Source organism: Polymorphobacter fuscus, assembly GCF_011927825.1.
Taxonomy (GTDB): domain Bacteria; phylum Pseudomonadota; class Alphaproteobacteria; order Sphingomonadales; family Sphingomonadaceae; genus Sandarakinorhabdus; species Sandarakinorhabdus fusca.
Genome location: NZ_JAATJI010000001.1, coordinates 2,215,161 through 2,395,000, shown reverse-complemented (window position 1 = coordinate 2,395,000; position 179,840 = coordinate 2,215,161). Strand labels below are relative to the sequence as shown.

At 67.7% G+C, this 179,840-nt stretch carries 187 protein-coding genes (2 of these 187 cut by a window edge); 72 read left to right on the top strand and 115 right to left on the bottom strand.

Features of this window, described 5'->3' with window-relative positions:
• On the bottom strand, positions 1-117 hold the beginning of the coding sequence (locus GGQ62_RS11440; RefSeq protein ID WP_152577200.1) for a CBS domain-containing protein. 303 nt of this gene lie to the left of the window's left edge; the window shows 117 of its 420 coding nt (coding positions 1-117); the start codon lies at positions 115-117; the stop codon falls past the left edge of the window.
• Positions 118-193: 76 nt separating this feature from the next.
• On the opposite strand from GGQ62_RS11440, the gene GGQ62_RS11435 reads away from it, so the two are divergent.
• On the top strand, positions 194-496 hold the full coding sequence (locus GGQ62_RS11435; protein WP_152577201.1) for a hypothetical protein: 303 nt from the start codon (positions 194-196) through the stop codon (positions 494-496).
• 67 nt (positions 497-563) lie between these two features.
• On the opposite strand, the gene GGQ62_RS11430 is transcribed toward GGQ62_RS11435, so the two are convergent.
• From GGQ62_RS11430 to GGQ62_RS11405, 6 genes are all read right to left on the bottom strand, one after another.
• Positions 564-1,655 (bottom strand): DUF4167 domain-containing protein, encoded by a 1,092-nt coding sequence (locus tag GGQ62_RS11430; RefSeq protein ID WP_152577202.1) that lies wholly within the window; start codon positions 1,653-1,655, stop codon positions 564-566.
• Positions 1,656-1,880: 225 nt separating this feature from the next.
• Entirely contained in the window at positions 1,881-2,690 is an 810-nt protein-coding gene (locus GGQ62_RS11425; protein ID WP_152577203.1) for an SDR family NAD(P)-dependent oxidoreductase, read from the bottom strand.
• A gap of 12 nt (positions 2,691-2,702) precedes the next feature.
• Complete coding sequence (locus tag GGQ62_RS11420) at positions 2,703-3,383, bottom strand: NnrU family protein (RefSeq protein WP_152577204.1); 681 nt, start codon at positions 3,381-3,383, stop codon at positions 2,703-2,705.
• Between the two features lie 15 nt (positions 3,384-3,398).
• The gene (locus GGQ62_RS11415) at positions 3,399-4,703 is read right to left on the bottom strand and encodes an amidohydrolase family protein (protein WP_152577205.1); all 1,305 of its coding nucleotides are present in this window, start codon (positions 4,701-4,703) and stop codon (positions 3,399-3,401) included.
• The gene (locus tag GGQ62_RS11410; protein ID WP_152577206.1) at positions 4,700-6,115 is read right to left on the bottom strand and encodes an amidohydrolase; all 1,416 of its coding nucleotides are present in this window, start codon (positions 6,113-6,115) and stop codon (positions 4,700-4,702) included. Before GGQ62_RS11410 ends, GGQ62_RS11415 begins: the two co-directional genes overlap by 4 nt.
• Positions 6,115-7,893: a peptide MFS transporter gene (locus tag GGQ62_RS11405; RefSeq protein WP_243446074.1), complete on the bottom strand. Its 1,779-nt coding sequence runs from the start codon at positions 7,891-7,893 to the stop codon at positions 6,115-6,117. Before GGQ62_RS11405 ends, GGQ62_RS11410 begins: the two co-directional genes overlap by 1 nt.
• Before the next feature lie 127 nt (positions 7,894-8,020).
• On the opposite strand from GGQ62_RS11405, the gene GGQ62_RS11400 reads away from it, so the two are divergent.
• Complete coding sequence (locus GGQ62_RS11400; RefSeq protein WP_152577708.1) at positions 8,021-8,599, top strand: nitroreductase family protein; 579 nt, start codon at positions 8,021-8,023, stop codon at positions 8,597-8,599.
• Between the two features lie 3 nt (positions 8,600-8,602).
• On the opposite strand, the gene GGQ62_RS11395 is transcribed toward GGQ62_RS11400, so the two are convergent.
• The 6 genes from GGQ62_RS11395 to GGQ62_RS11370 all read right to left on the bottom strand — a co-directional run bounded on the left by GGQ62_RS11395 (position 8,603) and on the right by GGQ62_RS11370 (position 14,052).
• Entirely contained in the window at positions 8,603-9,301 is a 699-nt protein-coding gene (locus GGQ62_RS11395) for a head GIN domain-containing protein (protein WP_152577207.1), read from the bottom strand.
• Positions 9,302-9,362: 61 nt separating this feature from the next.
• Entirely contained in the window at positions 9,363-9,917 is a 555-nt protein-coding gene (locus tag GGQ62_RS11390; protein WP_152577208.1) for a hypothetical protein, read from the bottom strand.
• A gap of 28 nt (positions 9,918-9,945) precedes the next feature.
• Entirely contained in the window at positions 9,946-10,449 is a 504-nt protein-coding gene (locus GGQ62_RS11385) for a CarD family transcriptional regulator (RefSeq protein WP_152577209.1), read from the bottom strand.
• A gap of 286 nt (positions 10,450-10,735) precedes the next feature.
• Complete coding sequence (gene fdxA, locus GGQ62_RS11380) at positions 10,736-11,071, bottom strand: ferredoxin FdxA (RefSeq protein WP_152577210.1); 336 nt, start codon at positions 11,069-11,071, stop codon at positions 10,736-10,738.
• Between the two features lie 77 nt (positions 11,072-11,148).
• Entirely contained in the window at positions 11,149-11,469 is a 321-nt protein-coding gene (locus GGQ62_RS11375; protein WP_152577211.1) for an RNA-binding S4 domain-containing protein, read from the bottom strand.
• 3 nt (positions 11,470-11,472) lie between these two features.
• On the bottom strand, positions 11,473-14,052 hold the full coding sequence (locus GGQ62_RS11370) for a helicase-related protein (protein WP_152577212.1): 2,580 nt from the start codon (positions 14,050-14,052) through the stop codon (positions 11,473-11,475).
• 293 nt (positions 14,053-14,345) lie between these two features.
• On the opposite strand from GGQ62_RS11370, the gene GGQ62_RS16705 reads away from it, so the two are divergent.
• Positions 14,346-15,860, top strand: a complete 1,515-nt coding sequence (locus GGQ62_RS16705; protein ID WP_152577213.1) for a M23 family metallopeptidase — start codon at positions 14,346-14,348, stop codon at positions 15,858-15,860.
• 63 nt (positions 15,861-15,923) lie between these two features.
• The gene (locus GGQ62_RS11360) at positions 15,924-16,607 is read left to right on the top strand and encodes a class I SAM-dependent methyltransferase (protein WP_152577214.1); all 684 of its coding nucleotides are present in this window, start codon (positions 15,924-15,926) and stop codon (positions 16,605-16,607) included.
• Here the strand turns inward: GGQ62_RS11360 and GGQ62_RS11355 are convergent.
• The 12 genes from GGQ62_RS11355 to GGQ62_RS11300 form a co-directional block, all read right to left on the bottom strand.
• Complete coding sequence (locus tag GGQ62_RS11355) at positions 16,585-17,457, bottom strand: class I SAM-dependent methyltransferase (RefSeq protein WP_152577215.1); 873 nt, start codon at positions 17,455-17,457, stop codon at positions 16,585-16,587. The two genes, GGQ62_RS11360 and GGQ62_RS11355, sit on opposite strands and share 23 nt — an antisense overlap.
• Complete coding sequence (locus GGQ62_RS11350; RefSeq protein ID WP_152577216.1) at positions 17,454-18,698, bottom strand: M16 family metallopeptidase; 1,245 nt, start codon at positions 18,696-18,698, stop codon at positions 17,454-17,456. Before GGQ62_RS11350 ends, GGQ62_RS11355 begins: the two co-directional genes overlap by 4 nt.
• Positions 18,695-20,089: a threonine synthase gene (gene thrC, locus GGQ62_RS11345; RefSeq protein ID WP_152577217.1), complete on the bottom strand. Its 1,395-nt coding sequence runs from the start codon at positions 20,087-20,089 to the stop codon at positions 18,695-18,697. The genes GGQ62_RS11350 and thrC overlap by 4 nt, the downstream gene beginning before the upstream one ends.
• Before the next feature lie 11 nt (positions 20,090-20,100).
• Positions 20,101-20,739 (bottom strand): SURF1 family protein, encoded by a 639-nt coding sequence (locus GGQ62_RS11340; protein WP_152577218.1) that lies wholly within the window; start codon positions 20,737-20,739, stop codon positions 20,101-20,103.
• The gene (locus GGQ62_RS11335) at positions 20,736-21,107 is read right to left on the bottom strand and encodes a DUF983 domain-containing protein (protein WP_152577219.1); all 372 of its coding nucleotides are present in this window, start codon (positions 21,105-21,107) and stop codon (positions 20,736-20,738) included. Before GGQ62_RS11335 ends, GGQ62_RS11340 begins: the two co-directional genes overlap by 4 nt.
• An 8-nt stretch (positions 21,108-21,115) precedes the next feature.
• A complete protein-coding gene (locus GGQ62_RS11330) occupies positions 21,116-21,949 on the bottom strand; it encodes a cytochrome c oxidase subunit 3 (protein ID WP_152577220.1) in 834 nt (277 codons plus the stop codon).
• 6 nt (positions 21,950-21,955) lie between these two features.
• Complete coding sequence (locus GGQ62_RS11325; protein ID WP_152577221.1) at positions 21,956-22,570, bottom strand: cytochrome c oxidase assembly protein; 615 nt, start codon at positions 22,568-22,570, stop codon at positions 21,956-21,958.
• Positions 22,567-22,779, bottom strand: a complete 213-nt coding sequence (locus GGQ62_RS11320; protein WP_152577222.1) for a hypothetical protein — start codon at positions 22,777-22,779, stop codon at positions 22,567-22,569. Before GGQ62_RS11320 ends, GGQ62_RS11325 begins: the two co-directional genes overlap by 4 nt.
• Positions 22,776-23,696 (bottom strand): heme o synthase, encoded by a 921-nt coding sequence (locus tag GGQ62_RS11315; protein ID WP_152577223.1) that lies wholly within the window; start codon positions 23,694-23,696, stop codon positions 22,776-22,778. Before GGQ62_RS11315 ends, GGQ62_RS11320 begins: the two co-directional genes overlap by 4 nt.
• A gap of 39 nt (positions 23,697-23,735) precedes the next feature.
• The gene (ctaD, locus tag GGQ62_RS11310; protein WP_152577224.1) at positions 23,736-25,388 is read right to left on the bottom strand and encodes a cytochrome c oxidase subunit I; all 1,653 of its coding nucleotides are present in this window, start codon (positions 25,386-25,388) and stop codon (positions 23,736-23,738) included.
• Positions 25,389-25,401: 13 nt separating this feature from the next.
• Complete coding sequence (gene coxB / locus GGQ62_RS11305; RefSeq protein WP_152577225.1) at positions 25,402-26,433, bottom strand: cytochrome c oxidase subunit II; 1,032 nt, start codon at positions 26,431-26,433, stop codon at positions 25,402-25,404.
• Positions 26,434-26,570: 137 nt separating this feature from the next.
• A complete protein-coding gene (locus tag GGQ62_RS11300) occupies positions 26,571-27,389 on the bottom strand; it encodes a crotonase/enoyl-CoA hydratase family protein (protein WP_152577226.1) in 819 nt (272 codons plus the stop codon).
• Between the two features lie 32 nt (positions 27,390-27,421).
• On the opposite strand from GGQ62_RS11300, the gene GGQ62_RS11295 reads away from it, so the two are divergent.
• From GGQ62_RS11295 to GGQ62_RS11280, 4 genes are all read left to right on the top strand, one after another.
• Positions 27,422-27,946 (top strand): (2Fe-2S)-binding protein, encoded by a 525-nt coding sequence (locus GGQ62_RS11295; RefSeq protein WP_152577227.1) that lies wholly within the window; start codon positions 27,422-27,424, stop codon positions 27,944-27,946.
• Positions 27,947-28,019: 73 nt separating this feature from the next.
• On the top strand, positions 28,020-28,409 hold the full coding sequence (locus tag GGQ62_RS11290) for an MAPEG family protein (RefSeq protein WP_152577228.1): 390 nt from the start codon (positions 28,020-28,022) through the stop codon (positions 28,407-28,409).
• Positions 28,406-28,900 carry a DUF427 domain-containing protein gene (locus GGQ62_RS11285; protein ID WP_152577229.1) on the top strand — a complete coding sequence of 165 codons (495 nt, stop codon included), beginning with the start codon at positions 28,406-28,408 and terminating at the stop codon, positions 28,898-28,900. Before GGQ62_RS11290 ends, GGQ62_RS11285 begins: the two co-directional genes overlap by 4 nt.
• A gap of 70 nt (positions 28,901-28,970) precedes the next feature.
• Positions 28,971-30,311 carry an amidohydrolase gene (locus tag GGQ62_RS11280; RefSeq protein WP_152577230.1) on the top strand — a complete coding sequence of 447 codons (1,341 nt, stop codon included), beginning with the start codon at positions 28,971-28,973 and terminating at the stop codon, positions 30,309-30,311.
• Positions 30,312-30,317: 6 nt separating this feature from the next.
• Here the strand turns inward: GGQ62_RS11280 and GGQ62_RS11275 are convergent, their stop codons facing one another.
• The 6 genes from GGQ62_RS11275 to GGQ62_RS11250 all read right to left on the bottom strand — a co-directional run bounded on the left by GGQ62_RS11275 (position 30,318) and on the right by GGQ62_RS11250 (position 35,290).
• Entirely contained in the window at positions 30,318-30,854 is a 537-nt protein-coding gene (locus GGQ62_RS11275; protein WP_152577231.1) for a DsrE family protein, read from the bottom strand.
• The gene (locus GGQ62_RS11270) at positions 30,851-31,807 is read right to left on the bottom strand and encodes an NAD(P)H-dependent flavin oxidoreductase (protein ID WP_152577232.1); all 957 of its coding nucleotides are present in this window, start codon (positions 31,805-31,807) and stop codon (positions 30,851-30,853) included. Before GGQ62_RS11270 ends, GGQ62_RS11275 begins: the two co-directional genes overlap by 4 nt.
• Entirely contained in the window at positions 31,804-32,001 is a 198-nt protein-coding gene (locus GGQ62_RS11265; protein WP_152577233.1) for a DUF559 domain-containing protein, read from the bottom strand. The genes GGQ62_RS11270 and GGQ62_RS11265 overlap by 4 nt, the downstream gene beginning before the upstream one ends.
• 154 nt (positions 32,002-32,155) lie before the next feature.
• Positions 32,156-33,592, bottom strand: coding sequence for an aldehyde dehydrogenase family protein (locus GGQ62_RS11260; RefSeq protein WP_152577234.1), 1,437 nt, complete (start codon positions 33,590-33,592; stop codon positions 32,156-32,158).
• A 68-nt stretch (positions 33,593-33,660) separates the two neighbouring features.
• Positions 33,661-33,882 carry a DUF2061 domain-containing protein gene (locus GGQ62_RS11255; RefSeq protein WP_152577235.1) on the bottom strand — a complete coding sequence of 74 codons (222 nt, stop codon included), beginning with the start codon at positions 33,880-33,882 and terminating at the stop codon, positions 33,661-33,663.
• Between the two features lie 94 nt (positions 33,883-33,976).
• Positions 33,977-35,290, bottom strand: coding sequence for an amidohydrolase (locus tag GGQ62_RS11250; RefSeq protein WP_152577236.1), 1,314 nt, complete (start codon positions 35,288-35,290; stop codon positions 33,977-33,979).
• On the opposite strand from GGQ62_RS11250, the gene GGQ62_RS11245 reads away from it, so the two are divergent.
• The 3 genes from GGQ62_RS11245 to GGQ62_RS11235 are packed head-to-tail and all read left to right on the top strand — an operon-like array spanning position 35,289 to position 39,827.
• Entirely contained in the window at positions 35,289-36,722 is a 1,434-nt protein-coding gene (locus GGQ62_RS11245) for a TolC family protein (RefSeq protein ID WP_152577237.1), read from the top strand. The genes GGQ62_RS11250 and GGQ62_RS11245 overlap by 2 nt on opposite strands.
• Before the next feature lie 12 nt (positions 36,723-36,734).
• Complete coding sequence (locus GGQ62_RS11240) at positions 36,735-38,507, top strand: type I secretion system permease/ATPase (protein WP_152577238.1); 1,773 nt, start codon at positions 36,735-36,737, stop codon at positions 38,505-38,507.
• A gap of 12 nt (positions 38,508-38,519) precedes the next feature.
• Positions 38,520-39,827 carry an HlyD family type I secretion periplasmic adaptor subunit gene (locus tag GGQ62_RS11235; protein WP_152577239.1) on the top strand — a complete coding sequence of 436 codons (1,308 nt, stop codon included), beginning with the start codon at positions 38,520-38,522 and terminating at the stop codon, positions 39,825-39,827.
• A gap of 6 nt (positions 39,828-39,833) precedes the next feature.
• Here the strand turns inward: GGQ62_RS11235 and GGQ62_RS11230 are convergent, their stop codons facing one another.
• Complete coding sequence (locus tag GGQ62_RS11230; protein WP_152577240.1) at positions 39,834-40,364, bottom strand: J domain-containing protein; 531 nt, start codon at positions 40,362-40,364, stop codon at positions 39,834-39,836.
• Between the two features lie 13 nt (positions 40,365-40,377).
• Complete coding sequence (locus GGQ62_RS11225; RefSeq protein ID WP_152577241.1) at positions 40,378-40,971, bottom strand: DUF937 domain-containing protein; 594 nt, start codon at positions 40,969-40,971, stop codon at positions 40,378-40,380.
• 116 nt (positions 40,972-41,087) lie between these two features.
• Here GGQ62_RS11225 and GGQ62_RS11220 point away from each other — a divergent pair, with 116 nt between their 5' ends.
• A complete protein-coding gene (locus tag GGQ62_RS11220; RefSeq protein ID WP_152577242.1) occupies positions 41,088-42,326 on the top strand; it encodes an MFS transporter in 1,239 nt (412 codons plus the stop codon).
• 27 nt (positions 42,327-42,353) lie between these two features.
• Here GGQ62_RS11220 and GGQ62_RS11215 read toward each other — a convergent pair whose 3' ends face one another.
• Complete coding sequence (locus tag GGQ62_RS11215) at positions 42,354-43,793, bottom strand: mannose-1-phosphate guanylyltransferase/mannose-6-phosphate isomerase (protein WP_152577243.1); 1,440 nt, start codon at positions 43,791-43,793, stop codon at positions 42,354-42,356.
• A gap of 140 nt (positions 43,794-43,933) precedes the next feature.
• Between GGQ62_RS11215 and GGQ62_RS11210 the strand changes: the two genes are divergently transcribed.
• Positions 43,934-45,403: a capsule assembly Wzi family protein gene (locus GGQ62_RS11210; protein WP_167649592.1), complete on the top strand. Its 1,470-nt coding sequence runs from the start codon at positions 43,934-43,936 to the stop codon at positions 45,401-45,403.
• Position 45,404: 1 nt separating this feature from the next.
• Here the strand turns inward: GGQ62_RS11210 and GGQ62_RS11205 are convergent, their stop codons facing one another.
• From GGQ62_RS11205 to GGQ62_RS11170, 8 genes are read right to left on the bottom strand one after another with little or no spacing between them, the layout of a single operon-like run.
• Complete coding sequence (locus GGQ62_RS11205) at positions 45,405-46,460, bottom strand: calcium:cation antiporter (protein WP_152577245.1); 1,056 nt, start codon at positions 46,458-46,460, stop codon at positions 45,405-45,407.
• 17 nt (positions 46,461-46,477) lie between these two features.
• Positions 46,478-47,404: an acyl-CoA thioesterase gene (locus GGQ62_RS11200; RefSeq protein WP_152577246.1), complete on the bottom strand. Its 927-nt coding sequence runs from the start codon at positions 47,402-47,404 to the stop codon at positions 46,478-46,480.
• A complete protein-coding gene (locus GGQ62_RS11195) occupies positions 47,401-47,940 on the bottom strand; it encodes a glycosyltransferase (protein WP_152577247.1) in 540 nt (179 codons plus the stop codon). Before GGQ62_RS11195 ends, GGQ62_RS11200 begins: the two co-directional genes overlap by 4 nt.
• Positions 47,889-48,338 (bottom strand): glycosyltransferase family 28 protein, encoded by a 450-nt coding sequence (locus GGQ62_RS11190; protein ID WP_152577248.1) that lies wholly within the window; start codon positions 48,336-48,338, stop codon positions 47,889-47,891. Before GGQ62_RS11190 ends, GGQ62_RS11195 begins: the two co-directional genes overlap by 52 nt.
• 57 nt (positions 48,339-48,395) lie before the next feature.
• Positions 48,396-49,406, bottom strand: a complete 1,011-nt coding sequence (locus GGQ62_RS11185) for an LLM class flavin-dependent oxidoreductase (RefSeq protein WP_243446628.1) — start codon at positions 49,404-49,406, stop codon at positions 48,396-48,398.
• Positions 49,403-49,624 carry a DUF1289 domain-containing protein gene (locus GGQ62_RS11180; protein WP_243446076.1) on the bottom strand — a complete coding sequence of 74 codons (222 nt, stop codon included), beginning with the start codon at positions 49,622-49,624 and terminating at the stop codon, positions 49,403-49,405. The genes GGQ62_RS11185 and GGQ62_RS11180 overlap by 4 nt, the downstream gene beginning before the upstream one ends.
• Positions 49,621-50,040 (bottom strand): ABA4-like family protein, encoded by a 420-nt coding sequence (locus GGQ62_RS11175; protein WP_152577250.1) that lies wholly within the window; start codon positions 50,038-50,040, stop codon positions 49,621-49,623. The genes GGQ62_RS11180 and GGQ62_RS11175 overlap by 4 nt, the downstream gene beginning before the upstream one ends.
• Positions 50,037-50,387: a hypothetical protein gene (locus GGQ62_RS11170; RefSeq protein WP_152577251.1), complete on the bottom strand. Its 351-nt coding sequence runs from the start codon at positions 50,385-50,387 to the stop codon at positions 50,037-50,039. The genes GGQ62_RS11175 and GGQ62_RS11170 overlap by 4 nt, the downstream gene beginning before the upstream one ends.
• Before the next feature lie 124 nt (positions 50,388-50,511).
• On the opposite strand from GGQ62_RS11170, the gene GGQ62_RS11165 reads away from it, so the two are divergent.
• The 4 genes from GGQ62_RS11165 to GGQ62_RS11150 are packed head-to-tail and all read left to right on the top strand — an operon-like array spanning position 50,512 to position 53,919.
• Positions 50,512-51,498: an adenosine kinase gene (locus GGQ62_RS11165; protein ID WP_152577252.1), complete on the top strand. Its 987-nt coding sequence runs from the start codon at positions 50,512-50,514 to the stop codon at positions 51,496-51,498.
• On the top strand, positions 51,498-52,163 hold the full coding sequence (locus GGQ62_RS11160; RefSeq protein ID WP_152577253.1) for a pyrimidine 5'-nucleotidase: 666 nt from the start codon (positions 51,498-51,500) through the stop codon (positions 52,161-52,163). The genes GGQ62_RS11165 and GGQ62_RS11160 overlap by 1 nt, the downstream gene beginning before the upstream one ends.
• A complete protein-coding gene (locus GGQ62_RS11155; RefSeq protein ID WP_167649589.1) occupies positions 52,160-52,996 on the top strand; it encodes a 2,3,4,5-tetrahydropyridine-2,6-dicarboxylate N-succinyltransferase in 837 nt (278 codons plus the stop codon). Before GGQ62_RS11160 ends, GGQ62_RS11155 begins: the two co-directional genes overlap by 4 nt.
• 2 nt (positions 52,997-52,998) lie before the next feature.
• The gene (locus tag GGQ62_RS11150; RefSeq protein WP_152577255.1) at positions 52,999-53,919 is read left to right on the top strand and encodes a hydroxymethylglutaryl-CoA lyase; all 921 of its coding nucleotides are present in this window, start codon (positions 52,999-53,001) and stop codon (positions 53,917-53,919) included.
• A gap of 44 nt (positions 53,920-53,963) precedes the next feature.
• Here GGQ62_RS11150 and GGQ62_RS11145 read toward each other — a convergent pair whose 3' ends face one another.
• Entirely contained in the window at positions 53,964-54,896 is a 933-nt protein-coding gene (locus GGQ62_RS11145; protein WP_152577256.1) for an electron transfer flavoprotein subunit alpha/FixB family protein, read from the bottom strand.
• Positions 54,893-55,642 (bottom strand): electron transfer flavoprotein subunit beta/FixA family protein, encoded by a 750-nt coding sequence (locus GGQ62_RS11140; RefSeq protein WP_152577710.1) that lies wholly within the window; start codon positions 55,640-55,642, stop codon positions 54,893-54,895. The genes GGQ62_RS11145 and GGQ62_RS11140 overlap by 4 nt, the downstream gene beginning before the upstream one ends.
• Positions 55,643-55,913: 271 nt before the next feature.
• Between GGQ62_RS11140 and GGQ62_RS11135 the strand changes: the two genes are divergently transcribed.
• Together GGQ62_RS11135 and GGQ62_RS11130 are read left to right on the top strand one after the other, a co-directional pair.
• Positions 55,914-56,357, top strand: a complete 444-nt coding sequence (locus GGQ62_RS11135) for a hypothetical protein (RefSeq protein WP_167649405.1) — start codon at positions 55,914-55,916, stop codon at positions 56,355-56,357.
• Between the two features lie 8 nt (positions 56,358-56,365).
• Positions 56,366-57,094 (top strand): TorF family putative porin, encoded by a 729-nt coding sequence (locus GGQ62_RS11130; RefSeq protein ID WP_167649587.1) that lies wholly within the window; start codon positions 56,366-56,368, stop codon positions 57,092-57,094.
• Positions 57,095-57,097: 3 nt separating this feature from the next.
• On the opposite strand, the gene egtD is transcribed toward GGQ62_RS11130, so the two are convergent.
• Genes egtD through gluQRS form a run of 5 tightly spaced genes read right to left on the bottom strand, consistent with a single transcriptional unit; the run spans position 57,098 to position 60,966 of the window.
• Positions 57,098-58,075: an L-histidine N(alpha)-methyltransferase gene (gene egtD / locus GGQ62_RS11125; protein WP_152577258.1), complete on the bottom strand. Its 978-nt coding sequence runs from the start codon at positions 58,073-58,075 to the stop codon at positions 57,098-57,100.
• A 1-nt stretch (position 58,076) separates the two neighbouring features.
• The gene (gene egtB, locus GGQ62_RS11120) at positions 58,077-59,315 is read right to left on the bottom strand and encodes an ergothioneine biosynthesis protein EgtB (RefSeq protein ID WP_152577259.1); all 1,239 of its coding nucleotides are present in this window, start codon (positions 59,313-59,315) and stop codon (positions 58,077-58,079) included.
• 25 nt (positions 59,316-59,340) lie between these two features.
• On the bottom strand, positions 59,341-59,895 hold the full coding sequence (locus GGQ62_RS11115) for a cob(I)yrinic acid a,c-diamide adenosyltransferase (protein ID WP_152577260.1): 555 nt from the start codon (positions 59,893-59,895) through the stop codon (positions 59,341-59,343).
• Between the two features lie 7 nt (positions 59,896-59,902).
• Complete coding sequence (locus tag GGQ62_RS11110; RefSeq protein ID WP_152577261.1) at positions 59,903-60,103, bottom strand: twin transmembrane helix small protein; 201 nt, start codon at positions 60,101-60,103, stop codon at positions 59,903-59,905.
• On the bottom strand, positions 60,100-60,966 hold the full coding sequence (gene gluQRS, locus GGQ62_RS11105) for a tRNA glutamyl-Q(34) synthetase GluQRS (RefSeq protein ID WP_424022231.1): 867 nt from the start codon (positions 60,964-60,966) through the stop codon (positions 60,100-60,102). Before gluQRS ends, GGQ62_RS11110 begins: the two co-directional genes overlap by 4 nt.
• 191 nt (positions 60,967-61,157) lie before the next feature.
• On the opposite strand from gluQRS, the gene GGQ62_RS11100 reads away from it, so the two are divergent.
• The gene (locus GGQ62_RS11100) at positions 61,158-61,757 is read left to right on the top strand and encodes an HNH endonuclease (protein WP_152577263.1); all 600 of its coding nucleotides are present in this window, start codon (positions 61,158-61,160) and stop codon (positions 61,755-61,757) included.
• Here the strand turns inward: GGQ62_RS11100 and GGQ62_RS11095 are convergent.
• Both GGQ62_RS11095 and GGQ62_RS11090 read right to left on the bottom strand, forming a co-directional pair.
• Positions 61,730-62,506: a precorrin-2 dehydrogenase/sirohydrochlorin ferrochelatase family protein gene (locus GGQ62_RS11095; protein WP_152577264.1), complete on the bottom strand. Its 777-nt coding sequence runs from the start codon at positions 62,504-62,506 to the stop codon at positions 61,730-61,732. The genes GGQ62_RS11100 and GGQ62_RS11095 overlap by 28 nt on opposite strands.
• Before the next feature lie 13 nt (positions 62,507-62,519).
• A complete protein-coding gene (locus GGQ62_RS11090) occupies positions 62,520-62,906 on the bottom strand; it encodes a histidine triad nucleotide-binding protein (protein WP_152577265.1) in 387 nt (128 codons plus the stop codon).
• A gap of 259 nt (positions 62,907-63,165) precedes the next feature.
• Here GGQ62_RS11090 and GGQ62_RS11085 point away from each other — a divergent pair, with 259 nt between their 5' ends.
• The 4 genes from GGQ62_RS11085 (at position 63,166) to GGQ62_RS11070 (ending at position 67,891) form a co-directional block, all read left to right on the top strand.
• Positions 63,166-63,459, top strand: coding sequence for a hypothetical protein (locus GGQ62_RS11085; RefSeq protein ID WP_152577266.1), 294 nt, complete (start codon positions 63,166-63,168; stop codon positions 63,457-63,459).
• Positions 63,460-63,461: 2 nt separating this feature from the next.
• Positions 63,462-64,982, top strand: a complete 1,521-nt coding sequence (locus tag GGQ62_RS11080) for an FAD-binding oxidoreductase (RefSeq protein ID WP_152577267.1) — start codon at positions 63,462-63,464, stop codon at positions 64,980-64,982.
• A gap of 149 nt (positions 64,983-65,131) precedes the next feature.
• Positions 65,132-66,388 (top strand): transcription termination factor Rho, encoded by a 1,257-nt coding sequence (rho, locus tag GGQ62_RS11075; RefSeq protein WP_152577268.1) that lies wholly within the window; start codon positions 65,132-65,134, stop codon positions 66,386-66,388.
• A gap of 201 nt (positions 66,389-66,589) precedes the next feature.
• The gene (locus GGQ62_RS11070; RefSeq protein WP_152577269.1) at positions 66,590-67,891 is read left to right on the top strand and encodes a lipopolysaccharide biosynthesis protein; all 1,302 of its coding nucleotides are present in this window, start codon (positions 66,590-66,592) and stop codon (positions 67,889-67,891) included.
• Here GGQ62_RS11070 and GGQ62_RS11065 read toward each other — a convergent pair.
• A complete protein-coding gene (locus GGQ62_RS11065) occupies positions 67,857-68,903 on the bottom strand; it encodes a glycosyltransferase family 2 protein (RefSeq protein WP_152577270.1) in 1,047 nt (348 codons plus the stop codon). The two genes, GGQ62_RS11070 and GGQ62_RS11065, sit on opposite strands and share 35 nt — an antisense overlap.
• A gap of 2 nt (positions 68,904-68,905) precedes the next feature.
• A complete protein-coding gene (locus GGQ62_RS11060; protein ID WP_243451562.1) occupies positions 68,906-69,481 on the bottom strand; it encodes a TlpA family protein disulfide reductase in 576 nt (191 codons plus the stop codon).
• A gap of 55 nt (positions 69,482-69,536) precedes the next feature.
• On the opposite strand from GGQ62_RS11060, the gene argH reads away from it, so the two are divergent.
• The 4 genes from argH to GGQ62_RS11040 all read left to right on the top strand — a co-directional run bounded on the left by argH (position 69,537) and on the right by GGQ62_RS11040 (position 73,362).
• Positions 69,537-70,901, top strand: a complete 1,365-nt coding sequence (gene argH / locus GGQ62_RS11055) for an argininosuccinate lyase (RefSeq protein WP_152577711.1) — start codon at positions 69,537-69,539, stop codon at positions 70,899-70,901.
• Positions 70,898-71,131: a hypothetical protein gene (locus tag GGQ62_RS11050; protein ID WP_152577272.1), complete on the top strand. Its 234-nt coding sequence runs from the start codon at positions 70,898-70,900 to the stop codon at positions 71,129-71,131. Before argH ends, GGQ62_RS11050 begins: the two co-directional genes overlap by 4 nt.
• A 7-nt stretch (positions 71,132-71,138) precedes the next feature.
• Positions 71,139-72,404: a diaminopimelate decarboxylase gene (gene lysA, locus GGQ62_RS11045; protein WP_152577273.1), complete on the top strand. Its 1,266-nt coding sequence runs from the start codon at positions 71,139-71,141 to the stop codon at positions 72,402-72,404.
• Between the two features lie 79 nt (positions 72,405-72,483).
• Positions 72,484-73,362: a UTP--glucose-1-phosphate uridylyltransferase gene (locus GGQ62_RS11040; RefSeq protein ID WP_153401198.1), complete on the top strand. Its 879-nt coding sequence runs from the start codon at positions 72,484-72,486 to the stop codon at positions 73,360-73,362.
• Positions 73,363-73,401: 39 nt separating this feature from the next.
• Here the strand turns inward: GGQ62_RS11040 and GGQ62_RS11035 are convergent, their stop codons facing one another.
• The gene (locus tag GGQ62_RS11035; RefSeq protein ID WP_424022212.1) at positions 73,402-75,789 is read right to left on the bottom strand and encodes a TonB-dependent receptor; all 2,388 of its coding nucleotides are present in this window, start codon (positions 75,787-75,789) and stop codon (positions 73,402-73,404) included.
• 219 nt (positions 75,790-76,008) lie between these two features.
• On the opposite strand from GGQ62_RS11035, the gene GGQ62_RS11030 reads away from it, so the two are divergent.
• The 4 genes from GGQ62_RS11030 (at position 76,009) to GGQ62_RS11015 (ending at position 81,001) form a co-directional block, all read left to right on the top strand.
• Positions 76,009-77,895: a CocE/NonD family hydrolase gene (locus GGQ62_RS11030; RefSeq protein WP_152577713.1), complete on the top strand. Its 1,887-nt coding sequence runs from the start codon at positions 76,009-76,011 to the stop codon at positions 77,893-77,895.
• Between the two features lie 212 nt (positions 77,896-78,107).
• A complete protein-coding gene (locus tag GGQ62_RS11025) occupies positions 78,108-78,731 on the top strand; it encodes a PEPxxWA-CTERM sorting domain-containing protein (protein ID WP_152577275.1) in 624 nt (207 codons plus the stop codon).
• A 200-nt stretch (positions 78,732-78,931) separates the two neighbouring features.
• Positions 78,932-79,270: a hypothetical protein gene (locus tag GGQ62_RS11020; protein ID WP_152577276.1), complete on the top strand. Its 339-nt coding sequence runs from the start codon at positions 78,932-78,934 to the stop codon at positions 79,268-79,270.
• Positions 79,271-79,390: 120 nt separating this feature from the next.
• Positions 79,391-81,001: a GMC family oxidoreductase gene (locus tag GGQ62_RS11015; protein ID WP_152577277.1), complete on the top strand. Its 1,611-nt coding sequence runs from the start codon at positions 79,391-79,393 to the stop codon at positions 80,999-81,001.
• Between the two features lie 26 nt (positions 81,002-81,027).
• On the opposite strand, the gene GGQ62_RS11010 is transcribed toward GGQ62_RS11015, so the two are convergent.
• Both GGQ62_RS11010 and GGQ62_RS11005 read right to left on the bottom strand, forming a co-directional pair.
• Positions 81,028-81,804, bottom strand: coding sequence for a class II aldolase/adducin family protein (locus GGQ62_RS11010; RefSeq protein ID WP_152577278.1), 777 nt, complete (start codon positions 81,802-81,804; stop codon positions 81,028-81,030).
• A 49-nt stretch (positions 81,805-81,853) separates the two neighbouring features.
• Positions 81,854-82,024, bottom strand: a complete 171-nt coding sequence (locus GGQ62_RS11005; protein WP_152577279.1) for a DUF2256 domain-containing protein — start codon at positions 82,022-82,024, stop codon at positions 81,854-81,856.
• Positions 82,025-82,094: 70 nt separating this feature from the next.
• Between GGQ62_RS11005 and GGQ62_RS11000 the strand changes: the two genes are divergently transcribed.
• The gene (locus tag GGQ62_RS11000) at positions 82,095-83,711 is read left to right on the top strand and encodes an alkaline phosphatase D family protein (protein ID WP_152577280.1); all 1,617 of its coding nucleotides are present in this window, start codon (positions 82,095-82,097) and stop codon (positions 83,709-83,711) included.
• A gap of 18 nt (positions 83,712-83,729) precedes the next feature.
• Here the strand turns inward: GGQ62_RS11000 and GGQ62_RS10995 are convergent, their stop codons facing one another.
• Positions 83,730-84,212: an outer membrane protein assembly factor BamE gene (locus tag GGQ62_RS10995; protein WP_152577281.1), complete on the bottom strand. Its 483-nt coding sequence runs from the start codon at positions 84,210-84,212 to the stop codon at positions 83,730-83,732.
• Positions 84,213-84,313: 101 nt separating this feature from the next.
• Here GGQ62_RS10995 and GGQ62_RS10990 point away from each other — a divergent pair, with 101 nt between their 5' ends.
• Together GGQ62_RS10990 and GGQ62_RS10985 are read left to right on the top strand one after the other, a co-directional pair.
• Positions 84,314-84,847, top strand: coding sequence for a ubiquinol-cytochrome C chaperone family protein (locus GGQ62_RS10990; protein ID WP_152577282.1), 534 nt, complete (start codon positions 84,314-84,316; stop codon positions 84,845-84,847).
• Complete coding sequence (locus tag GGQ62_RS10985) at positions 84,844-85,341, top strand: YceD family protein (RefSeq protein ID WP_152577283.1); 498 nt, start codon at positions 84,844-84,846, stop codon at positions 85,339-85,341. Before GGQ62_RS10990 ends, GGQ62_RS10985 begins: the two co-directional genes overlap by 4 nt.
• Before the next feature lie 35 nt (positions 85,342-85,376).
• On the opposite strand, the gene GGQ62_RS10980 is transcribed toward GGQ62_RS10985, so the two are convergent.
• From GGQ62_RS10980 to fsa, 3 genes are all read right to left on the bottom strand, one after another.
• On the bottom strand, positions 85,377-86,630 hold the full coding sequence (locus GGQ62_RS10980; protein ID WP_152577284.1) for a dicarboxylate/amino acid:cation symporter: 1,254 nt from the start codon (positions 86,628-86,630) through the stop codon (positions 85,377-85,379).
• A 66-nt stretch (positions 86,631-86,696) separates the two neighbouring features.
• Positions 86,697-87,629 carry a tyrosine recombinase XerC gene (locus GGQ62_RS10975; protein WP_194163362.1) on the bottom strand — a complete coding sequence of 311 codons (933 nt, stop codon included), beginning with the start codon at positions 87,627-87,629 and terminating at the stop codon, positions 86,697-86,699.
• Complete coding sequence (fsa, locus tag GGQ62_RS10970; protein WP_152577285.1) at positions 87,599-88,252, bottom strand: fructose-6-phosphate aldolase; 654 nt, start codon at positions 88,250-88,252, stop codon at positions 87,599-87,601. The genes GGQ62_RS10975 and fsa overlap by 31 nt, the downstream gene beginning before the upstream one ends.
• A gap of 95 nt (positions 88,253-88,347) precedes the next feature.
• Here fsa and GGQ62_RS10965 point away from each other — a divergent pair, with 95 nt between their 5' ends.
• Complete coding sequence (locus tag GGQ62_RS10965; protein WP_152577286.1) at positions 88,348-89,079, top strand: NlpC/P60 family protein; 732 nt, start codon at positions 88,348-88,350, stop codon at positions 89,077-89,079.
• Between the two features lie 15 nt (positions 89,080-89,094).
• Here the strand turns inward: GGQ62_RS10965 and GGQ62_RS10960 are convergent, their stop codons facing one another.
• Positions 89,095-90,468 (bottom strand): glutamine synthetase family protein, encoded by a 1,374-nt coding sequence (locus GGQ62_RS10960; protein ID WP_152577287.1) that lies wholly within the window; start codon positions 90,466-90,468, stop codon positions 89,095-89,097.
• Between the two features lie 95 nt (positions 90,469-90,563).
• On the opposite strand from GGQ62_RS10960, the gene GGQ62_RS16095 reads away from it, so the two are divergent.
• Complete coding sequence (locus GGQ62_RS16095) at positions 90,564-91,244, top strand: hypothetical protein (RefSeq protein WP_207791812.1); 681 nt, start codon at positions 90,564-90,566, stop codon at positions 91,242-91,244.
• A 64-nt stretch (positions 91,245-91,308) separates the two neighbouring features.
• Complete coding sequence (locus tag GGQ62_RS10950; RefSeq protein ID WP_167649586.1) at positions 91,309-92,274, top strand: alpha/beta fold hydrolase; 966 nt, start codon at positions 91,309-91,311, stop codon at positions 92,272-92,274.
• A 49-nt stretch (positions 92,275-92,323) separates the two neighbouring features.
• On the opposite strand, the gene crtI is transcribed toward GGQ62_RS10950, so the two are convergent.
• Positions 92,324-93,961 (bottom strand): phytoene desaturase family protein, encoded by a 1,638-nt coding sequence (gene crtI, locus GGQ62_RS10945; protein WP_152577289.1) that lies wholly within the window; start codon positions 93,959-93,961, stop codon positions 92,324-92,326.
• A gap of 210 nt (positions 93,962-94,171) precedes the next feature.
• Complete coding sequence (locus GGQ62_RS10940) at positions 94,172-95,905, bottom strand: class I adenylate-forming enzyme family protein (RefSeq protein ID WP_152577290.1); 1,734 nt, start codon at positions 95,903-95,905, stop codon at positions 94,172-94,174.
• Between the two features lie 153 nt (positions 95,906-96,058).
• Here GGQ62_RS10940 and GGQ62_RS10935 point away from each other — a divergent pair, with 153 nt between their 5' ends.
• Positions 96,059-97,519 carry a coniferyl aldehyde dehydrogenase gene (locus GGQ62_RS10935; protein ID WP_152577291.1) on the top strand — a complete coding sequence of 487 codons (1,461 nt, stop codon included), beginning with the start codon at positions 96,059-96,061 and terminating at the stop codon, positions 97,517-97,519.
• A 10-nt stretch (positions 97,520-97,529) separates the two neighbouring features.
• On the opposite strand, the gene GGQ62_RS10930 is transcribed toward GGQ62_RS10935, so the two are convergent.
• The 6 genes from GGQ62_RS10930 to GGQ62_RS10905 form a co-directional block, all read right to left on the bottom strand.
• Positions 97,530-98,561 (bottom strand): SO2930 family diheme c-type cytochrome, encoded by a 1,032-nt coding sequence (locus tag GGQ62_RS10930; protein WP_152577292.1) that lies wholly within the window; start codon positions 98,559-98,561, stop codon positions 97,530-97,532.
• Complete coding sequence (locus tag GGQ62_RS10925; protein WP_152577293.1) at positions 98,558-99,790, bottom strand: parallel beta-helix domain-containing protein; 1,233 nt, start codon at positions 99,788-99,790, stop codon at positions 98,558-98,560. Before GGQ62_RS10925 ends, GGQ62_RS10930 begins: the two co-directional genes overlap by 4 nt.
• Before the next feature lie 71 nt (positions 99,791-99,861).
• Positions 99,862-100,476, bottom strand: a complete 615-nt coding sequence (gene eda / locus GGQ62_RS10920; RefSeq protein WP_152577294.1) for a bifunctional 4-hydroxy-2-oxoglutarate aldolase/2-dehydro-3-deoxy-phosphogluconate aldolase — start codon at positions 100,474-100,476, stop codon at positions 99,862-99,864.
• Positions 100,473-101,465, bottom strand: a complete 993-nt coding sequence (gene glk / locus GGQ62_RS10915) for a glucokinase (protein WP_152577295.1) — start codon at positions 101,463-101,465, stop codon at positions 100,473-100,475. The genes eda and glk overlap by 4 nt, the downstream gene beginning before the upstream one ends.
• Entirely contained in the window at positions 101,458-102,906 is a 1,449-nt protein-coding gene (gene zwf, locus GGQ62_RS10910; protein WP_152577296.1) for a glucose-6-phosphate dehydrogenase, read from the bottom strand. Before zwf ends, glk begins: the two co-directional genes overlap by 8 nt.
• 43 nt (positions 102,907-102,949) lie before the next feature.
• Positions 102,950-103,291: a hypothetical protein gene (locus GGQ62_RS10905; protein WP_152577297.1), complete on the bottom strand. Its 342-nt coding sequence runs from the start codon at positions 103,289-103,291 to the stop codon at positions 102,950-102,952.
• Between the two features lie 84 nt (positions 103,292-103,375).
• Between GGQ62_RS10905 and GGQ62_RS10900 the strand changes: the two genes are divergently transcribed.
• The 5 genes from GGQ62_RS10900 to GGQ62_RS10880 all read left to right on the top strand — a co-directional run bounded on the left by GGQ62_RS10900 (position 103,376) and on the right by GGQ62_RS10880 (position 109,420).
• The gene (locus GGQ62_RS10900) at positions 103,376-104,695 is read left to right on the top strand and encodes a flavin-containing monooxygenase (protein WP_152577298.1); all 1,320 of its coding nucleotides are present in this window, start codon (positions 103,376-103,378) and stop codon (positions 104,693-104,695) included.
• Between the two features lie 175 nt (positions 104,696-104,870).
• Positions 104,871-106,229 (top strand): TolC family protein, encoded by a 1,359-nt coding sequence (locus GGQ62_RS10895; RefSeq protein ID WP_167649585.1) that lies wholly within the window; start codon positions 104,871-104,873, stop codon positions 106,227-106,229.
• A gap of 9 nt (positions 106,230-106,238) precedes the next feature.
• Positions 106,239-107,435 carry an efflux RND transporter periplasmic adaptor subunit gene (locus GGQ62_RS10890; RefSeq protein WP_152577300.1) on the top strand — a complete coding sequence of 399 codons (1,197 nt, stop codon included), beginning with the start codon at positions 106,239-106,241 and terminating at the stop codon, positions 107,433-107,435.
• The gene (locus GGQ62_RS10885; protein ID WP_152577301.1) at positions 107,432-108,157 is read left to right on the top strand and encodes an ABC transporter ATP-binding protein; all 726 of its coding nucleotides are present in this window, start codon (positions 107,432-107,434) and stop codon (positions 108,155-108,157) included. The genes GGQ62_RS10890 and GGQ62_RS10885 overlap by 4 nt, the downstream gene beginning before the upstream one ends.
• Before the next feature lie 45 nt (positions 108,158-108,202).
• Positions 108,203-109,420 (top strand): ABC transporter permease, encoded by a 1,218-nt coding sequence (locus GGQ62_RS10880; protein ID WP_152577302.1) that lies wholly within the window; start codon positions 108,203-108,205, stop codon positions 109,418-109,420.
• Here the strand turns inward: GGQ62_RS10880 and GGQ62_RS10875 are convergent.
• A complete protein-coding gene (locus GGQ62_RS10875) occupies positions 109,392-110,750 on the bottom strand; it encodes an MATE family efflux transporter (RefSeq protein WP_243446629.1) in 1,359 nt (452 codons plus the stop codon). The two genes, GGQ62_RS10880 and GGQ62_RS10875, sit on opposite strands and share 29 nt — an antisense overlap.
• Before the next feature lie 192 nt (positions 110,751-110,942).
• On the opposite strand from GGQ62_RS10875, the gene GGQ62_RS10870 reads away from it, so the two are divergent.
• Entirely contained in the window at positions 110,943-112,043 is a 1,101-nt protein-coding gene (locus GGQ62_RS10870) for an NADH:flavin oxidoreductase (RefSeq protein WP_152577303.1), read from the top strand.
• A gap of 44 nt (positions 112,044-112,087) precedes the next feature.
• Positions 112,088-112,768 carry an NUDIX hydrolase gene (locus GGQ62_RS10865; RefSeq protein WP_152577304.1) on the top strand — a complete coding sequence of 227 codons (681 nt, stop codon included), beginning with the start codon at positions 112,088-112,090 and terminating at the stop codon, positions 112,766-112,768.
• A gap of 31 nt (positions 112,769-112,799) precedes the next feature.
• On the opposite strand, the gene GGQ62_RS10860 is transcribed toward GGQ62_RS10865, so the two are convergent.
• The 8 genes from GGQ62_RS10860 to GGQ62_RS10825 form a co-directional block, all read right to left on the bottom strand.
• Entirely contained in the window at positions 112,800-113,549 is a 750-nt protein-coding gene (locus GGQ62_RS10860; RefSeq protein ID WP_152577305.1) for a phosphoadenylyl-sulfate reductase, read from the bottom strand.
• Positions 113,542-114,033, bottom strand: a complete 492-nt coding sequence (locus GGQ62_RS10855) for a DUF934 domain-containing protein (protein WP_152577306.1) — start codon at positions 114,031-114,033, stop codon at positions 113,542-113,544. The genes GGQ62_RS10860 and GGQ62_RS10855 overlap by 8 nt, the downstream gene beginning before the upstream one ends.
• Positions 114,026-115,666 carry a nitrite/sulfite reductase gene (locus GGQ62_RS10850; protein ID WP_152577307.1) on the bottom strand — a complete coding sequence of 547 codons (1,641 nt, stop codon included), beginning with the start codon at positions 115,664-115,666 and terminating at the stop codon, positions 114,026-114,028. The genes GGQ62_RS10855 and GGQ62_RS10850 overlap by 8 nt, the downstream gene beginning before the upstream one ends.
• Positions 115,666-115,953 carry a DUF2849 domain-containing protein gene (locus GGQ62_RS10845; protein WP_152577308.1) on the bottom strand — a complete coding sequence of 96 codons (288 nt, stop codon included), beginning with the start codon at positions 115,951-115,953 and terminating at the stop codon, positions 115,666-115,668. The genes GGQ62_RS10850 and GGQ62_RS10845 overlap by 1 nt, the downstream gene beginning before the upstream one ends.
• Entirely contained in the window at positions 115,938-116,729 is a 792-nt protein-coding gene (cobA, locus tag GGQ62_RS10840) for a uroporphyrinogen-III C-methyltransferase (protein ID WP_152577309.1), read from the bottom strand. The genes GGQ62_RS10845 and cobA overlap by 16 nt, the downstream gene beginning before the upstream one ends.
• 160 nt (positions 116,730-116,889) lie before the next feature.
• The gene (locus tag GGQ62_RS10835) at positions 116,890-119,559 is read right to left on the bottom strand and encodes an Rne/Rng family ribonuclease (protein WP_167649584.1); all 2,670 of its coding nucleotides are present in this window, start codon (positions 119,557-119,559) and stop codon (positions 116,890-116,892) included.
• 468 nt (positions 119,560-120,027) lie between these two features.
• Positions 120,028-120,423, bottom strand: coding sequence for a RidA family protein (locus GGQ62_RS10830; protein ID WP_152577310.1), 396 nt, complete (start codon positions 120,421-120,423; stop codon positions 120,028-120,030).
• A 16-nt stretch (positions 120,424-120,439) separates the two neighbouring features.
• Entirely contained in the window at positions 120,440-121,414 is a 975-nt protein-coding gene (locus tag GGQ62_RS10825) for a D-alanyl-D-alanine carboxypeptidase family protein (protein ID WP_243446078.1), read from the bottom strand.
• Positions 121,415-121,577: 163 nt separating this feature from the next.
• On the opposite strand from GGQ62_RS10825, the gene GGQ62_RS10820 reads away from it, so the two are divergent.
• Both GGQ62_RS10820 and GGQ62_RS10815 read left to right on the top strand, forming a co-directional pair.
• Positions 121,578-123,146, top strand: a complete 1,569-nt coding sequence (locus GGQ62_RS10820; protein ID WP_152577311.1) for a peptide chain release factor 3 — start codon at positions 121,578-121,580, stop codon at positions 123,144-123,146.
• Complete coding sequence (locus GGQ62_RS10815) at positions 123,143-125,137, top strand: transglycosylase domain-containing protein (protein ID WP_152577312.1); 1,995 nt, start codon at positions 123,143-123,145, stop codon at positions 125,135-125,137. The genes GGQ62_RS10820 and GGQ62_RS10815 overlap by 4 nt, the downstream gene beginning before the upstream one ends.
• Positions 125,138-125,150: 13 nt before the next feature.
• Here the strand turns inward: GGQ62_RS10815 and GGQ62_RS10810 are convergent, their stop codons facing one another.
• From GGQ62_RS10810 to GGQ62_RS10780, 7 genes are all read right to left on the bottom strand, one after another.
• Complete coding sequence (locus GGQ62_RS10810) at positions 125,151-125,582, bottom strand: hypothetical protein (protein WP_167649583.1); 432 nt, start codon at positions 125,580-125,582, stop codon at positions 125,151-125,153.
• A complete protein-coding gene (locus tag GGQ62_RS10805) occupies positions 125,583-125,936 on the bottom strand; it encodes a DUF6152 family protein (RefSeq protein WP_152577313.1) in 354 nt (117 codons plus the stop codon).
• A 93-nt stretch (positions 125,937-126,029) separates the two neighbouring features.
• Complete coding sequence (locus GGQ62_RS10800) at positions 126,030-127,400, bottom strand: M56 family metallopeptidase (RefSeq protein ID WP_152577314.1); 1,371 nt, start codon at positions 127,398-127,400, stop codon at positions 126,030-126,032.
• The gene (locus tag GGQ62_RS10795) at positions 127,397-127,765 is read right to left on the bottom strand and encodes a BlaI/MecI/CopY family transcriptional regulator (protein WP_152577315.1); all 369 of its coding nucleotides are present in this window, start codon (positions 127,763-127,765) and stop codon (positions 127,397-127,399) included. Before GGQ62_RS10795 ends, GGQ62_RS10800 begins: the two co-directional genes overlap by 4 nt.
• Before the next feature lie 94 nt (positions 127,766-127,859).
• Positions 127,860-129,977 (bottom strand): M3 family metallopeptidase, encoded by a 2,118-nt coding sequence (locus GGQ62_RS10790; RefSeq protein ID WP_152577316.1) that lies wholly within the window; start codon positions 129,975-129,977, stop codon positions 127,860-127,862.
• Between the two features lie 12 nt (positions 129,978-129,989).
• The gene (locus GGQ62_RS10785) at positions 129,990-130,634 is read right to left on the bottom strand and encodes an HAD-IA family hydrolase (protein WP_152577719.1); all 645 of its coding nucleotides are present in this window, start codon (positions 130,632-130,634) and stop codon (positions 129,990-129,992) included.
• A 52-nt stretch (positions 130,635-130,686) separates the two neighbouring features.
• On the bottom strand, positions 130,687-132,672 hold the full coding sequence (locus GGQ62_RS10780) for a DUF2075 domain-containing protein (RefSeq protein WP_152577317.1): 1,986 nt from the start codon (positions 132,670-132,672) through the stop codon (positions 130,687-130,689).
• A 97-nt stretch (positions 132,673-132,769) separates the two neighbouring features.
• Between GGQ62_RS10780 and GGQ62_RS10775 the strand changes: the two genes are divergently transcribed.
• On the top strand, positions 132,770-133,702 hold the full coding sequence (locus GGQ62_RS10775; protein ID WP_152577318.1) for an alpha/beta hydrolase family protein: 933 nt from the start codon (positions 132,770-132,772) through the stop codon (positions 133,700-133,702).
• Here the strand turns inward: GGQ62_RS10775 and aroB are convergent, their stop codons facing one another.
• Positions 133,703-134,806 carry a 3-dehydroquinate synthase gene (gene aroB, locus GGQ62_RS10770; protein WP_152577319.1) on the bottom strand — a complete coding sequence of 368 codons (1,104 nt, stop codon included), beginning with the start codon at positions 134,804-134,806 and terminating at the stop codon, positions 133,703-133,705.
• Positions 134,803-135,393: a shikimate kinase gene (locus GGQ62_RS10765; protein WP_152577320.1), complete on the bottom strand. Its 591-nt coding sequence runs from the start codon at positions 135,391-135,393 to the stop codon at positions 134,803-134,805. Before GGQ62_RS10765 ends, aroB begins: the two co-directional genes overlap by 4 nt.
• 123 nt (positions 135,394-135,516) lie before the next feature.
• On the opposite strand from GGQ62_RS10765, the gene GGQ62_RS10760 reads away from it, so the two are divergent.
• Genes GGQ62_RS10760 through GGQ62_RS10740 form a run of 5 tightly spaced genes read left to right on the top strand, consistent with a single transcriptional unit; the run spans position 135,517 to position 140,620 of the window.
• On the top strand, positions 135,517-137,301 hold the full coding sequence (locus tag GGQ62_RS10760) for a hypothetical protein (protein WP_153401204.1): 1,785 nt from the start codon (positions 135,517-135,519) through the stop codon (positions 137,299-137,301).
• Positions 137,298-138,200, top strand: coding sequence for a tyrosine recombinase (locus tag GGQ62_RS10755; protein ID WP_279379632.1), 903 nt, complete (start codon positions 137,298-137,300; stop codon positions 138,198-138,200). Before GGQ62_RS10760 ends, GGQ62_RS10755 begins: the two co-directional genes overlap by 4 nt.
• Positions 138,201-138,207: 7 nt before the next feature.
• On the top strand, positions 138,208-138,972 hold the full coding sequence (locus GGQ62_RS10750) for a LamB/YcsF family protein (protein ID WP_152577322.1): 765 nt from the start codon (positions 138,208-138,210) through the stop codon (positions 138,970-138,972).
• A complete protein-coding gene (locus GGQ62_RS10745) occupies positions 138,972-139,628 on the top strand; it encodes a 5-oxoprolinase subunit B family protein (protein WP_152577323.1) in 657 nt (218 codons plus the stop codon). The genes GGQ62_RS10750 and GGQ62_RS10745 overlap by 1 nt, the downstream gene beginning before the upstream one ends.
• Positions 139,625-140,620: a 5-oxoprolinase subunit C family protein gene (locus tag GGQ62_RS10740; protein WP_152577324.1), complete on the top strand. Its 996-nt coding sequence runs from the start codon at positions 139,625-139,627 to the stop codon at positions 140,618-140,620. The genes GGQ62_RS10745 and GGQ62_RS10740 overlap by 4 nt, the downstream gene beginning before the upstream one ends.
• 5 nt (positions 140,621-140,625) lie before the next feature.
• On the opposite strand, the gene GGQ62_RS10735 is transcribed toward GGQ62_RS10740, so the two are convergent.
• From GGQ62_RS10735 to GGQ62_RS10725, 3 genes are all read right to left on the bottom strand, one after another.
• Positions 140,626-141,285 carry a M48 family metallopeptidase gene (locus tag GGQ62_RS10735; protein ID WP_152577325.1) on the bottom strand — a complete coding sequence of 220 codons (660 nt, stop codon included), beginning with the start codon at positions 141,283-141,285 and terminating at the stop codon, positions 140,626-140,628.
• A 125-nt stretch (positions 141,286-141,410) separates the two neighbouring features.
• Complete coding sequence (locus tag GGQ62_RS10730) at positions 141,411-141,848, bottom strand: YcgN family cysteine cluster protein (RefSeq protein WP_152577326.1); 438 nt, start codon at positions 141,846-141,848, stop codon at positions 141,411-141,413.
• A complete protein-coding gene (locus tag GGQ62_RS10725; protein WP_152577327.1) occupies positions 141,838-142,437 on the bottom strand; it encodes an SCO family protein in 600 nt (199 codons plus the stop codon). Before GGQ62_RS10725 ends, GGQ62_RS10730 begins: the two co-directional genes overlap by 11 nt.
• Positions 142,438-142,514: 77 nt before the next feature.
• Between GGQ62_RS10725 and GGQ62_RS10720 the strand changes: the two genes are divergently transcribed.
• The 3 genes from GGQ62_RS10720 (at position 142,515) to GGQ62_RS10710 (ending at position 145,050) form a co-directional block, all read left to right on the top strand.
• Positions 142,515-143,126: an ankyrin repeat domain-containing protein gene (locus tag GGQ62_RS10720; RefSeq protein ID WP_243446079.1), complete on the top strand. Its 612-nt coding sequence runs from the start codon at positions 142,515-142,517 to the stop codon at positions 143,124-143,126.
• Between the two features lie 89 nt (positions 143,127-143,215).
• Positions 143,216-144,490, top strand: a complete 1,275-nt coding sequence (locus tag GGQ62_RS10715) for an ActS/PrrB/RegB family redox-sensitive histidine kinase (RefSeq protein ID WP_152577328.1) — start codon at positions 143,216-143,218, stop codon at positions 144,488-144,490.
• Positions 144,491-144,495: 5 nt separating this feature from the next.
• Entirely contained in the window at positions 144,496-145,050 is a 555-nt protein-coding gene (locus GGQ62_RS10710) for an ActR/PrrA/RegA family redox response regulator transcription factor (RefSeq protein WP_152577329.1), read from the top strand.
• Between the two features lie 15 nt (positions 145,051-145,065).
• Here GGQ62_RS10710 and GGQ62_RS10705 read toward each other — a convergent pair whose 3' ends face one another.
• Positions 145,066-145,572: an SH3 domain-containing protein gene (locus tag GGQ62_RS10705; protein ID WP_167649582.1), complete on the bottom strand. Its 507-nt coding sequence runs from the start codon at positions 145,570-145,572 to the stop codon at positions 145,066-145,068.
• 46 nt (positions 145,573-145,618) lie between these two features.
• Here GGQ62_RS10705 and GGQ62_RS10700 point away from each other — a divergent pair, with 46 nt between their 5' ends.
• Positions 145,619-146,626 carry a 2-hydroxyacid dehydrogenase gene (locus tag GGQ62_RS10700; protein ID WP_152577331.1) on the top strand — a complete coding sequence of 336 codons (1,008 nt, stop codon included), beginning with the start codon at positions 145,619-145,621 and terminating at the stop codon, positions 146,624-146,626.
• Between the two features lie 115 nt (positions 146,627-146,741).
• Entirely contained in the window at positions 146,742-147,146 is a 405-nt protein-coding gene (locus GGQ62_RS10695; RefSeq protein WP_152577332.1) for a host attachment family protein, read from the top strand.
• Between the two features lies 1 nt (position 147,147).
• On the opposite strand, the gene GGQ62_RS10690 is transcribed toward GGQ62_RS10695, so the two are convergent.
• Together GGQ62_RS10690 and GGQ62_RS10685 are read right to left on the bottom strand one after the other, a co-directional pair.
• Positions 147,148-147,813: an NrsF family protein gene (locus tag GGQ62_RS10690; RefSeq protein WP_152577333.1), complete on the bottom strand. Its 666-nt coding sequence runs from the start codon at positions 147,811-147,813 to the stop codon at positions 147,148-147,150.
• Positions 147,803-148,417, bottom strand: a complete 615-nt coding sequence (locus tag GGQ62_RS10685) for a sigma-70 family RNA polymerase sigma factor (protein WP_341533740.1) — start codon at positions 148,415-148,417, stop codon at positions 147,803-147,805. The genes GGQ62_RS10690 and GGQ62_RS10685 overlap by 11 nt, the downstream gene beginning before the upstream one ends.
• Positions 148,418-148,574: 157 nt before the next feature.
• Here GGQ62_RS10685 and GGQ62_RS16625 point away from each other — a divergent pair, with 157 nt between their 5' ends.
• On the top strand, positions 148,575-148,835 hold the full coding sequence (locus tag GGQ62_RS16625; RefSeq protein ID WP_194163364.1) for a YMGG-like glycine zipper-containing protein: 261 nt from the start codon (positions 148,575-148,577) through the stop codon (positions 148,833-148,835).
• Positions 148,832-149,104, top strand: a complete 273-nt coding sequence (locus tag GGQ62_RS10675) for a glycine zipper domain-containing protein (protein ID WP_207791811.1) — start codon at positions 148,832-148,834, stop codon at positions 149,102-149,104. The genes GGQ62_RS16625 and GGQ62_RS10675 overlap by 4 nt, the downstream gene beginning before the upstream one ends.
• Before the next feature lie 25 nt (positions 149,105-149,129).
• Here the strand turns inward: GGQ62_RS10675 and GGQ62_RS10670 are convergent, their stop codons facing one another.
• On the bottom strand, positions 149,130-150,548 hold the full coding sequence (locus GGQ62_RS10670) for an NAD(P)H-dependent flavin oxidoreductase (RefSeq protein ID WP_152577724.1): 1,419 nt from the start codon (positions 150,546-150,548) through the stop codon (positions 149,130-149,132).
• A 93-nt stretch (positions 150,549-150,641) separates the two neighbouring features.
• Here GGQ62_RS10670 and GGQ62_RS10665 point away from each other — a divergent pair, with 93 nt between their 5' ends.
• Entirely contained in the window at positions 150,642-151,877 is a 1,236-nt protein-coding gene (locus GGQ62_RS10665) for a glycerate kinase type-2 family protein (protein WP_207790484.1), read from the top strand.
• Here GGQ62_RS10665 and GGQ62_RS10660 read toward each other — a convergent pair.
• From GGQ62_RS10660 to GGQ62_RS10625, 8 genes are read right to left on the bottom strand one after another with little or no spacing between them, the layout of a single operon-like run.
• Complete coding sequence (locus GGQ62_RS10660) at positions 151,874-152,194, bottom strand: phosphoribosyl-ATP diphosphatase (protein WP_152577336.1); 321 nt, start codon at positions 152,192-152,194, stop codon at positions 151,874-151,876. The two genes, GGQ62_RS10665 and GGQ62_RS10660, sit on opposite strands and share 4 nt — an antisense overlap.
• Positions 152,191-152,952, bottom strand: coding sequence for an imidazole glycerol phosphate synthase subunit HisF (gene hisF / locus GGQ62_RS10655; RefSeq protein ID WP_152577337.1), 762 nt, complete (start codon positions 152,950-152,952; stop codon positions 152,191-152,193). Before hisF ends, GGQ62_RS10660 begins: the two co-directional genes overlap by 4 nt.
• Positions 152,949-153,665 (bottom strand): 1-(5-phosphoribosyl)-5-[(5-phosphoribosylamino)methylideneamino]imidazole-4-carboxamide isomerase, encoded by a 717-nt coding sequence (hisA, locus tag GGQ62_RS10650; RefSeq protein ID WP_152577338.1) that lies wholly within the window; start codon positions 153,663-153,665, stop codon positions 152,949-152,951. The genes hisF and hisA overlap by 4 nt, the downstream gene beginning before the upstream one ends.
• Entirely contained in the window at positions 153,662-154,312 is a 651-nt protein-coding gene (gene hisH, locus GGQ62_RS10645) for an imidazole glycerol phosphate synthase subunit HisH (protein ID WP_152577339.1), read from the bottom strand. The genes hisA and hisH overlap by 4 nt, the downstream gene beginning before the upstream one ends.
• Complete coding sequence (gene hisB, locus GGQ62_RS10640; RefSeq protein ID WP_152577340.1) at positions 154,263-154,874, bottom strand: imidazoleglycerol-phosphate dehydratase HisB; 612 nt, start codon at positions 154,872-154,874, stop codon at positions 154,263-154,265. The genes hisH and hisB overlap by 50 nt, the downstream gene beginning before the upstream one ends.
• A 52-nt stretch (positions 154,875-154,926) precedes the next feature.
• On the bottom strand, positions 154,927-156,282 hold the full coding sequence (locus tag GGQ62_RS10635; protein ID WP_243446631.1) for a sensor histidine kinase: 1,356 nt from the start codon (positions 156,280-156,282) through the stop codon (positions 154,927-154,929).
• Between the two features lie 3 nt (positions 156,283-156,285).
• Positions 156,286-156,972, bottom strand: coding sequence for a response regulator transcription factor (locus GGQ62_RS10630; protein WP_152577341.1), 687 nt, complete (start codon positions 156,970-156,972; stop codon positions 156,286-156,288).
• On the bottom strand, positions 156,969-157,349 hold the full coding sequence (locus GGQ62_RS10625) for a PDZ domain-containing protein (RefSeq protein ID WP_152577342.1): 381 nt from the start codon (positions 157,347-157,349) through the stop codon (positions 156,969-156,971). The genes GGQ62_RS10630 and GGQ62_RS10625 overlap by 4 nt, the downstream gene beginning before the upstream one ends.
• A 247-nt stretch (positions 157,350-157,596) precedes the next feature.
• On the opposite strand from GGQ62_RS10625, the gene GGQ62_RS10620 reads away from it, so the two are divergent.
• Together GGQ62_RS10620 and GGQ62_RS10615 are read left to right on the top strand one after the other, a co-directional pair.
• Positions 157,597-158,769 (top strand): glycosyltransferase, encoded by a 1,173-nt coding sequence (locus tag GGQ62_RS10620; RefSeq protein WP_152577343.1) that lies wholly within the window; start codon positions 157,597-157,599, stop codon positions 158,767-158,769.
• 110 nt (positions 158,770-158,879) lie between these two features.
• Positions 158,880-159,092 (top strand): hypothetical protein, encoded by a 213-nt coding sequence (locus tag GGQ62_RS10615; RefSeq protein WP_152577344.1) that lies wholly within the window; start codon positions 158,880-158,882, stop codon positions 159,090-159,092.
• A 6-nt stretch (positions 159,093-159,098) separates the two neighbouring features.
• Here the strand turns inward: GGQ62_RS10615 and GGQ62_RS10610 are convergent, their stop codons facing one another.
• Positions 159,099-159,728: a 1-acyl-sn-glycerol-3-phosphate acyltransferase gene (locus GGQ62_RS10610; RefSeq protein ID WP_152577345.1), complete on the bottom strand. Its 630-nt coding sequence runs from the start codon at positions 159,726-159,728 to the stop codon at positions 159,099-159,101.
• A 161-nt stretch (positions 159,729-159,889) separates the two neighbouring features.
• On the opposite strand from GGQ62_RS10610, the gene hslV reads away from it, so the two are divergent.
• The 5 genes from hslV (at position 159,890) to GGQ62_RS10585 (ending at position 165,168) form a co-directional block, all read left to right on the top strand.
• Positions 159,890-160,450 carry an ATP-dependent protease subunit HslV gene (gene hslV / locus GGQ62_RS10605; RefSeq protein ID WP_152577346.1) on the top strand — a complete coding sequence of 187 codons (561 nt, stop codon included), beginning with the start codon at positions 159,890-159,892 and terminating at the stop codon, positions 160,448-160,450.
• 5 nt (positions 160,451-160,455) lie between these two features.
• Positions 160,456-161,772, top strand: a complete 1,317-nt coding sequence (gene hslU / locus GGQ62_RS10600) for an ATP-dependent protease ATPase subunit HslU (protein WP_167649668.1) — start codon at positions 160,456-160,458, stop codon at positions 161,770-161,772.
• 53 nt (positions 161,773-161,825) lie between these two features.
• Positions 161,826-162,086 carry a type II toxin-antitoxin system Phd/YefM family antitoxin gene (locus tag GGQ62_RS10595; protein WP_194287050.1) on the top strand — a complete coding sequence of 87 codons (261 nt, stop codon included), beginning with the start codon at positions 161,826-161,828 and terminating at the stop codon, positions 162,084-162,086.
• Positions 162,083-162,475, top strand: a complete 393-nt coding sequence (locus GGQ62_RS10590) for a type II toxin-antitoxin system VapC family toxin (protein WP_153401211.1) — start codon at positions 162,083-162,085, stop codon at positions 162,473-162,475. Before GGQ62_RS10595 ends, GGQ62_RS10590 begins: the two co-directional genes overlap by 4 nt.
• Positions 162,476-162,552: 77 nt before the next feature.
• Positions 162,553-165,168: a M1 family metallopeptidase gene (locus GGQ62_RS10585; RefSeq protein ID WP_152577349.1), complete on the top strand. Its 2,616-nt coding sequence runs from the start codon at positions 162,553-162,555 to the stop codon at positions 165,166-165,168.
• Here GGQ62_RS10585 and GGQ62_RS10580 read toward each other — a convergent pair.
• Positions 165,165-166,346, bottom strand: coding sequence for an alpha/beta hydrolase family protein (locus GGQ62_RS10580; RefSeq protein WP_167649581.1), 1,182 nt, complete (start codon positions 166,344-166,346; stop codon positions 165,165-165,167). The two genes, GGQ62_RS10585 and GGQ62_RS10580, sit on opposite strands and share 4 nt — an antisense overlap.
• A 226-nt stretch (positions 166,347-166,572) precedes the next feature.
• Positions 166,573-168,168, bottom strand: coding sequence for an isocitrate lyase (locus tag GGQ62_RS10575; RefSeq protein ID WP_152577351.1), 1,596 nt, complete (start codon positions 168,166-168,168; stop codon positions 166,573-166,575).
• Positions 168,169-168,312: 144 nt separating this feature from the next.
• On the opposite strand from GGQ62_RS10575, the gene GGQ62_RS10570 reads away from it, so the two are divergent.
• The 3 genes from GGQ62_RS10570 to aceB all read left to right on the top strand — a co-directional run bounded on the left by GGQ62_RS10570 (position 168,313) and on the right by aceB (position 171,629).
• On the top strand, positions 168,313-169,740 hold the full coding sequence (locus GGQ62_RS10570) for a helix-turn-helix domain-containing protein (protein ID WP_167649580.1): 1,428 nt from the start codon (positions 168,313-168,315) through the stop codon (positions 169,738-169,740).
• Between the two features lie 91 nt (positions 169,741-169,831).
• On the top strand, positions 169,832-170,035 hold the full coding sequence (locus GGQ62_RS10565) for a hypothetical protein (RefSeq protein WP_167649579.1): 204 nt from the start codon (positions 169,832-169,834) through the stop codon (positions 170,033-170,035).
• A 10-nt stretch (positions 170,036-170,045) separates the two neighbouring features.
• Entirely contained in the window at positions 170,046-171,629 is a 1,584-nt protein-coding gene (gene aceB, locus GGQ62_RS10560; RefSeq protein WP_152577353.1) for a malate synthase A, read from the top strand.
• A gap of 18 nt (positions 171,630-171,647) precedes the next feature.
• On the opposite strand, the gene GGQ62_RS10555 is transcribed toward aceB, so the two are convergent.
• From GGQ62_RS10555 to GGQ62_RS10510, 10 genes are all read right to left on the bottom strand, one after another.
• Complete coding sequence (locus tag GGQ62_RS10555; RefSeq protein WP_243446080.1) at positions 171,648-172,070, bottom strand: Na+/H+ antiporter subunit G; 423 nt, start codon at positions 172,068-172,070, stop codon at positions 171,648-171,650.
• Positions 172,067-172,336, bottom strand: coding sequence for a K+/H+ antiporter subunit F (locus GGQ62_RS10550; protein ID WP_152577354.1), 270 nt, complete (start codon positions 172,334-172,336; stop codon positions 172,067-172,069). Before GGQ62_RS10550 ends, GGQ62_RS10555 begins: the two co-directional genes overlap by 4 nt.
• Entirely contained in the window at positions 172,333-172,818 is a 486-nt protein-coding gene (locus tag GGQ62_RS10545) for a Na+/H+ antiporter subunit E (protein ID WP_152577355.1), read from the bottom strand. The genes GGQ62_RS10550 and GGQ62_RS10545 overlap by 4 nt, the downstream gene beginning before the upstream one ends.
• Before the next feature lies 1 nt (position 172,819).
• Positions 172,820-174,337, bottom strand: a complete 1,518-nt coding sequence (locus tag GGQ62_RS10540) for a monovalent cation/H+ antiporter subunit D (RefSeq protein WP_152577356.1) — start codon at positions 174,335-174,337, stop codon at positions 172,820-172,822.
• On the bottom strand, positions 174,334-174,699 hold the full coding sequence (locus GGQ62_RS10535) for a Na+/H+ antiporter subunit C (protein ID WP_194163371.1): 366 nt from the start codon (positions 174,697-174,699) through the stop codon (positions 174,334-174,336). Before GGQ62_RS10535 ends, GGQ62_RS10540 begins: the two co-directional genes overlap by 4 nt.
• Entirely contained in the window at positions 174,699-177,515 is a 2,817-nt protein-coding gene (locus tag GGQ62_RS10530) for a monovalent cation/H+ antiporter subunit A (RefSeq protein WP_153401213.1), read from the bottom strand. The genes GGQ62_RS10535 and GGQ62_RS10530 overlap by 1 nt, the downstream gene beginning before the upstream one ends.
• A 113-nt stretch (positions 177,516-177,628) precedes the next feature.
• Positions 177,629-177,952, bottom strand: a complete 324-nt coding sequence (locus GGQ62_RS10525) for a hypothetical protein (RefSeq protein ID WP_152577358.1) — start codon at positions 177,950-177,952, stop codon at positions 177,629-177,631.
• Positions 177,953-178,004: 52 nt separating this feature from the next.
• The gene (locus tag GGQ62_RS10520) at positions 178,005-178,235 is read right to left on the bottom strand and encodes a hypothetical protein (protein WP_152577359.1); all 231 of its coding nucleotides are present in this window, start codon (positions 178,233-178,235) and stop codon (positions 178,005-178,007) included.
• Positions 178,236-178,455: 220 nt separating this feature from the next.
• On the bottom strand, positions 178,456-179,328 hold the full coding sequence (locus GGQ62_RS10515; RefSeq protein WP_152577360.1) for an ABC transporter substrate-binding protein: 873 nt from the start codon (positions 179,326-179,328) through the stop codon (positions 178,456-178,458).
• Between the two features lie 65 nt (positions 179,329-179,393).
• Positions 179,394-179,840, bottom strand: partial view of an alpha/beta fold hydrolase gene (locus GGQ62_RS10510; RefSeq protein WP_152577361.1) — the 3' portion only. The gene runs 552 nt beyond the window's last position; only the last 447 of its 999 coding nucleotides appear in the window; its start codon lies off the right edge, out of view — the gene reads right to left on this strand; its stop codon occupies positions 179,394-179,396.

The window sequence follows — 179,840 nt, the reverse complement described above, 5'->3', positions numbered from 1 at the left end:
GACAACAAGGACAGCGCCGATTCGGTGTTGATACAACAGCGCCGCGATGGCGCCGATCACAGTGTCGCGCGTTACCGACACCAATGGCTTTTTGCCGTTCAGGATCGTACCGATCATGATGAGTCTCCCCGGGCAGGCGGCATTTGTCGCTCAGGGACGTGAGTGTTGCGCGATTCGCCAAGGAAGGCAAAGCATGAACCCGGCGCCGATTCCCGAGCCCGTTCGCACGCCAGTCCCCTCCGTCGGGCGCGCACCTGCGGACCATTGGCGACGTTTTCGCCGGCTGATGCTGTTGATGACGATCGTTGCCATCGGCACTGCGGGGTTTGCCATCTGGCAAATGCGAATCGCCGGCGTGCCGTTTCATCTGCATTTCGTCATCGCGATGGGCGGCGGGATCGTCATCACCCTGCTTCTCGCCGGCGTGTTGATGGGGCTGGCCTTTGTCTCGAATCGCTCGGGACACGATGAGCAGGTCAGCATTTCCGACGATTGATCGGCCGAAGGCGCAAAAAAAGGGGCGGGATCCGGTGATCCCGCCCCTTTTTGTGTGCTGACGCCGATCAGCCTTCGACAGGTTCCGATTCGACGATCTTGCGCGGCCGGCCGCGGCGGCGCGGTGCCACTGGCGTATCCGATGCAGCCGCGTCACCGGACACCGTCTGCGGAATCGCAGTCGGGGTTGGCTCGATCGCCGTGGCCTCGACCACCGCAGACTCGATAATCGGTGCTTCGAACGTTTCCGCTTCGGCCGGGGACTGGCGCCGCGTTCCACGCGGTGCACGCTCCGCACGTGGCGAATCCGTCTCCGCCGCCGGGCGCCGGGCCCGCAAGGTGGCCGGGCCAGGCAAGCCCGGAATCGGTCCTTCGTCGCTTATGGCCATATCAGTGGGTGCCGGCCGCGATTCGGGACGCCGCTCGCGATTGGCGTTGCGCTCGCTCCGCGATTCATCGCGGCTGCGTTCGGAATGATCGTTATCGCGCGTGCGCTCGGGACGGTTTTCGTCGCGCGTGCGCTCGGAACGGTTTTCATCGCGCGTACGCTCGGGACGGTTCTCGTCGCGCGTGCGCGACGGATTGCTCCCGGCCCATGATTGGCGATCGCGGCTCTCGGTGCGATTTGGATCATTGCGAGGCTCCCGCGGCGCGTCCCGGTTGCCGTCACGATTGCCGTCACGATTGCTCTCTCGCGCCCGCGGTGCATTCTGTCCGCCGCGATCATCGCGCCACTGGCTTCGGCCTTCGTCACCGCGCGTGTCGCTTCGGTCCTGGCCGCGCGCATCGTTGCGGTCGCCGTCCTGGTCCTCGTCGTCGCCGCCATCCGAGTCGTCGCCACCGGCAAAACCAGTTGCATCGTCCTCATAGAATTCGCGGCCGCGTTGCCGACCATCATTCGGCGTCTTGTCACGATAATCGCCGAGGACACGGTAATAGTGATCGGCATATTGCAGATAATATTCGGCAGTGACCCGGTCACCGGCCTGTTGTGCATCGCGCGCCAGCGCCCGATATTTTTCCAGCAGCTGGCTGGCATTGCCGCGCTGACGATTGTCCAGACGGTTGCCGTAATTGTTACCGCCATTCATCTGCTGCGGACGCGGGCCGTTATTGTTGTTGCCGCCGCGGCGACGCCGATTCTGGTTGTTTCTGATCAACTTCGCGTCCCCGTATGAACGGACGGCGTTAGCCGTGATGCTGGCAAGGTTCGACCCTCAGTCCCGAAGCTTCTCCGGTTGCAAGGCCAGCATGGCCAGAAGCGGGACAATCTCTGCGGGATCTGCACTGTCGAAGGGTAAGGGACCTGATCCACCTCACCTGAATATTGCTCTAGCGGTGTTTGTGGCAGCGTCCAAGCGAAAAACGGTTCCGGCGACGCCGCGTCAGGCGCGCGGCACCTTGGGCGCCATGCCCGCCATCATCGCGAACAGCTGCTCCGGATTCTGCCGCTTGAAGTCGAGCAACTGCATTTCGGGCGCCCCGTCGCGCCCGACCGGAATCTCCGGCCGGTCGGCGATCATTGCATCGATGATGATGGTCGCGGCGTCATCCGCACTGATCCCCTCGTTGACCGGGTCGCTAGCATCATGACCCTTCACCGACCCGTCACCCGTCAACGCATTGTCGGCGATGCCGGTGGCCACGAAACCCGGCGTGACGACGAAGACCGAAACACTATATTGATCGATTTCGGCACGCAACGCGTCGGACCAGCCGACCAGCGCGTGCTTGGCGGCGCAATAGCCCGTCCGCAATGGCGAGCCGACCTTGCCGGCAACCGAAGCAATGTTGACCAGGGCGCCCGACCGCCGCTTCACCATCGCCGGCAGCACCAGCTGGGTCAGGCGCAACGGCGCGAAGAAATCCACCTCCATGACTCGCCGGTACACGTCGAAGTCGGTGTCGAGCGCCAGGCTGCGCTGCGAGATGCCGGCGTTGTTGACGAGAATGTCGATCCCCCCGGTCATCGCCTGGGCGCGATCGACGATGCTCGGCAGCGCGTCGAGATCGGTCGCTTCGAACGGCAACAGGATGCTGTCGCCCTGGCAGCGGCCGGCGACTTCCGCCAGCGCAGCTTCACGCCGGCCCGACAACACCAGCCGCGCGCCGGCGCGGGCGAAGCCGGTGGCGAGGCCGGCGCCGATGCCGGACGACGCGCCGGTGATCCAGATCGTCTTGCCGCCCAGGTCCATCGTCCGTCTCCCCTAACCCAACACCGGCAGCGCCGGCACGCCGACGACCAGCGGGTGCGCCCAGATCATCACGCCCCACAGCGCCAGCCCGCCCAGCGTTGCAACCAGCCCGGGCACGCCATCCGCCCATTTCGCCCGGCCCCGGAACTGGGCTCCGAACGGGATGAAACCGGTGGCCGCCATATGCTCGCCATAGGCCGGGTTCTGCGCCTTTTTCTTGCCGTCCTGCATGGCTGCCCCGAACAGGGCCAAGGTAACGATTCCCGATGCCAGGACGATCGTGCGGCTGTCGGCGCTCAAAATGATATGGACCACGCCCCAGATGGCAAAGCTCCACATCATCGGGTGGCGGGTGATGCGTTGCACGCCGCGCGGGCGGCCACCGGCGGGCATGCCCATCAACGCCGGATTGGGCGCCGTGACCGAGCCCACGAACAGGATCGCGGCAAAGGCCATCGCGACAACCGCGATACCATGCACCCAGGTCGGCGCCTGCCACAGCCGGTCGGGCGGAATGGCCTTCCACAACTGCCCGGCGATCCCGAGCGTGGCAAAGGCGACCAGCGTATAGACGATGAGGAAGCCACGCTCGCCGAGCCGTGCCACAAGCGGCGCCCGCAGCGGGTGGGACAGGAGTTCATGTCCGGCAACAAAGGCCGAGATCGCGACGATCAGCCAGCCGAGATCGGACATGCCCCTTGCCCCTTTCTAATGCGGATATTGCAGCGGCAGATCACGCCGCGTCAGGTCACGATAGCGGTCACGCAGCTGGGTCTGGCGCGACGTCGTCGGCTGGACCACACCATCAATGAGCACCGCGGTCGGCGCCGAGCTGAGTTCCAGCGGGTCACCATCCCACACGACGACGTCACCACGCTTGCCAACTTCCAGCGTGCCGAGATCGGTCATGCCGAAGATCTTCGCCGGGTTGCGGGTGATGGTGGCGAGCGCCTGGGCGCGGGTCAGCCCGACACCGCCCGGGACCGCAGCTTGTGCCACGGCGTTGCCCGCGAAATAGGGCAGGTTGCGCCCCTGGGTGCCCGAATCGCCCCCGAAAAGCCCGAAACCGACCGTGACACCCGCCGCCGTGAGCCGGCCGACATTGGAGCGCGTCGAAGCGATGGTTTCGAAACTGTCAGGCAGGTTGAACAGCGACAGGGTGATGACCGGCACATCGGCGGCGGCGATCTGGCTGGCGACCTGCCACCCTTCGCGTGCGCCGATCAGGATGAGACGAAGCCGGGGAAATTCCCGGCGCAAGCCGAGCACCGCAACGATATCGCTGGCGCGCTCGGCGTGCACCACCAGCGGCATGCGCCCGTCCACCACCGGCACCAGCGCTTCGGCGTCGAGGCGTTTGACCAGCGAACCCCTGTCGCGCCCCGAATCGAACGCCGCCGGATTGCGGGCAAAGCGCTGCGCTTCGGCAAGGCCGTTGCGCAGGTCGAGCCAGGCGGCCGGACGCGAGCCCCCGGCGGCGCGGGCGCCATCCTCGGCGAGATCGGCGAACTGGAAGACCCGGCCGCGCATCAGGATGTTGCCGCCGGGACCGACATCGGCAAGGCTGATCGTCGCCCCCTGCCCGGCAAAGACATTCCCGGCCAGCGACGGGCCGATGACCGCGCGGGTAACACCGCCCAGCCGGTCGATGGCAAGCGGCGGCGACACCGGATTGATCGCCGGCGTCACATCGATCGCGGCAGAATAAGGCGAGCCGCGCGCCCCGGCGTCGTCGGTCTGGCGGACGCCTTCGACCTCGACGATGCCCAGCGTCGACATGCCCGCGATCAGCCCGGGCGTCACGGTCTTGCCGCGCGCATCGATGACCGTGGCGCCCGCCGGCACCGGCAATCCGGCGCCGACCGCGGCGATGCGGCCGTCGCGGACGATGACCGTGCCGTTTTCGATGACCTGGTCACCCACTGCCGTCGCGACGGTGCCGCCGGTGATGGCGATGGTCTGGGCGTGCAGCGCGGAACCGAACGCCAGGGACAGGAGCAGCAACCGCTTCACTTCGGGTCTCCCGCGCCCTGCTGGCCAAGTTCGAAATCGGCGGTGGGGCGTCGCCGCGCGTCGGCCCAGTCATACATCACTGCCCCGTCGATCCAGACCTTTTCAGGCCGCGCATAGACCGAAAAGGGTTCCGCATTCCACAGCACGACATCGGCGGCCTTGCCGGTTTCCAGGCTGCCGGTCCGCTTGTCGATGGCAAGCCCGCGCGCCGGGTTGCGCGACAGCCAGGTCCAGGCGTGTTCCGGGGTGATGCCGAGCCCCATGCGGTTGCCCGCGGCCATTGCCTTGGCAGCTTCCTGGTTCAGCCGCTGGATGCCGTTGGCATCGTCCGAATGGACAATGGCGCAGGCACCGGCGCGATCGACGAGCGGGATATTCTCGCGAATGCCGTCATAGCTTTCCATCTTGAAGCCGTACCAATCGGCCCACATCGCGCTGCAGATGCCTTCGGCCTTCAACAGGTCGGCGACCTTGTAGCTTTCGACGGCGTGGTGGAACGCGGTGATCTTGTAGCCGAACTCGCGGCTCATGCCGATCATGTTGGTCATTTCATCGGCGCGATAACAGTGGTTCTGGACCAGGATATCGCCGTTGAGGACACCCATCAGCGTGTCATTGGCCAGTTCCCGCCGCGGCGCGTCGCTGGGTCTAGCGGTACCAGCCTTGGCGCGACGGGCGTAATCATCCCATTTGCGGCGATAGTTGCTGGCATCCGACCAGACCTGCCGGGCATAGGCGATATTGCCCATGCGGGTCTGCGGCATCTGGTTCTTGCTGCCATAGACGCGCTTGGGGTTTTCGCCGCACGCCATCTTCAGGCTGTAGGGCGCGCCGGGGAATTTCATGTCCTGGACGCTGCGACCATAGACCGGCTTCAAGGTCGTGCCGCGTCCGCCGAACAGATTGGCGGAGCCAGGCAGAATGTGCAGTGCGGTAATGCCGCCCGCCAGCGCGCGCGAAAAGCCGGCATCCTGCGGCCACACCGAATGTTCGGCCCAGACTTCCGGGCGCGACGGGCTGGTGGCTTCGTTGCCATCCGACAATGCCTCGACCTGTGGGCTGGGATAGTCACCGAGATGGCTGTGGATATCGATGATGCCGGGCGTCACATATTTGCCGCGGGCATCGATCACCGTGGCGCCGGCCGGCACCGTGACGCTGGCACCCACTTCCGCCACCAGCCCGTTTTCCAGCCGCACTGCGCCCGGCGCGAATTTGCGGCCCGTACCATCGTAAACGATGGCGTTCTGGATAACGGTGGCAACGCCCGGATAGGGGCGGTAGGTCGAGGGATAGGGATCCCCTGGAATGGTGACGACCTCCGCCGGCTTGCCGCCGGCGGATTGCGGCGGCCGCGTCTGCGCCGCACATCCGGCGACCAGCAACAGACAGGCCAGGCGCATCAACTGCATCAACGAACTCCGTGCATCCAGCGCTTCAGGAAGGGCGACAGCAGCAGCAGCACGCCGCCGATGATCGCCGAGGCGATGCCGATGGTCTGGAAGACACCGGCATAGGTGGCAAGACTGACCGACAGGTTGGTGACTTCGCCGCCGACGGTTTCGACGCTCGCCACCTGGGCAACGATGCCGCCGACATATTGGGCGACCGAGATCGACAGGAACCACACCCCCATCATCATGCCGACGATCCGCGCGATCGACAATTTGGTGATCATGCTGAGCCCCACCGGCGAAATGCACAATTCCGCCATCGAGTGGATGAGGTAGAGGCCGGCGAGCCACCACAGCCCGACCTTGTAGTCCGGCCCGGCAAAGGTCGTGCCAAGGACGAGGAACAGAAATCCCAAGCCGACGCCGATCAGCGCGATCCCGAACTTGACCGGAATGCCGGGCTCCAGTCCCCGCGCCGCCAGCCGCGTCCACATGGCGCTGAACAACGGCGCCAGCAGCACGATGAAGAGCGCGTTGAAGAACTGCGTCTGCCCGGCGCTGATCGAAAACAGCCCGAAGACCGACAGGTTGGTATTGCGATCGGCAAACAAGGTCAGCGACGATCCCGCCTGTTCGAACAGCGTCCAGAAGGTGACGTTGAAGACGATCAGCACCATCGCTGCCAGCATCATCTGGAACTCGGCCTTGCTGCCGGCGCGATACGACCAGACCAGGATCGCCGGCAGGCCGACGATGAAGGTGAGGAACAGCGCCTTGCCGAGCACCGGCAGCGCCAGCAGATAGCCGGCAATGCCCTGGCCTTCGACCGGCGCCGGCGCATCGAGCGTGTTGGAAAACAGCAGCCACGGCACCACCACCGCCGCGATCGACAGGAGATAGATGAGCCGCGACCGGTCCGGGCCGGCAGCGGCCGGCACTTCGCCATAGCCGGCAAGTCGCCCGCCATCGAACTGAATCAGCGCCCAGGCGACCAGCATGCCGAGCGCGGCAAGGCCAAAGCCCGCCCACCAGCCAAAGGCGACCGCAAGAAACGGGCAGAGAATCTGCGACCCGAGCGAGCCCAGGTTGATGCCCATGTAGAAGATGGTGAAGCCGGCGTCGCGGCGTTGATCGCCCTTGGCATAGAGCGATCCGACCATCGTCGAGATATTGGGCTTGAAAAAGCCGTTGCCGATGACGATCAGCGACAGCGCCACCAGCATCAACGCCACATAAAAGGGCGACCGCACGGCGTCGCTGCTGAACTCCGCCTTGGGAATTGTCCGCGCGGGCGTCCCGTCGGCGGCGAGAAGATCGACGGCGCCATCGTCGCGCCCCTTGATCTGCAAGCGTTGGCCGGCGTCGGTGACGAACTGGCCATCGCTGCCATCGGCGGTGGCCGCGATCGTCACCGGGTGGCGAACGCCGTCGAAGGTCGCGAACGGCTGTGCGGTGTCGCCGCCGAAGCAGAGCATCAGATAGCCCGCCGACATCACCAGCGCGCCGAACTTCACCGCGCGCTTGGAGCCGAGATAGCGATCGGCCAGCAGGCCGCCGATGAACGGCGTCAGATAGACGAGGCTCATATAGGCGCCGTACATACCGCTGCCGACGCGGTCGTTGAAGATGAAGTGCTGGGTCAGGTACAGGACCAGCAGCGCCCGCATGCCGTAGAAGCCGAAGCGTTCCCACAATTCGGTGGTGAACAGGCGGGCGAGCTGCGCCGGGTGGCCGAACCACTGCGGACGGGTGTCGATGATCGGCAAATCGCGCGGTTCCGCGGCAATATCGACCAAATCCGAAACTCCCCACATCCACGCGGGCAAGAACGCGCCCGCGCAACCGTCGCCACCCTTAGCGAGCGTCGCAGCGATAGGCAAAGGGGCAGTGGCGAAAGCGCGCTTGCGGCCCTATCTTGGCGCCATGGACAGTTTCAACGACCTGACATCGCCCGCGTCGCTGCTCGCCACCCGTCGGTCGGGCAAGGCCCGCGACATGGTCGCCCCCGGCCCCGACGCGGCGGCATTGCGGACCATCCTGACATCGGCGATGCGCGTGCCCGACCATGGCAAGCTGGCGCCCTGGCGGTTCGTCATTGTCGGCGACGGCCGGCGCGAGGCGCTTTCCGCCGAAATGGTCGCGGCCTATGTCGCCGAAAAGCCCGATGCCGGCCGGCTGGAGATCGACGCCATCCGCGGCTTTGCCTTGCAGGCGCCCAACCTGGTCATCGTCCTGGCCCGCCCGAACCTGGAAAGCCATATTCCGGAATGGGAACAGCTGCTGTCGGTCGGCGCCGCCTGCGGCTTGTTGTGCGCCGCGGCCCATGCCCAGGGCTTTGTTGCCAATTGGCTGACCGGCTGGGCCGCCTATGCGCCGGGCGTCGCCGCGCTGGTCGCCGAACCCGGCGAGCGGATCGCCGGCTATGTCTTCATCGGAACGCCGGCACGGCCGCTCGAGGAACGGCCGCGCCCGGACTATGATGCCGTGGTGCGCCGCTGGTAGCGGTCAGCCGCAGTTGACGGTGCCGCTGCCCGATGTGCGGCTGGTGCAGCGGGCGCCGCCGGTCACGGTGACATCGCCCGACCCCGAGATGCGGACATTGGCAGTCCCGGTGGCGCGCGCCGCGACATCGCCCGATCCCGAAATACCGATATCGACATTGGTGCACGCCAGGTCGGCGAGCTGCATGTCGCCGCTGCCCGAGATCGACACCTTGGCATTGGTGCACTGGCCCGATGCGGTGATGTCGCCCGATCCGGCGGTGCGCAGCGTCACCGACGGGCTGTTGATCCGGGAAATTCGCATGTCGCCCGATCCGGCCAGGGCGGCTTCGAACGCCGGGCCGCTGCCGCTGTCGGCGGTGATGTCGCCCGATCCACTGCCGCGGACGGCGTGCAATGCGGGCATGGTGATGACGATGCGGACGTCTTCACGGTCGCTCCAGCTCCAGCCCATCCCCGACTTCTGGCGGATCCTGAGGGTCGAATCCTCGACATCGACTTCCAGCCTGTCGAGCTTCGCCTGAGGCCCTGTCGCCACGACCGAGGCGGCCTTGCCGGTGAGAATGGTGACATCCTCCGACCCCGACGCGGCCACCCGGTCGAAGCCGGTCACCGGGAAGCGACGTTCCGCGGGCGCAGCACAAGCGGCGCTCGCAAACGTCGAGGCAGCGAGCAGGGCGATCGGCAGACGGCGCAGCAGCATGTCAACTCCTTTGTGTATTGTTCAAATAATACACAAAGGCCTGCGCCAGTGCAAGACCTGTTCAGGACCGTGCCGCGCGCCGCGCCGGCATTTCCAGACGCAGCAGGTTCATTTCGATGGCAAAAAAGCACAGGATCCAGAGCGCCGCGTCGTAGAAGTCGAGCAGCGCGCCCTCGATGCCCCACAGCACCGCGAACAGGACCGTGCCCGAATAGAGCAGGCGCTTGATGGCGGTGCGGCGGCGGTGCACCGCCGTGTCGATGTGGACCGGCACGAGAACATCGAGCCAGATCATCGCCGAAATCGCCAGCCAGACGATCGAATTGCCGATATCGATCCAGATGACATCGAGGACGTAATTGACCAGCGCATAAAGCGCAAAGGCATAGCCGGTCACTTCCAGCGCCAACGGCCAGCCGAACAGCCGGCGTCGGCCATCGCTGGGCGGGCTGCGCGTTTCCCATTCGAAAACGCCGAGGATGAGCAGCCAGCCGATCTGGTCGAGCGCCTTGTAGGGGACAAGATCCGCCCCTGCCGCACGAAACAACAGCCAGACGTTGACGATGAGCAGGGTGTACACGGTGTATTTGAACACCAGTGCCACACGCTGCCGCATCGTCGCTGCGCCCGCCTCCCGGCGTCGGTCAGGCGGCCTTGAGCACCTGTTCGATCTTCAACTGCGCCGCCGGTTCGTCGATGTTTTCCATCGCCGCCAGTTCGCGCGCCAGCCGGCCGATCGCCGCTTCATAGATCTGGCGCTCGGAATAGCTCTGCTCGGGCTGGTCCTCGGCGCGGTGGAGATCGCGGACGACCTCGGCGATCGAAACCAGATCGCCAGAATTGATCTTGGCTTCATATTCCTGCGCGCGGCGCGACCACATGGTCCGCTTGATGCGCGGCTTGCCCTTCAACGTCGTCAACGCCTCCGTCAGCGTGGCCTGGCTCGACAGCTTGCGCATGCCGACCGCTTCCGCCTTGTTGGTCGGAACGCGCAGGGTCATCCGCTCCTTTTCGAAGCGCAGGACAAAGAGTTCGAGGATCGATCCGGCAATTTCGGAACGCTGCAATTCGACGACGCGACCAACACCATGCTTGGGATAAACGACATAGTCCCCGACTTCAAAGCCGAGCGGCTTGGCGATGGGCATGGAGTTTCATTCCTTTTCTGGGCACGCCACGGCGGTCTCGAACGGTTTGCTGCCGCCGCCGCATGTCGCGATGGCGGACCATAACCTACAGCCCATGGGTGCCTGCCTGTGCATGACCATGGTTCACCGCCCGCCCGGCAGGGGGCATATGACGGTGGAACCGGCGAATGTGGCGATTTTCGTCGTCACAACGGTGTCATAACAGAAAATTCGGCGGAATTCTACTGTCGCAGCGATTGGCGCGGTTTATGCCGGAAAGTTCATGTCGGCCGTGATGGCCAAAGGCTCAGGCGTCGCCGGGCTTGTCCGAAAAATATTTGTCGAACTTGCCTTCTTCGCCCTTGTGGCTGTCCGCATCCTCCGGCGTCGCGCCCTTCATGGTGATGTTGGGCCAGGTTGCCGACAGGGTCGCGTTCAGCTCCATCCACTTGTCGAGCCCGCCTTCGGTGTCGGGCAGGATCGCTTCGGCAGGGCATTCGGGTTCGCAAACGCCGCAGTCGATGCACTCGCTGGGGTTGATGACGACCATGTTCTCACCTTCGTAGAAGCAGTCGACAGGGCAAACCTCCACGCAGTCCATATACTTGCACTTGATGCAGGCTTCGGTGACCACGTACGCCATTGTTTCTCCCCCACGGGCACCGCCCGTATCCATTACACATTGCCGCGGGGACGCCCCGCCGGATCGAAGAACGCCTGCTAGAACGACGCCGCGGCGTCCGTCAATGGTGCAGCGTTGCGCGAGCCCAGGTTGCGCGTCAGGTCGGTGTAGAGCTGGCGGGCTTCCTCATAGGGGCCGCGACGCTCGGCCAGGCCTTCGACCTTGATGACGATCACCTCGTCGTTGCGCGGGAAACTGACGACCGATCCGGCCCGGACAAGGGCGGAAGCGCGATCGATCACGCGGCCATCGATCCGCAATCGTCGGCTCTCGCAAAGGGTCTGTGCGGCAGATCGTGACTTCGCAAGCCTTGCGAACCACAGCCATTTGTCGAGCCGGAGCCCTGTGCCGTAGACCAAATGCTACCTGCCCTTCATTCCTGCAAGAATGGCAAAAGGCGAATCCGAAACCGTTCTTGCATCGGCCTCGGAGTCGGGTGGAACGATGGGCCGGCGCTGCCCGCGCCAGGCAAATTGCGCGGCGCCGTCGACGAGCTGCAGCCGATAGCCGAGTGCGCGCATCAGCCGCGCCAACCCGTCGCGGGTGAGGCCGGCAGAGGCCGCCCAATTTGGGTCGGCAGCGAAAGGCGCCCGGCCTTCGCGCCGGCCATGGATGGCCCGCGCCAGCCGATCGACCATGTCGATGCGCACCGCCTCGCCGCCGATCCGCCAGAAGCCGGCGATTTCGACAAAGCCGACCGGCGCCGTGTCGTCGACCGCGATGCTCACCCGGCCCGGCGCCGGCAACGGCGGCAGCGCCGCGATATTTTCGGATACGGCCCAGAGCGCCAGCCGCCAGCGCGTCGCCTCCGGGCGCAGCAGGGCCGCCATAAACACATGTTCGACACCCAGCCGGACCCCGGCACGGGTGATCGCGGTGCGGTCGGCCCGGGTCAGCGCCATCACCTGGTCGTCGGCATCGCTGCGCCGCAGCGACCCCAGCCGTTCGACGAGCCGCACGATCAGGCCGCGCGCCACCGGCGATACCGTGTCACGCAGCGCGGCCAGCGCCACCAGCGGCCCCAGTTCGCGCGCCAGTGCCGCCGCAAACCAGCCGTCCAACCGCGCCGTCACCGCCTGGCGGTCGGCGATCGCGAGCGCGGTCAGCGACCGATCGAGTTCGATCCGGGGTGCCAGCGCATCACGGCCCTTGCGCAGCGACGCGACGCGCGCGCCGTTCCACAACAGCCGCGGCGGCATCCCGCCGGCAAAGTCGAGCGTGATGGCTGCATCATCGGCCGTGGCCAGCTGCCCCGCACGATGCGCCAGTTCCTTGACCAGCGCGCGTTCGGCCGCCGCCAGCAACAGCCGCTGTTCGCCCGCCCGCGCCAGCGGATCGGCCGTGAAACGAAAGCCGTCGAGGCGACCGATGACCTCCCCTTCCACCGCCACGGCCCCATCCGGGTCGATCTCGACACGCTGGTCCTGCCCGCGCGCCTTCAGGTCGCGCAGCAACACCGCCGTGCGCCGATCGACGAACCGCTGGGTCAGCGCCGTGTGCAGGGCATCCGACAGGCGATCCTCGACCTCGCGCGTTCGCGTCGCCCAGTGCGGTGCGTCGGCGAGCCAATCCGGGCGGTGCGCGATATAGGTCCAGGTGCGGGCGCCGGCGATGCGGTCGGCGAGCGTTTCGACATCGCCGGACAGCCGGTCGAGATGCGCCAGCTCGCTCGCCACCCAGGCCGCGGGCAGCCGGCCATCGCCTTCGGACAGATGGCGGAAGATGCGGCCGACCAGCCGGGCATGTTGTTCGGCGCCGGTCTTGCGGTAGTCGGGCAGGCCGCAGGCGTCCCACAGCCGCTGCACCCCGCGCGCGATGCCGGCGCGGTGATGCGTGCGCTCCATCACCCAGGGCTCGCCGGCCAGCCGCTTCAGCACCGCGACATCGATGGCATCGTCGCCGCGCACCAGCTCCGGCCGCGGCGGGCGCGCATCGAGCGAGGTGATCAGCCGCGGCAGCGTGCCGAGATCGAGATTGGGGTTGCGCCAGACGATCTGCGTCAGCGGCTCGAAGCGATGCGATTCGAGCCCCTCGATCTCCTCGGGCGTGAACGCCGCCGCCTCGGACTGGCCGAGCTGGACGGTGCCGAAGCTGCCGTCCTTCTGGTAGCGCCCGGCGCGTCCGGCGATCTGCGCCATTTCGGACAGCATCAGCCGACGGTGCCGGCGGCCATCGAACTTGCCGAGCGAGGCAAAGGCGACATGCGCGATGTCCATGTTGAGGCCCATGCCGATCGCATCGGTGGCGACCAGGTAATCGACCTCGCCCGACTGGTACATTGCCACCTGGGCGTTGCGCGTGCGCGGGCTGAGGCTGCCCATGACCACTGCAGCACCGCCCTTCTGCCGGCGCAGCATTTCGGCAAGCGCATAGACTTCAGCAGCGGTGAAGGCGACGATGGCGGACCGGCGCGGCAACCGGGACAGTTTCTTGGCGCCGGCATAGGCGAGGGTCGAAAAGCGCGGGCGGGTGACGATCTCGGCTTCGGGGATCAGCTTGCGCAGCAGCGGCCGCAGCGTTTCCGACCCCAGGATCATCGTTTCGCCATAGCCGCGGGCGTGCAGCAGCCGCTGGGTGAAGATGTGCCCCCGCTCGGGATCGGCGGCGACCTGGCCTTCGTCGATGGCGACGAAGGACACCTCGCGGTCAAGCGGCATGGCTTCCACCGTGCACAGGAAATAGCGCGCCCCCGGCGGCACGATCTTTTCCTCGCCGGTGATCAGCGCGACATTGGCCGCGCCCTTCAGCACCACGACCTTGTCATAGACTTCGCGTGCCAGCAGCCGCAGCGGAAAGCCCATCATGCCGCTGACATGGCCGCACAACCGTTCCACCGCGAGATGGGTCTTGCCCGTGTTGGTGGGGCCGAGAACGGCAGTCACCGGGCCGGCCGGGGTGCGGGCGCGAGGCGCCGCTATCGAGGCAAAGGGCCCGGCTTTCATGTCTCGCTATAACGCCGGACGAGCGGCGAAAGGTCCCCGACCGCTTTCGGCGGGCCTGACAGCAGCGGATGAAAACCCGACCGGCGCATCGCGTCCTTTTGCAACGTGACAGCATCAAAAGAATCGCATGGGCGTGGCGCGGTTTCAAGTGACCGTTGAAAGACAGTCGATTCGTCGCATCGTTATGCACCCCAGGCGTGGCATGATTGACACACGCCCCGCAATTCCGCCAAAGATTCCACTGTCTTGGTCGAGGCGCCACGACTGGCAGCGCGACCTGCGGGGGGACGAGCGTGTTTCAGCCGGAATATCAGCCCAGCATCGCCGCTGCCTTGCCGGCGCCGGGACGGGTCGGCAGCCGCGATGACCGCCAATGGCGGCACCGCTTCACACCGCTTCGCAACGCCGCCGGCATCGATCTCGCCGTCGATCTGGGGGACAATATCGGCAGCCGCGGCTGGTGGATCGGCCTTGGTCTGTGCGGCAGCCTCTGTGCGATGGCGCTGGTGCTTGCCGCGCGCGTGCCGACCCTGCTCGGCGATGTCCCGACCGAAGCGACGCCCGCCCAGCGCGAAGCCATGGCACCGGCCGCCATCGCGCCGCTGGCGCGCGGTGCCGCCACCGGCATCACGACGGTGCCGAACCGCCGGCTGGTCGAACCGCTCGCCGACGTGCCCGAACGCCCGCGCCTCGAACTCAGCGCCAGTATCGGTCGCCGCGACAGTTTCGAAGCGACCCTGCGCCGCGCCGGTGTCGGCAAGGACGATATTGCCGCCGTGTCGCAGCTGCTGCGGCCGGTTACCAACCCCGCGACCCTGCCGCGCGGCACCGATATCGACCTGGTCCTCGGCCGCCGCGAGACGCGCTCCGTCCCGCGACCGCTCGAATCGATGGCATTCCGCGCGGCCTTCGACATGCGGGTGGCGATCACCCGGGCAAATGGCACGCTGGCGCTCCGCCGCATCCCCATCGCCGTCGACAGCACGCCGTTGCGCGTGCAGGGCCAGGTCGGCAACGGCCTGAAACGCGCCCTGAGCGGCGCCGGCGTTCCCGCGGCCGCCGTTGCCGACGCCATTCGCGCGCTCGGCTATGCCGTCGATTTCCAGCACGGCGTCGGCAAGCGCGACCGTTTCGACATCATCGTCGCGCAGGACAAGGCGGAAACCGGTGAAGTGCGGTTCGGGAACCTCCTTTATGCGGCGCTGAGGCGCGACGGCAAGGCACCCATCGCCCTCGCGCGCTTCGACCCCGGCGCCGGCAGCAAGGCCGGTGAATTCTTCCGGTCCACCGGGGAAAGCGCCAAGAAGGGCCTGATGCGGACGCCCGTCGACGGCGCCAGGCTGACATCGGGATTCGGCATGCGCTTCCACCCGCTGCTGGCATTCTCGCGCATGCACCAGGGCGTCGATTTCGGCGCGCCATCCGGGTCCCCGATCATGGCGGCCGCCAGCGGCACCGTGGCCTTTGCGGCGCCGCATGGCGGTCATGGCAATTATGTCAGATTGCGCCACAATGCCGACCTGACCACCGGCTATGCGCATATGTCCCGCTTTGCCGTGAAGCCCGGGCAGCGCGTCACCCAGGGCCAGGTCATCGGCTATGTCGGGTCGACCGGGATTTCGACCGGTCCGCATCTTCACTACGAAGTCTGGCTGCGCGGCAAGCCGGTCAGCCCGATGCAGTTGAAATTCATCGGCGGCACGCAGCTCGCCGGCGCCGACCTGCAGCGGTTTCGCGCCCAACTCGCGCGGCTGGAAAGCCTCGCGGCCGTCGGCAACCGTCAGCCGACACCGGCGAAGCGCGGCTGACCGCCACAAATTGGCCGCAGCAAGCGGCCAGAACAGCATCCATACTAGCTGCGAGTATGGATATTGAAGCGTTTCGCCCCTTTTCTGCTGTTGCTGGCGTCAACCCCGGCGCTGGCCTTTCCGCAACCGCAGCGCGAAGTGGCGCGGATCGTCAGCCCCGCCTGGGCGAACGAAGCCAGCCGCGATCGCGCCGGCGAGGCAGCAAATGTCATCCGGCTGCTCGGCCTGGGTGCCGGCCAGACGGTGGCCGATATCGGTGCCGGCAGTGGCTATTACACGGTTCGCCTGTCCCCCGTCGTCGGCCCGCGCGGCCGCGTCGTCGCCCAGGACGTGGTGCCACGTTATCTGACTGACCTGAAGCGCCGGGTCCGCCGGGCCGGCCTGACCAATGTCCGCTTCGTGCTGGGCGCCGCAGGCGACCCCAAGCTGGCACCGGCGAGTGTGGACACCGCCTTGATGATCCATATGTACCACGAGATCGCCCAGCCCTATGCGCTGCTCGACCGGCTGCGCGGCAGCCTGAAACCCGGCGGGCGCCTCGCCATCGTCGACCTCGACCGGCCGAGCGAGGACCATGGCATGCCCAAGGCGACATTGGTCTGCGAAGTTCGTTCGGTCGGCTATGACCTGGTGTCGATCACCGACCTGACCCCGGGGTATCTCGCCGTTTTCAAGCCCGGCCGCGCCCCCGATCCGGCCGCCGTCAAGGCCTGCCGAAGCGAGGCTAGGCCGGCTGCCAGCGGCTGAAAATCGCCGTCGGCAGCAACAGCCCGCGCGCCTCCTCCCGCACCGCCATGTCGCCCGAGGTGATGACGCCGCCCAGGTCGCCCAGCACCTCGGCCATCAGCGCGTCGAGCGCCAGCGCCGACAGGCGAATGGCATAAACGGTCAGCACCAGGAACGCCGCGTCATCGGCAAGCAACTGGCGGGCCAGCTGGACGAGCTCGGGCAGGTCGCGTTCCAGCTGCCAGATCTCGCCGTCCGGCCCACGGCCATATTTGGGCGGATCGAGCAGGATCCCGTGATATTTGCTGCCGCGCCGGACTTCGCGCCGCATGAACTTGAGCGCATCATCGATCAGCCAGCGCACCGGCGCCACGCCGAGGCCCGAGAGCGTGGCGTTCTCGCGCGCCGCCGCCACCGCCTTCTTGCTGGCATCGACATGGGTGACCTCGGCGCCGGCTTCGGCCGCGATCAGGCTGCCGACGCCGGTGTAGCCGAACATGTTGAGCACGCGCATGCCCCGCCGGCCGGCAACCTGCTGGCGCATCCAGTCCCATTGCCCGCCCATGTCGGGGAAAAACCCCAGGTGCCGGAACGGTGTGTTGCTGGCATAAAAGCGCACCGGACCGCGTGCCACCGGCCAGCGCGCCGGCACGCGCGGATCGAGGTTCCATCGCCCGCCGCCTTCCTCGTCGCTGCCGCCGACAAATTCGCCATCGGCCTGCCAGTCGGCCGCCGCCGGCTGCCACATTGCCTGGGCTTCGGGACGGATGAAGCGCAAGTCGCCATAGCGCTCGAGCTTGCGCCCGCCGCCCGAATCGATCAGCGCATAGTCATCCCACGGCTGGGTGACGAGAACGTGCAGGCCGGTCACGCTGCGGCGCGGCGGACAGTCTTCACCGCCGCTCCGATTTCGGCACGCGCCGGTGCATGCGCCAGCATGGCGGCCCCCGCCGCACGCGCTGCCTCGACCGTGACCGCCTCGATCCGCTTGACGATTTCCGCCGGCGGCACATGGCGACCATGGACGAGCAGACTGCGGGCCACATAATCGCCCTGGCCCTGCGGGCTTTCCAGCGCCATCAGCAATGAAGCGACCGCCTGCGCCTTGGCCCGCGCCAGCTCCGCCGAGGACAGGGACGCAGCGGTTTCGGCCAGCACCCGATCGATCAGGTCGCGGGCCCGCGCCGCATCCTTGCGCGCCGTCGCCGCATGGACGCTCATCAGCCCGCCATCGGCATAGGCGGTGGTAGCGGCGCTGATCGAATAGGCAAGGCCGCGCGATTCGCGCACCTCCTGAAACAGGCGCGACGACATCCCGCCGCCGGCGGCCATGGTGAACAGCGCCGCCGCATCGTGCATCGGGTCGTGATGGCCAGGGGCCGGATAGCCGCTGGTCAGTTGCGCCTGTTCGAACCGCCGCGGATCGGCGAAATGGCCGGACGCGAAGGCCACCGGCTCGGGCGCCGGCGCCGTCGATTCGCCGCCATTGGGAAAGACCGCTTCGGCCAGCTGCATCACCGCAGCGTGATCGACCTTGCCGGCAACCACCAGCGTCAGGCGCGGGTTGCGATAGCCGCTGGCCAGCCACCCGTGCAGATCGTCCACCGTCAGCCGGTCGAGCGTCGCTTCGCTGCCCAGGATCGATCGGCCCAGCGCCTGCCCGGGAAAGGCAGCTTCCTGGAGGTGATCGAACACGATGTCGTCGGGCGTGTCGCGGGCCTCGCCGAGTTCCTGCAGAACGACGTCCTTTTCGCGCGCCAGGTCATCGGCGTCGAACCGCGGCCGCGTCACCAGGTCGGCGATGAGGCCGATGCCGAGCGGCAGGTCGCGGGCCAGCAGCCGGGCATGGAAGACCGTGGTGTCGCGGCTGGTCCAGGCGTTGAGGTTGCCGCCGACATCCTCGATCTCCTCGGCAATCGCCCGCGCGCTGCGAGTCGCCGTGCCCTTGAACACCATATGTTCGAACAAATGGGCGAGGCCATTGTCCTCGGCCGCTTCGAAGCGCGCCCCGACATCGGCGTGGAGGGCGACTGCGACCGTTTCCACCCCCGGGGTCGCGCAGGTCGCGACCCGCAGGCCGTGCGCGGTATGGGCAATGACCGGCGTCTTCATGCGACGGGCCGGGCGTGCGCGGCGATATGGGCCTCGATCGCCGCGAGGTCCGCCGGCAGGACGACATAGCGTTCCTCGCGGTCGAACAATCCGCTGGCGCGCAGCGGCAATTGCGGGCGCACGCCGCTGGCCCGCTCCACCGCATCGCCGAACTTGCCGGGATGCGCCGTTGCCAGCGTCACCACCGGCGTCGTGCCGCCACTCGCCCGCGCCGCTGCCAGTGCGATTCCGGTGTGCGGGTCGATCGTTTCCCCGCAACTGTCCTGCGCCCAGCGAATCGCCGCCCGCATGTCCGCGGCGTTGACCGCGGCGCTGTCGAAGATGGCGGCGGCGGCTGTGCGCTGGTCGGCGGGAATCGCCATGGCGCGCGCCGATTCGAACCCGCGCATTTCGGCCGCGGTCACAGCGCCGTCGCGCCCGCCGAGGTCGAACAGCAGCCGTTCGAAATTGCTGCTGACCTGAATGTCCATCGACGGGGCATCGGTCGGCGTCACGCTGCCGGTCGAATAATCGCCGAGCGACAATGCCCGGTGGAGGATGTCGTTCTGGTTGGTGGCGACGATCAGCCGGTCGATCGGCAAACCCATGGCGCGCGCCGCATAGCCGGCGAAGACATCGCCGAAATTGCCGGTCGGCACCGAGAAACTTACCCGGCGATCGGGCGCACCGAGGCGGACCGCCGCGTAGAAATAATAGACGATCTGCAGCATCAGCCGCGCCCAGTTGATCGAGTTGACCGCCGACAGTGCGAATCGGCTGGCGAAGGCCGCATCGTTGAACATCGCCTTCACCAGCGCCTGGGCATCGTCGAAATTGCCGTGGATGGCGATGTTGTGGATGTTCGGCGCCAGCACCGTCGTCATCTGGCGGCGCTGCACCTCCGATACGCGCCCCTGCGGATGGAGCATGAACACTTCCACCCCGTCGCGCCCGGCCAGCGCATCGATCGCCGCCGAGCCGGTATCGCCCGACGTGGCGCCGATGATCGTGACATGGCCGCCCGATCGGCCAAGAAAGGTTTCGAACAATCGGCCGAGCGCCTGCATGGCGACGTCCTTGAAGGCAAGCGTCGGACCATGGAACAGTTCGAGCAGCCAGTGGCGTTCATCGAGCTGCACCAGCGGCGCCACGGCCACATGGCTGAAGCCGGCATAGGCGCGGGTGAGGATGTCGCGCAGCTCGGCCTCGGTGAGCGAATCGCCGACAAATGGGGCACAGACGCGCACCGCGGTTTCGACATAGGACAGGCCCGCCAGCGCGGCGATGTCGGCGGGGCTGAAGCTGGGCCAATCTTCGGGCACGTAAAGGCCGCCGTCGCTGGCAAGGCCGGCGAGCGTGGCGCCCTGGAAATCGAGAATCGGCGCTGTGCCGCGGGTGGAGATATAACGCATGCGCTGAGCGATTAGGGCCGCGGCGCCCTGCCTGCAACCGCCAGCCGTTGCCGAAGCCAAAGGCCGTAGATCACCGCCAGCACCGCAGCGAGACCGAACCACTGGCCGGCATAGGACAGGTGGTTGTCCGGAAGGTCCTGCGGACTGGGCAGGCGCGATGGCACCAGCGGCGGCACCGCGGTGTCGGGGATGAGCATGAACTGCGGCCGGCCGACGGCATCGCCATAGGGCCGTTCGATGATCAGGCCGGTGAAGACGGTATCGACCATGATCGGCACGCGCGCGGCATCGGGGCGCTTCGTCCAGCCGGCGACCGCGACGATATCGGGCGGGCGGCGATGCGGCCGGCATGACACCAGGATCAGAAAGCCCGATTCGCCGGCGGCGCTGCTGCCGCCTTTCAGATCATAGGGGAGCACCCGGCCCGGCGAGCACGGCAGCTCGGCACGCCGATATTGGACACTGGTGGTACCGTTCATCGCCGCGGTGAAGTCGGCAGGTTCGAGCGGCGGCAGCGTTTGCGCCGCTTGCAGCTGGCGAACCAGCTCGTGCTTCCATTCGCGCCGCTGCAGCTGCCACAGGCCGAGGCCGATCAGCACCGTCAGCATCACGAAGGTCAACAGCGTCGGAACCAGCGGCAGTCGCTTCACAACCGGCCCTGCCGTGCCTCATGTCGATATTCGAGCGCCACCAGCAGGCCCTTGGCGATTCGCGACAGACCCAGCGTCAGCGCCAGCGACAGCGGCACCCACAGCAGCGCATGGACATACCAGGGCGGCGAGCGGCTGAGTTCCAGCCACATCGCCAGGCCGGTGACGATGGCGCCAACGATGAGAATGAGGAAACTGGCGGCGCCGTCGCCGACATTGAAGGTGTCGTAGTCGAGCCCGCACACGCTGCACCGCGGCGCAAGTCGCAGGACCCCGGCGAACAGCCGCCCCTTGCCGCAGCGCGGGCAACAGCCGGTCAGCGCCACCCGCCCCGGCGCGATCGTCGCCGAGGGGATGGGGTCAACCAAGATCCGGGTCAGCTGAACGCATTATGCGCGACGGCGGCGCCGAAGCGCGAGCCCCAGACATAGATGGAAATGAACAGGAACAGCCAGACGACGTCGACGAAATGCCAGTACCAGGCAGCTGCTTCGAAACCGAAATGCTGCTGCGGGGTGAAATGCCCCTTGTAGGCACGCGCCAGGCAAACGATCAGGAAGATGGTCCCGATGATGACATGGAAGCCGTGAAAGCCGGTCGCCATGTAGAAGGTCGACCCATAGATGTTGCCGGCAAAGCCGAACTCGGCGTGCATATATTCGAACGCCTGGACGCAGCTGAAAATCAGCCCGAGGACGATCGTCAGCCACAGTCCCTGCTTCAACCCCTTGCGATCACCATGGATCAGCGCGTGGTGCGCCCAGGTGACGGTGGTGCCGGACAGCAGCAGAATGACGGTGTTGATCAGCGGGAAGACGAAGGGGTCGAGCATTTCGACGCCCGACGGCGGCCAGGTGCCGTTGATGCCTTCATGGGCGCTGGGGAACAGCGCGGCATTGAAATAGGCCCAGAACCAGGCGACGAAGAACATGACTTCCGACGCGATGAACAGGATCATCCCGTAGCGGTGGTGGAGCTGGACGACCGGCGTATGGTCACCCGTATTCGCTTCATGGACGACGCTCGACCACCAGTAGAAGAACATGGCGATGACCAGCGCGAGACCGAGGAAAAACACCGGCATGCCCCAGGCGGCCTTGTGCATCCAGCCGATCGCGCCGGCGGCGAGCACCAGCGCCGACCCCGACATGGCGATCGGCCATGGCGACGGGCTGAGGATGTGGAAATCATGAGTTTTGCCGGCGGCCATCTGGCTTTAGCCCTTGTTGCCTGGAACGGTTGATGCGGTGGCGCTTACCGGTTTTGCTTCGGGATTGTCCACCGGGAAGAAGGTGTAGCTGAGCGTGATCTCGTCGATCTTCTTCGCGTCGGGGTCATCGAGAATCGCCGGATCGATGAAATAGGTCACCGGCATCTGCGCGGTTTCGCCGGCTGCCAGCGTCTGTTCGGTAAAGCAGAAACATTCGATCTTGCGGAAATAGGCGCCGGCGACATCGGGCGAGACGTTGAAGATGGCGCGGCCCGTCGTCGGGCCGGCGGCCAGGTTCGTGGCGCTGAAATAGGCCAGCCGCTTCTCGCCGATCTTGATTTCGGTGTCGCGATCGCGCGGGGCGAAGCGCCACGCCATGCCCGGCGCAGTGTTCGAATCGAAGCGTATCTTGATCGTCCGGCCGCCAAGGGCACGCAGCTGGTCGGCGCCGGGCACCGCCGTCGCTTCGGCACGACCGGTTGTGCCGCCGAAGCCGGTGGCCTGGCAGAACAGGCGGTAAAGCGGCACGCTGGCATAGGCGAGGCCGATCATCGCCACCGCCATCAGTGCCGCCAGCAGTCCGGTGCGGCGCTTGGCGCGCGCGAGGGCAAGATCGCTCATCGCGGCGCCGTCGCGGGACCGGCGACAGGCGTGCCGACCTGCGGCTTGCCGTTGTCGAGGCCCGGCGCCATGCGCACGACCGTGATGCCGAAAAAGAGCAGCACCAGCGCCCCGAGCACCAGCCCGAGCGCGATGTTGCGTGACCGGCGCTTGGCCTCGAACGCAGCGCGCTCGGCGGGCGTCCAGGCAGCGGTAGTGTCGGGGATCATGCGAGGAGCAACCTGTCGGCGACCAGCGCGCCGAACAGACAGGCGAGGTAGAGAAGGCTGAATTTGAACAACTGCTTTTCGGCCGCCATGTCGCTCGCGCGCGCGCTGTGGCTGCGCGCGACCTTGACCGCCATCGCAAGGAAGATGATGCCCAGCGTCACCGCGGTTCCGCCATAGGCCCAGCCGGTCAGCCCCAGCACCGCGGGCGCGATGGTGATCGGCACCAGCAGCGCCGAATAACCCAGGATCTGCTTTCGGGTGTGGGCAAGGCCATGGGTAACGGGCAGCATCGGCACGCCGGCCTTGGAGTAATCGGCCTCCATGAACAGCGCCAGCGCCCAGAAGTGGGGCGGCGTCCACAGAAAGATTATGGCGAACAACAGCCAGGGCAACAGCGACGTGTCGCCGGCGACGGCGGCCCAGCCGACGATGACCGGAAAGGCCCCGGCCGCACCGCCGATGACGATGTTCTGGGGCGTGCGGCGCTTCAGCCAGACGGTATAGACGATGACGTAGAACAGGATCGACACGGCAAGCCAGAAGGCCGCGACCCAGTTGGTTGCCAGGCCCATCATCGTCACCGACCCGACGCTGAGCGCGATGGCGAAGTTGAGCGCCTCGCGCGGCTCCATCTTTCCCGCCGGCAGCGGCCGCGACGCGGTGCGCTTCATCAGGGCGTCGATATCGGCTTCATACCATTGGTTGAGCGCCCCGGCGGCACCGGCGGCGACCGCGATGCACAGGATCGCGACAAAGCCCAGGAACGGGTGGATGGTGCCGGGGGCCACGGCCATGGCACAGGCGGCGGTGAAGACGACCAGGATCATCACCCGGGGCTTCAGCAGCGCGAAATAATCGCGCCACTCCGCAAAGGCCGTGTCCGGCGCAGTCGCGATCAAGGCATCGGGCTGGTTCATACTAAATATCCCCTCCCGCGCACGGGAGGGGACCACACCTTACTTTATGATGGGCAGCGTTTCGAACTGGTGGAACGGCGGCGGCGACGACAGCGTCCATTCCAGCGTCGTCGCGCCTTCGCCCCAATAGTTGCCGGCGACACGCTTCTTGGTCGACAGGCTGACCACCAGGTTGAGGAAGAAGATCAGCATGCCGACAGCCATGATCGCATAACCGTAGCTCGCGATCTGGTTGTAATAGGCATATTGCTCCGGATAGTCCGGGATGCGCCGCGGCATACCGTCCTGCCCAAGGAAGTGCATCGGGAAGAACATGATGTTCACCCCGACGAAGAACACCCAGAAGTGCAGCTTGCCGAGGAATTCATTGTACGGCTTGCCGCTCATCTTGCCGAACCAGTAATAGAAACCGGCGAAGATGGCGAACACGGCGCCCAACGAGAGCACATAGTGGAAGTGCGCCACGACATAATAGGTGTCGTGGAAATAGGTATCGACACCGGCATTGGCCAGGATAACGCCCGTGACACCGCCGACGGTGAACATGAAGATGAAGCCGATCGCCCAGAGCATGGGCGTCTTGAACTCGATCGAGCCACCCCACATCGTCGCGATCCACGAGAAGATCTTGATGCCGGTCGGCACCGCAATGATCATCGTGGCGGCGGTGAAATACATCTTCGTATTCACGTCGAGCCCGGCGGTGAACATGTGGTGCGCCCACACCAGGAAGCCGATGAAGCCGATGGCGACCATCGCATAGGCCATGCCGAGATATCCGAACACCGGCTTCTTCGAGAAGGTCGAGATGATCTGCGAGATGATGCCAAATCCGGGCAGGATGAGAATATAGACTTCGGGGTGGCCGAAGAACCAGAACAGATGCTGGTACAGAACCGGATCACCACCGCCATCGGACGTGAAGAAGTGCGTGCCGAAATTGCGATCCGTCAGCAGCATGGTGATCGCACCGGCCAGGACCGGCAGCGACAACAGCAGCAGGAAGGCGGTGACCAGCACCGACCAGACGAACAGCGGCATCTTGTGCAGCGTCATGCCCGGAGCACGCATGTTGAGAATGGTGGTGATGAAGTTGATCGCCCCCAGGATCGACGACGCCCCGGCGATGTGCAGCGACAGGATCGCCATGTCGACCGACGGCCCCGGATGACCCTGGGTCGAAAGCGGCGGATACATGGTCCAGCCGGTGCCGGCGCCGTTAAAGCCGGCCGGCCCTTCGACGAACATCGACCCGATCAGCAGCAGGAACGCCGGCACCAGCAGCCAGAACGACACGTTGTTCATGCGCGGGAAGGCCATGTCCGGCGCACCGATCATGATCGGCACGAACCAGTTGCCGAAACCGCCGATCATGGCCGGCATGACGGTGAAGAACACCATGATCAGGCCATGGCCGGTGATGAAGACGTTCCAGAGATGGTAGGAGGCGTCGAGATTGCCTTCGGTGAACCAGGTCAGATACTGGATGCCCGGCTGCGCCAGTTCCAGCCGCATCACCCCCGAAATCGCGCCGCCGATGGTCCCGGCGATGATCGCGAAGATCAGGTAGAGCGTCCCGATGTCCTTGTGATTGGTCGAAAACAGCCAGCGCTGAACAAAGCTCAGCGTGTGGTCCGAATGGTCGTCATGGGCATGATCGGCAGTGCCGACGAGTGCGCTGGGGGTTGCCATGGGTCGGGCCCTTTTAAGCGGCAGGAGTTGGGGCGGCAGCGGCGGCGACCGGCGTGGTCACATTGCCGGCGGGAGCGGTAACACCGGGAGCAGCCGGAAGCGGCGCGGCGCCGGTGACGGGCGGCGCCTGGCCGGCCGCTGCGGGCACGGCGGCTTCGGGCGTGATGCCGTTTTCCGCCTGCTTGGCGGCAACCCATTCCGCAAAGCGGGCAGGCGTCACCACTTCCACGGCGATCGGCATGAAGGCGTGCTTGGTGCCGCAAAGCTCCGAACACTGGCCGAAATAGACACCCGGGCGATCGACCTTGAACCAGGTCTCGTTGATGCGGCCGGGCACGGCGTCCATCTTCACCCAGAAGCTGGGGACGGCAAAGCTGTGGATCACATCGGCCGCAGTCGTCAGCACCTTCACCGTCGCGCCGGCGGGAACGACGATGCGATTGTCGGTATCGAGCAGCTTGGGGCTGCCGCGCTTGGCCGATTCCGCATCGGTCAGCATCACCGAATCGAAGCTGAAACCACCCTGGTCGGGATATTCATACTCCCAGTACCATTGATGACCGATCGCCTTGATGGTGATGTCGGCCTTGGGCGGGCTGTACTGGTTGGCAAGCAAACGGAACGACGGCACCGCGATCCAGACCAGGATCAGCACCGGAACCAGCGTCCACACGACTTCGACAACCGTGTTGTGGCTGGTCTTCGATGCCACCGGATTGGCGGCGGCGCGATAGCGGAACACCGTCCAGGCCAGAAGAATGAGCACGAACACCGATGTCGCCGCCATCAACGGGTTGAGGACGCCATTGGCCAGATATTGCGCCTCCACGCCGATCGGCGTCACCGGCGTCTGCAACTGGATGCCGCCACCCGGCTGGCCGATGCCGGCCGTGGGTGCGGTGAACTGCGGCGTCGCCGTCGGCACCGGCGCAGTGGTTACGGTTTCGACCGGCGCTGCGATCGGCGCATCGGTCTGGGCGAAAGCCGGCAATGGTGCCAAGGCGATCAGCAACGGCAAGAACAGGCGCGACAGGTTGCGCATCATGGCCCCGTGACAAGAGACGCCGGGGGATGCCCCGGCAGAGATTGCCGCCCGTATGACGCGATGCAACGTCGGGGGCAAGCGGGTGATGTGTCGCGGTGGCAATTCGGAAGTTTACGGAGGGCAAGGCGCGAACCGGGTCAACCGATCAGGTCGGCGAACACCGCGGGCTGCTTGGCCATCTGGGCCTTGACGGCATTGGGCACGTCTTCGCCCTGCAACATGCCGGAATTCCAGACCGCGACATATTCCAGCCCTTGCGCGATCGTCAGGTCGCGGCCTTCGTTGAGCACCTGCTTTATCCCGGCGATGACCAGCGGCGATTTGGCGGCAATCTGCTGGGCCAGCGCATCGGCAGCGACCAGCGCCGCGGCGTGATCGGCGGCGACGCTGTTCACAAAGCCATATTGCCGGGCCTCTGCCGCCGGAAAGCGCCGTCCGGTATAGGCCAGCTCGCGCACCAGCCCCTGCGGCAGCAGATAGGGAATGCGCTGCAGCGTGCCGACATCGGCGACGATGGCGATGTTGACCTCCTGGATGGTGAAGAACGCATCCTCGGTGCACAGGCGCAGGTCGCAGGCGGTGACGAAGTCGACCCCGCCGCCGATGCAGCCGCCCTGCACCACCGCGATCACCGGCACGCGGCATTTGTCGACGACGGTGAAGCTGTCCTGCATGTGCTTGACGTGGCGGCGGAAGGACTCGCGGGCCCGGCCGGGGTCGCTCGGCACCGCGCCGATGCTGGCCGATGCCATGCCGAGGTCGAGTCCGGCGGTGAAATGCCGGCCGGTCGAGGCGATGATGACAACGCGCACCGCCGGATCGGCGTCGATCGCTGCGAACACGTCGATGATCTCGGTCCAGAACGCCTTGTTCATGGTGTTGAGTTCCGCCGGCCGGTTCATCGTCACCCGGGCGATGGCGCCGTCAACGACATAGTCGAGCGTGGTCAGTTCCATCGGGCGATTCCTTGCGCTATTGCCTGCCTTCGATGACCAAATTCACCGTCAACGGCAATCCTGTGCATTTCAAGATGCCGCCCGAGACGCCGCTGCTCTGGGCGCTGCGCGACGCGTCGAACCTGACCGGAACAAAATATGGCTGCGGCGCCGGCCTGTGCGGTGCCTGTACCGTGCATGTCGATGGCAAGGCGGCGCGCAGTTGCCAGGTGCCGATCGGCAGCATCGAAGGCAGTTTCGTCGTCACCATCGAAGGCCTGAGCGATGACCGGTCCCACCCCGTCCAGCAGGCATGGATCGCCGAACAAGTGCCGCAATGCGGCTATTGCCAGTCGGGCATGATCATGGCGGTGGCGGCGCTGCTGAAGGAGAATGCCGCCCCCAGCGACGCCGATATTGATGGCGCCATCACCAATATCTGCCGCTGCGGCACCTATCCGCGCATTCGCAAGGCCATCCACCGCGCCGCCGCCGGCGCCGCCGACAGCGGCGTTCCGTCCCCCGAATCGACCGCTGCCGAGGCAGCGCGCATCGCCCCCAGCCTGAAACCGCGCTGACGCACCCGCTTGCCGGGCGCCAGGGCAAGGCCTAGAAAATTGGGCAGGACTCAATTTTCCGGGGGCGACGACGATGGCATCCTTTCCACTGACGACATTGACCATCCTGGTCGCGCTGCTGATCCTGTTCGGCTTCAGCATCGTCGCCGGCCGGGCGCGGATGACCTATAATGTGCCGGCACCGCAGGCCGGCGGCCATCCCGAGTTCGACAAGCGCAACCGCGTCCACCTCAACACGATGGAACAGATCGTGCTGTTCCTGCCGGCGATCGCGCTGGCGGCACCGGTGCTCGGCGACGCCATCACCGCCATGGTCGGGCTGGTCTGGTGCATCGGCCGGCTGCTGTATGCCCGCAGCTATTATGTCGATCCGGCCAAGCGCAGCCTGGGCTTTGCCTTGACCATGTTGCCGACCCTTGTCCTCATCGGCGTCGCCGCCTGGGGCGCGCTGCGCAGCCTGTGACGCCGGTTCCGGATCCCGTCGCCCCGGGGCAGGAAAGCGTCTGGGATTATCCGCGGCCGCCGCGCCTCGAACCGACGTCGCGCCGCATCCGCATCGTCCACGCCGGCGCCGTCGTCGCCGATTCGGTGCGGGCGCTGCGCCTGCTCGAAACCAGCCATCCGCCCGGCTATTACATCCCGCCCGCCGACATCGACATGGCGCTGCTGCGCCCGGGGCGCGGCAGTTCTTTTTGCGAATGGAAGGGCAATGCCGTTTACTGGGATGTCATCGCCGGCGGCACTCCGCTGCTGGCGGTCGGTTGGAGCTATCCGACCCCCGTCGCCGCCTATGCCGCCCTGCGTGATCATATCGCCTTCTACGCGGGGCCCTTCGATGGCTGTTTCGTCGACGATGAACAGGCCCGGCCGCAACCCGACGGCTTCTACGGCGGCTGGATCACCGCCGATGTCGCCGGGCCGTTCAAGGGCATCGAGGGCAGCCGCTTCTGGTAGTCGTTTCGGGTTGCGTGACCGGCGCAAGAGGCAGAGAATCGTGTCCGTCGTTTCGGGGGAGGCTTTTGCCATGTCGTTTGCCACGCGCCTGCGGTGCCTCGGATTTGCAGCAACCCTGGTTGCCGCGCCGGCGCTCGCCGCTCCGGTATCGCCGGCGCTCATTGCCAAGGCCAGCGCCGCCATCGATGCCGATTCGGCGCGGCTGACGGCAATCTTCAAGGATCTGCACCAGCATCCCGAAATCGCCTTCACCGAAACCCGCACCGCCGGGATCGTCGCCCGCGAACTCAAGGCACTCGGCTATGCGGTGACGACCGGCATCGGCAAGACCGGCGTCGTCGGTGTGCTGCGCAACGGACCCGGCCCGACATTGTGGTTCCGCGCCGACATGGATTCCAATTCCGTGCTGGAAGCGACCGGCCTGCCCTGGGCGGCGACCACCCCGCAGCGACTCGCCGATGGCTCCGAGATTCCGGTGATGCACGCCTGCGGCCATGACGCCCATGTCACCTGGCTGCTCGGCCTTGCCAAGGCGATGACGACGCTCAAGGCGGATTGGTCGGGAACGCTGGTGGTCTATGCCCAGCCGGCCGAGGAAATCGGCATGGGCGCCCAGGCGATGGTCAAGGACGGGTTGCTGACACGCGGCTTTCCCAAACCCGACCTGGCCCTTGGCAGCCACGCCGTACCCTTGGCAGTCGGCGTCGCCGTCAACGCCCCGGGGGTGCGCATGGCCGGCACCGACCAGCTCGACGTCACCTTCACCGGCGTCGGCGGCCATGGCTCATCGCCGGAACTCGCCATCGATCCCGTCGTCATGGCGGCGCAGGCGGTGCTGGCGTACCAGACCATCGTCAGCCGCTCGGTCGATCCGCAGGCGCCTTCCGTGCTGACCGTCGGCGCCGTCGAGGCGGGACGCGACAACAATGTCATCCCGGCCAGCGCCGAACTGCGGCTGAACCTGCGCTGGTTCGATCGGGCGACCCGCGATCGGCTGCTGACGCGGATCGACGAGATCAACAAGGGCATCGTGCTCGGCGCCGGCCTGCCCGAAGCCAAGGTGCCGGTCCGCGAGATGAAGGGCAGCGCCGGCCCGCTGCGCAACGACCCCACGCTCGTCGCCGCCGTCACGCCGGCGCTGACGACGCTGCTCGGCGACGGCAAGCTGTTGACCGATTTCCCGTCCGTCATGGGGTCCGAAGACTTTCAGGAGGCGTTTGCCGGCACCGATGTGCCCTATACCTTCCTGCTCATCGGCATCGCCGAACCGGCGCGTTTCGCCGCCGCCAAGGCCGCCGGGCGGCCCTTCCCCTTCGCCAACCACAACAACGACTTCGCCATCGACCTGCCGGCTATTCCGCTCGGCGCCAAGATCGACACCGTGGCGGCACTGGCGCTGCTGGCGAAGTAACCGGCGTCAGAACGGGATCAGCGTATAGCCCTGCATGCCGAGCAGGGCATGCGCGCTCGATGCCGAGATCGCCATCTTCACCCCGGGCAACAGGTCGGCGTTGGCGACCCCCTGCGCCGCGGCGCTCTGCCCGCACACATAGAAATCGACATTGTGCGCGAGCAGCTTTGCCACCAGCGCCGCCGTGGCGTTGGTCTTGCCGCCGGTGCGCGCCGCATAGGGCGCCGGGCGCAGCAGGTCGACGATCGCCTTGCTGTGGACGACATAGGCGACATGGATGTCCGCCTCCGGCACCCCGGCCTCGACATGGGCGTTGAGAAAGCGCGCCGCCGATTCGAAGCGGGTGTTGACGGTGCCCGGCGTCGCCTGGCCGGTCACATCGAAGGTGACCTTGAACACCGTGCCCTTGGGAATGACCATGTCGCTGGCGATCGTCGCCACCGGCGCGACGTCGGGCAGGACCGGGCCGGGGTGGAATGCGGGTGTCTGCGCCGCCGCCGGCATCGCCAGCAGCAGCGCCGCCCCGAACACCGGCCGCATCATGCCGCCCTGGGCATACGGCCGAGAACGGCTTCGGCTTCCGCCACGATCTGGTGGACGATCTCGCCGGCCGGCAGGATATTGTGGATGCCGCCGCCGCCCTGGCCCGCCGCCAGGCACTGGGTTGCCGGATCGACATTGTCGACGACACCGGCGATCGGCCCCAGCCGGTTGAGCTGGACCGATTCGGCGACCTGGGCGGCAAAGGGCTTGGCGTCGCGGTTGTCGAAATCGCGGTTGCTGTCATTGACGATGGCGCGCAGCGTCTTGCCGGTGAACACCTTGCTGATCATCGTGTCGCTTTCGCTCATGGCGACGATGGCGTCCTTGTACGGTTGGCCGGCATGGGCTTCCTCGCTGGCGATGAAGCGCGTGCCGAGCCAGACGCCGGCACAGCCGAACGACAGCGCCGCGACCAGCCCGCGGCCGTCGAACAGCCCGCCCGCGGCGATGACCGGAATGTCGACGGCGTCGACGACCTGCGGCCACAGCGCGACACTCGCGACGGAACCGGTATGGCCGCCGCCTTCCGTCCCCTGCGCGATGATGACGTCGCAGCCGGCCTCGGCGGCCTTTACGGCATGGCGGACATTGCCGGCCATGCACATGACGATGACGCCGGCGGCCTTCAGCTCCTCGACGATCGCCACCGGCACCCCCAGCCCGGCGATGAACGCCCTGGCGCCGCCCTTGATGATGACATCGACACTGGCGGTCAGCGATTCGGGCTGGGCGGTCAGCAGGTCGACGCCGAACGGCTTGTCGGTCAGATCGCGCACCCGCGCCATCTGGTCGGCAATGCCGCGCGGCGACACCCCCGCCATGCCGAGCGAGCCGAAACCACCCGCCGCCGACACCGCGGCACAGACTTCGGCATAGGACACCCCGCCCATGCCGGCGAGGAGAACGGGATGCTCGACACCGAGCAGGTCGCAGATCTTGGTGTGGATGGTCATGAAATCTTCTCCTTCCTTCCCCTCTCCCCTTGAGGGAGAGGGGCGGCGCGCAGCGCCGGGGTGAGGGTACGTAACGCCGTCAAAATAGTCACATAAACTTGCGCCGGCCGTTCCAGCACCTCGGCATTGGCGAAGCGCAGCACCGTCAACCCGCGCTCGCCGAGCCAAGCCGTGCGGCGCGCGTCATCTGCCAGAGGTCTTTTTCCGCCGGCGTCGCATCGGCCCGCAGCAGGCGCGCCCGGGGGACCAGTGCTTCGGCATCATAGTTCGGTCGATGCGGCACTCGCCCTCACCCCGGCTCGCTGCGCTCGCCACCCCTCTCCCTCGCGGGGAGAGGGGAAGCCCGGATTATTCCGCCGCTTCCGCGGCACCCCAGCCAAGAATCGCCTTGGTCTCGAGGAAGTCCGTAAAGGCGTGGTCGCCCCATTCGCGGCCATTGCCCGACTGTTTGTAGCCGCCGAACGGCGCCATCATGTCGGGCGCGGCATAGTTGATCGCCACCTGGCCGGCGCGCAGCGTGCGCGCCACCTTGCGGGCGTGTTCGGCGTCGCCCTGAATATAGGCGGCAAGGCCATAGACCGTGTCATTGGCGATCGCGACGGCCTGTTCCTCGCTCTGGTACGGCAGCATGGCGAGAACCGGCCCGAAGATTTCCTCGCGCGCGATCGTCATGTCGTTCGACACATCGGCAAAGATCGTCGGCTTGACATAATAGCCTTTGTCGAGCCCTTCCGGCCGCCCGGTGCCGCCGGTGACAAGGGTCGCGCCTTCATCGATGCCCTTCTGGATCAGCCCCTGGATCTTCGTCCATTGCGTTTCGCTGACCACCGGCCCCATCGCGGCATTGCCATCGGGCGAACCCACGGTCGTTGCTTCGGCGGCGGCCTTGGCGATCGCCTTCGCAGCCTCCATCTTGGCCGCCGGGACCAGCATCCGGGTCGGCGCGTTGCACGACTGGCCGCTGTTGGTCATCACCGACTTGACGCCGCCGGCGACCGCGACTTCCAGATCAGCGTCATCGAGGACGATGTTGGGCGACTTGCCGCCCAGTTCCTGATGGACGCGCTTGACCGTCGGCGCCGCATTCTTCGCCACCTCGATGCCGGCGCGGGTGCTGCCGGTGAAGCTGACCATATCGACTTCCGGATGCGACGACAGCGCCGCGCCAACCGTCGGCCCATCGCCATTGACGAGGTTGAACACCCCGGCCGGGACCCCGGCGGCATGCATCACCTCGGCCCACAAAATCGCCGAAAAGGGCGCGATTTCCGACGGCTTCAGCACCATCGTGCAGCCGGTGGCAATGGCGGGGACCACCTTGCAGGCGATCTGGTTGATCGGCCAGTTCCACGGCGTGATGAAGGCGCAGACGCCGATCGGTTCATGCGCGATCAGCGTCGATCCGCGCAGCTCCTCGAACTTGTAGTTCTTCAGCACCTCGATGCCGGTCATCAGATGGCCGACACCGATGGCGGCCTGCGCCTGCATGGCGAGCCAGCCCGGCGCGCCCATTTCCTCGGTGATCGCCGCGGCGATCTCGGCAAACCGCTCCTGATACTTGCCGAGGATATTCTGCAAAAGCTCGATCCGGTCGGCACGGCTGGTCTGCGAATAGCCGGCAAAGGCCTTGCGCGCCGCCATCACCGCACGGTCGGCGTCCCTGGCGCTGCCCATCGAAATGACGCCGGCGACGGCCTCGGTGGCGGGGTTGATGACGTCGACCTGCGCCGGCACGGCCGGGTCGACCCACTCGCCATCGATGTAGAATTTCAGATATTCGCGCATGGTGATGCACTCCCAAGGATCGTCGGCGGCCTTTTAGCACGCCCGACCCCGGCTGCACCCTGACGTTTTCAGCGAGCCGGCTGCAACGCCTGGCGCCCCTGCCGCCACGTCGCCCAATCGAAGCGCCAGGCGCGCTCGTGGAAAAAGAACGCCACGGCGTTGATGCACGGTTCGATGATGGCGATGCCGCCGGCGATCTGCCAGCTTCCGGTCATCGCATAGGCGACGCTGAACCCGATGGTCAGGTGGATGGTCAGATAGGTCAGTGTCTTGGCGATTTCCTGGCGCATGGTGCCTCCTTGGCGCCCATATTGCGAACCGTTCGCAAACTCGCAAGCCAAGCCTGTCACTTACGGCCATCGAGGGAATCGATGGTGCAGGCCGTCAGGGCTTGGCGAGCAGGTCCATCGCCGCGGCCGTCATCGCCTCGACGCCCGTGGCGATCGTCGGCGCCGGGTCGGGGGCCCAGCCGCTGTTGTGCAGCGACGGCAGCGACGTGCCCTTGGCCTGGGCTTCGTCCCAGCGCGCCTGGTTGACCCCGCCCAGCCAGAAAATCACCGTCTCGATCGACGGGTCGGCAAGGCCATAGGCGTTGAAATCCTCGCTCGCCATCGACGGGTTGAGCGTCACCACCCGGTCGGGGCCGAACGTCTTCGTGAACACGCGCGTCACCCGCTCCGCCAGCGCCGGCGTGTTGCGCGTCGGTGCGGTGCCGCGCTCGATGGTCACCACCGGCAGCAGATCGTCGGGAATGCCCGCCGCAATCGCCTCGCCGCGCGCCACCCGGGCGATGCCATCGGTCAGCCGCTGCTGCTGGGCGCTGTCGTACGACCGCACCGTCAGCTGCATCTTGACCTCGTCGCCGATGATGTTGTGCCGCGTGCCGCCATGGATCGACCCGACGGTGATCACCGCCGGCTGGAACGGGTCGTTCTCCCGGCTGGTCAGCGTCTGCAACCCCTGGATGATGTTGGCGGCGAGCACCACCGGGTCCTTCGTCGTCTGCGGATAGGCGCCATGGCCGCTGACCCCGCGGACGGTGATGTCGACCGACGACGACGAGGACAGCGCCGCCGCCGCCGGCACCGACACCTTGCCCGCCGGCATGCGGTTGTCGTCGTGCAGCGCCAGCGCGAACTGCGGCTTGGGAAAGCGCGTGTACAGCCCGTCCTTCAGCATCGCCGCGGCGCCGCGCACGATCTCCTCCGCCGGCTGCGCCACCATCACCAGCGTGCCCGACCATTCGGCGCGCCGCTTCGCCATTTCCCGCGCCGTGCCGACCCAGACCGACATGTGGATGTCATGGCCGCAGGCGTGCATCACCGGCGTGTCCGACCCGTCGGCGGCCTTGCCCATCGCCGTGCTGGCAAAGGGCAGGCCCGTCGCTTCCTTGACCGGCAGACCGTCCATGTCGGTGCGCACTAAAAGCACCGGGCCAGGGCCGTTAACCATCACGGCGACGACGCCGGTGCCCCCCACCTTTTCGGTGACGGCAAAACCGGCGGCGCGCGCCTCGGCGGCCATCACGGCAGCCGACCGGGTTTCCTGCAGACTGAGTTCGGGGTGGCTGTGAAGATCCTTGTAAAGCGCGACGAGATCACCGCCGGCCTTCGGCAAGGGCGCCTGGGCGTGGAGGGGACCGGCTGCGGTCAACACCGTCAGGGCGGCAAGCACGGCGGAACGGCGGGGGCTGGTCATGGCGCAGCCTAGCCCGGCGGGCGGCCGCCGCGCAACGCCCGGCGGCGGCCGCGCCCTGCTCTGGCGCGTCGCCGGCATCGGCGCACTGGTCGCCGCCGCCCCGGCACCGGCGCAGCTGGTGCTGCCGCCCCCCGGCGGCGACCCGCGCACCATCGACTTCGCCAAGGATCCGGTGCTGCGTTTCGTGTCGGGCGGCATCGGCGCAGACGCCTTCACCGCCGCCATCGCCGCCGCCGTCAGCCGCCACCCCGCCGTCGCCGAGGCCGCGGCCGGCACCGACACCGCCCGTGCCCAGCGCCGCGAGGTCCGCACCGGGCTGTTCCCGACCCTGTCCGCATCGCTGGTCGGCAGCCAGTCGCTGGCGCGCGATTTCGTCGATACCAGCGCCGCCGTCGAACGCTTGCTGCCGCGTGGCCGCACCGATGCCGCGATCAATGCCGATCAGCTGGTCTTCGACTTCGGCGCCACCGGCGGCCGCATCGCCGGTGCGTCGGCACGCGTCCGCGCCGCTGCGGCCGATGCCGACCGCGCCGCCACCGCCACCGCCCTGTCGGCGATCACCGCCTGGTACCAGCTGGTCGCCTATCAGGCGCTGACCGAGCTGTCCGACGCGATGATCGCCCGCCACCGCGCCATCGTCGATGATACCGGCGCCCGCGTTGCTGCCGGCATCGGCGCCGGCGGCGACATGGCACGGGCCGAGGCCAGCCTTGCCGATGCGATCGGCGAGGCCGCCGGCAGCGCCCGCGCGCTGGCGACCGCCCGGGCCCGCTATCGCGAAAGCTTCGGCGCCGTGCCGCCGGCGCGGGCGCTCTATCCGGCCTCCACCGGCCTTGCACCGTCCAGTCTGGATGCGACCCGCCTGCAAGGCCTGCGCAGTCCCGACGTCGCCGCCGCCGAGGCGCTGGCCGCTGCCGCGCGTGCCGAGGCGCGCGCCGCCCGTGCCGATGCGCTGCCGCGCCTGTCGGCCGGGGTCGGCGGCACCCGCTTCAACGTCTTCGGCCAGGGCCCCAATTACGACGTGCGCGGCCAGGTCGTGCTGCGCCAGTCGCTGTCCACCGGCGGCGCCGAAGCGGCGCGCATCGCCGCCGCCGACGCCCGCGCCCGCGCCGCGGAGGCCGCCGCCGAACGGGTGCGCGCCGAAGCCGAACGCGATGCCGAAGCGGCGTTCGGTGACGCCCGGGTCCTCGATGCGTCGGCCGGGGCGCTTGCCGACGCCTATCGCGCCAACCGCCGCAACCGCGACATCACCGCCGAACAGTTTCGCCTCTCGCGCGGCACGCTGATCGACCTCCTCCAGACCGAGGCCGAATATTCTGCCGCCGCCCGCGCCCTGCTGCTCGGCAGCGTCGAGCGCGATCTCGCCCGTTACACGCTGCTGGCGCGCACCGGCCAGCTGCTCCGCCATTTCGACATCACGACCCGGAACTGAGGGACCCCCGCCATGTCCGCGCTGCCACCCCCCACCGACTTTCAGGCCGCCATTGCCGCCACGGCGCCGCCGCGGCCGCTGCTGTCGCCTGGCCCCGGCGACTGGTTGCGGGCGCCGCTGTGGGCCAATCGTGGCCTGTTCGGCCAGGTCGCCCTCGCCGCGGTCCTCATCAACCTGCTCGCCATGGCGGCGGCGCTGTTCTCGATGGCGGTCTACAACAAGGTGGTGCCGAGCGGCGCCACCGGGTCGATGGTGGCGCTGGTCACCGGCATGGCCTTCATCATCGTCTTCGACTTCGTGCTGCGCGGGCTGCGTGGCTATTTTGTCGACGTCGCCGGCCAGAATATCGACCGTGTGCTCGGCGAACAGCTGTTCGACCGGCTGCTGGCAATGAAACTGGCCGATCGGCGCGGCTCCAACGGTGCCTTTGCCGGGCTGCTGCGCGAATTCGAGACGCTGCGCGAATTCTTCGCCTCGGCCACCATCGCCGCGATCGTCGATGTGCCCTTCGTGCTGCTGTTCATCGGAGTCATCGCGCTCGTTGCGCCGCCGCTGGCGCTGGTGCCGCTGCTCGCCGTCCCCATCGTCATCGGTGTCGCCTGGCTGGCGCAACCGCTGCTCGCCCGGTTGTCGGCGGCCAACCTCGCCGAATCGCTCGGCAAGCAGGGCGTCATCGTCGAAACGATCGCCGGCCTCGAAACCGTCAAGTCGAGCCAGGCCGGCCCGCTGCTGGCACGGCGCTGGCAGTCGGCGGTGGCGCAACAGGCGGCGATCGCGTTGCGCCAACGCTCGGTTGCAGCCCTCGCCGTCAATGTCGCCGCCGTCATGCAGACCATCGTCTATGTCGCCACCATCGCGCTCGGGGTGACGCTGATCGCAGCGGGCAGCCTGTCGATGGGTGCCATGGTCGCCGCGTCGATGCTGGCCGGTCGCGCCGTGGCGCCGCTCGGCCAGATCGCCGCGCTGCTCACCCGGCTATCGAACACGCGCGACGCCTATCATGCGCTCGACAGGCTGATGACCGGTGCCGGCGAAATCGACCATGCGCCGCTGCGCCGCGCCACCCTGTCGGGCCGGATCGCCTTTCGCCGCGTCAGCTTCCGCTATCCCGGCAGCCCGACGCTGGCGCTCGACGATGTCAGCTTCGATATCGCGCCGGGCGACCGCGTCGCCATCATCGGCCGCGTCGGATCGGGCAAATCGACGATCGCGCGGCTCGTTCTGGGCCTGTACCAGCCCGAATCGGGTGCCGTGATGGTGGACGACGCCGATGTGCGGCAGCTGCACCCCGATGATCTGCGCGCCAATATCGGATCGGTGTTGCAGGATGTGGTGCTGCTGTCGGGCAGCATTCGCGACAATATCGCCCTTGGTGACGCGCGCATCGACGACGCAGCCGTGCTGCGTGCCGCCCGGCTGTCGGGGGCACATGACTTCATCGGTGCGCTGCCGGGCGGCTATGACGTGACGCTCGCCGATCGCGGCGAAGGCCTGTCGGGGGGCCAGCGCCAGGCCATCGCCATCGCCCGCGCCCTTGCGGTCGCCGACACGGCGCTACCAAGGCCCATCCTCGTCCTCGACGAACCGACGAGCGCGATGGATTCGGGGTCGGAGGAAGCCTTGGTCAGTCGTTTGGAGGCCGAAGTCGCCGGCCGCACCATCGTCCTTGTCACCCACCGCCAGTCGATGCTGCGCCTCGCCACCCGCGTCATCGTCCTCGATGGCGGCCGCATCGTCACGCAGGGGCCACGCGACGACGTCCTCAAATCACTCGCCATCGCCTGAAGGGACGCTTCGATGCTGCACTCCGCACCCACCACCGGCGTCATGACCGGCGCGACGCCACTTGCCGCGACCCGCATCATGCTTTGGTCGATCACCGGATTCCTCGTTGCCATGATCGGCTGGGCCGCCGTGGCGGAGGTCAATGAAACCGCCACCGCCCCCGGCCGCATCGTGCCGCAACACCAATTGCAGGTCGTCAGCAACCTGGAAGGCGGCGTCGTCACCGCCATATGGGCGAAACCGGGGCAGAAGGTCGCCGCCGGCCAGTCGCTGCTGCAGCTCGACCCCGCCGCCGCCCAGGCCGATTTCGGCCGCAGCAGCGCTGCCGCCAATGCGCTTCGCGCCCGGATCGCGCGGCTGGAGGCCGAAGTCGCCGGCACGACGCCGGTGTTTCCGGCCGCGCTGGAAGCGGCCGCACCGGGCGCCGTCGCCGCCGAACGCGGGCTCTGGGCCGCGCGCCGCCGCGACACGGCGAGCCGCAGCGCCGGCGGCAGCGCCCGCCGCGATGGCGCCGACCGCGCGCTTGCCGAAGCGCAGGCGGCCGCCACCGCCGCCGCCGAAGCCCGCGCCCAGGCGGCGCGCGAAGTCGCGATGCTGGCGCCGCTGGTCGACAAGGGGATCGAGCCGCGAATCAGCCTCGATCGTGCCCGGTCGACGCTGGTACAGGCCGATGCCGGCGCCGCCGGCGCGCTGCAGGCGGTATCGCGCGCCCGCGCCGCGCTGGCGGAGGCGGTCGCTGCCATGGCCGGCAGCCGCGACAGCAGCCGCGCCGATGCCGGCAACGATCTGGCGCTGGCGCGCGCCGAACTCGCCGCCCAGTCCGCCGCCCTCCCCGCCATGCAGCGCCGGCTGGAACGCACCGACGTGCGCAGCCCGATCGCCGGCATCGTCCAGCGGGTGATGCCCGCCACCATCGGCGGCAGCATCGCCCCGGGCGCGCCGCTCGCCGAAATCGTGCCGACAGGCGGCGGGCTGGTGGTCGACGTGCGGGTCCGGCCGCGCGACATCGCCTTTGTCCACATCGGCCAGCCGGCGGCGGTCAAGCTGACCGCCTATGACGCCAGCGTCTATGGCAGACTGGACGGGCGGGTGACGCAGATCTCGCCCGATGCGGTGATCGACGATCGTGGCGGCGAAGGCTGGTACCAGGTCCGCATCGCCACGGCGGCCGAAGCGCTGACCGGCCCCGGCGGCCGGCGCCTGCCGGTCGGCGCCGGCATGGTCGCCGATGTCGACCTGCTGGGGCCGCCGCGCACCGTGCTGTCGTACCTGTTCAGCCCCATCGCCAGGCTGCGCGACACCGCATTCCGCGAACGCTGAGCGCGGTCAGGACCCAGCGGTGCGCGCCGCATCGGCGTCGCTGAGCACCTGCCACGCCGCCTGGATGGCGCGAAAGCGCACCGCGGCGTCCGGGTCGCTGCCGGCGACATCGGGGTGGCTGGCCTTGGCGGCGGTGCGCCAGGCGACCTTGACGACGGTCATGTCGGCATCCGGGTCACAGCCGAGAACCGCCAGTGCGTCGAGCTCGGCACGGCTGCGGCTGCCGTCGCCGGCACCGCCCCATTCCCAATGCGCCGATCGGCGATAGCTGGTCTGCGCCGATTCGTCGGCGGCCCGCGCCGCCGCTTCCTCGGCCGACAGGCCGGCAAAATAATCCCAGTTGGCGTTGTATTCGGCGGCATGGGCGGCACAGAAATACCAGCGTTCCGGCCGATTGGCTGCCTTTGGCGCCGGGCAGTCGCCGACGTTGGTGCAGCCATGGCGGTCGCACAACCGCACCTCGGCCGCCGCGCCGCCGCTGCCATAGGGCCGCCAGCGCGGAAACCCCCAGTCATCGGTGCGGCGGGAACGGGCCATCGGGAATCGTGCCTCAGCGCTTCAGGAACTTCGACGCCATCCCCAGGATGTCGTCGAACGGGCTGCCGTCCTTATTGGCATCGAGCATCCCCAGCAAGGCGCCCGCGGCCCCCGACTGCCCGCCGCCACCCCCCAGCATGCCCCCGATCAGCCCGCCAAGGCCCCCGGCCTGCCCCGCCACAGCCCCGCCCGGTGCCGCCACGGTCCCGGTCGCATTGCCCAGCGCACTCGCCGCGATCGTCGCGATCATCGGCAGCAGCGCCTTCAACGCGCCGATATCGAGCCCGGTCTGGCTCGCCGCCTGCGCCGCCACCGCCCGCGACACATCCTTGCTTCCAAAGATATTGCCAAGGATTTCATTGCCTTGCGACACCGCACCGTCGCCCGCCGCTGACCCCGTGTACGATGCCGCCATGCCGGCAAGCTGGTCGACAATCGATGCATTCCCGGCCTGCGCCTGCCGCGCCATGCCGCCGGTAACCGCCGGAACCAACGCCGCCATCGCCGCCTGGGTCTGGTCCGGCGTCAAACCGACGCGGGCCGCCATTGCCGCAACGCCATCGGCCCCTCCCATGCGCGCGATCATCTCCATCAATTGCTGTGCCATCGCGCTATCCCCTCACGGCGCCGCTGCCATCGCTGTCAGGATAGCGGCTGTTGCCGGGCACGGCGAGTCCCGCCCGGCAGTGGCGTTCCCGGTACAAACGCGGCAAGGTCACCGAGATGTTCGCGCTTCTTGCCACCCGGCGCTTCGGGCCGCTGTTCGCCACCCAGTTCCTGGGCGCGTTCAACGACAATCTGTTCAAAACGGGGCTGATTTTCCTGGTCGCCTTTCACCTCCGTGCCGGCGACCCGGTGGCGGCGGCAACGCTCGCCACGGTCGCGGCCGGTGTGTTCATCGTGCCGTTCGTCCTGTTTTCGGGCATCGCCGGCGAAGTCGCCGATGCCCGCGACAAGGCGATGATCGCGCGGGGGGTCAAGATTGCCGAAATCGCCTTCATGGCATTGGGTGCGCTGGCGTTGGCCATCGAATCGGTGCCGCTGGCGCTGGTGGTGGTGTTTCTGATGGGCGCCCATTCGACCATCTTCGGCCCGGTCAAATACGCCATCCTGCCGCAGCACCTGGCGCCGGGCGAACTGCTCGCCGGCACCGGCCTTGTCGAAGGCGCGACCTTCGTTGCCATCCTGCTCGGCCAGATCGCCGGCGGCCTGCTGCCGACAGGCTGGGTCGGGCCGGTGGCGATCGCTGTTGCGCTTGTCGGCTGGCTGGCATCGCGCGCCATCCCGACGGCACCCCCGGCGAGCCGTGTCGCGATCGACTGGAACCCCCTGACCGCCAGCCGCCGGGCGCTCAGCGAAGCGTTCGGCCATCGCGAACTGGCCATCGCCACGCTCTGCATTTCCTGGTTCTGGGCACTTGGCGCCGTCTACACCAGCCAGTTCGTGCCACTGGCGCGCAACGATCTCGGCGGCAGCGAAGGCGTCGCGACATTGTTCCTCGCGGCCTTCTCGATCGGCGTCGCGATCGGTTCGGCCGGCGTGGGCAGGCTGCTCGGCGGGCGCGTCTCGACACGGCTGTCACCCTGGGCGGGGCTTGTCATGGCACTGGCCGGGATCGACCTGTGGTTCGCCGAACGCGCCCTTCATGGCAGCGCCGGCGACATCGCCACCTTCCTCGCCGATCCCCGCGGCTGGCGCGTCCTCGCCGACCTGACCATATTGGCGATCGCCGGCGGCATCTTCTCGGTGCCGCTGTACGGGATCCTGCAAACCGCCACCGACCCCGCCAGCCGCTCGCGCGCCATCGCCGCCAACAACATCGTCAACGCCGGCTTTCAAGTCACTGCGGTGCTGGGGATCGGCGTTGCGATAAGCCACGGCGTTTCGGTGCCGACAGCGCTGGTCGGCGCCGGGCTGACCGTCGTACTGCTCATACCAATGCTGCGAAAACTGCCGCGGTAAGCAACAGCCTTCGGTCGTTTCTACAGGCTAAACCCGCGCATAATTGTCCTCGAAGCGAACAATATCATCCTCACCCAGATAAGGCCCGCACTGAACCTCGATGAGGTGCAACGGCAGCTTGCCCGGATTGGCCAGACGATGCTGTGAGCCCGCCGCAATATAGACCGACTGGTTTTCGCTGACGATCTTCTCGACACCGTCGATCGTCACCACCGCCGTGCCCGATACGACGATCCAGTGTTCGGACCGGTGGTAATGAAGTTGCAGCGAGAGCTGTTCGCCGGGCTTGACGACGATCCGCTTGGTCTGGAACCGCTCGCCCTGGTCGGTCGTCTGGTACGTCCCCCAGGGGCGGTGCACGACCGATTGCAATGTGTGCCGGGTACTGTTGCGCGCCTTCAGTTCATCGACGATCCGCTTGACGTCCTGCGATTTGCAGCGCGGCACCACCAGCACCGAATCCCGGGTCGACACGACGACCATGTCATCGACACCCACCAGCGCGACGGCGATGCCATCGTCCGAACGCACCAGGCAATTGTGCGAGTCGATTGCCACGACTTCGCCCTGAACGGCGTTGCCATTGGTGTCACGTGCCGCGATCGCCCACAGCGCATTCCACGATCCGACATCGGACCAGCCGATATCGACGGGCACCACCGCGGCACGATCGGTATGCTCCATGACAGCGTAATCGACCGATATATTGGGCGAGGCAAGAAACGGTGCCGCTGCGGGCCGAGTGAATAACCGGTCGGTCGTCGCCGCTGCCATCGCCGCGTCGCAGGCGGCCGCGATGTCGGAGTCATGGCGCGCCAATTCTGCCAGATAGGCTGCCGCCCCGAACACGAAGATCCCGGCGTTCCAGGCATGGCGGCCGCCCTCGACCAGAACCTGCGCCTGCGCAACGTCAGGCTTTTCGACGAAGCGTGAAACCGCATGCACGCCAGCAAGCCCCGGCAGTTCGTCGCCGATCTCGATATAGCCATAGCCGGTTTCCGGACCATCGGGCTTGATGCCGAACGTCACCAGATAACCCTGTTGCGCCGGGCCGACAGCCGCAGCGATTGCCGCACGGAACCCCGCTTCATCGGAAATGACATGGTCCGATGGCGCGACAACCAGGATCGCATCGGGGTCGCTCGCCGCGGCAAGATGGGCCGCCAGAGCGATCGCCGCGGCCGTATTGCGGCCCTGGGGCTCAAGGATGATCGCGGCCGGTGCGCAACCGGATTCGCCAAGCTGATCGCTGATCAGGAAGCGATGGTCTTCCCCGCCGACGATGATCGGCGGGGCGAAACCGAAATCGCCACCAAACCGCGCCGTCGTCGCCTGCAACATCGATATTTCACCGACGATCGGCAGCAGCTGCTTGGGGTGAAGCGAGCGTGAAGCAGGCCACAACCGGGTACCGGACCCGCCCGACAAGATGACCGGAACGACGCGCGTCGACTTCAGCAACGACATACAACCCCAATGTTGAAGAAGAAGCACCGCATGTAGCAGGACGATATAGTCGCGACACGCAAAATCGAACGATCGCCACTAAGCACGCGGGCCTCGCGAGGCGCTGGCGCGGCCCCATTCGCACTGATATGGCCGCGCGGATGTTGAAACGGCTTACGCCTGTCCTGCTCCTTCTGGCCCAACCCGCGCTCGCTGCCCCCTGGGCCGATGTCGGTGATCGGCAGTTGCGTACCGACATCGAGGTGCTGAAGAGCGCCGGGATCATTCGCGGGCCGGTCAATTCCTGGCCGTTGCCCTGGGCGCAGATCGACAATGGCATCAACAGCATCGGCACCGTCCCGCTGGCGCCGCATGTCACAGCGGCATTGTCGCGCGTGCGGGCGCTGTCGGATCGGGCGCGGCAGACGACATCGATGGAAGTCACGCTGGCCGCCACCAACCGCGTCCAGCAGGTGCGCGATTTCGGCGGTGGTGCGCGACAGAAGGGGGATTTTGCCTATCATGGCGAAGTCGACACCGGCGCCTTCTTCGTCAGCTATGGTGCGGGCTATCGTCCGGGCCAGGTCGGCAAGGATTATCACTTCGAACCCGGCTATGTCGCGGTAAAATCAGGCAACTGGGCCGTTTATGCCGGTTTTGCGGAAATCTGGTTCGGCCCCGGCAATGACGGCACCTTGCTGTTTTCCAACAGCGCCCGGCCGTTCCCCAAGCTCGGCATCCGGCGGCTGTCACCCGATCCGCTCAACATCCCCGTGCTCAGATGGCTGGGCCCTGTAAAGGTGGAGGCGTTCGGCGGCGTCCTTGCCGAACAGCGGGACTATCGCAACCCGCTGGTCATGGGCATGCGCGTCGCCTTCGAGCCCGTGCGCGGGCTGGAGATCGGCTTGCAGCGCGCCATCCAGATGTGCGGCAGCGGCCGGCCGTGCAGTGCCGGCAGTTTCGGCAAGGCGTGGTTCGGCCTCGGCAATACCGACAACGGCAATCTCGGCAACGATCCCGGCAACCAGCTGGCGGGCTTCGACATCAGCTATGCCCGCATGATCGGCCAGGTCACCGCCAAGGCCTATTTCGAAGGCATCGCCGATGATCGCAGGAACCTGGGCCTCGCCCATTATGCCCGGCTTGGCGGTGTCCAGCTGGCCGGACCATTGGGCGGGCGCGGCGCGTCCTGGGCGGGGTTTGTCGAATATACCGACACGCTGGGCGCGAAGTTGTTCGGTGGCGGCACGGCGCCGGGCCTTGTCTACAACAGCTTCATCTATACCAGCGGGTTCACCTACAAAGGCCAGCCGATCGGCTATTCGCTGGATGGTGACACCCGCACGCTGACGGTCAGCGGCAGCGCTACGGACATTCGCAACCGGCGCTATTACGCCTCCTTCCGTCACATCGACCTCAACGTCACCGCCGGCCAGTTCATCGACACATCGCCGCGCAATCGCGTTTCGGCGACTTCGGAAACCATCAAGGTCTTCACCGTCGGGACCGAACTGCCGACACGGATCGGCGACTTCCGCATCGAAGGCCGGCTGCAGGACGATGCGCCGAACACGCCGGGCGCATCGAAGCTTTATCCAGCGATCGAGGTCGCGCTGCGCACGCGCTTCTGATTCACGGGTTTACCACGGTGAACAGATAGACGGCGAAGATCACCAGGTGGACGACACCGTTGAGCACCGTCGTCCGCCCGCTGCGCAGCGACAGCACGGCAAGGAACAGCGACAGGATCAGCAATTCCGTGTCGCGTGGCCCCAGCCCCAGGGTCAGGTTGAAGCCCATCGTCAGCGACACCACGGCGACGGCCGGGATCGTCAACCCGATCGACGCGAGCGCCGATCCCAGCGCCAGGTTGAGGCTGTCCTGCAGCCGGTTCGCGCGTGCCGCGCGCACCGCCGCCAGCCCTTCGGGCATCAGCACGATCGCGGCGATGATGACCCCGACCAGTGCCTCGGGCGCGCCCGCCGCCTCCACCGCTCCCGAAATCGTCGGTGCCAGCGCCTTGCCGGCCATGACGACACCGATCAGCGCCGCCACCAGCAGGGCCAGCGCCGCAATTGCCGTCTGGCCGGCAATGGGGTGCAGCGCTTCGATATCGTCGCGTTCGGTCAGGAAATAGTCGCGGTGGCGCACCGTCTGGGTGAAGACAAAGGTCAGGTAGAGGATGAGCGATACCGCCGCCACGAACGCCAGCTGGCCGCTCGAATAATAGGGCCCGGGCGTGTTGGCGACATTGGGCAGAACCATGGTCAGCACGGTCAGCGCCGTCAGCACGGACAGCGCCGCGTTGATGCCGGACTGGTTGAAGCCGGGCTCATGGTGCCGGGCCCCCGCAGTCAGCAGCGACAGCCCGATGATGCCGTTCATGATGATCATGACTGCGGCGAACACCGTATCGCGCGCCAGGGCGCCGGCCGCCGGGCCGCCTGCCAGCATCAGCGAGACGATCAGCCCGACTTCGATGGTGGTGACGGCGACGGCCAGCACGAGCGTGCCATAAGGTTCACCGATGCGATGCGCGATGACTTCGGCATGATGGACCGCCGCCAGCACCGCGGCGACGAGCACCGGCGCCACCACGAACCATGGCAACGCGACATCGGCGATGCTGGCGATCGCCAGGGCGAGACCGGTAAGCGGCGCTGCCCACGCCCAGATCGGAAGGCCCAACGGACCACGCTTCTTGCTCAAAAATCGTGCCTCATGCCATGCAGCACCCGTTCTTGCCCCATGGCGTGGCCAACGGGAACCCTGGTCGTGGCTGGTCGAACAGGGTCGGAAGGGATTGCAGCACGCCAGTCAACGGGTGTGTACCGCACCCGCAGGATCATCGACTGGCTTGCAGTCGCCAGCAGTTCGCCGGTCCGCGCGAACAGATGCACCCGGCCATGGACGAAGCCCTGCGACGCGGCATGGATGCGGATGTCGGCCAGCACCCAATCGGTCGGGACGATACGCGCAAAGCGGATGGTGTTGTCGAGGCTGTTGCCACCCGCCGCCGTGCCCAGGGCGTTGCCGATTCCCGACGGCAGGAAATCCGCCATCACCGCCAGTGCGATCCGGTCGATCGGGCCCGCCGTCGCGCGCGGCCGCACCCACAGCCGCGCCACGCCATCGGGGCTGGGGCCGCCTTCGGCCTGCGCCGCGCCGAACCGCCCCTGCGCCACGCGCTTTTCGAAACTGGCGTTGATATCGTCTTCGCGCCGCACCCAATTGTAATCCATCACCGGGCAGGCTGCCGGCGGCGGCACATCGGGCATCGTCGCCCATTGCGCCTCGGGCGCAGCCGGGCGCGCGCCCAGCGCTGCGTTGACCGTCAATATCTCGCTATCGCCATCGCGCACCACGACGCGCGCCTGGCTGGTGTATTTGCCGCTGACCGGCACCAGCACATCGAGCGTCAATGTCTTGTCGGGCCGTGCATAGGACAGATATTGCGCCGCCGCCCACACCGTCGGGCGGCCGGTCGCGGTTTCGATCGCCGCCAGCCCGGCGGCCATGCCGGCGCCGCCGAACAGGAACAGATTGTCGGGATGGCCGACGCACAGCTGCGGCGTGACGGCCAGGGTGAACTGCGTCGCGGTCGCACCGACGCCGAGCGATATCAATGTCATGCAGCCTCGATGAACGCGCGGATACGGTCGGTGAACTTGGGGTCGGCAAAGCGCGAGATCGGCGCCGGCGGTGCTCCCGCGTCGGCGAGCAACACCGTCGCCCGCGCCTTCAGGTCCGCGACATCGCCCGCCACATGCAGCCCAGGGCGCGCCCCGATGCTGGCGGCGGTTGCCAGCTGGTGGTCGGTATTGTGCTCGCCCTGCGCCTGCAGGCGCGCCAACATCAGCAACGGCTTGCCGGCCTCGATCGCCGAAATGATCGACCCCATGCCGGCATGGGCAACGAACAGCCGGGCGTCGGCGACGCGCTGCCGATACTCGACCACCGGCATCATCCGGACATATTTTGCATGGCGCGGCTCGTACTTGCCGCGGCCGATCTGGATTTCCACCGGCACATCGGGATGCGCCGCCGCCCATTCGTCCATGGCCTGCACCAGCCGATCGAAGGGCATCATCGACCCGACGGAAACGAACACGCCGTTCACAGCACGCTCCCCCAATGATCGACACCGGGTTCGGCGAGCTGCGGCCATTGGGTGACAACCGCCGTCGCCACCTTGCCGGCATGGCGCCCGGACCCCGACAGCACTTCGGAATTGGCGATGCTGTCGACCCACAGCGTGCGGATTCCCAAGCCCCTGGCCAGCGTCAGCACCACCAGCGGCGGCAGCGCGCCGGTGGTGACGATCACCTGCGGGCGCACCTTCGCCAGGATCCGCAGCGCGTCCCACAGGGTCAGCGGCAGCCGCCACCAGTCGGCGCGCGAGACATCGCGAAACGTCAGCAGCGGTGCCGGCGCGACGTCGACCGCTGAGGCGGCGTGGACCGTCGCGTAGGTGACGTCATGCCCGTCCCATGCCGGGCGCAGCCGCAGCAGCTGGACGAAATGGCCGCCGCCCGAAGCGATCGCGAGAATGCGTTTCCTGGCCACGCCGCACCTGTTTTCGTTGCAATGCAGCAATGCTACAGCGGAGGTGCGGCCCGCCTGTCAAGCGGCAACGGCGAGCCCGGTCATTGCCTGCATGGCGAGCGCGTAGCTGCGCTTGCGCGCGTCATGGTCGTGGAGGATGTTGACCAGCAGCACTTCGTCGGCGCCATATTCGGCGGCTGCCGTGCGAATTCCGGCGCGCACCGTTTCCGGCGACCCTGCCACCACCCGGCGCCCGGCGCGCGCCCGGTCGAGCTCGGGCCGGTCCGCCAGCCACGCCAGCGCCGTTTCGACGTCGGGCACCGCGATCGACCGGCCGGTCAGCAGATGCGCGAACATCATCCGCGCCGGCGCCGCCAGCCGCTGCGCCTCGGCATCGGTATCCGCCACCACCGTCCACAGGGCGATGGCGACGTGCGGCACGTCGCCCGCATGCCGCGCCACGAACTGCTGGCGATAGGCCGCAGCGATGTCGCCCTGCCGGGCATAGATGAAATCGGCAAAGCAATAGGGCAGGCCCAGGTCGCCGGCAAAGGCGGCGCTGTCGGACGATGAGCCGAGCACCCAGGGTTCGGGGGCGTGCGGCAGGCCCGGCAACGTCGCTGCATAGGCGGCAAAGGGATGGTCGGCGGGCAGGCTGTTTTCCAGATAGCCGATCAGTTCGGCCAGCTGGTTGGGGAAATCATGCGGTGCCTGCTGGCGCCGGTCGCGCTGCAACGCCACCGCCGTGCGCTGGTCGCTGCCCGGTGCCCGGCCCAGCCCCAGGTCGATCCGCCCCGGATGGAGCCCGGCAAGCAGGCTGAAGGTTTCGGCGACCTTCAGGGGCGAATAATGCGGCAGCATGACACCGCCCGAACCGATCCGCATCCGATGCGTCGCGGCCGCCACCGCGGCGATCAGGATCTCGGGCGCACTGCCCGCCAGCGCGGGGGAGGCATGATGTTCCGCCAGCCAATAGCGGTGGTAGCCCAGCGCCTCGCAATGGCGCGCCAGGTCGATCGAATTGGCCAGCGCCGCCGCCGGGGTGGTGCCCGCAGCGATCGGCGTCTGGTCGAGGACGGACAGAATCACCAGCTTACTCCCAGCCGCTTGCGGATGACCCGCGTCGGCAATTGGTCGAGGATCGCCTGCCGCTCGGCGTCATCCGCGCGCGGCCAGCGCGTGATCTCGTCGACGGTGCGCCGACAGCCTTCGCACCAGCCGCTGCGGCGGTCGATGCGGCAGACGTTGGTGCACGGCGAAACCACGGTCATCGCCGCCGATATGGGTTCGCGCTGCGGTTTTGTCATCGCCGTGCCGCCTTGATGACCAGATAGAGCAGCAAACCCACCGGCCCCGCCAGGAAGGTCAGCGCTAGGCAGGGAATGAGCAGCCAGTGCGGCACCCGCGCCGTCGGCGCGTCGGCGACCTGCCACGATCCGACAAACAGGTCGAACGCCAGATAATGGACCCAGCCGGCGAGCAGCGCCTCGGGTGTCGACAGCAGCAGCCGCACCCCGGCCAGCGTATCGAACCCCGCGCCCGCCGGCAGGCCAGGCCCGGCCAGTCCCGCCACCAGCAGGGCGAGATAGGCGCCGCACAGGATCGCCACGACCCAGCGCGCGATACCGACTGCCAGCCCGCGCCGCAGCGGTGCCGCCACCAGCGCCAGCCAGCCGAGCAGCACGAAGCTGCTGAACAGTTCGAACAGCCGGTCGGGACTCATCTGCCCGGCACGATCAGCGACAGGCAGGCGCCGGGATCGATCCGGCTGCCGTCGGGCTTGCGCGCCGCCGCGGTGCGCACATGCGGCACGCCGCCGGGCGTCGCCGGATAGAGATAGACGTCGAGAACGCAGACCGGTCGCACGAACTGCAGCTGCCGGGCGGGGCCCTCGGTGCGATCGAGCGATGCCGGTCCGAGCAGCCGTGTCACCGCCGCTGCATCCTGCCCGATCAGCCGCTGCAGGCCCGGCGGTGGCGGGGCCGGCGGCGGCGGCGCCACAACGGGCGCCGGAGTCGCGGCGCAACCCGCCAGCACCAGTGCCGGCAGCAGTTGCCAAACAACCTTCATCACTCTCTCCCTACAGCCGCCAACTCTAGGCGTTGCGGCCGCCGTGACAAGCAGGGATGACGCCGCCGCCGGCTTCCGTTAGGGACCGTCCATTCCGTCACAATGCCAAGGCCTGTTCCCGATCATGTCCGCACGCCACCACGTTCTTGCCATCGGCAACGCCCTTGTCGATGTCATCACCGCTGCCGAACCGGCTTTCCTCGAAGGCCAGGGCATCCCCAAGGGCGTGATGCGACTGATCGGCGCGGACGAGGCCGAAACCCTGTATGCCGCCATGGGGCCGGGGCGCGAGATCAGCGGCGGTTCGGCGGCCAACACGCTGGCCGGCATGGCCACGCTGGGCGCCCGCACGGTGTTCGTCGGCCGTGTCGCCGATGACCAGCTCGGCCGCGTCTTCGCCCATGACATTCGCGCCGCCGGCGTCGATTTCACCACCCCGGCGTCGACCGCCGGCGCCCCCACCGGCCGCTGCCTGATCGTCGTCACCCCCGATGGCGACCGCACCATGAACACCTTCCTCGGTGCCTGCCAGGAATTGTCCGAAGCCGATATCGACGCCGACATGGTCGCGGCGTCGGACATTCTTTATCTCGAAGGCTATCTGTGGGACCCGGTTGCCCCCCGCGCCGCGATGCGCAAGGCCATTTCCATCGCCCGCGCCAACAACCGCAAGGTGGCGCTGACGCTGTCGGACGTGTTCTGCGTCGAAGGCCACCGCGCCGATTTCAAGGCGCTGCTCGAAAGCCATGTCGACCTGGTGTTCGGCAATGAGCACGAGGTCTGCGCGCTTTACCAGACCGACCTCGACACCGCGATGTCCGAGCTGGCCAAGCACAGCTGCACCACCGTCGTCACCCGCTCCGGCGCCGGCGCCGTGGTCATCGCCGATGGTCGCCACCATGTCGTGCCCGCCGAACCGGCGACGCGCGTGCTCGACACCACCGGCGCCGGGGACCTGTTCGCCGGCGGCTTCATGGCGGCGATGGTGGAAGGCCGCTCGCTGCCCGATTGCGCACGTGTCGGCTGCATCGCCGCCGCCGAAGTCATCAGCCACTATGGCGCCCGGCCCGAAGCCGATCTGAAGGCGATCGTGAAGGCCCGCCTCGGCTGATGCTCGCCCATATCGACGCTTGGATCTTCGATCTCGACAACACGCTGTACCCGGCGAGCGCCCAGCTGTTTGCCCAGATCGACGCCCGAATGGGGGCCTTCATCCAGCGCCGGCTCGGCATCAATGCCGACGAGGCCTTTCGCGTCCAGAAGGGCTTTTTCCATTCGCACGGCATGACCCTGCCGGGGCTGATGGCGCATCACGGCGTCGACCCGCGCGAGTTCCTCGCCGATGTCCATGATGTCGATGTCGATGTGGTCGCGCCGCACCCCGAGCTGGCGGCGCTGATCGCCCGGCTGCCGGGGCGCAAGTTCGTCTTCACAAACGCCGATGCGCCCTATGCAACGCGCGTGCTGGCCCGGCTGGGCCTGTCGGAAAGCTTCGACGCCCTCCACGACATCCATGCGCTCGACTATGTGCCCAAGCCGCAGCCATCGGCCTATGCCGGCATGTGCGCGGCGCACGACATCGATCCGACACACGCCGTCTTCGTGGAGGACATGGCCCGAAACCTGATCCCGGCGAAAGCCATCGGCATGACGACGGTGTGGATCGACAACGGCTCCGAACAGGGGCCCGACGAACGCCGCGATCACATCGATTACACCATCACCGACGTCGCCAGCTGGCTGACCGGCGTCGTCGCCGCGCTGGAGACCAAATGAGCATCGAATCGACGATCAACACCGCGTGGGATGCGCGTGACACGGTGTCCGTGACCACCGGCGGCGACATTCGCAGCGCGGTCGATGCGGCGCTGGCCGGGCTGGACGCCGGTGAATTGCGCGTTGCCGAGCCCGATGGCGCCGGCGGCTGGACGACGCACCAGTGGCTGAAAAAGGCCGTGCTGCTGTCGTTCCGCCTCAACCCCAATGTCGCCATCCCCGGCGGCCCCGGCGGCGGCGGCTGGTGGGACAAGGTGCCGTCGAAGTTCGACGGCTGGGACGAAAGCCGTTTCGCCGCGGCCGGTTTTCGCAGCGTTCCCGGCGCCATCGTCCGCCGCGGTGCCTATATCGCGCCCGGCGCCATCCTGATGCCCAGCTTCGTCAACATCGGCGCCCGCGTCGGCAAGGGGACGATGGTCGATACCTGGACGACGGTGGGCAGCTGTGCCCAGATCGGCGAGAACGTCCATCTGTCGGGCGGCGTCGGCATCGGCGGCGTCCTCGAACCGTTGCAGGCGGGGCCCGTCATCATCGGCGATGGCGCCTTCATCGGTGCACGCGCCGAAGTCGCCGAGGGCGTTGAAGTCGGCGAAGGTGCCGTGCTGTCGATGGGTGTCTATCTCGGCGCCTCGACCAAGATCGTCGATCGCGCCACCGGCCAGATTCATATCGGCAAGGTGCCGCCCTATGCCGTCGTCGTGTCGGGCACGCTGCCCGGCAAGCCGCTGCCCGATGGTTCGCCGGGGCCGGGGCTGTATTGCGGCGTGATCGTCAAGACCGTCGATGCGCAGACACGCAGCAAGACCGGCATCAACGACCTGCTGCGGGACTAGCGATGGATGCGGTCCAGATCGTCGAGGTCGGGCCGCGTGACGGCCTGCAGAACGAGGCCGGCTTTGTCGAAACCGCCGACAAGCTGGCGCTGATCGACCGGCTGGTCGCCATGGGCGCGACGCGCATCGAAGTCGCCAGCTTCGTCAACCCGCGCCGCGTGCCGCAGATGGCCGATGCGGAGGCCATCGTCGCCGCGCTGCCCGCTGCCCCGGGCGTGCGCTTCATCGGCCTCTGCCTCAACGAACGCGGCGTCGACCGCGCTATCGCCAGCCGCGATGGCGGCGGCCGAGCGCTCGACGAAGCCGGCTGCGTGCTTGTCGCCAGCGATGGCTTCGGCATCGCCAACCAGGGCCAGACGGTCGCCGACGGCATCACCGTCAACACCGCCATGCTCGAAAAGGCCCGCGGCGCCGGGCTGTTCGCGCAGGTCACGATCTCGGCGGCCTTCGGTTGCCCTTATGACGGGCCGGTGCCGGCGGCGCGGGTCATCGACCTTGCCCGGCGGATGGCGGATGCCGGTGCGCAGGAGATCGCGCTGGCCGACACCATCGGCGTCGCGGTACCGGCCCAGGTCGGCGACCTTGTCGGCGCGGTGATCGCCGCGGTCGGTCCTGTTCCCGTCCGCCTCCACCTCCACGACACCCGCGGCATGGCCCCCGGCAACGCCTGGGCGGCGTATCAGGCCGGCTGCCGCACCTTCGATGCGGCGCTCGGTGGCCTTGGCGGCTGCCCCTTCGCGCCCGGTGCCGCCGGCAATGTCGGGACAGAAGACCTCGTCTATCTGTTCGAACGATCGGGCGTCCGCACCGGCATCACGCTCGATGCGGCGCTTGCTGCCAATCACTGGTTTGCCGGCATCATGGGCCGGCCGCTGCCGAGCCGGGTCGGCGAGGCCGGGGATTTTGCGGCTGTAACGCCGTAGCGCCTCCGGCGGGCAGGGCCGGCGGCCCTGCACCCGGTTGTGGCCTACAGCTTGCTGGTCAGTTCGGGCAGAATCGTGAACAGGTCGCCGACGAGGCCGACATCGGCCACCTGGAAAATCGGCGCTTCCTCGTCCTTGTTGATCGCGACGATGATCTTGCTGTCCTTCATGCCGGCCAGATGCTGGATGGCACCCGAAATGCCGATCGCGACATACAGTTCCGGCGCCACGATCTTGCCGGTCTGGCCGACCTGATAATCGTTCGGCGCATAGCCTGCATCGACGGCAGCACGCGAGGCACCGACAGCCGCACCCAGCTTGTCCGCAAGCGGATCGATGAACTCGTGGAACTTCTCGCTCGATCCCAGCGCCCGGCCGCCCGAAACGATGATCTTGGCAGCGGTCAGCTCCGGCCGTGCCGACTTGGTCAGCTCGGCACCTTCGAAGGTCGAAAGCCCCGAATCGGCCTGCGCCGCCACTGCTTCGACGCTGGCGGTGCCGCCGGTGGTCGCGGCCTTGGCGAAGGCGGTGCCGCGGACGGTGATGACCTTCTTGGCGTCGGACGATTTGACCGTCGCGATGGCGTTGCCGGCGTAGATCGGCCGGGTGAACGTGTCCGGCCCTTCGACCGACAGGATTTCCGAAATCTGCGCAACGTCGAGCGCCGCCGCCACGCGCGGCGCGATGTTCTTGCCGCGCGTCGTCGCCGGCGCCACGAACGCATCATAGCCCGCCATCAGCGTGACGATCAGCGGCGCGAGGTTCTCGGCCAGCGCGTCGCCATAGACGGCGTCATCCGCGAGCAGCACCTTCGACACGCCGGCAACCTGCGCCGCCGCGTCGGCAACCGCCTGCGCACCCTTGCCGGCGACGAGGATGTGGACATCGCCGCCCAAGGCCACGGCAGCGGTGACCGTCGCCAGCGTCGCGTCCTTCAGGACGGCATTGTCATGTTCGGCGAGGACGAGAACGCTCATTGCACGGCTCCGATGGTCTTCAGCTTTTCGACGAGTTCATCGACCGACTTGACCTTGATACCGGCCTGGCGCTTGCCGGGCTCGACGACCTTGAGAATGGTCAGCCGCGGTGTCGGGTCGACGCCGTAGTCGGCGGGGCTCTTGGTATCGATCTTCTTCGACTTGGCCTTCATGATGTTGGGCAGCGAGGCATAGCGCGGCTCGTTGAGGCGAAGGTCGGTGGTGACGACCGCCGGCAGCTTCAGCGCCACGGTCTCGGCACCGCCATCAACTTCGCGGGCAACATGCACCGTCTCGCCATCGACGCTGACCTTCGACGCGAACGTCCCCTGCGGCCAGCCGAGCAGCCCGGCGAGCATCTGCCCGGTCTGGTTGGCGTCGTCGTCGATCGCCTGCTTGCCCAGGATGATCAGGCCGGGGGCCTCTTCCTTGGCGATGGCGGCGAGGATCTTGGCAACGGCGAGCGATTCGGTCGTCACATCGGTGGTGACGAGGATGCCGCGATCGGCGCCCATCGCCAGCGCGGTGCGCAGCGTTTCGGTCGACTGCGTCACGCCGATCGACACGACGACGATCTCGGTGGCGACGCCCTTTTCCTTCAGGCGAATGGCTTCCTCGACAGCGATTTCGTCGAAGGGATTCATGCTCATCTTGACGTTGGCGAGTTCAACGCCGGTCTGGTCCGACTTGACCCGGACCTTCACGTTGTAATCGACGACCCGCTTGACGGGCACGAGGACCTTCATATGCGTCACTTCCCAAACTTGGTCTTTGTCGGGCGTGCTTGCAACGATGGCGCAGGCCAGTCAACCGTGCCGGGCGTCGCGCCGCGCCAGTGAGGACTTTTGGCAGGGTTGTAATCGCGATCAACATTACTAAATGGTCATCTGCGGGCCCGGGCCCCTCTGGCGATCGTTCATCGATCGTGATGTCGGACCGCATCGAGGTGCATTCCCTGTTTTGCTCGCAATGCCGCGAGCAGCGCCCGATCGATTCATCATCGCCAAGGAGGATTTCATGTTTTTCATTACCACTCTCGCAGCCGCGGCTGCGATCGCACAAGCGACCCCCGCACAATGGACGCACAGCGTTCCTGTAGATCACGGCCGTGGCCAGGCAACGGCGATTTATGAAGCCCGTCCGGTCGTCTCCACCCGCCAGATCGGCACGTCGATGGGCACCCGGATGAGCACCGCGCGCTGCCTGTGGACCGCCGATATCGCGGTCGAACGGCGTCTGGAAACGTCGGGCGTCAACCAGACCGGCACCCGTGAAATGGCCGCCGTGAAGACGCTGAAGGGCAGCCGCCACGGCGCCTGTGCCACCAGCCGCGGCAGCATCGACAAGGAGATCGCCGCCCAGACGCCGGCGATCCGCGCGCACCTTGTCGCGGTGGCGGAACGGGACCAGCAGGAACTGCGGACCGAGATCGACACGCTGGCACCCCCAGCCGGCCGTTGATCGCCGCCTTGACCGCTCCAAGGTTCGCCACCAGCGCCGCCGCGGTGCTGCTGCTGGCTGCCGCAGCGCCAGCTGCTGCCGCCAGCTTCGGCGTCGAAGCGACAACCGACCTGCGGCGGCGCGGCCTTGGCTGGAGCGACGGCAAACCGGCGCTCGAGGCCTGGGCGTCGTTGCCGCTCAGCGGCGGCGTGTCGTTGGAAGCCGGCGCCGCGACGCTCCGCGGCAGTGCCCGCCACGGCAGTGCCGACCTGCTCGGCGAGGCGGCGCTGCGCTATACGGCGCAGACCGGGCCATGGACGCTATGGGCCGATGCCCAGGGCCTGGTCTTTGCAGGTGGTCGTGGCGGCCAGAGCTATGGCCAGTTGCGCAGCGGTGCCGCGATCGGCATCGGACCTGCCCAACTGGGCGCGCTGGCCAGTTGGGCACCGCCGCAAGGCGCGATCGGCGGCAGCAATGTCTATTTCGGCGCGACCGCGACGGTCGGCGTTCCCGGAACGCCGCTGACGCTGCGCGCCGGCGGCGGACGCTCGCTCGGCACCGACGATGGCAGCGGCCGGGCAGCGCGGTTGCGGCCGGGCGGCGACTATACCGACCTGCGGCTCGACGCCGATTATGTGCTGGGGCCGGTCACGCTGGGTGCCAGTGTCACGACGACCAGCATCGATGCCGCCACGGTCACCGGCGGCGCCCGGGATTTCGGGACGCGCGCCCTGCTGCGGGCGTCGTTCGCCTTTTGACGGTCAGGGCTGCATCGCCCCGTCGTCGCGCCGCCAGAGGTGGAGGCTGAACAGCCCATCCGCGTCGGTCCACAACTGATCGGGTGTCCAGCCCGAGGCACGCGCAAGCAGTCGCGCTTCGTCCGCCGTCCATTTGTAGCTGTTTTCGGTATGGATATGCGCGCCTGCCGTCATGGCGAATCGTTCGCCTGCCGCTTCGAACGCCAGGTCGCGCGTCGCAACCAGATGCATCTCGATCCGGCCAAGCCCGGCATTCCAGACCGCACGATGGGCGAAGGCGTCGACAGGCATATCGCCGTCCAGCTCGCGATTGATCCTGTGGAGCAGGTTGAGATTGAACGCCGCCGTCACGCCCTGTGCATCGTCATAGGCGGCTTCCAGCGTCGCCGCCGACTTGCTGGCGCCGGGTGCGAGGTCGAGTCCGATCAGTAGCCAGCTTTCCGACCCCAACGTCGCGGCAAAACTGCGCAGCAGGTCGACCGCGGCACCGGGCGCCAGATTGCCGAGTGTCGAGCCTGGGAAGAAGCCCAGCCTGGCGGCCGCGGCCGCACGCGCGGGCAGCTGGAACGGCCGGGTGAAGTCCGCGGCGACCGGCAGCACCGGCAGCCCCGGAAAATCTGCCGACAGCGCAGCAGCGCTCAGCGCCAGAAACTCGGCCGAGATATCGACCGGCACATAGGTAGCCGGTGCGATGGCGCGCAGCAGCAGCGGCGTCTTGACCGAAGATCCCGAGCCGAATTCGATGACGGCGCGCCCCGGACCGACGGCGGCGGCGATGTCGGCGGCATGGCCGGCAAGCAGCCCGACCTCGGTCCGCGTCGGATAATATTCGGGCAGGTCGGTGATCGCTTCGAACAGTTCGGACCCCAGCCGATCATAGAAGAATCGCGCCGGGATGACCTTTTGCGGCTGCGCCAGTCCGGCCCGGACGGCGGCGGCGAAGTCGGACACTTCGTCCTGGACGAGCAGCGGTCGCGCCATGTCAGATGTCCTTTGCCAGCCGCAGCCCGGTGAACTGCCAGCGCTGCGCCGGCGTGAAGAAGTTGCGCACGCTCGCCCGCGACGATCCGCGCGGCGTTGCGCAACTGGCGCCCTTGAGCACCATCTGCCCGTTCATGAACTTGCCATTATATTCGCCGACGGCGCCATCGACAGCGCGAAAGCCGGGGTAGGGCAGGAAGGCCGACGCCGTCCATTGCCAGCAGTCGCCGAACAGCGAGGCGCTGCCGACCGGTGCCACCGGCCCGGCCCGATTGAGCTGCACCCCTGCCGCCGGGTCCGCGCCGGCGGCCGCAACCTCCCATTCGGCCTCGGTCGGCAGCCGGGCACCCGCCCAGCTGGCAAAGGCGTCAGCCTCGTAGAAGCTGAGATGCGTCACCGGTGCCGCCGGATCGACGGCACGGCGGCCGGACAGGGTGAAGCTGCTCCAGCCGTCCGGCCCCTGCTGCCAGCGCAGCGGCGCAGCGATCCCATCCCGCTGCACCCAGGCCCAGCCGTCCGACAGCCACAGCCGGGGGTCGCGATAGCCGCCGGCGTCGATGAAGGCGATCCAGTCGGCGTTGGTCACCAGCGTGTCGGCCAGCGCGAACGGTCGCAGCAGCACGTCATGCGCCGGGCCTTCGCAATCGAAGGCGAAACCCGCGCCGTCGTGGCCGATGCGGCAGATGCCGCCGGCGTGGCGCGTCCAGCCACCGGGCCGCGCCACCGCCGTCTGCCCGGGATGCGGGAACAGCGCCGGTTCGAGCGGATTGGCGGCAAACAGGTCGAGGATGTCGGTCAGCAACAGCTCCTGATGCTGTTGCTCGTGGTTGATCGCGAGCGTCACCAGCGCCCGCGCCGGCGTGTCGAAGTCCTGCCAGTGCCTGACCATCGCGGCATCGACATGCGCGCGAAAGGCCAGCACATCGTCAAGGCTCGGGCGGGTCAGCATGCCACGACGATCGCGCCGCAGCCGTGGGCCGACCGATTCATAATAGCTGTTGAACAGGAAACCGAAGCGATCGTCGAACAGGCGATAGCCGCTGCGTCCGGCCAGAAGGAAGGTTTCCAGAAACCAGGTCGTGTGCGCCAGATGCCATTTCGCCGGCGAGGCATCGGGCATCGACTGGCCGCTGGCATCGGCATCGGACAAGGGTGTCGCCAGTGCCGCGGTCAAGGCGCGGACCTTCTGGAAGTCGTCCTGCAGCGTATCCGCCGCGCGCGTTTCGGCGAGGATGGTCATTGTCCGTCTCCCCGGGCCGCCGCGCCTATCGATTGGCGCCCGGCACCCACAACACATCGCCGGTCGCGGAATTTTCCACCCGACTGAGGACAAACAGATAATCGGACAAACGGTTCAAATATTGCATCGCGATGCGGCCGAGTGCCTCACCGGCGGCATTGGCGGCGACGCCGTCGCGCTCCGCCCGGCGGCAGATGGTCCGGGCCAGGTGCAGCGAGGCCGCCGCCGGCGTGCCGGCCGGCAGGATGAAGGATTTCAGCGGCGACAGGCTGTCGTTGGCGGCATCGATCTGCGCCTCCAGCCATTCGACCTGCGCCGGCACGATGCGCAGCGCGCCCTCGATGCCGTCCGGGGTCGCCAGATCGGCGCCGAGGTCGAACAGGTCGTTCTGGACGCGCCCCAGCGCCCGCGCCGTTGCCGGCGAGGCGTGCAGCCGCGCCATGCCGATCGCGGCGTTGGTTTCATCGACCGCGCCGACCACCTGCAAGCGCGGATCGGCTTTTGATCGCCGGCTGCCATCGACCAGCCCGGTGGTGCCATCGTCGCCGGTGCGCGTGTAGATCCGGTTGAGCTTGACCATCGCCGCCTCAGGCTGGCCGGTTGACGAGGAACAGGATGACGATGAAGATGATCGCCAGCGCCTGGAAGGCGACGCGATAGCTCATCATCTTGTTCGACTGCTTGCCGCTGATATCCTTGCCGCGCGCCATGATGATGATGCCGCGCGCCAGCACGCCGAGCGTTGCCAGCGCCGCCACGACCATGAAGATGATCAACATTGCATTCATGGCGCCAGCATAGTCCCGGTGTGCGGCCGCGGCCATGGCAAATCGGCGCCACGGTGACGCAGCGCTTCCGCGTCGATTTCGGCAATCAGCCGTGCCGCCGTCATCCCCCCGGCGCGCAGGCTGGCGAGCGTTTCGGCGCCGTCGCGCTTGGCCAGCCGCTTGCCGTCGGCGCCGACCAGCAGCGGATGGTGGTGGTAGCGCGGTACGGGAAGGCCGAGCAGCGCTTGCAACAGGCGCTGGCCGTGCGTCGCGTCGAACAGATCGGCGCCGCGCACCACGTCCGTGACCCCCTGCGCCGCATCGTCGACGACCACCGCCAGCGCATAGGCCACCCCCAGGTCGCGGCGCGCGACGACGAAATCGCCAAGGATCGCCGGGTCGGCCGCCACCGGCCCCGCCGCGGCATCGTGCCAGTCGAGCGGCCCGGTCCGCGCCAGCGCCGCCGCGACGTCGATCCGCCAGGCGACGCCGGCGGCCTCCGTCACCGGCGTCCGGCGGCAGGTGCCCGGATAGACGGGTCCGGCCGGGCCATGCGGCGCGGTGGCGGCGGCGGCGATATCGGCGCGGCTGCATCGGCACGGATAGACGACGCCCAGCGCCTGCAGCGTCGCCAGCGCCGCCGCATAGGCCGGGCCGCGTTCGCTCTGCCGCATGACCGGCGTTTCCCAGCCGATGCCGAGCCAGGCCAGATCGGCAAAGATCGCCGCCTCATGCTCGGGCCGGCAACGCGCGATGTCGATGTCTTCGATGCGGACGCAGAAACGCCCGCCCTGCGCCTGCGCCAGCCGCCAGCCGGTCAGCGCCGACAGCGCATGGCCGCGGTGCAGCCGGCCGGTCGGCGACGGCGCGAAGCGCGTCACGATCACCGGCGGCCAGCCCCAATCGGCGGTATTGTCATTTGCCTGACATACAAACTGTTGTATGAACCCCCAAACCACGGAAATGGTCGCCCGCAAGCGGCCTTGAAGGGCGGAACCGCCACGGTTTCTCCCCTGTGCGACAGGGCCAGTGGTTGCGGGTTGCCACCTTCCGAGATGAGGGAGCAGCGGCGCGCATGTATCATCCCGATATTCTTGGCGGTGAAGGGCATCTGCCCCGTGACACGTCCTCGCCGCCCGATGGTTGCCCGGCGCTGGTGCTCAATGCCGACTATACCCCCCTGTCCTATTATCCGCTGTCGCTGTGGCCCTGGCAAACGGCGATCAAGGCGGCCTTTCTGGAACGCGTCGACATCATCGCCGAATATGACCGGGTCATCCGATCGCCGCGGTTCGAGATGCGGCTGCCGTCGGTCATCGCGCTGCGCCAATATGTCCGCCCGGCCAGCCACCCAGCCTTCACGCGTTTCAACCTGTTCCTGCGCGACCGTTTCCAGTGCCAATATTGCGGTCATGGCGGCGAACTGACTTTCGACCATGTCGTGCCCCGCGCCTATGGCGGCCGCACCACCTGGGAGAATGTCACCACCGCCTGCGCGCCGTGCAACCTCAAGAAGGGCGGTCGCACGCCGGCCGAAGCGCATATGGCGCTGCGCCAGCGGGCGTTCCAGCCGACGACCCATCATCTGCAGGAAAACGGCCGCGCCTTCCCGCCGCACTATCTTCACACCACCTGGCGCGATTACCTTTATTGGGACACCGAGCTGCTCGCCTGAAGCACGACCACCAGCCCGTCCACCGGCACAGGCACCGCTGCCACCCGCACCGCGTCGCGGCGGGCGCGGTCGACGACTGCGGCGGGCACGTCGCCGACCACCACCAGCGTGTCGCAGCGGCCGAGCGCTGCCAGCTGGTTGAGCGTCAATTCTCCCGGATCGGCACTGGTCACCACGATCGTCCGCACCTCTGCGTCCGCTGCCGAGCTTCCGGCGATCGCCGCCGCCACCGCCGCGTCGGGATCGGCGAGCGGGCGCAACGGATCGAGTCCGCCACCTTCGGCCAAGGCACGTTCCCACAACCGGCGCCGATCGGCGATCGTCGGGTGCGCGGCGCTCGCGGCACCGCGCGCGGCACCGATGGCGCGTGCCATCGGGCCCAGCGACGCCGGCAGCAGCGCCTCCAGCCGGCCGCGCAAGGCGCGCGACAGGCTGGCGGTGGCGCCGCCCGTGGAGACCGCCACCACCACCGGCGAGCGATCGATGATCGCCCCCATCAGAAAGTCGCTGATCGCCGGGCGGTCGACGACGTTGACCAGCAGGCCGCGGCGGCGCAGCCGCGCCGCTGCGGCAATGGCCTCGCCCTCGTGATCGAGCGCGACAAAGGCGATGACGCCATCACCGGATTCGGGGACGATATCGCCGCCGGCAGCGGTGACCAGCCGGCCCTTTGCCGCCGCCGCCTCGCCATCGCCGACGATGATCACCGAACGGCCGGCGAGGGCGAGGAATACCGGCAGATTGTCCATCAATGGCTCCAGGTCATTGCGGCGGGCGCGCCAGCATCGGCCCCAGCGGCTGGCCGCCGAACAGATGGACATGGAGGTGCGGCACCTCCTGGTGCGCATCCAACCCGGCGTTGGCGAGCAGGCGATAACCCGGCTCCTGCAGGTCGAGCAGCCGCGCCACGGTGCCGACGGCCCGCACGAAGCCGGCGATTTCGGCATCGGAGCCGCTGGCCGAAAAGTCCGCCCAGCTGCGCCACGGGCCGCGCGGAATGACAAGGACATGCACCGGCGCCTGCGGGTTGATGTCGTGAAACGCCACCGCCCACTGGTCCTCATAGATGCGATTCGACGGGATCTCGCCGCGCAGGATGCGCGCGAAGATATTGCCCTCGTCATATGCCCCGGTCGCCGTGACTGCCATCTTGCCCTCTCCACCTGATCCGAACGCCCGAAAGTCTCGAAAGTCACACCAAATCGGGGTCCGGACATTCAATTGTTAACAAAAGTTCACAAACGGCCCTGCCGAGATCATTCGTCACGGACCGTATCCAAAAAAAACGCTGTAGGACAGGTTTGCGGCACACAAGTCCCGGAAGCCGGTCTTGTCGATTGCAGTGGATGGGGCCGGCCCCGTTATGATAAACTGCCCTGATCCGGGGGGTGCCGCGATGCGACAGGCCGTGATGATTGGGCTTTTGCTGAGCGTCGGCGGCTGTGCCTATCACCGCGTCGTAGTGCCGGTGCCCAATCCGCCCGACCAGGTCTATCATCCGGTCAAGTCGAGCGCGCTGGGCTGGGGCGCGATGGAACAGACCAGCACGGCGACCCACTGCCCGACGAACCTGCTTTCGGAAGTCCGGGTGCGGACGTCGTTCCTGCAATCGCTGGGTACGGTGCTGACGCTCGGCCTGTGGCAGCCGGCGACGATTGAATATCGCTGCTCCAAGGTTCCGACCCAGGTCATCGAGCCCTGACAATGGCAAAGACGATCTTCTACGACAGCGACGAATGGTCGAACTTCCACCTGTCGGTCCGCGGCGTGCCGATCGCCGGGGTTTTCGAGCTGCACAATTCGAGCGGTGCTGCCAGCCTGGTGCGTATGGCGGAAAGTGCTGCCGCTGTGCAGGCGCTGGTCGGCCGGGCCTTTGCCGAGCGGCGGCGACTGCGGGCGCAGGGCGCCGCCTGGTCCTTTTCCGACGTGGCGGCGGTGCCGGGCGGGTGGATGCTGAACACCGGCTATGCCAACTGGCTGTACCCGCTGCCGCCGGCGCAGGTGCAGGCCGGCTTCGATGGCGATCGCGATGGCCTGCTGCTGTGCCAGACAGGGATTTCGGTCGCCGAGATCAACATGTTCCTCGAACCGCGCGGGCGATCGCTGGCAACCACGGGGGCATCGAACGGCCAGACGTTCGTTGGGGCGATGAGCACGAGCACCCATGGCTCGGCGATCGACCAGCCCGCGATCCAGGGCCAGGTGCGGGGTTTCCAGCTGATCCCGTCCCCCGACCGCAATTTGTGGGTTGAACCGGCACGGCGGCCGGTGACCGACGGCACGATGGCGGCAGCGCTGGGGGCGACGCTGGTACGCGATGACCGGCTGTTCGACGCGGCGCTCGTCGGGCTGGGGGCGTTCGGAGTCATCCATTCGGTGCTGATCGAATCGGTGCCGCACTTTCACCTGGTGATGAACCGCCGCAAGCTGCCGATCACACCGGGGTTGCTGACGGCGATGCGCGGCCAGGGGTTCGACGGGATCGACCTGCCCGGGCCGGCGGGGCGACCCTATTTCTTCCAGTCGGTTCTCAACCGGCACATCGACCGGGACAATGGCTATGTCACCGTCGGGCACAAGGTGGCGTGGGACCCGGCGGTGCCGCTGACCTATGACATCGTCAACAAGCGGGCGCCGGGGTATAATCTGGCGGTCGTGGTCGCCAACATGCTGACGGTGCTGCCCGGGCTGACACAGGTCATCACCAAGGCGGTGCTGGCCGACCAGTTGAGCGATATCCATGATCGCAAGGCGAGCTGGGGGCAGAGCTTCAACTTCACGACACCGCGCGCCGGACAGGCTGGGTCGTCGATGGCGGTCCCCGCCGACCGGGCGACGGAAGCGCTCGAACTGCTCGAAAGGACGTTCGCCAGCGTACCGCGGGCGCCCGCCGCCTTTGCCTGTCGCTATGCAACCCGGTCACCGGGGCTGCTGGCATTCCAGCGTTTCGACCGGACGGCAATCATCGATATCGACGGGCTCGATTCGAAGGCGACACGGACGCTGATGGCAGCGGGCGTGGCGGCGATGCGCGCCAATGGCATTCCCCACGCCGAACATTGGGGCAAGCTCAACCAGTTGACGGCGCAAAGCGTGCGCGACAGCTATCAGGGTGACCTCGAACGCTGGATGAAGGCGCGGACCGACCTGCTCGACCGCGACGGCGAATATTGCTTCGGCAGCGCCTTTCTCGACCGGCTCGGCATGACCGACAACCGGCATTGAACGCCGCGGCCGCAAGGCTTGACCCCGGCGCGGCCGCCCCCTATCTGCGAATCACCGCGCCGGTCCTCGTGCGTGGTCACTTCGGTCCCTGCCATCGCCGGTCTTGATACCCCCGACAGCGCACGGACCCACAAACGCAAAGACCCTAGATGCATCTTCACGACCTCAAGCGCAAAACCCCCGCCGAACTGGTTGTCATGGCGGAGGAGCTCGGCATCGAGAATGCCTCGACGCTGCGCAAGCAGGACATCATCTTCGCCATCCTGAAGGCGACCGCCGAGGCGGGCAACGAGATCACCGGCACCGGCACCATCGAAGTCATGCCCGACGGCTTCGGCTTCCTGCGGTCGGCCGATTCCAACTATCTGGCCGGGCCCGACGACGTCTATGTGACGCCGCAGATCGTCCGCAAGTTCGGGCTGCGCACCGGCGACACGGTGGAAGGCGAGATCCGCGGGCCCAAGGACGGCGAGCGCTATTTCGGCCTGGTCCGGGTGATCGCGATCAACTTCGACGATCCCGATGTCGTGCGCCACCGCGTCAACTTCGACAATCTGACGCCGCTCTATCCGGACGAAAAGCTCAACCTCGACAACAATGATCCGACGATCAAGGACAAGACCGGGCGGATCATCGACATCGTCGCGCCGCTCGGCAAGGGCCAGCGCTGCCTGATCGTGGCGCCGCCGCGCGTCGGCAAGACGATGATGATGCAGAACATCGCCCGGTCGATTTCGGCGAACCATCCCGAAATCTTCCTGATCGTGCTGCTGATCGACGAGCGGCCCGAGGAAGTCACCGACATGCAGCGCACCGTGAAGGGCGAGGTGATCTCCTCGACCTTCGACGAGCCGGCGACCCGCCACGTCCAGATCGCCGAAATGGTCATCGAAAAGGCCAAGCGCCTCGTCGAGCACAAGCGCGACGTGGTCATCCTGCTCGACAACATCACCCGCCTGGGGCGCGCCTACAACACGGTCGTCCCGTCGTCGGGCAAGGTGCTGACCGGCGGTGTCGACGCCAATGCGCTGCAGCGGCCCAAGCGCTTCTTCGGCGCGGCGCGCAACATCGAGGAAGGCGGTTCGCTGACCATTATCTCGACCGCGCTGATCGACACCGGCAGCCGCATGGATGAGGTGATCTTCGAAGAGTTCAAGGGCACTGGTAACTCGGAAATCGTCCTTGACCGCAAGATCGCCGACAAGCGCGTCTTCCCCGCCATCGACATCGGCAAGTCCGGCACTCGCAAGGAAGAGCTGCTGGTCGACAAGAACACCCTGTCGAAGATGTGGGTGCTGCGCCGCATCCTCATGCAGATGGGCACCGTGGATGCGGTGGAGTTCCTCATCGACAAGATGAAGGATTCGGTGACGAACAAGGACTTCTTTGACGCGATGAATCACTAGCGAGCGCCGCGCGCGCGCTGGACCGGCTCCGCCGGGAAGCGCGCCGACAGGCGCCGCGTCCGGCCGGCGGGGTGGCGGGGCCTTCCCCCGCCGAACCCGTCCGACGCCAGCATGGGCTTTGCCCATGCCTCTTTGCTTCCTGACTGGGACATCCGGAAAGCCCTGTTCGCCGCACCCGTCCCCCGCTAAAGCCGCGCTGCAATGCACAATCGCCACATCGCCCGCGTGCGCAAGGTCGCCACCAACCCGGCGCTGTTCGCCTATGGGTTGAAGGCCGGCAACGCCCTGGCGGCGTTCGCGGCGACGGCACTGCTGGCGCGGATCGCGGGGCCGGCGGTGGTCGGCAATTACAGTTTCGCCGTCGTCACCGCGACATTGCTCGGCATCGTCGCGCTCCACGGGCTCGATCTGGTCATGCTGCGCGAGGTGGCGGGGGATTTGCGGCAGGCAAACACCGGCGCGGCGCGCGGCGTGCTGCGCTTTGCCACGACATCGGTCGCGGTGGCGGCGGCGGTGATCACGGCGATCTTCCTGGTAGCAGCGACGATCGGCCAGCTGTCCGCCCTGTTGGAAACCGACCAGGCGGCGATGATCGGCGCTGCCATCGGCATCGGGTCGGCGGCATTCTTCCGGCTGGGGCTGGCAGGGCTGCGCGCCGCCGGGCGGCCGGTGGCGGGACAGTTCTGGGAAGGCGCCAACAGTTTCGTCTTTGCCGCGATCATCGTGGCGCTGTGGTTTGCCGGCCTGCAGGTGTCGGCGCTGCTGGCGGTGTTGCTGTTCTTCGGCAGCCAGATCGCATCGGTGGCGATGGTCTGGGTGATCGTGCGGCGCGACGCGCGCGACTGGGATGCGGCGACGCCCGCCGATGGCAAACGGCTGCGCGCCTCGGGTTTTCCGATCATGACCATCCAGGGCACCCAGATGTTCCAGGACTGGCTGTTGTTCGCGCTGGTGGCCGGCGCGGCGAGTGCCGCCGCCGTGGGGGCGCTGCGCGTCGCCATGCAGGTGGTGATGGTCATCGCCATCGTGGTGACGACGGGGGAGACGTTCATCGCCGCCAAGGTGGCCGGCGACCTGCGCGCCGGGCGGCCCGACCTGGTGTGGCGGCGGCACCGGCGGGCTACGCTGGCGATGGGGCTGGCGATCGGGCCGCTGGTGCTGGTCTGCATCCTGTTTCCCGCCCAGTTGCTGGGGCTGGCGTTCGGCCCGGCCTTTGCCGTCGCCGGGCCGGCCCTCGCGATCATGGCGGCGGGCCAGGCGACCAAGATCGCCACCGGGCCGATCGGCGGGCTGCTGACCATGTCGGGGCATGAAAAATGGCTGTTGCGCTTCACCGTCGTCGGGCTGGCGCTGCTGGTGGTGCTGGCGCTGTGGCTGGTGCCGATCTGGGGGCTGGAAGGCGCCGCCGTGGCGCAGGCGGTGTCCGTTGCGTTCCGCAACATCGCCGCCTTTGCCGCGGCGTGGCTGCTCATCCCGAAAGAGGCGCCCCCCGCAGCGCCTTGACGATGGCGCCGGCGTTGGCCGGTTGCCGCCGCGCCAGCCGGCGGGCGGCGATGGCAAGGCCCTGAAGATATTGCGCCGGGACCAGCCAGGGGTGGTATTTGCGGTAGAAGATCAGCCGCGCTCGCTGCATGTGGTAATCCGACCCGGCGCCGCGCGTGCCGCCGCCTTCGCCCGAGCCGATCGAGCCGCCGGCCTTGTGCCAGACATCGGCATCGGCGGCGAAACCGGTGGCGAAGCGGCCGGCGTTGCGAGTCGCCCAGTCGATTTCCTCGAAATAGAGGAAATAATCCTCCGACATCGGGCCGACGGTATCGAGGAACGGCCGCGAGATGGCGAGCGAGGCGCCGAGAACGAAATCACTGGCGGCGGCGATGGCGGCGGCGGCCTGGGGCAGCGGCGCCCCCGGCGGCAGGTGCAGGCCGGTGCCGATCGGCTGGGCGGTGCCGGTCAATGTCGAAAAACGGTAGCCGTTGAGCGCCTGGACCACATCGGGCCGGCTGTAGAAGCGCACGATGGTGCCGGCGATGCCGATGGCGGGGTCGGCAGCGAAGGTCCGCAGCAGCGCGCCGGCGGCACCGGGAGCGACCACGGTATCGTTGTTGAGCAGCCAGAAATGGGTGATGCCGGGGTCGCACGCCAGATGCGCCAGCCCGAGGTTGTTGCCGCCGGCAAAGCCGAGGTTGCCGCCGCCATCGACAAGACTGATCTGTCCGGCCACCGGTGGGGTCGCACGTGCCGTGGCGGCGTCCATCACCGTTGCCGGAACCGGCTTGGGCAGCGGCGGAGTCGAAAGCGCCGCCAACGGCCCCGGTGGCGGGGTGAAATGGGCGCTGCCGGCAGCCCAGTCCCGCAGGCCGGGCAGCGAGCCGTCGTGCGATGCGTTGTCGATGACGACGACCTGCAGCGGGCAATCGCTGCGCAACAGCGATTCGAGACATTCGATGGTAAAGTCGCGTCGGTTCCAGTTGACGATGACGACGCCGAGGCGCGGCACCGGCACGGCCGGCGTCACGCTCAGACGATGCCCTGCATGGCGAGCTCGTTCCAGTTGGGCGTGCCGGCGACGCGCCAGACTTCCTTGCCCTGTTCGTCGTAAAGGATGGAGATCGGCAGGCCCTTGGCCTTGACGGCTTCGGCGAACGACCCGGGCTGGTCGACATAGGGTTCGAGCGCGTTGAACTTGCCTTCGGTGAAGAACTTGTTGACGGCGAGCCAGCCTTCCATGTCCTGCGAGATCGGCAAGATCACCAGCTTGCCGCGCCGCGACCCGGCCAGCCGATCGAGCTCGGGCATTTCGGCGATGCACGGCGCGCACCAGGTCGCCCACAGGTTGACGAGGACCTTCTTGCCGCGGAAATCGGCCATCGAAGTCTTGTCGCCGCCGTGCCATTCGAACGGCACGTCGGGCGCCGGCGTGCCAGCCTGGCTCCGATCGATGACGTTGAGCCTGGCCGCCGCGGCGCCGGGCGTGCTGCCCGCCGCGCTCGTTGCTTGCGGCGCTGCCGTCTTTCCCTTATCGCCGCCATCGCAGGCGGCGAGCGACGCGGCCGCGCCGAGCGCCAGCAGGAGCCGTGCAGTTTCGATGCCCATGACACCCATGTCCGACGCTGTCCCTGTGACTGATGCCGCCTCCCGATCCAGTGGGATCTGGGGTGGCCGTTTCGGGACTGGCCCCGATGCTGCAATGCGGGAGATAAACGCATCCATCGGCGTCGACAAGCGCCTGTGGCGTGAAGACTTGGCGGGGTCGCGCGCCCATGTGACGATGCTGGGTGCCACCGGCATCCTGGATGCCGGCGATGTGACCGCGATACTGGCCGGCCTTGCGACGATCGAGACCGAATTTGCCGCCGGCGGACTGGTCGAGGACCCGGCGCTGGAAGACATCCACATGCATGTCGAAACCCGGCTGGCGCAGCTGATCGGCCCCGCCGCCGGCCGGCTGCACACGGCGCGATCGCGCAACGACCAGGTGGCGACCGATTTCCGGCTGTGGGTGCGCGGCGCCTGTGCCGAGGCCGATGCCGGGCTGAAGGCGCTGGTCCTCGCCCTGCTCGACCGTGCCGGTGAACACGCCGCAACGATCATGCCGGGATTCACCCATCTGCAGGTGGCGCAGCCGGTGACGCTGGGCCACCACCTGATGGCCTATGTCGAGATGCTGGGCCGCGACCGCTCGCGCTTTGCCGATGCCGCAACCCGGATGAACCTGTCGCCGCTGGGCAGCGCCGCGCTGGCCGGCACCGGCTTTGCCATCGACCGCTTCGCCACCGCCGCCGCACTGGGCTTTGCCGGGCCGACGCGCAATTCGCTCGACAGCGTGTCGGACCGCGATTTCGCGCTCGATTACCTGTCCGCCGCCGCCATGGCCGGGCTGCACCTGTCGCGGCTGGCCGAGGAGATCATCATCTGGGCGAGCCAGCCCTTCGGTTTCGTGACGCTGCCCGATGCCTGGTCGACGGGGTCGTCGATCATGCCGCAAAAGCGCAACCCCGATGCCGCCGAGCTGGTGCGCGCCAAGGCGGGCGCCCTGCTCGGCGGGTTCCAGACGCTTGCCGTCATCATGAAGGGGCTGCCGCTCGCCTATTCCAAGGACATGCAGGACGACAAGGCGGTGGTGTTCGCCGCCCATGACACGCTGGCGCTGTGCCTGACCGCCATGACCGGCATGATGGAAAGCCTGACATTCAACGCGGACCGCATGCGCGCCGCCGCCGCCAGCGGCTTTTCGACCGCGACCGACCTTGCCGACTGGCTGGTGCGCGAGGCGCAGGTGCCGTTCCGCCAGGCGCACGACATCACCGGTCGCGCCGTCAAGGCGGCGGAGGCGCGCGGCGTGACGCTCGACGGGCTGAGCGACGCCGAACTTGCCGCGATCGACGCGCGCATCACGCCGGCGGTGCGGTCGGTGCTGTCGGTCGATGCGTCGGTGGCCAGCCGCACCAGCTTTGGCGGCACGGCGCCGGACAATGTCCGCGCCGCCATTGCCGCCGCGCGGGACATGCTGTGAAGCGCCTCGCCATCCTCGCCCTGCTGCTGCTGGCGGCGTGCGGCAAGCAGGGGGCACTGACGCCGGTGCCGCCGCGGACCCCGCCGGTGGCGCCGGTCGGCGTCGCCGTGCCGCCGACGGCGGAGGAGATGCTGGTGCTGCCGCCGCAATCGGCGCCGGCGCGAGTCGACGATCCGGTGTCCAATTCGCAGGCGCGCCCCGCCGACCGTTTCAACCTGCCGCCAAATTAGAGAGTTCATGGACCATTTCGATATCCGCGGCGGCGTCATGCACGCCGAAGGCGTCAACCTGGACAGCCTGGCCGATGCCGTCGGCACACCCTTCTACTGCTATTCATCGGCCACCATCGAACGCCATTTCCAGGTCTTTGCCGATGCCGTGGCCGGGCTGGGCGATGGCGATCCGCTCGTCGCCTTTGCCGTGAAGGCCAACCCCAATCTGTCGGTGCTGGCGACGCTGGCACGGCTGGGCGCCGGCGCCGATGTCGTGTCGGGCGGGGAAATGGCGCGGGCGCTGGCCGCCGGCGTGCCCGCCAACCGCATCGTCTTTTCGGGCGTCGGCAAGCAACCGCACGAGATGGCGGCGGGAATCGAGGCGGGCATCCTGCAGTTCAACGTCGAATCCGAAGCCGAGATCGGCATGCTGGCGGCGGTGGCGGCGGCGCATGACGCGCGTGTCGACATCGCCATTCGCGTCAACCCGGCGGTCAACCCCGGCACCCATGCCAAGATTTCCACAGGCGGCCAGGACAGCAAGTTCGGCATCCCGATCGAGCGCGCCCATGCGGCCTTCGTGATGGCGGCGGGGCATGCCAGCCTCAACCCCGTCGGCCTCGCGGCGCATATCGGCAGCCAGTTGACCGACCTGTCCCCCATCGAATCGTGCATCACCCGGTTGGGCGAGCTGGCGCAGGGGCTGCGCGGCGCCGGCCATGGGGTGTCGCGGATCGATGTCGGCGGCGGGCTGGGCGTGCCCTATCGCGCCGACCAGCCGGCACCGCCGCTGCCGTCGGTCTATGCCGAAATGGTGGCACGGGCGACCAGGGGCTGGGACTGCCGGCTGATCTTCGAGCCCGGGCGCATGATCGTCGGCAATGCCGGGGTGATGGTGGCCGGCGTCATCCTGGTCAAGCAGGGCACGACCAAGACCTTCGTCGTCACCGATGCCGGGATGAACGACCTGCTGCGGCCGTCGCTTTACGGCGCCTGGCACGACATAAGGGCGCTGCGGCCGCGCGGCGACACCATGGTCGCGACGGTGGTCGGCCCGGTCTGCGAAAGCGGCGACACCTTTGCGGAGGACCGGACGATCGAGGCCGTCGGCGCCGGCGACCGCATCGCCTTCATGACCGCGGGTGCCTATGGGGCGACGATGGCGAGCACCTATAATTCGCGGCCGCTGGTGCCCGAGGTGATGGTCAAGGGCGATGCCTGGTCGGTGGTCTCCGAACGCAACCAGCCGGCGGCGATGCTGGCACTGGATGCGCGGGCGCCGTGGTTGTGAGACAGCCCCCACGCAACCGGTAACGCGATTTCAGGGTTTAACCTTCATTGAATGACCAGCATTTTTGAGAGGGGCCAGAATGACGATCAAGCCGGTGAAGACTGCGGTGTTTCCTGTCGGGGGGCAGGGGACGCGCTTCCTGCCCGCCACCAAGGCGGTGCCCAAGGAGCTGCTGCCCGTCGTCGACCGCCCGCTGCTGCAATATGCCGTCGATGAGGCGCTGGCCGCCGGCATCGAGCGGATGGTGTTCGTCACGGCGCGCGGCAAGGGCGCGCTGGAGGAGTATTTCGACGTGGCCGGCGAGCTCGTCGCCAGCCTGAAGGCCAAGGGCAAGACCGCCGAGCTGGCGGTGCTCGATGCAACCCAGCTTGCGCCCGGGCAGATCGCCTATGTGCGGCAGCAGGAGCCCGCCGGGCTGGGCCATGCCGTCTGGTGCGCGCGCCATATCGTCGGCGACGACGCCTTTGCCGTGCTGCTGCCCGACGAACTGCTGTGGAGCCCGGCAGCGCCGGCGCTGGCCGAGATGCACGACGCCTACAAGACGCTGGGCGGCAACATCATCTCGGTGCTCGAAGTGCCGGAGGCGCACACCAGCCGCTATGGCATCGTCACGCCGGGCCATGTCGACGGCAAGATCACCGAAGTGCTGGGGCTGGTCGAAAAGCCCGCCGCCGGCACCGCGCCGTCGCGGCTGGCGGTCATCGGCCGCTATATCCTGCAGCCCGAGGTGATGACCATCCTGTCCGCCGGCAAGCGCGGCGCCGGCAACGAGATCCAGCTGACCGATGCCATGGCCGATCTGATCGGCGTCCAGCCCTTCCATGCGCTGACCTTCACCGGCACGCGCTTCGATTGCGGCGACAAGGCGGGGCACATCACGGCGAACATCGCGCTGGCGCTGGAGCGCGAGGATGTCGGCCCGGCCGTGCGGGCGTGGTTGCGGACGCAGGCGATCTGAGGCGGTGGTGCCTCTCCCGCTTGCGGGAGAGGGTTTCGATCAGAACCGCAGGCGGATTGTCCCGCCCCAGGTGCGCGGGTCCGCCAGTTGCGCCGAGATCAGCCCGGTGTTGCCCGGGGTGACGGCCAGCGATTCGAAGTAATTCCGGTCAAACGCATTGCGCACCCAGCCGAAGACATCGACCGCATCGGTGCGGAATCCCACCCGAAAATTGTGGACCGAATAGCCGTCGATATCGGTGTAGAGCGACCGCGAGGCGTTCGACGAGAATTTCGACCGGTAATTGCCGTCATATCCCGCATAGACCGCGCCGGCCTGGCCAAGCACCGTCGCCGGGATGTTGTATTCGCCGCCCCAGGACGCCGCCCAGTGCGAAATGCCGGGCAGCCATTGGCCCGAGACGTCGCAATTGGCCGGGCTGTTGGTGCCCGACACGCCGGGGGCCCCGATGGGCGTACCGGTGCCACCGCCGGCAAGCTCCGGCGGGCAGGGCGCGTCGACGAAACGGACGAATTCATGGTCGGTGAAAGCGCCGCTGGCATAGGCGCTGACGCGGTCTGACGGGCGAATCGACAGGTCCACCTCCAGCCCGCGCACGCGCACCCGGCCGGCGTTGGCGAGGTAGCCGCGCAGCACGTTGCTGCCGCTGATATTGCTGATGACGCTGGCTTGGAAGTCCTTGATCTCGGTCCAGAAGCCGGCGAGGTTGAGCGTCGCGCGGCGGTCCCAGAATTGCGACTTCAGCCCGATTTCGAAATGATCGACCTTTTCGGGCTTGATGATCGCCACGTCGAGCGCCGGCAGGCCATCGGGCAGGCTGGGGACGCCGTTGAGGTTGACGCCGCCGGTCTTGAACGACCGCGCATAGGTCGCATAGGCGTTGACATCGTCGCTGACCGCATAGGCGAGGTTGATGTCCCCCGACAGGTTCCAGGCGCTGTACGGCACCTCGAAGGTCTGCGACGCCTGGACGCCGCGCTGCGCCGCGGTCCACGGGTCGTTGTAGGATGCGCTGGCGGGGTCGTTGCTGACGATCTGGCGGGTGCCATTCGAGGCCGTGCCGGTGACGACCGAATCATAGCGGCCGTCCTTCTTGTCATAGTTGATCCGCACACCGGGCGACACGGTGAGGCGGTCGCCGACCTTCCAGTTCAATTTGCCGAAAGCGGCGACGCTGGTGTTGTCGAGGCGGATGTCGTTGATCGCCACGACATTGTTCAGCACCGCCGGGTTGTTCGAAAGCGCGCTGCCGGGCGCCAACAGCCAGGCGCTGGCCGCGGTGCCGGTTTCCTGGATGCCGCTGGTGCGGATCTTCTGGTGGAAGGCGAAGGCGCCGACGACGAAATTGATCCGCTCGCCTTCGTAATTGTAGCGGACTTCCTGGGTATATTGGTCCTGCTTGGTCGGGTTGTTGACCTTGGTATAGATCGGCAGACCGGTGAAATCGCGGTCGTTGCTTGGGGCCCAGTCCCAATATCGCCACGCCGTGACCGAGGTCAGCGTCCCCGGCCCCAGGCTCCATTCGACCAGCGCCGAGGCGCCGCCCATCTCGTTGCGGGCCGCCAGCGGCGCATCGAGGTCGGTCAGCCGGTCGAACGGGTCGGTGCTCGGCACCTTGTAGCCCGGAAAGCGCGCGACCAGCGCGGCATATTGGCGGTTGAGCGGCCGCTGGGTGGTGCCGACGCTGGCATAGATTTGCGCGCAGCAGACCGGGTTCTGCAGGTTGTAGTCGCCCGAGAAGGTGACCTTGAAATCCTCGCTCGGCTTCCACAGCAGGGCGCCGCGCAGGCCGATATTGTCCTGCGAATTGACATGCTGGCTGGTGGCGACATTGAAGATCGTGCCCTGGCGATCGGTGGTGGCGACGCTCAACCGGACAGCGACGGTCTTGCCGAGCGGACCGGAGACCGACGCCTTGCCCTGTTTGAAGCCGTAATTGCCGAGCGAGACTTCGGCATTGCCTTCCAGATCGAAGCTCGGCGCGCGGGTGGTGATGTTGATGGCACCGGCGGTGGTGTTCTTGCCATAGAGCGTGCCCTGCGGGCCGCGCAGGGTCTCGATGCGCTCGACATCGACGAAGTCGAGCGTCGCCGAGGCGATGCGGTTGTAATAGACCTGGTCGATATAGACGCCGACGCCTTGTTCGAAGCCGTCGTTGGTCAGTCCGAACGGCGCGCCGAGGCCGCGGATGTTGATGAAGGTGTTGCGCGGGTTGGTGGAAAAGAACTGCAGCGACGGCTGCAGCTGGGTCAGCCGGTTGATGTTGTAGACGCCCTTGGCGGCCAGCGTTTCCCCGCCGACGACCGAGATGGCGACGGGGACATCCTGGACATTTTCGGCGCGGCGACGGGCGGTGACGAGGATATCGCCGGCGCCCTGGTCATCGGCCGCCACGGCCGGCGCAGCCTCGGCAGCAATGACGGGCATCGGCAGGGCCATCAGCAGCGCTGCCGGAACCGTGTTGCGAAACTGCCACCGCATCGCCGTGTCTCCCGCCTTTTTGTTGCCGCAAAGCTTATCCCTACTAGTTCAGTAGGCAATACAGCTTTTGGTTGGCGGCGCGAAAGCCGGGCTTTGCCATCCGGAGGCGTTTGACTTGCGCACCGGATTGGGCTGGTCTGCGGTCGACCAACAGGAAAGCCGATGATGCCCGCACGCAATGCACTGACACTCCTTGCCCTGCTGATGGCGACCGCCGGGACCGCCCAGACACCGGCCCTGACACCCCCGATGACCAACGACATGGTCGAAAGCTATGCCGTCGCCCGGCCCCAGGCCGATTATGTGCGCCGTGAAGTGATGATCCCGATGCGCGACGGCACCAAGCTGTTCACCGTCATCGTCATGCCGAAGGGCACGAAGGACGGGCCGATGCTGCTGACGCGCACGCCTTATGATGCCGACAAGGCGACATCGCGCAACCGCAGCCAGTCGATCACCGAGATCCTGCCGATTTCCGACGCCGAGTTTGTCCGCGACGGCTATATTCGCGTCTATCAGGACGTGCGCGGCATCCACCGATCGCAGGGCGATTATGTGATGAACCGGCCGCTCAGGGGTCCGCTCAACGCCACCGCCGTCGACCATGCCACCGATGCCTATGACACGATCGACTGGCTGGTGAAGAATGTGCCCGAGAGCAACGGCCGCGTCGGCATCACCGGATCATCCTACCCCGGCTTCACCGCGCTGATGGCGCTGATCGATCCGCACCCGGCGTTGAAGGCCGCGGTGCCGCAAAGCCCGATGGTCGATGGCTGGATCGGCGACGACTGGTATCACAACGGCGCCTTCCGCCAGTCGGCCTTCGACTACATCATGCGCCAGACGACGAAGAAGGGCGGCGGCGCGGTGCCCTATGGCAGCGGCGACGACTATGACGTCTATCTCGCGGCAGGGTCGGCGGGCGATTTCGCGCGGGCCTATGGTGCCGATGCCTTTCCCGCCGCGCGCAAGATGATGGAGCACCCGGCCTATGACGCCTATTGGCAGGAACAGGCGGTCGACAAGCTGCTCGGCAAGCGCAAGCTGACGGTGCCGACGATGCTCGTGGTCGGGCAATGGGACCAGGAGGACAGCTACGGCGCGCCGGCCGTCTATGAAGCGCTCGGCGGGGCGAAGAACCCGCTCGTCCACCTCGTCATCGGCCCGTGGCGGCACAGCGGTGTCAACTATGACGGCTCGTCGCTCGGCAAGCTCGACTTCGATGGCGACACCGGCCTGCAGTTCCGCGCGCGCACGATGAAGCCGTTCCTCGACCAGTATCTGAAGACCGGCGGCAAGCAGGCCGACACGCCGCCGGTGCTGACCTATGCCACCGGCGGCGGCGACGGCTGGGAGCGCGCAAGGGCGTGGCCGGTCGGCAAGGGCAAGCCGATCTATCTGCAGGCCGACAATGGCCTCGCCTTCACCCCGGCTGCCACCGCCGGCGCCGCGACCTTCGTGTCGGACCCGGCCAAGCCGGTGCCGTTCGTGCCGCGCCCCGTCCATCTGCGCGACGGCGAGGTCTGGCGGCCATGGCTGGTTGCCGACCAGCGCTTTGTCGCCGACCGGCCCGATGTCATCAGCTTCACCAGCGCCCCGCTCGACAAGGCCGTCCATATCGCCGGCCAGCCGATGGTCGACTTGTTCGCCGCCACCAGCGGCACCGACAGCGACTGGGTGGTCAAGCTGATCGACGTCTATCCCGACGACGCGACGGCCAAGCCCAAGACCGCCGGGATGCAACTGCCCGTCGGCATCGAGATCTACCGCGGCCGCTATGTCCATGGCTTTCCGACACCGGCGGCGCTGACGCCGGGCAAGAACGAGAATTACAGGTTCGGCCTGCCGCATGTGAACCATGTCTTCGCGCCCGGCCACCGCATCATGGTCCAGGTCCAGTCGAGCCTGTTCCCGCTGTACGACCGCAACCCGCAGACCTTCGTGCCCAATATCTTCGATGCCAAGGCGGCAGACTATAAGCCCGCGACCCAGCGCATCGCCTATGGTCCGGGCCAGGCAAGCGCGGTCTGGTTGCCGGTCGTGCCTTGATCGCACCATCTTCTGCGCCAAATCATTAAGAAATAACGGTTATTGCGCAACCGTAATGTCGGCTGACTTTACAGTTCCGAAATAGTTTATTTACGTCCTGGCAAGCTTTACAACATGTTAACCCCCTTGAAGGAGTTGGCACGGCTTTTGCATATTGTTTGCTGATCGATATCGCTCGGTCACATTAGTTTTTGTAAGGAATAGCTTTTTTCATGATCAAGCACATCGTTCTGGCAGCCGTTGCCGCCTGCGCCGTCGCCAGCAGCGCCAACGCCGCCACTGTCATCTTCCAGCCCGGCGTTTTCGGCGCACCCAACGGCTACACCCTGTATTCGGATTTCAACACCGTTGACGCCCAGGCCGTCGTATCCGGCAACAACTTCGTCTTCCCGACGGGCAGCGTGAGCGGCCAGTACACGGCGCTTCCGGCCAACAACACGCCGTACCTCGCCGTTCTCGGCGGCGGCGTTGCCAATATCGCTTTCAACAATGACGTCCGCTCGTTCAGCTTCGACTACAGCACCGTCGATACCTACAACACGCTGACGATCAACTACGCCGATGGCGGGTTCGAAAGCGTCGTTGGTGGCGACATCCTGACGGCCGGCCAGATCGACGGCCAGGTTTCGGGCAGCTTCATTATCAACGGCGACGGCCGTCTGATCTCGGGCCTGTCGCTCGCCACCACGCAGAACGCCTTCGAAGTCGACAACCTCGCCGTCTCGGGTGCGCTCGCAGCCGTGCCGGAACCGACGACCTGGGTCATGATGATCGCCGGCTTCGGCCTGGTCGGCGTCGGCATGCGTCGCCGCACCGCTGCGGCCGTCGTCGCCTGATTGCGCAGCGATCGAACATGAGCTGATCGGATAGCGATCGACCATGGGCCACGCACAGTGGTGCCACGGGACATCCGCTTCAATCTGAAGGGAACGCCGTCGATCGCAGGATCGGCGGCGTTTCTGCATGTCCCGTGCATTGCTGCAGGCGATCGGAACACCGCTTTCCGCATGATGCGAAATCAGGCAATTGGGGCAGCATGGCCCGCAAACATTCGAAATATGATTCCCGGGATGACGTGGCCGAAGAGGATGGCGCCCCGGCGGCGGCGGTCGTCTGCTGGCTCTGCGGGCGGCCAACCGGCAAGACCGTCATCTCGCACCATCCGGTGCCGAAAAGCCGGGGTGGCCGCGATGTCGTGCCCATGCACCCCATCTGCCAGCAGATGTTGATCGCCAATTTCACCAATTCGGAACTTCAACGGCACGGGATGGACGTGGACGGCCTGCTGGCGGACCCCAATGTGCGCAAGTTCGTCGACTGGGTCGCCAAGAAGGACCCGGACTTCACAGCGACCCTGACCAAGAAACAACGCTGACCCGGCCGATCGTGGCGCGCCGGGCGCGATCGGCCATAGCATTCAAGCCAGTTGCCCTGCCCCCGGCTTTCCCCGAAGTTGACCGTACCGCGCGACAGACGTGGTGGGGAGTGACCGTGGATGCGCGCGTTCGATTACATCATTGTGGGGGCCGGCAGCGCCGGCTGCGTGCTCGCCAACCGGCTGACGGCGGACGGAACGACGACGGTGCTGCTGCTCGAAGCGGGCGGCAAGGACAGCAACCCGCTGATCCATATCCCTATCGGCTATGCCACGACGCTGAAGGACCCCAAGGTCAACTGGCTGTACGAGACCGAGGCCGACCCGACATCGGGCAACCGCCCGCATGTCTGGCCGCGCGGCAAGGTGCTCGGCGGCTCGTCGTCGATCAACGGGCTGCTTTACGTCCGCGGCCAGCCGGCGGATTTCGACCATTGGGCGCAGCTGGGGTGCACCGGGTGGAGCTATGGCGATGTGCTGCCCTATTTCCGCCGGGCGGAGGGCAATGAGCGGCTGGGGTCCGACGAGCTGCACGGCGGCGAAGGCCCGCTCAACGTGTCGGACCCGCGCGACACCCACCCGATTTCGGACGCCGTCATCCAGGCCGGGATCGAGGCCGGGCTGCCGTTCAACGACGATGTGAACGGCGAAAGCCAGGACGGTATCAGCTATTTCCAGATGACGGTGAAGAACGGCCGGCGCTGGTCGATGGCGATGGCCTATCTGCGCCCGGCGCTGAAGCGCCCCAACCTGACCGTCGAGGTCCATGCCCAGGCCGAACGGGTGGTGATGGAAGGCAAGCAGGCCATCGGCGTGCGCTACACGCAGAACGGCGCCAGCGTGGAGGCGCGCGCCAATCGCGAGGTCATCCTGTCGGGGGGCGCGATCAATTCGCCGCAGCTGCTCGAACTGTCGGGCATCGGCGATCCGGAGGTGCTGGCGGCGGCCGGCGTGCCGGTGGTGCATGCGCTGACGGGTGTCGGCCGCAACCTGCAGGACCATTATGTCGTGTCGACGACGTGGCGGCTGAAGGATTGCATCAGCGTCAACGAACTCAGCCGCGGCTGGCGGCTGCTGCGCGAGGTCGCGCGCTATGCGACGCAGCGCAAGGGGCTGCTGACGCTGTCGGCGGCGCATATCCAGGCCTATGTGCGGACGCGGCCGGGCCTTTCGGGTCCCGATGTCCAATATCACATCCTGCCGGCATCGATGGACGTCGATGCCTTTGCCAACACCGGCAAGATGGAGCTGGAACGCCTGCCCGGCCTGACCATCGCGCCGTGCCAGCTGCGCCCCGAAAGCCGCGGGACGATCCATATCCGCACCGCGGCGCCGCTCGATCGGCCGGCAATCCGGCCGAACTATCTCAGCGACCCCGTCGACCAGGCGACGATCGTGGCGGGGCTGCGCTGGGGGCGCAACCTGGCAGCGCAGCCGGCGCTGCAACGCTGGATGGCCGAGGAGACGCGGCCGGGAATCGGGGTGCAGAGCGACGCCGACTGGCTGGACTATGCCCGGCAGTCGGGATCGACGATCTATCACCCGGTCGGCACGGCGGCGATGGGGCGCGCCGACGATCCCGCCAGCGTCGTCGATCCGCAGCTGCGGGTGCACGGCATCGCCGGGCTGCGGGTGGTCGATGCGTCGGTGATGCCGCGCCTCGTCAGCGGCAACACCAACGCCGCAACGGTGATGATTGCGGAGAAGGCGGCGGCGATGATCCTGGGCTGAAACCCCGCCTGCTTGCGGGAGAGGCGTCAGTCCCGAAAGCTGGGGTCGAGCCGGTCGAGCTTGCGCAGCAGCGCGGGCCACGCCAGTTTTTCCGCCACCATGCCGAGGCCATATTTGCCCTGGCCGGCGGCCTTTTCCGGCGTGCCCTGCGGCGGGTTGTAGAGGCCGCCGGGGCCCGCGGTCAGCGCCATAACCTGCGCCTCGCAGGCGCGTTCGAGGAAATAGAGCTTGATGAAGCAATCGGCGACGGTCTTGCCGACCGTCAGCGTGCCATGGTTGCGCAGGATCATCGCGTCTTTGCTGCCGATGTCGGCGACCAGTCGCTCGCGCTCCTCCAGGTCGGTCGCGACGCCCTCATATTCGTGATAGGCGACCTCCTCTCGGATCAGCATCGCCGTCTGGGTCAGCGGCATCAGGCCCGCCGCCTGGGCACTGACCGCCTGGCCGGCCTTGGTGTGGACGTGCATGACGGCATGGGCATCGTCGCGCGCCATGTGGATGGCGGAATGGATGGTGAAGCCTGCCGGGTTGACCATATAGAGCGTTTCCCCGACCGGGTTGCCGTGAACGTCGATCTTGACCAGCGACGAGGCGGTGATCTCCTCGAACATCAGATTATAGGGGTTGATGAGGAAATGATGTTCCGGCCCGGGCACGCGGGCGGACAAATGGGTGAAGATGATGTCATCCCAGCCATACATCGCGACCAGCCGATAGGAGGCGGCAAGATCGACGCGGATCGCCCATTCTTCCGGCGACACCTGGTCCTTGACGCCGGCGACCGGCTTCAGCTGCGTTGCCATTCGTCTCTCTCCCGATCTGGCGGCTCCCGCCGGCGCCCCCAAGGCCCCGCTATTGTGCACCATTCTCCCGCGCGCGCAACCGCGCCCCGCTGCGACAGGCATCCGAACAGAAGCGGACATTCTCCCAGTCGCGCGCCCATTTCTTGCGCCAGGCGAAGGGCCGGCCGCAGGCGGCGCAGTCCTTTGTCGGCAGATCGGCCTTTTGTCGCATCCTTGCCATGGCCGCGCTTTCCGTCAGATTGTCACAATAGCTGCTTACCAGCGCCGGGGACTGTAACGGGGAACCATCCATGCGTCTTGAGCTCGATCGCCGCGCCTTTTTCACCGCCACTGCCGCCGGGCTGTTGCTGCCGGTGCGTCCGGCGCTCGCCGGCATATGGGCCGACAAGGGCTTTACCCATGGCGTCGCCTCGGGCGACCCCGGCGCCGATTCGATCAAGCTGTGGACGCGCTATGCCAGCGGCGACGGCCGCGATGCGGTGCTGAAGGTGGAAGTTGCTGCCGACACCGGCTTTCGCCAGATCATCGCCCGCAGCGAAGCGGTCGCTGGTCCCGCCACCTGGGGCACGGCGCAGGCGCGCATCACCGGGCTGCCCGACGGCAAGTGGGTCTATTACCGCTTTACCGCCCCTGACGGCAGCAAGTCGCCCGTCGGCCGCACCCGGTCGCTGCCGTCGGGTACGCTGTCGAAATACAATGTCGCGGTGTTCAGCTGTTCAAACAAGCCGTTCGGCTGGTTCAACGCCTATGCCCATGCCGCCGCACGCGACGACATCGACCTGGTCGTCCATGTCGGCGACTATATTTACGAATATCAGGCCGGGTCCTACCCCGCCGCCGCCGAGGCCCTGACCGGGCGCGATATCCTGCCGCTCAACGAGATCGTCGCGCTCGACGATTATCGCCAGCGTTACGCCAGCTATCGGGTCGATCCCGGCTTGCAGGAGCTGCACCGGCGCTTCCCGATGGTTTCGATCTGGGACGACCATGAGATCGCCAACGACACCTGGACCGGCGGCGCCCAGAACCACCAGCCCGAGGACGGCGACTGGGCGCTGCGCAAGGCCGCCGCGACCAAGGCGCATGCCGAATGGCTGCCAGGCCCCGATCGCATGTACCAGCGTTACGATATCGGCGACCTGATCAGCCTGATCACGCTCGACACGCGCGCCACCGGGCGCGACAAGCAGCTCGATATCGGCGCGGCGATGCGCGGCGGCACCCCCGGGCTGGTCGCCTTTCGCGACGGCCCGCTCAACGATCCGGCGCGGCAACTCCTGGGGGTCGAACAGGAAGCGTGGTTTGCCGATACCATCAAGGCATCGGTCGCCGATGGCAAGAAATGGCAGCTGGTCGCGCAGCAGGTCATCATGGGCGATGTGCTGACTCCCAAGGACGCGCTGAGCTTCCTCGCCGCCGATGCCGACCCGCGGGCGCAGGCCTATGTGAAGGGCGGGATGGCGGCGGCATCCGTCGGCATTTCGGCGGCGATGGACATGTGGGCCGGCTATCCGCAGGCCCGCAAGCGGGTGCTGCAGGCGGCGCAGGCCGCCAATGCCGACATGGTGGTGGTTTCGGGCGACAGCCACAATGGCTGGGCGTTCAACCTCGCCGAAGGCGGCAAGCCGGCAGGGGTCGAATTCGCCGGCCAGTCGGTGACCTCGCCGGGCTATGAAAGCGCGCTGAAGGGCGACCCCGCCAAGATCCGCGACGCGGTCGTTGCCGCCAGCCCGGGGTTGACCTGGTGCGACACCAGCCGCCGCGGCTATATGACGGTGGGGTTCACGCCCGATGCGGCGCGCTGCGACTTCGTCTTCATGTCGACGATCCGCGAGCGCAGCACGGCGCTGGGCAAGGGCCAGGGCGCCACGGTGAAGCGCGGCAAGCGGGTGATGGAACTGGTGTGATCGCGGCGGTCGCCGCGATCAGCGCGGACCGTCGCGGCCGGTGTTGCCGCTCTGGCCGAGCGGGCCGGAGCCGGCGCCGACCTGACCGATGTTGCCGAACAATTCCTGCAGCAGCCCGGTGTCGCGGCCCAAAGTCTCGGTGCGGTCCTTCGACGGATTGATGCGGGCCACCTGTTCCAGGCCGCGCCGCTCCACCTTCGCGACATTGCCGGCACCATCGAAACTGACGACGAGGATCGACTGGCTGAGCACCTTGGGCTGGGCAAAGGCATATTGGCCGGTGATCCGCGTCACATAATACCATTCCTTGGAATCGAACTGGCCGGCGAAGGTCGGCCGACCCAGCGTTTTCGAAACCGATTCGCGGTTGTCGACGCCGGGCTGGATCGACGTCACCAGCGTTTCATCGACCAGATAGCCCTGGTTCTGGCGGATCCGGGTGCAACCGCCGGCGGTGATCACCACCGCGACAAGGCCGACAAGAAGGGCAGGATTACGCATCACGATCTCCCGATTGCCGCAGACGGTTGCGCGGCAGTCGCGGACGCTCAATATGCCATCCCGCGCCCCTATCCAAGCGGCGATGACAACAGGCGACCGCAATGACCATCCTGTCCACCCTCCGGCGCGCCCTGGCCGGCGCCAACCTTGCCGTCCTGCCGGGCCAGGCGCTGTACAATCAGGTCGTCGACCTGGCGCGGCGTCCGGACTGGTATATCGCCGGCGAGGTGCCCGACACCATCGACGGGCGCTTCGACATGGTCGCGCTGATGCTGTCGCTGGTGCTGCTGCGGCTGGAGGCCGAGCCCGGCGACGCGCCCAAGCAATTGTCGGCCGACCTCGCCGACCGCTTCATCAACGACATGGACGGGTCGCTGCGCCAGGGCGGCATCGGCGACCAGGTCGTTGGCAAGCATATCGGCCAGATGATGGCGGCGCTGGGCGGCCGACTGGGCGCCTATCGTGACGCCGGCGGCGACGATGCCGCGCTGGCCACGGCGCTGCGCCGCAATTTGTGGCGCGGCGAACCTGTCGCCGACGATGCCGTGGCCTGGGTGGTGGCGGAAACGCGGCGCCTTGCGGCCGGTCTTGCGGGACTGCCCTATGCCGCCATCAGCAGCGGAGCGATCGCATGACGCCCGAATTTTCGCGGCCGTTTCGCGCCCATGACGTCGGCACCCACACCCGCCAGCAGATGATCGAGGCCGGGCCGCCTGAGCGTGCGGCGCTCGCCGACCGCTTCTACCTGCTCGACCTTGAACGGCTGACCGCCGCGCTCGAATTGCGCCGCGAGGCCGCCGGCATCCGCGTCACCGGCCAGATCCATGCCAGCGGCAACCAGCCCTGCGTCACCACCGCCGAGCCGGTGCCCTTCCTGATCACCGAGCCGGTCAACCTGCTGCTGACCCCCCACGTGCCGGAAGGCAGCGAGATCGAGCTGGCCGACGCCGACCTCGATGCCGAGCCGCTGACCGGCGACATCATCGACATGGGCGAAATCGCCGCCCAGGCGCTGGCGCTGGCGCTCGACCCCTACCCACGAAAGAAAGGCGCCCGGGTGCCGGGCGTGCTGACCGAAGAGGAAGCGCGGCTGGCGAACAGCCCGTTCGCGGGTTTGAAGAAGGACTGAGGACGAACGCCTCGATCCGTGGTCGGGCGATGACTTCAGGCTTCGCCGGGCAGCAGCACTTCGGGCGCTTCCTTGTCCCATTTCGCCACCACCGCCGTCGCCACGGCATTTCCGATGACGTTGGTGGCGCTGCGGCCCATGTCGAGGAAATGGTCGACGGCGAGCACCAGCAGCAGCCCCGCCTCCGGAATGTTGAAATAGGGCAGGGTCGCGGCGATCACCACCAGCGAGGCGCGCGGCACCCCGGCGATGCCCTTGGAGGTAATCATCAGCAACCCGAGCATGGCGAATTCCTGCCCCAGCGTCAGGTCGATGCCATAGGCCTGGGCAATGAAGATGCTGGCAAAGGCGCAGTACATCATCGATCCGTCGAGGTTGAAGCTGTAGCCCAGAGGCAGCACGAAGCTGGCGATGCGATTGGGCACGCCGAAGCGTTCCAGCGCCTCGAGAAGCTTGGGGTACGACGCTTCCGACGATGCCGTGGCAAAGGTGATCAGGAACGGCTCGCGGATCTCCATCACCAGCCGCTTGATGTTGGGAATGCCGATGACGAAGGACCCGGCGCCCAGCAGCACCACCCACAGCAACGCCAGCGCCAGGTAGAAGCCACCGATGAAGCGGCCGAAGACGATGATGATGCTCAACCCCTCCACCGCGATCGACGACGCCACCGCCGCGAACACCGCCAGCGGCGCGATCTGCATGACATAGCCGGTGATGCGCAGCATCAGGTGCATCAGCGCGTCGAGCCCGCGAATGATCGGCCGGCCCTGTTCGCCGATGGAAATCAGCCCGATGCCGGCGAACAGCGAAAAGACGACGATCTGCAGGACTTCGTTGGTTGCCATCGCCTCGAAGATCGACTGCGGCACGATGTGGGAAACGAATGCCTTGAGGTCGAACGCCTTCGCCGCGACACCCGAATCGGCATTGACCGGCGGCACCGCCAGCCCGACGCCGACGCCCGGCTGCAGGATGTTGACCATCAGGATGCCGAGCGCCAGCGAGACCACCGAGGCGGTGATGAACCATGCCATCGTCCGCCCGAAGGTCCGCCCGACGGCGCCGCCGCCGCCCATATGGGCAATGCCCAGCGTCAGTGTCGACAGCACCAGCGGCGCGATGATCATCTTGATCAGCCGCAGGAACACCTCGGTGACGATGCTGAGGTAGTTGGCGATCTCCGCCGCCCGCTCCGCCGACCCGGCATAGAGATTGACCAGCCAGCCGCACAGGATGCCGGTGACCAGCGCGATGAGGATGTTGCGGGTGAGGGTGTTGGTTTTCATGCGTGCACAGGCTTTGAGGCAGGCGCGGCGGCGGTCAAGGATTTTCGCGTCGGCCGGCGGTTTTGCTCAGGCGCGCGGATGGGCATGACGATAGACATCGAGAAGCTGGGCCGCATCGACCGCCGTGTAGATCTGTGTCGAACTGAGCGAGGCATGGCCGAGCAGGTCCTGGATGGCACGCAGATCGGCACCGCGCGCCAGCAGATGGGTGGCGAAGCTGTGGCGCAGCGCATGCGGCGTCGCGCTGTCGGGCAGGCCCAGCGCCGGCCGCGCGGCGCGGATGGCGGCGCGTACGATGCCGGGGTCGAGCGGCCCGCCGCGTTTCCCACGGAACAGCGGCGCGTCGCGCGACGGCGGCCAGGGTGTCAGCGCGACATAGGCCATGATCGCATCGGCAACGACCGGCAGCAGCGGCACGATGCGCGTCTTGTTGCGCTTGCCGGTGACGCTGATCGTGGCGCCCAGCGGCAGCACGGCGCCGGTCAGCGCCAGTGCCTCGGCGATGCGCAGCCCGGCGCCATAGAGCAGCAGCAGCACGGCGGTGTCGCGCGCCGCCGTCCACGGCGTGCGGGCATCGTCGCCGACCGCCGCGATGAGCCCGGTCGCATCGTCGGGCGACACGGCGCGCGGCAGCCGGCGCGCCAGCCGCGGCGACTTGAGCCCGGCAATGCCTTCGCAATCCACCCCCTGTGCGCGCCGCGCCCAGGCAAAGAAGGTGCGCAGCGCCGATACGTCGCGCGCCACCGACGCGTTGGCGAGGCCTTCGCCGCGGCGCAGCGCCAGGAAGCCGCGAAAATCCGCCGGTGTCAGCGCCGCCAGCGCGGTCGCGGTCGGCGTGCCGCCGAGATGGCGGTGGAGGAACGCGTCGAACCGTTCGATCGTCGCCGCATAGGCGCGCAGCGTGTGCGGCGACAGGCGGCGCGCGTCGACGAGGCTGGTCAGCCAGAGCGCGGAGAGCGCAGCGAGGGTCAGAGGATCGACTGCCCGGTCTTTGCCCAATCGGCGTCGAACGCCGCCAGCCCCTTGTCGGTCAGCGGGTGGCTGGCGAGGGCGCGGATGACCGTCGGCGGCATCGTCGCCACATCGGCGCCGAGCTTGGCCGCCTGCAGGACATGGATGGGGTGGCGGACGCTGGCGACCAGGATTTCGGTGTCGAAGGCGTAATTGTCATAGATCATCTTGATGTCCTCGATGAGGATCATCCCGTCCGACCCGATATCGTCGAGCCGACCGACGAACGGCGAGATGAACGTCGCCCCCGCCTTGGCCGCGAGCAGCGCCTGGTTCGCCGAAAAGCACAGGGTGACGTTGGTCATCACGCCATCGTCCGACAGCGCCTTGCATGCGGCCAGCCCGGCCAGCGTCAACGGCAGCTTGACGCAGATATTGTCGCCGAGCTTCCGCAGCACCTCGGCTTCGCGCAACATGCCGTCCTTGTCCGAAGCGACGACCTCGGCCGACACCGGGCCGGGGGTGAGCGCCGCGATCTCGCGGATGACTTCGAGGAAGTTGCGCCCCGATTTGGCGATCAGCGACGGGTTGGTGGTGACGCCGTCGAGCAGGCCGGTTTCGGCGAGCAGGGCGATTTCGGCGGTGTCGGCCGTGTCAGCAAAGAACTTCATGATGGGGTCCGGACCTTCTTATGAGAGGCTGTCCTACACCACCCGCGCTGCGATATAAAAGCCAAAGCATGGCGAAAATCCCGGGGGGATTGTTCATGAATGTCACCGAACTCCAGACCGCGCTCAAGTCGCTGGGCTTCGATCCCGGAACCATCGACGGCGCGCTCGGCAGAAACACCGTCGATGCGATCAAGGCGTTTCAAACATCGCGCGGGATCGACCCGATCGGCGTCGTCGGGCCCAAGACTCGCGCGGCGCTGGCCGAGGCCCTGGCTGCCAAGACGCCGAAGCCAGCGGCCGCCGAGCCGGCCGAATCGCCGCTCGCCTCGCTGGCCCTGCCGTGGCTGCTCGAAGCGCAGCGCTGCATCGGCATTACCGAGGACAAGGGGCCGGGCAGCAACCCCATGCTGATCGGCTGGGGCCGGCGGTTGAAGATCAGCTATGCCGATGACGAAATTCCCTGGTGCGGGCTGTTCGTCGCCCATTGCATCGGGTCGCAACTGCCGTCCGAACTGCTGCCGATCAACCCGCTCGGGGCGCGCAACTGGGCGCGCTGCGGGGTCGATTGCGCCGTGCCGCAGCCCGGCGCGATCATGGTGTTCTGGCGCAAATCGAAAACCAGCGGGCTCGGCCATGTCGCCTTTTATGTGGGGGAGGACGACAACAGCTTCCATGTCCTGGGCGGCAACCAGGGCGACGCCGTCAACGTGACGCGCATGCCGCGGGCGCGCTTTCTGACCGCGCGCTGGCCATCGACGGCGCCGCGGCCGACAGGCGGCCCGCGGCGGCTGCGGCCCGACGGCGCGCTGTCGGAGAACGAACAATAGGCCGGAGCAGACGATTCAGGCCGAGCGCAGCACCCAGTCGTAATCGAGCGGGGTGATGACGCTGTTGTAGCGTTCGGCCTCGACCCGCTTGACCGTCGCGAACATCTCCGCGGCCCGCCCGCCCCAATAGTCCGCCAGCACGCGCGAGCCTTCGAACAGCGCCAGTGCATGCGCCCAGTCGGTCGGCAGTCGCTCGCCGGTTGTCTGGCCGTCGCCGGTGACCGGCGGGCCGGGGTCGATGCGGTGCGTCAGGCCATGGTGGACGCCGGCAAGCACCGCCGCCACCGCCAGCCAGGGGTTGGCGTCCGCCCCGGACAATCGGTGTTCGAGGTGGCGGCTTTCGCGCGGACCCACCGGGATGCGCAGTGGCACGGTGCGATTGTTGACGCCCCAGCCGGCGCGCACCGGCGCATAGCTGTTGGGGCGAAACCGCCGATAGCTGTTGGCGTTGGGGGCGAACACCGCGATGCTGCCCGGCATCAGGTTCGCTGCGCCGCCGATGGCATGGGCCAGCGCCGCCGAGCCTTCGGGCGCATCGCCGGCGAAGATGTTGCGCCCCTGGGCATCGAGCACCGAGACATGGATATGCAGGCCGGATCCCGAAACATCGGCAAAGGGCTTGGCCATGAACGTCGCCGTGCGCCCGTGCCGCGCCGCCACGCCCTTGGCGACGCGCTTGAAGCGCACCGCATCGTCGGCGGCGGCCAGGGCATCGGGCTTGTGCGCCAGTGTCACTTCATATTGGCCGGCGGCATATTCGCCGATCGCGGCGCCGGTCGGCAGCCCGAGCGCATCGCATGCGGCCCAGAGATCGCGCAGGAAGGCGCCGTCGAGATCGACCGGGTCGAGCCCATAGACCTGGCGATGCCCCGGCACCCGGCCATCGAGCCCGCGCGGCAGGGCGATGCCGCCATCAGCGGTGCGGGCCGCGTCGACCAGGTAGAATTCCAGCTCGCACGCCACCACCGGCGTCAAGCCATCCGCGGTGAAGCGAGCGATGACATTGCGCAGCACCTGGCGGGGGTCGAGGGCGCAGGGCCGGCCGTCGAGTTCGTGCATCGACAGCATGACGTCGGCCGAATCGGCCCCCAGCCAAGGCGCCCGCGCCAGCGTGCCGGGCACCGGCCAGCCGACGCGATCGGCGTCGCCATCCTCCCACACCATCCCCGATTCCTCGACATCAAGCCCGGTGATGTCGACGACGAGGATCGACCCCGGCAAGAACCGGCCGTTTTCGAAGGCGGCGGCGAATTCATGGGCGCGCAGCCGCTTGCCGCGCGGCACCCCGGCGAGGTTGGTGTAATGGACGTCGAGAAATTCGATCCCCGGATTGGCGGCGAGAAAGGCCGCCAGCTCTTCAGGGTCGGCGGCGGTGGCGGGACGGTGCATGGCGCCGGGTTAGCGCGGATCGGGGCGGAGCGGCAACTGGCGCCGTGCCGGCACATCCTCTATCCCCGCAGGCCCGTTTCCGAAGGATCCCGCCCTTGCGCAGTTTCGATTTCAGTTCGTGGGGCGGCATCCTCAACACCTTGCTCGGGCTGGCGCTGATCACGCTGATCGGCGTCGGCGTGCGCCTGCTGATCATGACGACGATCCAGCAGCGGCGCGAACGGATGAACCGCCAGATCAACGAGCGGCTGCGCACGCTGATCGCTGCCTACAAGGTGCTGGGCGGGTCGTTCACCGGCCAGCTGCTCGTCGACCCGACGCATCTGGGCGATCTGCGACGCCAGGACCCCGCTGTCGCCGCGCCCGCCGGGTCGGACCGCGCCCGCCGTATCCGCGACGCGGTCGAGGCGGCGCTGTCGGATATCATTCTGCTCGGGACCGAGGAGCAGGTGCGCCTCGCTGCCGGCGCCGCCGAGGCTCTCGTCGCCGGGCGGCCGGTGCCGACCCACGATCTGGTCGTGTCGCTGCGCAATTTCATCCGCACCGCGCTCGACCTCGATGCCATTCCGCCGACGCTGACGATGCCGCCGCAGGGCCCGGCGCGGCCGGGCGGCAGCGGCGCACGCGGCAGGGGCGATGGTGCCGGTGCCGGTGGCGGCCGGGGCGGCGGCGGCGGCGGCGGGGGTGGCGAAGGTAGCGGCGGTGGCATGGGCATGGGCATGGGGATGGGATTGGGCGGCGGTATGGGGCCGGGCCCGCGCGGCACGGCCGACTGAGGGCGCGGGGAACGGAACCGCCGTCACCCTTGCCGGGTTAGGGCAGCTTCAGAGGAGCACGCCCATGACCAGCGGACCCATCGGCAAAGGCCGCGCCATTCTGGGCTGGTCGGCGGCCGCCGCCGCGGCCCTCGGCGCCGCCACCCTGTTCAATCGCGCCGCCGCCCGGCGTGCCGAAGCACGCTATCCGCCCATCGGCCGCATCCTCGATGTCGGCGGCGTCGCGGTGCATGTCGTCGACACCGGCTATGTCGCCGGCGGCGAGACCATCGTGCTCATCCACGGCAATGGCTCGCTGTTGCAGGATTTCCTGGTCAGCGGCGTCGTCGACCGGCTGCGCACCCGCCACCGTGTCATCCTGTTCGACCGGCCGGGCTATGGCTATACCGCCCGCCCCGACGACCGCGAATGGACCGCGGAAGCCCAGGCCAGGCTGTTCGTCGCCGCCTGCGGCCAGCTCGGCGTGCTGCGCCCGGTCGTTGTCGGGCACAGCTGGGGAACGCTGGTGGCGCTGGCCTGGGCGCTCGACCATGTCGGTCGCGTATCCCGGCTCGTGCTGCTGTCGGGCTATTACTACCCGACCATGCGCCCCGATTCGGCGATGCTCAACATCGCCATCCTGCCGGGGGCCCGGCAGGTGTTTGCCAATGCCGTGGCGCCGCTGCAGACGCGCATCACCGGCGCCGGCGGCATCCGCATGGTGTTCTCGCCGTCCGAAACGCCCGATCGCTTCATGGATGAGATCCCGTTCGAGTTGATGCTGCGCCCGACGCAGATGGCGGCCTCGGCGCTCGACGGTGCCCAGATGCCGGCCAACGTCGCCCGGCTGGCGCCGCGTTATCGCGAACTCCGGCTGCCGATCGGCATTGCCTGGGGCGATGGCGACAAGCTGGTCGACCATCGCACCCATTCGGAGCGTCTGGCGCGCGAGTTCGGGGCGCCGACGCTGGTGCTGGCCGACGCCGGCCACATGATCCAGCATATCGACCCGGAAGCGATTGCGGCCTTCATCGAAAAGCCGCGGGCCTAGGCCCGGTCACCGCAATTTCGCTCGTCCCGAGCGAATTCTGGACAGGCAGCTACGCCGCCGCCGGTAGCCGCACCGGCACGCCGTTGACGATGCGCGGGTCGATGGCGAAGTCGCGGGCGATTTCGCGCACGGTCATCTTGGCCGACATCATTACCGATGGCGTGCCGCCGCCCGGCTGCGTGCTCTGGCCGACAAGGTAGAGGTTGCTGATGTCCTCGCTGCGGTTGTGCGGGCGGAAGAACGCCGTCTGGGTCAGCACCGGTTCGACGCCGAAGCCGTTGCCGACATAGGAACCGAGCGTCTGTTCGAAATAATCGGGCGTCACATAGCTGTGGTAGACCAGCCGTTCCTTGAGGTTCGGGATATAGCCCCGCGCCTCCAAAAGGGTCAGTACCTTGTCCTTGAAGCCTTCGCCGATCTGGCTCCAGTCGAGATCGGCCAGCTTGTTGGGGACCGGGATCAGCGTATAGGCGGCGTGATGGCCTTCGGGCGCCAGGCCCGGTTCGGTCAGGGTCGGGATATGGAGATACTGGGAAAAATCGGGGCCCAGGATCTTGCGTTCGAAAATATCGGTCAGCAGTTCCTCGTAGCGCGGCCCGAAGATGATGTTGTGGTGCTGCAAATCGGGATCGCCGGCCTGTTTGCGATAGCCGAAATAGATGACCATCAGCGACATCGACTGTTTGCGGAACTTGACCAGCGCATCGCGATTGATCGGGCGATGTTTCTTGTCGATCATCTTCATGTAGGTCGTCGCATAATCGGCGTTCGACACCACCACATCGGCGGCGATGGTTTCGCCCGAAGCCAGAGTCACACCCGTCGCAACGCGCTTGCCATCGCGCTTTTCGACGTTGATGCGGGTGACGTCGGCCCCCAGCCTGATGGTGCCGCCCATTTCCTCATATTTCTTGACGAACGCCGAGATCAGCGCGCCGGTGCCGCCGCGGGCGAAATGGATGCCCCAGGTCTTTTCGACGAAGTGGATCATGGCATAGATCGCCGGCACCTTCATCGGGTTGCCGCCGACGAGCAGCGGTTCGAAACTGAACACGCGGCGCATCTTGTCCGACTTGAAATATTTCTTGATCAGCGAGAACAGCGGCTGGACGGCACCAAGCTTCAACAGATCGGGGACGACGCCGAGCATCTGGCCGACACTGCCGAAATAGGTATAGCCGAGTTCGAGAAAGCCGCGGTTGAAGATCTGGCGCGCCTGTTCGTGGAACGCCTCATAGCCCTCCAGATCCTCGGGCGCGAGGCGGGCGATCTGTTCGCGCACCCGCACCGGGTCGGCGTCGTAATCGAAGAAGGTGCCGTCGTCGAAATAGATGCGGTAAAAAGGCAGGATCGGGATGATCTCGACATAGCGGCTGGTGTTGGGGCCACCGCTGATGCCGCTGGTGATACGCTTGTCATCGCCCAGCACATCGGCCGGGAAATCGGGTTCCCCCAGCATCGCATGGTCCTGTTCGAGGCTGAACAGTTCCTCGATGAAGTGCGGCACGGTAAGGACCGTCGGCCCCATGTCGAAGGTGAAGCCTTCGGCCCGGCGCACATAGGCGCGGCCGCCCGGCGCATCGAGCTTTTCGAGCAGGTGCGTCTGGAACCCCAAGCTCTGCAGCCGCATCGCGCAAGCGATCCCGCCGATTCCGGATCCGATGACGATGGCGGTCTTGCGTTGCATGATGTGGCGTCACTCCCTGCCGCCCCGGCTAGGCGTTTCGTCCCGCGAGTTCAAAGCCAAAAACTGTCGCAGGTAGTTTCCCGTATCGGCAGCCGGGCGCCGCTGCCGCACAAGGCCGCGTTCTGCCAGCGTCGCGGGCGGCCAGCGCAGCGACTCGCCACCAACAGGGGCCGTGCTCGATGCCGGTGGCGCCGGTGGAACACCTTGATGTCAGACGCCCATCAGCTTTTTCAGCTCGGTTTTCAGGATCTTGCCATTGGCGTTGCGGACCAGCGGCTCGTGGCTGAAGGTCACCGCCACCGGCACCTTGAACGCCGCCAGCCGCGCCGCGACAAAACTGCGCAGCTCATCCTCGTTGGCCGACATGCCTGCCTTCAACGTCACAAAGGCCACCGGTTCTTCTCCCAGGGTCCGGTGCGGCCGGCCGACCAGCGCCGCGTCCATGATGGCAGGGTGTTCGTACAGCGCGTTCTCCACCTCCACGCAATAGATGTTCTCGCCGCCGCGGATCAGCATGTCCTTGGCGCGGTCGATGATGAAGCAGAAGCCTTCCTCGTCCACCCGCGCCAGGTCACCGGTGCGCACCCAGCCGTCGATGAACGTTGCGGCCGTCGCCTCGGGCTTGTTCCAATAACCCTTCACCACATTGGGACCGAAGCCATAGAGTTCCCCGACCGTGCCGGGTGGCAGCACATTGCCGTCGGGGTCGCGCACCTGCAGGTCGCAGACCGCGCACGCCGGGCCGCAGCTTTCCGGCCGCAGCTCGTAATCCTCCCCGACATGGCTGGTGAAAGTGGCGCTGGTCTCGGTCATCCCCCAGCCGTTGCCGGGCATCGCCTTGGGAAAGACCTTCTTGATCTGCCGCACCAGTTCGGGCGCCGACGGGGCACCGCCATAGGAGACGGTTTCCAGGCTCGACAGGTCGAAACGGGCACGCTCGGGGTGTTCGATGATCTGCCAGGCGATCGTCGGTACGCCGCCGCAGCCGGTGACGCGCTCCTTCTCGATCAGCGCCATCGCTTCCAGCACGTCCCATTTGCGCATCAGCACCAGCTTGGCGCCGCCGAACAGCGACGGCGTCAGCACCGCATGGCAGCCGGTGGCATGGAAGAACGGCACGCTGAGCAGGGTCGCCTTCTGCGCAGCCTGCGGGTCGGGCACCGGCGGCGCGACGCCGCGGCGCAGATAGGCGCGGGTGGCGGCGAACCCCGACGCCATGATGTTGGAAACGATGTTGCGGTGCGTGCCGAGCGCCCCCTTGGGGCGGCCGGTGGTGCCGCTGGTGTAGAAGATCGTCGCATCGTCTTCGGGCGCCAGGTCGATGTCGGGCAACGCGCGGTCGGCGATGCTGCCCCAGCTGTTCGGCCGGCCGATGATCGATTCGAGCCAGACCTCGCGCGGGTCGCCCTGGGGCTCTTCCGTGGCGCGGGTCACATAGATGCGTTGCAGTTCGGGCAGGTCGGGCAGGTGCGAGGCGAGCCGCGCCAGCCGTTCATTGTCGCAGATCACCACCTTGGTGCCGCTGTCCGACAGGCCATATTCCAGTTCCGCCCCCGTCCACCAGGCGTTGAGCGGGGTCACGATGGCGCCGGTCAACGTCGCGCCGAAGAACGCCACCGGCCATTCGGGCAGGTTGCGCATGACGATGGCGACGCGGTCGCCCTTCTGCACGCCGTCGGCGATCAGCTGCGCCGCCAGCCGCAGCGCGGCGCGGGCAAAGCCTTCGAAGGTGACGCGTTCCTCCTCCAGCACCAGGAATACCTTGTCGCCATGCGCCCGCCCGGCAAGGAAGACGTCGCGCAGGGTCGGCGGCGCGTGCTTCCACGTCCGGGTCGGCCGGCCGCGGATGGTGACGGTCTCCATTTCCAGCAGCGATCCGGAGGCCGTCAACAGGGCATTGGCCTGGGCGATGCTCATCGCCGGAAATGTATCTGGCACGGTCATTGGCTGTTCCCCGGGACATGATCTTGTTTTGCTGCATCAAAGCGCAAAGCTTGCTGCGACGCCAGAGGCGAGGGATGGCCAATATGGTCAGCTTGGCGACTGCCGGGGCAGCGGCTAAGTTCGGCTCAAATTGCGCAAAAGGACATGCAGCACATGGCGACCACCGCCCCGACCGCAGCTTGGGATGCCAGAGACGCCGCCGCGATGCAGGGCATCCTGTCCCGGCAGCGGGCTGCTTTCACCGCCGAGCTGCCGGTCAGCGCCGCGACGCGCAAGGCGCGGCTGCAGCGCGCGCTCGCCGTGCTGCTCGACAACAAGGACCGGCTCGTCGCCGCCCTGTCGGAGGATTTCGGCCATCGCTCCAATGAAATGTCGCTGGTGACGGACATCATGGCGTCGGTGAAGCCGCTGAAGCACGCCATCAAGCACCTCGATGGCTGGATGAAGCCCGAAAATCGCCCGCTCGACTTCCCGATGAAGCTGCTCGGCGCCCGCGCCCGCGTCGAATTCCAGCCCAAGGGCGTCATCGGCATCATCTCGCCCTGGAATTTCCCGGTCAACCTGACGTTCGCGCCGCTCGCCGGGGTGCTGGCGGCGGGCAATCGCGCCATGATCAAGCCGAGCGAATTCACCCCCGTCACCTCCGAACTGATGAAGACGATGCTCGCCGGCGCCTTCGACGAGACCGAAATCGCCGTCATCACCGGCGGGTCGGAAGCCGGCAAGGCGTTCGCCGGGCTCGCCTTCGACCATCTGGTGTTCACCGGCGGCACCGGCATCGCGCGCCACGTCATGGCCGCGGCGGCGAAGAACCTGGTGCCGCTGACGCTGGAGCTTGGCGGCAAGTCGCCGACGATCATCAGCCGCTCGGCCGATATCGGTGTCGCCACCGAACGGATCGCCATGGGCAAGATGATGAATGCCGGGCAGATCTGCCTTGCCCCCGATTATCTGATCGTGCCGCAGGAGAGCGAAAGCGAAGTCATCGCCGGGCTGAAGGCCGCGACCGCGAAGATGTATCCGACGCTGCTTGCCAACCCCGATTACACCTCGGTGCTCGGCGCCCGCCACCGCGAGCGGCTGGAAGCACATGTCGAGGACGCGCGCGCCAAGGGCGCCACCATCGAGGTCGTCAACCCGGCCAACGAGGATTTCACGAAGCAGAACACCAACAAGATGCCGCTCCACATCATCCGCAACCCCACCGACGAGATGACGGTGATGCAGGAGGAGATTTTCGGGCCGCTGCTGCCGGTGCGCACCTATGCGACGGTCGACGGCGCCATCGACGAGGTCAACCGGCGCGACCGGCCGCTCGGACTTTACTGGTTCGGCCAGGACGCTGCCGAGCAGCGCCGCGTGCTCGACCGCACCATTTCCGGCGGCGTCACCGTCAACGACGTGATCTTCCACGTGTCTGCCGAGGAGCTTCCCTTCGGCGGCATCGGCAACGCCGGCATGGGGTCGTACCATGGCGCCGACGGGTTCAAGGAATTCAGCCACGCCAAATCGATCTACACTCAGCCCAAGCTCGACCTTGCGGGTCTGGCGGGGTTCAAGCCGCCCTATGGCGACAAGACGCGCAAGGCATTGGCGCGGGAGTTGAAGGCCTGAGCGACCCCGTTCATTTCAGTTCGGCGATATAGGCGCGGATCAGCGCCACGCCTTCCTTGTGCGCGACCGTTCTACCGAACTGGGGCATCATCACACCGGGTTCGTTCGATGCCATGCGGTGGAGGAGGATCGACGCATCGGGATTGCCCGATGCGATGGCGAAATCCAGTTCCCCCGACCCCCGCCCGGCGGCGACCGGCCGCTTGCCGATGCCCTGGTGGGCCGGATCAGGCTCGTCATGCTGCAGATACAGGCCGGAGTTCGAGGCGAAGCCGGCGCGGCTGTGGCAATGGCCGCAATTGACCTCCAGATAAGCGCGCGCCCGCGCCGCCACCGGCGCCGCGGCATCGTCCCAGCGCGCCAGCCGGGGCGGGGTCGTCGGCACGCCGGTCAGGCGGCCCGCCGCCGTCCATGCCATCAACTGGTTGGCGCCATGGCCGTCGAGGCCGCCGTTGAGGTTGCCCGCCGTCGGGCCGATCGGCGTCACGTCATTGCCCTGTTGGTGGCATTGCTTGCACTGGTTGGTGTTCGGCACGGCGTAATCGAGCTGCTGCGCCGCGCCCCGGGTATCGACGAACGCCACCGGGACGCGCGCGCCGGCGCGTTTCAGCACCGCCTCGGTCTGCGCGGCATTCCAGACATAGGACAGCGGCACCCAGCCGGTTGCGCGCCGCACCAGCAGCCGGGTTTCGATCAGCCGCAGCTTTGCGTTCGGCGCCCGAAAGTCCGCAGGATAGGCGAAGGTCTTGACGATCGCGGTGCCGACCGGAAACGTCAGTGCGCCATCGTCGGCATAGGCGGCGCTGGTGCCGGGCGGCATCCAGACATAACGGAATTTTTCGGCATAATCGCTGAACAGCGGTGTGTTGAGCGTATAGCGCGTCACCCCCGCCGCGGGGACCCGGCCACCGGTATCGGCAAACAGGCCATAGGCCGACAGCAGCGGCGCCGGATCATCGGCGAGCAGGCGCGCGCCATCCACTTGCGGCGCCGGCGCAGCGCCGAGCAGGAGCAGCGCGACCAGGCCCGCCGCCCGCGTCATCGGCCCTTCGCGCGCGCCTCCTGCGCCGCCGGCAGCACGATCGCCGCCGGTTCGCGCGCCGAAGCCATTGCCGGCATCATCGCCACTTCGGGCCGCGCCGTGTCGGGGCTGGCGCCCTGGGTCTTCAGGTTTAGGTTGAGCAACGGGCTGTCGCTGACTACGATGGCGCCGTCGGCTTTCACCGCAAGCCCGCCGCCCGGCACGGAAAAGGCCGTCACGCCATCCCACATCACCGCCGGCAGCGTGCCACCCACCGCCGCCGCGATCTGCGCCCCGCCGGGGAATTTCGGCGCTGCGCCATTGCCCGAATAGCTGTTGCCGCGCACGACAATGCTGCGCGGCAAGGGATTGTAATTCCTGTCCGTAAAGGCATTGCGATAGGCGACGAGCATGATCGCGTTGCCGCCATTGTCGGCGATGTCATTGTCGAAGATATGGACATTGCGATTGGCCATCACCATCACCCCGGTGCCGGGCGGAACGCTGGCAACGATATTGCCCCTGCCGGCGAAATTGGTGTGGTTGTTGGCGGTCACCTCGTTGTCGAACAGCCGGATCGAATGGCCGCCCTGTTGCGGCAGGTCGGGCAGGTCGAACACCAATATGCCGCCGGTGTTGCCGGTCGCGACATTGTGGTGGACATCCGCGTTGTAGCTGTTCTCGATCTCGATACCGGCGACATTGCCGGTGGCGTGGCTGTTGCGCACCACGATCTGCTGCGACTGGCCGACATAGATGCCCGCATCCGACGCGCCCTTGACGAAGACATTGTCGATCAGGACATGTTTCGACGACACCGGATAAACGCCATAGGCGCCGTTGCTCGCCTTGGGCCCGCCTGTCCATTCGACGCGCAGGTTGAGGAAGCTGATGCCGTCGCTGCCCTTCGACTTGATGCCGTTGCCCTTGGCATTTTCCACGGCAAGATCGCGGACGACGACATCGTTGCTGGTCACCAGCAGCCCTTCGCCCTCCCCCTTCTGCCCGCTGAAATCGAGGATTGTCTTCCCGGGCCCGGCGCCGGCCACCGTCACCCCGGCAACGTCGAGCGACAGCCCGCCTGCCAATGCATAGCGCCCCGCCGACAGCTGGAGCCGGTCCCCGGGCTTTGCCTCGATCAGCGCCGTCTGCAACCGTTCCTGCGCGTCGCCGCCCGGTGCGACGGTGATGGTGGCGGCAACCGCCGGACCGGACGCGACCACGGCGAGCAGAAAGGCGGATATGCGCATGATGGTCCCCAGGGCTTTTGCCGCAGTCTCCCGCGCCCGGGGCCGACGTTCAAGCCTTCATTTGGGGGGCATCAACCGCGCAGCCGTGCCGCCGCCCGCGCCCGTGCCTCGATCGCCGCCCAGTCGGTTTCGCCACGCGCCGCCAGCCAGCTGCCCCCGACGCAGCTGATGAACGGCCGCGCCAGCCAGTCCGGCGCCGTCGCTTCGGTGATGCCGCCGGTGGGGCAGAAGCGCACCTGGCCGAACACGGCGGCGAGCGCGGACAGGGTCGGCAGCCCGCCGCTGGCGACCGCCGGGAAGAATTTGAACCGCGTCAGCCCCAGATCGAGCCCGCGCATGATGTCGCCGGCATTGGCGATGCCGGGCAGGAACGGGACGCCGGAGTCGATGGCGGCGCGGCCGAGCGATTCGGTCAGCCCGGGCGAGACGATGAACTGCGCGCCGGCGGCGCGCGCTGCCTTCAGGTCGCCGGCGTTGAGCACGGTGCCGGCGCCGACGATGGCGCCGGGCACCCGCGCCATTTCGGCAATGACCTCCAGCGCAGCAGGCGTGCGCAGCGTCACCTCGAGCAGCGGCAGGCCGCCTGCGACCAGCGCTTCGGCGAGTGGCCCGGCATGGGCGGCATCATCGACGACGAGCACCGGGATGACCGGCGCGGTGTGCATCAGCTGGTCGATGGGAGTCATTGGGGGTTCCTTTGGGCAAAGGCCGCGGCGGCACCATAAAGGCCGGGCTGGGGATGGCTGACGAGCTTGACCGGCATGCGGTCCATCAGGGCGTGGAAGCGGCCCTTGGCGCGGAAACGCTCGGCAAAGCCCGATGCAGGCAGATGGTCGGCAATGCGGGCGCCGACGCCGCCGGCGATGACCACCGCCGCTGCCCCCTGCGCCAGGGCGATGTCACCGGCAAAACTGCCCAGCGCCAGGCAGAAGCGATCGAGCGCCGCCGCGGCCAGGCTGTCGCTACCGGCCAGCGCCGCCGTCCATAAAGCCTTGTCGTCGCCGGCAAGGATGGCGCGGCCTTCGATGGCAGCGAGGACTTCGTGGATGGCGGCGAGGCCGGGGCCGGAAACGATGCGTTCCGCCGACACGCGGACATGGCGGCGGCGCAAATGCGCCAATATCGCGTCCTCGATACTGTCGAGCGGGGCGAAATCGATATGGCCGCCTTCGGTGGCGATGACATGGTAGCTGCCGCCGATGCGATGCAGTTGCGCCACGCCCATGCCGGTTCCAGGACCGAGGATGGTGATGACACCGGTGTCGGGCAAAGCCGCGTCGGGGCCGCAGAGGTGGCGAAAGCCGCTGTCCGCGCCGGCCGGATCGAGCTGGGCGACGGCATGGGCGACGGCTTCGAAATCATTGACGAGGACATAGCGATCGACCCCCAGCTTTTCGGGGATCAGCGCCGGCCGGATGATCCAGGGGTTGTTGGTCATCTTGAGCACGTCGCCGCTGATCGGCGTGGCCAGCGCGATGGCGGCGGCGCGCGGCAATGGCCGGCCCAGCGTCGCCGCCCAGCTTTGCCAGGCGATCTGCAGGCTGGCATGGTCGGCGGCGCGCACCGTCGCTTCGGGCCCCAGCCGCAGCACGCGGCCGCCGGCAACCTCTGCAATGGCAAAGCGCGCATGGGTGCCGCCGATATCGGCGGCGACGATCTCGGTCGTCTCAGTCATGCCAGCTGACGCCGTCGCGCTCGGTCAGCCGGATCGCGCCGTTCGGACCCCAATTGCCGGCGGCATAGGGCGCCGGCGCCATGCCCTGCGCCGCCCAGCCGGCGCGAATGGCGTCGATCCAGGTCCATTGCGCCTCGACCTCGTCACGGCGGACGAACAGCGTCTGCTTGCCTTCGATCAGGTCGAGCAGCAGCCGTTCATAGGCAATCCGGCGGCGGACGTCGGCAAAGGCGTTGTTGATGCCGATGTCGAGCGGCACCGACCGCAGCTTCAGCCCGTCGCGATCCAGCCCCGGCGCCTTGGCCATCATCGTCAGGCCGATATTTTCATCGGGCTGCAGGCCGATGATCAGCATGTTGGGCTTCAACGGCGCATCGCCGAACATCGAATGCGGCACCGGCTTGAACTGGATGATGATCTCGCTGGTGCGTTCGGGCAGCCGCTTGCCGGTGCGCAGGTAGAAGGGCACCCCCTGCCAGCGCCAGTTGTCGACATGGGCCTTCAGCGCCACGAAGGTTTCGGTTCCCGATGACCGGCCGAGTTCCTCGGCATAGCCGCGCACCGGCTGGCCATCGACGGCGCCGGCGACATATTGGCCGCGGACGCTGTGCGATTCGACGGTGGCGCGATCGATGGGGCGCAGCGATCGCAGCACCTTGACCTTTTCATCGCGCACGCTGGTCGGGTCGAACCGCGCCGGCGGTTCCATCGCGACCAGCGCCAGCAATTGCAGCATGTGGTTCTGCACCATGTCGCGCAGCGCCCCCATGCCGTCGTAGTAATCGGCACGCGATTCGAGGCCCACCGTCTCGGCGATGCTGATCTGGACATGGTCGATGCCGCCGGCATTCCACAGCGGCTCGAACAGCGTGTTGCCGAAGCGCAGGGCAATGAGGTTCTGGACGGTTTCCTTGCCCAGATAATGGTCGATGCGGAAGGTCCGGTCCTCGGGATAGGCGGCGGCGACGGCATCGTTGATCTGTCGGCTGCTGGCCAGATCGGACCCCAGCGGCTTTTCCAGCGCCAGCCGCACCCCTGGCCCCGCCAGCCCGGCGCCGGACAGGCCGGCGATCGTCGGCCCGAACAGGCTGGGCGCCGTCGACAGGAAGATCGCGACATGCGCGGTGTCGCCGATTTCCTGCGCCAGCGCGGCAAAGCCTTCGGCCTTGCTGGCATCGAGCGGGACATAGGTGATGCGGTCCAGAAAGCGCGCCACCTGGTCGGGGTGGCGACGATCGGCATCGACCGTGGCGTCGAGCGCCGCTGCCGCCAGGGCGCGGAATTCGGCGGTATCGTGGACGGACCGCGCGGTGGCGATGATGCGCAGGCTGTCGGGCAGCAGGCCATCGGCATCGAGCCCGAACAGCGACGGCAGCAACATGCGTTTCGAAAGGTCGCCGGTTGCGCCGAAAAGCAGGAGATGCGTGCAGGGCTGGGTCATGCCCCCCTGTTTAGGTCGTCGCCGGCGAAAGGGCCAGCGCAGCTTAGCCGGGTTGGGCGAGCGGCGCTGCGATATCATGCGCCAGTTCGAGCCGCCGGATGACCGCCGCCACCGGAGTTCCGGCCGGCACGACCAGGATCTGCCCCGGGTTGGCGCTGCCAACCACCGCCACCGCGCCCTTGGGACACAGCTTGAGGCACTTGGTTTCCACGATCCGCAGCCGCGCCCGTTTGGGCTTGGGCAGCCGCAGCGCCGCCGCCAGCGCCTTGCCGAGCGATGTGCCGCCGCCGGGGCCAAAGCCGCCCCCGAGTTTCTTGCCGCATTTGCCGCAGATGGCGACAAGGCCGACGGCAGGGGTGGGGACGCTCTTGATCGGCTTGTGCATGGCAATTCCTCGGACGGGTGCGCGCAACAACGCCCTGCCATCTGTGCGGGTTTCGCGGCACCATCGTCGCGCTACATTTGCGCGATGACAACCGCCCAGAAAATTGCCCTCATCGGAGCCGGCTGTTCCGGCTTCACCACCGCCAAGCGGCTGCGCGATGCGGGGCTGGCATTCGACTGGTTCGAAGCATCGGACCGGATCGGCGGCAACTGGGCCTATGCCAACCCCAATGGCATGAGCTCGGCCTATCAGTCGCTCCACATCGACACGTCGAAGACCCGGTTGCAGTTCGAAGAGTTCCCCGTTCCCGCGGACTGGCCCGATTTCCCCCACCACAGCCTGATCGCGGCCTATTTCAACGCCTATGTCGATCATTTCGGCCTGCGCGACCTGGTCCGGTTCGACACCCCGGTCACGGCGGTGCGCCGCGGCGGCGCCGGCTGGGACGTCACCACCCCGGGCGGCACCGCAACCTACAGCCATGTCGTCGTCGCCAACGGCCACCATTGGTCGCCCAACCGCCCGACCTGGCCGGGGACGTTCGACGGCACGATCCTCCACGCCCATGACTACAAGACACCGTTCGCGCCGGTCGACATGATCGGCAAGCGCGTGCTCGTCGTCGGCATGGGCAACAGCGCCGTCGATATCGCGTCGGAACTCGGCCAGCGGGCGCTGACGGCCAGGCTGTGGGTGTCGACGCGCCGCGGTGTCTGGGTGCTGCCCAAGTCGCTCAACGGCAAGCCGGTCGACAAGACGCCGCTGCCGGCGTGGATGCCGCTGGGCCTTGTTCGAAAGCTGGCGGCGCGCACCATCATCAAGGCGGTCGGCCGCATGGAGGATTATGGCCTGCCGACCCCCGACCACAAGCCGCTGGAAGCGCACCCCACCGTCAGCGGCGAATTCCTGACCCGCATGTCGAACGGCGATATCGCCATCAAGCCCGCCATCGACCGGTTCGACGGCGCCGAGGTGGTGTTCAGCGACGGCAGCCGCGAAACGATCGACGTCATCGTTACCGCCACCGGCTACAATATCGACTTCCCTTTTCTGGCCCCTGACGACGCGCCGGTCACCGACAACCATATCCCGCTGTTCAAGCGCATGGTGCAGGCAGAGCCAGCGCTGCATGGCCTGTGGTTCATGGGCCTGGCCCAGGCGCTGCCGACCCTTGTCAACCTTGCCGAACAACAGTCGAAGCTGCTCGTTGCCTATCTGACCGGCCGCTATGCCCTGCCCGATCCGGCGACGATGGCGAAGGCCATCGCCGATGACGAGGCGCGCTACCAGGGCCATTATTATGCCAGCCGGCGGCACACGATGCAGGTGAATTTCGAACCCTATGTCGCCGACCTGGTCCGCGAGACGGCCGCCGGTGCGCGGCGCCTGCCCCGGGCCGCCTAGCCGCGGATCGTGCCGCCGGCACGACCTCGACCGGGATGACAATCATCTCACCAAATGGTCGCGGGTGAAATGACGCCTCGCCGCGTAACGTCTGCATGCGCTAAAGGCCTGTCCGAACCTCATGATTGTCCGTTTCGCTCTCGCGGCGCTGCTCCTTGCGTCTTCGGCATCGGCCGTGCCGACGCATGATGACCCGCGCGGAATCATCCCTGCGGCGCCGCCGCCGCTGTCTGCCCGCCAGGCGGCGTGCGGCGAGGTGCCGACACGCGCGCTGACGCTGCCCGACCTTGTCGATATCGCGCTGTGCCGCAACCCGCAGACCGCAGTGTCCTGGGCCGGCGTGCGGGGTGCGGCAGCGCAGATCGGCATCGCCCGGTCGGCGCAACTGCCCTCCGCAAGCCTCAGCATCGGCCCGACGCTGAGCAGCAGCAAGAGTTTCCAGGACACCGGCTTCATCGATGCCAATGGCAATGTCGTCGGCGGCAGCAGCGTGCTGACCCAGGTCAACAGCTCGGCGCGGCTGGCCGTCAATTACCTGATCTTCGATGGCGGCGGCCGGCGGGCCGCGATCGACGCCGCCACCGCGCAGCAGCGCGCCGCCTTCGCCAACTATGCCGATGCGGCGCAGGGTGTCGTCCTCAACGTCGTCACCGCCTACAACAATCTGGAGGCCAATCGCGCCATCGAGGCGGCCAATGTCGCCAACCTGACCTTCGCCCGCCAGTCGCGCGATCTCGCCACCGGGCGCAAGGCCGCCGGCGTCGCCACCGGTGCCGACCAGTTGCAGGCCGAAACCGCCTTTGCCCAGGCCGAACTGACGCTGATCCAGACCCGCGGCGCCATCGCCACATCGGCGGCACAGCTCGCCGTCGCCATCGGCCTGCCGCCCACCCGGACGCTCGACCTCGCGCCGACCGCGCCGCTGGCATCGGGCGACGTGCTGCGGGCCGGCGCCGAAGCGCTGATCGCCGATGCCGAGCGGCTGCGGCCCGACATCATCGCCGCGCGCGCCAATGTCGATGCCGCCGCCGCCAATGTGCGCAACGCGCAATCCGCCGGCCGCCCCAGCCTGTCGGTACAAGCATCGAACGGCCTGTCCGCCATCGACACGACGATCGACCGCAACGTCGCGTCGGCGGGGCTGGCCTTGTCCGTGCCGCTGTTTTCGGGCTGGAACACCCGCTACAATATCGCGGCGGCGCGGGCCCAGCTGGAACAGCAGCAGGCGCTGGCCGAACAGACGCGGCAACAGGCGGGGCTGTCGGTCTATTCGAACTTCGTCGCGCTCGACAACGCCTTCAGCAGCCTGGCCACGGCGCGGGTGCTGGTGCGCAGCGCCACCCTGTCCGCCGACCTGGCACAGGGCCGCTATCGCGCCGGCGTCGGCACCTTCGCCGACCTGCTCAACGCCCAAAGCGCGCTCGCCAGCGCCCGCCAGCAGCTTGTCCAGGCTGAATATAATGTCCGCACCAACAACGCCCAGCTCGCCCGCGCCATCGGCAGCATCGGGGAGGCCATCGATGTCGAACGGTGAGTGCACATCATGAAGCGCCGCAGCTGGATCATCCTCGCCCTCGTCGTTGCAGCCGTTGCAGCGTTCGTCCTGTGGAAGCGCTTCAACCCGCCGCCGGTGGTCGATCCGTACAAGACCGCGGTCGTCGAACGCGGCGACCTGACCGAGGAGATCACCGCCAACGGCATCATCAACCCGGTGCGTGTCGTCAGCGTCGGCACCCAGGTGTCGGGAACGGTGCAGGCGCTCTATGCCGATTTCAACGACCGGGTGAAGGCCGGGCAGCTGCTGCTGCGGCTCGATCCGGCGCTGTTCAATTCGCGGCTGCAGGCGAGCGAGGCGGCGCTGACCAACATCCGCGCCACCGCGCAGCTGCAATCCGCCAACGCCGCGCGGGCGGCACAGCTGGTCAAGCAGGATTTCATCAGCCGCCAGGATTATGAAACCGCGCTGGCGTCGGCGCGCAGCACGGCAGCGCAGGTGGCGCAGGCCGAAGCGCAGATCCGCCAGGACCGCGCCAATCTGGAGTTCAGCGTCATCCGATCGCCCGTCGCCGGGGTCGTCATCAGCCGCCAGATCGATATCGGCCAGACAGTGGCGGCGTCGTTCAACACGCCGACGCTGTTCCAGATCGCCCGCGACCTGACGCAGATGCAGATCGAGGCCGCCGTCGCCGAAGCCGATGTCGCCAAGGTCAAGCCCGGCCAGCGCGTCGATTTCACCGTCGATGCCTATGGCGCCCGGCAGTTCACCGGCACCGTCGACCAGATCCGGCTGAATCCGACGACCCAGCAGAATGTGGTCACCTACACCGTCATCGTCAAGGCGGCGAACCCCGATGGCGCGCTGTTGCCGGGGATGACCGCCAACGCCAATTTCATCGTGTCGGACCGCAAGAACGTCCTGCTCGTCCCCAATGCGGCGCTCAGCTTCAAGCCCGAAGGCTACAAGCCCGTCCGCACCGCCGGCCGGGCCCGCCCGCAAGCCGATCTGGTGACCCTGTTCGTCCTCGCCAATGGCCAGCCCGAAGCGCGGCGGGTGCGCGCCGGGGCGTCCGATGCGGACAACAGCGAGATCCTGTCCGGACCGCTGAAGGTCGGCGATGTCGTCGTCACCGGCTCCAACATCGGCGCCAAACCGGCCGGCGGCCTGTTTTCCGGCCCGCCGGGCGGCCGCCGGGAAAGCCCGAACAGCGGCGGCAACGGCAAGGCGCCGGCGGCGCGATGACGGCGCTCCTCGCCCTCGACACGGTCGTCAAGGACTATGCCTCGGAGGCCGGGACCTTCCGCGCCCTCCACGGCATCAGCCTGGCGGTCGCCAAGGGCGAGTTCATGGCGATCATGGGACCGTCGGGGTCGGGCAAGTCGACATTGATGAACATCATCGGCTGCCTCGATACGCCGACCGAAGGCACCTATCGCTTCGAAGGCACCGACACCGCCACCTTGTCGGAAGCCGCGTTGGCGAAGCTGCGCAACGCCGGCATCGGCTTTGTCTTCCAGCAGTTCAACCTGCTGCCACGGCTGTCGGCACTCGCCAATGTCGCGCTGCCGATGGTCTATTCGGGCGTGTCGAAGGCCGACCGCGAGGCGCGCGCCCTGACTTTGCTGGCCAGCGTCGGCATCGGCGACAAGCCCAATTCGCGCCCCAGCCAGCTTTCGGGCGGGCAGCAGCAGCGCGTCGCCGTGGCGCGCAGCCTTGCCAACAACCCCGAATTGCTGCTCGCCGATGAACCGACCGGCGCGCTCGACACGAAGACCGGCGTCGAGGTGCTGGCGCTGTTCCGCGCTCTCAACGAGGACAAGGGGGTGACGGTGGTGATCGTCACCCATGACCCGGAAGTCGCGCGCGCCACCAACCGCGTCGTCCGCATCCAGGACGGGCTGATCTTCTACGACGGCCCGCCGACCGAAGCGGCGCTGTATGGGCATGCGGAGCCAGTCTCATGAGCCAGGCGCACCTCTCACCTCCCCCCGCCGGGGGGAGGTAGTCACATGATCACCACCATGCTCGCCGAGGCGTGGAGCGCGCTGATCGCCAACCGGTTGCGATCGTCGCTGACCATGCTCGGCATGATCATCGGGGTGGCAGCGGTCATCCTCATGCTCGCCATCGGCGGCGGGGTGCAGAAACAGGTCGCCGATTCGATCTCCGGCCTCGGCTCCAACATGCTGATCGTCACCGCCGGCGCCGGGCGGCAGGGCGGCATTTTCGGTGGGGCCGGGACCGGCGCGACTCTGCGCATCGAGGATGCCGATGGCATCGCCCGGCTCGACAATGTCCTTGCCGCCGCGCCATCGACCAGCGTTCCGGCGCAGGCCGTCGCCGGCCCGGCCAATTGGGCGACCAATGTCACGGGATCGGTTCCGGCCTATTTCCAGGTCAATGACTGGACGGTCGGCGATGGACGCATCTTCACCGATCGCGAGGAACGCGCCGGTGCCCGCGTCGCCGTGCTCGGGCAAACGGTGGCCGACAAATTGTTCGGCGCCAATGATCCGATGGGCCAGATGGTGCGGGTGAAGGGCATCAGCTTCACCGTCATCGGCATATTGGAAAAACGCGGACAGGGGTTCGGCGGGCAGGACCGCGACGATGTCATCGTTGTGCCGCTGACGTCGGCGCTGCGGCTGTTGCAGGGCAATTTCTTCCGCCGTTCGATCCGAACCATTTCGGTCAGCGTCGCTTCGGCCGATGCGCTCGACAGCGTCACCGACGACATTACCGCGCTGCTGCGCCGCACCCACCGGCTGCGTCCCGCCGACCCCGACGACTTCCAAGTGGCGAACCTGACCGCGATCACCGACACGCTGACCACGACGACGCGGGCGATCTCGCTGCTGCTCGCCGCGATCGGGTCGATCAGCCTGGTCGTCGGCGGCATCGGCATCATGAACATCATGCTGGTCAGCGTCACCGAACGCACCCGCGAAATCGGCATCCGCATGGCGATCGGCGCCAGCCGCGCGGCCGTCCGCCTGCAGTTCCTGCTGGAAGCACTGATGTTGTCGCTGATCGGCTGCGGCATCGGCGTCGCCGTCGGCACCGGGCTCGCCATGCTCGTCGGCGGCGTCATCGGCTTCGAAACCCAGGTGACGCTGTTCGCCGTGACAGTGGCGTTCGCGGTATCGGCGTCGATCGGCATCTTCTTCGGCTGGTGGCCGGCGACGCGCGCGGCGAAGCTCAGCCCGATCGAGGCGCTGCGAAGCTAGGCTGCGTCAGCAACAGGAACCGCCCCCACAGCAGCGTCGCCGACATCAGCGACGCAATGATGATCGACCAGACCAGGCCGTTGACCCCCAGCCCCATCGCCACGCCAAAGCCCCAGCCGAGCGGCATCATCACCAGCAGATAGCTGGCAAAATGGGTGAAGGTCGGCACCCAGACGTCCGATTGCGCCCGCAACGCCTGGGCGCCGACCACCTGCAGGCCATCGGCGATGAAGAACAGGCACGACAGCAGCAACGCCGCCGCTGTCATCGCCTGCACTGCCGGGTCATGGGTATAGGCCTGCGCGATCAGGTCGTTGCCCAGCGCCACGCCGATGCAGATGGCCAGCGTCAGCAGCGTCGTCAGGGTGAAGCCGCGCCGCGCCGCCGTGCGCACGCCGGCGGGGTCGCCGGCGCCATGGGCGCGGCCCACCAGCACGCCGGTCGCCGTCGCCAGCCCCAGCGGCACCATGAAGATCAGCGCGGCGACATTCAGCACCGTCGCCCAGCTTGCCACCGCATTGGCGCTGATCCAGCCGGCGAAGATCGACATGCTGGCAAAGGCCAGGGTTTCGGTGAAATAGCTCAGCGAGGCGCCATAGCCGATGCGCCGCATCGCGGCCGCCGCCGGCTTGTCGACCGGCGCCGGCGCGAACACCCCCAGCCGCCGCGCCTGCGACCAGCCGAGAATCAGCACCGCGATCATGGCGAGAAACGCCAGCCGCGACACGAACGTCGCCCAGCCGCTGGCCGCGGCGCCCGACACGGCAAAACCGCTGTCCCCCGGCACCAGCCACAGGTTGAGGACGAGGTTGACGACATTCGATGCCCAGATCGCCACCATGCCGGGAACGGCGCGGCCGTGCGCTTCCAGCCAGAACATGCCGGCATCGCCGATCAGGATCGGGATCAGCGACAGTGACAGGATCTGCAGCACCGGCGTCGCGCCGTCGGCAAGGCCGTCCGCGAGCCCGATATTGTGCATCACCGGGCCACCGAGGAAGAACAGCAGCGCTGCTGCCGCCACGGCAATCCACAGCGCATAGCCCATCCCGCGGCGCAGAATGGCGCCGGTATCGGCGGCGCGGCCATCGCCGATCGCCTGCGATGTCATCACCTGGATGCCCGACAGCAACCCGATCGACGTCGTCAGCACCACCGCCGTCGGCGCCCAGCCGAGCGCCTGATAGCCCAGTTCCGTCGCCGAATGCCGCCCGACGACCACGGCATCGACCAGCCCCATCGCCATGATGCCGAGGCGCGACAGCACCACCGGCCCGGCCAGCCGCAACAGCGGGCCATAGCCGGGCGGGACCGATCCGTCGTCGCGCACGGGGGTGGACAGGCTGGAAATGAAAATGGACTTTCGGCAAGATTGCGGGCGGCGCGCTTTACCCCTTGCCCCGCCATCCCACAACCGGCCTGCCGCTTTTGCCAGCCCCCAAGAAAATCTGCGCCGTCGCTGCCTTGCCGCGGCGACAGGCCCGCCCTAGGTCCGGAACAAGCCAATTTCCGGAGCCTGCACATGCCCAATTCCCTGTTTCGCCCGTTCACGCTGAAGGGCCTGACGCTGCCCAACCGCATCGTCATGGCACCGATGACGCGCAGCTTTTCGCCCGATGGCATTCCGGGTGACGATGTCGCGGCCTATTACCGCCGCCGTGCCGAAGGCGGAGTTGGCCTGATCGTCACCGAAGGCACCGGAATCGAGCGCACCGGCTCGACCAACGACCCCAATGTGCCGAATTTCTTCGGCGCCGCGCTGCCCGGCTGGGGCAAGGTCGTCACCGAAACCCATGCCGGCCATGGCCTGATCGCGCCGCAGCTGTGGCATGTCGGCGCCGCGATCAACCACGCCAACAAGACGCCGCCCGAGCAGGAATCGCCCTCCGGCCTGTTCAAGCCCGGCAAGCCCTGGGGCAAGGCGATGGCCGACAGCGACGTTGCCGACGCCATCGCCGCCTTCGCCCGCGCCGCCGGCGATGCCAAGCGCCTCGGCTTCGACGCCGTCGAGCTGCACGGCGCCCATGGCTATCTCATCGACCAGTTCTTCTGGACCGGCACCAACGCCCGCGACGACCGCTACAACGGCCCGACGATCGCCGAGCGCGCCCGCTTCGCCGCCGACATATTGGCCGCCGTGCGCGCCGAAGTCGGCCCCGATTTCCCGGTCATCATCCGAATTTCGCAGTGGAAGCAGCAGGATTACGGCTTCAAGGTCGCCACCAACCCCGCCGAGCTGACCGAGTGGCTGACGCCGCTGGTCGATGCCGGCGCCGACATCCTCCACTGCTCGCAGCGGCGCTTCTGGGAACCCGAATTCCCCGAGATCGACGGCGACGAGGGCCTCAACTTTGCCGGCTGGGCCAAGAAGATCACAGGCGTGCCGACGATCACCGTCGGCAGCGTCGGCCTGTCGGGCGAATTCATCGCCGGCTTCGGCGGCGAGGCGTCGCAGCCCGCCAGCATCGACAATCTGCTCGAACGCCTCGACCGCGAGGAGTTCGACCTGGTCGGCGTCGGCCGCGCGCTGATCGTCGATCCCGACTGGGCCTTGAAGGTTCGCGATGGCCGGATGGACGAGCTGAAGGACTTCGACCGATCGGCGCTGGCGACGCTGGTCTAAAAGGCGAGGGGACGCGGCAGGAGTTCGCGCATAGGCTCGTCGCGATGATCGACGACCTGCCCGACCGCGCCCTGCCGCACATCCGCCCGCGCGATGCGGCAACGCTGCTCGTCATCCGCCGCGACGGGCCGCGGCCGCGGGTGCTGATGGGGCGGCGCGTCGGTGGCCATGCCTTCATGCCCGACAAATGGGTGTTCCCCGGCGGCCGCATCCACCCGGCCGATTTCCGGGTAAAGGCAGCGTCCGACCTCGCCCCCGGTGTCGCCGATGCGCTGTCGCGCACCTGCGCCATGCCGCGCGCCCGCGCCCTTGCCGCCACCGCCATCCGCGAAACCTTCGAAGAAACCGGACTGATCGTGGGGCAGAAAGGCCGTGCCGCGACCCGCAGCCCGGAATGGCGCGACTTTCTCGCCACCGGCCATTTGCCCGACCTGGCGCCGCTGCGCTTCGTCGCCCGTGCCATCACCCCACCGGCACGCACCCGGCGTTTCGATGCCCGCTTCTTCACCGTCGATGCCGAGCATCTGGCCAGCGTCGATCCCGGCGCCGGTAGCGGCGAACTCGATGAAATCGCCTGGTTCGACTGGGACGCGGCGGCGGCACTCGACCTGCCATCGATCACCCGCGCCATCCTTGCCGAAGTCGCGGCACGGGACGAGGAGCCGGACCGGCCGATCCCCTATCACCGCTTCGACAACGGCAAGCATCGGTTGTTGTCGGTCTGAGAATCGGAGTCCGGCGCCCAAGCCCCGGTCGTCAGAACACCGGGTCGTGAATCCCGCATTCGGTCTTGTCCCACCCGCGCCAGCGCCCGGCACGGGGGTCTTCGCCCGGCTGCACCTGCGATGTGCACGGCACGCAGCCGACGCTGGGATAGCCCTGCGCCTCCAGCGGGTGGCGCGGCAGCTTGCGGGCGGTGAACGCCGCGTCGATGGCGTCGCGGGTCCAGTCGGCTAGCGGGTTGACCTTCAACCGACCCTCATCGAGCTCGAAGCGCGGCAGCGCGGCGCGGGTCTTGCCCTGGAAACCCTTGCGCCCCGAAATCCATGCGTCGAACGGTGCCAGCGCCCGGCGCAACGGCTCCACCTTTCTGAGGTCGCAGCAGCCATCGGGGTCATAGCTCCAGCGCAGGCTCGTCGCATCCTTGGCCGCGAGCAGCCGGGGGTCAGGGCGATAGACGCGCAGGTCAGTGAACCCCAGTTGCTCGGCGAGCGTATCGCGATAGGCGAGGGTTTCGCCGAAGATCTTCTGCGTGTTGACGAAGATCACGGGCACGTCCTTGTCGACGGCGGCGACCATGTCGAGCAGCACTGCCGATTCGCTGCCGAACGACGATACGGCAGCCACCCGCCCGCGCAATTCCCCGGCGAGCAGGTCGGCGAGCATGGCTTCGGTGGCGACGCCGGCATATTTCGCCGTCAACCGTGCCACATCGGGCAGGGTGAAGGGCGGCGCCGTGTCGATGGCGTCGACCTGGCGTGCCGGTGCGGCCGCCGTGCTAGCCATGCCGCAGCGCCCAGACCGGCGGTTTGCCGTCGGACGACTTCATATAGACATAGGGGTAGCGATCGAGCGTCGCCTGGACGACCTTGAGGTTGAGCGGCACATCGGGCGCGAAACTGTCGAAGCCGACCCGCCGCATGAAGCCGATCTGGTCGACGAGCACATCGCCGGCAGCGCGGATTTCCCCGGTAAAGCCTTCCTCGCGCAGGATGCGCGCCGAGGAATAGCCGCGGCCATCGCGGAACTTGGGGAACGCGACCTCGACCAGCTTCAGCCGGTCGAAATGCGGGTGGAGGGCGCGGACGTCATCGCCGGGCTCGATCCGCACGGCGGCGAAATTGCCGCCGGCGAGGAAATCGGCAAGCGGTGCGATCGGGCTGTCGAAGGGCGCATCGTCGCGAAAGCGCAGCCGTGCCGGACGGTCGTCGAGCGCCGGCGACGGCGCCCCGGCGACCGCCTGCTGGTCCTGATTGTCGAAATTATCCATAAACGGCTTCCTTGAACGGCGCCGGCCCGAGGCGGCGATAGGTATCGAGAAAGCGCTCGTCGGGAGCGCTGCGCGCCGTGCGGTAGAAGGCGATCAACTTGTCGACCGCGGCGACGATGCCGTTTTCGTCAAAGCCCGGCCCCAGGATCTTGGCCAGCGACGCGTCCTCGGCGCCGGAGCCGCCGAGCAGCAGCTGATAGGCTTCCTCGCCCTTTTTATCGACGCCCAGAATGCCGATGTGGCCGGCATGATGGTGACCGCAGCCGTTGATGCAGCCCGAAATCTTGATCTTCAGCTCGCCGATGTCGCGCTGATCGGCGGTGTCGTTCTCGAACTTGGCGGCAATGGTCTGGGCGATCGGGATCGAGCGGGCATTGGCGAGGGTGCAATAGTCCATGCCGGGGCAGACGATGATGTCGGTGACCAGATCGAGGTTCGGCGTCGCGAGGTCAGCGGCCTCCAACGCCTGCCACACGGCGTAGAGATCGGCCTTGCGGACATGCGCGAGCACCAGATTCTGGCTGTGCGTCACCCGGATCTCGTCATGGGCATAGCGTTCGGCCAGGTCGGCGACGACATCCATCTGCGCCGACGACGCATCGCCCGGAATGCCGCGCTTCGGCTTCAGGCTGATCGTCACGATGGCATGGCCCGGCTGCTTGTGGGCGTGGACGTTCTGCTGGACCCAGACAGCAAAATCGGGGTCCGACAGATCGAGCGTGTCGGGCGCCGACGGGTCGTACGCGGGCTCGGCGAACTGCGCGATGATCCGGTCATATTCGGCTTGCGGCGCATCGAGCCCGAGCGGTGCCAGCTCGGCCCATTCGGCTTCGACCTGGCGGCGGAATTCGTCGATGCCAAGCTCGGTCACCAGGATCTTGATGCGCGCCTTGTAGATATTGTCGCGCCGGCCATAGCGGTTGTAGACGCGCAAAATCGCTTCCGAATAGCTGAGGAACTGTCCGACCGCGATGAAGTCGCGGACCACCTGGCCGATGATCGGCGTGCGCCCCATGCCGCCGCCGACATAGACGCGGAACCCAAGCGCCCCGGCATCGTCGCGGCGCAGCTGCAGCCCGATATCGTGGAGCTGGATCGCGGCACGGTCGGTGTCGCTGGCGATGACGGCGATCTTGAACTTGCGCGGCAGGAAGGAAAATTCGGGATGCAGCGTCGACCATTGGCGCAACAGCTCGGCATAGGGCCGCGGGTCGGCGACTTCATCGGCGGCGGCACCGGCGAACTGGTCCGAACTGATGTTGCGGATGCAGTTGCCGCTGGTCTGGAAAGCGTGCATTTCGACCTTCGACAGGTCGTCGAGCAGGTCGGAAAACTGCTCCAGCTTGATCCAGTTGTACTGGATGTTCTGGCGCGTGGTGAAATGGCCGTAGTCACGGTCGTATTTGCGCGCGATGTGCGCCAGCATCCGCATCTGGGTGCCCGACAAGGTACCATAGGGGATGGCGACGCGCAGCATATAGGCGTGCAACTGGAGGTAGAGCCCGTTCATCAGCCGCAGCGGCTTGAACTGGTCCTCGGTGATCTCGTTGCGCAGCCGGCGGCCGACCTGGTCCTTGAACTCGGCGACGCGGGCATCGACGATGGCCTGGTCATATTGGTCGTAAACGTACATCAGATGGCTTCCACAGAAAGGCTGCCGCGCGCCAGGTCGGCGCGGACGCTGGGGCCGGAGGCGCGAACGCGCTCGCGGGTGGTGGTGGGCATCCAGTTGCCGGCGCTGCCGGTGACGGGAATGAGCACGGGGTCGTTGATGCGTTCCTCGGCGATCAGCCGGGCAAGCAGCGGCTCGCCTTCTGCGCCGATCTCGGCGGCATCGGCGATGCGGGTGCTCCAGTCGGCGCCGTCCCAGTACAGGACATCGCCGGTTTCGAGCCGATTGCCGGTCAGGATATTGGGCATGGCAGGGCCTTCGTGATCTGGGTGAGCGCCGCATCGGCGCCCAGGGTTGCAACATCGCCGACGATGATCAGCGCCGGGGAAATGACAGCTTCGCGTGCCACCAGCCCACCGAGATCGGCAAGGCAGGCGCGCAGCACCCGCATGTCGGCGAGCGTGGCACGTTCGAGAATGGCAACAGGCGTGTCGGGGGCCAGGCCATCGCCGATCAGTTTTTCGGCGATGCGATCAGCACCGGTGACGCCCATGTAGATCACCAGCGTCCGTCCTTTGCCGGCAAGGCCGACCCAATTCTGGTCGGCAAGGCCACGGCATTCGCCGGCGACAAAGGAGACGATCGAGGCATGGTCGCGATGCGTCAGCGGCATCAGCGCCGCTGCCGCGCCGCCCAGCGCCGCCGAGACACCGGGGATGACCTCGACCGCGATGCCGGCGGCGTTGCAGGCACTGACTTCCTCGCCGCCACGACCGAAGATGAATGGGTCGCCGCCCTTCAGCCGCACCACGACATGGCCGGCCTGCGCCTCGCGGACCAGCAACGCACCGATATCGGCTTGCTGCATGGTGTGGCGGTCGCGGCGCTTGGCGACCGACACCAGCCGGGCACCGGCCGGCACCATCGCCATGACATCGGCGCCGACAAGACCATCATGGACGACGACATCGGCGGCGGCGAGCGCGCGCGCGGCGCGCAGCGTCAACAGATCGGCGGCGCCTGGGCCGGCGCCGACCAGGATCACCCGGCCGGTCGCAGCGGCAGATTTGTCGGCAATTGTCATTGCGCGGACTTAGGCCGCTTGGGGCCGGCAGCGCCAGATGCTGCGCTGCAACGCTTTCTTGGCCATGATGAAGTCGAGTTTCCCCATGACGCGATTGGGAATTGGTCGCGGTCGTCCGGCCCCCCGGCCGCTCGGGCCGGGGAGCACAGACCTGTCGGCGTCAACCGAACGTGCGTTGCCACCAGCCCTTGCGCGCCGGGCCGGTCGAGCCCGCGTCCGTAGCATCGGGCGTGGCAGGCTCGGCGGCAGGCGCAGCCTCGGCTGGTGCATCGGGCACCGGCGCTGCGACCGCTTCGGGAGTGGTGGCAGCCTTGGCCCGGCGCTTCGGCTTGACGGGCACCGGGTCCGCCTCGGTTGCCTTGGTCGCCGGCGCTACCTCGGGCGTTGCCGCTTCGGCCTTCGCCTTGCGCGGCGCGCGCTTGGGCTTGGCTTCCGCGACCGGTTCGGGCGCGACGGTGACCGCAGCCGGTGCAGCAGCCGCCTTGGCCTTGGCCGCGGGCTTCGCTGCCGGCGCTGCCGCAGCCGGTGCGGCGCGCGTCTTGCTGGGGCGCTTGCGCGATCCCTTGGCCTTGGGTTCCGCAACGGCGTCAGCCACGTCCTCAGCTGGCTCCGGCGCCGCCGCCGGCTCCTCAGCCTGCGCTTCGGCGACTTCAGCGGCAGCGAGATCGGGCACGCCTTCGACATCGGCCTTGCGACGACGGCTGCGCTTGGGCTTGGGCGCTGCCTCGACGGCGTCAGCGGCGGGGCTTTCGGCCACCGGGACCTCGGCTGCTGCCGCCGGAACGGCGGCTGCGGTCTCGCCGGTTTCGGTCACCGGTGCCCCGTCACGCTTGCCACGACGGCCGCGGCGGCGACGCTTGCGGTCGCTGCGTTCGCGGTTGCCGCGTGCCTCGATTTCGGCCGGGCTTTCGTCGGCCTTCGCCACCACTTCGACGTCATCCTCGACGTCCGCCGGCGCGTCGCCGCCCTCGTCCACCGGAGCATCTGCGGAACCCTCCTCACGGCCGTTGCGGCCGCCGCGGCGACGGCGCTTGTTGCGGCCACCGCGTTCGTTGCGGTCGCCACGTTCGGCGCGTTCGCCCTGCGGACGGTCCTCGCCGGCCTCGTCGTCACCTTCGGCGATGTCGTCGTCGGGGTCATCCTCGATCCGCACCGGCACCGGCAGCGCCCGCATTTCGACCTTCTTGGTCGGCGGCGGACCGCCGGCATCGATGGCAAAGTTCGGCCCGATCAGCGATTCGTCGGGCACGGTGACGATCGTCACCCCGTAAAGTTCTTCCAGCTCGGCGAGCTCGATGCGCTTGCGGTTGAGGATATAAACCGCAACTTCGTCGCCGGCGCGCAGCGTGAAGTCCGATGCGCGGCCGCGCAGGGCCTCGGCCTCCAGCGCGCGAAGGGCAGCGAGGGCAGCGGATGCCACCGACCGGACCATGCCGGTGCCTTCGCACATCGGGCAGATATGGGTGGAGGCTTCCAGAATACCGGTGCGCAGCCGCTGACGGCTCATTTCGAGCAACCCGAACGCCGAAATGCGGCCGATCTGGACGCGCGCCCGGTCATGCCGCAGCGCGTCCTTCATCGCCTTTTCGACGCGGCGGTTGTTGGCGCCGACTTCCATGTCGATGAAATCGATGACCACCAGCCCGGCCATGTCGCGCAGGCGCAACTGCCGGCCGATTTCCTCGGCGGCTTCCAGGTTGGTCTTGGTCGCCGTTTCCTCGATGCCATATTCGCGCGTCGAGCGGCCCGAGTTGATGTCGATCGACACCAGTGCCTCGGTCGGGTTGATGACGATGTAACCGCCGGATTTCAGCTGGACCACCGGCTGGTACATGCCCTCAAGCTGCTGTTCGACGCCGAAACGCTGGAACAGCGGCACATTGTCGGAATATTCGACGACCTTGGGCGTGTGCCCCGGCATCAGCATCGACATGAAGCGCGACGCATCGGCAAAGCCTTCGGGGCCTTCGACCAGCACCTGGTCGATGTCGCGGTGATAGATGTCGCGGATGGCGCGCTTGATCAGGTCCGAATCCTGGTGGATCAGCGCCGGCGCCGAACTTGCCAGCGTCTTTTCACGGATCTCATCCCAAAGCCGCGTCAGATAATCGAAATCGCGGCGGATATCGTCGGACGAGCGCTTCAACCCGGCAGTGCGGACGATGGCACCCATGCCGGTCGGCAGCTTCAGATCGGCCATGATCGCCTTCAACCGCTTGCGATCGGCGATATTGGAAATCTTGCGGCTGATGCCGCCACCATGGGCGGTGTTGGGCATCAGCACGCAATAGCGGCCGGCGAGCGACAGATAGGTGGTCAGCGCCGCGCCCTTTGATCCGCGCTCTTCCTTGACGACCTGGATCAGCAGCACCTGGCGGCGATGGATGACTTCCTGGATCTTGTAGCGGCGGCGCAGCGACTGGCGCTTGCGGCGCAGCGCATCGGTCGGCTCGTCGCTCTGCCCGCCGGTTTCCAGCACTTCGTCGCGGGGCTCGCCATTCTCGTCGAGTTCGTCGTCCTGGTGGTCGTCGTTCTCGGCGGCGAATTCGGCTTCCTCGCGCAGCAGCGCCTCGCGGTCTTCCCGCGGGATCTGATAGTAATCGGGGTGAATTTCGGAAAAGGCGAGGAAGCCGTGACGGTTGCCGCCATATTCGACGAACGCCGCCTGCAGCGAAGGTTCGACGCGAGTGACCTTGGCGAGATAGATATTGCCTTTCAGCTGCTTCCTGTCGGCAGCTTCGAAGTCAAATTCCTCGATTCGTTGTCCGTTGACGACGGCGACCCGGGTCTCCTCCGGGTGGCGGGCGTCGATCAGCATGCGAAGTGACATAAATTTGCTCCATGGCGCCGGGGCCGCGGTCCATCCGGGACTCGCGGCGGCGCATATCGTGTGGTTCGGCGTCGCGCAGCGCGGGCCGATATCGGGTGATGCGAGGGTCAGCGGCAGGATAGCCGGGGCCATTGCGGGCGCCCGGTGCATGGAACGTCGCCACCGGGCCAACCGGAACCGCCGCAAGGCCGGTTCCGCTGAAGCCAAGTGTCGGTGCGTGCATCCTGCCCCTTGAAAATCCAGGCCGAAAACCTGGTGAAATAGCCCGGTCTTTGACCCCGACCGGGGGCGAGATCGAGAGGCCACGTCCGACAAAAATCATCCAGATGGACAACAGGTCGGGGCAGCGTCGAATAGCAGCGGTAAAAGCCGCTGATTTGGTTTGTTAGCAGCGCGTGACGTCTGGAGCAAGACCATGCCAAATAGGCGCACGACCGGCCGCATTGCTTGCAACGCCGATCGGGGCGCTCACGCCGTCGCGGCGCTGTCGACCATCGCCGTCACTTCGATCTCGATCCGCATCGCGGGATCGATCAAGCCCGCCACGACCATTGTCGATGCCGGCGGATGGCTGCCGAAAGTGGCCTGCAACTGTGGCCAGCACGCTTCGAAATCGGCGCGATCGGGGGCATAATATGTGACGCGCACCACATCGGCAAAGGTTGCCCCGCCATGGCGCAGCGCGACTTCGACGATGCGCAGCGCATTGGCGCACTGGCTTTCGACATCGGCCGGAAGTTCGCCACTGTCCATGTCGATCCCGACCGTGCCGGAAACGAAAACGAACGGCGGCTGCGCCACGGCGCGGCAATAGCCGACCCGCGATTCATAGGGTGAACCCGAAAAGATGTTCTGGCGTGCCATCGCGTGCTGCCTCGGGTCAGTTGCGGCGCTGCATCGGACGCGGCTGTGTCCCCATCACCAGCCCTTCGGCAGCGGGATCCTCGCTGGCCAGCCGGTCCATGATGCTGTCGGACAGGTCGTCGGGTTCGGCGAAATTGGCAGCGACGGTGGTGTAGTCACCGCGCGACCGGCGCGTCAGCACCGAAAAACCGGTATCGAGAAGATCGGACACATTGCCGTCGCGCATCATGCGATTCGGGCCGCCCAGCACCACGGCGATCAGGCGCACGCCATCGTGCGCCGCCGACGCCGCCAGGGTGAAGCCGGCAGCATTGGTGAAGCCGGTCTTGATGCCATCGACGCCCGGCAGGGTGCGCAGCAGGTGATTGTGGTTGCCGATCTGCTGGCCTTCATATTCGAAGGCGACTTGCGAAAACATCGGATAGCGTTTCGGAAAATCGCGGATCAGGGCGCGCGACAAGGTGGCGATATCGCGCGCCGTGGTGACATGGCCGCCGTTGGGGAGGCCGGTCGCATTGGCAAAAGTGGTCCGCGACATGCCCAGCCGGCGCGCCTCGCGGGTCATCCGGGCCGAAAATTCCGCCTCGCTGCCCGCGATATGTTCGGCCAGCGCCACGGCAATGTCATTCGCCGACCGCGTCGCGATGACGCCCATCGCCTCGCGCACGGTGATCGTGCTGCCCGGCTTCAGCCCGAGTTTCGATGGCGGCTGGCGGGCGGCGACGCTGGAAATGCGGATGCTGTCGCCTTCACGGATATTGCCGTATTTCAGCTCCTGAAAGGCCACATAAAGGGTCATCACCTTGGTGATTGACGCCGGGAAACGCTGGGCGTCGGCCTGGCGGGCGTACAGCACCTCCCCGGTGTCGCTGTTGATCAGGATGGCGGCGTATTTGGGCACGGCATAAAGGCTGGCGGCTGCGACCGGACCGGGGGCGGCAACCGTCACCAGGCCGGCCACCAGCGCCATCACGGCCCCGAACAGTCTCATGCCCAATTCACGCTCCTTCTGCGGCTCCCGCTGCAACAGCCTATAATGATTATGACTCGATGCGAAGAGGCTTTGTGATTCCGACCATCGCGCCCAAGGTTCCACTTGTCGCACGGATGGCGAGGCGCTAGCCCCGGGGCATGTCCCCGGTTATCCGCTTCCCATGAGCGTGCCCGCTCCGCGCCGCACCTTCGCGATCATTTCGCACCCGGACGCCGGCAAGACGACGCTGACCGAAAAGCTGCTGCTGTTCGGCGGCGCCATCCACATGGCCGGCGAAGTGCGCGCGCGCGGCCAGAACCGCCGCGCCCGGTCAGACTGGATGAAGATCGAACAGGCGCGCGGCATCTCCGTCACCTCGTCGGTGATGACCTTCGAACGCGGCGGCACCGTCTTCAACCTGCTCGACACGCCGGGCCATGAGGATTTTTCCGAAGACACCTATCGCACCCTGACCGCGGTCGATTCCGCCGTCATGGTGATCGACGCGGCGCGCGGTATCGAGGCGCAGACGCGCAAGCTGTTCGAAGTCTGCCGCTTGCGCGACGTGCCGATCCTGACCTTCATCAACAAGGTCGATCGCGAAGGCCGCGACCCGTTCGAACTGCTCGACGAAATTTCGGACATGCTGGCACTGGACGTGGCGCCGCTCAACTGGCCGGCGGGCATGGGCGGCGAGTTCAAGGGCCTGTACGACCTGCGCAGCCACAAATTCCTCAAGCCCGACGGTACCGGCACCAATGCTGCCGGCGCGACGGTGCAGACGACAGGGCTCGACGATCCGCAAATCGACGCGCTGTGCGGCCCCATCGCGCAGCGGCTGCGCGATCAGGCCGAGCTGGCGCTGGGCGGCTATGCGACGCTCGACGCCGATCTCTATCGCAGGGGTGCGCTGACACCGGTGCTGTTCGGATCGGCGCTCAAGGATTTCGGCGTCGAGGCGCTGATCGACGCGCTGGCGGAATTCGCCCCGGCGCCGCGCCCGCAACCGGCGCTTCCCGAAGCGGTCGAACCCACCGACACCCAGGTGTCCGGCTTCGTCTTCAAGGTGCAGGCCAACATGAACCCGCAGCACCGCGATCGCATCGCCTTCCTGCGCATCGCGTCGGGCAAGTTCCGCCGCGGCATGAAACTGCGCCAGGTCGCCACCGGCAAGGCCATCGCCATCAACTCCCCCATCTTCTTCTTCGCGCAAGATCGCGAAATCGCCGACGAGGCGTTTCCGGGGGACATCATCGGCATCCCCAACCATGGCGTGCTGCGCGTCGGCGATTCGCTGGTCGAAAAGGACGATGTCACCTTCACCGGCATTCCCAATTTCGCGCCCGAGATCCTGCGCCGCGTGCGGCTGGGCGACCCGACCAAGTCGAAGCAGCTGCGCACCGCGCTCACCGACATGGCGGAGGAAGGCGTGACGCAGCTGTTCAAGCCGCTGCTCGGCAGCCAATGGGTCGTCGGTGTCGTCGGGCAGTTGCAGCTGGAGGTGCTGATTTCACGGCTAGAGGCCGAATATCGCGTCGCCGCGTCGTTCGAACCCAGCCCCTATGAAACCGCGCGCTGGATCGCCGGCGACCCTGCCGAGCTGAAGCGCTTCATCGACGACAATCGCGGCGCCATGGCCGAAGATCGCGACGGCGCCCCGGTGTTCATGGCGCGCGACAGCTGGGAACTCAACTACGTCACCCAGCGCGAAACCGCGATCCGGTTCAGCGCCACCCGCGAGCGCGCATGACCGAGCCGGCGGACCTGGCAATCGCCGAGGCGGAACCCCGCCGGCCGCTGCGCCGATACCTGCTGCCCGGCCTCGCCATCCTGACCGGCTTCCTGATCGCCCTGGTCATCTGGCTGGTGCTCACCGCCCCGCTCGGCCGGGCGCTGGAACCCGCGACCAAGCCGGCGTTGGTGCTGACCGACAGCGGCGGCCGCCCGATCGCCCGGCGCGGCGACTACAAGGAAGCGCCGGTCGACATTGCCAGGCTGCCGAAATATGTGCCCGGCGCGCTCATCGCCATCGAGGACCGTAGATTCTACAACCATTGGGGAATCGACCCGCGCGGCATCGCCCGGGCGCTGTCGCGCAATATTGCCGCCGGCGGCACCGTGCAGGGCGGATCGACTCTCACCCAGCAACTTGCCAAGACCAGCTTCCTGTCCGCCGACCGCAGCATCGCGCGCAAGCTGCAGGAGGTCATCATCGCCTTCTGGCTCGAAGCACGGCTGAGCAAGGACGAGATCCTCCAGCGCTATCTGTCGAGCGTCTATTTCGGCGACGGTGCCTATGGCATTCGCGCGGCCTCGCGCGTGTATTTCGATACCGAGCCCGAAAATCTGACACTGGGCGAAGCCGCGATGCTGGCGGGGCTGGTCCAGGCACCGTCGCGCCTCGCCCCCAGCCGCCATCTGGAGGACGCGCGGGAACGTGCCGACCTGGTGCTGGCTGCGATGGTCGATACCGGCGCCATCACCCCCGCCCAGGCGCGCCGCGCCCGCCCGGCACGCTACACGCCCGGCCGCCGCGCGCTGCCGACCGGCAGCTATTTCGCCGATTGGGCCTTGCCCCAGGCGCGTGCTGCCTCGCCCGACGCCGATTATGGCGATGTCGCCGTCAGGACGACGCTCGATCGCAACCTGCAGGCCGCGGCCGAGCGCGCCGTGCGCGATACCATCGCCGGCTCGAAAGGCCTCGACCTGACCCAGGCGGCGCTGGTGGCCATGCGCCCCGATGGCAGGGTCGTCGCCATGGTAGGCGGCACCGATTACGTCACGACGCCATTCAACCGCGCCACCCAGGCAATGCGCCAACCCGGATCGTCGTGGAAGCTGTTCGTCTATCTGGCGGCGCTCGACGAAGGCATGCGCCCCGGCGACACGGTCGAGGATTCGCCCGTCCAGATCGATGACTATGCGCCGAAGAACGACGATGGCCGATACCGCGGCAACATCAGCCTGATCACCGCCTTCGCCGCCTCCTCCAACGTCGTCGCCGTCAAGCTGGCCCAGAAAACCGGCACCGCCGCAGTCATTGCCCAGGCCCGCAAGCTCGGCATCACCGCGCCGATCAGCGAATATCCGGCGATGGCGCTCGGCACCTCGCCGGTGACGCTGATCGAAATGACCCAGGCCTATGCGGCGCTGTCGTCGGGCCGGCGACCGGTGACCGCCACCGCACTGCCGCCCACCCGCCGCGGCGTCATCGGCGCCGCCCGCGCTGCCGCCGATGCACTGACGCCCTGGCCGTCCCGCGCGCCGATGCGCGAAATGCTCGCCAGCGTCATCCGCAACGGCACCGGTAACGCCGCCCGGCTGCCGGTGCCGGCCTATGGCAAGACCGGTACCACCCAGAACCACCGCGACGCGCTGTTCATCGGATTTGCCGGCGACCTCGTCGTCGGGGTCTGGGTCGGCAACGACGACAATTCGCCGATGAACGGCGTGGTCGGCGGCGGTGTTCCCGCCAAGCTCTGGCGCCGCTTCATGCTTGCGGCGCTGGCCCAGGACCGGGCCGCCAACACGCCGCGCACCCGGCGACCCGAAGCCGACGCCATCGGCGACATCGTCGACGCGGTGGCGGGACCGGAGGCCGGCGACGCCGCCAGCGCCGTCACGGGTGCGGTTCTCGATGCCCAGGATGCACCACCCGATGCCGGCCGCGACCCTGTGGATGCCGTGCCGGCCGAGCCGCCGCCACCCGAATTCGCGCCGCCGCCACCGCCGCCGCAATAAAGGTCGCCCTGCGTCAGCTATAGGCGATCATTCGCCCGAGCCCGGCGGCGACCAGCCAGGCCGCCAGCGATATGGCCGCCAGCACCCGGCCGCCGACCCGTCGAAACAAGGCGGCATTGGCGAGTGCCAGGCCGATCACCGCCAGCTTCCAGCGAAATACCGTCGAGCCCGCGACCGATTCGGCGTCGGCGGCGAACAACACACTGCCGCTGACTGCCAGCAGCAGCAGCCCGGCGACCCCCAGCGGCGTCAGGGCACGCTGCAGGGCGTCGCGGGGCAGCGCCGGCCAGGCACCGAGCAGCCGCAGGTCGAGGATGCCGATACTGCCGACGAGCAGCACCAGCCCGAGCAGATGGACGATATTGGCGACAGGATAGACCGCGCCGCCGCTGGCCCAGGCGCTGAGACCGCTTGCCTGGAGCCATTCGACAAGCGATGCGATCACCTAGCGCAATTCGACCGACTTGGTGCCGATCGTGACCCGCTCGATGCGCATTTCCGCGGTGCCGTCGCTGCGCGGAAAGCCTTCAAGCGTCACCGCCTTGGCATCCTTGAGCATCGCCTCGGTCAGGCCGCGCGCTTCCATCCGCGCCGTCGGGGCCAGCACCACGGCCCATGGCTTGCCCTGATAGGTGACCTGCGCCGTGCCATGCGGGTTGCCCCAGGTCACGGCGCTGACGGGCGCGGTCACCTTGATCGGCGCCTTGGCGTTGTACGAACTCCAGCCATGATGGGCAAAGGTTGCCGCGGGGATGCCGGCAAGTGCCAATGCGGCGGCGACGAGATGATGTTGGCGCACGGGGGGCCTCCTTTTGCATGACCCCCCGTCACCGCCGATAGTAACCCGGGGAAGGCGGCGTGCAAGCAAAAGCCTGCCCGGGACCGGCCTGCGTCAGGCGCCGGAACGGATCGTTGCCAGCGTCGCTTTCACGTCGCGGATCGAGCGGTCGATGGCGCCCAGCGCGTGGCTGCGTTCCGATTCCGGAAAGACAGGGGTCGCCGGCTGGCTGGCGACCGAGGCGCGCATCGTGGAGAGGCTGGCCAGGCCTTCGGCAAGCGTCGCGTCGATCGGTGCCGGCGCGGCGCTGCCGCACATCACCGTATAGGTGCGAGTGCCGCCGCTGGCGTTTCCGCTGCCGTTCTCGCTGCCCTTGATGACCATGGCAAAGGGCTTGGCGGCCGGCGTCAGGTCACACCCGGCCGGCGCCGTGAAATCGGCCGGCAGGGTCAATCCGCCGGGCGAGGGCGCACCGGGTGCGACGGCGCTGCCGCCGACGATCAGGCTATAGCGGCCGGCGCCATCGGGCTTGACCCCGAGCGTCACCGCCTGGCCGCCGCCGGCCTTGGTCGACGCAGGCGTTGCAGCGGTGGCGGCGAGCGCCGCGCCGCCGGCGAGCACGAGGGCCGCACTGCCGAAGGCGAGCCGGCGGTTCGAAGGCGGGATCATGGCAAGCATCATCAGTCGACCTTTCAGGTTGGAGCGCGGGTTGAGGTTGCACGCGGGGAGGGCGCCGATCCCCGCGGCCTTGGCAAGGACATGGGCATAGGCACGGGCGTCGCGCCGCCGGCCCTCGGGCGTGCTTTGCGCCAGCACCATCGCGTCGGTGGCGAACTCCTGGTCGTCGCGAAAGGCGCGGATCGCCACCCAGGCGACGGGGTTCCACCAATGCGCTGCCAGCACGATGAGCGACAGCCAATTGGCCAGAAGGTCTCCGCGCGCATGGTGCGCGGCTTCATGGGCAATCGCGAGGTCGCGCTCGCCAGGCGTGAAGGCTTCGGCAAAGCGTCGGGGCACGGCGATGAAGCGTCGCACGACACCGAACGCCAGCGGGCCTTCGACAGCGGCGGCGAGAATGCGGATGCCGCCCGACCGGCCGTAGATGGTGGCGCTGGCCTGCAAGCGGCGGCAGTAGCGGGCATGCCGCACGGCATGGATGGCGAACAGCGCGATGGCGCCGGCAAGCCAGACCAGCAGCACGGCCTCGACCGCCATCGGCATGCCTGTGTCGGCGCCGCCGCTGCCGCCATTGCGTGGCCCGGTGAACAGCACCGCCATCGGAGCGGCATCGGCGGCCGACAGCCCCGGCAGCATGCCCGCGGGCAGCGGCGGCAACACCATCCGCAGCGCCGGCAGCAACCAGAGCAGATAGGCCAGGCGCGGACCGACCAGCCGCCGTGCCGGCGCCCGGACCACCAGCACCACCAGCATCAAAACTGTAGAGGCGGCAAGGGCGGAGGCGCCCCAGGCGATGGCCGCGCTCATCCCTTGAGGTCCTTCAGCAGCGCTTCGATCTCGGCGATTTCGTCCGGCCCGAGGGCGTTGCGCTCGGCGAGATGGGCGACCAGCGGCGTCAGCCGGCCGCCGAACAGCCGGTCGATAAGACGGCGCGACTCGCCGGCGACATAATCGGAGCGTTCGATCAGCGGCCGGTAGAGGTAGCGTCGGCCATCGGCCTCGTGCGCGACGGCCTGCTTGGTGACGAGCCGCGCCAGCAAGGTCTTGACGGTGTTGACCGACCAGCCGCGTTCGGGCGGCACCCGGTTGATGACGTCCTGCGCCGTCAGCGGGCTGTCGATCCAGAGCACCGCCATGATGGCAGCTTCGGCTTCGCTGATGCGTTCCATCACCCGTCCATTTCGAATCGACTACAGCTGTAGGTATCACACCTACAGCTGTAGTCAAAGCCGAAACGGCGTTGGCAACAGGTTGTCGCCCAGCCCCTTATTTTACCGGAAAGCCGCGCTTTTCCAGATAGGCCTTCACCTCCGGATCGCGCCCGCGGAACTTGCGGAACGCCGCGCCGCGATCGCTGGTGTTGCCGGTCGCCAGAATGACGTCCTTGTAGCGCTTGGCGATTTCCGGATCCCAGGGAACCTTTGATTCCGCGAACGCCGCCCAGGTGTCGGCGTCCATGACTTCCGACCAGAGGTAAGAGTAATAGCCGGCGGAATAGCTGTCCGACGAGAACAGATGGCCGAACTGCGGCAGGCGATGGCGCATCACCAGCTGCGGCGGCATCTTCAGCGCCGCCAGCGTCTCGCGCTCGAACTTGTCGGGGTCGACGACGCCATCGGGGGTGGTGTGCAGCGCCATGTCGACCAGTGCGCTCGACAGATATTCGGTCACCGCAAAGCCCTGGTTGAACTTGTCGCTGGCCTGGACCTTGTCGATCAATGCCTGCGGCATGGCGGCGCCCGTCTTGTAATGGCGGGCGAACTTGTCGAGCACTTCCGGCGTCAGCACCCAATGTTCGTTGAACTGGCTGGGATATTCGACAAAGTCGCGCGGCATGCCATGGCCGGGATATGTCTGCTGGATGCTGAGAAAATGCAGCGCATGGCCGAACTCGTGGAACAGCGTCCGTGCGTCATCCAACGAGATCAGCACCGGCTCGCCCTTGGGGCTTTCCGTGAAATTGTTGTTGTTCGACCCCAGGATGGTCACCGGCCCATCGAACGTCGACGGCGTGCGATAGCTGGTCATCCACGCGCCGGAGCGCTTGCCGGCGCGGGCGAAATCATCGCGATAGAACAGCCCGACAAAGCCGCGCTTGCCATCGCGCACTTCCCACACCCGCACGTTCGGCGCGAACACCGGCACCGTGCCGGTCACCTCCTTGAAGGTGAAGCCATACAGCTTTTCGGCGGCCCAATAGGAGGCGTCGATGATGTTGTTGAGCTCGAAATAGGGCTTCAGCTCGGCCTGGTCGAGATCGTAACGCGCCTTGCGAACCTTTTCGGCGTAGAAGCGATAATCCCAGGGTGCGATGGTGATCCTGGCGCCTTCCGCATCGGCGATCTTCTGCATGTCGGCGACTTCTTCGCCGACCCGCGCGATCGCCGCCGGCCAGACGCGCAGCATCAGGGCGTTGGCGGCGGCGGGGGTCTTCGCCATCGTGTCCTGCATCCGCCAGTCGGCGTGCGTGGCAAAGCCGAGCAATTTCGCCCGCTCGGCGCGCAGCTTGACGATCTCGGTGATGACGGCGTTGGTGTCGTTCTTGTCGCCATTGTCGCCGCGCGCGACGAACGTCTTCCAGACCTTTTCGCGCACGGCGCGATCGGTGGCGAAGGTCAGCAGCGGGTCGACCGCCGATCGCGTGTTGACGACGAAGATCTTGCCCGGGCTGCCGCGCTTGTCCGCCGCGGCCTTGTAGGTGGCAATCGTCGCTGCCGGCACGCCGGCCAGCGACGCCTCGCTGTCGATCACCGTCCAGGTGTTTTCATCGGCGAGGAGCTTGGCCGAAAAATCGCTGAACAGCGCCGCCAGCCGCTCGTTGATGCGGCCCAGCTCGGCCTTGCCCTTGGCGTCGAGCCTGGCGCCGGCGCGGACATATTGGTCGTAATAGCGCTTGGTCAGCCGCACCTGTTCAGGGGTAAGCCCGGCCGGATTCGCGTTGACGGCGGCGATGCGCGTGAACAATTTGTCGTCGAAGCTGATCTTGTCATCGGCGACGGCGAATTTGGGCGACCATTCCTTGTCGAGCGCTTCCCAGCTGTCGTTGGAGACATTCGACGTCATCACGCTGAAAATGCTGCCGACACGGTCGAGCTTCTGGCCCGAGCGCTCCAGCGCGGCGATGGTGTTCTCGAACGTGGCGGGCGCCGGGTTGGCGGTGATCGCATCGATCTCGGCCTGGCGCGCCGCCAGCGCGGTGACGAACGCCGGTGAAAACAGCTTCGGGTCGGCCTTGTCGAACGGCGGCAGGCCTTCATAGGGCCCGGTCCAGTTCCACAGGATCGCCGGGTCGGCCGCCCTGCCAGTCGCTTTGTCCACAGCCGCAGCGAGCGCCGGCATTGCCATCGCAGCAAGGCAGGTCGCGGCGAGCAAAGTCTTGATCATCAACACATTCCTTCAGAAATTCATGCCCAGCAGCCGCCCCAGTTCCGCCAGCGCCTGGTCCTCGCTGCTCACCTTGATCGCCGTCATGCCCAAAGCGGCGGCGGGTTTGCAGTTGATGCCCAGGTCGTCGAGATAGACGCACGCTGCCGGCGCCACGGCGAGCGCATCGGTCATCATCATATAGATGCGCGGGTCGGGCTTGCGCACCCCGGCCTTCGAACTTTCGATGACATGGTCGAAGCGCGCCAAGATCGCTGCCACCTGTTCGGACCCGGCGGCATCGCGCGCCATGCCCGCGCCCTGCCCCACCGGCGCGTTGTTGGTGATGCACCCCAGCTGCAAGCCAGCGGCGCGGCAGGCGTCGAGCGCCGCCACCATCCGCGGCCGCACTGCGCCGGACAACAGGTCGAGCACGTCCCGTCCGCGAATGTCATGGCCGGCCGCTGCCGCTTCGGCGGCAAACAGCGCGTCGAAGGCTGCGCCGTCGATCTCGCTGCGCTCCAGCCGCGCCCAGGCGTTGCTGTCGGGATTGGTCGCATTGATCGACCGTATGGCATTGTGCGGCAGGCCGTTCGCTGCCTCCCAGGCATTGAAGGCGTCGAATGGCGAACTGGTGATGACACCGCCGAAGTCCCAGATCACCGCCTTGAACACCATCATTCCACCCCGGTCTTTTGCGGGCCCTTAGGCACGCGCACGGCGCCGGTCGTCAAGCCTGCACCACCCCGCACGCGGCCAGCCAGGCATCGATCGCGTCATACTCCGCTGGCGGCCGCGTCGCATCGGCAGCGTCGCCGCGCGGTACGAAGATGACCATGCCCTGCCGCGCCCGCGTCAGCAGCACGCGATAGGCATTGCGCACATAGTCGGCCCGCCCGATCCCGGCATCGCTCTCGGCGATATTCTGCCATTTGGTGCCGTGAAAACGCCGCGCCTGCCAGCCATCGCCGCGGCGCAGGTTAAGGTCCCACGCCACCGCCGCCCAGTCGAGTTCCAGCCCCTGGACATCGAACTCGGTCGCGGCATCCTCCAGCGCGTTCGACGATCGCACATCGTCGCCGGGGTTGAGGAACCAGTCGCAGACGTCGATTCTGGCCTTCACGAACAGGCCTTCGGGTTTCAGCCGCAGCGCATTCGATGACGCCAGCAGCCCGGCACGCTCCCCCGCGCGGCGATGGTCGCGCAGCCAGGCGCGGGCTGTCGCCAGGTCGCGGGTCCGCACCAGGGGGAAGGCGGCGGGGTCGGGACGCACCGCCCGCGCCGCTTCCGCGTCATGACCCAGCAGCGCTGCCACGAACGCCGACACTTTCTCGGCGCGGAAGGACCGCACCGACACGGCCAGATGCAGCGCCGGGTCGGGCACCGCGACGCGCTGCCCCAGATGCCAGCGCAACCCGGCATCGAGGCCGCCGTCCGCCGTCAACAGATGCGGCGGCATATGCACCTGCCAGTGGCGCAGATCGCCTTGCAATGCCCGCACCCATTCGCCGACGCCCGCTTCGCCGCGGTTGATCTCCTGCCCTTCGCCGATCAGGCAGACAACCACGCACCAATCCCGGTGCCGGTCCATGACCGACAGCAGGAACGCCGGTTCGGACTGGTCGAACCCGGGTTGGCCGCGCTTCTTGCGCATGAAATCGGCGGTCATCGCCCGGTCCCAGGCGCGCTGCGCCTCGTCGAATACCACGACATGTTCGGACGGCACCTTGGCCGATTCCAGATATTCGTCGCGGAAATGGTGGACATTCTGCACGAACTTGTCGCGCGCGCGTTCGACGCGGTGGCGGCCATCGGCGTCGCCGGGATCGGGCCGACCATGCCGGGCGCGGACGTCGCGCCGCAAGGCCTCGCTCAGGACATCGACGAGCGGACCATTGCCCGACAGGAAGGTCGCATCCTCGCCGACATCGGCCGCCAGGCGTCCGCAAGCAATGTTGAGCCCGGCCAGCGTCTTCCCCGCCCCCGGCACGCCGGTGACAAAGCAGATCGCCTTGCCGCCACGTGCCTTCATGCGTTCGACAACGGCCTCGATTGCCGCTGCCGTCAGCGTCAGATTTTCGGCGCCCGCCTCCGACCGCGAAATCGCCGCAACATCATGGCCGCGATACAGCGCCTCGGCAGCCTCGATGATCGTCGGCGTCGGGCGATAGCCGCCCGCCGCCCAGGCGAGCGCATCGATTGCCGGCGCATCACCCCCGCCCAGGAACTGGCGAAGCGTCGGCAACACGTCGCCGGGGCTCAACCGCAGCGGATCATGGACTCGGTCGGGCGCCCAGAAGCCGAAGCCCAGCTGCTGCGGCGGCGCCTCGGTGGCGATCAGCATCGGCACGATCGCCAGGTCATGGCTCGCAACATGGAAGTTCTTCAGGTCGAGCGCATAGCCATGGACCTGTTCGACGGCATGGCGCGGAAACCCCCGCTCCCCGACCTTGTATTCAAGAACGAACACCAACCCGGCCGCGACGATCACCGCATCTGCCCGCCGTCCCATGCGCGGAATGGCGAACTCCAGGAACAGATGCGCGCCGGGCAGGTGCGCGGCAACAGCCTGCAGATGGTGGATCTGGACCAGCCAGGCGCTGCGCTGCGCCTGTTCGACATCGAACGGCAGCGCCTGCGCCAGCCGGCCGAAAATCGCCATCGGATCGGCTGCGGCGAAATCTGCAGCAGCAGCGTCGTGATAGGCGCGGGACATTGGCCTGGCGTGCCAGGGCCGGCCCAACGCGGCAAGGGCATGATGCCGCAATCCGGTCTATATCGGATGCATCGTCCATGATCGAGAAGCTCGACGCGTGATCCTCGCCCTTGTTCTCGCGGTTTCTGCCGCGACGCCGTCCCCGATCACCTGCACCGCCGTCTGGCGCGATGCCGCGCGCAACCGCGACGTGCCGGTGCGGATCACCCTGCCCGCCGGCAAGGCCCAGGCGCCGGTGGTGTTGTGGAGCCCCGGCCTTGGCGGCGATGTCGGCGGTGGTGGCGTCTGGGCGGCGGCCTGGGCCCGGGCCGGACTTGCCGTTGTCCAGATGCAGCATCCCGGCAGCGACGGTGCCGTCTATCGCGCCGGTGGCACGCCGGAGGAGCGCCGCGCGCGCGTCGCCGCCGGCACCCGCCCCGACCAGCTGTTGGCGCGCGTCGGCGATACCGGCTTTGTCCTCACCGAGCTTGGCCGGCGCCGCCGCGAGGGCGCCTGCGACCTGGCGCGCATCGACACCGATCGTGCCGCGATCGCCGGGCACAGCATGGGCGCCTGGGTGGCGCAGGCGGTCGCCGGGCAGCGCTTCGGCGGCCGTGCGACGCTGGTCGACCGGCGCTTTCGCGCCGCCGTTGCCTTTAGTCCCACCGGCGACCCCCGGGCGTCGGCGGGGCCGCCGGCGTTCGTCGGCGTCGGCATCCCGTTCCTGTCGATCACCGGCACGTTCGACGGCGCGCCGCAATCCGCAGACCCGGCGCAGCAGGTGGCAGCACTGGCGGCGCGCAGCGCGCCCTACCAGTCTATGCCGGCCGATGGCAGCAAATGCCTGCTGGTGCTGGGCGATGCCACGCATATGATGTTCAGCGGCAACACGCTGACCGCCGCCGCCGCCATGACCGCGCGCCATGTCCAGGATGTCAGCAGCCGCGCCGCCACCAGCTTCCTTGTCACCGCGCTGGCCGGCAAACGGCCGGACCTGACCGAAACCGTCACCCCGCTGCTGGTGCCCGGTGACAGCCTTGGGTGCAAATAGCTACGCCGCCACGACGCCGGACAGAAATGCTTCGACCGCGTCCAGCGGCACGTCGCGCGCCACGAACGCCTGGCCGATGCCGCGCGCCAGGATGAAGGGCAGCGTACCGGCCTTCATTTTCTTGTCCTGCCGCATGTGGTGGAGCAGCCGGGCCGCCGGCGCCGCCAGCCCCAGCCGCTGCGGTGACAGCTCAAAGCCACAGCTGGCCAGATGCGCCCGCACCCGCGCCGCATCCGCCGCCGGGCACAGGCCGCGCGCCGCCGAAAGGTCGAACGCCAATGCCATGCCGAGCGCGACGCCTTCGCCGTGCAGCAGCCGGTCGGAAAACCCCGCCTCCGCCTCAAAGGCGTGGCCGAAGGTATGGCCGAGGTTGAGCAGCGCCCGCACATCGCCGGTCTCGCGCTCGTCTTCGGCGACGACCGCCGCCTTGGCGCGGCACGACACGGCAATGGCATGCGCCTGCGCCGCGGCATCGCCGGCCAGCAGCGCGGCCGCATTGGCCTCGCACCAGCCGAAGAAATTCGGGTCACCGATCAGGCCGTATTTAACGACTTCGGCATAGCCGGCGCGCAGTTCGCGCACCGGGAGCGTCGCCAGCACATCGGGATCGATCAGCACCAGCGCCGGCTGGTGGAAGGCGCCCACCAGGTTCTTGCCTGCCGCGGCATTGATCGCGGTCTTGCCGCCGACCGACGAATCGACCTGCGCCAGTAATGTCGTCGGCACCTGCACAAAGGCACAACCGCGCCGCAGGATGCTGGCGGCAAAGCCGGTCAGGTCACCGATGACCCCGCCGCCCAGCGCCACGACCGCGTCGCTGCGTTCCACCCCCAGCTGCAGCAACCGCTCGGTCAGCAGTTCCAGCGTCGCCCAGTCCTTGGTCGCTTCGCCCGGCGGCAGCACGATCTCGTCGACCGCCAGCCCGGCCGCGGCCAGCCCGGCGACAAAGGCCGGCAGGTGCAGCGCCGCCACATGGGCATCGGTCACCACCGCCAGCCGGCCGCGCGGCGCCAGCCGGCCGAGCAGCGGCGCTGCATTGGCGAGCAGGCCGGGGGCGATATGGATGGGGTAGGCGCGCGCGCCCAGGGGCACTTCGACGATCATCGGCTGATATCCGCATTGGCCGCAGCGAGCGCGGCGAGAATGGTATCGACGGTTTCGACATGCGGCCCGCGCCGGCTGCCGACATGAATGGGCGCCTGAGCGTAAATCGGGTTGCGGACGGCGGCGAGTTCGGTCAGCACTTCGGCCGGGTCGCGGTCCTTCAGCAATGGCCGGGTATCGCGGCGCCGCACCCGCTCGACCAAGGTCGCGACATCGGCATCGAGCCACACCGCGAGCGTGCGCGCCAGGATCAGCGCACGGGTATCGTCCTGGATGAAGGCACCGCCGCCGGTGGCAATCACCTTGGGCGCGCCATCGATCAGCCGCGCGATGACGCGGCGCTCGCCGTCGCGAAAATGCGCCTCCCCAAAGCGCGCGAAAATTTCGGACACGGCCATGCCGCTGGCGGTCTCGATCTCGGTATCGGCATCGACAAAGGGCAGGTCGAGCCGCGCCGCCAGCCGGCGGCCGATGGTCGTCTTGCCGACCCCCATCAACCCCACCAGCGTGATCGGCCGGGCAGCGGCGGCGCGCAACAGGGCCGCGCGCTCCGGCTCCGGCGGGGGGATTTTTGCGTCGCACTCCATCTCGCCCCCCGCTATACACGTGTCACGGCGTGACGAAAGCATGGCCGCGCCGCGGTTTTCCGGCGCCCGCGCCGACGTGTGGCCCTTTCTGATCGACGGCAACAAGACGGCACCCGGCACAGCATGACACCATCGCATCGCGCGCAGCTTTTCCTCGGCATGGCCGCGCTGGCGGTCGGGGCGGGGCTTGCCGGGCCGGTGACGGGACAGCCGGCGGCCCCGGCCGACACGCCGACGGCGGCGCCGAAATCGCTGTTGCCCGATGAATTCGACGTTCCGGCGCGTCCGGCCCCGGTGGCACCGCTTTTGCCCGGCACCGATGCGCCCACTGTCGTGGCCCCGCCGCCACCGCCGCTGCTGACAGGGCCGGTTGCCGATGCCAGCGACACGACAGCGCTCACCGATCCCATGGCGCCGCCAGCGACCGGGCGCGACATCACCGTCATCGGCCCGCTCACCACCGCTGCCGGTGGTTATGGCGTCGGCACCTTCGTCGGCTCGCGCGGCCGCTTCCTCGCCGGCCTTGCCAACCGCATCGACGCGCCTATCGGCTCGCGCTGGGCCGCCATCGCTCTCAACCGCGCGCTGCTGAGCGAAAGCGCCGCGCCGTCGGATATCCGCCCGGCCGATTGGGTGGCGGTGCGCGCCTGGCTGCTGACCCGCATGGGCGAGGTCGAAGGCGCCAAGCGGCTGGTCGATTCGGTGCCGGTCGATCGCTACAGCCCGGCGCTGTACCGCGTCGCCGGCCAGGTGGCGCTCGCCGCCGGCGATATCAGCGGCCTGTGCCCGATCGCCGGCAACGGCCAGTTGCTGTCGCGCGACGTGATGTGGGACCTGGCGGTCGGCATGTGCGCGGCGCTGCAGGGGGACGACATCACCGCGGCCCGGCTGTTCGACGCGCTGGCCGAGGACGAAAAGCGGGTCGAACCCTTCGACGTCCGGCTCGGCGAGCGCGTCGCCACCATCGCCGGCGGTGCCGGTCGCGCAGCGAACATCGATTGGGCGGAGGCGCCCAGGCTGACGCCGTTCCGCTATGCCGTCGCCACGGCAACGGGGATATCGGTCCCGGCGAACAAATTGGCAGGGCTGGGCCGGGCGCGTTTCGGCTGGCTGGTGCGCAACGCCGGCATCGGCGCCGAAACCCGGCTCGAATCGCTCGGCCAGGCCGCTGTCCTGGGGACCATGTCGGCGACCGAACTGGTCAGCGGCGTCGCCGCACTGGCACCCGCCGATGCACCCGGCGACAGCCGCGCCGGCCGGCTGCGCACCGCCTTTGCCGGGGGCAGCCTCGGCAACCGGCGTGACGCCCTTGCAGCGATCATGGCGTCGGGCGATGGCAGCACCCGCTATGCGGCATTGCTGGAAGCGGCGACGGCCGCGGCCCGCCTGCCGGTGACGGCCGACAGCGCCGACGCCAGCGCCGACATCATCGCCGCCCTGCTCGGCGCCGGCGACACCCGCGCCGCGCTGCGCTGGTGGCCGATTGCCGACAAGGCGGCGGCACCCGTGCGGGCGCGGGCCTGGGCACTGCTGGCAACCGGCACCGGCGGCGTGCCGATCGACGCCGACGCCTTCGAAAGCTGGCGCAGCGACACCTCGGCGACCGACCACCAGGCAGCGATGCTGCTCGCCGGCCTGGCCGGGCTAGGCCTTGCCAGCGGCGCCGACTGGGAAGACGCACGCGGCGAACTCCTGCCTGCCACCGCCAACAGCTGGACCCGCGCCATCGACGCCGCCGCCGCCGGCCGCCGCGCCGGGGAGGCGATCATCCTGTCCGCCACCGGCTTGCAGGGCGCCTGGAAGGACGTGCCGCCGCAGCATCTCTATCATGTCGTCGCGGCGCTCAACCGCGTCGGCCGGCCGCTGGAGGCGCGGCTGGTCGCGGCGGAAGCCGTCACCCGGTCGTGACGCCGGGATCCGACGCCGGCCTGATCGCCCTGTTTCTCGACATGCTGGCGGCCGAGCGCGGCGCCGCGCGCAACACCCTGCTCGCCTATGGCCGCGATCTCGAACAGGCGAGCGGCTGGCTGGGTGGCGGCCTCGCCGATGCCGATGCCCAGGCCTTGACCCGCCTGTCCGGCCATTGGGCCGGGCTGGCGCGGTCGAGCGGGGCGCGCAAGGCATCGGCGGTGCGGCAGTTCTTCGCCTTTCTCGCCGCCGAAGGGCTGCGCGCGGACAATCCGGCGCGCGACCTCGCCAGCGCCCAGGCCGCGCGGCCGTTGCCGAAGTCGCTGGACCCCGCCGATGTCGGCCGGCTGTTCGCGGTGCTGGACGCGCGGCTGCACGCCGATCCCGACCCGCGCACGCTGCGGCTCGCAGCACTGGTCGAGCTCCTCTATGGTTCGGGGCTGCGCGCCACCGAGCTGGTGTCGCTGCCGCGCCACGCGGTGCGCCCGGGGCGCGGGTTCCTCGTCGTTCTCGGCAAGGGTGACAAAGAACGGCTGGTGCCGATCGGCAGCCGCGCCGATGCCGCCGTGGCGGCCCATGCCGCCCATGTACCGGCCGATTCGCGTTATTTGTTCCCGTCGCGCGGCGGGCATTTGCACCGGTTGCGGCTGTACCAGCTGGTCAAGGAACTCGCCGCCGACGCCGGCATCCCGCCGGAACGGGTGTCGCCGCATGTGCTGCGCCACGCCTTTGCGACGCATCTGCTGGAAGGCGGCGCCGACCTGCGGACGTTGCAGACGCTGCTCGGCCATGCCGATATCGCGACGACGCAGATCTACACCCATGTCGCGGCGCGGGCGCTGGTCGAGCTGGTGAATGCCCGCCACCCGCTCGGCAACGGCGCCCGGCCCGTGGCATGATGGCGGCATGACGACGATCGATCTCAACGCCGACCTCGGCGAAGGCTATGGCCCCTGGACGATGGGCGACGACGCGGCGATGCTCGATGTCGTCAGCAGCGCCAATGTCGCGTGCGGCGGCCACGCCAGCGATCCGGAAACGATGTTTCGAACGCTGGAACTGGCCAAGGCCCGCGGCGTCGTCACCGGCGCCCATCCGAGCTATCCCGATCTGGCCGGCTTCGGCCGGCGCCGGCTGCCGATGCCGCCGGCCGAGATCGAGCGTTTCGTCGCGGCACAGGTCGGCGCGCTGATCGGCGTCGCGGCGCTGGTCGGACAGCCGATCGCCTATGTGAAGCCGCATGGCGCGCTCGCCAATGTCGCCGCCGACGAGGCGCCCGTGGCGGCGGCGATCGTGCGGGCGGTGCGTGCCATCGATCCGGGCCTGGCCGTGCTGGCGATTTCGGGGACGGTGCTCGAACGCCTCGCCCGCGATGCCGGGGTGTCAGTGTTCAGCGAGGTTTTCGCCGATCGCGGCTATGCGCCGGCCGGGACATTGGTGCCGCGCGGCACGCCGGGGGCGATGATCGCCGATGAAGGCGCAGCCGCTGCCCGACTGTTCGGCTTTCTCGACAGCGGCCTGATGCCGACGGTCGGCGGCGATCCGGTGGCGCTGGCGGTCGATTCGGTCTGCATCCATGGCGACAGCCCGCACGCCGTGGCAATGGCACGGCATCTGCGCGCGGCGTTCGTCGATCGCGGCATCGCCATCGCGCCGTTCCTGCCGCGCTGATGGCCCCGACCGTACAGCCGGTCGGTGACACGGCCGTCCTGCTCGGCTTTGGCGACGCCATCGACCCGGCGGTGTTCGACGGCATCCTGGCGCTGGAGGCCGCGATCATCGCCGATCCGCCACCGGGCCTTGTCGAAACCGTTCCCGCCTATGTGACGCTGCTGATTGTCTTCGATCCGCTGGTCACCGATGGCGAGACGATCGCCGCAGCAGCGCTGGCGCGCACCGGGACGGCGCGGCCGACGACAGGTGCGCTGCACTGGATCGCGATGTGCAGCGACGCCCATCTGGCCCCCGACCTTGCCGATGTCGCCGACCGGGTCGCGATGCCGGCCGCCGATGTGCTCGCCGCGCATTTCGCCACCGAATATCGCGTCTACATGTACGGCTTTGCCCCCGGCTATGCCTATATGGACGGCGTCGTGCCGGCGTTGCAGCTGCCGCGCAAGCCGGTGCCGGTGCGCAGCCGGCCGACGGGATCGGTGATGATCGCCGGCGGCCAGTGCCTGATCACCACCCTGCCGATGCCGACCGGCTGGTGGGTGATCGGCGCGACGACCACACAGGTGCTGCGGCCCGACGGCTTCCTGTTCCAGCCCGGCGACCGGGTGCGCTTCACCCCCCAGCCGCGCGCCGACTTCGACGCCAGAATATGACCAGCGCCGTGCTTCTCGTCGAACAGGCGGGGCCGCTGACGACGATCCAGGACGCCGGGCGCTTCGGCCATCTGCGTCACGGCGTCAGCTGGTCGGGGCCGGTCGAGCCGCTGGGCTTTGCCGCCGCCCGCACCGCCATCGCCAGCCGCGGTGCCGCGATCGAATTGTCGCACGGCGGCATTGCGCTGCGCTGTGTCGAAGGCGCGGTGACGTTCGCGTTGGCCGGCGGCGATTTCACGGCGACGATCGATGGTGCGCCGCTGGGTGGCTGGACGACGGGCGTGCTGACCGCAGGCGCGCGGCTGGTGGTGCGCGATGGTGCGGCCGGCAACTGGGCGACGCTGGCGCTGGGCGGCGTCCCAAATTGCCCGGCGTGGCTCGGCAGCAGCGCGACGCTGGCACTGGCCGGGCTGGGCGGCGGGCGGTTGGTCGTCGGCGACCGGCTGACGGTCGACGCCGACCCGATCGGCGACGCCGTTGCCCGTCCGTTCGCACCGCCGCCGGCGGAGACCGGCCCGATCCGCGTCGTCCTCGGCCCGCAGCTCGACGCCTTTGCGCCCGAAACTGTCGCGGCGCTGACCGGCGCGGACTTCACCGCCGCGCCGGCGTTCGACCGGATGGGGATGGTCCTCACCGGGCCGCCGCTGGTGCCGCTGGCGCTGACGATGTTGTCATCCCCCACCATCCGCGGTGCCATACAGGTCAATGGCGCCGGCACCGCGACGATCCTGCTTGCCGACCACCAGACCACCGGTGGCTATCCGCGCATCGCCACGGTGATCAGCGCCGACCTGCCGCGCGCCGCGCAACTGCGCCCCGGCCAGCCCTTGCGCTTCGTCGCGATCAGCGCCGCCGAGGCGGTGGCAATCGCCCGCGCCGCCGCCTTGAGACGTACGGAATGGCTGAAGAGGGTCGCTACCGCCGATACGCTGCTCGACCGACTGCTAGCCGCCAATCTCATCGACGGCGTGGTCGACGCGCGCGAAGAATGAAGCGCCTATCGACCGGGGTCCGGGGCTTGAGGCCCCGGTTCTTCCCGCCCAACCCAATGCAGCCCTGCCCCATGCGCCTTCAACCACGCCCGCGCCGCGCGCTCGTTCGGGTCGAGCTGGCGCAGCAGCGCATGGAATTGCGGACCATGATTGGGGTGGACCAGGTGCGCGACCTCGTGCGCGACGACATTGTTGCGGACCATCGGCGGCGCCAGGATCAACCGCCAGCTATAGGCGATGCGGCCGGCGGTGGTGGCGCAGCTGCCCCAGCGCGCCCGCGGGTCGGCAACGCGGACCTGGGCGACCGGCCGCGCGACCATCGCGGCATAGCGGTGGGTGGCGTCGGTCAGTTCGGCGAGCGCCGCCGCCTTCAACCAGCGCAGGGCGCGGCCGGCGAGCATGGATTGCGGCCCGCCGACGAACAGCAGGTCACCCTCCCGGCGCGGTGTGCGGGCATTGTTCGGCGCCCATTCGAGGTGAAGCGTGCCGCCGTCAAACGGAATCGCGGCACCCGGCACGAAGGGCAGCGGCGCCGGCCAGCGCGCCACCTGGTTGCACAGCCAGCCCTGGTGGTCGGCGAGCAGTTGCGCCGCCGCAGCCGCACCGCCGCGCGCCGGCAGGCCGAGCCGGACGACGCCCTGCACCGGGTCGGCGCGCAGCCGCACGCCCTTGGCGACGGCGCGGCGTTCGATGATGAGGGGCAGTTCGCGCCCGGCGACTGCGATCGTCGCCGGCAGGCGCGGTGCCGTGACAGCGGGGCGGTTCGACCCGCCGAGCAGGCCGAATAGCGTCAGAGCTCTTCCTCGATGATATGGTTCTCGAGGTCACCGGCATCGTCTTCGCTGACCGTCTTGCCGCGCACGGAAATGCCGGCTCGGTGGACCGAATTGGGGTCGCCGCTGACCAGCGGGTGCCAGTCGGCCAGCCCCTGGCCGTTGAGGACGCGCAGATAGGCGCAGGACGACGGCAGCCAGTCGATGCTTTCCAGCTTCGATGGCGTCAGCCGCACGCATTCGGGCACATGCGCCTTGCGGTTGGGGTAATCCTTGCATTGGGCGGTGCGCGGATCGAGCAGGCGGCAGGCGACGTTGGTCGGGAACAACTGCCCGGTTTCGTCATCCTCCAGCTTGTGGACGCAGCATTTGCCGCAACCGTCGCACAGGCTTTCCCACTGCGGCCGGGTCATCCGGTTCAGCGGCACCGTCTCCCAGAAGGGCCTATCGGACATAGGTTTCGAGCATTGCCGTCACATCGGCCGGCGTGCTGCCGTGCGGCAGAAAGGCGATCGGCGCGCCATCGGGGCCGAACAGGTAGATTACGGCGAAATGGTCGACGAGATAATTGTCCGGGTCGCTGGTCGCGACCTTCTTGGCATAAATGCCATAGGCCTTGCGCGCCGCATCGATGGCGGCCGGGCTGCCGGTCAGCCCGACAAGGCGCGGGTGAAAGGCGGCGGTGAAGGCCTTGACCGCCGCCACGTCGTCCCGTTCCGGATCGACGGTGACGAAGATCGGCGTGACACGTGCACCGCGCGCCGGCTGCCCCTTTTCGAAATCGGCGAGACCGCGGGAAATATAACCGACATCGGTCGGGCAGACATCCGGGCAGAAGGTATAGCCGAAGTAGATCAGCCGATACTGGCCGGCGTAATCCTTGTCAGTCACCGGCTTGCCGTCCTGGTTGGTCAGCGCAAAGGCGCCGCCCAGGCTCGACCCGGCCAGATTGCCCGAAGGCGGCGCGTTGAAGCGCATCCAGGCAATGCCGATCGCCAGCAAGGCGGTGACACCGAGCATGATCCACAGGCTGCGGCCGGTCATTGCGACCTGTTCATCGGGCGTTGTCGGGACTATGCGAGGGCATTGGCACGAAATAGGGTGGAGGACGGCAATTGTCGATGTGGCGCATGGGACGCATGATGCGCGGTCTTGGCATGATTGCCGCACTGGTCGGGCTGGCAGCGGCACAGCCGGCCGCAGCGCAGTTTTCCGACGCTTATAATTTTCTGAAGGCCGTGCGCGACAAGGATGGCGGCAAGGCCACGCAGTTTCTCGACAAGCCGGGGAACACCATCGTCAACATCCGCGACAATGACACCGGCGATACCGCGCTGCACATCGTTACCCGCCGCAGCGACTTGCCGTGGATGGGGTTCATGATCGGCAAGGGGGCCAACGTCAACGCCAAGGACGGCGAAGGCAGCACACCGCTGATCATCGCCGCGATCTCGCGCTTTTCCGAAGGCATCGACCTGTTGCTCAAGGCCAAGGCCCAGCCCGATGTCCAGAACCGGCTGGGCGAGACCGCGCTGCTGAAGGCGGTGCAGAACCGCGACACGACATCGGCCAAGCTGCTGATCGACGCCGGCGCCAACCCCGACATCGCCGACAGCAGCGGCATATCGGCCCGCTCCGCCGCCACCGGCGACCCGCGCGCGGCAGCGATCGCACGGATGCTGAAGGACGTCGCGGTGCGCACGAACCGGCCGGTGCAGGGGCCCACGCGTTAGGATCTAAGCACTAAGGGCAGCGACAGGGCACTGCCGCCTGTTTCTTTGCCGCATGGCCCTGCCTGCGACATCGGCCTAAGGCAGACGCAATGGAACGACCGTCGATTGCAGCCAGCGCCTTTGACCGGCCGGGCGTACGCGTTCGCACCCTGGCGACGCTGCGCTGGATCGCCATTTCGGGGCAGTTCGCGACGCTGATCGTCGTCGGCCTGTATCTGCGCTTTCCCCTGCCCTGGCCGTCGCTTCTTGCCGCGGTGCTGGCGTCGGCGGTGCTCAACATCGGCCTGACGACGCTTTATGGCCGCAACGCCCGGCTTGAGGGGCGCGACCTCGTCCTGCACCTGGCTTTCGACCTGTTGCAGGCCGGTGTGCTGCTGCTGTTGACCGGCGGCCTGTCCAACCCCTTCGCCGTGCTGCTGATCGTGCCGGTGACCATTGCCGCCACGCTGCTGCCGGCACGGCAGATGGGCTATCTGGGGGTCTTTGCCGGGGTGGTGCTGGTGGTGCTGTGGTTCTGGGCCAAGCCGCTGCCCTGGGCCGGGCCGCCGATCGAGTTCCCCGAAGTCTATCAATGGGGGGTCGCGGTGTCGCTGGCGCTCGCCATCGGCTTTCTCGCCATCTATCTCTGGATGGTCTCCGCCGAGGCGCGCGACCGGGCGCGGGCGCTGGTCGCGACCGAAGCCGCGCTGACTCGCGAATCGCGCATGTCGGCGCTCGGCAGCCTGGCGGCGGCTGCCGCGCACGAGCTTGGCGGCCCGCTCGGCACCATCACATTGGTCGCCCGCAGCCTGTCCGACGCGCTGGGTGACGACCCGGAATTCGGCGAGGATATCCGCCTGCTCGAATCCGAAGCGGCGCGCAGCCGCGCCATCCTCATTCGGATTGCCAAGCGCGCCGAAGCCGAGGACCCGTTCGCCGAACTGGGCCTCGATGTCCTGCTCCACGAAGTCGCCCATGCGGTCACGCCGGCGCGGGTGCCGATCCGCGTTGTCGCCCCGACCCCGCAGCCGCTGGTGCGGCGGTCGCCCGAGCTGCTGCACGGGTTGCAGAACCTGGTCGCCAACGCCATCCGCCACGCCGGATCGGCGGTGGAACTCCACGCCGCATCGACCATGAGCGAAGTCCGCATTACCGTTCTCGACGACGGCGCCGGCTTTGCCGACAATATTCTGCCCCAGCTGGGGGAACCCGATCTGGGGCCCTCGCATTCCGGGTCGGGCGGCACCGGCCTTGGCATTTTCATCGCAACGACCCTCATCGAACGCACGGGCGGCCGACTGGCGTTCAGCAATCGCAACAACGGCGGCGCCCAGGTGGACGTGCGCTGGCCGCGATCCCATATCGAAGCGGCCCATCAGGAGTGAACATCATGGCAAGCGTTCCAGCCGAAACCGAAACCGCGGGCATCCCGCTGCTGCTGTGCGACGACGACGCGCCCTTCCGGCAACGTCTGCAGGTGATGCTGACGCGCAAGGGCTTCGCCGTCACCGCCGTCGGCAGCCTGGCCGAAGCACGGGTGGAAGCGGCAAAGCTGCGCCCCAGCCACGCCGTGGTCGACATGCGGCTCGATGATGGCAACGGGCTCGACCTGGTCACGGAACTGCGGGCGCTGTCACCCGATGTGCGGATCGTCGTGCTGACCGGCTATGGCAACCTCGCCACCGCTGTCGCCGCGGTAAAGGCCGGCGCGGTCGATTATCTCGCCAAGCCGGCCGATCCCGAGGACATCGTCCGCGCCCTCAGCGCCGAAGCGGGCGCCCGCCCGGAAGCGCCGCCGGAGCCGATGTCGGCCGACCGGGTGCGCTGGGAGCACATCCAGCGCGTCTATGAACTCTGCGACCGCAATGTGTCGGAAACCGCGCGCCGGCTGAAGATGCACCGGCGGACGTTGCAGCGGATTTTGGCGAAGCGGTCCCCGAAGTAGCGATTTCGTCCGCAGCTACCCCCCGATGACCTCATTGGGGTAGGTGCCGAACAACTGGTTGCGCAGGATATAGCCCGATCGGCCATCGTTCGACACCCGGCACCACATGTTTTCGCACAGGGTGATCGTCACCACCGTGCCGGGTTCGATCCGCCAGGCAACGCGCGACTGGAGGTCGGGCGCGACATAGAGGGTGCGCACCGAATCGCGGACGAAGCCGGTCCGCACGCCGGTGAGCAGCGATTTGTTCATCCAGCCGATCGTGCCATCGGGGTCGCGCACCTGGCGCCAGATCTTGTATTCCTTGATGATTTCCAGCGGCAACCCCCGCCGCTTATATTCCCACAGGATGGGAAAGCGCTCCTCGGGCCCCGATCGCATCATCGCCGAATTGGACTTCAGCGAGACAAAGCGCGGCACCGGCAGCGTCGTCGTGCCGTCGGCGCGCTCCTCCCCGGCGGCAAGGCCAGGGGCGGCGGCGGTCAGCAGCGCGGCAAGCAGCGAAAGGCGGATCGTACGCATCGCCGTGTCTTGACGCACCGGGCGGCGCGGGGCAACCCTTTCGGCCATGGCACCCCCTCCCACCCGTCCCCAGGCGCGACCGCGGCCCAAGGTGATCGTCACCCGCCGGCTGCCGCAGCTGGTGGAAACGCGGATGGCGGAACTGTTCGATGTCGAACTCAACCTGAGCGACGAACCGATGACCGCCGCCGCGCTGGCAGACGCCGCAGGCCGCTGCGACGTGCTGGTGCCGACGGTGACCGACGAGATCGACGCCGCCGTCTTCGCCAATTCCGGCCGCTTGAAACTTCTCGCCAATTTCGGCGTGGGTGTCGATCATATCGATCTCGGCGCCGCGCGGGCGGCCGGGGTTGTCGTCACCAATACGCCCGGCGTGTTGACCGACGACACCGCCGACATGGTGATGGCGCTGATCCTGGGCGTCCCGCGCCGGCTGGCCGAAGGTGAAAAGCTGGTCCGCGCCGGCGAATGGAACGGCTGGTCGCCAACCGGCATGCTCGGCCACCGCATCACCGGCAAGCGGCTCGGCATCATCGGCATGGGGCGTATCGGCCGCGCCGTCGCCACGCGCGCCCGCGCCTTCGGCCTGACCGTCCATTACCACAACCGCCACCGCCTGCCCGCCGAAGTCGAAAGCGCGCTGGAAGCGACATGGTGGGACAATCTCGATGCCATGCTGGCGCGGGTCGACATCATCACCATCAACTGCCCGCACACCGCCGAAACCCACCATCTGGTCGGTGAACGGCAATTCGCGCTGATGCAGCGGCAGGCCTATATCATCAATGCCGCGCGCGGCGAGATCGTCGACGAGAACGCGCTGTGCGAGGCGCTGACGGCGGGGCGGATCGCCGGCGCCGGGCTCGACGTGTTCGAAAACGAGCCGGCAATCGACCCGCGGCTGCTCGATCTGCCCGGGGTCGTGCTGGTGCCGCACATGGGCAGCGCCACGTTCGAAGGCCGGCAGGCGATGGGAGAAAAGGTGATCGCCAACATCCGCGTCTGGGCGGACGGGCACCGGCCCCTGGACCAGGTTCTGGAAGGTTGGGCGTAGCGGCGCCGCGCCTGACGCCCGCCCGCCGTCTTTCACTGGCGCCCGTCGACGCAAGGCATTAGGGACCGATCGGCTCGCCCGCGCGTTGGCTCCGGGCAACACCAGAGGAAATCACATGCTTATCCCCCATGGCACCATTGTCGCCGTCGCCGACGGCGAGATCCTGAACCTGTTCCGCAACGGCGGCGATGAAGCCGGACCGAAGTTGACGCCCATCCCCGACGCCGACATTTCGAGCGACAACAAGGGTTCGGGCGGACGCCACCAGTCGAGCAGCGCCAACCCCGACGACAGCCAGCAGAACGAGGACGGTTTTGCCGCGGGCATCGCCGCCATGCTCAACAAGCGCGTTCTCGACGGCAAGATCGAAAACCTGATCATCGTCGCCGCACCGCGGACGCTGGGCGAGCTGCGCAAACATTATCACAAGTCGCTTTCGGCGATCCTGCTCGGCGAAGTCGCCAAGGACCTGACCGGTCATTCGGTCGCCGATGTCGAAAAGAGCCTCGCTGCCGCCTGACCTACCACCGGGCGAGGCGCGGCAACAGCAGCCGCGCCAGCCCGGCCACCACCAGCACGGCGCCGCCATACCAGGCAGCGATATAGACGACATCGAGATGCGGGCAGTGCAGGGCAAAGACGAAGGTCGCCAACCCTGCCGCCCCCAGCCCCGCGGCCACCGCGGTCCGCCCCGGGCGTGTCGGCGCCCCGCGCTGCACCAGCAGCCCCAGGGCCAGCAGCAAGGGCAGCGCCAGCAGCAGGATGTTGGCAAGGCAGTCCAGCCCCTCGCGCCACTCCAGCCGCGCCGACAACTCCGACGTACCCGGTATCGCGGCATCGATCCGCCACCCCACCGCCATCACGCCGGCGGCAGTGATCGCAGTGGCGCGCCACAGCGACGCCTGACGCCGCGCCATCGTCAGCGCCGGATCGAGCGAGGCGAGCAAGAACAAGACCGAAGCCGTCCCGATCAGCCCGAAGCCGAGCAGTTTCCACCAGAAGGCCGGGCTTTCCAGCAGCCACGGCAAGTCCGGATTGGCCCCGCGCCACAGCCCGAACACCAGCATTTCGGCGACCACCAAGGCCGCGACACGCCATGCATCGCGCATCGGCCGGGGCGGAGTGACAATCACCAGATCGGCGACCAGACGATCGATCAGCCGGTCGGGGGCAGGCTCAATCGTCATCGACGGCGCTTTCGACAAGACGGGCGAGGCGGCCGAGCCCGCGGTGGATGTTGACCTTGACCAGCGCCTCGGACTGGCCGGTCAGCGCCGCGGCTTCGGCGATGCTGCGCCCGTCGAGCTTGACCAGGCGGATGGCGTCAGCCTGGGCCGGTTTCAGCATGGCGAGCAGTCCGGCCAGCGCCGTGGCACTGGTAACGGCGCGGTCATGCCCGGGGGTAGACAGCGTGTCCGGCAAGGCGTCGGCCGCTGTGCGGCCAGCACTGCGCAGACTGTCGATCCATTTGTAGCGCGCAATGCCGGCCAGCCAGGGTCCGAACGGGCGCGCCGGGTCATAGGTATGACGCTTGTCGTGAAGGGCAATCAACGTCTCCTGCACGGCATCTTCCACCGCTGCCGGCGGCAGCCGCCGCCGGAAATAGCGCAGGAGCCAGGGACGCAGTTCGCCAAGCAGGCGGCGATAGGGCGCAGCCTCGCCGCGTTGGGCAGCCGCCATCATGGCGCCCCAGGCGCGCACATCGGGATCGGTCGTCGGCGCCATCAACGCAAGCAGACTAGCCGCTGTGCCCGGCAGCGGGAATGGCCCGATGGCGGCTTCAACCGCCACGAAGATCAGCGCCTGTCATGACATGGTGCATTTCGCTTGGGAGCGCGGCGCGGTTACACCGGCGGCGGGCTTAACGTTACGTTTCCGATGCGCTATATTGCCTCAGCGGCGGAGGATTTTCGTTGCTGATGGCATTGATGGCAGAAGGAATGGCACCGTGACGGCAAATCTGAAGATGATTTCGGCAGCGATTCTGACCACCATCGGGCTTGCCGGCTGTGCGACGCACACCGGCACCGGCGCAGCAACCGGTGCAGCCGGCGGCGCCGCGATGGGCGCGATGACCGGCGGCAGTGCCGTCACCGGCGCCGCGATCGGCGCGGCGGGTGGCGCGATTGTCGGCGGCGCGGTCGATCGTGACGTCAATTCGGGCAAGTGCTTCCAGCGCGGAGTCGAAGTCGCCTGCCCGCCGAAGTGAGGCAGCCGGCAATCGCGCGGGCGGCCATCATCGGCGCGGCCGCCATGACGCTGCTGACACTGCCGGCCTGCCGAACGGCGAAGGCCACCGGTGCGGTGGCAGGTGCCGTCGGCGGCGCGGCCGTGGGCGGGGCGACGGCCGGTGCCCGCGCCACCGGCGCAGCAGTTGGTGCGGCGGGCGGCGCGATCGTCGGCGCGGCGGTCGACCGCAACGCCAATGCAACCCGCTGTTTCGATCGCGGCGTCGAAGTCGCCTGTCCGCCCGAATAGGCCGCGCTTCGCGATCCGAGCGCGGTCAGGCGCCGGTCAGGATGCGATCGACCAGCTGCCCGACCGTCGGCACGAAGCCATTGGAATAAAAGGGATCCTTGGCAAAGCGGAAGGCCGAATGGCCGCCGAACATCAGATTCTGTTCGGTATCGCCGCCATGCGCGATGTCCTGCAGCGTCTTCTGGATGCAGAAGCTGCGTGGGTCCGCCAGCCGGCCGGTGGTATTGGTTTCATTGTCCGCCCAGCTGGAAAAGGCGCATTGCGACAGGCAGCCCATGCAATCTGCCTGGTCCTTGCGTACCATCGCCTTCTCGGCCGGGCCCACGAACACGAGCGTGTTGTCGGGCGTTTTCAACGCGTCGGTAAACCCCGCCCCATGCCATTCGCGGGCGCGCAGCAAATCGTCCCGCGTGACATAATAGCTTTTGCGGCCGACGCCGACATCGAGCAGGAACTGGTGATCACCGGTCGCCGTCGTGGAAAAGGCGATCTGGCGTTCGGACCGACCCTCGAGTGTGCGCAGGAAGGGATTGCGCACCGCGCTGGAATAAAAGCCGGTCGGCGAGAATTTGTGCAGGGAAATATCGCCCTCCTGCAGGGTCATCAGCCGTGCTTTCCAGCCTTCCGGAATCGGACTTTCCTGCGTCAGCAGCGGGCGGGTGCCGAACTGGAAGACGATCTGGCCGAGATCGGGGTTGTCGATCCAGTCCGTCCATTCGCTGAGCGCCCAGACGCCGCCGGCCATGATGATCGGCACGCTGTCGGCGATGCCCGATTCGCGCATGACGGCGCGCAATTCGCGGACGCGCGGCAGCGGGTCCTGCGGGACGCGCGGGTCCTCGGCGTTCGACAGGCCGTTGTGGCCGCCGGCGAGCCAGGGATCTTCGTACACCACGGCGCCAAGCCACTCCGCCGCCTTGGAATAGGCGCGCTTCCAAAGGGCGCGAAAGGCGCGGGCGCTGCTGATGATCGGGTAATAATGGACGCCGTGATGGGCGGCGATCTCCGACAGCTTGTATGGCATGCCGGCGCCGCAGGTGACGCCATGGACAAGGCCCTTCGTGCGCCCGAGCACGCCTTCGAGAACGCGCTGGGCACCCCCCATTTCCCACAGGACGTTGATGTTGAGTGCGCCGAAGCCGCGCGACAGTTCGGGTTCCGCCATCTCATAGGCACGCTGCACCTGCTGCACCGCGCCTTCGATGGCATATTCGACCAGTTCCTCGTGGCGCTCGCGCCGGGTCAGCGCCGAATAGATCTGGGGAATGATGCGACCCTCGGGGTCGTAACTGTCGGCGTTGACGGCGGAAATGGTGCCGACGCCGCCGGCGCGGGCCCAGGCGCCTGACGACAGATGGTTGGTCGCGGCGACACCCTTGCCGCCTTCGACCAGCGGCCACATTTCGCGGCCGCCCATGGAAACCGCCTTCAGCCCATTCAGCATCATTATCCGATCAAACTCCGTGCGCCCCCGCGCGCGATGTGATGTCTATACGGCGAAAACGCCAAAAAAATGCAAGAAATCGTGAGGGGCTCCGTGACGCAGTCGGACGCAGGGGACAGCGAGGACAGGCTGTCGGCGCTGTTTTCCACCGCCATTTCGGCGGTTTCCGCCGATGCGGTGATGCCGCGCCTGCTGCCGCCGGCGCACCGGCGGCTGGTCGTGATCGCCATCGGCAAGGCGGCAGTGCCGTTGATGGCAGCAGCACAGGCGCGCAGCCCGCGCCCGTTCGGCGGACTGGTGGTGGCGCCCCATGGCCATGTTCCGGCAGGTACGGGATGGCCGAGGGTGACGGTCCGCACCGCCGGCCATCCCGTGCCCGATCCGGACAGCCAGGCCGCCGCCGATGCGGCGCTGGCACTGGCGAGAGGGCTGGGGCCGGGCGACCACCTGCTGATGCTGGTGTCGGGCGGCGGCTCGGCGCTGCTGGCGGCGCCCGTCGCCGGCGTGACCCTGGCCGACAAGGCCGCGTTGACGCAGGCGCTGCTGCGATCGGGCGCGGCGATTGCCGAGATCAACTGCGTGCGCCGGGCGCTGTCGCGGATCAAGGGCGGTCGGCTGGCGGCGGCCGCGGCGCCGGCGGCGGTCACCACCTGGGTCATTTCCGACATCCCGGGCGACGATGCGGCACTCGTCGCCTCGGGGCCGACGCTTGCCGGCGACACGGGCGACGCCGCAGCCGTGGTGGCGCGATACGGCATATCCGTTCCACCCGGCGTCGCAGCAGAGCTGGCGGCAGCGGCGCCGGCAGCGGTCCCGCCCGGCGATGTGCAGATCCTCGCCCGCGCCCGCGACGCCCTCGACGCCGCCGGCCGGGCAGCGGCCGCCCTTGGCTATGGCGTCATCAGTCTCGGCGACGACCTGCAAGGCGAGGCACGCGCGATCGGCGCCGCGCATGCCGCGCTGGCCCGTCAGGCGCCGGCCCGGACCGCAATCATCTCCGGTGGCGAGACCAGCGTGACGGTAACGGGACAGGGCGGGCGCGGCGGGCGCAACCTCGAATATGCGCTGGCACTGGCGATCGGCCTCGATGGCGCCCGCGGTATCACCGCGCTGGCAGCGGACAGCGACGGCATCGACGGGTCGAGCCACGCGGCCGGCGCCCGCATCGGCCCGGACACGCTCGCCCGCGCCCGCGCGCGCGGGCTCGATCCGGCGGCGTTCCTCGCAGCGAACGACGCGCATGGCTTTTTCGCAGCGCTGGGCGATTTGCTGGTGACCGGGCCGACGCTGACCAATGTCAACGACATCCGGATCATCCTGGTCGACTAGACCTTGCGGCTGGCCTTTTCGGCGATGCCCGACACACCTTCGCGGCGTTCGAGCTCGGCGCGAATGTCGTCGAAGCTCAGCCCGGCATCGACGAGCAGCACGGCAAGATGGAACATCAGGTCGGTCGCTTCGCCGACGATCTCGCCGCGGTCCTTGCCCATCGCCGCGATGACGGTCTCGACCGCTTCCTCGCCGAGCTTCTGGGCGATCTTGGCACGGCCCTTGGCGGTCAGCCGCGCGACATAGCTGGTCGCCGGGTCGGCATGGCGATTGAGCGTGATGCGGGCGATCACCCGGTCGAAGACGTCGTCGGTCATTTCCGCACCCTCACGCCGGCCGCCGCCAGTGCCGCCTTGGCGTCGGCAACCGTCGCCTCGCCGAAATGGAAGATCGACGCCGCCAGGACCGCGCTGGCATGGCCTTCGACAACGCCGGCGACAAGGTCCTGCACGCCGCCGACCCCGCCCGACGCCACCACCGGCACCGGCACCGCATCGGCGATGGCGCGGGTGAGGGCGAGGTCATAGCCGCCGCGCGTGCCGTCACGATCCATGCTGGTCAGCAGGATTTCGCCCGCCCCCAGCTGCGCCGCTTCCTGCGCATAGGTCACCGCGTCGATGCCGGTGGCGCGGCGCCCGCCATGGGTGAAGATCTCCCATTTGCCGGGCGCGACCGCCTTGGCATCGACAGCGACGACGACACACTGGTCCCCGAAGCGCATCGCCAGTTCGCCGATCAACGCCGGGCGGGCGATGGCGGCGGAATTGACCGCGATCTTGTCGGCGCCGGCCAGCAGCAGCGCCCGGGCATCGGCGACCGATCGGACGCCACCGCCGACCGTCAGCGGCATGAAACAGGCATCGGCGGTCGCTTCGACGATGTGGAGCAGCGTGCCGCGATCCTCGTGGCTGGCGGTGATGTCGAGGAACGTCAGTTCATCGGCGCCGGCGGCGTCATAGGCCCGCGCCGCCTCGACCGGGTCACCGGCATCGCGCAACGCGACGAAGTTGACGCCCTTGACGACACGGCCGTTGGCGACGTCGAGGCAGGGGATGACGCGGACGGCAAGACTCATGCCGCCGCCGCCAGGGCTTCGGCAAGATCGAGCCGGCCATCGTACAGCGCCCGGCCGGTGATGACGCCTTCGATATTGGGCTGGCCGACAAGCGCGGTGATATCGGCCATGCCGGCAACACCGCCCGACGCGATCACCGGCACCGGGCTGACCGCCGCCAGCGCCAGTGTCGCCGCCAGATTGACGCCCTTCAGCATCCCGTCGCGGCCGACATCGGTGAAAAGCAGCGCTGCAACCCCCGCGTCGGCAAAGCGCGCCGCCAGTTCGGCCACCGGCAGCGTCGAGCGTTCGGCCCAGCCGCGCGTCGCCACCATGCCATCGCGGGCATCGACCGCCACCACGACGCGGCCGGGGTGCGCCATGGCGGTATCGCGGACCAATGCCGGGTCCTCCAGCGCCGCCGTGCCCATCACCACCCGCCAGACGCCGGCCGCCAGCCAGGCTTCGGCCTGTGCCCGCGTGCGGATGCCGCCACCGACCTGGACGCGGCCGGGGAACGCCGCGATCGCCGCACGCACGCCATCGCCGTTGCGGCTGGCGCCGGCAAAGGCGCCGTCGAGATCGACGACATGCAGCGCCGTCGCGCCGGCATCGGCAAAGGCCCGCGCCTGCGCGCCGGGATCGTCATTGTAGATCGTCGCGCGGTCCATATCGCCTTCAGCAAGGCGCACGCATTTGCCGCCCTTGAGGTCGATCGCCGGGAAGATGATCATGCGGCAAGCCAGCGCTGGAGGAAGGCCAGGCCATAGGCCTGGCTCTTTTCGGGGTGGAACTGCACGCCGGTGATGTTGCCGCGCGCGACGATGGCGGGGAAGGCACCGCCATGATCGGCGGTGGCGCGGACATCGGCGGCATCGTCGGGGTCGAAGCGGTAGCTGTGCACGAAATAGGCGTCGCCGGTCGGCACGCCGCTGTCATTGGCGGCGGTCACCGCGTTCCAGCCCATGTGCGGGATCTTCAGCGCCGCGTCGTCCGGCGTCAGCCGCGTGACCTTGCCCGGCAGCCAGCCGAGGCCCTGGTGGACGCCATGTTCATGACCTTCGGTCGCGAGCAGCTGCATGCCGACGCAAATGCCGAGGAACGGCGTGCCGCGCACCCGCACGGCATCATCCAGCGCCGCTTCGATCCCGGTGGCGCCGCGCAAGGCGGTGATGCACTGGGCAAAGGCGCCGACGCCGGGCAGCACGATCCGCGCCGCAGTGGCGATGCGCGCCGGATCGCCGGTGATTTCGACATCTGCGCCCGCCGCTGCCAGCGCGCGGGCGACGGAGCGCAGATTGCCGGCACCATAATCGACGACCGCAATGCGATCAGCCACCGGTGATGCCCCCCAGCGTGCCCTTGGTCGACGGCACGGCATCGGCCTTGCGCGGATCGATGGCGACGGCGGCGCGCAGCGCCCGCGCCAGCGCCTTGAAGCAGCTTTCGGCGATATGGTGGTTGTTGACCCCGTAAAGCGTTTCGACATGCAGGGTGATCCCGGCGCTGCCGGCAAACGCCGCGAAGAATTCCTTGACCATCTCGGTGTCGAGCTCGCCCAGCTTGGGCTGGGTGAACGCGGTCTTCCAGACGAGATAGGGCCGGCCCGAAATGTCGAGCGCGACGCGGGTCAGCGTTTCGTCCATCGGCACCAGTGCATCGCCATAGCGGGTGATGCCGCGCCGGTCGCCAAGCGCGCGCGCCACGGCCTCACCGAGCGCGATGCCGCTGTCCTCGGTGGTGTGGTGGCCATCGATATGCAGGTCGCCCTTCGTCGTCAGGGTGATGTCGATCAGGCTGTGGCGCGACAGCTGTTCGAGCATGTGATCGAGAAAGCCGATCCCGGTCGAAACCTGATATTCACCGCTGCCATCAAGGTTGACGGTGACGTCGATCGCCGTTTCCTTGGTGGCGCGGGCGACGGTGGCGATACGCTGGATCATGGCGGCGCGGGTAATGCATCGGCGGCGCGGCGGCAAGGTGGCGGGCGGTGGTTCAGCCCTGGGTTCGCAAGGTCATTTCGACGCGCAGCCCGGGTGCATTGTCGCCCAGCGCCAGGTTTCCGTCGTGAAGATGCGCCACCGCTTCGACGAGGGACAGGCCCAGCCCGGCCCCCGGCGCATGGCGGCTGGGGTCGAGCCGGCCGAAACGGCGCAGCGCCGTGGCGCGGTCGGCGACGGCGATGCCCACGCCATTGTCGGCAACCGATATGGTCAGCGCCGCTTCCGACAGGATCGCCGACACGGTGATCCGCGTCGCCCCGGCGGCATGGCGCATGGCATTGTCGATGACGTTGCCGATCGCCTGGCTGACCAGTTCGCGGTGCAGGCGGAAATGGCCCTCGAACGGCGTCACCACCAGGGTGATGCCGCGATCCTCTGCCGCCGGGCCATAAAGCTCCCCGATGTCGCCGAGCATTGCCGCAACGTCGACATCGCCGAAGCGATCGCGGCCGATGCCGGCTTCGGCCTGGGCGATCTGCATCGCCGTCGCCAGCATCGTCTGCAGCGCCGCGGCCTCGACCGACACCCGCTCCATCGCCGCCGTCGCCACCGGGTCGTCGGTGGCATTGCGTGCCTCTTCCAGCGTCGCCGTCAGCCGGAAGATCGGGCCGCGCAGGTCGTGCGCCAGGCTGCCGGTGACGATGCGCAGTTCCTCGACCAGCGTCTGGATACGCGCCAGCATGGCGTTGACGCCGTCGCCCAGCCTGTCGAAGCTGTCGCCGCTGCCGTCGAGCGGCACCCGGCGCGCCAGGTCGCCTTCGGCCACCGCGCTGGCCGTATCGGCAATGCCGGCGACGCGCCGGTTGATGGCGCGCGTCATCGCCGCCGCCACGATCAGCGCCAGTGGCACAGTGAACAGGAAGGCGGCGATCAGCACGCGCTGGCTGACCTGGGCGTAGCGCACGTCGGATTCGATGACATGGCCGGTCAGGAGATGGCTGCCCCCGGGCAGGGTCGTGGCGCTGATGCCCAGCCGTTCGGCGCGGTCGGCGCCGGTGCGGAACAGGTCGATCGTCTGCCAGTTCGTCGTTCGGGCCACCACCGGCGGCCAGGCTGCAAGGTTGCCGGCGATGACCCGGCCATCGGCCGCGGTCAGCAGCAGCACGAGATTTTCGCCGCGCAACGTGTCGAGCCGGCTGGTGATCTCGGTCGCCAGTGCGGCGTCACCACCCCGCGCATGCCAGGCGCGCAGATCGTTCGCGACTTCGGCGACAATTTCCTGCCGGTCCCGCGCCGATTGCTGGACGATGGCGTTGCGCGCCAGCAGCAGCACGCCGCCGGTCATGGCGATCTGCAGGACGAAGATCAGCGCGACCAGCCGCGCCGTGGCGGACGACAACAGCCGCACGCGCTAGACTTCGGGCCCGAAGCGATAGCCGGCGCCGCGGACGGTGTGGAGCAGCGGCTTGTCGAAGCCGGCGTCGATCTTGCGCCGCAGCCGGCTGACATGGACGTCGATAATGTTGGTGCCCGGGTCGAAGTGGTAATCCCAGACGCCTTCCAGCACCATGGTGCGCGTTACCACCTGGTCCGGATGGCGCATGAGGAACTCGAGCAGGCGAAACTCCAGCGGTTGCAGCGCCACCGTCATGCTGCCGCGCTTGACGCGGCGCGCGAGCAGGTCGAGTTCCAGATCGGCACAGACCAGCCGGGTTTCGACCGCCGCCGGGGCGTTGCCGCGGCGCGCCAGCCGCTGCAGCCGCGCCAGCAGTTCGGCAAAGACGAAGGGTTTGACGAGATAATCGTCGGCGCCGCCGGTCAGCCCGGTGATGCGATCATCGGCGGTGCCCAGCGCCGACAGGATGATGACCGGGGTTTCGATGCTGGCGGCACGCAACGCTGCGAGAACGGCAAGGCCATCGAGCTGCGGCAGCATGCGATCGAGCACGACAACATCATAGCTGCCGTCGCTGGCGAGGAAGAAGCCGTCGCGGCCATTGTCGGCGCGATCGACATTATACCCGGCCTCGACCAGTCCCTTGACGATGTAATCGGCGGTCGTGCGATCGTCTTCGACAACCAGAATCTTGCGGCTCATGACCGATCCCCGTCCCGCTGCAACATTACATGCCGGATGGCATGATTATGGGCGACAGCCATGTCAATCACCGGGTCGGGATGCGTGCGCAACGCGGCGATCGCGCCGGCGCGGCTGGTGACATGGTGGCCGTCAAGCCCCACGATGCGATCCCCGACCGCAATCCCGCCCTTGGCGGCCACGCTTCCGCTCTGCACGCTGGTGACGATCAGGCCTTCCCCGGCACGGCCGTCGGCCGCCGTCAGGCCGGGCAGATGGGCGCGTTCCGTGCGCGACGGGGCCAGCAGCGACGTCGCCGCCAGCCCCGCGACGAGGGCAGCGACCACGATCGCCAGCGGCAACCGCGCGTCGGCCCAGAACCGGCCTGCATCCGTCATTGAAAGCGTCCATGACCGCGCCGACCCCGGCGCACCTGCGTGAATCTAGCGATGACTGCGCGCGTGTCGCGTGAAGTTGATTTCATGCAGCGGTGAAGGCGCGGGCGGGCCGGGCGTGCGATGCCGGGCCGGGTCCGCAACCGGACCCAGCCAAGGGAATTCGATTGACGGCGGCGCCTTGGCTGATGCAAGCCAGACATGTCGGGACTGGCACGGCGACGGCCGTGGATCTGAGGCGCTGACGCTGATGCGAATTGTCGATATTTCAGCACTTTATTCGCCGAGCGGCGGGGGCATCCGCACCTATACCCGCCTCAAGCTGGCAGCCGCCGAACGCCTTGGCCATGACCTGACGGTGGTGGTGCCGGGCGCCGAAGACAGCGTGGAACAGGTCAGCGACGCGGCGCGGCTGGTCAGCATTGCCAGCCCGCGCTTTCCGCTCGACCGCAATTATTTCTATTTCGAGAACGACGCCATCATCCACGACGCGCTCGACCGCTATCAGCCCGACTTCATCGAAGCGTCCTCGCCCTGGGGCAGCGCCACCGCGGTCGCCGAATGGACGGGAACCGCGCCGCGCGCGCTGATCATGCACGCCGACCCGCTGTCGGCCTGGGCCTATCGCTGGTTCGAAGGCGTGTTCAGCCGTCCCACCATCGATCGCGGGTTCGACTGGTTCTGGCGGCACCTGCGCCGCCTCGATGCCGGATTCGACACTGTCGTCTGCGCGTCCCCCAGCCTGGCGGCACGGCTGACCGCCGGCGGGCTGCACCATGTCGAAACCGTGCCGATGGGAGTCGAATCCGGCGTCTTCGGCCCGCAGCACCGCGATGTCGGGCTGCGCGCCCGGCTGCTCGAACGCTGCGACCAGCCCGAAAATGCCACGCTGATCGTCGGCGTCGGACGCTTCTCCCCCGAAAAATGCTGGCCACTGATCATCGCTGCCGCAACGGCGGCGGGGGTCAATGATCCGCTCGGGCTGGTCCTGGTCGGCGATGGCCATGGCCGTACCAAGATCCTGCGCGCCGTCGGCGAAAACCCGCATATCGCGCTCGTCGCGCCGATCACCGACCGGGGCCAGATGGCACGAATGCTGGCCAGCGCCGATCTGCTGATCCATGGCGCGTCGGCCGAAACCTTCGGCCTGGTCGCGGCGGAAGCGCGCGCCTCGGGCCTGCCGATCATCGTGCCGGCCGCCGGCGGGGCAGGGGACCAGTTCGTCGAAGGCCAGGGCGTCACCTTTACCGCCGGCGACGCCGGCAGCGCGGCCACGGCCATCGGGGAAGCCATTGCACGCTTGCCGGCACTGACCGCGGCGAGCCGCCTTGCGGCGCGCGGGGTGCCGACGATGGACGAACATTTCGAAGCGTTGTTCCGCCGCTATGCAGCAATCGCCGGGGCGCGTCGCAAGGCCGCGTGACATGCGCCCGCAGTCTTTATGAACTATTAATAATGCTTGTTTCATCCCCTGCATTGGACTAATGCTTATGCCAAGGGCGTAACGTTCGGGTGGGTGGACAGATTGGCGCTATGAAGACTTATCGGCTTTTCGCCCTCGACACGACCGGACGGGTCGACAGGGGATTCGAGCAGGCATTTCAGAACGATGACGACGCGATCCGCTTTGCCAGCGGTCTTGACGATGCGGCGCTGGTCGAGGTTATGCGCGGCACCAAGCTGGTTGCGCGCGTGCGCCACCATAATGGCCGCACCACCGTCATCGCCAACGAACAGGCATCCTGACGTCCGTCAGTTGCCGGTCAGCACGAAATTTTCCGGATATTTGGCGGTAGCCTCGGCATAGAAGCCCTGGATGATCGCCAGGTCGGCGGCATAATCGCCGCTGGGCCAAAGGGTTGCGGGCAGCGATACCGTCTTTTTGGCATAGTCCATCACGGCAAAGGTGATCGGAACGCCAGCGCCGACGGCGATGTGATAAAAGCCGGATTTCCACTTCAGCACCCGGTCGCGCGTGCCTTCGGGCGGCACCACCAGGATCAGCCCCGCTTCCGCGGCAAAGGCGGCGCGCATCGTGCCGACGACATCGTTGCTGCGGCTGCGATCGATCGGGATGCAGCCGGTCCAGCGGACAAGCGCGCCGAACGGGCCCTGGGTCAGGCTCTTCTTGCCCATGTAGCGCAGGCGAATCCGCCATTTGGCAGCTGCCGCGATCATCCAGATGCCATCCCAGTTCGATGTGTGCGGTCCGGCGGTGACCACCGCCTTGGCGTCGTCCGGCCAATCCCCGGCAATGCGCCATCCCCCCAGCGCCAGAAAGCCGCGGCCCAGCCAATGCCAGACGTCCATGCCGAAACCGCGGGACGGGCGCGGGCGCGCCGTGGTCAGGTCATGGAGGATGAGGGTGCCGGGCGGGTGCATCCACGGGCCTTACCAGACGCCCCCGGGGCTGGCGATTCCGCGCCGCCGCAAAAAATGACAGGGCGGCAACCTTTGCCCCGCGCCGGCCCCGGGGGGCTTTTCAACCGCCGACGACACCCTACATCCCGATTACATTCAAGTTGCGAAAGCCCCCTTTCCCCATGGCAGACTTCCCCGATTGGCACGGCACGACCATCGTGTCGGTGCGCAAGAACGGCCATGTCACCATCGCCGGCGACGGCCAGGTGACGATGGGCCAGACCGTGATGAAACCCAATGCCCGCAAGGTCCGCCGCCTCGGCCCCGATGGCGCCGTCATCGGCGGCTTTGCCGGCGCCACCGCCGACGCCTTCACCCTGTTCGAACGGCTGGAAGCAAAGCTGGAACGCTATCCCGGCCAGTTGACCCGCGCCGCGGTCGAGCTTGCCAAGGACTGGCGGACCGACCGTTACCTGCGCCGGCTGGAAGCGATGATGATCGTTGCCGACAAGGACGTGACACTGGTGCTGACCGGCACCGGTGACGTGCTGGAACCGGTCGGCGGCATGGCGGCGATCGGTTCGGGTGGCAATTTCGCCCTCGCCGCCGCCCGCGCTTTGGCCGATTCGGACCATGATGCCGAAACCATCGCGCGCCGCGCCATGGGCATCGCGGCCGAATTGTGCGTCTATACCAACGACCAGCTGACCGTCGAAAATATCGGCGGCGGAGAGACGAAATGACCGTGATGACCCCGATTGCCGCAGCCGAGGCCGGCCTGACCCCGCGCGCCATCGTCGCCGCGCTCGATCGCCACATCGTCGGCCAGGGCGATGCCAAGCGCGCCGTCGCCGTGGCACTGCGCAACCGCTGGCGCCGGCAACGGCTGGGCGATGACCTGCGCGACGAGGTTTCCCCCAAGAACATCCTGATGATCGGGCCCACCGGCTGCGGCAAGACCGAGATCAGCCGGCGGCTGGCACGGCTGGCCGGCGCGCCGTTCCTCAAGATCGAGGCGACCAAGTTCACCGAAGTCGGCTACGTCGGCCGCGACGTCGATTCGATCATCCGCGATCTGGTCGAGGAATCGATCCGGCTGGTCCGCGAAACGCGGCGCGCCGGCGTCAAGGAAGCTGCCGAAAGCGCGGCCGAAGCCCGGTTGCTCGACGTCCTCGTCGGCAAGGATGCCAGCGAGGCAACGCGGCTGGCGTTCCGGGACCGGTTCCGCTCGGGCGACCTCAAGGGCCGCGAAGTCGAGATCGAGGTCGCCGAGACCGCACCGAGCTTCGACATGCCCGGCATGCAGCCCGGCCAGGTCGGCATGATCAACCTGTCGGACATGCTCGGCAAGGCGATGGGCGGCCGGACCAAGCGTCGCAAGATGCGCGTCGAGGCGGCATGGGAAGCTCTTGTCGCCGAGGAATCCGACAAGCGGCTCGATGACGAGGACATCGCGCGGGAGGCGGTGCGCAGCGCCGAGGACAATGGCATCGTCTTTCTCGACGAGATCGACAAGATCGCCGTCAGCGATGTGCGCGGCGGCTCGGTCAGCCGCGAGGGCGTGCAGCGCGACCTGCTGCCGCTGATCGAAGGCACCACGGTTGCGACGAAATATGGCCCGGTGAAGACCGACCATATCCTGTTCATCGCCTCGGGTGCGTTTCACGTGTCCAAGCCAAGCGACCTGCTGCCCGAACTCCAGGGCCGGCTGCCGATCCGCGTCGAGCTGAAGGGCCTGACCTATGAGGATTTCAAGCGCATTCTGACCGACACCGAAGCGTCGCTGGTCCGCCAATATGTGGCGCTGCTTGGCACCGAAGGCGTCACGCTGACGCTGACCGACGACGGCATCGACGCGATCGCGCGCACCGCCGAACAGGTCAATGACGCGGTCGAGAACATCGGCGCGCGGCGGCTGCAGACGGTGATGGAAAAGCTGCTCGAAGGCCTCAGCTTCGATGCCAGCGAGCGCGCCGGTGACGCGGTGACGATCGACGCGGCCTATGTCGAACGCGAACTCGGCGCGATCGCGCGGGATACCGATCTGTCGAAGTTCATCCTCTAGCCTTTTGCGGCGCAAACATGTAGTCTCGCGTAGTCACAATCGGGATGCGCGTGATGGAAATGTCGGTTCGGGAGGCCAAGGCCCGGTTCAGCGCCGCGCTGGCGGCAGCCGAACGCGGCGAACCGGTGGTGGTGACGCGGCATGGCAAGCCGGTGGCGCGCATCATGCCGTTCGTCGCCGAACCGACGGGCGTGGACTGGGAGAAGGCGGCGCGGATCCGCAAGGAACTGGGTATCGCACCCGTTGGCAGTGACTGGGTCGATGACTTCAACGATCCGGCGTTCAGCCGCGCATTGCTCGGGCTGGACGATTGACGCTGCTCCTCGACACGCATGTCGTCATCTGGGCCGCGACCGACGAAGCCGAGCTGACCCCGGGCGAACGCAATGCGATATCGGCCGCCGGCGTGCCCGTGGTGTCGGCAGTCGCGGTGTGGGAAACGCGATTGAAGTGGAACAGCTTTCACCCGTCCGGCCAACGCAAGGGCGTGATCGCGCCGGAGATGCTGCTGCGCTTCGTCGATGTCATCGGCTGGACGATCTTGCCGCTGTCCGCTCGCCACGCAGCAACGCAGTTGCAGGTTCCCATGGCCCACCGCGACCCGTTCGACGAGCTGCTGCTGGTGCAGGCGCAGGTCGAGGGCCTGCGATTGCTGACTCGCGATTCGGCGTTGCGTGGCCATCCGCTGGCGCTGTTTGCCTGACGGCCATCGCTCTTGCCGCTCGTTCGCCGTCGCGCCAGAGTGACGATAGACTTTTGTTCCTCTGTCGAAGGTTCCCCATGCGTCTGTTCGCGCTGTCCGTGTTGCTCGCCTCCACCGCCGCGCTTGCCGAAGGCATTCCGCTCGGCAAGCTGCCTGCTGGGGTCGCCCCCACGGCGTATCGGCTCGACCTGACCGTCGACCCCGCCCAGCCGACCTATAGCGGCCATACCGAGATCGACGCCGACGTCGCCGCGCCGACCAGCCGAATCTATCTCCACGGGCTCGGGCTGAAGGTCGCCAGCGCCACCGCCACTGCCGGCGGCAGGACGGTTGCGGCCCGATACAGCGAAGTCGACCCCTCCGGCGTCGCGCAGCTCGACTTTGCCGCGCCGCTGCCCGCCGGCAAGGTCACGCTGAAATTCGACTATACCACCGGCTTTCGCACCGGCGCCGAAGGCCTGTTCCGCGCCAAGGTCGGCGAGGACTGGTACGCCTGGACCCAGATGGAACCGCTCGACGCCCGGCGCATGTTTCCCGGCTTCGACGAACCGGGGTTCAAGACGCCGTTCACCGTCACCGTGACCGCACCGTCGGCGGTCAAGGCCGTTGCCAACGCGCCCGAAACCGGCACATCGCCCAAGGGCGCGATGACCGTGCACCGCTTTGCGCCGACCAAGCCGCTGCCGACCTATCTCGTCGCCATCGGCGTCGGGCCGTTCGACATCGCCGGCGCCACCATCCCTGCCAATGCGGTGCGCAAGACCCCGCTCGATTTCCGCGTCATCGCCACCAAGGGCCAGGCGCCACGAATGGCGACCACACTGACCGAAACCCCCAAGATCATCGCCATCCTCGAAGACTATTTCCAAAGCCCCTACCCGTATGAAAAGCTCGATTTCATCGCCTCGCCGGTCCAGGGCGGCGCCATGGAGAATGCCGGGCTGATCCTTTACCAGGACACGCTGATCCTGCTCGATCCTGCGGCACCGCCCAGCCAGTTGCGCCGCTTCGGCGTCGTCGTGGCGCATGAATCGGCGCATCAATGGTTCGGGGATCTGGTGACGCCGACGTGGTGGACCGATATCTGGCTCAACGAGAGCTTCGCCGAGTGGATGGGCAACAAGGCCAGCAACCGCTGGCGTCCCGACCTCGGCATCGCCGCCGGCGAGCTCGACGAAGCCTTTTCCGCGATGAACACCGATTCGCTCGGCCGCGGCCGGCCGATCCGCCAGACCATCGATCGCAACGACCAGGTCATCAGCGCCTTCGATTCGATCACCTACCTCAAGGGTGCGCAGACGGTTTCGATGTTCGAGGCCTTTGTCGGGCCGGAAAACTTCCGCAAGGGCGTCCAGCTCCACCTCGATCGCTATGCCTACAAGAATGCGACCGCCGAGGATTTCTTTGCCTCGGTCGGCGAGGCGGCAGGCAACCCCGATCTGGTGCCGGCGCTGCGCACCTTCACCGACCAGACGGGCGTGCCGCTGATCACCGTGGCCGATACACCGAAGGCCATCACCCTTGCCCAGTCACGCTATGTGCCGCTCGGCGTGGCGACCGACAAGATGGCACGGCTCTGGTCGATCCCGGTGACGCTGTCGCGCGGCGAAGGCCGGGCGGCGACGCTGCTGACGACACCGACCGCGACACTGCCGCCGCTGATCGGCACCACCCCGGCGCTGATGCCCAACGCCGATGGCGCCGGCTATTACCGGTTCAGCCTCGACCAGGCCGGCTGGGACAGGCTGATCGCGGCGGCGCCGACCTTGCCCGGCCGCGACGCCATGGCCTTCGCCGACAGCCTGTGGGCGGACTTTGCCGCCGGCCGCGCCGATTTCGCCACCGTCATGCGCGCCGCCGAAGCGCTCGCCGGCAATCCGGAACGGCTGGCGGCCGTGCTGCTCGGCAACAAGCTGTACGGGCTGCGCGCGACCATGCTGACGCCTGCGGAAATTCCCGCCTACCGGCGCATCATGGCTCGGCTCTACACGCCGCGCCTCACCACCATCGGGTTCGACCCGGCGGTGGCGATGGCGCCGGGCGAAAGCGCCGAAACCGCGGCGCTGCGCGAATCGTTGCTGCCGCTGGTGGCGCTCGAAGCGCGCGACCCGGCGGTGCGCAAGCAACTCGTCACTGCGGTCGATGCCCTGCTGGCGGGAAACCCCGCAGCGCTTGCCCCGGCGTTCCGCAGCACCGGCCTTGCGGTGGCGGTGCAGGACGGCGGCCGCGGCTTCATCGACCGGCTGTGGCCGGTGCTGGTCAAGTCCGCCGATCCGCTGTTCCGGACCCAGGCGTCGCGGGCACTGGGCCGCGTAGAGGATGCAGCGACCATCGCCCATGTCCAGCAACTGGCGATGGGCGACGACCTGCAGAGTCTGGAACGGACCGGAGTCCTGTCGAGCCTTGCTGCCAATCCGGCAGCGCGCGACGCCACCGTGGCCTTTGTGTCGAAGAACTTCACCCGCGTCGTCGAAAGCTTCCCAGGCTTTGCGCGTGCCGGCATCATCGGCTTCTACAACGGCTATTGCACCCCGGCCGATGTCGATCGTGTCGAGGCGCTGGTGCGCCCGAACCTCGCCATCCTGGGCGGCGGCGACCTCGAATTGTCGCAGACCAAGGAGCGGATCGGCCAATGCGTGGCGCTGAAGGCCGCGCGCGGCAGCCAGATCGCCGCCGTCCTGGCGAAATACTAGGGCTTGGTCGGCGCGGGGCTTGGCGGCGTGTGCGTCGCCGTCAGCCCCAATTGCCAGCGCGGCGCAAAGCCCTTCAGGCTGCCGTCCGCCGCCGCATCGAGCCAGGCGGTGCGGCTAGCATCGCCCTTCAGCGTCAGGTCGAGGAACGCCGTCAGCGAGCGGAAGATGATCGCGTCGGCCATGTCCTTGCGCCACACCGGCTCGTCGATCGCGTCGCGCAGCCGCTGGGTATCGGGGGCGCTGGCGGGCGGCGGGTTGCCGCCGAGGTTGTGGCGGGCATTGGCAAAGACCAGCAGGCGGCGGTCGCTGCGGACGGCATTGTCGTGGAGCCAGCGGATGCCGTCGGCGCCCGCAACATCGTCCTGATCGCCCATGATCCACAGGCTGGGCAGCGTCAGCCCCGACAGGCCGGCGGGCGTGAACGACCGGGTTGCAGCCGCGCCGCCCCAGGGCGCGATCAGCACGACCGCACGCACCCCGGGCGCCGGCGCCGCGGGTTCGAGCACCGAGGCCATGGCGGCGGCGGGCACCTGGCTCATCACCGTGCCGCTGCGGGCGTGACCGGCGCCGCCGGTCGCGAGTGCGCCGAAACCGCCCATCGAATAGCCGATGACGGCGACATTGGCCGGATCGACCAATGTTGCCAGCGGGTTGCTCTTTCCCTTCAACCAGGCGAGCGCTGCCCGCTGGTCCTGGCTGCGGCGCACGACCGAGGTGGCAAAGGCCTGCAGCCGCGTGCCGGGGTTCATCGCACCGCGGTCGTCATGATCGATGCTGGCGACGAAATAGCCTTTCGAAGCAAGGTTTTCCGCCATCCCGCTCATCGCCGTCGACCAGCGACCAAGGCCGTGGCTGAGCAGGATCGTCGGCAGGCGCGGGCCCGGCGCGGGCGCCGCATCGGTGGTGGCGATGCCTTCGAAGACAAGCTCGGCGGGGATGCCGGCGGGGGGATTTTCGAAGCGGTGGGGGTAGCTGGTGGGGGCGCCAGGGGCCGCGGCAGGGTAGAAAAGGGTAATGCCGAGGTCGCGGCCGGGGCCGGCGGGAAAGCGCAGCTCGCGGGTGCCGACGGGGCTTGGGCCGGGCGCCGCAAGTTCCGGCGCATCGGCCGGCACCAGGCTGGGCGGGCGGGCGGAGGCAGGGGCGGCAAGGAGGAGGGCGAGGGTCAAGATGCGGTGCATGGCGCGGGTTGTGCGATTGTGGCGCGGGGGGTGCAAGAGGGCCGGGGTGTGAATTTTTTGCGGCGGGCGTTGGCGGGTGATGCGGCGGAGGGGGCGGGGTGTCGGGGGGCGCAGCGAGCATGGGCAAAGCCCATGCCGGCGTCAGACGAGATCGGCCAGCGAAGCTGTCCGCCTCGCTGGCCGAGCTTGCGCCTGTCGGCGCGTAGCTTGCTACGCGCTCGCGGCGCTACGCTGCAAACTGGTTCATCGTGTTGTGCGCGCCCCCAGCCTTCAACGCCGCCTCCCCGGCGAAATACTCCTTGTGGTCATCGCCGATGTCCGATCCCGACATGTTCTGGTGCTTCACGCACGCAATGCCCTGGCGGATCTCGGCGCGCTGGACGTTCTTGACATAGCCCAGCATGCCGGCGTCGCCGAAATATTCCCGGGCGAGATTGTCGGTCGAAAGCGCCGCCGTGTGATAGGTCGGCAGGGTGATGAGGTGGTGGAAGATGCCGGCGCGCGCCGCGGCATCGCGCTGGAAGGTGCGGATCCGCTCATCCGCCTCGGCGCCAAGCTCGGTGCCGTCGTAATCGACGCTCATCAGCCGGGCGCGGTCATAGGCCGACACATCCTTGCCGGCGGCGACCCAGGCGTCATAGACCTGCTGGCGGAAATTGAGCGTCCAGTTGAAGCTCGGCGAATTGTTGTAGACCAGCTTGGCGTTGGGAATGACGTCGCGGATGCGGTCGACCATGCCGGCGATCTGTTCGATATGCGGCTTTTCGGTTTCGATCCACAGCAGGTCGGCGCCGTTCTGCAGGCTGGTGATGCAATCGAGCACGCAGCGGTCCTCGCCCGATCCGGCGCGGAACTGGAACAAATTGCTCGGCAGGCGCTTGGGCCGCAGCAGCTTGCCGTCGCGGTTGAGGATGACGTCGCCGTTGCGGGCCGTGGCCGGGTCGATCTCCTCGCAATCGAGGAAGCTGTTGTACTGGTCGCCGATGTCACCGGGTTCCTTCGACACGGCGATCTGCTTGGTGAGGCCGGCCCCCAGCGAATCGGTGCGGGTAACGATGATGCCATCCTCCACGCCCAGTTCGAGGAAGGCGTAGCGGCAGGCGCGGACCTTGGCGAGAAAGTCCTCGTGCGGAACGGTGACCTTGCCGTCCTGGTGGCCGCACTGCTTTTCGTCCGACACCTGGTTCTCGATCTGCAGCGCGCAGGCCCCGGCCTCGATCATCTTGCGGGCAAGCAGATATGTCGCCTCGGCATTGCCGAAGCCTGCGTCGATATCGGCAATGATCGGCACGACGTGCGTCTGGTGGTTGTCGACCGCGGTCAACAGCTGCTTTTCGCGCAGCACGTCGCCGGCGGCGCGCGCCGCGTCGATCTCGCGGAACATCATGCCGAGTTCGCGGGCATCGGCCTGGCGCAGGAAGGTGTAAAGTTCCTCGATCAATGCCGGAACGCTGGTCTTTTCGTGCATCGACTGGTCGGGCAGCGGCCCGAAATCGCTGCGCAGCGCCGCCACCATCCAGCCCGACAGATAGAGATAGCGCCGGTCGGTCGAACCGAAATGCTTCTTGATCGAGATCATCTTCTGCTGGCCGATGAAGCCGTGCCAGCAGCCCAGCGACTGGGTGTATTGCGCCGGGTCGGCGTCATAGGCGGCCATGTCGCGGCGCATGATGCCGGCGGTGTAGCGCGCGATGTCGAGCCCGGTGTGGAAGCGGTTCTGCAACCGCATCCGCGCCACGGATTCGGCGCTGATACCGTCCCAGCTGCCGCCTTGCTTGCCGATAAGGGCCTGCATCTGGGTGATGTGTTCCTGGTACGCCATCGATTTCGCCCTGTTACAATGATGTTGCAGCGCCGCATAAGCCCCGCGCCCGCGGCTCGGAAGGCCCGGCGAAGTCCGGATGTAGGACTTTACAAGCCGATCTTGTAACGTTGTAAGAACTCCACAAGATCGCGAGTCGAGGCCATGTCGAACGACCATCCCGTCTATATGGGCCCCCGCCTCAAGCGCCTGCGCCGCGAGCTCGGCCTGACCCAGGCGAACATGGCCACCGACCTCGATATTTCCCCCAGCTATGTCGCGCTGCTGGAGCGCAACCAGCGGCCGTTGACCGCCGACCTGTTGCTGCGGTTGGCGCGCACCTATCGGCTCGACATGGCGGCACTTGCGACCGACAGCCATGACGACAATATCGCGCGGCTGCATGGCGTCCTGAAGGACCCGATGTTCGCCGACATCGATGTGCCGGCACTGGAGACAAGCGACGTCGTCACCGGCTTCCCCGGGATCACCGAGGCCTTCCTGCGCCTTCACACCGCCTATCGGGAGGAGCATCTGGCGCTGGCCGACAGCAGGGCCGAATCCCGGGGTCCCGAAGGCCAGGACGCGAGCGATGCGTCGGCGAGCGACCCGGTGGCCGAGGCGCGGCGCTTCCTCGCGGCGCGGCGCAACAATTTCCCGGCGATCGATGATGCCGCGGATGCGCTGGCGACCACGGTCGCCGAAGCCGGCAGCCTTGCCGCCTATCTGAAGGCGCGCCACAAGCTACGAATACGGCGACTGCCGCGCGACGTGATGGGCGGCGCGCTCCGGCGCTTCGACCGCCATCGCGACGAGGTGCTGCTCGACGACACGCTCGACAATGCCAGCCAGACCTTCCAGCTGGCGCTGCAGCTTGCCTGGCTCGAACTGCGCGCCGAAATCGATGCGCCGCTGAAAACCGCCGGTTTCCGTTCCGAAAGCGGCGAACGGCTGACCCAGAAGGCGCTCGCCAGCTATGCCGCGGCGGCGGTGATGATGCCCTATGCCGGCTTTGCCCGCGCCGCCGAAAAACGCCGTTACGATGTCGAGGCGCTGGGCCGCCAGTTCGGCGCCAGTTTCGAGCAGGTGGCGCACCGGTTGACGACGCTGCAGAAGCCCGGCGACAGCCAGGTGCCGTTCTTCTTCATCCGCATCGACCCGGCGGGCAATGTCTCCAAACGCCTCGATGGCGCCGGCTTTCCGTTCGCGCGCCATGGCGGCGCCTGCCCGTTATGGGCGGTGCACCAGGCGTTCCGGCGACCGCGCGAGATCATCACCCAATGGATCGAGCTGCCCGATGGCCAGCGCTTCTTCTCGATCGCCCGGTCGGTCACGGCCGGCGGCGGCGCCTGGGGCTCGCCGCGGGTCGAACGCGCCATCGCGCTCGGCTGCAGCGCCGAACATGCCGGCCGGCTTGTCTATACCCAGGACCCCGCCAGCCCCGGTCCCGAAACCGCGACCCCGATCGGCGTGACCTGCCACCTGTGCCACCGCACCCGCTGCATGGCACGATCGGCACCCCCCATCGGCCGCACGGTCCTGCCCGACGACTTCCGCCGCGCCAGCGCCCCGTTCGGATTTTCGGATATCTGACCCCGGCCGGTCATGCCGGCACAGGCTGGCACACGGAGCGTCGTCGAACCTTGGAAGACCGGCCGCCGGTGCGAAACCCGGGCTCGCGGAAATGTGGCTGTGGCGGGGCGCGTTTGTCGCTGCCTCCGCCACCTCCTCCCCTTTTATGCGCGATCCGCTTGCCAGCCCAATGACGCTGGGTTACGCGCACGTCAATGCGACTTTCGATAGGAAACGCATCATTTTCTTCCAATTTTGCCCGCTGCAATGCAGCATCGCGCCCGAATCCGCTGCAAATTCCTTGAAAACGCATTGAAAGGTTGTTCATGGCCACCGGCATCGAAATCACTGGCGCGCTGCGGCCAGGGTATGAAACCATCCTCACCGATGCCGCGCTGGCCTTTGTCGCCCAGCTTCACCACATGTACGAACCGACCCGCCGCTCGCTGCTCGGCGCACGCGAACAGCACCAGGCATGGTGGAACGCCGGCCATGGCATCGATTTTGCCGGCGAAATGTCATCGGTGCGCGACGACCCGTTCTGGCAGGTGCGCCCGGCGCCGCACGATCTGACCGACCGCCGCGTCGAAATCACCGGGCCGTGCGACCGCAAGATGGTCATCAACGCCCTCAATTCCGGCGCGCAATGCTTCATGGCCTGCCTGGAGGATGCCAGCGCCCCGACCTGGGACGTGATGGTCCAGGGCCAGGTCAACCTGCGCGACGCCGCCGCCGGCACGATCTCGCTGGAAGACAAGGGAAAAAGCTACACCCTCAACCCCAAGACGGCGACGCTGATCGCGCGGCCGCGTGGCTGGCACCTCGATGAGGCGCACATGCTGGTGGACGGGGAACGCGTGTCCGGCGCCATCTTCGATTTCGGCCTCTATGTCTTTCACAACGCCCGCGCGCTGCTGGCGCGGGGCAGCGGCCCCTATTTCTACCTGCCCAAGCTGGAACATTATCTGGAGGCGCGGCTGTGGAACAACATTTTCACCACCGCCCAGTCGATGCTCGACCTGCCGCTCGGGACCATCCGCGCCACCGTGCTGATCGAAACCCTGCCCGGCGCCTTCATGGCCGAGGAGATCCTGTACGAGCTGCGTGACCATATCACCGCGCTCAATTGCGGCCGCTGGGACTATATCTTCAGCTATATCAAGACCTTCCAGGCCGACCCCGACAAGGTCCTGCCCGATCGTGCCGCCGTTACCATGACCGTGCCGTTCATGGCCAAATATGCAGCGCACGTCGTGCGCACCTGCCACAAGCGCGGTGCCCATGCGATGGGCGGGATGAGCGCCTTCATCCCGGTCAAGGACGACGAAGCCGCCAATGAACGCGCCTTCGCCGCCGTCCGCGCCGACAAGGAACGCGAGGCCTCGCTGGGCCATGACGGCACCTGGGTCGCCCACCCCGGCCTCGTCGGCATCGCCCGCGAAGTCTTCGACCGGCTGATGCCGACCCCCAACCAGCTGTCGGTCATCCCCGAAGGCCATGCCACGGCCGCCGACCTGACCACCCCGCCCGATGGCCCCAAGACCCTCGCCGGCCTTACCAACAACATCAATGTCGGCATCGGCTATATCGCCGCCTGGCTGCGCGGCCAGGGCGCCGTGCCGCTGCACAATCTGATGGAAGACGCCGCCACGGCCGAGATCAGCCGCACCCAATTGTGGCAGTGGCGCGTGTCGGACGTCGTCCTCGACGGCGGCGAAACCGTCGATGCGGCGCTGATCGACCGCGTCACCGACGAACAGCTTGCCGTGTGGAAAGCCGCCGTCGGCGACAATTTCTTCGCGACCGGCAAATATCTGGAAGCAGCCGACGTCTTCCGCACCCTTGTGCTGGCCGACGAACTGGCGCCGTTCCTGACGCTGCCGGCGTATGAGCATTATTTCGCCGGTTGAGCGGCGGCGCGCGGCGCCTCAATTCTCCGACGTATAGGAGGGGCCGCCGGGGTGCGGTTCCTCATAGGTCGCCCAGTCGCTGGCGCCCGGGGGTGCCGGCGGCCGGCCCGCCGAGCTGCGGATCTCGCCGCCGGGTTCGGTCCGCAGCCGGTGCAGATGGACCTTGGCGATCAGGTTCGCCGAGATCGGCGCGGTGATGAACAGGAACAGGGTGATCAGCAGTTCGTGCGAGGACCAGGTGCCGCGCGCCAGCTGAAAGAACAGCACCGATCCGACCAGCATGCCGCCCAGACCCAATGTCGTCGCCTTGGTCGGGCCGTGGAGGCGTTCCATCAGGCTGGGCAGGCGCACCAGCCCCCAGCTGCCGATGAGGGCAAAGGACGACCCGAGGACGATCATCGCGCTGACGATGATTTCGGCAAGGCTGACCGACGCCATCATTCGACGATGTCGCCGCGCAGCGCGAACTTGCAATAGGCGACGGTGCCGACGAAGCCGACCATGGCGAGCAGCAATGCCGCTTCGAAATAGGTGTCGTCGGCCTGGGAGATGCCGAACAGCACGATCAGCGCGATGGCATTGATCACCATCGTGTCGAGCGCCGCGATCCGGTCGCTGATCGTCGGGCCGCGCAACAGCCGCCACAGATTGAGCAACAGCGCCAGCGCCAGGCAGCCGAAACCGAACATCACCGCAAGGCCGATCATGGGAATACCTTTTGCAGCCGGGATTCATAACGCGCCTTGATGCGGGCGATCTCCGCCGCCGGGTCGGGCGCATCGAGGGCATGGACAAGAAGATAGCGACCGCACGCCGAAACGTCGGACGACACGGTGCCGGGGGTCAGGCTGATCGTGCCGGCAAACACGGTGATCGCTTCGGGCGTCGCCAGGTCCATCGGGATCACCAGCCACGCCGGCCGCAGGTCGCGGTTGCGGCGGAACAGGATGATCGCCGCGATTTCGAAATTCGCCGTGATGATGTCGCGCAGGACGAGCGCCAGATAGGCGAGCGCTGCGCCGAAATCGATGCGCGGCCGGCCCGGCCAGAAGGGCGCCGTGAAGATCGGCAGGGCGAGGCCGATGACGATGCCGACGACCAGCCCGCCGATGGTCAGGCTGTTCGCCATCAACAGCCAGAAAACGACCAGCAACACCGACAGGCCGGGGTGCGGGATGAGGCGCCGCATGTCAGCGCCCCCCCAGCACGGCAGCGGCCGTCGCCGCCGGGTCGAGCAACTGTTCCGCCGCCGCCCGGGTGAACGCCGTCATCGGCCCGGCGCAGAGAAACAGGGCGGCGAGCAGCAACAGCGCGGCAATGGCGCCCACCATGTCGTCCGTGCGTGACGGGGGCGGGACGGCATTGTCCACCGCCGGGCTGGTCTTCCAGAAGACTGCGCTGCCGCTGCGGGCAAAGCCGATCACGCCGAACAGCGTCGTGCCCAGGATCACCGCCCAGGCCCATTGCCACCCGGGCGTTCCCGCCACCGATTGCAGCACCAGCAGCTTGCCCAGAAAGCCCGACAGCGGCGGCAGGCCGGTCGCCGCGATCGCTGCCAGCAGGAACAGCAGCCCGATGCCGGCGCGCTGCGCGAAGGCCGGTCCGGGGCTGGCCTGGTCGGCCTGGCCGGCGCGCCGGCGCGCGACGATATCGGCCACCAGGAACAGCGCCATGCCGGTCAGCGTCGAATGGACGAGATAGTAGAGCGCCGCCGCCAGCGATTCGACCTGCCAGCCGGCAACCGCGATCATCAGCGTGCCCGTCGACCCGATCACTGCAAAGGCGGCCTGTTCCGAGAGGTTGCGCGCCGTGAACACCCCGGCAAACCCCATCACCGCCGTCGCCATCGCCGCGGGCAACAGCCAGGGCGCCGGCACCCAGGCCGCAGCACCGGCGCCATCGCCGAAAATCTGGGGCACGACACGGATCATGGCATAGACGCCAACCTTGGTCATCACCGCGAACAGCGCCGCCACCGCGGGCGTGGTGACGGCATAGGTCCGCGGCAGCCACAAATGCAGCGGCACCAGCGCCGCCTTCAGCGCAAAGACGCTGACCAGCAGCAGCGCCGCGATCCGCAACAGCCCCTGGTCATCCGGACCGAGCGCTGCCACCCGCAGCCCCATGTCGGCCATGTTGAGCGTGCCGGTCAGCGCATAGAGCAGCCCAAGCGCGACGAGAAACAGCGACGATCCGACAATGTTGACGATGACATATTGCACCCCCGCCTTCAGCCGCGCCCGCCCCTGGCCGTGCAACATCAACCCATAGGAGGCGATCAGCAGCACTTCGAAGAACACGAACAGGTTGAACAGGTCGCCGGTAAGAAAGGCGCCGTTCAACCCCATCAGCTGGAACTGGAACAGCGGGTGAAAATGCCAGCCGGCGCGATCGGCACGCGTGAGCACGGCATGGACCAGCGCGATCATGCCCAGCACCGCGGCGAGCACCAGCATCATGGCGCTCAGCCGGTCGAGCACCAGCACGATGCCGAACGGCGCCGGCCAGCCGCCGACGGCATAGCTGCGGATCGCCCCGTCGCCGGCCCGGTTCAGCAGCAGCAGCGCCGTTACCAGCAGGCCCAGGCACGACATCAAGGAAATGCCGACGCCGAGCCAGCGGCGGCGGCGCATGACCAGCAGCGCCAGCGGCGCCGCCAGCGCCGGAATGACCACCGGCGCGATGATGAGCTGGTCGGACAGGCTCATGACGGCGTCGCGTCGGAGTCGGTGGCGCAGGCGACTTCATCGCCATCGACCTGGTCGCTGCCGGTTTCAAGGAAGCTGCGCAGCGACAGCACCACGGCAAAGGCGGTCATGCCGAAGGTGATGACGATCGCCGTCAGCACCAGCGCCTGGGGCAGCGGATCGGCATAGTCGGAAATCGTCTTCGACCAGATCGGCGGCCGGTTGATCGTCAGCCGGCCGGACACGAACAGGAACAGGTTGACGGCATAGGAGATCAGCGTGAGGCCCAGGACGACCTGAAAGGTGCGGCCGCGCAGCGCCAGATAGATGCCGCCGGCGGTCAGCACGGCGATGGCGCTGGCCATGAGGAATTCGAGCGTGATCACCGCCGGTCCTCCTCGGCGGCGCGGGCGGCACGCTGGGCGATATGGCTGAGCTGCGCCAGCGCCAGCATGACGGCTCCGAACACCACGGCGAACACCCCGAGGTCGAACAGCATGGCGGTCGCCAGTTCGACCTCGCCGACCAGCGGCAGGTCGAAATAGCCGAAGGCGCTCGACAGGAAGTTGGCGCCGAAGACCAGCGACCCCAGCCCGGTCGCCATCGCCACCAGAACGCCGAAGGCGATGAGGAAATGTTCGCCGATCCGGCGGCGCCCATCGGTCCAGTCGAACCCCGACGCCAGATATTGCACCAGCAGCCCGATGGCGACGACCAGCGCCGCGATGAAACCGCCGCCGGGCTGGTTATGGCCGCGCAGGAAGATATAGATCCCCGCCGCCAGAACGAGCGGGAGCAGGATGCGGCTCGCCATGACGAACATCATCGGGTGGCGTTCGGGCGAATGCGGCATGTCGGCCTGCCAATTGCGCAGCCGTGCGCCCGCGGCACCGCGCGCCGTCGGATCGAGCAGGGCGTAGATGGCAAGGCCGGCGATGCCCAGAACGATGATTTCGCCCATCGTGTCGAAGGCGCGAAAATCGACCAGCGTCACATTGACGACATTGGTGCCGCCGCCGCCCTTGTAGCTGTTGGCGATATGATAGGCGGAGATCAGCGGCCCCGGATCGCGCGTCATCATCGCCCAGGCGAGGCCGCCGACCGCGATGCCGCCCAGGATCGCCAGCACCGCATCGCGGCGGCGGCGGGCATCGGACGACAAGGTCGGCGGCGTCTTCGGCAGCAGGTTGAGCGCCAGCAGCAACAGGATGATCGTCACCACCTCGACGGCAATCTGGGTCAATGCCAGGTCGGGCGCGGAGAACAGCACGAACGCCAGCGCGACGACCAACCCGATGACGCTGACATAGATCAGCGACAGGAAACGTTGCCGCTGGTTCTGGACCATCATCACCGTCGCCGCCAGCAGCAGGCCCCAGGCCAGTATCGCCACCGGAGATGCCGGAATGCCCGCCCGCGCCCCGGTCAGCCGGCCGCCGCCGGCAAGGCCGCCTTCGACCACCGCCAGCACGACAATGGCGAACACAGTGAACAACATGCGCTGCAGCGACGGCGCATGAATGGCGACGACCGCGCGGCGCACGGCGCCATCCACTGCCGACAGGCCGGTGTCGAACAGCCGCTTCGCGTCGATATGCGGCTGCGATTCGTACCAGCGCAACAGCCCGCCGTGTTGCCACAGCAGCACCGCACCCGCGGCGACCGCGCCGGCGCTCATCGCCAGCGGCAAGTTGAAGCCATGCCACAGGGCGAGCGCGACGGCCGGCGCCGGCCCGCCGATCACGGCCCCCGTCACCGCAGCGACCAGCGATCCTGCCACCAGCATCGGCGCCAGCCCGAACAGCAGCGCGAGCGCGACGAGCACGGCCGGCGACGCCCACATGCCGGCGCCGGGGTCGTGCGCCCGGGCATGCGGGCCCGGCTCGCGCGGCTGGCCGAGAAACAGCTTCACCGCGAAGCGCAGCGAATAGCCGGCCGACAGCGCCGCCGCGACGGTCGCCACCACCGGCACCAGCCAGGGCACGCCGAACAGCCCGACCGCCAGCGTTTCATCGAGCATCATTTCCTTCGAAATAAAGCCCCCCATCGGCGGCAGCCCGGCCATCGCTGCTGCCGCAAGCATGGCAATCGTCGCGGTAATCGGCATCACCTTCGCCAGCCCGCCGAGCCTGCGCAGATCGCGCGTGCCGGTTTCGTGATCGACGATGCCCGCCGACATGAACAGCGCTGCCTTGAACGCGGCATGGTTGAGGATGTGGAACACCGCCGCTGCGGCCGCGGCCTCGATCGAAAAGCCCAGAAGCATGACGAGCAAGCCCAGCTGGCTGATCGTCGAATAGGCGAGAATGCTCTTCAGGTCATGGCGGAACAGCGCCACCCAGCCGCCGAACAGCATCGTCGCCAGCCCGACGCTGGTGACGATGATCGTGTAGAGATCGGTCCCGGCTAGCACCGGCCACAGCCTTGCCAGCAGGAACACGCCGGCCTTCACCATCGTCGCCGAATGGAGATAGGCACTGACCGGCGTCGGCGCCGCCATCGCGTGCGGCAGCCAGAAATGGAACGGGAATTGCGCCGATTTGGTAAAGCAGCCGATGAGCACCAGGACGAGCATCGGCGCGTAGAGCGGCGACGCCCGCACCAGGTCGCCGCGCGCCAGGATGGTCGCCAGGTCGAAAGACCCGGCAGCGACCCCCAGCAACAACAGCCCGCCGATCAGCGCCAGCCCGCCGCCGCCGGTGACCGCCAGCGCCATCCGCGCCCCCTGCCGCGCCTCGGCCTTGTCTTGCCAGAAGCCGATGAGCAGGAACGACGACAGGCTGGTCATTTCCCAGAACACCAGCAGCAGCAAGACATTGCCCGACACGACAATGCCGAGCATGGCGCCCTGGAACAGCATCAGGCTGGCAAAAAACCGCAGCGTCGCCTCGCCTTCGGCGAGATAGAAATGCCCGAAGACGATCACCAGCAGCCCGATACCGAGGATCAGTCCGGCAAACATCAGGCCAAGCGGATCGACCATCAGCGCGAAATCGAGGCCGATGGCCGGCACCCAGGCCATCGAGACGGCGGCGGCGCGGCCGGCCAAAACACCGGGCGCCAGCGACAGGAGCAGTAACAACCCCGCCGCGCTGGCAAGCGCCGCAGGGCCGGAATGCCATATCCGGCCCCGATCGCCGACGACGGCCACCAGCAACGCTGCCAGAAACGGAAGCGCCAACAGGGTATAAAGGGCCAAGGGGTCTGTCACTGGCTGGTCGGGTCTTCCGGTTCGAGAGACGCGATACCAGCCCCTACATGAATTTCACCACTTTGCTGCGTGCGTTCCGTCGCTGCAAGTCTCCAGGCGCCTCAATGACCTTTGCGCGACGTCAGTTTGCCGAAGGTCCGCTCGAGCGCGACCAGCAGCTTGGCGGCCGCGCCGGCACTGGCCTGGCCGATCGTGGCGGCGGACGCCGTGACCGTCAGCGGATCGAGACCGTTCGGACGCGCTTCCATCGTGCACAACTTGTCGTCGCCGACGTTGCTGTCGGCATTGACGTCGCGAAAGTGCAGTTCGACGCGCGTCAGGCGTGACGCATAGCGGTCGAGCCGCCGGCGCACATCGGCTTCGATCTCGGCAACTGTATCTTCGCCGGCGTTGATGTGATTGTCGGAATTGACCTGGACGAGCATTGCGGCATTACCTTTTCAGCATATTGAACGGGAACGGTCGGTGGACCCGGATTCAGCGCGCCTTGCGCGATCGTTCGAGCGCGGGCCGCTGGCCTTCCGCATCGAAAGCCCCCGACGGCGGGTAATCGGGCCGCGGCGACGATGTCATGCCCGCGTCCCCCGGCGTCGTGCCTTCGCTTGCCTGTTCGGCGTGGCCGGGGGCCTCGGCATCGGCCCGCTGCTTCTGGTCATGAACGCGCGCGGCGATGTCGGCCTGGCTTTCCTTCGAACGCGGTTCGGTCATGATCATCTCCCTGAAGACAGATTGGATTTCCACTTCCAACGACTGAAATCGCAAATCAGTTCCGAAAAAATGGCCAGAAAACTCCAGAGCGCTGGATTCGGCATGATGAGGGCCAAGGAAAATCCGACATCAGCCATATATTAAGGGCGATATTGTTTCGTTTCTTGACCGTCATGTCGGATATTGACGATATTTTCGGCGCACGGTTGCCGAGATCCGTTCAGGCGAACATTTCTTCAAAGGCTTCTTCATCGACGACATCGCCGCCGCGGTCGTGGAGGTAGCGCCACATCGGCCGCCACAGCGCGGCGCTGCGGCGGACCGGGGCCAGAAAGCGCGGCAGCGACGCCGCGACAATGGCATCGGCTTCGTCGCCGGGCGCTTCGCCACTGGCGGCATACCAGAGGCGGCGGGCAAAGGCCGGGTCGGCGCACAGTTCCGGCGTGACGCGGTCGAGGGTCGCCACCAGCGTGGCGATCCCCGCCCGCACCGCGTCCGGCGCATCGGCGGCACCGATCAGTTCAAGCGCCGAGAAGTTCGGGATACCGGCCTCTGCCGTGGTGATCAGTTGGGTATCGAGCCCGCGCAGGCGCGCGGCGACGCCTTCGACATTGGCGAACGCCAGCCAGGCCCCGTCGAAACCCGCGGCCAGATTGTCGACATGCCCGAAGCCGGCCGGCGCGATGACGACCTGGTCCTGACCCAGCACCGCGCCGCGCTGCGCCATCCAGCCCTGCAGGATATCGCGGCACAGCCCGTCCGTCGTCGCATTCGACACCGGCGACGCGATCCGTATCCGATCCCCCGCCACCAGCCGGTCGAGCGCTGCGCGGTGCATCAGCACGCCGCCGTCCGTGGCAAAGAAGCAGCCGTGCGCGATCAGCCGCAGCGCCCGCTGTTCGACAAGGTGGAGGGGCTCGTTGACCACCAGGTCGACGGCGCCGTCCGCCAACGCCTGGAAACCGTCATAATGATCGTCGGGAACCACCAGTTCGATGTCCCAGCCATCGGCCACCAACCGCGCGCTTGCCGCGATCAACGGCAGATGATCGGGGTTGAGAAACCATTCGAGAGCGATGCGGAGGCGCGGCATGCACCGTGCCTCGCAACTCGGCACGTCTTCGTCAATGGCGCGAAATGCCGGGGCCGCCCCGCGCGTCAGCGTCCGATCGCATCCGTCAGCCGGTCGAGGAACAGCGCCGGCGCCTCCACCTGCGGCGAATGGCCGAGATCGTCGAGGCGGATCAGCCGCGCCCCGGGGATGCGCCTGGCGGCATCTTCGGCGGCCTGGGGCACGGTCTGGACCTTGCCGCGCAGCGCCGGCGGTGCCGATCCGGCGCGAAAGGCCGTGGTGTCGCGCTGGCCGATGATCAGCGTGACCGGCACGCGCAGTTGCGGCAGTTCGGCGGCGACCGGCTGGGTCTGGATCATGTCGGACAGCCGCGCCTGTGCATCGCGGACGATATCGCCACCGGGGCCGGCATATTGACCGGCCAACATCGCCACCCATCGGTCATAGGCCGGCCGCCATTCGCCATGATAATAGGTGCGCAGCTGATAGGCCTTGATCGAGGCGGCATCGGTTTTCGCCTCCTCCGCGCGCAG

Coding starts and splice junctions, on each gene's coding strand:
- GGQ62_RS11435 (WP_152577201.1), top strand. CDS start 194: ATGAACCCGGCGCCGATTCCCGAGCCCGTTCGCACGCCAGTCCCCTCC.
- GGQ62_RS11425 (WP_152577203.1), bottom strand. CDS start 2,690: ATGGACCTGGGCGGCAAGACGATCTGGATCACCGGCGCGTCGTCCGGC.
- GGQ62_RS11420 (WP_152577204.1), bottom strand. CDS start 3,383: ATGTCCGATCTCGGCTGGCTGATCGTCGCGATCTCGGCCTTTGTTGCC.
- GGQ62_RS11410 (WP_152577206.1), bottom strand. CDS start 6,115: ATGCAGTTGATGCGCCTGGCCTGTCTGTTGCTGGTCGCCGGATGTGCG.
- GGQ62_RS11400 (WP_152577708.1), top strand. CDS start 8,021: ATGGACAGTTTCAACGACCTGACATCGCCCGCGTCGCTGCTCGCCACC.
- GGQ62_RS11395 (WP_152577207.1), bottom strand. CDS start 9,301: ATGCTGCTGCGCCGTCTGCCGATCGCCCTGCTCGCTGCCTCGACGTTT.
- GGQ62_RS11390 (WP_152577208.1), bottom strand. CDS start 9,917: ATGCGGCAGCGTGTGGCACTGGTGTTCAAATACACCGTGTACACCCTG.
- GGQ62_RS11385 (WP_152577209.1), bottom strand. CDS start 10,449: ATGCCCATCGCCAAGCCGCTCGGCTTTGAAGTCGGGGACTATGTCGTT.
- fdxA (WP_152577210.1), bottom strand. CDS start 11,071: ATGGCGTACGTGGTCACCGAAGCCTGCATCAAGTGCAAGTATATGGAC.
- GGQ62_RS11370 (WP_152577212.1), bottom strand. CDS start 14,052: ATGAAAGCCGGGCCCTTTGCCTCGATAGCGGCGCCTCGCGCCCGCACC.
- GGQ62_RS11350 (WP_152577216.1), bottom strand. CDS start 18,698: ATGAAGACGCCGGTCATTGCCCATACCGCGCACGGCCTGCGGGTCGCG.
- thrC (WP_152577217.1), bottom strand. CDS start 20,089: ATGCGTTATATCTCCACCCGCGGCACAGCGCCGATTCTCGATTTCCAG.
- GGQ62_RS11330 (WP_152577220.1), bottom strand. CDS start 21,949: ATGGCCGCCGGCAAAACTCATGATTTCCACATCCTCAGCCCGTCGCCA.
- GGQ62_RS11325 (WP_152577221.1), bottom strand. CDS start 22,570: ATGAGCGATCTTGCCCTCGCGCGCGCCAAGCGCCGCACCGGACTGCTG.
- GGQ62_RS11320 (WP_152577222.1), bottom strand. CDS start 22,779: ATGATCCCCGACACTACCGCTGCCTGGACGCCCGCCGAGCGCGCTGCG.
- GGQ62_RS11315 (WP_152577223.1), bottom strand. CDS start 23,696: ATGAACCAGCCCGATGCCTTGATCGCGACTGCGCCGGACACGGCCTTT.
- ctaD (WP_152577224.1), bottom strand. CDS start 25,388: ATGGCAACCCCCAGCGCACTCGTCGGCACTGCCGATCATGCCCATGAC.
- coxB (WP_152577225.1), bottom strand. CDS start 26,433: ATGATGCGCAACCTGTCGCGCCTGTTCTTGCCGTTGCTGATCGCCTTG.
- GGQ62_RS11300 (WP_152577226.1), bottom strand. CDS start 27,389: ATGGAACTGACCACGCTCGACTATGTCGTTGACGGCGCCATCGCCCGG.
- GGQ62_RS11295 (WP_152577227.1), top strand. CDS start 27,422: ATGACCAAATTCACCGTCAACGGCAATCCTGTGCATTTCAAGATGCCG.
- GGQ62_RS11290 (WP_152577228.1), top strand. CDS start 28,020: ATGGCATCCTTTCCACTGACGACATTGACCATCCTGGTCGCGCTGCTG.
- GGQ62_RS11280 (WP_152577230.1), top strand. CDS start 28,971: ATGTCGTTTGCCACGCGCCTGCGGTGCCTCGGATTTGCAGCAACCCTG.
- GGQ62_RS11275 (WP_152577231.1), bottom strand. CDS start 30,854: ATGATGCGGCCGGTGTTCGGGGCGGCGCTGCTGCTGGCGATGCCGGCG.
- GGQ62_RS11270 (WP_152577232.1), bottom strand. CDS start 31,807: ATGACCATCCACACCAAGATCTGCGACCTGCTCGGTGTCGAGCATCCC.
- GGQ62_RS11260 (WP_152577234.1), bottom strand. CDS start 33,592: ATGCGCGAATATCTGAAATTCTACATCGATGGCGAGTGGGTCGACCCG.
- GGQ62_RS11255 (WP_152577235.1), bottom strand. CDS start 33,882: ATGCGCCAGGAAATCGCCAAGACACTGACCTATCTGACCATCCACCTG.
- GGQ62_RS11245 (WP_152577237.1), top strand. CDS start 35,289: ATGGCGCAGCCTAGCCCGGCGGGCGGCCGCCGCGCAACGCCCGGCGGC.
- GGQ62_RS11250 (WP_152577236.1), bottom strand. CDS start 35,290: ATGACCAGCCCCCGCCGTTCCGCCGTGCTTGCCGCCCTGACGGTGTTG.
- GGQ62_RS11240 (WP_152577238.1), top strand. CDS start 36,735: ATGTCCGCGCTGCCACCCCCCACCGACTTTCAGGCCGCCATTGCCGCC.
- GGQ62_RS11235 (WP_152577239.1), top strand. CDS start 38,520: ATGCTGCACTCCGCACCCACCACCGGCGTCATGACCGGCGCGACGCCA.
- GGQ62_RS11230 (WP_152577240.1), bottom strand. CDS start 40,364: ATGGCCCGTTCCCGCCGCACCGATGACTGGGGGTTTCCGCGCTGGCGG.
- GGQ62_RS11225 (WP_152577241.1), bottom strand. CDS start 40,971: ATGGCACAGCAATTGATGGAGATGATCGCGCGCATGGGAGGGGCCGAT.
- GGQ62_RS11220 (WP_152577242.1), top strand. CDS start 41,088: ATGTTCGCGCTTCTTGCCACCCGGCGCTTCGGGCCGCTGTTCGCCACC.
- GGQ62_RS11215 (WP_152577243.1), bottom strand. CDS start 43,793: ATGTCGTTGCTGAAGTCGACGCGCGTCGTTCCGGTCATCTTGTCGGGC.
- GGQ62_RS11210 (WP_167649592.1), top strand. CDS start 43,934: ATGTTGAAACGGCTTACGCCTGTCCTGCTCCTTCTGGCCCAACCCGCG.
- GGQ62_RS11200 (WP_152577246.1), bottom strand. CDS start 47,404: ATGACATTGATATCGCTCGGCGTCGGTGCGACCGCGACGCAGTTCACC.
- GGQ62_RS11195 (WP_152577247.1), bottom strand. CDS start 47,940: ATGGCCGCAGCTCGCCGAACCCGGTGTCGATCATTGGGGGAGCGTGCT.
- GGQ62_RS11180 (WP_243446076.1), bottom strand. CDS start 49,624: ATGACAAAACCGCAGCGCGAACCCATATCGGCGGCGATGACCGTGGTT.
- GGQ62_RS11175 (WP_152577250.1), bottom strand. CDS start 50,040: ATGAGTCCCGACCGGCTGTTCGAACTGTTCAGCAGCTTCGTGCTGCTC.
- GGQ62_RS11170 (WP_152577251.1), bottom strand. CDS start 50,387: ATGAAGGTTGTTTGGCAACTGCTGCCGGCACTGGTGCTGGCGGGTTGC.
- GGQ62_RS11165 (WP_152577252.1), top strand. CDS start 50,512: ATGTCCGCACGCCACCACGTTCTTGCCATCGGCAACGCCCTTGTCGAT.
- GGQ62_RS11160 (WP_152577253.1), top strand. CDS start 51,498: ATGCTCGCCCATATCGACGCTTGGATCTTCGATCTCGACAACACGCTG.
- GGQ62_RS11155 (WP_167649589.1), top strand. CDS start 52,160: ATGAGCATCGAATCGACGATCAACACCGCGTGGGATGCGCGTGACACG.
- GGQ62_RS11150 (WP_152577255.1), top strand. CDS start 52,999: ATGGATGCGGTCCAGATCGTCGAGGTCGGGCCGCGTGACGGCCTGCAG.
- GGQ62_RS11145 (WP_152577256.1), bottom strand. CDS start 54,896: ATGAGCGTTCTCGTCCTCGCCGAACATGACAATGCCGTCCTGAAGGAC.
- GGQ62_RS11140 (WP_152577710.1), bottom strand. CDS start 55,642: ATGAAGGTCCTCGTGCCCGTCAAGCGGGTCGTCGATTACAACGTGAAG.
- GGQ62_RS11135 (WP_167649405.1), top strand. CDS start 55,914: ATGTTTTTCATTACCACTCTCGCAGCCGCGGCTGCGATCGCACAAGCG.
- egtD (WP_152577258.1), bottom strand. CDS start 58,075: ATGGCGCGACCGCTGCTCGTCCAGGACGAAGTGTCCGACTTCGCCGCC.
- egtB (WP_152577259.1), bottom strand. CDS start 59,315: ATGACCATCCTCGCCGAAACGCGCGCGGCGGATACGCTGCAGGACGAC.
- GGQ62_RS11115 (WP_152577260.1), bottom strand. CDS start 59,895: ATGGTCAAGCTCAACCGGATCTACACGCGCACCGGCGACGATGGCACC.
- GGQ62_RS11110 (WP_152577261.1), bottom strand. CDS start 60,103: ATGAATGCAATGTTGATCATCTTCATGGTCGTGGCGGCGCTGGCAACG.
- GGQ62_RS11100 (WP_152577263.1), top strand. CDS start 61,158: ATGTATCATCCCGATATTCTTGGCGGTGAAGGGCATCTGCCCCGTGAC.
- GGQ62_RS11095 (WP_152577264.1), bottom strand. CDS start 62,506: ATGGACAATCTGCCGGTATTCCTCGCCCTCGCCGGCCGTTCGGTGATC.
- GGQ62_RS11090 (WP_152577265.1), bottom strand. CDS start 62,906: ATGGCAGTCACGGCGACCGGGGCATATGACGAGGGCAATATCTTCGCG.
- GGQ62_RS11080 (WP_152577267.1), top strand. CDS start 63,462: ATGGCAAAGACGATCTTCTACGACAGCGACGAATGGTCGAACTTCCAC.
- rho (WP_152577268.1), top strand. CDS start 65,132: ATGCATCTTCACGACCTCAAGCGCAAAACCCCCGCCGAACTGGTTGTC.
- GGQ62_RS11070 (WP_152577269.1), top strand. CDS start 66,590: ATGCACAATCGCCACATCGCCCGCGTGCGCAAGGTCGCCACCAACCCG.
- GGQ62_RS11060 (WP_243451562.1), bottom strand. CDS start 69,481: ATGGGCATCGAAACTGCACGGCTCCTGCTGGCGCTCGGCGCGGCCGCG.
- lysA (WP_152577273.1), top strand. CDS start 71,139: ATGGACCATTTCGATATCCGCGGCGGCGTCATGCACGCCGAAGGCGTC.
- GGQ62_RS11040 (WP_153401198.1), top strand. CDS start 72,484: ATGACGATCAAGCCGGTGAAGACTGCGGTGTTTCCTGTCGGGGGGCAG.
- GGQ62_RS11035 (WP_424022212.1), bottom strand. CDS start 75,789: ATGCCCGTCATTGCTGCCGAGGCTGCGCCGGCCGTGGCGGCCGATGAC.
- GGQ62_RS11030 (WP_152577713.1), top strand. CDS start 76,009: ATGCCCGCACGCAATGCACTGACACTCCTTGCCCTGCTGATGGCGACC.
- GGQ62_RS11025 (WP_152577275.1), top strand. CDS start 78,108: ATGATCAAGCACATCGTTCTGGCAGCCGTTGCCGCCTGCGCCGTCGCC.
- GGQ62_RS11020 (WP_152577276.1), top strand. CDS start 78,932: ATGGCCCGCAAACATTCGAAATATGATTCCCGGGATGACGTGGCCGAA.
- GGQ62_RS11015 (WP_152577277.1), top strand. CDS start 79,391: ATGCGCGCGTTCGATTACATCATTGTGGGGGCCGGCAGCGCCGGCTGC.
- GGQ62_RS11010 (WP_152577278.1), bottom strand. CDS start 81,804: ATGGCAACGCAGCTGAAGCCGGTCGCCGGCGTCAAGGACCAGGTGTCG.
- GGQ62_RS11005 (WP_152577279.1), bottom strand. CDS start 82,024: ATGGCAAGGATGCGACAAAAGGCCGATCTGCCGACAAAGGACTGCGCC.
- GGQ62_RS11000 (WP_152577280.1), top strand. CDS start 82,095: ATGCGTCTTGAGCTCGATCGCCGCGCCTTTTTCACCGCCACTGCCGCC.
- GGQ62_RS10995 (WP_152577281.1), bottom strand. CDS start 84,212: ATGCGTAATCCTGCCCTTCTTGTCGGCCTTGTCGCGGTGGTGATCACC.
- GGQ62_RS10990 (WP_152577282.1), top strand. CDS start 84,314: ATGACCATCCTGTCCACCCTCCGGCGCGCCCTGGCCGGCGCCAACCTT.
- GGQ62_RS10985 (WP_152577283.1), top strand. CDS start 84,844: ATGACGCCCGAATTTTCGCGGCCGTTTCGCGCCCATGACGTCGGCACC.
- GGQ62_RS10980 (WP_152577284.1), bottom strand. CDS start 86,630: ATGAAAACCAACACCCTCACCCGCAACATCCTCATCGCGCTGGTCACC.
- fsa (WP_152577285.1), bottom strand. CDS start 88,252: ATGAAGTTCTTTGCTGACACGGCCGACACCGCCGAAATCGCCCTGCTC.
- GGQ62_RS10965 (WP_152577286.1), top strand. CDS start 88,348: ATGAATGTCACCGAACTCCAGACCGCGCTCAAGTCGCTGGGCTTCGAT.
- GGQ62_RS10960 (WP_152577287.1), bottom strand. CDS start 90,468: ATGCACCGTCCCGCCACCGCCGCCGACCCTGAAGAGCTGGCGGCCTTT.
- GGQ62_RS10950 (WP_167649586.1), top strand. CDS start 91,309: ATGACCAGCGGACCCATCGGCAAAGGCCGCGCCATTCTGGGCTGGTCG.
- crtI (WP_152577289.1), bottom strand. CDS start 93,961: ATGCAACGCAAGACCGCCATCGTCATCGGATCCGGAATCGGCGGGATC.
- GGQ62_RS10940 (WP_152577290.1), bottom strand. CDS start 95,905: ATGACCGTGCCAGATACATTTCCGGCGATGAGCATCGCCCAGGCCAAT.
- GGQ62_RS10935 (WP_152577291.1), top strand. CDS start 96,059: ATGGCGACCACCGCCCCGACCGCAGCTTGGGATGCCAGAGACGCCGCC.
- GGQ62_RS10930 (WP_152577292.1), bottom strand. CDS start 98,561: ATGACGCGGGCGGCGGGCCTGGTCGCGCTGCTCCTGCTCGGCGCTGCG.
- GGQ62_RS10925 (WP_152577293.1), bottom strand. CDS start 99,790: ATGCGCATATCCGCCTTTCTGCTCGCCGTGGTCGCGTCCGGTCCGGCG.
- eda (WP_152577294.1), bottom strand. CDS start 100,476: ATGACTCCCATCGACCAGCTGATGCACACCGCGCCGGTCATCCCGGTG.
- glk (WP_152577295.1), bottom strand. CDS start 101,465: ATGACTGAGACGACCGAGATCGTCGCCGCCGATATCGGCGGCACCCAT.
- zwf (WP_152577296.1), bottom strand. CDS start 102,906: ATGACCCAGCCCTGCACGCATCTCCTGCTTTTCGGCGCAACCGGCGAC.
- GGQ62_RS10905 (WP_152577297.1), bottom strand. CDS start 103,291: ATGCACAAGCCGATCAAGAGCGTCCCCACCCCTGCCGTCGGCCTTGTC.
- GGQ62_RS10900 (WP_152577298.1), top strand. CDS start 103,376: ATGACAACCGCCCAGAAAATTGCCCTCATCGGAGCCGGCTGTTCCGGC.
- GGQ62_RS10890 (WP_152577300.1), top strand. CDS start 106,239: ATGAAGCGCCGCAGCTGGATCATCCTCGCCCTCGTCGTTGCAGCCGTT.
- GGQ62_RS10885 (WP_152577301.1), top strand. CDS start 107,432: ATGACGGCGCTCCTCGCCCTCGACACGGTCGTCAAGGACTATGCCTCG.
- GGQ62_RS10880 (WP_152577302.1), top strand. CDS start 108,203: ATGATCACCACCATGCTCGCCGAGGCGTGGAGCGCGCTGATCGCCAAC.
- GGQ62_RS10870 (WP_152577303.1), top strand. CDS start 110,943: ATGCCCAATTCCCTGTTTCGCCCGTTCACGCTGAAGGGCCTGACGCTG.
- GGQ62_RS10865 (WP_152577304.1), top strand. CDS start 112,088: ATGATCGACGACCTGCCCGACCGCGCCCTGCCGCACATCCGCCCGCGC.
- GGQ62_RS10860 (WP_152577305.1), bottom strand. CDS start 113,549: ATGGCTAGCACGGCGGCCGCACCGGCACGCCAGGTCGACGCCATCGAC.
- GGQ62_RS10855 (WP_152577306.1), bottom strand. CDS start 114,033: ATGGATAATTTCGACAATCAGGACCAGCAGGCGGTCGCCGGGGCGCCG.
- GGQ62_RS10850 (WP_152577307.1), bottom strand. CDS start 115,666: ATGTACGTTTACGACCAATATGACCAGGCCATCGTCGATGCCCGCGTC.
- GGQ62_RS10845 (WP_152577308.1), bottom strand. CDS start 115,953: ATGCCCAATATCCTGACCGGCAATCGGCTCGAAACCGGCGATGTCCTG.
- cobA (WP_152577309.1), bottom strand. CDS start 116,729: ATGACAATTGCCGACAAATCTGCCGCTGCGACCGGCCGGGTGATCCTG.
- GGQ62_RS10835 (WP_167649584.1), bottom strand. CDS start 119,559: ATGTCACTTCGCATGCTGATCGACGCCCGCCACCCGGAGGAGACCCGG.
- GGQ62_RS10830 (WP_152577310.1), bottom strand. CDS start 120,423: ATGGCACGCCAGAACATCTTTTCGGGTTCACCCTATGAATCGCGGGTC.
- GGQ62_RS10825 (WP_243446078.1), bottom strand. CDS start 121,414: ATGAGACTGTTCGGGGCCGTGATGGCGCTGGTGGCCGGCCTGGTGACG.
- GGQ62_RS10820 (WP_152577311.1), top strand. CDS start 121,578: ATGAGCGTGCCCGCTCCGCGCCGCACCTTCGCGATCATTTCGCACCCG.
- GGQ62_RS10815 (WP_152577312.1), top strand. CDS start 123,143: ATGACCGAGCCGGCGGACCTGGCAATCGCCGAGGCGGAACCCCGCCGG.
- GGQ62_RS10800 (WP_152577314.1), bottom strand. CDS start 127,400: ATGAGCGCGGCCATCGCCTGGGGCGCCTCCGCCCTTGCCGCCTCTACA.
- GGQ62_RS10790 (WP_152577316.1), bottom strand. CDS start 129,977: ATGATCAAGACTTTGCTCGCCGCGACCTGCCTTGCTGCGATGGCAATG.
- GGQ62_RS10785 (WP_152577719.1), bottom strand. CDS start 130,634: ATGGTGTTCAAGGCGGTGATCTGGGACTTCGGCGGTGTCATCACCAGT.
- GGQ62_RS10780 (WP_152577317.1), bottom strand. CDS start 132,672: ATGTCCCGCGCCTATCACGACGCTGCTGCTGCAGATTTCGCCGCAGCC.
- aroB (WP_152577319.1), bottom strand. CDS start 134,806: ATGATCGTCGAAGTGCCCCTGGGCGCGCGCGCCTACCCCATCCATATC.
- GGQ62_RS10765 (WP_152577320.1), bottom strand. CDS start 135,393: ATGGAGTGCGACGCAAAAATCCCCCCGCCGGAGCCGGAGCGCGCGGCC.
- GGQ62_RS10760 (WP_153401204.1), top strand. CDS start 135,517: ATGACACCATCGCATCGCGCGCAGCTTTTCCTCGGCATGGCCGCGCTG.
- GGQ62_RS10750 (WP_152577322.1), top strand. CDS start 138,208: ATGACGACGATCGATCTCAACGCCGACCTCGGCGAAGGCTATGGCCCC.
- GGQ62_RS10745 (WP_152577323.1), top strand. CDS start 138,972: ATGGCCCCGACCGTACAGCCGGTCGGTGACACGGCCGTCCTGCTCGGC.
- GGQ62_RS10740 (WP_152577324.1), top strand. CDS start 139,625: ATGACCAGCGCCGTGCTTCTCGTCGAACAGGCGGGGCCGCTGACGACG.
- GGQ62_RS10730 (WP_152577326.1), bottom strand. CDS start 141,848: ATGTCCGATAGGCCCTTCTGGGAGACGGTGCCGCTGAACCGGATGACC.
- GGQ62_RS10725 (WP_152577327.1), bottom strand. CDS start 142,437: ATGACCGGCCGCAGCCTGTGGATCATGCTCGGTGTCACCGCCTTGCTG.
- GGQ62_RS10720 (WP_243446079.1), top strand. CDS start 142,515: ATGTGGCGCATGGGACGCATGATGCGCGGTCTTGGCATGATTGCCGCA.
- GGQ62_RS10715 (WP_152577328.1), top strand. CDS start 143,216: ATGGAACGACCGTCGATTGCAGCCAGCGCCTTTGACCGGCCGGGCGTA.
- GGQ62_RS10710 (WP_152577329.1), top strand. CDS start 144,496: ATGGCAAGCGTTCCAGCCGAAACCGAAACCGCGGGCATCCCGCTGCTG.
- GGQ62_RS10705 (WP_167649582.1), bottom strand. CDS start 145,572: ATGCGTACGATCCGCCTTTCGCTGCTTGCCGCGCTGCTGACCGCCGCC.
- GGQ62_RS10700 (WP_152577331.1), top strand. CDS start 145,619: ATGGCACCCCCTCCCACCCGTCCCCAGGCGCGACCGCGGCCCAAGGTG.
- GGQ62_RS10695 (WP_152577332.1), top strand. CDS start 146,742: ATGCTTATCCCCCATGGCACCATTGTCGCCGTCGCCGACGGCGAGATC.
- GGQ62_RS10690 (WP_152577333.1), bottom strand. CDS start 147,813: ATGACGATTGAGCCTGCCCCCGACCGGCTGATCGATCGTCTGGTCGCC.
- GGQ62_RS10670 (WP_152577724.1), bottom strand. CDS start 150,548: ATGCTGAATGGGCTGAAGGCGGTTTCCATGGGCGGCCGCGAAATGTGG.
- GGQ62_RS10660 (WP_152577336.1), bottom strand. CDS start 152,194: ATGACCGACGACGTCTTCGACCGGGTGATCGCCCGCATCACGCTCAAT.
- hisF (WP_152577337.1), bottom strand. CDS start 152,952: ATGAGTCTTGCCGTCCGCGTCATCCCCTGCCTCGACGTCGCCAACGGC.
- hisA (WP_152577338.1), bottom strand. CDS start 153,665: ATGATCATCTTCCCGGCGATCGACCTCAAGGGCGGCAAATGCGTGCGC.
- hisH (WP_152577339.1), bottom strand. CDS start 154,312: ATGCCGTGCCGTCGACCAAGGGCACGCTGGGGGGCATCACCGGTGGCT.
- hisB (WP_152577340.1), bottom strand. CDS start 154,874: ATGATCCAGCGTATCGCCACCGTCGCCCGCGCCACCAAGGAAACGGCG.
- GGQ62_RS10630 (WP_152577341.1), bottom strand. CDS start 156,972: ATGAGCCGCAAGATTCTGGTTGTCGAAGACGATCGCACGACCGCCGAT.
- GGQ62_RS10625 (WP_152577342.1), bottom strand. CDS start 157,349: ATGACGGATGCAGGCCGGTTCTGGGCCGACGCGCGGTTGCCGCTGGCG.
- GGQ62_RS10620 (WP_152577343.1), top strand. CDS start 157,597: ATGCGAATTGTCGATATTTCAGCACTTTATTCGCCGAGCGGCGGGGGC.
- GGQ62_RS10615 (WP_152577344.1), top strand. CDS start 158,880: ATGAAGACTTATCGGCTTTTCGCCCTCGACACGACCGGACGGGTCGAC.
- GGQ62_RS10610 (WP_152577345.1), bottom strand. CDS start 159,728: ATGCACCCGCCCGGCACCCTCATCCTCCATGACCTGACCACGGCGCGC.
- hslV (WP_152577346.1), top strand. CDS start 159,890: ATGGCAGACTTCCCCGATTGGCACGGCACGACCATCGTGTCGGTGCGC.
- hslU (WP_167649668.1), top strand. CDS start 160,456: ATGACCCCGATTGCCGCAGCCGAGGCCGGCCTGACCCCGCGCGCCATC.
- GGQ62_RS10595 (WP_194287050.1), top strand. CDS start 161,826: ATGGAAATGTCGGTTCGGGAGGCCAAGGCCCGGTTCAGCGCCGCGCTG.
- GGQ62_RS10585 (WP_152577349.1), top strand. CDS start 162,553: ATGCGTCTGTTCGCGCTGTCCGTGTTGCTCGCCTCCACCGCCGCGCTT.
- GGQ62_RS10580 (WP_167649581.1), bottom strand. CDS start 166,346: ATGCACCGCATCTTGACCCTCGCCCTCCTCCTTGCCGCCCCTGCCTCC.
- GGQ62_RS10575 (WP_152577351.1), bottom strand. CDS start 168,168: ATGGCGTACCAGGAACACATCACCCAGATGCAGGCCCTTATCGGCAAG.
- GGQ62_RS10570 (WP_167649580.1), top strand. CDS start 168,313: ATGTCGAACGACCATCCCGTCTATATGGGCCCCCGCCTCAAGCGCCTG.
- GGQ62_RS10565 (WP_167649579.1), top strand. CDS start 169,832: ATGTGGCTGTGGCGGGGCGCGTTTGTCGCTGCCTCCGCCACCTCCTCC.
- aceB (WP_152577353.1), top strand. CDS start 170,046: ATGGCCACCGGCATCGAAATCACTGGCGCGCTGCGGCCAGGGTATGAA.
- GGQ62_RS10555 (WP_243446080.1), bottom strand. CDS start 172,070: ATGATGGCGTCGGTCAGCCTTGCCGAAATCATCGTCAGCGCGATGATC.
- GGQ62_RS10550 (WP_152577354.1), bottom strand. CDS start 172,336: ATGATCGGCCTTGCGGTGATGTTCGGTTTCGGCTGCCTGGCGCTGGCG.
- GGQ62_RS10545 (WP_152577355.1), bottom strand. CDS start 172,818: ATGCGGCGCCTCATCCCGCACCCCGGCCTGTCGGTGTTGCTGGTCGTT.
- GGQ62_RS10540 (WP_152577356.1), bottom strand. CDS start 174,337: ATGAGCCTGTCCGACCAGCTCATCATCGCGCCGGTGGTCATTCCGGCG.
- GGQ62_RS10525 (WP_152577358.1), bottom strand. CDS start 177,952: ATGCTCGTCCAGGTCAATTCCGACAATCACATCAACGCCGGCGAAGAT.
- GGQ62_RS10520 (WP_152577359.1), bottom strand. CDS start 178,235: ATGACCGAACCGCGTTCGAAGGAAAGCCAGGCCGACATCGCCGCGCGC.
- GGQ62_RS10515 (WP_152577360.1), bottom strand. CDS start 179,328: ATGCCGCGCCTCCGCATCGCTCTCGAATGGTTTCTCAACCCCGATCAT.